Source organism: Paenibacillus sp. FSL F4-0243 (assembly GCF_037963295.1).
Lineage (GTDB): Bacteria > Bacillota > Bacilli > Paenibacillales > Paenibacillaceae > Paenibacillus_AQ.
In genome coordinates this window covers 1,438,537-1,669,222 of record NZ_CP150151.1, presented here as the reverse complement: position 1 = coordinate 1,669,222, position 230,686 = coordinate 1,438,537, and the positions used below count along the sequence as shown (strand labels likewise).

Here is a 230,686-nt window from a genome sequence, read left to right as displayed (position 1 = left end):
CGGCTACGATCTCGCCAGCCGTGTCGTACTTGCCGCAGGTGTAATCATGGTTTCCGTCTTCGCTGGCTTCATCTTCGCACCTGATGCGATGATCAAGCAGATCGGATTCGCACTGGCCTTCGGCATCCTGATCGATGCTTTCATCATCCGCATGACGCTCGTTCCGGCAGTAATGGCCGTCTTCGGAGACAAAGCCTGGTGGCTTCCGAAATGGCTAGACCGTCTGCTTCCGAACCTCGACGTCGAGGGCGATAAGCTGATCGCCATGCTCAATGCCAAGGGAGAAGGTAAGAAATAAGAAGAGGACAGCCTTTGAATTGTCCTCCCCAAATTTTGAAGAGCATGACCCTGCGAACTACCTGCAGGGTCTGCTTTACTTTTTAAGGCATTGCAGTTCTCCTGTGTCAGAGAAATCTTCTCTATATTGATCGACGAACAAATCACCCTGTTGGGTGATTTGGCTTCTGTTAGTTTAAATTTGTAGCTTACGGAGCACACCTCGTTGCGCTTTCCACAGATTTTCGGTGGTTTGGCGAGAAAAACTCCAATGTAGAGGAGCATTTTGCTTAGGTAGAACGTGTTATAGGGAAATCCTCCCTATAAATTAGCTCACAGCCGTTATATGAGCAGATTATACGGAATTTCTCCCTATATATTGGTCAATTTCAATAAAACACACCGAGTTCAGCTGAATTATAGGGAGGATTTCCCTATAATCTCTCCACATGAGCTTTTAATGTAGAATTATAGGGAGGATTTCCCCATAATTCTATAGGTTTGACCCTGAAGCGAGGAACAAAAAGCAACTCCTATAAAGAAGCCAATAAACACGTGCTCCGGCACTCCTTTCGTGCACCCCTTGAACTAATTTCTGGCATAGCCCATATCCGTTGTGTCCTATACAAAACAAGAACAGCGATTCTCCATGGATGGGAGAATCGCTGTTTTCTGTCGTTACGTTTTTTTTGATATTTCTTGTAACCGCCTATAAAGACTTTCTCTCCAAGCTAGCCTACAGCTTCCAGATGCGGTACAAGATAACTGCTGCTTCAGCACGGGTAAGCGTGTCGTTAGGCGCAATTCTATCGTTCTTTCCGTTCACAACTCCGAATTTGACCAACAATAATGCGCTGTCTTTCGCATAGCTGGAGATGCTTGCTTCATCCAGATAAGCATTTAAAGTTCCACTCGCCTTGATTTGCTTACCGGATGCCGCTAGCGCACGCGCAGTCAGCACCATCATATCTTGGCGAGAGACTTCAATGTTTGGTCGGAACGTATCATCTTCAAAGCCTGTGGCAATTCCCAGTTCCTTCGCGATGACCAGTTCATCATAATAATAGTCCGTCTTTTGGACATCGCTGAACAATGCTGCACTTTTGCCCGTTCCCTTCAGTTCAAGCGCTCTCACGAGAAGAGCAATGAAATCCGCTCGCTTCATAGAATCTGCAGGTGAGAAGCTATTCACGCTCGTTCCTTGGATGACATCGCGAGCAGCCATAACATCTATGGCTTGTTTTGCCCAAGATACGTTCTGCAGGTCTCCGAAGTTTTTCTTTACAAAGGTTACTGCATAAATGCTGAAGTGGGTCGTTTGAAATACAACCGTTTGGGTTGCAGCATCATATCGACCGTTCGGAACCGGTACTACGTTGCCGTTATCATCGATGTACCAAACAACGATTAAATCCGGATTACTTAGTTCCTCCGCTGTCGGTGTATACGGAATGGATACCGTGACAGGAGCGTTAGGGTTATTCCATGGAATGACTTTATCGCCTGATACTACGCTTAGATCAATAACCGGATGGCTGCCGATCAAATTGCGGGTAGCTGCACTCAGGCTGTCCGCTGAGACTTTACTTATGCGTATGGACACTTGCTCAGCATGGTCTGTTAAGTCGGGCAGCATATTGCTTGGAATTTGGATTGTAGCATTTTCCGTCTTAAGCAATAGTTCAAAGTTTTCTTTCCCCATCAAGCTTTGGGTTGGCAATTGTATATCATACACTTTCGCATCCGTCTGCTTTGGTACTTCGATCACGATTTGTTTCTTGCCGTTTGCCGCTGCTGTAGCTTGTTCAAGCGCTTTTTTCAAGTTGTCGCTGGAGATCGTGCCTACGGCACGCCCGTTATCGGATTTCACCTCCAGTGTAATCGTAACAACACCCTCTTTGTTTGTAATGGCTACAGGCTGTGGAGTTGTTACTACATTACTGGTGTTGCTGCTGCCAGATGGTGCATTTGTTGGTGTTGGTGTTGGTGTTGGTGTTGGTTCCGTATCAGTTGATTTCCCCTTGAGGGTAAGTACACCGTAAACAGATGTGTCCATATATCCAGTACCGGTTGTATCGTTCCAAGCCGCAACACTTTGACGTGAGCCGTCTTTAGCATCATTGATCTGTACATCGAAACCAAGCTTTGTATCGTCATCCGGAGTTATCCCATGAAGCGGAATCTTCACTTCAACCGTGTAGTTTGTTCCGGAAATGTGAGTCGCCGACTCGAAACCAGCTGCGATGCTTGTTGGATTAAATGAAGTCTCGTTGTCAAAATTGACTCTGTACTGCCCATCATCCTCTTGATAGAACGTTGTTTTCCCATTGTTTTGGTCCACGAAGATTTCAACCGAATCCTGTTCATGTGCGTTCACACTGCTCTTATCAAGCTGCGTATCGCTAACCTGGATCAGGACATAAAGATTTTGATCATCCCAGAGTGCTTTTGCCACTCCGCTCGCTCCCTGCCAAGCTGTTTGATAACGGTTGATCGGCATTTCGGCGGTCTGGCTCCAGATCTCATCAACCGTTCCATCAATGACAGGTGCAGCGAATTTGGCGGTCGAATGATTGGCTTCAACCGTTTCAAGCTCATGCTCTTCAATGAACGTATCAGGATCGATAACGCCATAGTAAGCTGGCTTGGCTTGTAAGTTCTTATCGAACAGTAGTGGATTGGACGAAGCTCTCCAGCTCGTGTTATCATCCATACCCCAGAAGGTAACGCGTTTGATATGCTCATCGTTAGCTCTGAAGATATTTAACAACTGCGCATACAGATAACCTTGCGCATTAGCGAGCTTCTCAGAAAGCTGATAGTTGCTTCCAGCCTGAATGTCCAGCTCGGTAACGCTAACTTCGACACCCAAGGAAATAAACTTCTCCAAGGACCGCTCCACATTTTCCGGGTTTGTATTGATGCTGTAATGTGCTTGCATGCCGACACCATCAATAAGCAATTTACCAGGGTGAGTGAGCGCATATTTATCATTAATTTCTTTGACCATACTGTAAATGGCCTGCGCTTTATTCTGATTATCTTCGTTATAATCATTGTAATAGAGTTTAATATTCCAATCAGGATTCGCGTCTAGAACTTCTCTTGCCGCCAGGAATGCCTGCTCTACGTAGTCTGCGCCGATAGCACTCTTCCATGGGGCGGATCGCAGTGCAGTTTTCCAATCCGTTGGGTTAGACGGGTTATCACTCATCGCCTCATTGACAACATCCCAGGAGATCACCTTATCGCCAAAATGCTCCATAACGGTTTTGATATGAGTCCTCAAATTTTCTAGAGCCTCATCCCGTCCCAAGGGGATCGTGTTGTTGTCTGCATCTGATGTTGTATTCATCCATGCTGGTGATTGCTGATGCCATACCAATACATGGCCATGCATCTGCATTCCCTCATGCAACACTTTATCTACAAGCTCATCCGCACCAGTGAACGTGAAGTTGCCCTTTGTAGGCTGCAACGCATCCGGCTTCATGGCATTACCTGCCGTAGCGACATTATGATGCATTTTCAGAAGTTCAAGTCTTACGCCTTCCAAATCCTCCGCAGATATTGCGTTTCCGATCAAAAAATGATCTTCATAAGCATCTTTAATCGGAATCAGATCCTTTTGAATACCAACCGGACCCGATCCTGTTTTTTCAAAACTGATGTCGTCGATATAAAAAGATGCAGTACTGTTACTTGAGCTTTCCACATAAATGGTCAAATACTCGCTGCTTACATTGTTATAGCGGTATGTGCCTTCGAACTGAACCCAGCCATCGTTTGCGCTGATGGTTTTAGGTGCGAGTTGTACATAATTGGCGCTGCTTCCATTGCCAACCTGGGTAGACAGCTGAAGCTGGGAGCTTGCAGGCTGGATCAGCTTGACCCATAACGAAATTTTATATTCGTAGCCCTTGTCCACATATTTCTCCATACGTAATGAAGGCCCATGCCAGGTGCTCGTTCTGCCCTCTACCTTTAAAGCATATGAACCGTTATCCGTATGATTCGCTTCATCGGTAATAGTAAGCGTCTCGCTACCTGCTCTGCCTTCAAAACCACCTGCTTTTTGATCCTCAAAAGTAACCGTAGTAAAAGGTAACGCTGGATCTCTAGGTGGTTCTGGTGTTGGTATTGGTGTCGGCTCTGCTGTCACCTTTTCTGTAACCAACACATCGCCGATATAGAACGGAACTGTTTTCCCTATCGCGTTCGATTGGACGCGAAGTTTCGTATCTTTACTCGTATCTACGATGAATTCTTTCGTCAAAGTGATCCCTTTGCCAGCTTCATAATCCCCACTTGCCAAAAGGGCATAACTGCCTATCGCTTGTATATAAGCTTGTGCACCGCTAGGTACAGTCACATCAGGATCAACGTACACTGTTGCGGTCACCGTGTAGGTTTTACCATTTTTCAGGCCTATGTCGCTAAATGTAAAATCAGCCGCGTCCCAATCATTTGTTCTATCGCTAACATATAAAGCGGCACCATCAGCATTACCAGCAAAAACCTTACCGGTGACAGCTGTTAGATTAGCACTACCTGATTGTGTAGCTAAACCCTTGCCACTCACAAAAGATTCGTGATAAATTTCTTTATCCGTTTCTGTTACCGCTTTTTTTGCCGTGATGAGGACGTCCCCAATGTAAAACGGAACGGCTTTACCAATCTCGTCCGATAGAATACGTAGCGTCGTATCTTTACTCGTATCCACAGTGAATTCTTTAGTCAAAGTGATCGCTTTACCTGCTTCATAATTTACACTTGCCAAAAGACCATAGCTGTTTATGGTTTGGAGATAAGCTTGTGCGCCGCTAGGTACAGTCACATCAGCGTCAACATAAACGGATGCGGTCACCATGTAGGTTTTACCGTTTTCAAGGCCCATGTCACTAAATTTGAAATCAACCGCGTCATAGTTATTTGTTCTGTTGCTTACATATAAAGCCGCTCCGTCAGTATTGCCAGCAAATGCTTTATCGGTGACAGGCGTAAGACTAGCACTGCCCGATTGGCCTGCGATGCCTTTGCCATTCGCAAAGGTTTCGTGATATACCATTACTGAGTCTGATGGCACTGTCGCATCGGGTGCTGCAGCTTCCGTAATTGGAGCCAGCCAGCTAGACGGAATAAGCAAAGCAGCTGCGAGTAAGATCGAGATGACTTGTTTGAACATTCTACTCATTTGTTGCATTCCTCCTCCAGTGATTTTGGAAATTAGGTACTCACCTAAATTTTCTAGAACCAGCCCTTTAAAATGAGATAACAGCATTGGTAACTTAGACATAACCAGATTTTTTCTTAAAGATCCACCCCCCATTTGTAACCGCTTACATATGTGCTTACACCATTTTACAACTCCGACACAATTGACAACTATACTAATACTAAAGGTGTTACCCCCCATAATCATAGGAAAACACACGAAAGATCCAGGAATTCCCTATGTCTTCCCATGTATTAATACTTCTTCATAGGTAATCCAATACTATTCATTAAAAAGATTTCACAATATGGACGATTACGAATGATCTTTTTTTAGATATGTGCATACTAAGCTCCATATTTTGAAACTTGCGCCAAGTTGAATCGTAAGTTTGAAGATAGGTCCTGAAGTCTACTGATTTGACGAACTGATATACCATACTTGTGTAGAACACGCAGTTATGTGCACTTATGCAGTAAATCGAAGCTTATGAGACCTAAAAAAAAAGACACAGCACAGCGGAGAGGAGCTATCATTAGTGGAGTATTACCGCAAGAATGTAACAGACAGTTTACAGGAAGTGCAGAGTACAACTAACGGGCTTACGTCGGCAGAAGTCGACAAACGACTGGAACGTGATGGTTACAATGAATTAAAAGGAAAGAAAAAAGATCCCCTCTGGAAGCTTTTTCTTGAAAATTTCAAGGACCCTATGGTGGTCGTACTGCTTATTGCGGCCATTGTCCAGATTGTTATGGGTCAAGTTATGGAGTCGCTTATCATTTTCCTCGTGTTGATTCTCAATGCAGTTATAAGTGTCATCCAAACTCGTAAAGCGGAGAGTTCACTTGATGCCCTGCAGCAGATGTCGGCACCCGAGGCTAAAGTGTTGCGGGATGGAGCCTTAAAAACCGTCCCTGCCAGAGAGCTTGTTCGCGGTGACATCGTATTACTGGAGGCTGGAGATTTCGTACCTGCCGACGGCCGTATCATAGAATCGGGAAGCTTGAAGATCAATGAAGGCATGCTGACCGGAGAATCCGAAGCTGTAGAGAAGCATACGGATACCATCGCGAAGGAATCTCCACTCGGAGACCGTCGTAATATGGCGTTTAGCGGTTCTTTGGTTGTATATGGCCGTGGAACTCTTGTAGTAACAGGAACTGCACTGACAACCGAAATCGGCAAAATCGCTGAACTCATTGAGAGCGCCGAAGCCAAGCAGACGCCACTACAGCGTAAGCTCGAAACCTTTAGCAAACAGCTGGGTGTAGCGATTATCGTGCTGTCCGTTTTGATCTTTGCCATCCAAGCCGGACGTGTTTGGCTGTCGAATGATACAGTGGATACCACGGAAGCCATCCTGAATGCCCTAATGTTTGCAGTCGCTGTGGCAGTCGCCGCTATTCCTGAAGCTCTATCCTCGATCGTAACGATTGTCTTATCCGTAGGTACGAATAAAATGGCTAAGCAACATGCGATTATTCGTAAGCTGCCAGCCGTCGAAGCACTTGGATCAACCAGTGTCATCTGTACGGACAAAACCGGTACTCTGACCCAAAATAAAATGACAGTTGTAGATTACTTTTTACCGGAAGGTGATCGTGATCAATTCAATCAAGAGCCCGAAGAATGGTCTGAGGAAGCCCGGCGCCTCCTACACATTGCCGTGCTTTGTAACGACTCTAACATTAATGAAGATGGTAAAGAACTAGGCGATCCAACTGAGGTGGCACTTATTGCCTTCAGTAACAGCATGAATAAAGATTACAAGGAAATACGCGACAATTTCCCTCGTGAAGCCGAACTTCCTTTTGACTCGGATCGCAAGCTAATGACGACCTTACACACTTTTAACGGACAAAAAGCAATGATTACTAAAGGCGGACCAGATGTACTCTTTAGTCTTTGTACGTATGTACTACTAAGTGGACAAGAAGTGCCGATGACACCGGAAGTTCTTGATCGTTTCATTGAAGCCAATGAGGAATTCTCCAGCAGAGCACTACGTGTACTGGCCTATGCTTACAAAACTGTACCAAATACAGTCACTGAAGTGGGTCTTGAGGATGAACAAAATCTGGTGCTCGTAGGCTTGACAGCTATGATTGATCCCCCTCGGGAAGCTGTCTATGGCGCGATCGCAGAATCCAAGAAGGCTGGAATTCGGACCATCATGATTACCGGTGATCATAAGACAACCGCACAAGCGATCGGACGCGATATCGGTCTTATGACCGAAAAAGAAATTGCCGTAACCGGTCAAGAGCTTGATGCCATGTCCGATGAAGAATTGGATAATAAGCTTGAGCAGATTGGTGTGTACGCCCGAGTCTCCCCGGAGAATAAGATCAGAATTGTCCGGGCGTGGCAACGAAAAGGCAAAATCACAGCCATGACCGGTGATGGCGTAAATGACGCGCCTGCCTTGAAGCAAGCAGATATCGGTGTTGCTATGGGTAGTGGAACCGATGTTGCTAAAGATGCGGCTGCCATGATTTTGACTGATGATAATTTTGTATCCATTGTGAATGCTGTGTCTGTAGGCAGAACGGTATTCGACAATATCAAAAAAGCGATCGCCTATTTATTTTCAGGCAACCTGGGTGCGATTATCGCTATTCTGTTTGCCCTGATCTTCGACTGGATTAATCCCTTCACAGCGATTCAGCTTCTATTTATCAATCTGGCGAATGATTCACTGCCCGCCATTGCCCTTGGTATGGAGAAACCTGAACCTAACGTGATGAATAGAAATCCAAGGGAACTGAAGGAAGGTATATTTGCCGGAGGAATGATGCAGGCTATTATTACCCGTGGTCTACTTATAGGTATAGCCGTAATTATATCCCTGTATATCGGACTCCAGCATTCCCCTGATATGGGCGTGGCTATGGCATTTACAACCCTGATCCTGTCTCGTACACTTCAGACCTTTGCCGCTCGCTCGAACAGTCAAACAGCTATTGAAGCTGGGTTTTTCAGCAACAAATACGTCATCGGAGCCGTTTTGGTCTGCTTTGCCTTTTACGGGATTGCGGTTCTGCCAGGAGTTAGAGAAATCTTCTCGATTCCGGCTTCATTCGGAATGTCCGATTGGCTGATTGCAAGCGGGCTGGCACTCGGCGCCGTCATCCTAATGGAATTGACGAAGGTTATTCGTAGAGCGTTTACTCCTAAATCAGCTTCTTAATCACAATTTAACAAAAAGAAAAAACAGCGATTCTCCGAGAATGGAGAATCGCTGTTCTTCTGTCATTTACAGATCTGATTCAAACATCCGTATTATGATCAAAATATCACGTAAATTTTTAATATTTGACTATGTATTCACAACATTCATCCCCATGAACATTACATTTCACTTCCCGGACGGAAACTCGTTTCCCACGTATTTTGCTAAGTGCTCCTTCGATAATGGCCCCCTCTAGATCACATACCATTTTCCCTTCCATAATAGGTAACCCTTCGCAGAAACAATCGTGTACTGCAATTGACATTCCCTTGTCATCTTCATGGGTTATTATTGGGATCCCTATCTTCATTTGTTCGAATAACCCGAATAGTTCATTAACGGAGGTAACACCAAACTCTTCCCCAATTTTTCTTCCTATGGTCAACGTTGTGCCCTTACCATTCATGGGTAACGCTTGGTATAATCCAATAAGTCTAATCGTTCTGAAAAGCTCTAAGGGTACAGCATCACCCAAATTTTCTCTCTTTATTTTTTTCATATCTGTAAAAGTAAACTGATCCATGCCCGTAGCCTCCAAATTCTTATGTAATTTATATTTCAAATTTAATTGATATATTGAGTATAAACGTATCCAATAAATGCTTTGTGATCCTACGCACTTCCTATCCCTAATGATTGGAAGAACAAGGGTTAAAAATCATTATTTTATATTCTGACACTTGACTGTTAGCGCTTCATCTACGATAATTACAACCTCACCCAAAAAACTGGGACTGGAAGAAAATTGATAATGAAAAGGGGCGGTCGTTATTAGCTGGTTAAGTGATCTATATAAATTACAGAAGCGGGAGCTAAAAAAGGACATCGAACCCTCTTTAGTCAATGCCATCTTTCGGATGTATGATAGATTTCCCAGGATTGGACTTAAAGAGCGGATCGGCCAGCAAGATATGTCTCTGGATATCGCTGATGCTTATATTAATGGTAGAAACGCAATGATTGAAGCTGGAGTCGGCATCGGTAAGTCCTTTGCATACCTCATACCCAGCCTGCTCATCAACCAAGTCTCAAGGCAACCGATCATTATTGCAACATCCTCCATACAACTTTCAGAACAGATCCATAAAGATCTGAGATTCATCGGAAGCCGGCTCGGATTTACATCGGTTCGCTCCGTAGTCGGAAAAGGTATGGGGCAATATGCTTGCCGATACAGGGCAACAGACCTGTTACAACCTGATGATTCAAGCTCTCCTCTATCTACGCTTGCCCAGCGTATTGTGAATTATGACATTGATGAGAGAGCAGATATTAAGGGCGGAGTTAGTGATGCAGTATGGTCTAATGTTTGTGTGAATGATTGTAAATTTGAACGATGCCATTATAAAAGCACATGTTCATTTTACGAGATGAGAGCGAAGATTAACGCCGACGCCAGCGACATGGATTTTATTATCGTCAACCAGGACCTGCTCATCCGTGATTTGATCAAGAAAAAAGAAGGAACGAAGGGATTAATCGCTGAACGGCCAGCTCTGATCGTAATTGATGAAGCTCATAATCTGGAAGCAAAGGTTAGAGATGCTAGAACGCTCGAGTTTACATACCGGGGAACCTGCCATATTCTGGATGACACCTTACAGATTCTCTTCAAGCAATCCGCAGATAACGGCCTTTTGCCGCAATTTAAATTTTTAAAAAGATGCGTGGCTCATATTTTCAAACAGGTAGAAGCGGATTTGCTGCAAACAGCCAAGCAGGATAATGACCGGATAAAAGTGTCGGAGATCACAGGGATTCCGTTAAAGCGGGGGGCTCAGGTTTTGAAAGAGTTTAGTCTCAGCTTATCCGTCTTAACTTCCAAGCATGAGCGAGAGATCGATAATCTTTTTGAAGCTATAAACGGACTTATAGATCTCTTTGATGTACTCGCCGGAGTCCAGGATAACTACCTGATTTGGGGAAGCAATACCCAGCGTGAGGCCACTATTAGTATCTGTCCTAAAGGCATAAGCCAGTTCCTAAGATATAGCTTATTTAACGGGAAAACATCTGTTATTTTAACGTCAGCAACCATGTGCCAAACCGGAGAAACACTAGAGGAACAATATGCATATCTGACGCAGTCGCTCGGTTACAAGGGAGATTATATGGAGCGCCAGGCTTCGCCGTTTGATTATGACAACCACACCATGCTGTATATTGCTAAGGACATCCCTTACTACAACCATCAGAACAAGGTAGGTTATCTTGAAGCGGCATACAAGGAAATGCTGAGGCTCTGTAATTTAACGGACGGACGGACATTGGTTCTTTTTTCAGCGAAGGAAGATATGAAGTACATTCATAATAAGTTAAAATCCGAGAAGCTTGCATGGGCGGTGCATGTTCAAAGAGAAGGATCGTCTCAGGACGGGGTGATCGCTGACTTCCGTGGCAGTAAAGGCGTCCTTCTTAGTACCGGTGTATTCTGGGAAGGCGTGAATATCGAAGGTTCTGATTTGTCACAGTTAATTATTTTCCGTCTGCCCTTCCCTGTTCCTTCCGATCCTGTCTATGAATATAAGGCATCTTTGGCGAAGGATCCCTTAAATGACGTTTTTGTACCGGACATGCTGCTTCGGTTAAGACAAGGAACCGGGCGATTGATCCGTAGTGAGACTGACCTTGGTGTACTCAGCATACTTGATTCCCGTCTGTCTGCTGCTGCGAAAAAGGATTACCGGGATAAGGCATTGGAATCTTTACCATTTAAAAAGGTTACCGAGGATTTTAGAGTGCTGGAGAAGTTTGTAAAAGAAAAAGAGATACAACTTAGCGTTAAGTAGAACAGGCTGTGCCGTCCTCTAAGGAACGCGTATTTTTGAATAGCGATACTGCGTATCGTTTGGAGGATAGGATCCTTTTCAGCATGAAAAATAATAAACAAGCCTGATAAGCTTCTGTGCTAGGCTTGTTTATTTTTGCTGTATCAGCTCTCCGAAGCTGATGATCCATTTATCATCCTTCATTCAATCATTCAAATTGTTCGTAGCCTCAAATGTGATAATCATTTACCCAAGGCAAAATAACCATCACGCTAGTACCTACCTGAACTTCTGAGTCTACCTTAATTTGTCCCCCATACATTTCTATTAATTGTTTACAAATTGATAATCCAATCCCTGTCCCTTTTTGCTTGGTTGTAAAGAAAGGGTCAAATATGCGATTTAGTTTATCCAGTGGAATTCCTTCTCCATTGTCTTTAAAAATAAGGATAATTTCGTTAGTCTCATTAGCGGTGCTAACTGTAATGTCTATTCTGCCTCTAAACGCTGTGAATGAATCGATACTATTTTTTAAAATGTTAAGGATTACCTGTTCTAGTTGAGAGGCGTTTCCATACGTCATTACTTTCTCTAGAGAATACTCCACGGAAAGAATAATATCATCACTAAGTATGAGTTGATTCACGATGTTATTAACTCTATGTATAACCTCGATAACGTTATATACTACGCCGGTATTTTTCGAACTATCTCCTTTTCGAGCCAGTACTAGGAAGTCCGTTACTAATCCGTTCAGAGCATCAATCTCTTTGATGGTTATATCCAGATACGCACGCAATTCATCCGCCTTGATCACCGGTTCATATAGCCTGTTATTTACAAGCTGGGCAAATCCTTTAATCGAAGCAAGCGGATTCCGTATTTCATGTGCCATACCAGCTGCCATTTGTCCCATAACAGCTATTTTTTGTTCGTGCAAATTGTCAATCTGTTGATTTTTATTAGATAAATACCCCTTTGCAAAGCCCGTAAAACCGATCCAGTTGCTTTCCATTAAACGATTATAAAAAAACAATCGAGTCGTAGAATCATCTTCCATCTCTTCAATGATCTTAAACATCATATTCTGAGCGATTAAGTTTAAATCCTTGCTCATTTCAAGTAAGATATCAAAATGATCACCGAATATTTCTGCAGTATAAATCCCTCGCTCCACCCCCTCTTTTTCTAGTAGGCTTAGGTATTGGTCGTAACCAAAGGAATCCAAGAACAGTGCCTCTATCATACTGATTAATATCGTGCTGAATGTTGAATCTAACAATTCCTTATGCGTCTCTACAAACCAGACGGATTCGATATTTTTCATAGTTATAGAATGGTAATGCCTATCTAAAATAATTGGAACAGCTAGGGTTAATGACGAACGTAATGCATTTGCTCTGTATGACATTTTCATCCTCCCTCTTTGTTGTTTTGTATTCAATATATATGTATATTTTCCTGCTTCAAAAGTAACAGTAAGTCACTATATTTCACAAAACCAATAGTTTTACTTAATTAATAATTATAAGCGCTATAAAAAATGCAACACCCCAAGCTATTCCGCCTGTAACGGAATGATTTGGGGTGTTGATTACTTGTATGATAAATCTATATAACCAAGGGGAGCTTGTTAGCCCCTACTTACCTTCAAAAGGCTAACCTTCCTCATTCTAGTATAACTATGCAATTGAAACGATAATGTCTTTGTACTATCAAAAAAGCATTTGATCCAGGATCAAATGCTTTTTACGTTGCTCCTTGATTATTCAAACAGATCATTCACGGAACGAATAGGCTTCACATCCATCGATTCCTTCGATGCGGCTAGATTCAAATACACTCCTACCCAGATGATTGCGCACAAAATGATATAAACCATCTCTTTATCCCCTCCCTTGTGTGGGTTTTATCAGCAATCTATTAATCGTCTCTGTACTCAAAAACATCAATGTTAGTGCGGCATCCACCGCTCCCGTGGAATGGCAAATACTATGAACCAGAGCATCGATGGAGCAATGGAAAATCCAAGTAGCGTAACCGCAGTAAGGAAACAACTGAACAATGTGATTCTACCTGTACCCAGACGCTCGACCATCCTGTTGCTGAACAGACTGGACACGATGGTCCCTCCCGCAATGATCATGGACACGATACCTGCCGAGCCGAGTAAAGAGTCAGGAAGTCCTAGACTGATAAAAGCCAGATATATAATAATCAAAAACCAGGTAGACAAGCATGCTTCCCCTCGTGATAAAAATGATTCGTTGCACGCGTAAAGAAATACATTTACGCACTTAATAAATATACTTTATAAAGTCTATGTATGAAGTATGCGATATAAGTATTCCTTTGTCAAGCAACCCATTCACTGATCTGGAGCCGTATCATTAGTGTGCAGTGCATATCAGCAATTGGATCAATACTCATATTGATCACCTAAAAAAAAGAGGCTTGTCCCATAAGTTCATTCATCTCATGACTTATGGGACAACCTCTTAATGGAGCTCGACCAAATCCGGCTCCAATGACTTCAATGTCAACCAGCGCAGGCCAGCCTCGAAGTCATCTTGAAATGTATTTTGCATAACAATCTGTGGATAAATGGGCATTGGATGTCGAAGCTGATAAGCTTCCCAAGCAGATGTCCAGGTTTCTAATTCCACCTTATCCTGATATATTACAATTTTGTCCGGAGCAAGAACAGCATTCAGGGTTTGGATAATCCGGCAGACAGTATCGATGAACGTGTCCTTGCCCATCTCGAGACTCCAGTCAGGCATGTCGGGCAGGAATTTTATTTCCCCTGACATGCCCTGATTACCTTTAAGGATCTTTCCATTCAGATAGATACCCATGCCAGGTGGGTACCTGTTTGGAAAGTAAAGACCAAGCAAGTACTGTTCCTCTTCCTCTCCCTGGTTCATGCAATATCCGCTGATAGCTGCATTAACGTCATTTTCAACCAAGATAGGCAACTCAAATTGTTGCTCAATCTCTTGAATCATCCGTGAGCCAGTCAGCTCATGGTGGCTGCTGACTTTAATTTCGCCGTTGACAACCTGTCCCGGAATGCCTATGCCAATAACCTTGATAGAAGGATACAAGGCTATAGAGCGTTCAATAATATCACAAAAAAATTGTCTTTCGAAGACTGGAATGATATGTTCATCCTTCGCCAGAATCTCGTTCTCCAAATTCACGACAGTGGCTGAAATCAGTACCTGTCCCTCTTTATCCTTCAGATAAATGACTAGCCCGAGGCTGAAGTTGTAATTGTAGCGATAAGTTTGTGCTGGTCTACCGCCGTTTGATGGTACAGTCAAGTCTTCGAAGAGCTCACCTAACTCGTGCAGCTCCTTGACTAATGAGTTTACTGTTACGACGCTCAGTTTGGTCAGTGCTGCCAGCTGGGGTTTGGTAGCTGTATTTATACGTTTCATCACTTGACGAACGTTGTTGAGGTTAATTTCCTTCATTAAGTTGGCGTTTGCTGTTCTCATAAGCCCCCCTGCTCGATGAACGTAGGGATCAATTCATCAGGTATTCCTTTTAAGTAGATTGTACCTTAATGTCGTCTAGTTTTCATCTTCGTATCTTAATACGATAGTGAAATATTAAATCTTGGGGTCCATCAAACTGAATTGCAAAGAATTGAACCTGGCTCGGATTAACAATAAGGACCTTTAATTATTAAGAAGTAGAGCCGCCAAATCTTAGCCGCTCTTCCATTAGTTCCATCATTCTCATCTTAATTCGTAATTACCCATTTTTGCCGATCAAGAGTAGGATCAAATTCGCTTAAAGACAATGTTGTTCCATCCGCTGATACTTCCAGCGCTTTCCTATGATGAGCAGAAATAATGCTTAGAGTACCATCATCATTCTTGTGAAGAATCCAACGCTGATTGTTATATCCGAGATAATGGTATAACTGAATTTTATTTTGCCCTGTGTCGAGATCAAGCGCCTGACCGGCTGTTGTACGAATGGAATAGGAACCTGCATCATCCCCCGTCGGCACGATTACCCACTTCTGATCCGTAGAAACATTCGCATCCTTCAGGGTAACAGCTTCACCATTTGCAAGATTTGCTGTATAGAGAGATTTCTGTAGTTTTGCATTTACTAGACTAGATGTGGTTAAGTTGGCAGGTGTTTCTCCGCTCACGTTAACGTTTTGATATGAAGCATATCCGCCAAATACATGTAGTCCAAAGCGACCTTCTGCAAATGTGCCGTCCTGGAGGTCGATCACTTTCTGCCCATCCACATAAACTACAATATGCGAGCCCTTCGCTTCGATTTTTACTTTATAGGTTTGACCCGGCTGAATGAACATCGGAACTTTCGCCAGTATTTGACGCTCTTCAAAACGGCCTTCGATTTTATAAAAGAGACGTACGGACTTCATATTCGGATCCAGATTTAAGTAGTATCCGCTGCGTCCATCTTCGCTGGCGCGGAACAACATAGAGCCTGCTCCCCCGGATTTCCCTAACATCATATCTGCTTCATAAGTAAAGTCTCCAGCCTGCTTCGCTGCGATATAATTCGCGTCACTCAAGTAATTTCCACGAATTCCATTTTCACTAATGACCCAAGAGGCTGCAGATAGATCTTTAGTCCATCCACCTAAGTTCGTATGAAATTCACCATCAGTTACCTTAACTAAAACGCTTATTGATGTCTTCCCATTTGGAGTAGAGACAGTAATGATAGACTCGCCTTCTTTTTTTCCTACAATGGTTGCCTGTGAGCTATTTTCTACGTTTAGTTCAACTACATCCTTGTTACTGGAATTCCATTTCAGCGGCTGTGCACCATTACCTGTTCCATTCTCTACCATTGCCAAGAGTGTGTCGCTTTGCCCCTTGCTCAGTTCACGATCATTTGTATCCATCATTATCTTGGTAGCGGAATCGGACTCCTGATTCCATACAGATCCTAACTGATTCACTTTCAGAGATACGACCTTTACGTTGCCTCCATTGGTGTAAAAGCTCAAAGCTCTGCTGGCTGGATCCGGAAAAATGACATCAGAGAAAACGACTTTACCGTTGTTGCCAAAAACCTCAACAGAAGACTCGTCTACAAGGATACGCATCTTAATACGCCTATTCTCCGTTTGCATTGGCGCTTCATGTCTTGTACTAAATAAACTCGAAAAATCCGTCAAACCAGATGCAGACCGATCCACAAAAATCTGACTCTCACTAGGTTTATATCCAACTACCGTTTTCTGACTTCCACCTACTCGAACGTTAAAACCAAATTCACTTACCTGACTGCCTGCAGGAATTTCTACTTCAGCTTCAATCTCGTATGCACCAGAAGTAACGCCTTTCAGTAGGTTCTGAGAAGAAGGACTCACCACTTTATTAGCTGTAAAATACAGCTGACTACGCAGCGATTGGAGCTCTTTAATTGGGCTTTGAACGAGCTGAATCCCATCTTTAGTCGTTACTAATGAGACTTCCCTTGGGATTGACAGTACGCCCTTCCAATGGGTCGTTGGAAAAGCAAACGGATAGTCCCAGTTTGTCATCCAAGCCATCATTACGCTGCGATGATCTGGCATGTTCGAAAAAGACATCGAAGCGTAGAATTCTTTTCCAAAATCTGTTCGCAATACTTTCCTCGACGGATTATCATTAACGAATTTACCTTCCGCTGTTAAATGACCCACAAAATATTCAGCATCTGATCCGCCTGTTTTTGGATTCGCTCCTGTACTAATCATCAGAACCCATTTCTTCTGTGATGTTCCGTCTACCGAAAGCTGAAGTAAATCCGGACATTCCCATACACCGCCGCGAACATAGTCCCCGTATCCCCAACTATCTGTCAGGGTCCAATCAAGTAGATTCGTTGAAGTAAAGAAACGAATATGATCTCCACCGGATACAACCATTACCCACCTGTTATTGTCGTTATCACGAATCACTTTCGGATCACGGAAATCCCAACCTCCAGGCTCATCTCCATTATCTCCGGGATTTCCAATAACAATTGGACGTTCCTTGAAATACTCCCAAGTACGACCTTGGTCCTTGCTGTATGCAAGACCGATACGCTGATTCCCATTCGGGCCATCGGGATTATAGGAAGTGTAGTAGCCAATCAGCCCCTTACCTCCTGAATCCCCGAACAAGCCTGATGCATTCGTCAAATCTGCCACAGCCGATCCAGACCAGACATGTCCATGATCATTCCAGGGTAGCGCAATCGGAAGGCGCTTCCAGTTCAGCATATCTTTACTGACAGAATGTGCCCATGTGCCTCCGTCCTGATGGAATAGATGATATTCTCCTTCGAAATAGACCAGTCCATTCGGATCACTTGCAGAACCACGAATTGGCGTATAGTGATATTGAGGACGATATTTTTCATTATAATAACTGCTAGCATCCGTCACATAAGTATCCTGGAAGTAAGCCGTTCCTTGTTTAACGACGATTCCTGCATATCCATCGGTGTAGGTTTTATCTGTTAGATCGATTGCAGCCGGGGTGTATCCGTCTAGGAAGACCTGAATTCTGTTTCCATTTGCCTTTATCTCTACGTGATGTTTTGCTCCGGTCTGACTTGGATAGGTATGCTGTGAACTTGCAATGTCTGTTCCGTTAGCTTTCGTCAAGCTTACACGGACCTGATTTCCTTCCTTCGTAAGGGCAGCTTCATATCCCTTTGTTCCATCAGCCGATGAACGAAAGGCGAGCGCTGCAACAGAATCAGGACGAAGAGATATATTTCCTTCATATACAAAATCAGCAGCTTGTTTGTTATAAATTTGCTGTGACTTACTCTGGTTTGCTACCATTCCTTTTTTGCCGCTGATATTAGGCTGCCATTGTCCTTGATTTGTAACCAAAGCACCCAAATTTCCTTTCAGATCACTTACGATTATGTTTTGGAACAAAACAGAACCATCCCATACATTGAGTCCTAGCTTACCTGTACGATACGCGTTATCCTGAACCTCAATCACAGGTTTATATGCATTGTCCCAATATATTTTCAGCGATGCCCCCTCTGCTTTCACCTTGAGATGATAGATTTCGCCTACCTTGACTGTAACTTTTCGCTCCTCTTTTAATTTCCCTTCACCACCACTTGCGTCTTGTAAACGAATCATACCTGCATTCGGTACGATTTGGAGCATGTAGGAACCCCAGCCATCTTCATTAGAACGGAACAATAAGGTCGCGTCAGCTTGCATATCCTTGATCATGACGTCAGCTTCATAGATAAAATCCTCTGACACCGTTTCGGAGATTGCCATTACATTTTCTTTTGGATCGGAAGACAGTAAGATTCCTTCAGGAGTATCCACCAAGTTACCTATTCCTTTTATTTGCCAACCTGTCAAATTCGTATTTGTATTGGTTACGCTTTCAAAAATAGAAAGTCCCTCCTTAGCTCGTTTGCTTACCTCCTGTTCAGCGAGCGCAGCCCATCCAGTCCCGGGATTTGCTACATAAATGCCTGCTGAAGTCATTACAAGTCCTGTTGCCATAAGAAAGCATATTGCGACTTTTCCTTTATTTCTCATTTTCTTTGCCCTCTTTTTCTATCATTAATATTGAAAATCAAGAAGGAGGCCAATTCGTTACTGCACTGACCTCCTCTATATATTCTTTTACAATTGAGCAGAAATCTGACTTTCCAGTGCTGTGAGTCCAAGAGCCAGAGCACCGCATAATCCCGCCTGTTGGCCTAGTCCTGGTGGAACGATATACTCATCTATGTGTTCCAAAATAGTACTTGAGCTGACATAGCCGTTCAGGTTCTGAAGCACAGCCTGACGGATCAGTGGAAACAATTGTGACTGCTGCATAACACCACCACCCAGAATGATTTTCTGAGGAGAGTTAAGCAATATAGCACCCGTAATCGACTGTGCAATATAAAATGCTTCCATTTCCCATGCAAGATGATCCATAGGAAGTTCATGGCCCTTCTTCCCCCACCTTGCTTCAATAGCAGGACCTGCCGCCATCCCTTCTAGGCAGTCCCCATGATAGGGACATCCCCCTGGGAATACATCGTCAGGATGGCGTCTCGTAAGAACATGACCCCCTTCAGGATGTACAAGACCATGAATGAGTTTACCTTCTGAATACACTCCCACACCAACACCCGTGCCAACTGTATAGTACAAACAGCTGGATAACCCTTGAGCAGCGCCCCATTTGGCTTCACCAAATGCCGCTGCATTGACATCCGTGTCCCATCCAAAAGGAACCGAAAAGTTTCTTTTCAAAGTGCCCAGCATATCGTAATTTCCCCACCCTGGCTTTGGTGTTGTTGTAACGTAACCATACGCCCTGCTATCTGTGTGAATATCAATCGGACCAAACGATCCAATTCCGATAGCTTCTACTTGCTTGCCTTGAAAATATTGAATAACTTTGGGCAACGTCACCTCAGGATGTTCTGTTGGGAAACTAATCTGATCTTCAATTTCCCCATTTTCATTCCCAATGCCACATATAAACTTCGTCCCGCCAGCTTCAATCGCTCCTATACGCATATACATGACTCCTCTCGATGACTAATTCTTGTCTTGCTCAGCAGAGGGAGTAAGCTCAGAGATATCCAGAGAAATCAGCAAGTCATTCTCATTTTCTGCAAACACAGCTATACCTTTAGATTCTAGTCCAGGGAATATAAGATCCGTAATCACTGCCTGACCACCATTACTGAACGCCTCAACTGAAGAGCGATCCACAAAAATACGGAGATCATTTGACTCATCAAGCGCTTCGAGCTTGGCTGAATGATGTCCTACGAAATGTTCGTGGAAATCATGCTGACCTGAAGCCATCCGATCTACATAAAGCTCCTCTGTCTCACCGTTAATACCGATTATTGTTTGACTATCCGCACCTACTCTTACTTTGAAGCCTACAGATTTACCTCGAGTAAACTCAGCTATAATCTCATAAGATTCCAAGTGAATCTCCTTAAGAAGAGTATTGATTTCTTGCACCGTTGCCTCTTTCACAGAAAGGACTTGTACACGAGCAGATTCCAACTCTTGTACCGGCTTCTGTACAAGAAAGATCTCCCCTTGTCTTGATTCGAGTTGAAGTTCCCTTGCAATCGTCATCGCGCCGCGGAATTCTTCTGCCGGCGTCTTGTTAGCATACATCCAGTTGCTCATCCAGCCGATAAATAGTCGTCTTCCATCTTCAGCCGGTATATCGGACCAGCTTACACCTGCATAATTATCTCTTCCATAATCAATCCAGCGAACTTTTATCGAATCTTCATCTGGCGTGAACACTTCTCCATCAAAATCCCCTGTGAAATACTGAGTTCTTGACCCTTCCACAAAAGCGGGATCCGCACCGATGCTCACAAGCATCACCCATTTCGTGTTCGAATGATCGCCATCAATAGCAAGTGGGAACAAGTCTGGGCATTCCCATACCCCGTCATGAGAACCGATTCCGTTACCAAATTCGCTGGCATATGTCCAGTTAATTAGATCAGGAGAATGATATAAACACACCGTTTGACCACAAGCTACAATCATCACCCATTGATTCGTATCTTGATTCCAAAATACTTTGGGGTCACGGAAATCAATGAATGTATCATGTTCAAGTACCGGGTTTCCTTCATACTTCGTCCAGGTTCTTCCGTTATCTTTACTGTAGGCCAAGCTTTGACGCTGAATGGCTGGCTTGCCTTCTGGCATATCCAAATGATGCGTAAAAATCGCTACTAAACCTGGTTTACCTTCAAAAAATCCAGTCGTATTATTCCAGTCAACTACAGCACTGCCGGAAAAAATCATACCTAATTCATCTGGAGCGAGAGCGATAGGCAGTTCCTCCCATGTAACAAGATCCTTGCTGACCGCATGGCCCCAGTGCATAGCTCCCATGGTCATTCCACCCGGATGGTGCTGAAAGAACAAATGATATTCACCCTCAAAATAAACCATTCCGTTTGGATCATTCATCCACTTTTCCTTAGGGGAAAAATGATACACACCTCGGTAATTTTGTTTCGCAATCGTAGACATTATTGTTTTCTCCTTTACTCCCGTTCTAAGATCATCTCTCTTTATATAGATGAAGGTCGTGTATAGCAGTGTAACTGCATGGAACTCGGCCTTCATCCCACAATAGTAATCATTTGTTATTGGGTTGCTCTATCATATCCGCCTTGTTTAATTTCAAGCCATTCTTGCAAGCCCAGACGATCCAATTCTTTCAGATATTCATCCCACTGCGCTTCGATTTTACCGTTTTGGTACCATTCTGTGCGCATTCTAAGCACGTAGGCAAAAAGATCCGTTTCAATTGTCGTAAGGCGATCAAGCTCTTGAATGGAGTGGAATACACTCGGCATTACGTTTTCTGCTTTCATCTTTGGCGCCATGATATTCTTGATAATATCCATTCTGCTTTTGGCATCATCCGGCATGGTTGTGTATTTCCCATAATAAGAATCAAGAATAGCTAGGGGTCCACCGACACTTGTTTTCTCACGTAGTTCTACAGGAGCTGCACCCTCCAGCGGCAAATGTTTCAGCATTCCTTTTTCTTTATCAAATTCGAAAATATTCTGCTGTTTCTCATCTCCATACGTCCCCCAGTTGTTCTGTACAGATTGAATCGGATCGAAGAGTTGATCAACCCATTTCGCTGTCGTTTCCAAGTTCTTATTGGCGCTTGTGACAACCATCTTACCTCTTCCCAAACCAAGCGCGTTCGTTCTTGTTACGTTAACTTCACCATCGGGTCCAGCAAGTGGAGGCATAACTTCGTAGCTGTCATTATCTCCGGTGATGTTGGCCTTATCCCATGAGAAGTAAAGTCCGTATTTCTGATCCTTTCCTTTTGCAAGGTAAGTACTCCAGTCTTGTGTGTAGGCTTCAATATCAATAAGTCCTTCTTTATACAGCTCGTTAATAAAAGAAACTGCTTCCTTGTAGTCTTCTTGTGCCGCCGTAAATATCACTTTCCCATCATTGCTCACAACCGCATGGTCAGGGTTCTCACCCAATCCAAACGAAGCAAATAGGAATGCCAGATCTTCTGCTCCCGGCTTGTTAATAAAGGACAATGGAATTTCGTCAGCCTTACCGTTGCCATTTGGATCTTTTGTCTTGAATGCAATTAATACTTCCTTTAATTCTTCTGTTGTTTTAGGCATATCAAGGCCAAGCTTCTTAAGCCATTCCACATTGATCCAAGGCATACTATCTACCGCCTGGATTCTTTCTTTACCGCTACCCAGCTCTTCAATCCATGGAAAGGCATAAATATTGCCATCTGGTGCCGTAATCATACTCTTATATTCTGGTGCTTCTTCCAGCACCTTTTTGAAGTTTGGCATATTGTTCTCGATGAGATCATTCAGCGGGACGATGGCACCATCTTTAGCAAGCTTGAGCAGCTCATAGTCACTATAGTCCGCATTAAAAATTGCATCAGGAAGATCACCACTTGCCACAGCCAGGTTTCTTTTTTCAACAAATACGTCTTTCGTGAAATTCTTCCAATTAATATGAACATTCGTCTTTTCTTCAAGACGTTTATTAATCAGTTTTTCATTTGGATCCGTTGGTGCAAGTGGAGAGCTTTGCGTAATAAAGTTCAAAGTTACTTTACCGCTGGCGTCCTGTTCTTTACTAGCTGCACTTCCCCCTCCTCCTCCACCGCATGCACTAAGGAACATAAGTGAAGCAAGTACAGTTACAGAAGCTGCTTTCGTCGAAACTCTTGATTTCTTAATTCTTTTCATAGGGTATGACCTCCAAATTAGATATGAATGAATTAATCTTTATCTATGTGCAGCCTGTTTCCTACTTAAGGGAACCGACCATAACACCTTTTTCAAAGTACTTCTGGAAGAATGGATACATAACAATGAGTGGCAAACTAGAAACAACGATGGCAGCATACTTGATGATTTCAGACAATCGCTTCATTTCCGCCATGGCAAGTTGATCGCTGATCATGCCCGGATCTACCTGATTCTGGATCAAGATGGAACGCAACACGAGCTGCAGTGGATGAAGATTAGGATTATCTAAATAGATCATAGCGTCAAAGTAGGAATTCCACTGGCCAACAAAGGCATAAAGAGCGAGCACAAAAACAATCGGTTTGGAGAGCGGTAATACGACACTGAAGAAAATCCGCATCTCGGAAGCTCCGTCTACATTAGCGGCTTCCTTCATTTCATTCGGAACTCCTTTGAAGAAAGTTCTAGAGAGAATGATGTTCCAAACATTGACCGCCCCTGGAATGATCACCGCCCATACTGTATCAAGCAGACCAAGGTTCTTAACGAGCAGATATGTAGGTATGAGTCCACCCCCAAAGAACATGGTGATAATAAACAATGTCATGAAGAACCCTTTTCCTTTGAGCCTGTCATCGGACAGTGCGTAACCGGCACAGATTGAGACGAGAACGGTAATCATAGCAAATGAAACAGAGTATAAAACAGAGTTTCCAAAACCTCGGATCATGGCAGGATTAGAAAGAATTTTTTTATACCCTTCTAATGACCAGTCCGATAGGTTGAATGATAATCCTTTACTGAGCAGGACAGATGGATCCATAAAAGAGGCAATCACTACATAAATCAAGGGAAGTACGATGATAAGTACGGCCAGCGTCAGGAAGATCGCATTCAACACGATGATAAAACGATCTAATCCGGAATGTTTAATGGGCATAGCTTGTTGCTCCTTTCTTAGTAAAGACCTTCACCCTCATTCAGTTTCTTCACGGTGAAGTTAACGGTGACGAGCAAGACGATGTTGATGATAGAGTTAAACAATCCTACTGCGGCTGAATAAGCATAATCGCCCGACTGCAAACCAATTTTATAAACGTAAGTCGGAATGATTTCTGAGGTTGGCAAGTTCATCGCCGTTTGCATGAGATAGGCTTTTTCGAAGCCAATGGACATAATCCCACCAGCTGCAAGGATAAATACAATAGCCATAATTGGACGAATGGTTGGCAGATCGATATGGCGTATTCTTTGTAGAAGATTAGCGCCGTCAAGATTGGCTGCATTATGTAACTCAGGATCGACATTAGCAAGCGCTGCTACATAAATAATGGATGCCCAACCAGCTCCGGTCCAAATATCGGATAAAATGTAGATCGAACGGAAGTACTCGGGACGAGACATGAACATAATTGGTTCACCTGTAAGCCAGGTGAAAAACTGGTTAATCGGTCCCGTTGGGGACAAGAAGATAAACAACATCCCGACCACAACGACAACAGAAATAAAGTTAGGTGCATACAAGAACAATTGAATGTTCTTTTTGACGCCTGCACGGCGAATTTGATTCAACATCAAGGCAAGCAGGATCGGAATTGGAAAACTCAGAATTAATCCGAAGAAACTTAATTTAAGCGTATTCAAAAAGATTACTTCGAAATTGGGAGAAGAAAGGAATTTCTCGAAGTTGTACAAGCCTACCCATTCACTCCCCATAATTCCTTTGATTGGGCTGAAATCTTTAAAGGCGATAATCGCACCATACATAGGACCGTATTTAAAAATAAGGGTCAGAATCACAGCTGGTGCGAGCAAAATATAAAGAAAGTAGTGCTTCTTTAAATAATCCATTAAGGAACTCTTATGTCGCGTCACCGTTATTCCGTGTTCGGCTTCTATTGGGTTATGCAATGCCTTTACCTCCGTTCTTATCAATGTTTACATCTTGATGCAGTAAGGGCTTTCAATCTCACTTATGTCCTGCTGCTTTTACAATTTACCAAACACTTAATCGTTCGTCAATACATTTTGTAAAAATATTTATGTGCATATGACAAATTATTATGTTCATAAATGGCGTATACAATTTTACATAATTACAAATACAGCCAATTTAAATAAGAATATATACTTCAATCTCATCATTTTCTCAATAATATGAAAACAAAGCTATTTTTTTGCACATCAACGTCACAATAAAATGTAAACTAAATTGTGCATTTGTAAATATCATGTTGCTATTTTCAGCAAACTAATATACATTTAAGAGAGTTGGAATAATGGCAAATAGTACACTATTTGTGGCGAATATTAAGAACAAGAATATAGAGGTGAATTACATAGATGGCCAGAGAAAAAGTAACCATACAAGATATCGCGGATGCTTTAGGAATCTCCAGAAATACAGCTTCTAAAGCCCTAAATGGAACGAACGGTATACCTGATGAAACCAGAAACAAAGTAATTAAGAAAGCAATAGAGTTAAAATATAAGCAATTTGCTTTTATGGACACCGAGAGTGTTCAATCCAGAAACTCTGGAAACATCGCTTTATTAACAGAAAATTTACCTAACACTTCCCATTTTGGGTCGAAACTGATCAGTGGCATGGAAAAAAGAATCAGTGCAGAGGGATATAATTTATCCATGCACATTATTAGAGACATTGATCAAGAGTCCCTGTCTCTTCCAAATAATTTTGATGTCTCCAATGTAGACGGAATTATTTGTATTGAGTTGTTCAACTCGGAATATAGTAAGTTGATTACAAATCTAGGTATTCCAACTATTTTCATCGACTGCTCTGCAGATGTCTGTTACCCTGAATTCCAAGCAGATGTACTTCTCATGGAGAACGAACACAGCACATACCAACTTACCAAAAAGTTAATTGAGGGCGGTTACAAATCACTGGGGTTCATCGGGGACTATAATCACTGTAGGAGTTTTAATGAAAGATGGGTGGGCTTTAATCGCGCACTAATAGAATCCGGGATTCAGCTTGATCTCACACAATGCATTCTCGATGACGATCAACTATTTTTCTCAAGTCCAGAGTGGGCAGATACTAGACTAAGTCAAATAAATGAGCTCCCTTCTGCTTTCGTGTGTGCTAACGATTATATTGCGGTTACCTTTATGAAGTCACTCAAAAATGTGCTTTCCATTCCTAACGACATCGTCATTTGTGGTTTTGATAACGGTCCTGAATCAAGCATTGTAGAACCCCATCTTACTACGGTTCATATTTATAGTAATGAGATGGGTGTCAAAGCAGCCGAAATGCTACTTTCCCGAATTAATGATCCGAAGCAACCCTATCAGGTTTCTCATATTTATACCAAACTCATCATAAGAGACTCTACACCTAATATCAGTTGATGAATTCATAATTTTGAGATAAAAAAATAACCTATGAAAATGAAGCAAAGAACCCAAGCGATTTAAAATTCAATCGCTTGGGTTCTTTATGTTTGTTAGACTACAAGAATGACCGTCTACTCCCTTTATTGGGACGATAGCTCTTAATGGCATTAATCAAGCCGATGCACGATGTGATGTCAACAAAGAGGGCGTCTCTTATTCGTTGTTCCCCATCGTGCTGATGTCGATGACGAACCGGTAACGGACATCTGAAGCAAGCACACGCTCCCAGGCTTCATCAATCCGGTCAGCAGAAATGACCTCGATTTCAGATGCAATATTATGTTCAGCGCAGAAATCAAGCATTTCCTGCGTTTCACGAATTCCGCCAATCATCGATCCGGCAAACGAGCGGCGGTGGCCGATCAGCGAGAATACGTTTACTGCCAAAGGATCAGCAGGCGCACCGACATTGACTAATGTACCATCCAGCGCCAGGAGCGAAAGATAGGCATCGATATTAATCTGCGCGCTTACAGTATTTACGATTAGATCGAACGAACCGGCAAGCTGTTTAAATGTCTCCGGATCGCTAGTGGCATAATAATGATCCGCCCCTAATTGCAATCCGTCTTCCTTCTTCTTCAGGGACTGTGATAAAACAGTAACCTCAGCCCCCATGGCATGAGCGATCTTCACAGCCATATGTCCAAGCCCACCAAGACCCACTACAGCTACTTTTTTACCGGGAGCTGCTCCCCAATGACGCAGAGGTGAATAGGTGGTGATTCCTGCACACAGAAGCGGTGCAGCAGCATCAAGCGGAATACTGTCAGGGATCCGAACCACAAAATCCTCGGTTACGACGATATGAGTGGAGTAGCCGCCTTGCGTATACTGCCCGTACCGGTCGATAGCTCCATAGGTGCCCGTATTTCCACTCAGGCAATACTGCTCCTCACCTTTATGGCAATTACTGCACTCTCCACAGGAGTCAACCATACAACCTACCCCTACCCGGTCGCCCACTGAGTACTTTGTGACTTCAGAACCAATCTGGCTGACAATTCCGGCGATCTCATGTCCCGGAACGAGTGGATAGTTGACGGGTCCCCACTCCCCGCGGGCAGTATGAATGTCCGAGTGGCAAATACCAGCGTATTTAATCTCAATAAGAACATCGTGCGGCTGCAGTTCTCGGCGTTCGATTGTGGTTAGCTTAAATGGACCTTCCTGACTGAATGTAGCGCGTGCATTAACTTTTATCATAGTGAAACCTCTCTTCTGGTTAAATAATAAAATCTAAAACGTCAGCTTTACAAAACATATGTTATTACTTAAAGTTAACTCTAAGTCAAGCACAAAATATATTTGAGATTGGAGATAGATGATGAAGACATACTCCATAAGTGAAGTTGCAGAGTCCTTTAACATGACACCACATACCCTACGTTACTATGACAAGGAAGGTCTTTTCCCTTCTATAGAAAGAACCTCCGGCGGTAAACGTATATTCAAACAATCCGATATGGACGCTTTAAAGGTAATTGAATGCCTGAAGTCATCCGGGATGCCAATTAAAGAAATAAAACATTTCATTGAGTGGTGCTCTGAGGGGGATTCCACCTTACAGCAAAGATATGACATGTTTCTGGAGCGGAAAGCTTCCGTAGAAGCGCAGATGGAAGAATTGAAAAAAACGATGGAAGTCATAGAACACAAATGCTTCTACTACAAGACTGCCTTGGATAGTGGTACGGAAGATATCCATAAAAATAATAAAATAAAAAGTTCATCCGCTCATTAGGAATGGACCTTCAAATTACAGTAAAGGCGGGGCAGATTGATCTGCCCCGCCTTTCTTCAATTCATTTTTTTTAATTGGTACGCCTTTTTGCCAGAAGCTTCTCCGTAAAATTCACATCAAAAAAATGAATGATGGGTCCCAGACCAAGTGCTGACACCAAAGTTCCTAAGCCTACAATGCCTCCTGCCAGGAAACAAATCAGAGCACAAAGAGCATCCGTAAACATCCGGTGCCAAAAATAAGATATTTTAGGGAAGTTCTCTCTCATAATCAGGGACAAGCTGTCGTAGGGAGCTACTCCCACCTTCGATGTCTGATACAGGGATACCCCAAAACTGCATACCACCACTCCAATTGCTACGATAACCACTTGCTGCCATAACAAATGAGGTTCGCCGAACAGAGATAGCCAATTATTATGAAAGAAAGTAGCAATATATCCTAAAAGAATTGCGTTTACGAAAGTCCCGACTCCAATAAACTTTCGTCCTGTTATGAATTCGATTACAAACAATACCAGGTTCAATAAGATCAAAAAATTCGCATATGTTATACCGACGCTCTCTGCAAGTGCCATTGCCATACCGCTGAAGGGATCATTCCCCATACCGGACAGCTTGAAAATACTAATTCCCATGCCCAGAAATACATTGCCGATAATCATAATAAGCAATCGTTTTTTATCGACGTTATGAATATATCCCCTCATATTGTCCATCCTATTTTCATATTAAAAATGCAACTTACAATAACGACGTCATTATATCATATTTTCTTGATTGGGATTGGAAAGAAATACAAAGACTACACAAAAAGGAGACGATCAAATGAAGGGCGACAAGAAAGCTCCGCTTGATGGGCGCGGCCCGGGTGTTGATCCTATAACCGAACCCGATTCAAGCCTGGCTGGCGATATGGGAGCAACAGGTAAGCTGGAAGAAATCGTGGGTGCTTTGCAGGGCGACGAACCAGAGATCACAGCTCCCGGCATTTCTCCTGATAAACAAAAAAATACAGAAACAACGGACTGAACATTATTTGAAGGGAGCATTCTAGGAAAGAGACTGTCCGATATTATTACAGCTAATGAGGTATCCCGTTTTTTAATATTCCAGGATCCGGGATACTTTGTTATCTAATCACCTTTCCTAAAAAAAAAAAAAAAAAACAACTTATCCGCAGACAAGTCGCCTTTTAATACATTAATGTTAACACCTGTATCAATTCCAAAACGTCCCACAACGACTTCCTTCTCCCGGTCATCCAAAATATCGAGATTGCGATAAATCTTACTCTTCTCGATCTTAAGATCTACTTCTTTAATGACATCATCCACTTCGGAGCCGAGGATATCGATAAGTGTAATTTCATTACCTTCCTTGCCTGTCCCAATCGGATCGTGTAGTGACACATCTTTACGAGTCTTCTTCAAAGATCTTAGGTGCATCAGAATTTCATTTTCAATACAACGAGAAGCCAAAGTGGCCAGCTTTGTCCCTTTGTTCGGGCGATAGCTCTCGATGGCTTTAATCAGGCTGATTGTGCCGATGGAGATTAAATCCTCCATGTCCTCTCCCTCTCCGGTGTTATCGAATTTCTTGACGTTGTGGACACGATACGATGTCATTTTGATCGTACTACATCTCATTTAAGAAATAATCGCTCCACCAGATTCATTGAGAATGATAAACGAGACGGCGATTGGAATCAGTAACCACTCAACGAATTCAATATGCAGAATAATCAATCCACGAACATTTAATTCTATTTAAAAAATCCACTGTGATAATGCTGCATTTAAATAATTCTCTGTATTATTATCGCTGAAGAACACAATCAATCCTTAAAATATTTTTTCTACACAACTAAGGAACTTCCGCTTTAGATAACCAGTCATTTCGTTTTTTCACCTTTATAATACCACTACTCATAGTAACGGGGTTTATATTAAAAATCCCGACTTGAGAAATCGATTTTGGAATCTCCACTAATAACTTAACACAAGCAAATAAGCACAGATCAGATTATAAGAATTTAAGCCTTGGTGACGAATTTTGTTCTCATATTATGAATCAGCATTGTTTCCATACTCCATATGACTTGAGTGTCAGTCACTGTATTTTAAGCCGTAAGAAGAGCGGTGGCGGTTAACTTGTAATTAATGTTTATCGAGCCATCCGTTTGAACTTCAATCATATCAATAAATCTATGCACCATTTCAGAAGTCAGTTCATCCAACTTCATAAACTGCTTGAGTACCTTCTTCAATCGAACGATACTTTCTCCTGTGCTATTTCTTGCCTTTAAAGACTGAAATCCTCTTAAGTGGTCGAAATTCGGATTTAATCGACACCCACTGCCTCCATAAAAAAAAGCCTCAGAGCAAGTCTCAGAGACAGTTAAAGGGATTATAACTATAAATTATCTATTGCAAAGTCTAGTATTTCTTCTCTTACATTTCTAGGCAATTCATATTTATCATATCTTAATGCGTACGGACTTATTTCTACCTTTCTTCCCGCATCTGCTTCTTTTTTAACAATGTACGCTAACGTATCCAATGGATTTGATGATTCATTCAATAGTAAAACCTTTAGTTTCTCCAATAATTGATGCTGATTAATGTCTTGGAACTGTAGCAGTCCATTAGTGCTTTTATACTGTGTTTCGTAATTGCTATAATTATCAATAACTTCCCAATCAAACCATTTTGCTTGAAGTTCTTGAGATATGTTTGGAATATCATTAGCATGCCAAAACTCTAATCTTCTCGACAATATATCAATATGGAAGCCCCCCATAGGGAAATCCTTAGACCATTCATCTAAGAAAATACTTTTGTAACCATAGGATTTATCTATTTTGTTAATCAAATCAGGTCCGTATGATAAATAAACGTCTATTCCCCCACATAACGGAAATAGAAGTAATTCGTTTTGAGAGAACCTTACACTTGCCACCGTATCAACCCAGTTCTTCTCTTCCGGAGGTGCTAAACTTAAATCATTTATATCATCTTCAGAACTTGTTAATACTTTTTCCTTAGGGTAACCAACATATGTTGCTAAATCTATTAAACCTTCATAAGCCCATTGGATTTCCCATCCATACCAAATATTCCCCATAAGTTTCAAATAGAGATTCCTTAGTGGAATGTCGTAAAGTATATCCTCACCACCATAGAATAATAATTTCTTTTTATCTAAATCAAGAATTGCCCCACCTTCTGCCCAAACATCATCCAACCAACCTGATTCATCAAGCTTTGTCTGCATCTCGATAAAATTAATGGCATATTGTTCTCCCCAAAATAAATCTTTTGGCAAAGTGTTCGCACACCAATGACTGTAATACAACTCATAAGATTTATTTCTAACAATAATTAAATTCGCTCTTTGTCCCAATGTCCCCACCCCATTCAAATAGCTTGGCCCATTAGGTTTAATATTCCATCTCCAAAAGAAAAACCCTCCCAAAGTAGGAAGGGTCTACATCGATACATATTGTATTTATTCTTTTCTCACTAATAGTGAACAGCACTCCACATGTGTGGACTAAGCATTATTGACAACATTAAAATAGATGCAGGAGTATTCACCTTAGTTATCTATTTTTTCGTTGGAGTCCAAGTGGCTATTCCGTTTCCGGGGCATGCAACTACTAACCATAAATTATCAAAAAGAACTCCTGATTGCCAACACTCATACTTTTCATGAAACCCGTTAATAAAAAGAATCAAACCGGATTCCAATGTGATGTATAGATGTGGAGACATTTCACCAATTCTTATTTGAGTTACTTTCTGACGTCTTATTTTGTATAAATTCCAGTATTCCTCTTCTTCAGTCATATCTATCATTTCGAGTTCTGAATCCGGAAATGAACCAGTAGTGTTTGGGTAAATTGACCATTTAGATTCAATATTCAAATAAACAAAATCTTCATCGCTATTCCTGTCATAATGAGTAAAGTAAATTTTTGTTGTCGCGGGAGATAATCCAAATTGTATCCCATCAACACTCGAACCCACAAATAAGTGGTGGATTGTCTCTTCAGCAACTAGCCTTTCCTCGTTGTTCATTCAAACCCACCTCAATTAAAATTGAACGCCAATTTCCTTCTGAATTATTAGAAAACCACGATTCAATTCCTTAACTAATAATTTGTCATTCAGCACATTCTTGATTCGACTTAACGCCTCAGTTGAAACAATGCTGAATGGTTCTGACGATGGTTGCTCACCGTCTAGGAGTTCCTTATAACTTGTCGGTGCCCCTAATTCATGATATGTCTGAATTGTGTTTACTTCAAAAGAGTCCCATATCTTTTCGGAAATATTAAGAAGAGGCACTAACTTCGTACTGTCGTACTTCAAATATTTATCATTTACGAAGATGTCATCTTCAGGAAGAATCAAATGCAAAACAATCTCGTTTGATTCGTACATCCAATATAAACGAAGATGTCTGAACAAATCCGACTCAAGAAGAATTTGTTTATAGTCATGCTTTACATGCTGGTCAAATCCCAACTTGAATTTCTTAGCAAGTTTGGATGTATTCCATTTTATTATCTCTTCTAGCGTGTTTTTCTCTGACATCCAATAACCCGACTTAAATGGAAATCGGCTAAATATTATGTTGTAAATCTCACTGACAAAACTTTCATTGTACGTTGAGCACGGAAAAGAATAATGTACTGAAAAATAAGGTGGCATTGAAGCAACTCCTATTAGTTATTGTACTTTATACAATTTTACTATTTTTATAAAATTCCTCTTTTTGGGACGAGAAATTTCTAATGTATCTAGAAGATAAACCATCTTTAGTATGTCCCCTTGACGCGGAGCCTCTATGGGCACGATTACTTGCGAATAGCAGCAAACCGCAAGTGATTCGCCTGGCATAACAGCCTATTGTACCCACTTCTCCACGTAAAGTTATTCAATGAGGCTTATTTATGCTTCTTCCATTATAGTTAATAAAGCCATAAAGGACTTCTCTTTTTCCCTTAGAGTAAACTCAATAGTAACCATCGTGCGTATAAAAGAACTCAATAATTATTACAACGGCATTAAATGGGTTAAGTGTGTTATTGGTTAAATGAAGGTTTCATTCGGCACTGGTAGCCCCACAAAAAAAAGAACTGTTGAAAGGTATGATGCACTATCAAATTTGATAACCTGTTAGCTTTCAAGCTTGCATCTTAGTATTTCTTCAGCGATTACCTCACATTCTTTGAGAGATTTCTTGAACTTTTTTCCAAAACTTTCGTTAAATACATTAAAAATCTCTTTAGCCAATGTTTCTGCTGATTCAGAATTTATATCCGCTATCATAATCTGTTTTGATTCAGATTGATATTCGTCCTCCAATAATGGGTATATTTCGATTGGGTTCCATTTGTTGATTATATCCATAACTTTTTCCATATATTCCCTCACTTATTTACCAAATAGAGATATAAACCTATATTTAATTTGAAATGATATCAATCTTGTTTCTATTTGACTAATTTCCCTAAAAAATATAAAAAACCTCCAACCCCGTATATGCGGCTTCGGAAGTTATTCATTGACGCTGCATTTCGCAGTTACTCTAAGTACAGAATCCCAAAATCACAGCTTCTATGAAAATCTGGTTTGTTCGAATGAACTTTGCTCCATGTTCCAAAATGCGGATAGGTCGTATCGTCGCCGCACTTGTAAAAGTTACCTCTTATCCTTTTTCCCGGTACTGCCCGAAAATCCGAAAAATAAGATTGTACCCAAGCCCATGAGATCGAAAAGCTTAATTCCCAATAGACTTCTCCTTTAACATTGATTTGATCCGTGGTGCATAGGACGTGGAAAAGTGCCGGATTGATAGTGATTGGGAAGCGATCATACCGATCCGCTCCTATCTGCAAGAGAATTGCGCCATTCGCATTAAATTCGAAATTCATATAGCGCTGGTCCGAATCAGGAGTAGGCTGAAAAAAGAACTCGATGCAGCTATCCTTATACACGGGATCATTCATGTTTCTATATGTTCGTATTGGATTCTTTTCGTAAACCTTAAACTGAAGCTTCAGATCCTCCTGACTGTAATTTAATCTTGCTGTAACGACCGGGTTATACCCTTTAAGCCATTGATACTGCTTGATGATCTGGACTTCTTCTGTATCTGAACCATCCGTCTGATTTGCCAGGCGGGAAATTACTAAGGTTTCTAATTTTCTTTCCATGGTTCATTCCCTTCTGTTCGGAATCCCACTGGGGCTAACACAGCAAAACAACCCCATTAATTAACTTGATTATTTAGATCCGCCGCGATTCCCCGGTTTTCCAATACGCAGTTTCGATCCCCGAGATTTCGCACGGCCGTCTGCCGTTACCTGTATTGGAGGATGAAGGAGACCGCCCGCTCTATTTCCCTCTCGGGCGCATCCCCCCGTATCCGCTCTCCTGCAAGGCGGTGAAGTAGGCGTCAAAATCTACCTTCCCCTCGCCCAACGGAACCTCCTGGAATATGACTCCGGAGCTTACAAGCTCTGCAATCCGTTGATGATCCAGCGGCTGGTATCCGACGGCACCGTACACATCCCTCGGATCGACCGGCTTATGTCGGATGCTGTCCTTCACATGGATGTGGACGATATAGTCCTTCAGCAGGTGTATACCATACACCGGGTCATCCCCTGTTACCATCACCATGTTGGTCCAGCCTTATTTCGCGCAAGGTAACGTAATTCCTTCATGGATCGCCCGGTCGGCCAGGAGAGCGACATCCATCGCCCGGCATGCATCCTCCATTGTCGGTATAGCGGGCAAATTGTTCTCCAGCATGGACAGGAAATAGTCCAGTTGGGCACCCGTAGGCTTCGCGGAGAAGTCCATATTGATCATCCGGACCGTTCCTTTCCGGTAGTCTTCGACCTCGACCAGATTTCCCAGATGCTGATCCTCTCGTGGTCGATCGTTCTTGTAGATGATACGGATCCGGCCTGCCGGTCCGATGAATTCCTTCCTATTATCAGTCGGAAGCCCCTTACCCCACCCCGTCTCGAAGTAGCCGATGGAGCCGTCCGACAGACGGAGGGTCATGAGTCCATAATTGTAAGTGTACGGTGGAACTTCTTCATAGAGACGCTGCCCGATCCCGTTGACGCTTACCACTTCCGCCCCTGTAGCCCAACGCATCACATCGATATAATGTACGCCGCAATCCACGATCGGCGAGACGTCCCGGAGTAGGGACAATTGGGAATCCCAATTTTTGGAGGGCTTCAATTGGGATAACCGGATGACCAAGGGGAAGCCGATAGCGCCCTCCCGGATCATCTTCATAACCGCCTGGTACGTGGTGTTATGGCGAAGGATGTGACCGATCAGGACCTTGGTTTTGGCTCCACGGGCAAGCTTCATGAATTCCTGCGTTTCCCGTGCATTACCCGCCATCGGCTTCTCGCATAGGATATGCTTCCCTGCAGCGAGACAATCTTTTGCGATCTCCAGATGGGAGGACGGGTACGTGGCGATAATGACCAGATCCACATCGTCACGCTCGATCAAGACCCGGTAATCCGTGCTCCAACACTCGGCTCCGTATTGGCCTGCCACTAAGGAGGCCCTGTCCCGGTTCCAATCCGCTACGCCGATCAACCGAACCCGCTCCTGTCGTGATATCGCGTCCAAGTGGAGAGAGCCCATATAACCGCAACCTATCACGACCGCCCCGTACCTTTTCATGATGCATCCATCCTATCCTTCTCACTCGCGGAGGTTATTTTATGTTAATCCAAGCTCCTTGTTGGGAGATACCGAAGTCTCCCTACAGCGTCTAATCTTCTTGGGTATTGATGATTTACCATTCTTCATGCATATCCTTCTACTACATTTGTATTATACCGGATTAATACAGAATAACTTTTATCCAGTTATGATACCTTGTTACCTTTATTATATAAGAATGATGGATAGTTTTATTTAGCTAAGAAAGTTACTTTTTGCACGATTCCGTTATTCTGTCTAATTCTATGTAAGGGAGCTGTCCCGCTATGAACCACCCCCTCTCCAACACCGGTCCGCAAGCGAGTCTCCTTCCAGGAGCGGACTCCCTCCATCCATTACGCACAGTTCCAGAGGATCGCACCTCGCTTGTTCCCGAGAAGGAGGCTGTACGATTTCGAGCTGCTCTATGTATGCTGCTCTATGTATGCCATTGCGATGGAGGAGCGAACCTACACGGTGTTACCCAGGCAGCCTATCGTTCTGCTTTCCGGCGTCTACCACCGGAAGGCAAAGGAGGCTGATCCGACCACCAAAATGATCGGGATCACGGTGAATTGCAGTAGGTAGAAGCGCAGAACTTAAAATCTTGCGTACGTGAGTACCGTACGGGTTCGCCCCCCCGCCCTCAGCAGCTAAAAAGATAATTTTCTGAATATGTTTTTTTGTTCATTTAGCCCAACTAATTGAATTAACAAAAAAGCAACTCCCCTGTTGGCAAGTCGCTTTTAAAACACTCTATAGTGAATCTTTAGTTATTATTTAAGATCCTAGCGCTTAGCCTTATAAAACTCATGATACAGCTTCATGAGTGCCCGCTTCTCTATCCGCGAAATTCCCAGCTCCTTCGCAATCTCCCTCTGTGTCCTCTCTTCCCCGCCTGTATCCAATCCAAACCGACCAACGACAACTTCTTTTTCCCTGTCATCCAATATATCGAGGTTTCGATATATCTTGCTCTTCTCGATCTTCAAATCCACTTCTTTAATAACATCATCCGCTTCCGAACCGAGGATATCAATGAGTGTAATTTCATTACCTTCTTTGTCTGTCCCAATTGGATCGTGCAGAGATACGTCTTTCCGTGTTTTCTTCAAGGATCTAAGGTGCATCAGGATTTCATTTTCAATACAACGAGCCGCAAATGTGGCCAGTTTTGTCCCTTTATTCGGGCGATAGCTCTCGATGGCTTTAATCAGGCCGATCGTGCCGATGGAGATCAGATCCTCCATGTCTTCTCCAGTATTATCGAATTTTTTGAGGTTATGGACACGATGTGATGTCAAAAAAAATAAACCAATTACAGCTTTACTATTATCAATAACAATTAATTGATCAATCAACTCTAAGTGAGATTATTCATACTTGTTAAATTGCGTCTAACAATATCCTCGGTTTCAATATGATAGCCACCGTTTTTCACACGTAGAGCAATACATTCAATATTTAGTCGAACATCTTCTAGTCCCACATAAAAACACAATAATTTCAAAGCCTTGTTCCTTTGTATCCCTCATCTGCCTTATAACGTTACCACCCGCTAAAGTGGTTTCCACAATGAAATCCCACTTATTCCAGATATACTACCTGGCTATTCTTATGGCTTCTTTCCCAGCAGATACCTTACTCTTTTCAGGATGTCCATTATTGATCTTGCGGGCTCGTGCATCTGGAATCATCAGTGATTCCGCTTTATGCCATTCTCCCATATAGAAATCTTCCACTTTCATGAAATGAAAAACATAATATTCTCCGTTAATTATTAGCTGTTCCTCTTCTTTTTGATTTCGTGAAATTAAAGGTTTTTGATGATGCAGCCGGATGATGATACTCAATATCTTACGGCCCCTAAAACCTACCATATAACGTTATCTATTTAAAATAATAGTTTACATATACATTACACAAAATAATCAAAAAAGCCTTTTTTTCCTTTTTTCAAACTCAAAATATATTAAATTGATAATATTTATTGACTGTAACAAATACTAGTGTTATATTTCCTAACATTAAATAATAAAATACATAAAGGAAAAGGAGATTACGCACATGAATAAGTTCAAACGTCTACGTGAAACTAAAAGAGATCATTCTGGTTCCACCCGATCTGAATATTCACCTGCAAAAAAAAATTGGAGTAAAAAGCAATTTATAGCTACTTCAATTGTGTTATCTGTTATTGCTACGAGTGTAATTCCGTTCCAAACAGCTGACGCTTTAACTAGAGTTACTTCAGAAAGTGGCACAGTATGGGAGATTCACGATGTTTTTGCTCCTAGCTTAGACACAGGAAGTTTGCGTACAGTTGGTGCTACACAAGTACAAGGTTTCGGCAATATCTTTGTTAAAGTGTCCTCGCCTTCAGCTCCACTGATGAATGGTCAAATGATGCGTGGGTTTGACTTGAAATACGATGGCGTTAATAAGTTTACTTCGGCTCAATCTGTAAATCTAGGAAATGTAACTGTAACACGTGAGGTGTATGTGGATACTATTCATAATCGAACGAGATTCTTTGATACATTCACTAATAAAAATGATGTCGCTATAAAAGTTGATGTATCATTCGGTGGCTCTTTAGGATATGGTACAACAACAAATGCTTCAGTAGTTAAGGCAACCTACTCAGGCGATTTAAAGGTAACTACAGATGATTCATGGATTGTTGTAGATAGCAGTGCCAGAAACAATAAGCCGCTAGGCGTTGCAGTGGGATCTCCAAAACCGTTTGATAATGGATTAACAGGTCTAGGGAATCAGCAACAGGATCCATTCACAGTACCCTTAGCTGAGTATGGAAATGAAGCGAATTTCTATGGGTTCATTAATTCACTAAATATTGGACCGGGCGAATCGAAGTCCCTAGTAAATTATGTACAAGTTGGAGAAGCTGGTGAAGAAGGGTTGAAAAATCTGGTTGCTATGCTAGATGGACTTAATAGTCTGCTGGATGTAACAGGATTAACAAACGCACAAATTCGTTCAATTAGCAACTGGGATATATCTGCTATAGAGGGACTTGATACTGGAGATCATCTGGATATTCCAAATGCTCCTGCGGCCAAAGAATTAATAACTTCATCGCCGTATGATGTTAAGAATAAATCAATTGCAGAAATGCAGAAGGATATGATTAATGGTAAAACTACTTCTGTACAAATTACTCAAGCCTATTTAGATAGAATTAAGGTATACGATGAGGGACAATTGGGATTCCATGCATTCCTGCATGTATCTGAAACTGCGCTTAACCAAGCAAAAGCTGCTGACGATGCCCGTGCACAAGGTGTAAAAGGTGATTTATTGGGTATTCCAATTGCGATAAAAGATATTTATGACACAAAGGATATGCCTACTACAGGTGGCAGTAAAGCTCTTGAAGGCTGGCAGCCTGATTCCGATGCATTCCAAGTGAAAAAGCTGCGGGAAGCTGGAGCTGTAATTATTGGTAAAGTAAATACTTCTGAGTTTGCTAACAGCGGAAGCTTTAGTGAGAGCGGCTGGCAGCAAACATGGAATGCACTCTATCCATCAAAAACATCTTTTGGCTCAAGCGGCGGGTCTGCAGTATCTGTTGCAGCTGATTTTGCAGCAGCAGCAATGGGATCGCAAACAGGGGTATCTCTCTATGCACCAACTACAGGCGCTAGCTTAAAAAGCTTCCGGGGTACAGACGGTATGGCAAGTACTACAGGAGTACTTCCACTCACTTGGGGACAAGATTATGCAGGTCCCATTGCTAAAACAGTAACTGACCTAGCCATTATATTGAATACTACAACGGGTACGGACCCACAAGATATTTTCACAGTCACTGCTGATGCAGATCATAAGCGTCCAGTGGATTGGAAGGAATCTCTGGATGCTAATGCATTGAAAGGAAAGAAAATTGGATATATTCCTGCTTCCTTTGTATCTGCATATGCTGATGATGATACTGGACGGGCAGTGATGGATAAGTTCTCAGAGCTTCAAGCAGCGGGGGCGACAATGGTTGAAATGTCAGCTGTACCATCAGGCCCTAGTCGTCCTTCAGGTATTAATGGATCTACTGAAGGTTGGGCACGTTATATTGAGCTTCATAAGGACTTCCCTTATATTGATGGAGCAAGTGTACTAGCTTCAGATAAGGTGCTTATCTATAATCAAAGAGGATATAGTACTCCAACTCGTATGACTGAACAAGCTGTACAAGATTACATTATGTATAGAACCGACTATAAGGAAGTTATTAAAAACTGGATGGACGCGAATGGCGTTGATGCTGTTGTTTATGCAGGTTTTATTAGTGACGTATATAACAATGACGCATCAGCTTCTCAATTAAGTTCTGACCGTAACACGGGCGTATTAACCTCTAATGTGGGTCTCCCTACGGTAGTTGTTCCTGTAGGAACGAATGACAGCGGATATTCTATCTCTATGCAACTGGTTGGTAGAGCATGGGACGATGCAAAAGTTTTAGGCATGAGCTACGCTCTTGAGCAACAAAGTCAAGCTAGACTACTTACAACATTTGCTCCAACACTTCAATACGTTTCAAACTCTACTAATCCTGATCCAAACACAGATAATGGACCAACCCATCCAAATACTGGAGGAGGTACGGTGACACCTCCAGCAATAACAACGCCTATAGAAACACCGTCACCTGCAGAAACAATAACACCAGCAGATAAACCGAAAGTTGTTAGTTTTGTAGATACAATGAATCATTGGGCAAAAACAAGCATTGACGCACTAATTGCTAAGGGATTATTGACGGGGTATTCCGATGGAACATTCCGTCCAAATTCAGGTTTGACTCGTGCCGAAGCAATTAAAGTAATTGCAACTTACATGGGACTTGAAGGACAAGAAAGTAACTTTATAGATGTATCTCCAACTCATTGGGCGAATAAGTTTATTGGTGCAGCTGCTGGATCAGGCTTGATGAACGGATATAGTGACGGAAGATTCCGTCCAGATGAGAAGATTAGTCGTGGTGAATTAGCGACACTAATCACTCGAGCTTTTAAGCTAACAGGTACTGGAAACACATCATTCAAAGATGTTACAAGAAATGCATGGTATTATGATTCCATTGATGCACTCGCATCCAATAATATTATTACAGGTTACGCAGACAGTACATTTAAGCCTGAAAAAGATATTACTAGAGCAGAGTTTGCAGCAATTGTTTCCAGATTAATAGGAACTATTAATTAAAAGAAATTCAATTAAAAATGACAGAGTACTCGAGTAACCACGTTTACAGAAAGGGCCATCCCGAAAGGGATGGCCTTATAACTTGCCGTTACAGATAGTGCGATGAACCGTACCACAAGTAGAACGAAAAGACTTTTTTTCGGATTATGGAAAGACGGTCTCGTTTATAGCAGAAGTTCCCTCTGTAAGTCGTTTGTTCCTAGCGGGACTATCACTTTTTATGGCGGAAAAGTAGAGTTAGGGACTGTATGCTAGGGGACTAGCGGTCTATGAGGCGTCAGATCTTACGGTTGGTAATCACACTATTACTGCAAGCTACAGCGGCGATAATCACTATAAAGATTCTACAAATAGTTGGCTACAAAACGTGAATAAAATATGGTCTCAAATCAGTATGAATATCTTACAATCTACTATGGTGGGGGCTCGGTCGATGTACAAGTCGGTACACTCGGCATGTCATCCCTACTCGATCTTACTCCATCCAGCGCCTAGAAAATTATTTGCTCATATAAACATTTTCATATTTATTTCCTCATTGAGTTCCTGGAGACATTTGAATATTCCTTCATGATCATCATGCTCTGAGATTCCTTGACACTCACTCCCCGACCCGAAGATCGGTTTCATCCGTATGAATCAGCGGTTTTCGTAACAAAGTGGAGCGAATCTCCCGTTTTGGCCGCTAGCACCTTTATGATATATTGTTATACTCTATGCGCTGGAACGCAAAAGAAGACAACTTCTACTGAAGGTGCTCCTAGAGTGTCGATAAAGTCCAATGAAATAGTTAGGGGAAGATGAGCTGCACGGGAATGACGGCATTCTTAGGTGAATATATATTCTCTATTTGTTCAAGTAACAGCTTTACGGCTGTACGTGCCATTTCCTGTTCATCCTGCTGTACATAAGCTACGAATGAAAGATGTGGATTATCGAAAGATAGCAAATCGATATTTGAGTGATTGTTGAGACGGCTGATAGCGGCCGATGTAAGGCGTGCGGTTTCTTCGGTTAAGGAGAAAGCTGCCGAAATTCCACTATGCCCCTGCAAGAAGTCGCTTACATAGTCCAATGCTTGCTTACCGCGTAGAATGTCGAGAGGGATGTGACACCACAAGCTCTTGTCGATTGATATACCTCGATCTGTGTACGCCTTCTCGAAGCCGAGCGTGCGATCCTCGATGGCTGTATTGGCATTCTCAGGTGAGATGAGCGCAATCTGATGATGACCCTTGGATAGCAAATGAGAGACAGCCTTATACGCACCGCCGTAATTGTCTGATGTAATCGTGTATGTCTCAATGTTGCGCAGGTAGCGGTCGATGAACACACATGGGAATTTATCGAGCGACAGACGCAGTAGTGATTCGTTGTACTTCTCATCTTCTGTTGGAAAAACGATCAGTCCCTTCACACCGAGCCCCGTTAGTGTACGAATGGCGTTCGATTCGATAGAGGAGGACTCTCGCGTGATGCTTAGTACCATGTTAAGGCCAGCTTCAGACAGGAATTGTTCCGTGTAGTCGACGAGCTTCTGAATGACACGGGTTACCATCGTCGGAATAATGAAGCCGATGAGCGGCAAGGACGACGCGCTGTGTGGAGATAATGGAGAATCAATGCTAGAAACATCAAGACTAGAAGAGACGAATGTGCCTTTGCCTTGTACGCGTATAATTAATCCTTCGTCAGCTAGCTGGGTTAAGGCGTTTTTGACGGTTATTTTACTTACTTTGAATTCGTCCATTAATTCTTGTTCAGAAGGGACGCGGTCCGTTGGCCGAAGCTGCCCAGATTTAATTTTCTGTACAATATCTTCTTGAATTTGCTTGTAGAGCACCAGCTTTTTCAAATAAGTACATCTCCCTTAAAATTTAATGATTTTTATAATCAATTGGTTATATAAAATATATTACGTATATATTATAATGCAATTTATAAAGCGCTTACAATACAGAATTAGGAAATTTATTACGAAGGTGTCTTTTCATTGAAAGGTTAGAATCATGTTAAGAAGGTTGGTAACGAGACGTATTAAAACCGCTTAAATTAACAGAAGTGACCAGTCACCCAGCATCTCAAATGAGTAACAAAAAAAGAGAGGATGACGAACAAATGAAAAAACGCATTACATTAATCTCCATCGTTACAATCCTTATGATGTCACTAGTTTTGTCGGCATGTAGTAAGTCTTCCAGTTCATCAACGGAAACACAGCAGTTAGGCGCTGATGCCGGTGAGAATGCAACAGAAATGTCATTTTGGACATTCGTAGATTTGCATGGCAAGCATTTGGATAAAATGCTGGGGTTATGGAACCAACAGAATCCAGACAAACAGATTAAGTTGAATGTAACGGTTATGCCTTACGATGATATGCACAACAAGCTCTTATTGGCAGTTACAAGTGGAAAAGGTGCTCCTGATATTGCGGATATCGAGCTTGGTCAGTTCCCTAAATTCTTGGAAGGGGACAACGTTCCACTGGAATCTTTGAATGATGTATTTGCACCATACAAAGACGTTGTCGTTCCCTCACGTGTCGATATTTACTCCAAAGCTGACCAGGTTTATGGCTTTGATTATCACGTAGGTGCTACGCTTGCTTTCTACAACACGGAAATTCTCGAACAAGCAGGTGTTGACTACAAGATGATCAAAACTTGGGAAGATTACAATCAAGCAGGTATCAAGGTTTATGAAAAGACTGGTAAGTACTTAGGTACTGCTGATACATCCGCTACGTGGCAAGCCTCGCTGTTACTTGCTCAGCAAAACGCTGATTTTACAGATGAAAATGGCAATCCAAAAGTTAACTCCCCTGAGATGATTAAAGCGTTTGAAATGTTAGTTGACCTGCAGAAGAATAATGTTATTCATACGATCCCAGGCGGACAACCCGACACAGAAGAAGCAAAAGGCGAATACAACAAAGGCAACTACGCAAGCGCATTGATGCCTGAGTGGTACATGTCCCGCTTTGTAAACGAAATGAAGGACCTTAAAGGTAAGTATGCAATTGCTCCATTGCCTGTATTCGAAGAAGGTAATCCTCGTTCCGTTGGCTTAGGCGGTACTGGCACAGTTGTTACTAAGACTGGTAAAGACGTTCAGTTGGCAAAAGAGTTTGTAGCTTTTGCTAAGCTTTCGAAAGAAGCTACTACTGAAATCTGGAATACACTTGGATTTGACCCAATCAATATGGAAGTATGGAAAGATGAGGCTGTAACGAAAAACCCTGATAACGAATACGTCCAGTATTTTAAAACAAATGCATTTGATACTTTGAATGAAATCAAAGACGAAATTAGAGCTATCAAATCCGTAAAAGCTTCACCGACGATCGGCAATGTGCTCAATACGGTTACTCTGAATGCGATCTTTGAAGATGGCCAAGACGTGAAGGAAGCTCTCGATGAAGCACAGGCAGCAATTGAACAAGAATTGAAATAAAAATAATAAGTAAATGGTTATGATTAAGCCTGTCGGCAAGAATGGTGCTCGGCAGGTTTAGTCATAGTCAAGGGAGAGTGGGATTATGATAAAGAAATTTGTATACTCTCAAAAGGTTGCACCTTATGTATTTGTGTTGCCATTCATAATCATATTCTTGATATTCTGGTCTTATCCACTTGTAAATTCATTCGTAATGAGTTTTCAAGATAGGATGTTGGGACAGGATCCAAAATGGGTTGGTGAAGCGAATTATTCGAAGTTATTCACAGATAAAGTGTTTTTGATGGCTATTAAAAATAGCGTTGTATACATGCTAGGAACCTTAGTGCTGTTAATCCCTTTCCCAATGTTATTTGCAGTTATGATAAACAGTAAGTTAATGCTGGGGAGGGAGTTTTTTAAATCTTCGTTCTTTCTTCCTGCATTGACATCTGTCGCAGTGGCGGGTACTATTTTTCGCCTAACATTCGGCGAAATGGATGGTTCATTAATGAACAGTTTTCTAGGTCTATTTGGTGTAGAGCCTACTAAATTCTTGAAAGATGCAGAATGGAGTATGGCTGCACTATTAATTCTTGCATGTTGGCGATGGACAGGTGTTAATATGCTGTACTATCTATCTGGTTTGAAAAACATTGACAATGATTATTATGAGGCTGCTTCAATTGACGGGGCATCTGCTTGGCAGAAGTTCAGATCGATTACAATGCCATTATTGAAGCCGACCACGATATATGTTACGACAATTAGTGTTTATGCAGGTTTGGCAATGTTTACCGAGAGCTTAATGATGTTTAACGGTAACAATTCACCGAAAAATATTGGCCTAACTATAGTGGGATATTTGTATAGACAAGGAATTGAGAAGAATAAGCTCGGTTACGCTGCAGCAGTTGGTATCGTTCTATTAGTCATTGCTATGATTATCAATTTAACGCAGTTGAAATTTAGTGGAATGTTCAAAAAGGAGGAGGATTAAAATGGACACTAGTCAGATGAAGAACAACTTAATTGCTAGAATAGTCATAATTAGTACCTTTATTATACTATTCGTTATAATTATGGTTCCATTCTACGCAGTGGCCCTCTCTTCCTTTAAACCAGGTGAAGCTTTAATAAGATATGGTCTTAACTTAAGTTTGAATTTTGAAATAATGAGTTTTGATAATTTTATCTATTTATTTACTGGACAACATGATTATTTTGTATGGTTTTGGAACAGTATGACGTTAACAATCATTCAGGTTGCTTTAACACTGTTTGTAAGCGCTTTTGTTGCATATGGTTTTGCAGCGTATGATTTCAAAGGTAAGAACTTCCTCTTTATATGTGTGTTGCTCATTATGATGGTGCCATTTGAAATATTGCTGGTTCCTTTGTACAGCTTAATAAATGATTTGCAAATGGTGAATAGCTATTCGGCAATCATTCTGCCGGGTATAGCTAATGCCGGGACGATATTCTTCTTTAGGCAATATCTCAGAAGCATACCAAAAGAAATTATTCAATCTGGGCGAGTTGATGGAGCAAACGAATATGCGATATATTTCAGAGTGATTATGCCGATTATGAAGCCTTCCTTTGCGGCAATGGCCATTCTGAATGGTATGAATAGCTGGAATAATCTATTGTGGCCATTCATGGTGTTGGGAGATCAAAACAAATATACACTGCCAATCGGTTTAAAAACATTGTTAACTCCTTATGGGAATAACTATGACCTTCTGATCGTGGGCTCCTTCTTCTCCATCATTCCAATCTTCATATTGTTTATCGCTTTCCAGAAATATTTCATTGATGGTATGACTGCGGGTGCTGTTAAAGGTTAGTATCTATTACTTATGAAATAGGTGATAAGATGGGAGTCCAACAAGAGGAGTTACGCGTCATTAAACCATTGATCGAGCAACGAGCTGATCCTTTTATATGCCGACATTCAGATGGTTATTATTATTTCGTGGCCTCGGTTCCAGAGTATAATCGGATTGAAATCCGTAGGGCACAGGACCTTGAAGGGCTTATTACATCAGCTCCTGTAGTGATCTGGAGAAAGAGAGAGACTGGCATTCTTAGTGCCAATATTTGGGCGCCAGAGCTGCATTTTATTGATGGAAAATGGTACGTATATTTCGCTGCCGCGCATACGTCGGAAACGACAGAAGGCTTGTTCGACCATCGGATGTATGTACTGGAGAATGAAAATGCAAATCCGCTCGAAGGCAGCTGGACGGAAAGAGGACAGGTTCGTACCGCGTGGGAAAGCTTCTCCCTCGATGCCACTACCTTTGAGCACAATGGTAGCCTCTATTACGTATGGGCACAAAAGGATCCGGAAATCGAAGGCAACTCTAATCTCTACATATCTAAAATGAGCAATCCGTGGACGTTGATTGGGGCGCAAACGATGATTACGATGCCCGAATATGACTGGGAGATCATCGGGTATAAAGTGAACGAAGGCGCGGCATTTGTTCGCAAAGATAATCGGGTATTCCTCACTTACTCTGCTAGCGCTACTGATTTCAATTATTGCATGGGCTTGCTTGAAGCCGATGCGGACTCGGATTTGCTCGATGCTGCCTCATGGCGCAAGTCGAAAGTACCGGTTCTCACGACTGATGAGAGCATCTCGATGTATGGTCCTGGTCATAATAGTTTCACGGTGTCAGAGACTGGCGATAAGACGCTGTTTGTGTTCCACGCAAGAACGTATAAACATATTGTAGGAGATCCGCTATACGATCCGAATCGCCATACATTTGTAGCGGAGCTGTTGTGGACGGATGACGGCAGACCTGATTTTCGCGGCTCTGTTGCGGCACTTGCACGTTCTGTACAATACGAATAGATCTGCAAGCGCCTTACAAAATTCTAAATGGATTTAGTTGACTTATGTCGTACATGGGGAAGCCTTTATAATTAGAAATAAAAACAAGTACCCATCCAATCGATGGGTACTTGTTTGCAATGCAATAGAAGTGATGAATTACGTAATGTTGTACTAACTATTTGGTGATCGGTATAGACGAAATAGTAATCATAGCATTACTGATTGGCTAAATGTGTTGCTACTGTCATGAGTGTCATGCTAAGTTAAAAACAATCTATTTCATGAAGCAATAATCAATACGATGTGGGTAGTACAGACATAATAGTGATGTGGACGGAATCCTGTAAATGGTTCAAGGAACAAATCAACATCTTATATTAATCGTGTTAACGTAAATATATGTATTGTATGAAAGTGGGTATACCTATTGGATTCGAAGCTAGCAGCATATATAACATTAGTTTGTACTTCGGCTGTTCTGAATTTGTCTATACTTGTCTTTACTTATTGGAGGAGACATTATTATACAAATATTGCTAATTTGTTCATGTGGAATACATTAACTTCAATGATTTATTGCTTTGGTTATGCCTTTAGCTTAACATCGACTTCGTTAGAACAGCTTAGATTTTGGAATATTGTACAGTATGCAGGGATGCCATTTTTCCCTCCGTTAGGATTAATGTTTGTCATGCAATATTTGGGTTATAAAATAACGAGAAAAAGAATAATCGCGCTACTTACAATGCCTTGTATTACTTTTCTCATCAATGTAACTAATGAATCCCATCATTTTTACTATAGAATATATGATATCCATTCGGTGCTCGGGGCTCCATATAGTGAGATTGAGTATGGGGCATGGTTTGCCGTACATAATATTTACATTTTCTGTTGTATGTTAGCTGCGCTCTTATTGCTGCTTTCACGCTGGAAGGAAACCGTTAGTGTATATCGATCTCAATTATTTGCCCTCATCTGCGGTCAACTGCTTCCAATAATGACTGCATTTTTATTATTCATAGGAGTGACACCCGATGGTATCGATCCTGTACCCATGGTTATTTGGTTTTCTTCTGTTTTGTACCTTTGGTCTATTACCTCCTCTCGAATGTTATCAATAATGCCAATTGCAAAGGAAACGATCTTTAATAGTATGAACGATGGTGTCATTGTGCTTAATGATACCTATCAATTAATCGAATATAATCAAGCTTGTAAAAGTATGTTTAGTGAATTGGATCGATCAACGTTAGGGCAGCCATTTGATCAAGTTTGGTATATGCTAACGGATCAATCATTCCCTGTTCAATTAGATACGATCTCAGATAAATTGAATGTTACGATTCATCAAGGTAATTATATATATCAGCTACGTATTTCTATGCTTCAACAATCTAATAATAACTCTGGCTTACTAATTATATTTACGGATATAACAGAGCTACATACATTACAACAAAAGTTAGAGCATCAAGCCTATTATGATGATCTTACACAAATATACAATCGTCGTGCCTTTTTCCAGAAAAGTGAGCAAAGCTTAATGAAAGCAAAGGGTGAATTATCATCCTTTGTGATTATTCTATTTGATATTGATTTTTTCAAAAAAGTGAACGACACTTATGGGCATCAAACCGGAGATCAAATGCTAGTACATGTGGCTCAAATATGTAAGGCTGAGATGGGAGAACATATACTATTTGCTAGATATGGTGGTGAAGAATTTGTACTCGCTTTACCTGGTTATACACTAGCGGAAGGGGAAAACTTCGCTAATTACCTTAGATTTTGCATTGAACAGAAGCCTCTAGTTGAAAATGAAAAATTGGTAACGATTACCTCTAGTTTTGGGGTATCCGTAACGACAGGAGCTGTGGAGGAAACAATCCATCAACTTCTTCATAAAGCTGATGAAGCACTTTATGCTGCCAAAAGAGCTGGTCGAAATCAAGTGCGGGTTTTTAATGAAAAGTACGAATATGTGGAATAGTACAGCAAATTAAAATAGAGGCGTACATCGGAGCCGTGCTTAGTTTAGTAACTTGGTGGATTGAGAGCAAAATGCCTATCAATCAAGAAGAAATATACTTATGAGTGACTGTTTCAACAGGATATAACAGTCAGTTATTCTGATATTGAAGGATCATATGCTAGTGATGCTATTAGGCAATTTACAGAAAGGGGAATTGTAAACGGTATAGGTATGAGAATTACCTGTATTTCGCTCTATAGATGTTACGGTGAACCGTATCATAAGTAGGGTGAACCCTATCTACACAAAAAACGACTCATCCTTAGACAAGTCGCTTTTCAAGTTTTATTATTAATGGATTATTACTGTGTAATTGTCATCAGTCTTACCGCTTCGCCTTATAAAACTCATGATACAACTTCATGAGCGCCCTCTTCTCTATCCGCGAAACATAACTCCGTGAGATCCCAAGCTCCTTCGCAATCTCCCGCTGCGTCCTCTCTTCTCCACCTGTATCCAGCCCAAACCTACCCACCACAACTTCTTTCTCTCGGTCATCCAGAATATCAAGATTACGATAAATCTTGCTTTTCTCAATCTTAAGATCGACCTCTTTAATGACATCATCAGCCTCGGAACCAAGGATATCAATGAGTGTAATTTCATTACCTTCCTTGTCTGTCCCAATCGGATCGTGCAGAGATACGTCTTTCCGTGTTTTCTTCAAGGATCTTAGGTGCATCAGAATTTCGTTTTCGATACAACGGGCAGCAAAAGTAGCTAGCTTTGTCCCTTTGTTTGGACGATAGCTCTCAATAGCTTTGATCAAGCCAATTGTTCCTATGGAGATTAAATCCTCCATGTCTTCCCCGGTGTTATCGAATTTTTTGAGGTTGTGGACTCGATACGATGTCAAATGTCAAAAAGGGACGCTCGTTATTCTTGTTCCATCGTACCGATGTCGATCACAAACCGGTTTAATCATGTGTCGCAGCAGCAGATCATTATTATAAAAGCAAATTCAACGACAGCAACTACTTTACTCGCCAGTTTACTGAAGTATATGGCGTGTCCCCAAAGGTGTACCGGAAGCATCGGTAATTTTTTACCCTAAAGATGACGCCCATGCTAGGCGTACATAACGAAAAGGAACCGGTCACACAACCGGTTCCTCAGGCTGACGAGAAAGTCTTGCCTGCCCTCTCGTAAAAAGAGTTCAACCCGTTTTATGGGTTGAACTCTTATCGTGTTTAACACAACTGCTTATTTTTCAAGAAATCCTGTAGAAGGATTCGTGATGAAGAAGCCCTCTTGCGGCACATAAAAATATTGAATCCAAACACCATCCAAAAGCGGCTCACGGGTATCCAGCAATACCTCAATATTCTTGTCTGTTGTGATAATTTCATCATGCTCAGTTGGCGTATCAAGAACCACATCATAGTGCCCATGATTCCCGTGATTCTGTGTAATAACTACTCGAATCATCTTTCCTTCCGCTTCTTGGCTGCTCAGCATATCTTTTAGAACTTTAGCTGCATTTCGATTAATTTTACATTTCATCCTCTGGCGACCTCATTTCTGCTTAATTTACGATAAGAAGTTCATTGTAACATAAATTAAGTCACTATATATAATTCAGTACTGTATAGAAGGTAATCCAGGTTGATTGCCGTGAATACTTATTTCGGCTTTCTTTTCAAGCAGTATCCAGTGGGAAAATGCTCAGACAATGCCTGATATTTCGCTTCTGTGTGTATTTAATGTCTGTGACCAATATACCGTCTTTATTGTTCGTAAGCTACCGAACGGGCATAGTCCCTCCGTTCAAAGTGCGAGTCGTGTTTTCATGCAATAAAAAGCATCTATCTTGGAACGATCCATTGGGATTCGTACTTATTGATAGATGCTATGTTATTGATTTACTGTTGACAATCCAAAAAGAGCGCTTTCGAAGACGGAGGTTCTTCCTCATGTTATTGTTTTTGATGCCTAGAGAATGGGTAAATATTCCCATCCAAACTAAACGAGGTGGTGCCATTTTCATAAATCAGCAATATTAATGCATCACATCGCTCAGACAAACCAATTGCGGAAATTTCTCGATAATCAAACATTCGATCCCAAAAGATCTGCTCCGTTAAAGGCAGTTTGTTAGCAGCGGATACAATAAGGTTTGATTTAATTAGAACCGCTCCATTTTTAAGTGTGCTCTCCTCTTGAAATATGGACTCCAGCAGTGCACTGGAAATTTGGGCGTTTATAGGTGTTCCATCGCTGATATAAGGTAATACTGGATCATCTTTCTCAATTACGATTAGCGCTCCCTGTTTTTTTGAACTTAGCTTATGAATAGAGTTTGAAACCTGTTTACTGCTATCTGTGTATTCAGAAAGAAGACAATTCAGAAGGTAAGTGGAAATGATGGTTTCTAAATCGCCCAAACTTTTAGATATTTCTTCAAAATCATTAAGAATTTCGATATCATCTTGTTCTAATTTTAAAATGGTAAGGTTAAGGATCTCTTCTATCACTGACAGTTTTTTTGTTATATCAAGGTATAAAGGCTTTGAGTTTCCGATACAGAGACGATGAGTTTCCATAAGCCACTCCCTAAGCAGTTTTTCTTAATCCTCTACGATCTTAAAAGGGTATATTGAGCCGTTAAATGAGAATGACTCCTTCCCTGTTTCCTCAGATACGACAAATATCAGAGCGTCCGTTATTTCCGATAATCCTATAGCTGCTCGATGACGTGTTCCAACTTTTCTTTTTTTAAAAGTTCGTTTGGTTAGTGGGAGAATGTTTGCAGCAGATACTATGATGTCGTTTCGTATGAGTACCGCTCCATCATGTAAGGGACTGTTCACATTAAAAATGGAATCCAAGAGAGAACTTGAAATTTCAGCAAACATTGGAGTCCCTATATTGAGCCGTTCTTCCAATAAATCCTCCCTTTGAATAACAATTAAGGCTCCTTTTCGTTTAGAGCTCAACTCTTCAATAGCCTTAAAAATTTCCCTTTCTTTAGTTGAATAAGGTTTAAGTAAACGTTCTATATGATAAGCGGATGCCCTTGTACTAACGTCCGAAAATTTTTGGGAGAGCTGCTTCAAATGTTTTAGCATGTCAATTCCCTCTGCGTCCAATGTGGATTTTAACGTGGCGACAGTTTGGGAAAGACTAATCAGATCATCTGATAGTTGTATTCTATCCCATCCATATTGCAATGTACCAAGAGTTCTTCCTCCGACATTGGTTACCGGATGAACATGGTCGTAGGATGCCACGATACTGGCTGTCGTATTATCGAATGCAACCCAAGATTCACTGTATTCTGGACATAAATTCTTTACTTCTAGCTCCCAAGACCACCTGCTTGTGTTATCCCAAATGTAGGGATCACTGATCACTTTAAAATAACCTAAGAGTCTCGTCGTTTCTGAATATGCTTTTTTTATGTTCATTTAGCCCAACTACTTGAATTAACAAAAAAGCAACTCCCTTATTGGCAAGTCGCTTTTAAAACACTCTATAGTGAATCTTTAGTTATTATCTAAGATCCTAGCGCTTCGCCTTATAAAACTCATGATACAACTTCATGAGCGCTCTCTTCTCTATCCGCGAAACATAACTCCGTGAGATCCCAAGCTCCTTCGCAATCTCCCTCTGCGTTCGTTCCTCACCGCCCGTATCCAATCCAAACCGCCCCACCACAACTTCCTTTTCCCGGTCATCCAGTATATCAAGATTGCGATAAATCTTACTTTTCTCGATCTTCAGATCAACTTCTTTAATGACATCATCCGCTTCCGAGCCGAGGATATCGATAAGTGTAATTTCATTTCCTTCCTTGTCTGTCCCAATTGGGTCGTGCAGAGATACATCTTTACGAGTTTTCTTCAAGGATCTTAGGTGCATCAGAATTTCGTTTTCGATACATCGGGCAGCAAAAGTGGCTAGCTTTGTTCCTTTGTTCGGGCGATAGCTCTCGATGGCTTTAATCAGGCCGATCGTGCCGATGGAGATCAGATCCTCCATGTCTTCCCCAGTGTTATCGAATTTTTTTACTATATGGGCGACAAGTCTCAAATTGTGCTCGATAAGCAAATTTCGGGCTTTAGCATCCCCTTCAGCCATCATGCCTAAGTATTTGCTTTCCTCCTGCTCCGAGAGCGGCTGTGGAAATGCGTTGTTCCTTACGTAGGATACCAGCAACGTCAGTTCTTTGATTAGCAACGCGATCGTACTTAAGAATCCAGGCAACTTGGCGACACCTCCCGCACTTGTACAATGAAACCGATCTGTTAGCCTTACGGGTTCATGGTCATCTTATTGTATGTGGGTAGATGCCTAGAAGTGCATGTACGGGGGAAATTATACAAACCCATTGTTAGTCTCTCCGCTTTAGCTTCATTAATGATCTCATCCATCTGCTCCCAGTTCTGCTCAACGGAGCGACGCTAATTAGTCATGATAAAAATGATGCAGCAAGATCCAGAACGAAAAACAGTACAGTTGCCTTAGCAAACCGCTCCAACCTGCGTATTTTCGGGATATCAACACTTTAATAGAGCGTTTACTAGACCAATTTCCAACTAGTTAGGAAGCACTTTTCATGTTGACTTTCCAACATATAGTGATTAAAATAAACAACGCACACTAAATATAGTATGCATATGATTTTCCAGTATTTATAGCTTATCTATTCAATCTTTACAGTAATATATACAGGGGGAGAGACTCCATGCTAGTCGCATACGATTCAAAAACCGGAAACGTCAAACGCTTCATTGGTAAGCTTAAGCTGCCAGCTGTGCAGATTGAAGAGCATATGACCATTGACGAGCCCTATGTGCTTATTACATATACCACCGGCTTTGGACAGATTCCAGAGAAGGTGTCTTCTTTCTTGAAGAACAATTATTCCAATTTGAAAGGCATCGCCGCCAGCGGCAACAAGAACTGGGGCGAGCTGTTCGCGCATAGCGCAGACTTGATTGCAGATCGGTACAATGTACCAGTTATCGGTAAATTTGAGCTGTCGGGCACATTTGGTGATGTGGAACGAATTAAACAGGAGGTGAGCCGAGTTGCGGCATATTGAACTAAACAACATGTTGATGAAGAGAGACGAAAGTGGTTTCTTTCAATTGGATAAAGACCTTGAGGCAGTAGCCGAATTTATGCGGGATGTAGAACGGCGGAGCCTGGTTTTTGCGAATACAAAAGCCAAGGTTGATTATATGATTGAACAGGATTTCTACGAAAATTTTTACGAGCAGTACAGCGTGGCTGAAATTGAGGAAGTTTACCAAATTACCCATTCTTACAACTTCAGCTTTCCATCCTATATGGCTGCTTCGAAGTTCTATACGGATTACGCTGTAAAAAGCAATGACCGCAAGCAATATCTGGAGCATTATCCGGACCGTGTGGCGGCAGTTGCCCTTCACCTAGGGCGCGGGAACGCCGCTACTGCTGGCATGCTTGCCCGTTCGATGATGGAGCAGCGTCTGCAGCCAGCGACCCCAACCTTCTTAAACGCCGGCAAGAGTCGTCGCGGTGAGCTTGTCTCCTGCTTCCTTATCGAAATGGACGACTCGCTTAATTCGATCAACTATGTGCTCAATACCTGCATGCAGCTCTCGAAGATCGGCGGTGGCGTGGCTGTCAACCTGTCCAAGCTTCGTTCCCGCGGTGAGACAATCAAGGGTGTCGAGGATGCGGCTAAGGGCATTATACCTGTGCTCAAGCTGATGGAGGACGGCTTCTCCTATGCTGACCAGATGGGTCAACGTAAAGGTTCTGGAGCCGCCTACTACAATATTTTTGGATGGGATGTTCTTGAATTTCTCGACAGTAAGAAGATCAACGCCGACGAAAAAACAAGACTCAAAACCCTGTCCATCGGCCTGATCATTCCGAATCACTTTTATAAGCTGGCGAAGGACAATGAACCGCTCCATGTATTTGCCCCTTACAGTGTGTACAAGGCTTATGGCACGCATCTTGATGACATGGATTTGGATGATATGTACGATAAGCTGCTAGCCGATCCACGTGTCAAAAAGAGAAAGGCCATGAGCGCACGGGATATGCTGACCAAAATCGCCATGATCCAGCTGGAATCTGGCTATCCATATATTATGAACAAGAGCAACGCTAATGCGGCCCATGCCCTGAAAAATGTCGGACAGATCAAAATGTCCAACCTCTGCACAGAAATCTTCCAGCTGCAGGAGACCTCAGAAATTGCTGACTACGGACAGGAAGATACCATCCGCCGTGATGTAAGCTGCAATCTGGCTTCCTTGAACATTGTCAACGTGATGGAGCATGGCAAAATCCGTGAATCGGTACATGAAGGCATGATCGCCTTGACTGCAGTCAGCGATATGACCAGCATCTCTAATGCCCCAGGCGTAGCCAAAGCTAACAAAGAGATGCACTCCGTCGGTCTCGGCGTCATGAATCTGCACGGCTATCTGGCCAAGAACAAGATCGCTTATGAAAGCGAACAGGCTCGCGATTTTGCCCGGACCTTCTTCATGACCATGAACTACCATTCACTGGAGAAAAGCATGGAGATCGCTGCTGCAACCGGCCGGTCTTTCCATGGTTTTGAGGCTTCTGATTATGCTACAGGAGCTTATTTTGAGCGTTACCTGACTACGGATTACCGCCCTGTAACGCCAAGGGTACAAGAGCTGTTCGGAGATATTTTCATCCCATCCCCTGCGGACTGGGAACAACTGCGGGATGCAGTAAAAGCAAATGGCTTGTACCATGCTTACCGTTTAGCAATTGCGCCGACAGCCAGCATTTCCTATATTCAAAATGCTACTTCAAGCGTTATGCCTATTGTAGAGCAGATTGAGACACGGACTTATGCTAATTCGACGACTTACTATCCGATGCCGTACCTGCGTCCAGACAATGTATTTTTCTATAAATCGGCTTACCAAATGGATCAGTTCAAGGTGATCGATTTAATCGCGGAAATTCAGCCCCATATCGACCAGGGCATCTCGACCGTTCTGCATGTGAACAGTGATGTCTCAACCAGAGAACTGGCCCGTTCCTATCTGTACGCGGCGCATAAAGGCTTGAAGTCGCTGTATTACACCCGGACCAAAAAGCTGTCCGTCGAGGAATGCCTCACCTGCTCGATCTAACTGGAAGGCTATAGCCGCAGAAAAGGAGATTGCCATATTATGACCGCTATCCAAGCCGTTAACTGGAACCGTCCCGACGACGATTTCTCATTGATGTTCTGGAATCAGAACATTATGCAATTCTGGACGGACGATGAAATTCCATTATCCGATGATAAAATGTCCTGGCTCACGCTCAGTGAGCAAGAAAAGGACTCCTATATGAAGGTACTCGGCGGACTCACACTGCTGGATACGATTCAAGGCGGAGTAGGTATGCCGCAGATTATGGAGCATGTCGAAGGTCTTCAGCGCAAGGCTGTGCTTGGCTTTATGGGCATGATGGAACAGATTCACGCCAAATCGTACAGTAGCATTTTCACCACTTTGTCCTCCACAGAGGAGATTGACAGTGTGTTCCGCTGGGTTGAAGAGAACCCTTATCTGCAGTTCAAGGCAGAGACCATATCACAATATTACAAAAAAATAGATTCACCCAAAGATCTGTACCTTGCCATGGCAGCCTCAGTGCTGCTCGAGAGCTACTTGTTCTACAGTGGCTTCTTCTACCCGCTTTATCTAGCTGGCCAAGGCAAAATGACATGCAGCGGTGAGATCATCGACCTTATTCTGCGGGATGAGAGCATCCATGGCGTATATGTCGGTGTGCTGGCGCAGGAGATCTTTGACGGGCTACCAGATGACGAGCAGCGTGAGCTACACCAGAAGCTGGTAGACCTCCTTAGACTGCTACATGAGAATGAAGAACGTTATACCGAGCAGATCTACGCTCCCATCGGACTGGTGTACGAGGTCAAGACCTTCCTTAGATACAATGCTAACAAAGCCATGATGAATCTGGGGCATGATCCGCTATTCGACGAGGAAGAGATCAACCCGATTGTTCAGAATGGCATCAGTACCCACACCAAGCAGCATGATTTCTTCTCGAAAAAAGGTAACGGATACGTCCGGGCGCTTAACGTGGAACCGCTGAAAGATGAAGATTTTCAATTTTAAATATAGATAAAGCAAAAAGTGCGGAGAAAATTCTCCGCACTTTTTGCTAACTGTAGGATTAGATTATTGCAAGCTTTTCAGGTATGTTCTAGCTTCTTCGTAGGTATCGTAAGCATCTGCAAAATCTCTACCAAAAATACGTTTCAATTGCATCTTCCAAATTGGGTTTTTAGTTACATAAGCCCATCCTGCTTGACCAGCTTCACTCGCCATAGCACCTGTAGGGGCTAGCATAGCTGCAACCTCAGGAGTAAGTACACTTTTAGAATCAGTTACATCAGTTGTTCCTGTAAATTTAGGTTTAACAAGCTTCATGATATTTTCAAAATCTTTCAGGTATCCTGGAACATCTTCAGCTGAAAAATCAATAGATACTACATCGATATGGTTCTCATTTTGGTTGTACTTAATTGTGTATGACATAATTATTTTTCCTCCAAGTTTTAACGTTATTTTTTTAATAATAGAGATGAAATGTATGTAACTTCACAGACAAAAAATACCCGCCCCATGCTTTTTCAGGGCGACGACATCTACTTCCTGTATCGTTTTTATAACAACACCCTTTCTAGAATATTAACTAATACATATTACCTATATTATTATCGACAAATTTCTTTTTTTATTTATATTAAAATACAAATTTCTACAAATTCCAACATATCCATGGTCATATTTTCCTTAATTCATTCATTTTTGTGTATCTGCTGTCTCTTGCAGCCATTCAATTTGCCAACATACGAAGAATCTATTTTTTTTAGACAACTAAAAAAGGCTCTGCGTGCGACTTCCGATTCCAATCCAGTCATCCTTCAGGTTTTTGGAATCAGAATACGCCGCAAAGCCTTTAATACTATATATTAGTTGTTATATAAGTAAATCAATCCGTGATTACTTTGTTGCGGAATAGCCCCCGTCAATCACATGTGCTGTACCTGTAATAAACGAAGCCTCATCACTTAGTAGGAAGCATGCAAACGCAGCTACTTCCTCAGGCGTACCGTATCTACCCAGAGCCGTTCCAGAAGCGATAAGAGATTGAAGCATCTCTACATCATCAGACAACAGCTTTTCATATCTGTTCATGGTTGGTGTAGGGATAGGTCCTGGGCAAAGGGCATTTACTCTAATGTTACGGTGACCCACTTCTTTGGCAACCGATTTAGTCATCCCCACAATAGCATGTTTACTTGCTGAATAAGCTGCATCATTGGCCATCCCGATAAAAATACCATGCAAAGAGGAGCAGTTTAGAACGGAAGCTCCAGATTTCATATGAGGTAATGTATAATGCAACATGTAGAATTGGCTAGTGAGATTTGTCTGAATCACTTTTTGAAACAACAACGGATCATAGTCTATAACATCCGTATTGTCTCCTGTAATTGCTGAGTTATTATATAGGCAATCAATTTTTCCATAAGCCGCTAATGTTTGATCTACGATATTTTTGCAGTCTGCTTCGAGAGAAACATCTGACCGAACAAACATCGCTTCCCCACCTAGAGCCTTAATTTCCTCAACTGTGTTAGCGCCGGCATCTGATCGATTGGCAACTACTACAATACCGCCCTCTCTTGCTACTCTTAAGGCTGTAGCTTTTCCGATTCCGGTACCTGCACCTGTAATAATAACTACTTTGTTCTCAAATCTGTTGCTACTCATATGCGCACCACTTTCTTATGTCTTTTTCAGGAGGAGGATTCGAACCTCATAGACCCTAATATCGCCTGATGCAATATGGATTGGAACATTTTTGCAGAAAAATCGACAAAATTATCCTCTATATGACAACTTTATTGTATTTAATTGTATATAGCAATGAATATTTTAATCTGTTTTTACAACAATTGAGAATTTGGTTTTGATCGCCATAAAAAAAAAACACCCCTTAGAATTTCATCAGATAAACCAGAAGTTTTATCCGATGCTTATTCTAAGGGGTTTGATAATTTGTAAATCCGTCGTTGTTAATGAAACCATACTCCAAATAAATTATTTATTGGCTTATAGATAAGAATAATCAGAAACAGAGGACTCGGGATGTTCAATTTTAACAACGCACATACGGTCGCGCCAAGTCCCAAAATCCAAAATATAAAATATACGCTAAGATCACGTACTCGGCGCTTTCGCACTAATTTAGGCAAATCAAGTGCCATACAACCTACAGCAAGCACCAAAAAAAACAATAACACCATTCGACTCACTCCTTGATTTTTTCAAGAAAAGAATTATCTGTGAGACCTACGCGGTTAATAACTACTGAGGCACTATAATGGATGGGCAATGATTTAAGGTAATCGTCGCCTTTTTTTTGCTGTAGCTTTGTCCAGGCTTTAGGACTGGCATGGTAGATCGATTGTCCAAATCCCATAATATCAACATTGAAGCGATTAGTTACTTGCTCCACAGTGTTTTGCATCCGCTCTATAATCCGTTCCTCTGTTTCCTTTTCCAAACGTTTTATGGTGCTTTCCGATTCCAAATTTTCTGTACTTTGCACTTCTTCAATGTTGCAAAGCGTCTTAACGTCAAGGTAAATATGCGGCTCCCCATCAATAATTTTCACTTTGCGTTTGGTTGAAGCCTGGATCGCTTCGATAACAATAGGCTTTCCGTCTTCCCCTGCTATCGCGCCAGAATGTGAGGTTACCTTATCATTGATATAATTGTAACCAATCGTTTCACCCTCGTTTAGCCAACCGATCAGTTTGTCTTTTTTGAACACAGCTACAGTATGGTATTCCAATCTCGCCTTAGGCATTGTTCGCTCTACATTGCTTTTATCTCCCCCCTCTTTGGGATCTCCCATAACTTCCACTCCGGTCAGTACAGGATGTTCACCTTCAGCCAATAAATTTTCAATAAAATCATCCAGCGTGACAGCGACTGTTTTTGCTGAATCTTTATAAGAATTATCTAGGGAACTAAATAATTTGTTCGCTGGTAATTTATCCATAGGTGTAAGGACATTCAAGACATCGCTGGCGGTTGTATCTCTGGCAACCATGACGTAGAAATCCATTCGAGCTTCCCGACTTCTTTTAAATACGTCGAGTATCTCGCCCACTCCGGAGCGTGCAAGTTCCTCTCCAATCACTAACACCCGGATATGACCAAGATAACTCGTCCTGGAACTATCCAAATTCAACATACGTTGTGCATCATAAAACGTAGGTACCGTAAATTTATAAACAACCACTGGGACTCCAGTGCCTCCCCCTCCTCCATTCGATTGTGAGGAAATCGCAGATGGAATAACGACTTGCATCGAAACTGTATAACCAGTTTCAGCCTTGTCGATCCCTATCCCCAGAACAAAGGCTACTTCATTTAGCTCCTTTCTTTCCCAACAACCATTTAGCACTAAAGTAAATTGGAGAGCTATCATCAATCGGAGAGCGCCTCTAACTAATTTTTTATTCATTGTGTCGATTCCTCATCACTGGATGTGCTTTGACGAAATAGGTTCTGCGTCTTGTTCTCAGCAGGTCTTGTCTTTAAAAAAGGCCACGGAAAGCGAAAGATAGAGTCTTTTAAGTCTTTTGAATTATAAGGTCCGAGCGGACTCATATAAGGCATTCCGAAAGAACGCAAACTCGACAAATGCAGTACGATGATAAAAATACCGAATAGAATTCCATATAATCCGATAAATCCGGCCAAAGCTATAAGCACAAAACGGATCATCCGCGCAGCTATTGACATTCCTGTCTCCGGAATAACAAAGCTAGAAATGGCTGTAAGCGATACAATAATGACCATTGCAGATGAAATAAAACCCGCTGCAACCGCTGCTTGTCCAATCACCAACGTTCCGACAATGGAAATTGCCTGTCCAATATTTTTAGGTATCCGCACCCCGGCCTCCCGCAAAATCTCATAAGTCATTTCCATGATCAGCGCCTCGACAAAAGCAGGAAAAGGGACACTTTCCCGCTGGGCAGCTAAACTAATTACAAGATTGGTCGGTATCATCTCCTGATGATACGTAGTAATCGCAACATACAATGAAGGTGCAAGCAAAGTGATAAAAAACGAAATAAAACGAACTAATCTCAGCAATGTTCCAATATCGGCCCTTTGGTAATAATCCTCAGCAGACTGAAAAAATGCTACAAAAAATGTGGGTACCAAAAGTACAAAAGGAGTTCCATCAACAATAATGGCCACTTTTCCTTCCAAAATACCTGCTGCAATCGTATCTGGACGATCACTGTTGTATACGGTAGGAAATGGTGTAAATACCGTCTCTTGAATAAATTCTTCAATATATCCACTCTCGAGAATACTGTCCGTATCAATTTTATTCAGACGGCGTTTAACTTCTTGCACCAACTCCTTATTCGCGATGTTGCTTAGATACATAATGGATACGCTGGTTTGAGTTACCCTTCCGATCTGAACGGTTTCCAGCCATAAATGGCTATCTTTTATTTTCCGCCGAACCAGTGCCGTATTCGTCCGTAAATTCTCAGTGAATCCTTCCATTGGACCTCGAACAACCGATTGGGAACTGGGCTCCCCTACATTGCGATCTTCCCAGCCTGGTAAGCCGATCCGGAGAGTGGTGGATGTCCCATCGAGTAGCAGCATTACACTACCGGACAGCAATTCGTGTACGAATTGGCTGTAATCAACGATAACGGTTAGATCACCGGCTATTAATATCTGTTTCTTAATAATCTCAATCTTCTGCTCGGGCTCAAGCTTTCCCAGCTGTTCATAAGGAATATGTTCCTGCAAAGAATACAAAATTGAATTATGCAGTACCTGAGTATCCACAAGACCATCTATGTAAATCAAAGAAATATTAGTATTTTCTTCTATCTGCAACTCTTTTATCACTACATCAGAACTTCCGCCCAGCAATCCGTTCAACTGATCAATATTGGTTTTCAATCGCTTTGATAGTGTACCCGTCTCCGAACTTTTCACGATGTAGCCTCCACTTCACTTAGATTAATGAGTATAGTTTGATGTTAATTTTGATAATTATTCCTTTCTGATTAAAATTCGGAATGGCATAATTCTGGTAACTACAACCATACTAAAACTAGTCCAATAAATTTGAGGGGGTATATGAGTTTGGAGAAAGATCGAATTAGTACCAATCAAATGATTATACTCGGGCTATTCACATTTATTGGGGATATGGCGCTTGTGTATCCAGCGTTAATGATATCAGGAGCGAAACAAGATGCATGGATTGCTGCTTTGATTAGTATTCCCTTGGGCCTAGCGACCATAAAACTGTTGCTCTGCTTAGCAGACATTGAACCAAACAAGAATATTATCGAGCTTAGCCTACAAATTCTAGGAAAATGGGCCGGAACTGCTGTAGCCTTGTTCTATTTAGTGTTCTTCCTGATTGCCGCTTCCACTTACATAAGAGAAATTGAAGATTTCATGTGTACACAGATTTACGAGAAGACACCCGGTGGGGTTATCCGTTTTATGGCCATTTTCCTGCTGGTATATGGTGTACGACTGGGTCTGGAAACATTGGGACGGGCAGCTCAGCTTTTTTTCCCTTTGTTTGCAATTTTTTTGATCGGTCTGCTGCTTCTGCTGACTCCCGATGTCAAAATGGAACGTTTATACCCCATTATGAACACACCAGTACCGGACATGCTCCATACTTTGATGTATGGTGTTTTTTATCCTTTTGGTGAATTATGCGTGTTTCTTATGGTATATCCTTATGCTCAGAAGAATAGCAAAACAAGCCGGGATATTTTCATAGCCCTGATCATCGGAGCTCTCGGACTTAACCTCATCTTATTTTTTTCCCTTACCGTTCTTGGTGTTTACGCTTCTGAACATCAATTTTATGCCGCTTATATTCTTGCTCAAAAAATTAATATTGCTAATTCCCTGCAACGTATTGAAGCGCTTATGGCTACTGCATGGATTATCAGCACGTACTTCAAAACAGCCATTTATTACTATGCTTTAACATTAGGTACAGCCCAGTTATTTAAACTCAAAAGCCACCGTCCTCTGATCCTACCCACTGGATTTTTGTTATTTGGTATGTCACAACTGATTGCCAAAGACATCATTTTTTATGTAAAGGAAATCCCCGCCTACTGGGTAGATTGGGATTTCACCTGTGCATTTGTTCTGCCGCTTATGTTGCTAATTGTGTATTATTTTAAGAAACGTTTTGCTGCCAAGGTTTAAACGACCTCTCTCCTAAAAATAAAAAAGGACAGCTATTGAGCTGTCCTTTTGTTCATGAATTTCTTACATGCAGTAGATTTATTCCTTCTTATCCAATGTAATCGACGATGGTGTTACATCACGAATAGGTTCATTTGACACTTCAAAAGTTGATCCACAACTCGGACAAAAGCGAGCCTCGATTGCCACATTGCCACCGCATGCTTTACACTGCTTCACATCAGACAACCCCGCAATTTGTTGCAGATTAACCTCAATCTCCGATTTCAGTTCAAGAATACGGGAAATATTCTTCTCGATCTGCTCACTCGGCAATGGTCCTGCTCCTTGTGTTACAGCTTCAAACAACAGTTTACCCATTACCTGATACTGCTGGTCAATGTCATTCTGCTTGCTGTTGTTCTGTAATTTCAAACGATTGATCTCCACCACTGTCTTTGCTTTATTGCCAGCCTCGCTCACGCCTGCCTTTACCTTGTTAAAAAAGCTCATGTTCAGCCCCCTATTCCGTAGTAGTCATATATAAGCATATTTCGACACCACCACAAGTATTCCTCTCTTTATTGTACCTAACTTCAACCGGGATTTGTAGTTCATCCACATTCATGAACTTATTTCCCCCGCCTTCCTGCGGGAACGTACCTCGACTCAGGTCTGGTATATAAAACCGCCTTCAGGCTGTTTTGCCGCATTCAGAAAGGCTATACAATGAGTACATAAGCAAGCGGGTTGCAAGATTTAAACACAATTACCCCCATTAGAGAGGATGACAATAATAAATGAAAAAATTATATCGTTCCAGAAGTGACCAGAAGATTAGTGGTGTATGCGGAGGTCTTGCCAGTTGGTCAGGCATCGATGCCACAATTCTCCGTCTCGTAACGGTTGCTGCAGCACTTTTCAGCTTCGGTACCGTACTTATCTTTTACTTTATCGCCAGCATCATCGTCCCTAAAGAACCTTTTGGCAGCTTTTCGGATGGACATGATTTCTATTAACAGATCGTCCTTTCATACCAATCAAACATACTAAGGAGAGATATAACATGAGTTTATTCAAAAGAATTTCCACCCTTACTAAAGCTGCCCTACATGAAGGTCTGAACAAATTAGAAAACCCAGTGCTACTGACGGGTCAGTATCTACGCGATCTTGAGAACGAAATAGCTACGGCAGAACGCAATGAACGTGATTTAAAAGTTACAGCGAGTGTATTGGAACGCCGTAAGCAAGAATATACTCAGCTGATAGAGCAAAGCGAAGCTGAAGCCGTTCAGGCGGTTGAGCAAGGAAATGAAGAAAGAGCACGCCTTGCACTCATGGCCAAGCTGCGATATACAGAACAGCTGGATGAGAGCATCAATAGTCAGGCACAAACTCAGCAATCCCTGGCAGAGCTGGAGATCAACATCGCTAGAGCTAAAGAAGAGCGCGAACATCTTAAAGCGAAAAGAACTGAGCTTATCGCTCGTGCCCAGCAAGCTACAGAAACACTAAGCTCGGCTCCTCATAGCAACAGTGTAAAAGGACCGAATGTGGGTAACGCTTCACGTGGCTTTGAACGAATGGAAGAGAAAATTTTCGAGTGGGAAGCTCTGGCGGAAAACTCCAAGTATAAATCCAACTCAGGCACAGGCTCGTCCATTGACCCCAACCTACGTAGTGCTGTTGATGATGAAATTGAACGTATCCGCAACCGGAAAATCAATACCGACAAAAAATAAATATAATAACAGGTCCCTTATTTCTCAGCTACTGAGCTATATAAGGGGCTTGTTTTTTCTATTCCTCTTCATCCCGCGAATTATTTTTTTCGATTCCGGATCTACTCGGTAAGACTCTGTGATTTTCTGCAAAGCTTTGTTATAGGTGAAATCATCTAAAGTGTTAGTTCTCAAATAATCTATCGTAGCCGCAGGCAGCTTAACATAACACATCGATAGCGCCCAAGAAACCGCCATTTTCACATAATACCCCTCATGTCTAACCTTATCGAGTAGTTGTAGAATCCGACTGATGTACGCTTCTTCAATAAAGAAATTAAGCATCATTACTACCGCAAATCGAATCTCATATTCTTTGTCAGATAACAGATATGGCACTATAAAGTCCCACATCTGTTCTTTATTCTTCAAGGTAAACTTCAGCCCTGTGCAAAAGCTATCACATACCGACCAGTTATCGATTTTAGGAATAAAGTCCGCAATATAATGCAGAATTTCTTCAGGATCTGCCTTCACATAACCAAGTACCATACCTTGCAGCATTACCTCTTCAAAAAAATCAGAGTCGGCGTGCTCCAAATAGGCTCTCCAGTCACCCTTTGCAATGGTTTTGGCGAGTTTACGCAGCTCCGGTAGCCTGACTCCTATCACATTATCGATCGTCGGAAGTAAAGCCGCAGAAAACTTCTGGTAGTCCGCATCTGCCAACTCCACTAGCTGTTCCTTTATTGTTTTGTCCACTATAGTGCTCCCTACGTATTAATTATTGAAATGAAATCTCCCATAAATATATGGAAGCTACCGAACCATGTGGTGAGTACCTGAGACGGTATTGTTCGAATTGCTTTTTGGTAAGCGTATCAAGCCCATACAGCTTCATCATGCCGCGACGAATGGCGATATCTCCCCAACTGACTACATCTGGGCGCTCCATACAATTAATTAACATCATCTCTGCTGTCCACTTACCAATACCTTTTAACTTCATGAGTCTTTGAATAACCTCTTGATCGGACAATCCATATAATTCCTCCAGCTTAAACTCTCCATCAGCAATCAGCTTGGAAATGTCATGAATACAAACCGCCTTTTTCATCGTCATACCGCAACCCTGAATCTCATCTGCTGTGTGTATAGCTAGCTGCTGCGGAGTTATTTCTCTGAATTGAACCTGCATTCTTGTCCAGATAGTTCGAACCGCTTTGACTGATATTAGCTGACCTACTATGGCATAGATAAGTGCAGTGAAAAGATCCGGAATAATCACACGTTCCACTTTCCCCATTCGCGCCATCGCCGCACCTAGCACTGGGTCCACACTTCCGAGGTAATCGATTTCTGCTTGCCCATATTCAAAAAATTTAGTGATTACAGCTCCCAAAGTATTTCCTCCCGTATCTGAGCTTAACAATAATATACAACATCTATTTTGCAGTGTACGGATTCTTGAATAGGATAACAAGATAACGAAACTTGAAAAAGCCACAACACTTCTACTCGGGTAGATGGTTATGGCGGGAATTCATATTTTTACTCAACTACTATATGTAACTTGTACTAGATTGTATTTATCATTTTACTACTTTAATATGAATGTATATATGATAGATGAGGAGCTTTACGAATGGACTTTATAGCAATTGACTTTGAAACGGCGAATTCCAGTCGATCCAGCGCCTGTGCTTTGGGACTTGTGGAAGTTAAAGATGGCGTAATCACGGCAGAACATTCTTGGCTGATCGATCCGCAACAGCGGTTTGACGGCATGAACATTTCGATACATGGCATCACCCCCTCCATGGTAATCGGTCAGCCTACTTTCCACGAATTGTGGCCCACCGTTGAACCTTTGCTGCACGGACGAATCGTTGTAGCGCACAATGCCGCTTTTGATATGAGTGTACTGCGGTATTGCCTCGATGGGATGTCCATAAGCTATCCGAGCTGTCAATACTTATGTACTTATTTACTAGGCAAAAAAATGCTGCCCGAGCTTCCCTCTCATAAACTTAATGTAGTCTCCGAGCATTTCGGAATTGAGCTTAAGCACCATGACGCTCTCGATGACGCGCGCGCAGCTGCCTTGGTTCTATTAATGCTTATGGAGCGAGAATCACACCTTGACCCGCTTTTGCTCTCCAGCAGCCAAGGATATACTAGCGGAACAATGTTTGCTGGTGGATACACTCCTTTTTCTGCTCGAAAGAGTAAACCTGCTAAGAAACCTGTGAACAATCAAAGAACGAAAAACTTCTATTTGTAAGAAACTATTAAGTTATTTAGCAAAAAACACCCAACAGGCTCATTACAGCTGGTTGGGTGTTTTGCATAGATGGAGGAATATAGCATACAAGTCGATTCATTCACTACGAAGAAATCTGACCTTGCTGGTCATTATAGGGAATAGCTCCCTGTAATTCTACATTTACGCTCTATACGATAGAGTTATAGGGAATTTATCCCTATAATTCATAAGGTTCGGGTGTAAATGAAGCATTTCATAAAAATTATAAGGAGAAATTCCGTATAATGACTTCAAATAGCCCCTTACCGTGCTAATTATAGGGAAGAATTCCGTATATTTTATCAGTGATCAGTGAACATCCCATCGGTTCATCCAGATCACCAACCAAGATCAACACAACACGCTAGATCTTCATCCGATAAACTGCTTTATTCTCCAGTCCTCTGATGAATGGCGTCCATTCTTCCGTTTCTGGTGTGGTATCCAGCGCATCCTCGACCATCTGCAGCTTCGCATCCATCGCATCAATATGATGCAGCGCTACGGCCTCAGCCGTTTGCGGCTGAACAGGACTGCCCCATTCACCCAGGTTATGGTGTGATAATACGAGATGCTGTAACGCCAGAACCTTCTCCGAATTCAAATCAATGTCTAAGCGGATGGCCGCTTCTGTAATCCAATTAGATGCCATCGAGATATGACCAATCAACTTACCCTGAACGCTATATTCTGAGACAATTCCGAGCTGAGAGATCATCTCCTCCGGCTTCGCGATATCATGCAGAATAATTCCAGCCTTCATTAAATCTGGATTCAAGAACGGACGCTGCTTGCACAGAAAATCCCCGATCTCCAGCATGCGAACCATATGATAAGCAAGTCCGGCAAAATAAGCATGGTGATGCGTTTTGGCAGCCGGATAATGCATCAATTTCTCTTCCACTTTGCTTACACAAAAGGAGACAATCGAGGCAATCTCCGGATCTGTGATGCTTGCCATAACCCCTTTAATCGTATGAATAAGGTCTACTGGACGAATAGGAGCGGAGCGAATAAAATCCGTTAGCGCAACGCCATCCTCATCGTTCACCAATCTGATTTTGGTTACTTTGATTTGCAATTTCTCACGATAAGTGTGCGCAATCCCACGAACCTTCACCAGTGCCATAGGAAAAAAAGTTTCTTTATCGGTTGTGCTGGCATCCCAATATTTCGCGGACAATTGTCCACTGGAATCTCCCAAGACTAGGTCGAAATAATCCTTTGGAGGAGTACCGTTCGTTTGTTTGATCGCTAGCTCTCTTAAGAGATAAAAGCCAACAAATTCATCCTGTGGAGCGAGCTGTTTAATTTGTGTCATGTTGAAGCCTCCTATTAATAACAGGCTTTGTACCTGCTCTCTATATTAAACTTTAGACACTCACGTCCAAAATCCCTTTAAATCACTATACGATCTATTTTCATTTTTATGTACAGGTAGATAAAGGAGGTTACTCCACAGGCCGTAATATGGCTCTAGAATAACCCCCTTTATAGATTAACTATTGATTAAAAATTGCTTATTTACCAGCGGATTCAAGCGCTGATTTAATAGCTTCTACCACTTTAGCAGATACTTCTTTCTCAGCATCATTATTTCCGAAGGCTGCTGCGCGATATCCATACTTGTGTAAGCTATAGCCCGTTGAAGTCGACTCAATCTCGCTCTTCACAGCCAGCTCAGCGTCAGTCAACTGGTTGACCGTTCTTGTACTTCCGTTTTTATCTAAATAGTAAACGAGCATTTTAACAGGAACACCATGTTCTACATACGTCATAACAATTACAAGCTTATCAGCACTTACACCAATGAAGATTCCATCGAAGTAAGCCGCTTTGTTAGCTTCAACAATTTCAGCTTTCCCGTATGCTCTATCCACCGCAGTCTTGAGAGCTACACTACTACTAGTTGCACCGGAAACAGCGTCTACATCTTGCACAGCTTCTCTAGTACCTGCTGCAAGGAAGCTAGAAGTCAATTGCGGAATTGCTTTTACCACCTCTGGGTAAGCAGCTTTCCCTCTATCCACAAGATTCATTCCTACACGATACAAAGCAACATTTACGATCTTACCGTTACGCAGTGTAACGTCTGCTCTGTTAGTCCCTTTATCATAGGCATCACCAAATGCAGTGAAGGTCCCGTCTTTGTAGGTTCCTTGAACTTTGGATGCGTTAGTCAAAGCATCAGTCAGAGCAGCTTTGGCAGCTGCGGATAGCTCTTCTTGACCTGTGATATCGGACATTTGCACACCTTTTTCAAGTAATCCTGAAGTAAGTGTACCCACCAGCGATTTTTGTTCTGCACTTAGTTTGTCATCAGCGATCAGCTTGCCGTCAGCTCCGAACAAGCTTAATTTAATGTTTGTAACTGCATCTGAAGCAACATCAATAAGCAGTAATACTTTAGATTGGTTATCTACACCTGCGAATTTTCCGTCAAAATATTTAACTTCATCTGGAACTTTCAGTGCTTTTTCGAAAGCTCTTTCTACGGCTTGGTTCCAACCGTGACTGCTTTCTGTAGCGCCAGAAATTCCATCTACTTTCTCATCATAGTTAGCGAAGTAAGATCCATTAGCAAGCAACTTAGCTGTCATCGGAGCATTAGCTTTTACAACTTCTGCATAAGCCGTTGCACCTCTGTCAATGAGGTTGTTCCCAAGTCTGAACAGCTTCACATCCACTAGCTTACCGTTGCGGATCACGATGTCAGCTCTTTCAACACCAACACTTCTTGCAGTCCCATAAGAGGAATAGAATCCGTCTACATAAGCAGAAGTATTGTTAATCTTTGCATTCTGCTCAGCATCCCAGAAAGCATTAATCGCAGCCTTAAAGTCGGCTTCGAGTCCTGCAACAGGCTCTGCAGCTGTTCCTTTAGCCAGCAATGCTGGTGTTATAGCTGCAACTGCTGCGGATTGCTCAGCTGTGTAGGCCTTCTCATCCACGAAATCACCAGCACTGTTCAGCGGGTACACTTTAACAGCTGTGAGCTTATTGGATTCGTAGGTTGCAAATACTGCATATTTACCTGTAGGATCTATGCCCATATGAACACCATCAAAGTAAACTGCATCTGTATCTTTCACTGTTAGAGCTCTTTCAAACGCTCTGTCTACAGACAATTTCCATCCATTACTAGAGCGTGTTGCTCCCGAAACAGCGTCTACTGCTGCTGCTCCATCTCTTGTCTTGCCAATCAATTTATTCTCCATCAATCCATAAGCTTGCCATAAAGCGCTGTAATTGTTACGAGCATCTCTGTCGATCAGCTTAGGGCTGGTTCTCAGGAGATCAATGCTAGTAATTTTTCCATCTTTAATTTCGATCTTAGCGCCTTCGGTACCTTTGGAGTAAGCATCGCCATACGCTACGTAAACTCCATCTTGATATACATTTTCCTTAACTGTAACCGGCAATGCTGTAGGCACAGGCTTAACAGTCGCTGCTGGAACTACTGTAGCCGCTGGAGCAGCGGTTGCTTTTGGCGTTGTAGCTGGTTTTGTCGTTGCTGCTGGTGCCGCTGTTGCCTTTGGTGTTGCTACTGGTTTTGCTGTTGGCTTCGGTGTTGCTACTGGTTTTGCTGTTGGCTTTGGTGTTGCTACTGGTTTTGCTGTTGCTTTTGGTGTTGCTACTGGTTTTGCTGTTGCTGCTGGTTTTGCTGTTGGTTTAGCTGCTGGTGCATCCGCTTCTTCAGAAGCTGCGGATACTGCATCCACCTTCAAGTTCAAAGCAGGCACATTAAGTGTGTAAGCAAATGGCGCTAACAATATTGCCGCGCTAACCGTTAAAGAAATTAGTTTTTTCAATAAAATTCTCCTTTACCAAGTCCCCAGTGATATATAGCTTTTCTTAACCAAACTTACCTTTCACGGCGCCCCTTCTCTTCTTATGAAGCATTACATCTCTCTTCATAAGAACCCATCCCCCCTCTCATGCCTATGCGCGAACCATCACTTTCCAAAAAAATAATGCCTTATATCTATTCATTCCTTTTTACAATAAATCGCATCAAAGGTGAAATAATTCACATATAATATTAGAAAAAAATGAAGGCGCTTTTTCAATCAATTTCTGGTTTGATACTACCAAACTTTTCCGCAATTCCTCTGTATCTAAAATCACATACCCTATAAGAAACATCACTATTTGCTCATAAATGTGATTTTTCAATATTTTTTCCAAACAAATACACCCACTTCCGATTCTCAAAGTAGATAACGTGATCTCGATTATTGTGTATCCAAGAATAGATATGTTATTTTAGAACGATCTCTAACATGGGAAAGGAGTTCAATGCTTTGAACAAACAGCCACCTATTGGAGTTATTCTCGCCCAAATTGGCACACCTACTGCACCTACTGCAAAGGCGGTACGTCCTTATCTGAAACGTTTTTTATCCGACCGCCGAATCATAGATTATTCACCAATGCTCTGGCAGCCTTTGCTGCGAGGCGTTATTCTGCGTACACGTCCTCGGCGGTCGGCTGAGCTGTACAGACAAATCTGGACAACAGAAGGCTCACCTTTACTCTTCCACTCATTAGCTCAGCGATCTGGTTTGCAAGCGCTTCTAGGCTCACGGTATCAAGTAGAGCTTGGCTTAGCATATAGCGAACCAAGTATGGAACAAGCGATGAGCGCATTGGAAGCTAACGGAGTCACACGCATCATCATTGTGCCGCTATTCCCGCAATATTCGTCCACTACGACGGCATCTGTCTTCGATCAAGCGAGTTTTGCTGCACTAGGACGCCAAAGCTCCACTGGACCGGTAACAAAGCGCCTTATTCCTGCTCTCAGATTTATGGATGCTTATTATAATGAACCCGGTTATATTTCAGCCATGAAGTCGCATTTACTGCAGCAAATAGAACTTCTGAGCTCTAATCCTGATTTTTTCGTACTGACCTTTCACGGGATCCCCAAACGATATGCAGATACAGGCGATCCCTATCCGGAGCAATGTATGGAAACTGCGCGTCTTCTCGCTTCAGCTATGAATTGGGAGCCTGAACGCTGGCAGCTTACTTTTCAATCACGCTTCGGACGCGAAGAATGGGTAGGTCCCTCTACAGCAGATGTTTTGGGAAAGCTAGCGGGACGTGGAATTCATAAACCTTTGATTTTCTCACCGGGACTTGTAACGGATTGTCTGGAAACGCTGCACGAGCTAGCCATAGAAGGGCGCGAGCAATTTGAGGCTGGAGGAGGACATGCTGAAGACTTCACTGCAATCCCCTGCTTGAATAATCATGAGGACTGGCTTCATTTTTTAACTCAGCATGTTGAACGAAATGCCATGGGCTGGTAATACAAAAAAACCGTCTTGTCCGCAGATATTCTCTGAAGAGATAAGACGGTTTGTTATGTCCGTTCATAAGATCTAAGGGTCACTAAGATGCTTATGCTGTAAGCTGCTTATATTTAGTAGTGAGTTCATGGAACCATTGCTTGTCCTGTAAGGTCAATGCAAAGTCGATCAGCTCGGCAATCTCACTCGGCTGCAAATCAGCTGAATCATTAAAAGATACTTCAGCGGTTGCAGTGGCTTCTCCATTCCCATCCTCTGCATAATCATAAGAGAAGCATATCTTGATATCACTTTCCAGAAATTCGTTACGCAGGAAATATAACACCTCACACATTAGCACAGGTCTAACATGATCATCAAAGACACATTCCATAACCTTCGCCCAGTACTGCTGATTGCTGAGGTGTAGCTTATCATTGGTTAAGAGATATTTCTCACCCTGAAAATCAGTGACAAATCTCAGCTCAAGCGGCTTCATTTTAAAAATAGTAGCAATTTGCTTCATGCTAATATTCAGAATGTCTTGCGTTTCTAGTCTGATCATCTCTCATGCACCTCGTCCCTCTTAGTTGGGTTACCTGAAACCTGATGATATCTATAATTTCGTTAATGCCAATAATGTAAAATTAACTCTATCCAATCACTTTAATTTTTATCTAATTTAACATTATTATCGTCAACTGACTACGCTTTGTTAATATTTTTTCATTAATTCCACAGAAAAATGTTTCAATCTTTGTCCATCTGTTTAATATTTATATTTAAAAAATTAGTCTTTCTTATTTTCACAACAAAAAACTGTTCTGAATGGTCATCATCGACCTCAAAACAGTCTTTTGCCTAGTTATTAATCAGTTAACTTTACTTAAACAAACAATGGCACTAACTGTATTCCTTCAGGCGAGATCCGAACAAGTCCTTTATCCGTGATGCGTAGCGTCGGGATAACCGCCAATGCAAGCAGCGATAAAGTCATAAATGCGTAGTTCAAAGTACAGCCAGCATCATATAGCGCTTTGCTGATCGCAGCTGATTTTGCAGCAGCAATTTCGAAGGGTTCCGTGGACATTAGACCTGCAATAGCCAACGGGAATAATGTTTCCCCACTGGATGTGATCATGCAAACACCACCCTGGGCATCCGCCACCGCATTTGCAGCTTTAGCCATTAACTCATCATCATTGCCGATGACGAGTACATTATGACTATCGTGAGCAACCGTCATTGCAATGGCAGCCGGCTCTTTAAATCCAATGCCTTCGACAACGGCCACTGATTTATTGCCTGTACCTTTATGACGTTCGAGCACTGCGATTTTGCACAAACCTTCTATAGCATTTACATCCAGTCGCCCCTCCACTACAGGTATCGAAACCATACGCTCAATAGTCTCCACATGATTTTCTCTTACTTTAATAACTCTTGTAGTAAGTTCACCTGTTTGAATTGGAGCAGCAATGATGAAATCTTCTGAAGTAGGACGCTGTGGCAAATGAACCGAAGCCAACACTTCCTCCGGATAAGTGAATTTAGCAAGCTCTGCCGTCATTACTCCGTTCTCCGCAACTACTACACCTGCGGCAATTGTCAGCACTACATTAATATCCGCCAAATTCCCGTCTAAAAGAATGATATCTGCAAAAGAACCCGGAGTAATAGATCCGATATCCCGCGCTAAACCAAAGCGTTCAGCAGTATTAATGGTAGCCATTTGGATAGCCGATATAGGCTTAACACCTTGAGCAATAGCATCACGCAGGACGAAATTCATATGCCCTTCATCTCGTAAGGATTCCGAACTACGGTCATCCGTTACCAGCATCATTCGGCGTGTATCTATGCCGTGTTCTGTATGGGCCGTAATTGTTTTAGCCACATCATGCCAAGCGGAACCCCGGCGCATTTTGGCATACATCCCCAGTCTAACGCGCTCAATCACATCGTCTGCCGTCACACACTCATGATCGCCAGTCACCCCTGCCGCAGCATACACGGGCAGTCTCCAGTCGCTGGAAGGCCATGTGAAATGACCATCTACAAATCTGCCTGCCCGCAGCGTAGCTTGAATTTCGCCAAGCATTTTCTCATCGCCATAAACAACGCCAGGAAAATTCATCACTTCACCCAGCGCAATCACATCGGGTCCCCAAGTAAAGGCTTCTGCCACTTCTTCTGGTCCAATAGAAGCTCCCGTTGTCTCGAATTCCGCACCTGCCGCAGGCACACAAGAAGCCACCTGCATGTAAGCCGCTAACGGTGTTCCCCGCATCTCATCGAGCATCAATTGAATCCCCTTCAGCCCAAATACATTAGCAATCTCATGAGCATCAAAGAAACCACCTGTTGTACCCAGCGGCAGAACCGCACGGGAGAATTCAGTAACGGTCAGCTGTGTGCTCTCAATATGACAATGGCCATCGAGTAGTCCCGGAGCTATATACTTACCGTTCGCCTCAATGACCTGCGTTCCTTCACCAATCATATGTGTCACATCTTTACCAACATAAGCGATACGTCCACCTTGTATACCAACAGACATTCCTTCTAAAATTTCACCAGAGCATACATTAACCAGCTTTCCACCTGTAATTACTAGTGTTGCCGGTTTATCTCCTCTTGCCGTAGCCACAAGCTCAGGTACACAATCTGCTAAAGGCTTTCTTGTAAAAGTTGTCATTTTCATCTCTCCCCCGTTAGTATCCAAGTGCGTTCTTGATGTAGTGAATAGATTCATAATAATAGAGGATTGCTTAACCATCGGCTGTGTTGATATCATAGTTGGCAAATCTGATATTGTACGAAAAAACGGCTCCGTCATCCCTGTAGATGATAGCCGTTTTCTTAATCCAAAGATTGTCCAACACTCCGGACATGCCCCTGGTATGAACTCACCCGCCAGCATCTATTCCAACGATTATCTTACGTTTTCCTCATATACGTCAAGTGCCGCTTGAACACCAAGTCCGTAAAAAACTTCAAATCCGTGTCGCAGCAACGCTGCTTCCAAAGCTCCAAGCAAACGCAGCACATTATTCGTACGGCAGCTAAATCCCATCGTGCCAATGCGCCAAATCTTTCCTTTCAGAGGTCCAAAGGAGCTGGCAATTTCAATGCCGAACCGCTCCAGCAGCAGCGTGCGTACAGATTCCCCGTCTATGCCCTCAGGAATCAGCACACAGGTAACAACGGTAAGTTTGCAGGAGGGCTCCCCGTAAAGTTCAAGCCCCATCGCTGTTAATCCAGCTATAAGTGCCTTTTCATGGAGCTGATGTCTGGCGAATCTGGCATCCATTCCTTCTTCAAGCGCAAGTCGCAAGCCCTCCCGAAGTGCATAGAGCATAGAGGTCATCTCTGTATGATGATTGAGACGTTGCGGGCTCCAATAATCCTGAAGCATGCCAAGATCGAAATAGTTGCTGCGGACAAAAGACAACTCACCAGGCTGAACATCGCTGATTCTAATCCCACGTTCTACTCGTTTACGGGACATAAGCTTAGCCTCAGCGCGGTCATTATATGTTATTGGTGCCATACCGGAGGGGACGGACAGGCATTTCTGTGTACCTCCTACGACCGCATCCAGCATCCAAGCATCCGTTTCGACAGGAATGCCCCCAAGAGTTGCAACTGCGTCAACTATGAAAAGAGCATCCATTCGGCGGCAGGCTCTGCCAATTTCCGCGAGTGGCTGCACCCGTCCTGTAGAGGTCTCACCATGCACCATCGCTACCACATTTGGCTTAAAAGTCTCCATAGCCGCTATCACTTCCTCCGGTTTAAACACGCTTCCCCATGGCTTTTCCAGAACGAATACCTCAGCGCCACAACGTTCGGCAATCTCATGAAGCAGGTGTCCGAAGCGGCCAAAGATCGGAATCAGCACACGTTCCCCCGGCAGGATTAAGCTGACCATCACCGCCTCAATACCAGCGCGAGAGGTCCCATCTATAGGGTAAGCCCATGCATTTCGGGTAGCGAACAGCTCACGCAGCATTTCCATCGTTTCATTCATAATAGAGGTGAACTCTGGATCAAACTGACCCAACACCGGAAAAGACATCGCCCGCAGGACACGCGGATCAACCTCCACCGGACCCGGAGTCATAATGCAGCGCAGGGATGGCGACAAATCTTCGTAACGCTTCATGATGATCCTCCCTTCAAGTAGAAACGGCTATGCCGTCCTTTAAGGGACGGGCTCCGTTTCAGCGAGAAATATAAGGATAAAGTATAGAGTAAAACATATACTTCCTTATATTTTAAAGTTCTGCGAACTCTTTTTAATAAGCTAACTCATATAACATCGCAGTCAGAACCTCAAGCCCAGCCGCAAGCTGCTCGGGGGTTGTATACTCTTCCGGTGAATGGCTGATGCCCGCACGACTGGGTACAAAAATCATCGCAGTAGGGCAACGCGGCGCAAACAGCTGGGCGTCATGTCCCGCTCCACTTACCATCATGCGGTACGTCTTCCCCTGTTGGCGGCAAATATTTTCCAGCATTGTAGATAGCTTCGTATCCATAGGCGCAGGGACTGTGTGGAGCACGGATGTAACCTCAAGAGTCACCCCACGTTTAACGGCAATTTCATTACATTCCGCAAGAAGCTTCTCACAGAAACGTTCCAGTTCGTCCTCTTCACTATGGCGGATATCTAATGTAAAAAGAACCTCACCCGGGATCACATTTGGCGTATTCGGATACACCTCAAACTTACCCGAGGTTGCTACAAGAGGTTCACCAGCCGTTTTAGCAGCACTTTCAAGCACGTACAGCATTTCAACCGCACTAGCCAGTGCATCCTGCCGCATAAACATCGGTGTCGTGCCCGCATGATTAGCAATACCACTGACCTTGACCATATAGCGTCTCTGTCCAACAATCCCCTGAACTACGCCTATCTGCGTATCTGTTTTCTCCAGAATAATTCCCTGCTCAATGTGCAGCTCTACAAAAGCGCCAATATCATTTCTGGCTCCATTCTCATCTGTTACACCTTGCAAAAAGCTGGATTCCGTCATTGCTACCTGTAATGTCACTCCCTCTGCATCTATACAGGTCTCGGCCTCGCTTCCGTCATACCTTTCCGTGACATGGCCCGAACCCCAATAAGCAAGCGGAAATCGGCTCCCCTCTTCTTCACAAAAAGATACGACCTCAAGCGTCCGCTGCGGCTGGCCAAAGTTCCTCTGCAAATCTTGAAGCGCAATCATAGCCGCAGCGATCCCATACGCACCATCATATTTTCCGCCATTGACTACAGTATCAATATGCGATCCGGTTAAAATAACCTTTTGCTGCGGATTGCGTCCACTCAATCGTCCATATACATTGCCAACCTTGTCTATGGAAACTTCTAAGCCGAGCCCAGCCATTTTTTCCTGCAAAAAAATCTGCGCCCGGCTCCATTCCTCCGTATATAGCAGTCTAGTAACTCCTGGCCCAGGTGTGCTGAATGCCGCCAGCTCCTCCAGCAGCTCCAGCAGTTTCTGAGTCGACGCTTGAACTCTGGAATCATTCATAGGCTGTACTGCTCCTTCCTAATTCGCAGCCACTGTCCACCTCCCTCACTGATCACCCCTTCTTCAGAGGTATAGATCACATTCCCGCGACAGATCGTAGCAACTACTTTGCAGGATAAAGTTTTTCCGATGTAGGGGCTGTGCTTGTGGCGATACAATAAATCCTCCGCAGTCAGCGTATAGGTTGTGCTTGGATTCATCAGAACTAGATCGGCATCTAGACCTAGAGCTATAGCGCCTTTGCGATGCTCTATTCCAAAACGTTTTGCGGGTTGCCCTGCAAGCATACTGGAAATTAATGTAACATCCAAACCCCGCACATTCACGCCTTCATGGAACATAAGCTCCAGACTGCTCTGCGCACCCGAGATCCCACCCCATGCTGCAAAAAAAGACAAGTCCGGCTTCACCTTCAATTCCGTTGGACAGGGGGAATGATCCGAAGCAATCAGATCGATTTTGCCTTGGGCCAGCATCTCCCATAACTTCTCCTGCTCCACCGCACTTCGCAGCGGAGGCGCACACTTCGCCACAGGGCCTAAAGCCTTCATATCATTTTCAGTGAGGACCAGATAATGTGGACAGGTTTCTGCCGAAACGTCCAGACCTCGAAGCTTAGCTTCATAGATTTTCTCAATGGCGGCGGCCGTGCTGATATGAACAAAATGCAACCGGCAGCCCGTACGTTCACTGTACAGCAGTGCCCTCGACACTGCCTCCAGCTCTGCTTCAGCTGGGCGGCAAGCCGCAAAATCACTTGCGCTGCTTCTGCCATTTCGCACTGCATCTGCGGTCAACACCGCCGTGATAGCCTCACTTTCTGCATGAAGCGCCAGAATCCCGCCCAAAGAAGCGATTCGCTGCATCCCTTGATAGAGTGTATCCTCATCCACTTCACGGAATCTGCCTTCGCCCTCCCCTCCGGGGTTGGAGAGAAAGGCTTTAAATCCAGTGACACCAGCAGCTGCCAAAACTTCTAAATCATCCAGATTGCCGGGCACGAGCCCACCCCACAGCACATAATCAACGGCAGAGTTTCCAGCCGCAGCATTCACCTTCTGGTGCAGCCCAGCCTCGTTCACAGTAGGTGGATTGCCGTTAAGCGGCATATCTGCATAGGTTGTGCAGCCACCAGCTGCCAACGCCGCAGAACCGCTGCGAAAGCCTTCCCAATGTCCAAACGTTGGTTCATTAAAGTGGACATGCATATCAATCATACCGGGGAGGACATAGAACCCATCTGCGTCGATGACTTTGGTCAGCGGCGCAAGCGAAAGCTCCTCTCCAAGTGCGACAATCTTACCCTCTGATACTGCAATATCCAGCTTGAGTACCTGATCGGGCAGCACTACATTCCCGTTCTTAATCACAAGTTCATAGGATTCCTTCATGAGCTGCCACCTCCTCCGGTCGTCAACTTTCTCCTAACTTCCCCGATACGTACTATACCCACCAGGAGCTACTAGCAAAGGTACATGGTAGTGTTGCATGGAGCTCTCTATATGAAAGCGAATAGGTATCTGTTCTAGAAAAAAAGGCATCTCACGTTGAGTATCTGCTGACGCTTTGGCATCCGCTCTACGGTAGTAATCGCCGACCATAAACAGCAGCTCGTAACATCCAGCCTCCATCTCTCTCCCTTCCAGCAGCGGAGCATTGAGCCTCCCGTCATTGTTCGTAACCTCTTCACACAGAAGCTTGCTGATTCCATCCGTAAGCTTCCAGAGCTGAAGCGTCAGACCTGTAGCAGGAATCCCCCGCGACAGATCCAGCACATGGGTGGTAAGACGCCCGCTCATTACGCTGTCTCTCCGGCCAGATCTGCACGGCTGACAGAAAAGCCCTGAAAACCATAAGGTGGACGAGGTTCGGTGAATACTCCACCTTTGGTTTCTTCAGGCTCAACAATGGTTTCCCAAGTCCGGTTATTGGACTCAAACGAAACGGTAGCAAGTTGTGGAAAACGGGACAATACGCGCAGCCCAATTTGATAAATCAACGATTGGATTGATGGACTGTTCAGCTCATGAAAAGCGCTATGGGCGATATCACGAACCTGCTCCGCAGCCACATATTGGCCGAGATCTCCATCCAGAGCATGCTCAACACCACTGTAGGTCCAGTTAATATTCAGAAAAATATAAAGCGGACGGTCAAAGCTCTCCGGCAATGTTGTGTACTCATCACGGACGAATCCATAAAACGAGCTTCCACTCACTTTTATCAGCTGTAAATCCTTCAATCGGCATTCATGAGCGATAACCTCAGTCCCATTCTCTCCACGTTTTATAGTTAAGGAAGCCGAATAAGATTCATTATTGGAGTGACGCAGCACTAAATGACTCTGTTTAAGCCCCTCAACCCCGGGCACCATCACCTGTTCAAAAGGTAACCGGTCTGCGGAAACTGAAACTGCGGTGACATGATCGTATTTATCGAGAAAACGGCTGCTTAGAAGCTGCAGTAGCCCCTCCGTTGTGCTTCCAGTGTAGTCCGCGGTATTGCGCAGGATGAAATTTTTCATAGAATCGGTAGCAACAACCATGGAATTATCCCCCTCTGAGAAAGAAGGAAGAAACGCTTCGCCCGTGACTGCGAATGTAATATTATGTGCGAATATAATGTTGTCGCAGCCCGTGAAGGAAGATTCGGGAACGGGGGTAACGGCCAGCGGTTTAGCATAGGTACGATAAGTTAGCACATCACTTTTTCCATAAAACATTGTACGTCCGTTAATTGGTTCCAGCATGGCTGACACCCTCCCCGTTTATGATGAATGAATGAATAATTAAATAATTAAATCACTTAGGCGAAATCTCGTAATTGTACCGACTTCAGAAAAGGCTTGAACCCATTCCTCTTGAGGGGAACGCTCAACTCGCACTCCAATGGCGCTGATAATGTCTTCTTTGTTTTTGCCACGAACAGCTAGAATAAAAGGGAAATGAAATTTGTCCGTATACTTTCGATTCAGATCATTTAATAGATTGAACTCTTCCGTTGTTAACCGATCCAGTCCAGCTCCCTGCTGCTCAGAGGCAGATAAAGCCGTAACTTGAAGCCTAGTCGCCAAATCCGGGTGAGCTTTTAATAGTCCCTCCATTCGGCTCCGGTCAGCATTCAGTACGGTCTGCATCATTGTGCTGTGCAAATGCTCTAAAGAATGGAACGGAATCTGCTTATAAGCCTCCTCTGCTACCCACGGTGAATGTTCAAAAATGCCGCCTAGATGCTTCACAAAATCCGTTATACTCATGGCATTTATCTCTTCCAACGTAAACCTGCCTTCAGAAACGACCATCCACTCAACCTCCAATAGCTTTGTTAACAGCTCGTAAAATACCACCGTACCCCGTACAGCGACAAATGTTACCCGATAAAGCTTCTTCCACTTCAGCCTGAGTAGGATGCGGGTTCTCTTCCAGCAGAGCAACCACCGAGATGACCATCCCTGGTGTGCAATAACCGCATTGGAACCCCCCCTCTTCTAAAAAAGCCCGCTGAACGGGATGCAGGCCTACTTCACTAAGACCCTCAATCGTTGTAATTTCCGCACCTGAGCATTGATAGGCCATGACCAGACATGAATTCACTGGACGTCCATCCACCAGCACCATACATGCCCCGCAGCGGCCAATCTCACAAGAACGTTTTGTGCCGGTCAGCTCCAAATCTTCACGTATGACCTTTAAAAGCCGGCGGGAGGGTGGAATCTCCGTGGATATCGCTTTGCCATTAAGATTGCAATTAAAGGTGAACCTCTCTTCTGCAAAGGCTTCCTCAGACGATAAGGGGTCAAGGTTATCTTCATCTAGATTCGCATCTGAATTATGGCTCGACATGGATGTTCACCACCTTTTGTGGAATAAACGGTGTAGACTGCAGCCATTCGGGATCAATGGGCAGCTTGGTTACCCGTTTCCCTACAGCCTGAAATATGGCTGACGCGACTGCCGGAGCTAAATTGACGGAACCCACCTCTCCAATGCCGCGAGGACCGTACGTGTCATGATCCGGCAAATCCTCTATCGGCTGCACCTGAATGCTGCCATTCATGTCGGCAATGGTCGGCACCAAATAGGTGTCTAAATTTTTGGTGACATAGCTGCCGCCAGACATCACAGCATCCTCTGACAAGGTGAAACCGACCGCCATACTGCTGCCACCTTCGATCTGTCCAAGATAACCTTGCGGATTAGCCACCGGTCCCGCCGCTACCGCATGATATTGATCCAGTACACGAACACGTCCAGTAAGCAGATTAACTTCCACGCGGACTGCGATTGCAGAATAGGTGTATAGGAAATGTGCCCCCACTCTTTTAAAGGGTGTGGTTGGATAAGTAAACTTTGTATTACAGACAATGGGTTCTGAAATATGCTGTGCCAAGTCCTTGTAAGTCAGAAGCAGACCGCCGTCTTTTAGCCAAATGCCGCCAGGGCCGAGCTTCATTTCATAGTTATCCAGCTCTGGCTTTATCATCGCAGCTGCCTGCAGCACTCGAGCGGTGAAGTCTGGACGCAGCCGTTTTAAGGCCATCCACATCATGCTGGTTGATCGGGAAGCCGTACTAGATCCGCTATCGGGCACAACATCCGTATCGCCAATGACGATGCTTAGATCCTCTGCCGCCAAGCCAAACTGTTCAATCAGCATTTGTTCCATTGTTGCGATTAACCCCTGACCAAACTCCTCGTAACCAAACACCGCCTCAATTTTGCCCTCTAGCGTCAAAGAGAGCCTGCCACCCGCCGGATCGGGAATACCATAGCCAAGTCCTGCACCATGCATAGCTATAGCAGCACCCGTTCCAGTTACGATCCAAGGTTCCACAACACCTGAATCACTGTCTGTAGATGCGGCCTCAGTCATAAGAGGCGAACCCGCCAGCGCTTCCCACACCTGAAAGGCACCATCGGTCTGAGCAATTTCCTGACCCAGCGGCCCCAGATCTCCATATTTACGCAAATTGCGGCGGCGCATTTCCCACGGATCGATCTGCAATCGCTCAGCCAACCGATCGATTTGTCCCTCCAAAGCGAAAATCGCCTGATTGCCGCCAAAACCGCGAAATTCACCAGATACACCGTTATTGGTATATACAGCAAAACCCTTCACATCCACATGATCGATGATATAGGGGCCCATCACATGTTCTGTCGCAAAGTTGAGCACCTCCGCCCCCAGTGTTGCGTAAGCTCCCGTATCCGAAATAATTCTGACCTGATGTGCCCTGATGATTCCTTCGGGGTCGCAGCCAGTCTTCATGGTGATTTTCATGGGATGGCGTTTTAGTCCTGCACGTACCGATTCAGCTCTCGAATTATGCAGTCTTACCGGACGGAGTGTCCGCAAGGCGAGCAGCGCTCCATATGGCTGTACATTCAGCTCGTCTTTTCCTCCAAAGGACCCGCCGATAGGACTCGAGATGACGCGAATATCTTCTTGAGGAATAGCCAGAATTCTGGATAGCTGCAGGCGATCCATCAACCCATGTTGTGTAGCTGAATATACGGTAAGCCGTCCGTTATCCTCTGGGATAAACAGTCCACCTTCAGTCTCCATATAGGTGTGCATTTGGCGTGTTGTATAATAAGTCTCCTCTACCACATGACAGCAATCCGTAAATACCGCTTCCGGCTCCCCTTTCCGATATTCCGTATGATGAAGCACGTTTCCCTCGGCATGCAGCAAAATTGCGTCCTTTTTCATCGCCTCTTCCGGATTCTCGAGTAAGGGTAGAAGCTCATAATCCACTTCGATAAGAGATAAGGCGTATTCCGCAATTTCGTCCGTCTCTGCCGCGACTGCCGCAATCGCATCGCCAGTGTAACGCACACGGTCACTGCAAAATACCGGTTGATGCGGCAAAGCTATGCCAAAGCCGTTAAGTCCGGGCACATCCTCATGAGTAATTACAGCGTGTACACCAGGGACTTCAACGGCCTTCTCAATGCGTATGGACAAAATACGAGCATGTGCCTGCTCACTGCGGAGCACGCGGCCGATCAACATTCCTTCTGCCCTCATGTCGGTCAAATACTGCAGCTTACCGGATACCTTGCCCTCTCCATCGGGTCGTGTACGCCAGCGGCTACCGCTGGATTCCTTATTCAGCAGCATTTTCCCTCTCTCCTTTCGTCGGGTTATTCACCTCTTAACTCCGTATATTCATAGCCTTCCACAGCTCAGATACAACCAAATTCCCAGCAGTCTTTTTCTTGTAAAGTTCTGATGCAAAGGGATCACTATACGTCTCAAAGCTGTTCTCAACCTCTTCATATAAAGAAGCCAACAGCTCCTCTGTATACCTCACACCTTCAAGCATAACTTCAGCTCTACTTAGTCGCTGCGGCCGCCCAGAGCCCCCACCTGCGGCGATACGCACCTCACGGAAACGGAGTTCCTCATCGATTGATGCTGAGATTGCTACCGTTACAAGTGAAGGGGTGAACGCTTCCCTGCGGCCAACCTTACGAAAAATTTCTAGCCTATCCGTTAACGGACTCTCTAAGCGAGTAGGTGAGATGCGAATCTCAGCCACAAGATCTGCCGCAGGTTTTATCCCGCTCCAGTGATTGTTTAGCCACTCTATCAAAGGTAGTGCCGTCATAAATTTGCCGTCAAAGGAGATTAACTCCGCGTCATAGACCAGTAACGCAGGTAGAATATCTCCGAAGCCAGAAGCGATATTGCCCCCGAGCGTGGCAAGATTACGCACCGACGGAGCCGCTATGCAACGTGCAGCCTCTTGCAGCGCAGGAGCCACGGCCTGCAAATGCTCATTACTGCGGCACTGGGAGAGTGGAACAAGAGCGCCCAGAGATAAGTGAAATTCCGTTAAGGTAATGTCGCCGAGATTTGTGATTTGCCGAAGATCAATCAGCTGTTTGGGCATATGATCCGTTCCATTTTCCCACCCTGTTCTCAGCAATGTTCCTCCTGCGACATATCGGGAACTGTCTCCAAACGCCGTTTTTCTCTCCCAAGCTTCGTGCAGGCTGTGGGGTTGAATTACTTCAGGTAGTCTTCCATCCTCTTCCCGTATAACTCCCATACACTCCGCCTCCCTTTTTGAGTACCAGATTGCCGCTTCCCTTCTCGTATAGCCTGCCTTAAAACCTTTGTTCCCGAATATAAGGAACTCCGAGCGCCTCCGGTGTACCGGATGGTTTGTTGCGATTGCGGTACCCCAGGTACATCAGGACCAGAATGGTCACAAGGTACGGAATCATTTTGAGAAAATAGGGCGGAACTGCACTGCCCAGCAATTGAATACGGAAGCCAAGTGAATCCAATGCCCCAAAAAAGTAAGCGCAGAACAAGGCGCGCAGCGGATTCCATCTGGCAAAAATCACTAGCCCTACCGCAATCCAGCCTCGACCGGCTGTCAGCCCTTCATTCCAGGTTGGCGCGTAGGCTAATACCATATCCGCTCCGGCCAGGCCGATGAGAGCAGCACCGGTGATCACATAGCTGTAGCGGATAAGCTGCACACGGATCCCCATCACATCTGCGGTAGCCGGACTGTCTCCGACTGCCCGCAAATGCAGGCCCCATGAAGTGCGGTGAATTAGCAGATGCAAAGCAAGCACTAGCAGCAGGCTGAACCAGGTTAGGTAATCCATGTTGCCGAATATTTTTCCAATGAACGGTACATTTTCCAGCCAAGCCAGATGCAGCTTAGGGGAGGTTCCCGGCAAAGGAATGCCGCTGATCGGTTTACCAAGATAAGCGCTCAACCCACTGCCGAACAAGGTCATCGCAAGACCGGACATCGTTTGATTCGCCCGCAAGGTCACACAGAGAAAAGAATGCAGCAAACCAAGCACAGCCGTTACAGCTACGGTAGCCAGCAGAGCCAGCAACAGGTTTCCGGAGCGAATATACACGATACAAGTGGTCACCGCTCCCATCAGCATCAGACCTTCAGCCCCAAGCTGTATAATGCCGGCTCTTTCATTTAGAATGCCTCCCAGCGTAGCCAGCAGCAGCGGGGTCCCTGCGGAAATAGCGGCAATAAGTAGCTGTGTTGTAAAATCCATCGCCTATCTCCCCCCTTTCAGCTGAACCCGGCTACGACGAATGCGGAAACGATAGATCATATCGCCAGCAATCAAGAAAAACAGGATGGAGCCCTGCAGCATTTCTGATATCGATGAGGGCAGCCCGATGGTTTGAACACTATATCCGCCAACAATTAAGCCACCGAATAAAATAGAAGTAACGATTAGACCGAGTGGATTCAATTTGGCCAACCAAGCCACAATAATGGCGGTGTATCCATAACCCGGTGAAATGCCCTGCATCAGCTTGTGTGTAACACCGGAGACCTCCGCCATGCCAGCGATCCCGGCGAGCCCCCCACTGATCAGCATGACGATAATAATATGGCGCTTGATAGGAATCCCCGCGTATCTGGCTGCAACAGGATTGGCCCCAATCAGACGGAGCTCGTAACCCCACTTGGTAAAACGAATCATTAAGTAATAAATCACAACGGCGATAAGTCCAAATAACAATCCAATATGCAATCTTGTACTTCCGAGAACAGGCAGCGACTGAGCCGCAGTAAACATAGGTGATCCCGGGAAATTAAAACCTTTAGGATCTTTCCAAGGTCCGAATACCACGTAATCGAGCGCCAATAGGGCAACATAATTCAGCATTAATGAAGTGATTAGCTCATTCACTCCAAAATGCGTCCGCGGAATAGCAGTCAATAGTCCCCAAAGCGCACCCGAGGCAATCCCGAACAGCAGCATTAAGCTCAGGGACCAGAATGAAGGTAAGTCAGGAAAATAAATCGTGACCGCTGTGGCCGCCATAGCCCCAACGGTTAACTGGCCTTCTGCTCCAATATTCCATACCGAAATGCGGTAAGCCACAGCAATCCCAAGCCCACATAGGAGTAGCGGGATCGCTTTAACCATCGTTTCCGTGAGCCCATACGCAGTGCCAAATGCGCCACGAAACATTTTTTCATAGACCAGCACCGGATTCATACCATTCGCCGCAATAAATAGGGCACACAACAATAGCGCTAAAACTATAGATACAATAGGTGTCCACCAAGGAGAACGGATGCGGCTGGCATCGTATTCGAAACGTAGAGAGAATCGTTTTCCGGAGTGGGAGGGGAGGGGTTCCAGTACTGCTGCTGCGGTATTTCTTCCATTCTCCAGGCTCATACGGCGCTCTCCTCTCTATTATGAATACCAGCCATTAGTAGTCCGATGCTCTCTCGATTCGCTTCCTCATGTGTACTCTCACCAATAATTGAGCCGTTATAGATCACTAGAATCCGGTCGGACAACTGAAGCAATTCATCTAAATCCTCCGAAATTAACAACACGCCACTACCTGAACCACGCAGCTCCATAAGAAGGTCGTGAACACCAGCCGTGGCACCTACATCCAGCCCTTGTGTCGGATGAACGGCGACCATCAGCTTAGGCCGATGACTGATTTCACGTGCAAAGAGCAGCTTCTGCTGATTACCACCTGACAACTGTTGTACTGGCGTCTCCAGCTCAGGTGTCTTGACGTTAAAGCGCTGGACCAGCTCCTGTGACCACAAACGGTTCTTCGCGGACTTCAAGAAACCAAATTTGGAGTGCTCCTCTGAGCGGTAAGACTTAAACAAAAGATTATCCACCGATCCGAGGCGTCCAGCTAAACCGCTCTTCATCCGGTTCTCCGGCACGTGGGAGATTCCTGAATCAATTGCCCCTCTAACCGAAGCCGATTTCACCGTCTTTCCATCAAACGTGATTTCACCACTTTTCCAGCCTCTAAGACCTGTTAACACTTCAGCCAGTTCCTTTTGTCCATTGCCAGCTACCCCAGCTACGCCTACAATCTCCCCTTTACATACGTTCAGAGAGAAGTGATCCAGTGCTTTTCGCCCGTGATCGGCATATACGTCCACATCTTTCACTTCTAATAAAGAATCCCCTTCAGTGGCTTCCCGTTCTTGACGGGTGATGGTTACTTCCTTGCCCACCATCAGACGAGCCAGCTCCAGTTCATCTGTATCTGCCGTGGTCAGTGTGGCGATCATTTTCCCTTTGCGCATGACGGAAATCCGATCGGAGGACGCCATAACCTCTTTCATTTTATGAGTAGTCATAATGACCGTTTTTCCTGCCTGCTTCATGACCCGCAGCGTTTCAAATAGCTGTTTCACCTCTCCCGGGGTCAATACTGAGGTTGGTTCATCCAGAATAATAATGTCAGCCCCGCGATACAGCGTCTTAACGATTTCAACACGCTGCTGCTCACCCACGGACAACTGCCAGATCGGGCGATCCACCGGGAAATTCAGTCCAAACCGTTCCGCTAATGCCTCTATCTCCTCGCGTTTGTTCTTCATCCACTTACGGCCGCGCCAGAAAGACGACTTTTCGCCAAGCACGATATTTTCTGCTGCTGTGAGGCTTTGCACCAGCCTAAAGTTCTGAAACACCATACCTACACCCAGTTGCGCAGCATCTTTAGGAGAACGGATCTGAGCACCTTTCCCATGAATGAAGATTTCTCCTTCGTCTGCTCTATACACCCCTGACAGCATGCTCATCACCGTGCTCTTCCCGGCCCCATTCTCCCCAAGCAACGCATGAATCTCACCCGCATTTGCCGAAAAGTCGACTTGATCACTGGCGGTTACCGAGCCGAATTTTTTCACAATCCCCCGCATTTCAACTGAAGTTCCCCGCATGGCCTGAACCCCTCCTTCCTTCAAGTTGTAGTACGGGTGGGGAAGTTTCCGCTTAACGGAATCCGCCCCACCCATAGATTGTGCACATTTTATTCCCTATTTTTGAACATTATTGCGGGATAGTTCCTTCCACACCTTTTACGAGCCAGTTCATGCCCAGCACTTCCTCCAAGGTCAGCTTCTGACCCTCCTGAACCTTCACATTCCCTTGATTATCTGAGATCGGACCTGTGAAAACCTCAAGCTCACCACTGATAATTTTGGCTTTGGCGTCTTCGACAAGCTTTTTCACATCATCTGGGATCTTGTTCCCGAAAGGAGCCAGCTCCACCATACCGTCAGCCATATCACCGGAATATTGCTCGCTCTTCCAGGTTCCATCCATAACTGCCTGCACAGCTTTTACGTAATACGGCCCCCAATTCCATACCGGGTTCGTCAAATAATTGTCCGGAGCGTATTTGCTCATATCCGAGTCATTTCCCCCGGCAAAAGCCCCTCGTTCAGCAGCAGCCTGCAGTGTTGCAGGTGAATCCTGATAGGCCAAAAGCACATCCGCACCCTTATCCAGCAAGCTGATTGCCGCTTGACGTTCAGTCGTCGGGTCATACCATGTATTCGTCCATACCACATTCACCTTTACATCAGGATTGACACTTTGTGCTCCAAGGGTGTAAGCATTCAAGTTATAGATCACTTCGCTGATCGGAAAAGCGCCCACATAACCCAGCTGATTATTTTTGGTCATTTTCCCTGCCGCTATGCCGCTCAGATAGCTGGCCTGATAGTTTTTCCCGAAGTAGGTTCCCATGTTCTCTGCGGTTTTGTAACCCGAAGCATGCAGGAACTTCACGTTGGGAAATTTGCCCGCTACATTTAATGTAAAATCCATATATCCGAAGCTCGTTGTAAACACGATGTCGTGTGATTGCGCAAGCTCTGTGATGATTCGTTCGGCGTCAGCACTTTCAGGGACATTTTCTACAAAGTCAGCTTTAATCCCAAACTCCTTCTCCATATACAACCGTCCTTGATCATGTTGGTACGTGTAGCCGCCATCCCCTGGAGGTCCGATATAAACAAAAGCAACCGTCGGTTTCTTTGCAGCCGGTTCTGTTGTTGCAGTTGCTTCTGTTGCCGCTGTAGTTGTCGCTGGTGCCTCAGTTGCATTTATAGAAGTATTATTATTGCTGCCACACCCCACCAAAGTCACCGTCATTAGAACCATTAATGCAAGACAAGATGTTATGAACTGACCCCTTTTTTTCATAATTCTCCTCCTCCAAATCATCTCTCATCATGGCTGCAACCATTAATGTACTTCTACTATACTTAGAGGTGGCCTTGGCGTAAATTTATATAACATACGTTTGTATTTGAATATAAGAATCAGAACTTTTTTTGTGTGTAATGCACTAATTGGTTTTTGGAAGGTGAGTTTCGTGTCATATTATATGACCAAATGTGGAAAAGGAACACTGTTTTAGAATATTTTTCAGACTACTCTTTACATCACTTTCCATTTCTCAGAATCCATTGCTCCTGAATCTCACCAAAATCTTCTTTTGTATCTGCGTCCATGAAATAATGGGTAGACTCAGATTCCAGAACAATCCCCTTATAATCAGGTGAACGCAATATCCCCGCCGCTCCTCGATCTCCATCTAATCCCTGTAGTGCTGGAAACAACGTCTTCGAGAACAAAGCCGGGGGCATAACCGACCCATTGCTGACGCTAGCGACATAATCCATCTCCGGAGATTGTTCAAACGTTTGTATCAGACGGTCCACTAATGCTGTAGTAATAAATGGCTGATCCGCAAGCGCCACAACTACTGCATCGGGCTGTAAAGGCAATACCGCATTAAGGCCGCAGCGCAGTGAAAAAGACAATCCTAGATGTGCGGTTAAGCAAGTTTCGGTACGTCTGGATCCTTGCGGTTCAATCGCGGGTGGCAGCCATTCCAAGTTGTCATCCGCACGCACTACCACGATTAGCGGTTCTAGATTGCAACGATCCAATTCACTAAGCGCGACGCTCCCGAGTGAGACCTCCTGCGACAATTTCAGTGAAACCTTGGACACGCCCATCCGCCTGCTCTGCCCCGCTGCCAAATATATTCCTGCTACCTTCAATACTATCCACTCCTTTAGGCAGCTCTCGTGAGCCCACCCTTCTAATTTGAATAATTTCTGCTATAATACTGACCGCAATCTCCTCCGGACCTTCTCCTCCAATCGGCAACCCTACAGGTGCATGCAAAGATGCAGGAGCCTCAAATCCTTCCAGTAAAAGAGATATCCGCGCCTTCGAACCGATAATCCCTATATATAGAGGGGCAAGCGGAATCACACTCTCCAGGAACTGTCTATCCCGCCCAAGTTGATGACTGCAAATCAATACATAATCCTCTCGAGCTACGCCCAATCGCTGAACAACCTCCATGGGGGAACAAATTACTTGTTCAGCTCGAGGAAACTTATTGTGCAAGCTTCCTTCGCGCCAATCCGCAACCGCAACCCGAAAGCCAACTCTGTCAGCAAGTTCCGCAATTGGAACCACATCACGTCCCCCGCCAAAAATCACAAGCCGCGGTCTTGGCACGAAAGACGTATGGAATGCTGTCAATTCTGCTGGAGCGGCCATAAAGCGACCTGCCGCTAGGTTTTCTTTTGCCGAGTAGGATAATTTCGGATGTTTCTTGCTCTGCGGCAGTTCATTGTCTGGATCCAGCTCCAGCTTATAGGCAAAATCGTTCTCCACTGCTTCGCGGAACAGAATTAGCTTCTCTCCCCTAGCCAATCTGTCACTCGCCTGCACTAAAAGCTTGTAGAGCTGACCCTGCACGGGTTCAAGCACTACTTTGATTTTGCCTCCACAGCCGACAACCTCACCCCAGGACAGATCATACGGAGACAGCATGTTGTATTCCACAATTTCGGGCAGCCCTCGTTCCCAGATCTCAGAAGTTCGCAGCTGCAGATCGTTTTCCAGACAACCTGGACTCAGGCTTCCAATCGTACCTCCTTCAAAAAACAACATCACCGCTCCGGCTTTACGATACGAGTGTCCCTCCACCTCTATCAGCGTTGCCAGCACCGCAGGCGCCTGATGGGTTTGAATATGCATTGCGATCTCATGTGTATTCACGAGGTTCCCTCCTCCGTGTTTGCATTTCAATCCAGACCTTAGTCCCGCCCAAGCATTCTCCGAAACATGAAAACTAACTTCAGCCTCATTAGATCATTTATTTTTTTAAAATCGACATCCAAGAGCTCACTAAGCTTCTCGATCCGGTAGGTAGCCGTGTTCCGATGAATAAACAACTTTTTGGCTGTCTCATTGACATGCCCATCGTTCTCTAGATAAACCTCCAGCGTCCGCAGCATTTCTCGCACATACTCCGGCTCACGACTAAGCAGTCCTCTAAGCGTTCCGTTGCAATATTTCTCCATGACCTCTGTCGGGATTTGCCCAAGAAGCAAGGAAAGCTCAAGCTGCCGATAATGCACAACATTCCCATGCACTCCCTCAAACTGAAGCATCCCCATACATTCCTTCACCTCCGCAAAAGCCTCCTTCAGCCCATCCGGCTTCAATTTACAACTACTTATCGCAGCTCGTGGATAATACCCCTTGTCAAACTTCAAGTTGTCAAAACAAGCCTGGATTACATCCCGAAATTGCTCAGGACTCTGAAGAGCTGCCGGATAGATGGACAATAATCCTTGGTCTACAATCACATGAATGGCCTTTAAATCCCGCAGTACGGGGTGTTCAGTGTATTCTTCTTTTAATCTAAGCAGCTCACTTTGGCGTTCTTCAACAGTCGCAACAATATCAGTTAATACTAGTTGAAATGGCGACTGAAGCAGTTCAATTTCCAATTCGAGCGTAGCCTGTGCTAAATCGGCGTAAGATAAGTTACCATTTAGACAACGTCTCAGCAATCCACTGAACTCCCTATGTTCTGCCTGTTCAAAATAATCCTCGTATCCTGAGTAAATATGATATGAAATAAGTTCAGCACCCTGAACGAACAAGCTCTCTTCCACCGGGAGCAATAAAGGGTCGATGGAACAATACAATAAATATCCCGAGCACTTTTCTCCTTGTATTAGTGGTGTGCGATAACCTGCACGATCCTCTACACGAAAACGTTGATTCCGTTTCTGCCAGGGCCATCCCTCCAGCAACTGTGAGGTCTGGTATTCAGAATTGTTATAGATTACATCCCCGCGTGCGCTAACCACTACAAGTGAATGGCCAATCACATCAGACACCGAGTCAAACAATGGACGGCTGCGGACAGATCGCAGGGCAAATTGCATCAGCTTTTTCTGCTTCTCCATTATGCTCTGCAGAACGTGAGTGCTCCGGCTAAGCTCAGCGCGAAACAGGCCATTCATCTGATCCGAAAAAGTGAACTGGAACGGCAACTGGATTAAGGGGAAGTTAAGGCTCTCAGCTTCTGCGATCAGCTGCTCCGGTACTTCATCCCAAAATCGTCCCAGCTTAATACCCAAGGCCGATGAGCCCCTTCGATTCAGCGTCTGCAGCAAAGCAGCGGCATCCTCCAGATTGTCCTTGATTAAATAGGCTGTCGTTAGCAGCATCTCGCCTTCTTTGATCCAATCCGAAATATCAGGTGCGTCCATCACATTAATCGATTTCACAATTCGATGTTTCCCCTTGGACCCCGCGATAAGCTTCGCCTCGGACAAAGGATAAATGGACAACGCTTCTTCAACCGTAAGATGCATGCCATCCCTCCTTTTTAGGATCAATTGAACCATTTCTAATTAATAATGTTATTTTATGTAACATTATAATTAAAATGAACCTCCTTGGATAGAGTGAAATTAAAATTTAATGGTTTTTATGTTAGTTAATATAACATCAAATGAACATAACTGATTAATCATTAATCTTTAGTTCACATCACTTGTGTGAGTAGTATAATTAGATCGGACAATATTAGGATGGATTTGGAGGGGATCTTTTGAGTAAAAAGCAAGTGTTTACGGGTTCACCCTGGGAGTCGGTGGTTGGATATTCTCGCGCCATCCGAATCGGCAATCGTATCGAAGTCGCAGGAACAACAGCCATGCAAGACGGGGAAATAGTCGGTGTAGGAGATCCATACGCGCAGACGAAATTCATTCTACATACCATCGAAAAAGCGCTAAACCAGCTAGATGCTGATTTGTCGCATGTAATTAGAACAAGAATGTTCGTGACAGACATCTCACGCTGGGAAGAAGTCGGCAAAGCACACGGCGAATTTTTCAAAGATATTCAGCCTGTAGCAACCATGGTAGAGGTAAAAGCGCTTATTGATCCACTATTGTTAGTAGAAATAGAAGTCGAAGCATTCGTAGAATAGAGCTCGGACGTGGCATGGCACCTTCTTCACGGAAGGTGCTTTGTTTGCGTGTTGAGATGAAACGCGAGTGTGTCGTGGCTGACCTTTTTGGTGTGGGGCATTTATACCCCTTCTTCCGGTAATATCACCAGTATTCTTGGATTCTGGGGGATTTATACCCCTCTTTTCGGCTATATGACCGGAATCACTGGATTCTAGGGTATTTATCCCCCTCTTTCCTGTAATATGGCCGGAATTACAGGATTCTAGGGTATTTTTGCCCTTCTTCCCCGCAATATGAGCCAATTTCGCGCATTCTACGGGATTTATACCGTTCTTTTCAGCTATACGGGCCAATTTCGCGCATTCTACGGGATTTATACCGTTCTTTTTCTTCGCATGGAGGTGTTTACTGAAACGCTGGTCTTAGCCAACTTTTGAGCACTGAATTTTTCTTTTACTCTATCACACCATTATTGAGCCTACTTCATCACATTGAGTTCATTTTTTAAAAAACCAATTTCACCTATCATCTCAAAACCCATCAAGTCCCGTCATCTCAAGGTCGCCGCCAAACCTCCTTCACCCATGAGAGTAACCGAAGATCCTGACCATGTCCGGCGATAACCGACAATCCCAGCGGCAGTCCATTTGTAGAGAGCATAGGTAATGTTACTTGAGGCAGGCCTGCCAATCCAGCTATACAACTCAACATCATCGCCCCACTACGGTTCTCCTCCAATTGACGCAAACCCCCACCACGCAGCGGTGCAGTACCAGGTACTGTCGGAATCACAAGACAATTATCTTGACCCAGCAGCTGGCGCAACTGGGTAGAAATCTCCGCTCGTTTATTCAGAGCGATACTGTGGTCCTTGCCCGCTAAGCTGGCAGCCCAAGAGAACCGGGCCGCAATATCAGGCCCAAAAACTGGTTTCACCTTCTCAATCCAGGCGCTATGGGTTGTCCAGATCTCATTGCCTTGTAGCTCTCGAAAGACATCCATCCAGACTTTTAAACCTTCTCGAGCTATTTCAGTTTTGAGGAAATGATCAGCACCAGTCCGCAAACGATTCAATCCGTCCACTAGAATACTTACATCCTTTGGGGCAACCAAATCCCAACAGTCCGTAGCGACAAATAAAGTCCCCATTTTCTTTTGTGAATCATCCTCTTTATCCTTTCTAGAATTATATTCCACATGATTTTCTTTGCTCTTCGGTATCTGATCCTCTATGTTTTTTTGTAAATTATTCTCCAATTCTTCCTCTTCATTTTTTCCCCCACCGTTCTCTATATTCAATTCTAAATTTCCATCTATGCTCATCGTTACTTTTTCATCCATGCGCCCATTTCCAAGTAAAACCTCCCCCACTTTCTGGAGCACATCCATACGATCAGCCATCCAGCCTACTGTATCAAATTGCGGTGATAACGGGATCACACCTTCCATATTCACAGCACCATGCGTCGGGCGAAAGCCATATACTCCGCAATAGGCGGAAGGGACTCGAATAGAACCACCTGTATCTGTTCCGAGCGCAAAATCAACACTACCTGAAGCTACCGCTACTGCCGATCCACTAGAAGAACCACCTGGGATACAGCCTGCAGCACGTGGATTTATGGGCGTTCCATAATGATGGTTCTCACCGCCCAGACTGTACATTAACTCATCCGTATGAGTCGCTCCTCGAAGCGTCGCTCCCGACTGGAGCAGCTGGCGTACTACTGCTGCATGTTCTGTAGAGGGATTGTGGCTCCGCAGCCAATCTGGATTACCTGCAGAAGAGCTGTGCCCTGCGATCGCATACACATCTTTTACAGCAAAGGTCATTCCGTCCAATATCCCATTCCCTAAACGTCCGACTGTTAGCTCAGAATCTATGAACGCGCCATACCTATTATCCACCATATCCCCTTCCTCCTCCCCTCAACATTCCTTCTAAGATCTTAATCAACTCGTCTAAGATTTTAATCATCCTTCTAAAATCTCATGTCCAATAAACTAGGGCTTTCTGTTACACCTTTCTAAGAAGCCTTTCACTTCAAGGTGTCGCCTGCAACCCACCTCCAACCCAAATTCTACCTACTCTCACCTCACCCTACCAACCTATCGCCGCGCCATCGCAGCGAGGGTCCGCCCCCCCACTACGATACCCATTGTCATCTATGGATATCGCGTGAGCATGACCCATGCTCCCGTCATATGCTTCCACTTTCCGGACAATATGACCGGCTCCCGCCAGATCTGCCAGCACCTCATCCGCTACCCGTCCCTCTACCTTCAGCTCCTGCGTAGGCTCCCCCCATGTCCTCCCCCATACAAAACGTGGTTCACTTACAGCCGTTTGCGGATTCATCCCATAATGCAGCATCCTTGTAAGTAGCAACGTTTGAGTCTGCGGCTGACCTTCACCACCTTGCGTACCATATAGAATCGCAGGTTTGCCCTCGCGGCAGGCCATGGCTGGCATCAGTGTGTGGAAGCTGCGCTTATGCGGTTCAAGCGTATTGATATGGTTCGGATCAAGCGAGAAAAATGAACCCCGATTCTGTAGCAGAATCCCTGTATTCCCAGCCACCACACCTGAGCCAAATTCAAAATACAGACTCTGAATAAAGGAGACCGCATTCCCCTCCTCATCCACCACCGCAGCATAAGCCGTATCACTGCCTATAGGCTGACTTGTCAGCTGTGCCGCTTTTTGCATCGAGATTGTAGACGCTAGTTGCCCTGCATAGTTCTTATCCAGCAACTGCACCAAAGGAATAGCACTAAAATCCGGATCTGTAAGCACTCTATCCCGATCACGAAAGCTCAGCTTCAGCGCTTCAACAAGCAGGTGGTAATATTCATAAGAGCCATGCTCGATTTCTCCGAAATTAAAATACTCCAATATATTAAGACTCATCAGCCCCGTAAACCCTTGAGAATTTGGCGGCACTTGATACACCCTATGCCCATGATATTCCGCATGAATCGGCTCGACCCAATCCCCCTGATGATCCGCAAAATCATCCCGTGTGAGATAGCCCCCAGCTGCCAGCATATAATCACAAATATCTTCAGCAATCTTCCCCTTATAAAAAGCATCCCGTCCACCCGCAGCCAACGTCCTCAGGGTTGTCGCCAGCTGTGTCTGCTGAAATCTCGATCCAGCAGACACAGCCACTCCACCCGGCATATAAATCGCGGACGCCTCCGCCGACAACGCCGTTCCAGCAAACAGCGTATTATTCCGCTGGTCTGGCGACAGCGGAAACCCACTCTGAGCATAGCCGATGGCTGGCTCCAGCACCTCTGCCAGCGTTAAGCGGCCATACTTGCTGAGCATGGCGTCCCAGCTATCCACCATCCCCGGTACGGTGATGGCACTGCGGATCCCCCGCCTCGGAATAGCTCCCTCACCGGCATAGCAACTTCTGCGAACTCCGTAACCCGACCGTCCACTTCCGTTATACGCCCGGACACGCGCCTCTTCTGTGCTATAGGTCAACCAGAACGAATCCCCACCAAGCCCCGTCATATGTGGGTAGACTACAGCGAGCGTCGCACTAACCGCCACCGCCGCATCAAAGGCATTTCCCCCTTTTTCCAAAATGCGCGCACCCGCAGCCGAAGCTAAATAATGAGGGCTGACGACCATTGTTTTTGTGCCTATTACAGGTTTCTCCGCCATGTTCCCCATCTCCCTATTAACTTCTCACTTAATTAATGTCATTTAACATTACATAAAAATCCCTTGTCAATCGGTTACGCCAAACCTCAAAATAACCATCCTCTTTTTGTGATTCATGCACAAACATTAGCTAATTTCTAGTCAACCTCGTAGCTTCACACATATGATTTGTATAGAATGGGCTCTAAACACAAGGGGGGTCTCACGTGATATCCATCCATAAAGACTATGTACAATTAGCTATCGCCATGTTCAGAACTGGGATTGTCGGCTATGGCGGAGGGCCTTCCGTGATTCCATTAATCCGGCATGATGCGGTAACTCGCTACACTTGGCTAAGCGATGATGAATTCGGGGAGACATTGGCGATTGCCAACGCGCTACCGGGACCTATTGCTACCAAAATGGCGGCTTATCTTGGATATAAACTTCGAGGAGTTAGGGGGGCGATACTGTCAGTTCTGGCACATATTTTACCTAGCTGCCTGGCTATGATCATACTGTTATCAGCTGTAAATTATTTAAGTAGCTCAAAAGTAGTAGCTGGAATGATCGCGGGGGTATCTCCTGTCATTGCTGTCATGTTAGGAATAATGGCATATGAGTTTGCGCAAAAAGCCTATAAAGGGCTAGGAAAATATCTCAGCGCTGTCTTCATCCTTCTCGCCTTACTTCTGCTACAAATAATTCACATACATCCAGCTCTCGTAATCGTGCTTTTTCTAGGTTACGGAGCCGTTCATTACCGGATCATCGGGAAGCAACAACAAGGAGGATCAAATTGATGGACTGGTTAGAGCTCATTTACGGATTTTTCATGGCGAATTTGCTTGGATACGGCGGTGGTCCTTCCTCTATTCCATTGATGTATCAAGAAATCGTTCCCCATTACGGCTGGCTGACCGATGAACAGTTTTCTAACATGCTTGCACTTGGCAATGCACTGCCTGGCCCAATTGCTACCAAAATCGCAGCTTACGTCGGCTATGATGTCTACGGCTGGTTAGGACTCATCATAGCTTTGTTAGCAACCGTCTTGCCCTCCGCAGTAGCGCTTATTATCCTGTTAGAGGTCATGCAAAAATACAAGCAATCCCCCGTAGTGAAAGGGATGACATTGCTTGTCCAACCCGTTATAGCAGTTATGATGGCTGTACTCACTTGGACAATGGCCAAAGGTCCTGCGGACTCTATCGGAATCTGGCAAACACTGTTCATTGCCGCAATCGCATTCTGGGCCATCAAGCGGCTTAAGCTGCATCCTGCCTTTGTCATCTTAGCCGCTTTTGCCTATGGTGGTCTGGTACTCCGCTACACGGTCTAACTAAACTATTTTAAAATATATTGTGACAATACCGCCTGTACCTCATAAATATTCACGGATTTATTAAAGGTCTTCTTGAGTGGCACAGTGCTGCTGGAAATATAGATACATAGCTCCGCATCCAGATCAAAGTGCCCTGCCGTCTCCACGGAATAATGCGAGATGCTTTTGTATGGGATGGAATGATAGTCCGTCTTTTTCCCCGTCAGTCCCTGTTTATCCACTAGAATCAGTCGTTTGTCTGTAAAAATAAACATATCTCTAATCAGCTTGTAGGCTCGTTCAATTTTCTCTTGAGGGGCAAGGATTTGTGCATATTCCCGCTGTACCTCCGCTAGATTTACTTGTGATGCATTACCCATCAATCCGTCAAAAAGTGCCATATAACTTCCCCTTTTCATCTGTTATTTTTTAGTGGCACATCTCCCCACACATAGAACCATATTATTCATCGATTCATATTCTATGCAGTGTAAAACTTCGCTTTGCCATCTTTTTACTTGCTAAATTTCCGATTATTGTTTACACTGTCATTAAATTTGTTAAGAAAGGGGTGTGGAAGGAATGGATCACAACTGGACCAACAGTGTTATGAGTCGGCTACCTAAAGCGATAGCTGGCATTGCTCATGTAAATGGCGATAACGGGAGAAGTCTGTCCATTTCCATGAATTTAATAACACTACACAATTGTGAAATGCCTTTCCTGCCATCACCCGGACGGATCAGTTAACCGGAGAATGATAAGGCCGTAGGGAAATTTCCCTACGGTCTTTTTTTATGGTTTTTTACAGAATTCCAGTTTCGATTTAGGGTTCTGGCGTTGCAAAGGGCATTCTTAAAGGAGAATATATATGATTATTCAATGCCAAAATGTTCAAAAATACCACGGTGCACAGCTCGTACTAAATAGCATCACCTTCGATATCCGCCAAGGAGAAAAAATCGGTCTAATCGGCCGCAATGGCTGCGGTAAAACTACACTTTTCCACTTACTGAATGGCGAAGAGCGCCCCGATCAAGGGCAAATCTCAATTCGCAAAGGTAGTGTAGTAGGAATGCTGGCTCAAATTCAAGAGGTTAACGAAAAAGAAACCGTATATGAAGTTCTACAGCGTAGCTTTGCTGAACCTTTGCAATGGCAACAACGCCTGCGAGAGCTGGAGCTTGAAATGTCCACCTTCAATACCGGAACGGATGAAATGCTATGGAATCGACTGCTGAAAGAATATGGTAGCCTTCAGGATAAATTTGAGACCGCAGGAGGTTACGAAATTGAATCCTCCATTCAGCGAGTTGCCATTGGTCTAGGAATCGGAACTGGGCAATATAACCGACTCTTCTCCTCTCTTTCTGGCGGCGAGAAAACTAAAGTCGGACTCGCAGAACTCCTGCTGCGTAGACCTGATGTACTTCTACTCGATGAGCCAACCAATCATCTAGACATGAACGCCATCGAGTGGTTAGAGCAGTACTTACAGAGCTATGACGGTACAGTGTTAGCCATTTCCCATGATCGTTACTTCCTCGACGCTGTAGTCAAGAAAGTGATCGAGATTGAGGATGGCGAGGCCTTTACCTTCCATACCAACTACAGCGGCTATCAAATAGAGAAGGAAACACGTCTACTTCAACAATTTGCTGATTATCAAGAACAACAGAAAAAAATAAAGCAAATGCAGGAGAGCATCAAACGCCTCATCGAATTTGGTAATCGGGGAACTCCCCCAAACCCTGCCTTTTACCGGCGAGCAGCTTCCATGCAAAAAGCACTGGATCGTATGGTAAAGGTTAAACGTCCTATTCTTGAGCGCAAATCGATGGATTTGCAGCTACAGCAAAATGATCGCTCCGGGAATCAAGTCGTCATACTGGAGGATATCGGTAAGGCATATGGAGAGCGAAGCCTGTTTACAGACGCAAACGAAGTTCTTCGCTACGGAGAAACTACGGCACTTATCGGTGGTAACGGGGCAGGGAAAAGTACGCTTTTAAGAATTATATTAGGTCAGGAGACTCCAGATACCGGAAGCTGCACGCTTGGTTCAAGAACCGTTGTTGGCTATCTCGCGCAAGAGGCTGTCCCTGACAATAACAAACAGTCCGTACTCCGCTACTTCCGTGAAGAGGCCGGACTAGAAGAAGGTGAAGCGCGCGGGCAGCTCGCACGTTTCCTATTCTACGGTGCCGATGTATTCAAAGACATCACGAATCTATCCGGAGGGGAATGGACCCGCCTGCGTTTCGCTGTGTTGATGCATCGTAAACCAAACCTGTTAATTCTGGATGAACCAACGAACCATCTAGACATTGACTCCCGGGAAGCGCTAGAGGAAGCATTAGAAGAATTCCCAGGTACAGTGCTGGCCGTTTCACATGATCGCTATTTCATTAATCGTCTGTTCCATAAGCTCTGGTCCATTGAAAGTGGACGATTTGGAGTTTTCAACGGCAACTATGAGTATTACAAGGAGAAGCAAGCTGAACAGCCGTTAGCAGCACCAGTCTCTATTCCTGATCAGCCTAAGCCTTTCTCTTCAGATGGAACCACTGCACGCTCCGGTAAGCCTCAATCTAACCGTTCCGTGAATGTTAATGTCACTACGGCTAACTCGTCCAGTTCCCGCAAGAAGAGTATCCACTTTGATTGGGAAAAGGCTATTGCCGAAGTTGAGGATCAGCTTGGGGAAATCGATGCCAAAATGCTAGATCCACTGATCAGTAGCAATGCGGCAGAGCTCGCCGAGCTACAGAAAGAACGCGATGCAGTGCAAGAGCAACTAGATGAGCTCTATGCGGGCTGGATGGAAACTGCGGGACACTAACGATTATTACATGAGGAGATACGGATATGAGCAACGAAACGAAGATTAAGCTTTTTTGGGAAGAATACACCCAGCTTCATCCACAAGCAGCGGATAACTACGAGGCTTGGGCCTTTGGCGACAGTCCTCAAATGGCCGAAGAACTGCTAGATCTGGTGATACGCAGGATTAAGACAGGAACCGCTTCGAACTATGAAATTTATGCAGTCTGTGACGAGACCTTACCAGAAATTGGCCGACATAGTATCCTGCTGGACGGTCGTGGTAATCCGCAAGCAGTGATCGTTACGACAGATGTGCAAATTACACCTTTTGATGAGGTAGGCGCTGACTTTGCCTATAGCGAAGGCGAGGATGACAGAACGTTAGAGTCGTGGCGCCATGAGTATGAGAAGTTCTTCTCCAGAGAATCCTTAGCGTTCTTGAAGAAGCCTTTTGATCCAAAGATGAAGGTAGTTTGCGAGAACTTTAGACTGTTATATTCGAAATCTTGAGAAACACAGGAAACTAAAAAGGCGGCCTCTTCAGTTACGAAGAGACCGCCTTTGATGTATACCATACAACTAATAGAGTTAGATAATTATTAAAATACGGCTCAGCGCCAAAACCCCAGAATCCAGCCAATCACAGAGATCCATAACGGAATGCTGATTAAGATACCCCAAACCAGCCCAGTGGCAATATTGCCCTCTGCAGGACGCACCACATTTTCCTGTTTCAATGGAATGCTCAACTCTTCTTGTTCCATGCGATCCCCTCCTAAAATTCTTATCGTCACAGTAGAGGAAAAAATGTAGACCGCTCGACCTAAAAGCTTAGAATACCAACATTGTAAGTGCTTACATAATAATTATTACCCATCATTTACATCATTAAAAACATCACTTACGGAAGTCATACATAATATGCAAATTCTTAGTCCAATATTACTACTTTTTCTGGATTTCGTAAATATTCAAACATCGTTTCAATCTGCTCACTTGTATTCCTCTCTAATGAGAGCTCAGGCAGTTCATCTTCAGCAAAAAAGGATACTTCACTCGTCTCCACCCCTTGCAGCGCCTCGCCGCCTACAATTCTGCACAAAATAAAAAACTTATACACGTGATACGGCTCCGGAGGATGGTTATGAAATTTCTTATCTAAAACAGCCAGCAAGCGAATTGCTTCTGTCTCAAATCCTGATTCTTCTTGAATTTCCTTAACAACGACTTCACTCGGTGACAGACCGATATCTCCCCAGCCCCCGGGAAGCGCCCACTTTCCATCCAATTTCTCGCGGACAAGCAGGATTCTGTCATCCTGAAAAACAACACCACGGATATCCACTTTCGGCGTAGAATAGCCACCCTCACTAGCAAAGGAGAGTCTTATTCTCTCCTTGCTTTCGAACGTATAATTAGCGAGGATATCTACACTTAGCTCCCGCAAAGCTTGATACCGTTCTATATCATAGACATCTTTAGCGTAAGTTAGTCCAGTCTGTGCGATGGCCTGTATTTCTTTAGCCCAGGTTAACCATTTCTGCTCCATTGCTGCACCCCTTTAAATAACTTGATTAGGATTACTGGCAAAGCATTAAATGACGGGAGAACAAACCTTTTTTAGCTTCACAGCGGTCTATAATCGTAAATACAGCCTCCGTGATCATCTTATCCATCGGTTCAATCGCAACGATAACTACCCGATCTGCAATCCGGCGCGCATTCACTAGAATCGCAAACTGTTCCTCAGGTGTAATACTAGAATATAGATTATAAGGCATATCTACAATAGCTACATCGTAATGTTCTGTGATGTCAGCAATATCTCCAAGCGTAACCTCACTTGTGAATCCAAAATGGGCAATATTCGTTCTGGCACCGATCGCGATTTGAGGGTTAATGTCACGTCCAACCATATTGATTCCCATCGAGAGGGCTTCTACCATTACTGTTCCGATGCCGCAGCAAGGATCGATAGCTCGTACACCTTCCGGATTCGGAACGGCTATATTGACCGCAGCTCGGGCTACACGTGTGCTAAGCGCGATAGAGTAGCTACGCGGCTTTTTCATTTGACGGAACCAGGTGGCCTTGTTCTTATGATAAGCTCCAAAGTACCAGCGACCGCCCAGCGTAACAATGCCGTATACCAGCTCTGGATGGTTAACATCCGCTTCCCCTTCAATCCGCAGCCCAATTTCTCGCTCGATCACTCTTCGCTCATCATATTCTATTTTGTCCGCAGGGGACAGATCATTGGTCTTCACAAAAATAACCTTAAATGTCTTACCCCCAAGCTCCACCTGCTCCGTTTGATCATAAATCTCAGGCAAGCTATCTCCTTCGTACATAACATCAATTCGTTCTTTTATGAAGGGACTGCGGCTGACATCCACCTCTACCTCACTCTTAAAGATTGAAGAAGGTACTTCCTCTCCAAAAAGACAACGAAGCTCCATCTGACATAGCGATAACTCGTCCTCTGAACAGGTGTAAGTATATAAAAATGTGTTTTTTTCACTTTTATTTTGCAAAATAATCCATCCTCTATCCCAGTAAATTGTACACCTAGCTTGCTACTCCAACATTTCGTGCTGACGATCATACCCTATACGCGCTTTGGCGATTTCAGCGTTGTTTCTATTGACCCATTCCACTAGGGAAGTTAAAGGATCCAGCAAGGACTCTCCTAAACTCGTCAGACCATATTCAACAGTCAAAGGTACCGTAGGCGTAGCTTTACGCCAAACTATACCATCTCGTTCTAAATGACGCAGGGTTTGGGTCAGCATCCGTTGTGATATACCACCAGAACGCCGCTGAAGTTCTTTAAACCGCAATGCTTCTGCACCCAAATTAACAATGATGAGCACACTCCATTTGTCCCCAACCCTATCGAGAATCTGGCGGGTGATGGAGCAATCCTCTAGCGTCGGCATTAGCCGAATGGGTTCGTCCATTGAATGTTCCAAAGTGGATACCTCCATAGGAACTCAAGCATGTAATAGTGCCTTCTTGTCCCTTAAGTTTAATCAGCTTATCATGGTTACTGTTAGTAATCAACAACCGGAAAGGAACTATTAATTGCGAAAAAAAGCTCCGGTCTCAAGGATCAGATAAGACGTCTTTCCAATCGCTTTTGATCCATAGTGAGTTCTCCAGTATAATGATTCCTATAGAATGCTAAACAAGACGGTCACGCATGGCGATTAAGCTCATAGCCGGTTTTGCGCAGCAAAACTTAAGGAGGTACATACACACTATGTCATATGAAACGTATTTTTCAACACACCGGGATGAACATCTCGAAGAACTAAAACAATGGCTCAAGATTCCAAGTATTTCTGCCTTGTCTGAGCATAAGGACGATGTACTAGCTGCAGCCCATTGGCTGACAGACACACTAAAGAAAGCCGGACTTGAGAACATTGAACTTCATCCGACAGCGGGACATCCCGTCATATATGCTGACTATCTTCATGCTCCGGGTAAGCCAACCATTCTTGTATACGGCCACTACGATGTGCAGCCAGTAGATCCGCTAAACCTGTGGACTACACCTCCTTTTGAACCAGAAATCCGTGACGGCAAGCTGTATGCACGTGGAGCAACGGATGACAAAGGACAAGTATTCATTCACCTCAAAGCGATTGAAGCAATCCTGAAACAAGAAGGTACTCTTCCTGTTAACATCAAGCTCTGCATCGAAGGTGAAGAAGAAATCGGCAGTGCAAATCTCCCTCCATTCCTGGAAACTAACAAAGAGAAGCTGGCTGCGGATGCGGTGCTAGTCTCCGATACTTCCTTGCTGGAACGCGGTCGCCCTGCAATTTGCACAGGACTACGTGGCCTAGGATCACTTGAAGTGAGCGTAACTACAGCTCTTACAGACCTGCACTCCGGTTCTTACGGTGGTGGCGTTCCGAATGCACTGCACGCTCTTGTGTCCCTGCTCAGCTCCCTTCATGACGACAAAGGTCGTGTTTCTGTAGAAGGCTTCTATGATGGTGTACCTGAACTTTCTCCAATGCTACGTGAGGAATTCGTGAAGCAAGGCGTGAATGAAGATAAGATTCGTGAAGGACTCGGACTTGATGCGTTATACGGCGAAGAAGGTTATTCTTTTGTAGAACGTATTGGTGCTCGCCCTACACTTGAACTTAACGGTGTGTATGGCGGCTTCCAAGGCGAAGGAAGCAAGACAGTTATTCCAAAAGAAGCACATGCCAAGATTACTTGCCGTCTCGTTGGCGATCAGGATCCACAGCATATTCTTGATGCCGTTGAAGCGCATCTGAAGGCTAATATTCAAACCGGAGCGAAAGTGCATGTGACGCAAATGGAGAAGGCACGTGCCTTTAACATCGATCCATCGAACCCTATTCTACAAACTGCAGCAGACGCTTACGGCAAAGTATACGGAACCCGTGCCCTCTTCACCAAAGACGGTGGCTCCATTCCGATCATGGAAAGCTTCTCCCGTGTACTTGAAGCACCAGTGGTCCTGATGGGCTTTGGCCTTGATGATGAGAACCTGCATGCACCGGATGAGCATTTCAACCTAGAGAACTTTGATAAGGGACTGCTCACCATTGTTGAGTTCTTGAAGACTGTTTAAGAGAATCAGGTAGTATAACAAAGCCAGACTCCTCTTCATTGAGGAGCCTGGCTTTTTGATATCTAAGAATAGTTCATAACAAAACCATCAACCAAAACATAAAAAAATCCTTGCATCGCAAGGATTTGGAAGTTTAAATTATGGAGCGGGTGATGGGAATCGAACCCACGCTATCAGCTTGGAAGGCTGAAGTTCTACCATTGAACTACACCCGCATTGGAAAGTGAGTACAAGAGATATTGTATCACCCCGATAAATAAAAATCAACATTTTTTTATGCGAGATATAAGACATAGAGTATGGTGTGAAACTTATACTTTCTTATATTTTACAAGGAAGCGCCGAGGGGAGCCTTTTTCAAAAATGAGGTCTCAAATTCAGCTGCTTGGATAGGTTTACTGAACAAAAACCCTTGAGCTTCATGGCAATGCTGCTCACGCAAAAACTGCAGCTGCTCCTTGTTCTCCACCCCTTCTGCGGTAACCTTGAGCTTCAAATGATGCGCCATAGAAGTAATCGTGGAGACTATTGCCGCATTATTACTGTCCTCCATAACCTCAGAGACAAACGATCTGTCAATTTTTAGCCTGTCGATCGGCATATCCTTCAAATAGTGCAATGAGCTATAGCCTGTACCAAAATCATCGATGCTAATGAACACACCTAGCTCTTTCAAGCGCTTCAGCTGATCAAAAGCCGTTTCTTTATCCAAGGTCATACTCTCTGTAATTTCAAGATCTACATAACATGGATCCAAACCAATATCGGTCAGAATGGTATGAATTTTACCAGCCAGGTTCGGCTGAAGGAATTGACGCATAGATAAGTTGATAGAGACGCATATCGGCTGGTAGCCTGCTAGCTGCCACTGTTTATTTTGCAGGCACGCCGTCTTCAGTACCCATTCCCCAATTGGAACAATTAGCCCGCTATCCTCAGCTAATGGAATAAACTCATTAGGTGAGACAATACCACGCTTAGGATGATTCCAGCGCAATAAAGCTTCCATACCTACAATCTCTTCTGTCTCCAGCTGCACCTTTGGCTGATATAAGAGATAGAACTCATCACGCTCAAGCGCTCTTCGAAGGTCATTTTCCAGCTTCAAGCGTTCCTTTGCCTTCATCTGCATGGCTGGGATATAACGACGAATCTCCACACCCTGTTCCTTCGCATTATGAACAGCAGTATCCGCATTTTGAATGAGATGTTCAGCAGTTTCCCCGTCACCGGGATAAATACTCATCCCCAAGCTGAGTGAGATATGGTACTCGCCAGATTCTATGTTAACGGGGGCTTCAAATAATCTGAGCAACTCTGTAGCTCGTGCCAAGCATTCTCCAAGACTTGCTCTTTCTGTCATTAGAAAAGCAAACTCATCCGCTCCCATACTATACAGCTCTTCACTGGATCTAGCCTCATTACTGAGACGCTCAGACACCAATTTCAATAAAAGGTCTCCGGCATAATGACCCAGAGAGTCATTTATATTCTTAAAATGATTAATATTCATAATAGCCAAAGCTGAGAGTTGATCATTTGTGTCCGTCTCTCCAGCATCAATCATTTCTTCTACACGCTGTGTCAGCCGACGTCTATTAGGAAGTCCTGTTAAATCATCATGATACGCCAAATAATTGATCCGTTCTTCGGCCAACTGTTTCTCGTAAAATGGCTCTTCAATTGTCAGGCGATACACGCCGGTAAGCAACTGGTAATAAGCAATTCCGCTACATAACATCCCAAAGAGATCATCAATATTTCCGCCACTTATGGGAGTCATAAAAAAAGCCTGGCCTAGCGAGAAAAAGATAAGTGCCCGAATAATAACAAGCAGCGAGGCTGACTTTTCATTATTCCCAGGAAATACGATGGCAGCAACACCTGCTAAATAAACAAAAAGTACTGCCAGATCAACGAATTGTTTAAGTGTACTCATCCAAGGCTTAGTAAATAACTCAGGCACTGCTGAGTGGATAAATACAAATAATGCGATGAAGAGCACGATCAACATGAAGGCGATTCTGAATACATTTCTTTTTTCGGTAACGGTCACTGGTTTATCTTCTCTACTAAAAATAAACAATATGCCCAGGCCGCTGGATAGACGTGAAAAGGTAAGCAGCCACCTTGATTCCTCAGGGGTTATAAACGATGAAATCAATGGAAATGCTACAAAGCCGAGTGTATGCAAGAAATCAATAATACATATTCCACCAAAAAGAGCTGCGACATATAATCTTCCTTTAGATAATCTGCTAGAGAAGAACAACCATCCCTGTGCAAATATCGCAAATCCAAAAGCAACAGTACAACAGCCGACAATGAGATAGAGTGCAGAAATAATATCCCAATTATCCAATCGGTTTAACGATGTATGGAAAATTTGAATGAATAGGAACAGTAAGGCTCCTACAATAGCCGCTTGAATTGTCTTTTTCTCTTCTTGTCTCATAGATCCCTCGCGTCTGAAAATGATGTCGATTATTAAGCAACTATGTATAGTCTTGTCCTATGTATAAATATCGGCTAGATCGGTCTTTAAAGTTACATTTCTTTTGTGAGGTCGTATTTTTATAGCGATTATTCATAAATCTTGCATAAATATAAACCATTTTCTTCTAGCAGGCAAGCAAAAATACCTTCAGGCTTCTTATTAGAACGGTAAGTATTTCAGCGAAAAATATTAGAATCATTTATCAGAGAAACTTATAGAAATTTTATTTTTATTCAAAAAAAAAGCACTTCCCCCTACGAACGGGTTCAGTGCTTCTGAACAACAGGTTTATTTATCTCCGAAGTTAACCTCTGGTGTTGTAAGCTTATCATAGAAATCAACCGCTTTATCCTTATCCGCCGATGCGCGAAGCGCCATTGCTGAGCGTGGATGCTCATCAAGCGTTCCAGTGATCATGTAAGGAATGATATAGCCCCACTCTTCTTTTTCACGTAAAGGAATCATCAGGCGTTCAATGATATCAATTACAGGGCGCAATGTGTAGCGTGTATTCTTCAAATGGGTCACTAGCAGCTCTGTAGGACAATTCCCCGCAGCACGTCCCATTCCATAACAGGAAGCGTCCAGCAGCTCTACACCTTTCTCAGCAGCAATCAACGTATTGGAGAACGCGAGTTGAAGATTATTGTGGGTATGTACGCCCAGGCGTTTGTTTGGCAAATGAGTTTTGAACTTCTCAACTAAGTAATTGATGTCGTTGTGATCTAGACTACCGTATGAATCCACAATGTATACCACATCAACTACACTCTCACGAATCATTTCGAAAGCTTCTAATAATTCATTCTCCATTACATTCGACAAAGCCATAATATTGATCGTTGTCTCATAGCCTAGATCATGGAAGGTTTGTACCAGCTGTAAGGCTTTCTCCACATCTTTGCTATAACAAGCTACCCGAATCAGATCCAGCATACTTTCGCTGCGAGGTAAAATATCATTCTCATCCACACGACCGATATCAACCAAAGCGGAAAGCTTCGTATGTCCCTTTTGCGGGATAACTTTACGTAAGAAGTCATCGTTCAGAAAACGCCATGGTCCAGCACCTTCTGCTCCTTTGAGCAGTTTAGGGGAGTTTTTATAACCGATTTCCATATAGTCAACACCAGCCTCATTCAAGCCGGCATACAAATTTTGCACAAATTCCACGCTGAAATCCCAGTTGTTAACGAGCCCCCCATCGCGAATGGTGCAGTCAACAATTTTACATTGATTAGTCTTCATAATTATCTCCCTTCAATTCCTGCAATCATCGTATGTGCTATTGCAATCATTATAACCTCTAGCATAGCTTTACTATGCAATTTATATCGTTCAATCATACTTTAATGAAGAATAAATTGTAAAGGTATTTCGCCTTTAGCACTTTAAAGTAATTACCACAGTAGGTCAGGGACAAATGTCACAGTATACAAACACTTAAAAATGCTACATTACAAGAAAACAGTTGAGATTGATTCTCAATCTCTTTTGGAGGGATTACAATAGCTACTTCTACCTGCTGTTCCTTACTGCAATTACAACCTGGCACTGCTGGAAATATTCATAAAATAGAAGGAATGAACCCCGTTCTACGCCGTCGTCTTGCTGATCTCGGAGTGTCAGAGGGTGTGAACATCCGTCTTAAAGGAAAGGGACCTTTTTGGGGACCGATTACGCTAGAATGTAACGGCCAGCTGTTCGCCATACGCCGCAAAGAAGCTTCTCTGATTGAGGTGAACGTATCTTGAGTTCTATAGCTCTTGTGGGCAATCCCAATACAGGTAAGACCTCTCTCTTCAATACATTAACGACTTCATACGAATATGTAGGGAACTGGTCAGGCGTTACGGTTGAGAAAAAGATCGGAAATCTGAAGAACGGGGCAGGCAAGCTCATTGATTTGCCCGGGATCTATTCTCTGCACCCACTCTCCCGTGATGAAGGGGTCGCAGCCCAATATCTGATAGAAGAATCCCCTGAAGCATTAATCAATATCGTGGATGCATCCCAGCTGGAACGTAATCTGCTGCTCACGCTTCAACTACTTGAGTATGGCAAGCCTACTGTACTCGGTCTTAATATGATTGATGTCGCTAATGCGCGTGGTATTCATATTAATCAAACCATTTTACAATCAAGATTGGGTGTCACCGTCCTCCCACTTATAGCAAGAACCCGTAAAGGCAGCGTACAGATGCTCAGCATCCTCGAGGAATCGTCAGCTATTCCTGCTGTAAAGTTCAAGCTGAATTATGGTGAGGTCGTCGAGCGAGCGATATCTTCTATAGAAAAGGAATTACGTTCTATAAAAGATCTGCCCAATCACCGTTGGGTCGCTCTACAGCTATTGGAGCAGAATCCGGTTATACTTCAGTTTCTGAAGTCGCGTATAGATGTTACGGGACTGCTAAATATCTGTGAGTCTTGTCAGAGTGAGCTACAAATCAAAAAACTCGCCCTGACACTCCCGCAATGGATTCGCTCGAACCGTATGGAGTATATTCGCAATATTTGTGTCGAAGTCCTTGATACGACAGCTCAGAAGCCCCATAACTTAACCGAAAGATTAGATTCGGTATTGACTCATCGATTTTGGGGACTGCCCTTATTTATTTTCTTTATGTATGCTCTCTTTAAGACAACATTTGACTGGGTTGGCGGCCCCCTATCGGATATCGTAGATGGCCTGATATCCGGCCCTATTAGTGATGGAACGAACTCACTGCTTCAGACCATTGGAGCTTCAGGCTTCACGCATGCATTGATTGTGGATGGCATCATCGGCGGTGTAGGAGGCGTACTGGTCTTTGTTCCGCAAATCTTTATTCTCTTTCTGATCATTTCCTTCCTAGAGGATTCCGGATACATGGCAAGGGTCTGCTTGTTGATGGACAGCACCATGGAACGAATGGGACTGAACGGAAAAGCATTCATTCCATTTATCATTGGTTTTGGTTGCAATGTACCGGCCATTATGGCGGCGCGAAGCATCGAACAGCCCAAAGATCGCATGCTGACAACACTGTTAATGCCGCTGATGTCTTGTTCTGCAAGATTACCTGTTTATGCATTATTCGCAGTTGTATTCTTCCCTGAGCAACAAGCGTTTGCCGTTCTCTCTATGTATGTTATGGGGATTGTGTTTGCCCTAATTCTTTGTAAGGTATTCTCTAAATACTTATTCAAGAATGAATCCTCCGTCTTCATCATCGAACTTCCTCCTTACCGTATGCCGCAGATCAAAACCTTATTGCGCAGCACTTGGGAGAAGGGCAAAGGGTTCCTTCGTAAAGCGGGAACGATTATTCTAGCTGGATCAGCCATTATTTGGTTCATGTCTTATGCTGGTCCTGGCGGATTTGATGTAGAAATGGATCATAGCTATCTAGCTAAATTCGGAGGCATGATTGCACCACTACTGGAACCGCTTGGTTTCGGAACGTGGCAGGCCGGCTCTACCTTGGTCCCAGGATTTTTAGCGAAAGAGGTTGTAGTGTCTACGATGAATATCATCTATCACGCACCAGATACCGCTGGATTAGAGAATCAAATTTCACAAGTCTTTACACCGCTAAGTGCAATCAGCTTTATGGCCTTTATCCTGTTATATATTCCTTGTCTGGCCACTGTAGGGGTTATCAAAAAAGAAACAGCCTCTTGGAAATGGACTTTCTTCTCCATTGGCTATTCTCTTGCTCTGGCGTATATCGTATCTTTTGTTATTTTCCAAGGTGGGCGATTATTAGGCTGGTCGTAGAACTTGTAATTCGTTGATTCTCTTAATGAAAGTGGGGCACCGTAATGGTAAATGTTCTAATCGTCACTCTGATCTTCGGTTATTCAGGCTGGATCATCTATCGACATGTGCAAAAGGGCAAGCAAGGCGCTTGCGCTGGCTGTGATAAGGGCAAGACCTGTTCTGCAGCGTCTTTAGATTCTCCCCTCTCCTGCTGCTCAACACCTGTTAATAAGAAGAAGTAGGCTTGCCTAACCGTTATATGAAAGGGTTCATAGTTTAGCTTGCATTGCTTTCGGGTATGTTTGTTATAAGCAACTACAGACCATACCTAAGGAGGTAATCACTATGAACACAAAAAAAACATTTTTCACAACTGCCGCATTGGGCGTAGCCTATTTACTGAAGAATAAGGGAACTCGCGATAAAATAATGAACAGTATTCAATCCTTTACTTCTCAATCAAAGGCTAAAAAATCCAGTGGCAATATTTAATCTTCAGCATTCTTACAAAAGCAAAGAAACCTCGCCTTAGGGAATGGCCGGTCTTCCATCCATTGTCCTAGGGCGAGGTTTCTTTTTGTTGATTATGAAGAGCTAATCATTCGCTTTCGCTGAGCAACCACTGAACCAATGTGCGAACCATGACTCCTGTACCGCCTCTAGGATTAACTCCACGTTCTTTAGAAAGAAATGCGGTTCCAGCAATATCTAGGTGTATCCATGGCAGACCTTCCGCAAACTCACCTACAAATAACCCAGCGGTAGTGGCTCCCCCGAACCTACCTGCGGTGTTACGGATATCGGCCACTTCGCTCTTTAGCATTTCGCGGAATTCCGGGTAAGCCGGAAGCTGCCATATTTTTTCACCCGAAACATTAGCTGCTGTCAGAAACTGCTCCATAAATTCCTCGTTGTTAGTAACAGCACCTGTAGCTATATCTCCTAATGTCGACAACACTGCACCTGTCAGCGTAGCGACATCAATAACACGTTTTGCTCCCCATTCCCGGGCATAGGTCAGCGCATCCCCAAGTACAAGTCTCCCTTCTGCATCGGTATTCAATATTTCTATGGTTCTTCCGCTCATTGATGTAATGATATCCCCGGGTTTAAAGGCATTAGCAGATGGCATATTCTCAGCGGATGGAATGACCATTACGACATTAATTCGTGGACGTAATCGGCCTAATGCCTCCATGACTCCAAGCACAGCCGCTGCGCCTCCCATATCACTGATTAACTCTTCCATGCCTGGGGCTCTTTTTAAGGAAATCCCCCCCGTATCAAAAGTAATCCCTTTACCGACCAGCCCCACTACATTATCCCAGTGCCCCGTTCCCTGGTAACGGATGACGATCATTCGCGGAGGGTTTACACTTCCTTTTCCGACTGCGAGCAATCCGCCCATTCCTTTTTGCTCAATTTCCCGTTCATCCAGCACTTCGGAAGGAAATCCATAACGCTCAGCAACTTCTATAGCGGCCATAGCTAGGTCAGATGGAGTCAGCAGATTGCCGGGCATATTCGTCAAGTTCCGTGCCAGATTCGTAGCCTCACCAAAAGCCAGCCCTCTCTGCATGCCAAGATTCCAGTCACGCTCGAAAGTATCCGCTGGCTTCTTCTCGATAGTAAAAATAACCGAGTTTGGACCTATATATTGAGATTGCTCCTGCTTATAGGTGGGACGACGATAGGAACCAAGTGACAACCCCTCAGACAACGCATAGGCAATAGATACGATATCCTTATCTTCTGTTAGCTCCTGAACACCTTCAGGCAACTGAAACACTAGCTGTATTGCCTTCAATCGAAGTGCTGCACGTGCTATCTGAACCGCCATTTGACGTAGGTCTTCAGTACTAAGTAATTGGTCCCCTTTTCCAACTAAAATAGCTACAGGACAACCGGATGGATAATCTAATGGCAGTACATAAGTCTGATTCAGCTTCCCACTAAAGAGACCTGACCTTCCTAATAATCGAATTCTGTCATTCCACCTCTCTGAGAGGCCTCCATGTTGGGCTTCCGACTCAGAGATGATAAGAATAAGGGCATCACCCTGTATTTCATTAATGGCACTGCCACTATTAAATTCTATATTCATTGTGTCTACCTCCATTTGTCTCCCAAAACCAACCCCCATTGTAACATAAGCAAGGCCGATCTCTGCATCTGTATTATCCGCAGGGATCAGCCTCTTAAACACTTTATATTCTAATCGAATGTACTAATGGATTAATGAATTAATGGCAATGAGATTACAAAATGAGTACCTTCATTAACTCTACTACTGACAGAAATGCATCCGCCATGATTTTTGATGATTCGGTCACTCACAGAAAGCCCTAGCCCTGTCCCATTCTCCTTAGTTGTAAAAAATGGACTAAATAACCTGTCCAGTGTACGGATATCCATTCCCTTTCCGTTATCAGAGATGAACATACGGACCTCAGAACCCTCTCTGTGGGCTCCAACCTCTATTTTACCCATTAGACCATCTGCTCTATCCGTAACGGCCTCCATAGCGTTTCTAATCAGGTTAAGGACTACCTGTTTCATTTGTTTTACATCTCCAGAAATCATCATATCTCCCTCCTGAAAAGGATGTAGATTGATCTGGCAACCTTTCATCAGGGCTTCGCTCTCTGTAAGCAGCACTACTTCCTTGAGTAAAGCTGACACAGGAATCATCCCCACTTGAGGAACTGACGGCTTGGAGGAAGTAAGGAATTCATGAATGATATCGTTCGCACGATCGATCTCCGCCAAGATTATCTTGCCGTATTCCTGCTTCCCAAGCTGCTGTAGATGCGGGTGAAGCAATTGAATAAATCCACGAATTGCAGTTAATGGATTCCGGATTTCATGTGCAATAGATGCAGATAATTTACCTAGCATAGCCAAACTATCGTTCTGGTAAGCCGTTTGCTCAATCAACTTATAATCGGAGATTTCTTTAACTGTAAATAAATAACAACCCTTCATTTGCTCTCCACAGCATAATGTAACCTTCCAGTAACGGCCATACTCGTCTAAAAATTCATAATTTGATTTTCCTTTGTATACCATCTCTCTATAGCTTTGCAGTACTTGCTTTTTCTTAAAGCGGCTTAGTCTAACGTTAGATAATAAGTGTGATATTGTACAGCCGACAAGGGAGTGACGGGTTAATTCTAGCATCCCGTACATTTGCTTATTTACAAAACTTATAACTCCCTCTTCATCAAAAAGCATGATTCCGCTGTCAATATTCTCTAGTACATCCTCGTATGTAGTATCCACAGGCCCTGACTGATAGGTTCTTCCCGGTAATAGAAGACTTTCTTGATATTGGCTAATCACGATACGAAGTTCCCCCTTTTACTGCATTTGACGAAGACGCTAAAGCGACATCAAATTACTATGTATTTGAGTATATGACGAAGCCGCCAGAACATTCGGTAATCGTTGCACTTTTTCCAACCGGTTCAATTATATTCCAATCATATCCAAGTGAAGTAGACAACGCAATCAGAGAAACTGTCGAATGATAAAAAAATTCATAAAATGATTCCAAAGACATATAAAATATCACATCAAATTATATTTATCACTATTAGTTCGTTCAAATGATTTAAACTCTTTTAAAAGAAAATAGAAAAAGCTAAAGGCCCTCGCGGTTGCGAAGGCCTTGATAAAGAAATGGGTCAGACCCAAATTGTAAATAATCTTACGCTTTCTGTTGCAGACGAAGGCGTCTTTGACTCATCACAGCTAATCTTTTCTTCAATTCCCGTTCCCACTTCGTATCCTCAATCTGTTTGGCTACAGCAAGCAGGTCAAGCGCCATATCGATCTGACTCCGCACAATAGCTAGAGGCTCTTCACTCTCGATGTTAATGACGTTCTCGAATATTGCAGTTTCGTCTTCCATGACATAGTCCTGAAAATCCACATCAGTAACACCGTCTCCATGTGCGTATTCCGCCAAGATCTCATACTCGTTTTCGACCTTATAGTGAACCTCTACACGATGACATACCGGACAAAAAAGCAGGGGAACATTATGGACTTGCGTGCGATAATGTTTAAGGGTTCCCTTTGTTCCTACCATACTCGCTCCACAGCAAAAGCTCATATTTGTTCACCCTCCTTAGAATAACTAACCCATCTGAGTTTTTATTATTGTATTACATTACCCCAATGGAGATTCCTCCACTCGAGGACATAATATAACTTTTCACGCCTATTTTCAAATCCATTTTTTATTTAAGCCTTTTTTGGTGCAAAAAACCTCCTTACAGAAAAAACTTCTGCAAGGAGGTCGAAATCAGAATATCAAAGATCAGATAATAGCAGAACAACATTTAAATGTTTCTGTCACCTGGTTTCCAGTTCATTGGGCATAAGCCACCAGATTGCAGGGCTTGCAGGACACGAAGTGTTTCTTCTACGCTGCGACCTACATCATTGTGATTAACGACCTGATATTTCAATTCACCTTCAGGATCAATGATGAACAATCCACGCAATGCAATTCCTTCTTCTTCAATCAGAATGCCGTAGTCTTTAGCAACTTGTTTAGTAATATCAGCAGCAAGCGGGAAATTCAAACGGCCAAGACCATTCGAATCCTTAGGTGTATTGATCCATGCTTTGTGGCTGTGGATCGAATCAACACTTGCGCCGAGAATTTCTGTATCAAGCGCTTCGAACTGCGCAGCCGCTTCACTGAGAGCTGTGATTTCAGTCGGACATACAAAAGTGAAGTCCAGAGGATAAAAGAAGAATACCAGCCATTTGCCACGATAGTCGGACAGACTTACTTTACCAAAATCCTTACCATCACCTGATACGGTTTGCATAGTAAAATCTGGAGCTGGTCTACCTACTAAACGTTCAGCCATTGCCAAAATCCTCCTTTGATTATGTAAGAAACCAACCATTTCTTGTCGTGATATGCTGGAATAATTTACATCTTGTCTACATATCAAATGGTATCATCGTACAAAATCAAAGTCAATCTTAGACAAATTCCCCTATAATCGTAATTAGAAATTAGATTATATTATGCTTTGCGGATAGCTGCAACAATCAGGTCGCCCATTTCAGATGTACTGATCGCTTTGCTCTTATCTACGGCGATATCACTTGTACGGTGTCCTGCATCCAATACTTCAGCTACTGCAGCCTCTATCGCAGCAGCCGCATCCTCATAACCAAAGGTTAAACGGTACATTAGTGCTAAGGACAGGATTGTTGCAATCGGGTTCGCAAGTCCTTGTCCGGCAATATCAGGTGCGGAGCCGTGAACGGGCTCGTAGAGACCGTAGTTACCATCGCCCATCGAAGCGGAAGCAAGCATACCGATAGAGCCTGTCAACATCGCAGCCTCGTCGCTCAGAATGTCACCAAACATGTTCTCGGTAACGATAACATCAAAGCTAGCTGGACGACGCAGCAGCTGCATTGCGCAGTTATCAACGAGTACATGCTCAACCTCTACCTCAGGATATTCTGGAGCAATCTTATTTACGACCTCACGCCATAACCGTGAAGTTTCAAGTACATTCGCTTTATCAACACTTGCAAGCTTATTGCGACGCTTGCCAGCAATCTCAAAAGCCTGACGTACAATTCGTTCCACTTCCATTACGTTATATACACAGGTATCCACTGCTTCTTCACCATGTTCACCTTGACGACGCAGTTTATCTCCGAAATAAATCCCACCAGTCAGCTCACGAACGACCATAAGATCGGTACCTTCCAGCACTTCTGGCTTCAATGTCGAAGCGTCCTTAAGGCAATCGAATACGACTGCTGGACGTAAGTTTGAGAACAATCCAAGTGCTTTGCGAATGCCAAGCAATCCGGTTTCAGGACGAAGCTCCTTAGAATTGTTATCCCACTTCGGTCCGCCTACAGCGCCCAGTAATACGGCGTCAGCACTGCGACAGATTTCCAGTGTATCTTCCGGCAGCGGTGTACCTCTTTCGTCTATTGCAATGCCTCCAAAAAGAGCGTGCTCCGTTTTAAAAGCATAACCAAATACTTCTTCCGTTGCTTTCAATACTTTTTCTGCTTCAGCTACTACTTCAGGTCCAATACCGTCCCCTGCGATTACGGCGATTTTTTTAACCTCACTCATCTCAGTCACTCCTCAAGTGGTCTGCTCTAACAGACATAGTTCTTCTTTATATTGTTGTATCATACCCAGTCGTAAAGGACAAAGATATAGATTCTATTGAGTTGATAGGCATAGCCTATAATTCAATGAGATAAGACAACTTATCCAAATTGCCGCTTCATATTTGCTCTTATTTCTGAAGATGTTTACAATTAAGTTGAAATCATCTACCTAAGGAGTGAATGCGAAGTGCAATATGCTAAGCTTGGCAAATCCGGTATGAAGGTCAGTCGGCTATGTCTCGGAACAATGAACTTTGGCCCACAAACAGATGAACAAGAAGCCTTCCGTATTATGGACGCTGCACTCGACGCAGGTGTTAATTTTTTTGATACCGCTAACATTTATGGTTGGGGTGAGAATTCCGGTTTAACAGAAACGATTATTGGTCGTTGGTTTAAGCAAGGTGGTGGGCGACGTGAAAAGGTCGTGTTAGCTACCAAGGTATACGGTGCAATGAGCGATAAGCTCGATGGCCCTAATGATGAGGGTGGACTATCATCTTATATTATACGCCGCCATCTAGAGGGGTCTCTGCAGCGTCTCCAGACCGATCATATTGAATTGTACCAGATGCATCATGTTGACCGTAGTGTCTCTTGGGACGAGCTGTGGGGGGCTTTCGAGCTTGCTGTAAACCAAGGAAAGATTGGTTATGTCGGCTCCAGTAACTTTGCGGGATGGGATATCGCTGTAGCCCAACAAGAAGCGAAGGCACGTGGCTTTTTAGGTTTGATTTCTGAGCAGCATAAATACAGCCTCACCTGTCGCCTTCCTGAACTTGAAGTATTACCCTCCTCTCTCCATCATGGACTAGGCGTTATTCCTTGGAGCCCACTGGATGGAGGTCTTCTTGGACGCAATGCACTTAAGAAAATAGAAGGCAGCCGCAGTGGAGGAAATGCTGAGCGCGTAGAGCAATACAAAGATCAGCTTGAGGCTTTTGCAAGCTTATGTATGGAGCTTGGGGAACCACAAGATAATGTAGCACTAGCATGGTTATTAGCCAATCCTGCTGTAACCGCACCAATTATTGGACCACGCACACTAGAGCAATTCGAGAGTGCACTGCGCAGTCTTGAGATTGTGCTAGATGAATCTGTCCTTAAACGTTTAGATGAGATCTTCCCAGGACCGGGCGGAGAAGCTCCTAAAGCTTACGCTTGGTAGGTTTCTTATAATTTGAAAAAGGGCGCTAAGGCTTCAGCAGAACCAATCGCTGAAGCCTTAACTCCCTTTATTGTTCGTACTTATTCAGCTGTGTCCACGGTTACACTTCCATTACTCGTACTTAGGTCCACAGTATAAGTTCCTTTACCAAGAATGGCAGTGCCAAAGCTGTCCCCGTCTAGATCCCAAGGGACATTCCCCTTCAGTGAGCCATTGCTAGTATCCGCTGTAATCTTCGCATCGGACACAGTTGGCAACCCCACCGTAATCTTTCCGTTACTAGACGAACATTTCCATTTTCCAGTCACTGCTGAATTAATAGTGATCTTGCCGTTGCTGCTCTTTGCCGTCAACGCTCCATCTATATTATCCAATATAATCGCACCATTAGAGCTTTTGAGCTGCGCTCCACCTTGGATGTTCTGAACAGTCAGTGAGCCATTGCTGGTATCTGCTTCAACTCCGCCAGCAACATCATGAATATTTATAACCCCATTACTAGTATCAACTACTAAGCCAGACTTTAAATCCCAGGCTTCTATTGACCCGTCACTAGTATCTACCTCAACAGCAAGGCTGCTAGGTACACTTACATTTAAATAAGGACTTTTAGTATTAAATCCAAACTGAATATTAGAGAACCAATTATGATCTGTATCAAGCTCCATAATCAGTGTATCTCCCTCAGTTTTTACTTTCCATTTCTTTTCCAACGCACTTTCGGCTTCACTTTGCGATTTTCCAGGTAGGAGTAAGCTTCCCTCATAATCCAATGAGCTTCCATCTATTCCCTCGACCTTTACTTTTCCACTTGGAAGTACGATTTTCAGCGTTGTAATATTGTCTTTCACTTCGACATTGCCGCTTAGTGGAGTTAAATGTGTATTCCCGATTAAACTGCTAAGTGAGCCGCCGGCCATTACGCTCTGTGCACTGCTTGCTCCAACCAACAGGATGATCAAAAGGATTGCCCAACCGCTCACACGACTTTTGGCATCGGATTTGATAAACAATCTTAGCAACATCTCGAGTCCGAACAAGATCAACAGTGCTGGCCATAAATAACCAAGTACTTCATAGCTGATCATATTATACTGAGCCATCACAATAATGACACCAAGTGCAATGCAGCCTATAGCTGCAGTAAAACTCCCGATTTTCCATCTCCCCATAGTCAAATCCCCGTTTCTTACGCTCTCGTATTGTTTCTTAGCATCTTCAGACCGTACGCAATCAGACCCAGTGATAGCAAGATCGTACCAATGTTAATCTCAATTAACATTCTCCAAAGCGTCGGAAATGCTGAGATCACCAGCATAAGGAAACCGGCAACAACACATCCAACACCAACCCAAGCCGGATTCACATCTTCATGTGGGTAACCCGGCATAGAGGACATCCCCATCGTCCAAGGTTCTCCGAAGCTGTCAGGATGGAACATCATACGCTCATGTTCGGCTGCAGTTATTTTCATCCAAGCCGCTTTCTGCAGGGCATCAAACAATTGGTAAAACCATAGTGCAGCTAGCGCAAAAGGGAAGATCATGGGCTCAGACGGAATAAACATAATACATAAGGAAGCCCCGATCATAAACTGCAGCCCCTGCTTTTTGAAACCTAAGTACAAATGACCTACACCAGGAACCATAGCTAGCATAAAAGTGAGCCAACGTCTCTTCTTAATCATAATACATCCTCCTAAAATTTGGATAGCATAAACTTTTCAGTTTACCTGAATCCATCTATTATTTATAAATCTCTTTATGACTATTTTCTAAAACCACCAAACCATTGGGTCACCGAATTCGACACATGACCATTAATTTCAGTAATCCCATAAGCCAAATTCTCAAAAACGCCAAACTGTAACAATAAGAAGCTCAAGCAGGCAGCCACCGCATAATGCATCCAAGATGTTCTAGGAGCATAGCGACGTCTTACGCTTGTCGCTTTAACCGCTCGCTCTCTGCGTCCTGTTTCGAGCTGCTCGATATGGGCCATAACACCTGCTGCGAGATCTGGAAAGTCCATCTGTTCATGCTGATATTCACTGTCCGTTTCCATTTCTGACCAAAGAGCGGACATTTCCTTAGCTTCCTCCAGCCACTGCGCGCAATCAGGACAGGATTGTATGTGCAACCGGATACTCAGCTCCATATCTGGAGACAGTAGGCCGTCAATGTAATGTGGCATCCATTCCTTCACTATTGCACAATTCATCGCAATTCCTCCCTTTGTCTACGCATCATCTGTCTGGCACGATAAAGCTGCGATTCGATAGTCTTAACGGAAACACCTTTTTGCTCCGCTATCTCTTGATAAGAATTTCGCTGAAAATAGTACAGCTGTACGACCGACCGGTACGGTTCCGCAAGGCTGTTCACATTCTCACCCAGCTCAGCTGATTGTTCCTGCTCTAGCACCTCTTGCTCTGGTGTTTGAGATGTTACCCAATCATTCTCAGTGTAATCAGCCGCACTCCGATGCCTCCACTCCCTATCATTGGCCCGTTTCCAGTCCAGACAGGTTCGATAGGCTATCCGATAAAGCCATGTCGAGAAGGTAGATTGTCCTCTGAAGGAGGGGAGCGCTTTGTATGCTTTTATAAAAACCTCTTGGGCCATATCTTTGGCCGATTCGGCTTCTCCAGTAATCTTGACGCACACTCTGTATACCATGCCTTGGTAACGTGTCACCAAATGCCCAAAGGCCTGATGCTCACCGTTCAGCACAGCAGAAATCCATTCCTTCTCTTCCAGCTTTCTCCCCTCCTTCACCTACATAACGTTAGACGCCAGCCAATTCTAATCCCCTGCAACTTTGCCGTAACTTTTTTTAAAATTTTTGAAATATTTTTGTGAAAGGAATATATTGTTTTTTGTCGAATAATGTTTAATTACTATGACTAAACGAAAACTCTTTCTAATTATCGTGCTATTTCTTACTATACTTACTGGATTTCGCTTCCTATGGGTTTGGGCATCGCCTCATGCCATACAACCACAATTAGTCAAAGGAGTTCTCGATTTACGGAATAAAGACTTAAATCAAGACAAGCTCCTTACCTTAAAAGGCCAATGGGAGTTCTATCCTAATACGCTGCTTCCCACTTTCAATAAAGAATCTCTAAACAAAGCTCCCCCTAAAAAATATATACAAGTCCCGGATCAGTGGAACGATGCCATTCATAATGGCGAAAAGTCTGCTTTAGGCTACGGCTCCTATCGGTTACGGATTCTTGTAGATAAAAACGAAAAGCAGTCTTATGGCATACTCATATCCGGGGTTCGGACTTCTTCGGAAATATATATCAATGGTGAACTACTGGGAAATTCAGGTTCTCCATCTGCCAATAAAGAAGACTATGTTGCTCGTGTATTACCTTACTCCGTAACTTTTACAACGGATAAGACTGAGATTGAAATTGTGATTCATGTAGCCAACTACTCTTTAGCTCATACAGGTGGTATTTTTAAACCCATTTTATTTGGTAACGAAAAAACCTTAACACATCAGCGGATCGTTTCCATAGGCCTTCAACTGTTATTATGTGTAGTACTTCTACTTCATGCAGTCTATGCAGCAATATTATATACCATTGGTCCACGGCAAAAGATGTTGATCTATTTTTTTCTGTTGGTAATTTCCGCTATAACTACAGTACTTATTGATGATGACAAGCTTTTGCTGCATATGCTTCCCTTAAACTACCAATGGAGCTTAAAACTATTAATCATATCTAATATTATGGCTTTTATATTCATCTTACTGACAAGCAAGCAACTAATGTTCCATAATTTAAAAATTAAAAGCGTTCGGATCCTGACCAGCTTATCCTTGGTACATATCCTTTTCATACTGCTCGGTCCCGTTGTCCACTATTACGAATCATATACGCTTCTTTTTTTCATCAATATATTCGTTCTATCATTAGAAGTTGTAGTTCTCTTTCTGAAATCTGCGCTTAAAAACAACGATGGCTCTATTTTTCTATTGCTATCTATCCTAGCCATCATTAACAGCAATCATTGGGGATTGTTCAAAAATTTCGATCTGGTTGACGTTACCTATTATCCTTTCGACCTGATTATTGCCTTTTTATGCTTTGCGACTTTTGGGTTTAAGCGCTATTTCTGGAATACTAAACAGACTGAAAATCTGGCAAAAAGCCTGCAAAGAACCGTTACGCAAAAGGATGATTTCCTAGCTAATACCTCTCACGAGCTGAAAAACCCCCTACATAGCATCATTAATATTGCTGAGACCGTCTTAGACAGTGAGAGAGACTCTTTAATGCATCAGAACGCAAGTAATCTAGAACTGCTAATTACCGTCGGAAGACGTATGTCTTTACTGATAAACGATCTTCTAGATCAATCACAGCTTCGTGAAAGCAACATTCAATTACAGTTAAGAAATGTTCCCATTCAATCCGTAGCTGTTGGCGTACTCGATATGCTCAAGTTCCTTACGGAAGGTAAGCACATTACACTAATCTCGGAGATTCCCGACTCGTTTCCTTCTATTGTGGCAGATGAGAAAAGACTCATTCAGATTTTGTTCAATCTGCTTCAAAATGCTGTGAAATATACGAGTGTAGGCTCAGTTAGGGTCCATGCGGATATTCATAAGGGTGTGGCGCGCATCCATATTACGGATACTGGCATTGGAATGAACGAGGAAACACAGCTTAGAGCCTTCCAACCCTATGAACAGGGTGACTCAAGCGTGACAGCAATAAGTGGTGGAATTGGATTGGGCTTAAGTATTTGTAAACAGTTAGTTGAACTTCACGGTGGAGAGATTAGCGTAAAATCTTCACTTGGCAAAGGCTCTACTTTTACTTTTACTATGCCTCTATCCGATTCAAACATTCAAAAATTCAATTTAGAATTCTCAACAGTGACTGAATACACGGACAAACTATCTCATATTAGGCTATCCGAATTTAACACTACATCTGCTACTTCAACGGATGGAAGAAGACCTAAGATTTTGGCTGTTGACGATGACCCGGTTAATCTGAAAATCCTTACTAGCGTACTGTCCATCAAAGACTATGAAATGGTTACGGTAACCAGTGGAATTGATGCTTTAATAAAACTGGATACTGATCAATGGGATTTAATCATTACAGATGTAATGATGCCCCAGATGTCCGGCTATGAATTAACACAGAGAATTCGTGAACGTTTTACTATAGCTGAGCTTCCTATTCTACTTCTGACCGCACGTAGCCAGCCGGAAGATATCTACACCGGATTTGTTTCGGGCGCGAACGACTATGTAATGAAACCCATGAACGCTATGGAGCTAAGAGGACGGGTACGTTCCTTAACAGACTTAAAACAGTCCGTAAGTGAACGGCTTCGTCTGGAAGCAGCATATCTTCAAGCGCAAATACAACCACATTTTTTATTCAACACATTAAATTCTATATCTGCTCTGGCATCTTTTGATACACAGCGTATGGGTCACCTTATTGATGCCTTTAGCTCTTATTTACGCTTAAGCTTTAACTTCTTGAACGCTGAGCCGATGATACCGATTGAACACGAGCTTGAGCTTGTCCGTGCCTATCTGTACATAGAGAAAGAGCGCTTTGAGGACAGGATGACCATCAACTGGGAGTTAACAGAAAATCTACATTTTCAGTTACCTCCCTTGACCATTCAGCCACTCGTTGAAAATGCCGTTAGGCATGGTATATTAAGCCGCTCCAAAGGAGGTACGCTTTCAATATCCATCAAAGAACTAGCTGATGACATCGAGATTACAATCGCTGATAATGGTAAAGGTATGACTTCCGAGCAACTTCAGCAACTGCTGAGCAGTCAGTCTAATGTAACAAGAGGGATTGGATTTCTTAATACACATAAACGCTTGTTACGTGTCTATGCTAAGGGTTTGCAAATTAAAAGCAAGGAAGGGCTAGGTACTTCAGTAAGTTTCATAATCCCTTCTGAAAAAAGAAATATGAATCACAAAAATACCTAGTCACAGACAGACTATAATGAAACGAAAAATAAAGAAGAGTTTATTGTTTTTTGCTAAAAAATACTATATTGAGTGGTGAAATAACAATGATTCAAGCAGTATTGGTGGACGATGAACGTCTTGCTCTCGTAAAGTTAGAATTCATGTTAAAAGAAATGGAAGCTGTTCATATCATCGCGTCCTATACAGATCCTGTTCAAGCTATACAAGAAGCTCCAGCCTTGGAGCCTGACGTTATTTTTATTGATATTGAAATGCCTGAAGTGAGCGGACTTCAAGCTGCCGCAATTCTGCAAGAGGTGTGTCCAAACGCTAATATCGTTTTCGTGACCGCGTATAACCAATATGCAGTGGAAGCCTTTGAGTTAAATGCGATTGATTATATTTTGAAGCCCGTGCGACATGACCGTTTATTCAAAACAGTACAACGCTTGGAGGACAGATTGAAGTTTGCACCAAAAAGCAAAGAGGTAGCACATGAACTAACGATTCGTTGTTTTCAATCGCTGCGTTTTGAACGAGGAGGACAACCTTTAAACAATCTCCGTTGGAGAACTTCTAAGGCACAAGAATTGTTTGCTTTCTTGCTTCATAATCGCAATCGATTCGTCAGTAAAGATACCCTGATTGACCTACTATGGCCAGATTTCAACCTTAAAAAGGCTTCTACCCATCTCTACACAACCATTTATCAAGTACGACAATGTTTAAAGCAGAGTGAGGTAGATCTGCATATCAGCAACGTCAGTGGCGGGGAAGGGTATACGCTTGAGACCGGGCCGCTTCTAATCGATGCAGCCCAGTGGGAGCACAACATTCTTGCACTCGAATCCATCGGAGAGGACAATTGTGCAGAACATCAAAGCTTATTTGAGCTTTATTCAGGGGATTATTTTGGAGATTACGATTATTTGTGGGCGGAGGGTGAACGACAACGTCTGCGCACCATTTGGCTACACCATGCTATGGGAATGGCCCAGTTCTATATCGACAACAACAGAGTTCCCGAAGCTGTCACCGTGTATCAAAAGGTAGTACAGCTTCAGCCCTATTTTGAACAAGGACATTTAGGATTAATGAAGGTCTACGACAGTATTGGGGAACGATCAGCAGTGGAAGAACAATATAAGAATCTGACGGAATTATTGAAAGGCGATCTAAGTATTGGTCTTCCGGCCGTTGTTCAAGATTGGTATGAAGAATGGGAACTACATAACCTTAGAATACGCAGCAAGAAATAGTTTCTATTTATCAAAGACACCCGGATCTATTCGGGTGTCTTTGTTGTTACGATATATTAATTGCTGCGTTTGAAACAGCTAGTTAAACGAAGCTAGCGAATTACGCAAGATTGAACAAACTTGTCCGAAGCAAATTCAAACATTGTTCAATAAGCCGCAATTCTAACATGTTGTTGGCAGAGCTATGCCCTATTATCCTAGTTCCGGTTGATCTACGAAGGTAACAGCGGTATCTGAAGTGCTGTGCAATTCAAAGATGACAATCTCATTGTCGCCTTGTTTCAATAGAGGACCTGGCACATACATTGTTTTCTGTGGTCCGATATTCCAATAGCGTCCAAGGTTGAACCCATTAATGAACACGACGCCTTTAGTCCATCCTTCCATGCTCAAGAACGTATCACAAGGTTCATCCACAACCAAGGTGCTGCGGAAGAAACTAGGTTCCACTTGCCTGAATAAACCTTCAAACTGCAGACCAGATAAATCCGTTAATGGCAACGTATAAGTCGTCCATTCCGACAGAAACTGCCGTCCATAACGTACCCCTTCAGTAATCCCTTTACAATCTCTCATAAAAGGACCATAGTTGACGCGTCCTAAATTCTCCACAAGTATACTAACATGCAGCCCTTCGGCCGGAACCTCGAACTCTAATTTCACCTCTGGCTCTACACGATCTAAGGTTGCAGTGAGCTCTCCATTCAGAAAGACTAATGCACGATCATGTAAATCCTGGATGAAGAACTCATCTTTGGGACGAGGTCCTGTAAGGAACGTACTATAATGAATAAAGCCATAATCCTGACCCAATTTCTCCATCGGTTCAGGGTATACAGAGTGAATAGGTGCAGAAATACGATTCAAGTTTGCGGTAAGTGAAGTCTGCTCCTTCATCTCTACTCTCCCATATGCTCTCTTAGCGACAGGAGCTGGTAACTCAATGGGTCCGAGATCTACATATTTGGAGATCACTTCACGAACTGCATAATATTTAGCTGTCGGCTCACCGGATTCACTCAGTAAGGAATCATAGTCATAACTAGTAATTGTTGGTTCATAGCTGTCAAACGTATGTCCATTCGCTCCGTTGTAGAACCCAAAGTTAGTTCCGCCATGGAACATATAGAAATTAACGGATGCGCCTAAACTAAGTATCTCATCCAATACCTTCGCTACATCCTCAGCCGGACGCGTATGATGCTCCTCACGCCAATGATCAAACCAACCGTTCCAGTATTCCATACACATGATTGGAGCCTCTGGTTGGTATTCACGGAGCTTGTTGAATGCTTCTACTGGACGTGATCCAAAGTTCACCGTCTCTAGCACACCTGGGACCATACCTCCCTGTAACATCGCGTCTTCAGGTCCATCGGAAGTGAATAGTAGTACATCTATCCCATGGGAAATCATGCTGTCTTTTAAATGAGTCAAATAGCGCTTGTCATTGCCGTAACTTCCGTACTCATTCTCAATCTGCATAGCAATGATCGGGCCACCATTTGTACATAACAGTGGTTGTAATTTGGGGAGCAATACATCATAATACGCATCTACATGATCTAGAAATGGCTTATGGTAGCATCGAAGACGCATATCCGAATCAGCTAGCAACCAAGATGGCAGTCCACCAAATTCCCATTCTGCACAAATATAAGGTGCGGGACGAACGATGACATGCAGACCCAAATCTCCTGCCAATTCAATAAACCGGACTACATCTGCCATACCTTCAAAATTATGTTGGCCTTTCTTCGGCTCGTGTAAATTCCATGCCACATAGGTTTCAACCGTATTGAAGCCGCAAGCTTTTAATTTGATAAGACGGTCTTCCCAATGTTCCGGCAGAGTCCGAAAATAATGGATGGCCCCTGAGATAAGCCCTATCGCCTGATCGTTATAATAAAAGGAAGATCCTGAATAATGAAAAGTTGCCATATTCTCAACACCTCGTAATGGTATGTTCACTTAAGTAGAATATCTTGCTATCGCTTGATTGATCCGCTCTCTTGCCTCTAAGAGCCATGTTCCCTGATCCCTCGGGTATACAGAGAAGGTCAACGATGTACTCAGACCCTCTTCCATAATGGCTATCGTTGCTTTCTTGCCAATTTTCTGCTCAAGTAATTCTAGTGCGCGCAAATCCTGCAACCCTTCATATAGAACTTCCAGTCGAATGGATTCAATCGGGCCTTCTTCTCCCGGATAGACCAAGTAGGCATCTCCTGAGGGAAATGCATGCTCAGCGTCAGTCGTACGATAAGGGTCCAGCTGCTGATTCAATGAATATTGCGAGTACCAGAAGTTATAACCCCAATGCAAGAAGCCCTGTAATCCGAATTTATACAATTGAAACCCGATTATACGATTTCTAGCAGATGGCATGTTGAAAAACCGGTTGGATACTTGTTCACCTTGCGCGCAGCAATAGTACGTCCAAAGGTCTGGAACCTGATGTTCTAAGAACGGTTCAATATGCGTATTCGCAGGAATCGGCCTTTTCACCAGGCCCTGTTCATACAACTCCAATTCGGACAAAGCGTCCATGATCGGATAACTTGATAAATGTTTATAAATGATCTCACTTGCAGCTCGGTACGATTCCAAATGTTCCTCTCCTGGTTCATCTGAAATATGGAACCAGCTTTGCTGGTCTATTCCCTGCTCTTTCAAATATTGATCTAAGCAAGGTAAAAATTGATCCAAGAAACTACGGTATTCCGCTGAGGATGCGTCCGTATCCCAGCCGAATAGTTGCTGTTCTTCACCTTGAATGGTTACCATTATTTTTGGTGCACATTTTGCACCCCATTGAGTAAATAAATGAGAGAACTCAAAGTATTTGAAGCCAAGTCGGCGGCACATCGATACCCAACGAGTAAGCAGATCAAATCCGAATTCATAACGATCTCCCGCTTTAGTCACGGAAATCAATTGAACGGTTGGACGTACTCCACCAATGGCTGTATCCAAAGGCGGTGTAAACAACGGAGTTAAGATCATGTTCATGCCATGCTTAACCATCGTATCTGCATAACGTTCTATAAGGGCCCAATGCGCTTCACTAAATACTTCGACACCATACTTTGTAGCAAGACAATCCACATGGAACCATTCCGTATGAATTAACTGTTGCGGCGGTAGTGTTGCAGGGATGACGGTTAACTCGAATACATCCGATTCACCTAACATCTGCCCTTCAGATGATTGGAAGAGGACCTGAATAGAGCGAAGCCCCGTACTCATTGTTTCATCCAAGGTTATCGTCACCCATAAAGATCGCCATTGTCCCGGGATCGATGAAATAGATTGTTGATCCAGCGTATACAATGGATCTGGATATAATCCCGGCGTAGTTCTTAGCACATCGTCATCATGATTTTTGAAACAAGGCATTTCTGAGGGAACAAGTCCAACGGATCTTATACATATTAGATCTGGAAGAGATGACTTTATCTCTACTTCAATATTCTTTAAAAGTGTATCTGAGGTATAAGCGACTTGGAACGAAAATGTTTCCCCGACAAGTGCGGTTGCACTGTGATAGGGTTCATGATTCGGCACTTCATCAGCAAATACCTTAACCAACGAACTTAATAACATCGTCTGAAATGGCTGCGGAGCATTCATCGTTGCTTCACCTCTTCATCATTACAGACACTTTGAGCAAATTCTTTCAGAACAATACTGTTACCCTCGATGCGAGATTGCTCCGCTGCAAAAGCCATAAGGTGACTTTGAACGGAATGATTTGCTGATGTAAGACCCTGAATCTTTCCTTCCGCTCGAACCAGCTTAACAAAATCTTTGATTAACCCCATATCGCCGCCGCCATGACCAACATGACCACCTGCATTCTCGAACGAGATTCTCTCTACCTTACCGCTGCCAAAATGGATCACTTCAATTGCATTCTTCTCCATCGCACCGCGAATTTCTCCCGTGGTACCCATCAGCTTGAGGGTACGACTTACATCTTTGGTAAACGCACTCATTGTAAAAGCTATAGTTACGGAATTAGCGAATTCTAGATTTACCACTTGATGGTCGACGACATCATTATCACAATGATAGACACATCGTCCATAAGGTCCTTCCTGAAGAGCATTCAGGCGAGCTTCATAGCTTGGATCATCGCTAATTGCCGATGTAGGCCAATCCGTATCCTCCGTCAAATATTGATTAGGAGCATAATAGAGACATTTATCTGCTGCTGGGCATCCATCTGTGCAACGTAGCGGGGCTCCTTCCGGTGCTTCACTAGATTTGAAATGGGACAGTGAGCCAAAGGAAGACACTCGAACACATTCTGAATCTGTCAACCAGGAAAGAATGTCCAGATCATGACAGGACTTAGCGAGAATCATCGGACTGGACTCATCCTTTTTGCGCCAATTCCCTCTTACGAAGCTATGAGCTTGATGCCAGTAACCCACGTTCTCATTATGTTGAATGGACATCAATTGTCCGATCGCACCACTTTCCAGCAGTTCCTTAATCGTAGAGAAGAAATTGGTATATCTCAATACATGGCATATCGAGAAGACACGATTCACTTTAGAAGCCATTTCACCCATAAGTACACATTCCTTGGCATCAGGGGACATCGGTTTTTCTAATAGTACATGATACCCTGCCTCCAGTGCTTTCATTGTCGGCACATAATGCTGATTGTCTTGGGTACAGATAAATAACGCATCTGCTACTTTCGGGGAGGCAAAAAAATCATCCCAATGAGTAAAGCACACGTCATCAGCCAGCTTATGTCTTGCCTTAAATTTATTTCTCCGCTTCGCATTCGGCTCTGCAACAGCTACAACTTGAAGCTCATCGGGGTGCTGAATCGCATATTCTGAATAATTAATTCCTCGCAGGCCCGCTCCAATTAAAGCAACAGTAACTTTCTTCATCGCAATCTGCTCCTTCATATGAGACTTTATGCTATGTCTGTCCTCTATTTCTTTATTCTTTAACACTACCAACCGTCATTCCTTTTACGAAATACCTTTGTAAGAATGGATACACTACCATAATTGGCAATGCGCCCATGAATATTTGCGCCGTTCGGATCGTCTTCTCACTCAGGTTCTCCATCACCTTGAGCTGCTCAATAGACATCGATGACATCTGGGCATTGATAGACATAATCAAGGTAGAAAGATAGGTCTGTAGTGGATAGTGCTCAGGCGAATTCAGGTAAAGGATACCGTCAAACCAAGCGTTCCAATGCCCAACTATGGTGAATAACCCAATCGTTGCGATGGATGGAAGGGATATCGGTAAATAAATTTGCCAAAGTACTCTCCAATGTCCGGCACCATCAATCGTAGCCGCTTCATCCAATTCTCTTGGAATAGATCTGAAGAAGTTAAGCATCAGAACCATATTCCATACATTCAATGCACCTGGTAAGATAAGCGCCCAAATGGAATCGATTAAGCCTGTATTCTTCACTACGATATACGTCGGAATTAAGCCGCCTCCAAAAAACATCGTAATCGCGAATATCCATACATATACGGTTCTAAATTTAAACTGATCATTCGATTTGGAAAGCGGAAAAGCAGTAATAAATACTAGAAACAAGTTAACTACTGAACCGAGCACTACTCGTTTTACGGAGACTCCCAAGGAACGAAAGAACTCTACCTTTTCTCCTAAATATACATAAGCATCCCAGGAAAAGCCGACGGGCCAAAGCTTCACTTCTCCAGCCATCGCAGCTGTATTCGAGCTAAGTGAGATGGAGAGTAAGTGTACAAATGGGATAATGCCGAGTATGGTAATGAAAGTTAACAACAGCGTATTGAACACGATAAATAACTTTCTGCTGAATGATTGTTTATGTAGCACCATCTCCACCTCCTAGAATATGCGGTAATTGTTAAATTTGTACGCTGCATAGTAAGTTGTTGATACCATAAATAAAGATATTATCGATTTAAAGAGACCCACTGCTGCCGCAGGTCCAAATTGTTGGCTGAACATCCCCAATCGATAGACAAATGTATCTATTATATCTGCGCCTGCATATACAGTCGGGTTATACATAATCAATATCTGCTCAAAACCTGCGTTAAGAATACCACCGAGACCTAATACACTAAGTAAAATAATAATCGGTGCTATACCTGGAAGCGTAATGTTAAGCATTTGCTTCCATTTCCCTGCACCATCTACCTCTGCCGCTTCATACAGCGTCGCATTAATTCCTGTGATGGCAGCAAGCATGATGATCATATTGTAGCCCATGCCTTTCCAGACATCCGAGCCAATGATAATCCCCCTGAACCAACCATTATCAAGCATGAACATGATAGGTTCTAAGCCCATAGCGGAAATTAAGCCATTAATAGGTCCATTGAGAGAGAATAATTCAATAATGACACCCCCAAGGACAGTCCATGAAAGGAAGAACGGGAGGAAAATGGCGGATTGAATAAAACCTGCGAACCATTTCTTAGTAAGCTCATTTAATAATAGAGCTAGAATGAGCGGGACAAGCAGAGACAATACCATTTTGATGATAGCTATGACTAGCGTATTCCAAAGTACTTGCTTGAAATCCGGTAAATTAAATACATAACGGAAGTTATCTAATCCCACAAAATCAGATTTAAAAAAACCGGATAACGGCTCAAACTGTTGAAACGCCATAACCAGGCCGGCCATCGGTCCGTAGGCATAAATCAGTGTAACAATCACACCCGGTATTAACATGATATGAAGCGGATATTCTTTCTTCAGTGATTTCATAGATGCCCTCCTCACCAACTTACTCATTTTAAAACGGGAGGTGAGTCGGCTCACCCGACTCACCTCACCCGCTTTCTTGTCCCTATGATTTATTTCGTAGCTTCCGTGCTATACCATTCATTGACCTCATCGATAATTTCATTACCGCCAAGTGCCTTCCAGCTATCCACGAATTTATCGAAATCATCAAGAGAACCACCCATGATAATCTTGGTAAAGGACTCTTGCATCAACTTATCCAGCTGACCGCCCTTTTCCACTACTGTTGGTGTAGGAAGACCGTAAAACTCGTTGTATACAAATTGTTGATTTTCTTTAATTTGTCGTGTTAAGCCCCAGCCACCGTCTTTTGCAGCCCGGCTATAATATTGACCCCAGTTTACACCTTTGGTAGCGTTAGATGTGTCGCCTGCCAGGAAGTCCTTAGTCGCTTTGAAAGTATCCGCAACGGTCTTATAATTTGCATCGTCTATTGTAATTTCAGTCTGATTAGCATCGAGCGCTTTGTTTACTTCCCTGTAAATCGTATCAATATCAACAGGGTTGGCAATCCGTGGGTTAAACCAGTTGTATACATAGCCATCTGCCGCTTTGTTCTTATCCTTGTATTTCTTATTACCAACTTCGATGTAGAAATTGAGCATCTTAATCGCTGCTTCTGGGTTCTTCATCTTTTTGTTCACAACGAAAATTTTGTTGCTGCGAATTTTTGGAACGAGTGATTTAGCTGGACCATCAATCCCTGGAAGTTGAATTGCAATCCAATCTGCCTTTGGATCTTTGTCTACGCTGGAGTTAAGCGGCCAGTTCGGATACCACCACTCTCCGTAGGAAATACCCACTTTACCTGCAGTCAGATCTTCTACAGCCTTATTCTCATCCTTTAGTGCAAACTCTTTATCAATAATTCCATCTTTATACCATGCTTGTAGCTTACCAAGTGCAGTCTTCACTTCAGGCTGAATCAATCCCGGTAACAATTTGTCATCGCCGCCTTTAATCCAAGCCGATTGTTTATCACCAACGGAAGGATAAGCACCGAATCCATTAAAGAAACCTCTGACATCAAATCCCCAAAAGAAGAGATTCTTTTGCATGGCGATACCATAGGTGTCATTCTTACCATTCTGATCTGGATCATTATGTGTGAATGCTTGTGCAACTTTCTCAAGCTCATCGATCGTCTTCGGTGCCTGTAAACCTAGATTATTAAGCCAATCTTGACGAATCCATAGCAGCTGCGTGGATAAGAAGGGATCTTCAAATGCAGGAATACCTAATTGCTTACCATCCGCACTGAACGTTTTCATCGCGAATCCACCATCTGAGTCCATATAAGCCTTAAGAGCTGGTGACGCATATTGTGCATAAGCATCTGTCAGATCAGCAAGCATATCTTGCTTTTTAAGTTTCTCATAGTTCTTCTGATCAACTTCTATCACATCGGGTAGATCCCCCGATGCCATGGCAAGCGAGAACTTCTGTTCAAACTGGGCAGAGGGAACGGTCCATTTGTATTTCACTTCAATATTCATCATCTCTTTGAGATCTTTCAGGTAGGCATTTTGTTCCGGTGTTATTCCGCTTGGAGTTCTTGGATCTTCTGGTGGATTATATCCTAGTATTTCTGTAACAGTGACCGTTTCCGGGTATTTCCCTAGTGGATCAGGTGCTGTGGCGCTGTCTGTCGCACTATTCGTAGTCTCTTCCTTAGGCGTAGATGGTGCATTCGCATTTCCATTCCCTTGACTTCCACATGCTGACAATAATGAAAGAATCATCGTTACTGACAAAATCATTTTCCATGGTCTCATTTTTTTCATCTGAACGCTTCCCCCCTTTGTTTGCTGCAATTCTTGTTGTTAATCAGTGTTCCTAGTTATTATTTTAGTCACAGAGGAAACCGCTTTCAATTTCACTTTTTTTACATCACTTTCACTTTATTTACTTATTTTGAATTTCGATAATCCTGTGGAGATAAACCCATCTTGCGTTTGAAGAATGTTGTAAAGTAGGATGGTGATTCAAAACCGACTCGGATGGCGATTTCATTTAATTTCAGAGTTGTATTCTTCATCAGCTGCAGAGCGACATGCAGCTTCGTCGACTGGATATACTCTAATAAATTTTGACCTGTCGTCTGTTTATAATAACGAGATAAATAGGACGGATTAAGATGCACCTCTGCAGCAATTGAGGTAAGCGATAGATCCCCAGATAGGTTCTCCTGCACAAATTGGTGAATTTGTTCGATGATTAGCGTTTTGAAATCTTCCTGCTCGATTCCTCCAGCTTTGTGCATCGTATCCTCAAGTTGACTTAGTTTCTCAAGGTCTAAGATAAGCATGTGCTGACCTAATAAAGCTCTCTTAAGAATCATAGAGCGCACTGCTTCAACTTGAAGATGGATTGATTCCCAATGGTTAAGTAAATCCCCCGATATTCCGAATGAAACGCAGACACTTAGCAGCTCATCACACTCATTCTGTACAGGCTCTAATATCCCTCTCATATAAGCAACGATTCCAGGCCAATTCACCCCTTGATCTGGATAGCCACTACGAAAGCGATTCAGCAATCCTTCATCTGGTTGAAGCAGCCATATGAATACACGATCATCATAAATCACTTCTTCACATGCAATAGATGTAGGCAGGTGATCATGGAAAATACGCTGAACAGACGGAGGCATTTTAAATTTAGGATCATCTAGTCGATCCAAGATACCAACAAGAAAGAACGAAGGACGATCTAATGCAATGCCGAACTCTACATCCTTGTAACGTATATTATTGAGTATAGAAGTAATAGACTCCCCGCTCAGCACCCGCTCCATCAGCTCTTTCTTTAGGAAGGAACTAGCGATTTGATAGTGCATTTGTGCCTTCTCCAATTGAAGTCTACGACGGTTCTCCTCGTCTAGCTTGTCGATTGCTGCCTTCACAGCTTGGAAAATAGGTTCAATTCCTTCCGTTTTCAGAATGTAATTGTCCACATTCTTACGAATCGCTTCGTATACATAATCAAATTCACTGTATCCTGTAAGGAAAATCACTCGGCATAATGGCCAATAATAGACGATTTCGTCCACGAGCTGGAGACCATTCTTCTGAGGCATACGAATATCGCTAACCAAAATATCCAATTTCGTTTTCTTAGCAATTTCAAGAGCTTCGCTTGAGGAGTAAGCTTTTCGTATATCCAGTTCAAATTCCGAGTTATCCTGAAACAGTTGGACTAATCCATTCACAATCACAGGCTCGTCATCTACGATTAGTAATCTATACATAATCACACTTCCTTACTCTCATATTTAACTATCAGTTCTACCCTCAATCCTCCGTATTTGCTGCGTGAGACAAACAAGCCACTATCTGGTCCGTACTTCAATTGGAGTCTATTATTAACGTTGATTAATCCCGTCTTCTCAACTTGTTTCAGACCCATCGCAAGTTTCTTCTGCAAGTACTCTATTTCCTCATCTTTTAAAAGATTACCGTTATCTTCAATTGTGATAATTACTATTCCCTCTTCGCATTCGGCACCAATATAGACAACCCCTTGTCGGGAGTCGTCTTCGAAAGCATGCTCGAAAACATTCTCAACAATCGGCTGAATAATCAGCCTCGGTACTAAAATCGCGTTCGCCAAAACGGGTATTTCTTCATATTCGAAAGAAATACGATTCGAGAAGCGAATACACTGAATTTCACAATAATCAAGCGCATGCTGATACTCCTTAAAGAAAGCCACCTCGTCCGATCCACTTCTTGTGATGTATTGGTAGTAGCTCCCTAGCTTTTGTGAGAGCTCAGCCGCACTATCGGAATCTCCTACTTTACACATCATGTAAATATTAAAGAAGCTGTTATAGAGAAAATGCGGGTTAATCTGTGACTGCAATTGCTTCAACTGCGAATGCTGCAGGGCAATCTTCTGTTCATAATTCTCCTCAATAGAACGCTTAAGTCTAGAAGCCATGCGATTAAAACTATTAAATATATAGTAAAACTCATCTTTGGTCTTTGACTCGATGACTAAATCAAGATTATCCGTTTCTACCATACGGAATGTCTTAACCAATTTGGATAAGGGCCTATGAATCATTAGATTTACCGAATAAGAATAAAGTATCATTACCACAATAGCGATGACGAAAGAGGCATATAGTAGTGTATTAAATTGGCTTAAGGGCCTTGTGATTTCATTCTGATTCACGTACATAATCAAGGATAGATTCAAAGAACTGATAAAGTTATGGGCAATAAAGTAACTTTTACCGTTCACCTTGTTTATTTCTGGGATATCGGAATTAAACTGATCCAGTTTGGTGATGAGCCTAAGGACCTCAGTAGATACTAACTGATCGTCTGTAGTAGATAGAATATTGCCCAGCTCATTACTTCCCAAAAATACCTCCGATTCTTGATATAAGGTTGCGATTTGATTTAGTGCCTCCAATAGCTTACCTTTTGAGATTTCAATATACGACCAAAGCTCCGCATTATCTCCTGTTTCTATAAGGAAAATCGCATCACCGCTCCGATAGAATGAAGGCTTCTGCTTAACCTTAAGTAACGAGGAAATTTTCTCGTACTCCATATTAGGAATGGCCGTGACCCCCGTCTTACCAGAGATCGTTTTGCCCAGAGACTTAATATATACCCCGGCGTTAACCACATATTCGCTTGAGGCAATGATCCGATTTAATAGATCTTCAGCATTACCGATTAATTCTACCTCTTCATACTTTTCTAAACTTTCGCCTCGGAAACTAAGCTTCTGTATGTTTTTATCTTCTTGAAATTGTAATTGTTGATTGCGGATGAAATATATCTCTTTATCCAGTTGCTTGGAATAGAATGACGCCCCAGCCAGGGATGAGTCCAAAATCGTATTTTTGGTGAATGACATCCCCTTATAATTCACCCAAATATTCATCGAAATGAGCGGAATCAAAAAGACGATAAATACGATGACAACTTTCTGATAGACGAACCATTTTACTTTTCCCGTAGCCAGCAGCTTCATTCTCTACCTCCGTATCTACTCATTTTGAGCCCTTAAAGCTATAAAAAAGACCCGTAAAGTAGTCCTTTCCTCAAGGGAGGATTTTACGGGTAATGACTATTCTTTTAATTATAGATAGACTATCATCACATCATGCTAAGAAGACTTTCATCCCATCATAGGAAATGATGAAATTCTCCTCTGCTGTATTCTTAACTAAAGTATCATGCAACTCTGCGCTGTAGTGAGAGAAATGAGTCAGAATAAATGATGTACTAGTATCACAACTATTTTGGTCAAGCAAACGTTCTCTTACAATCCGACAACCGGAGATCCCCATATGATAATCATATCTATCCTCTAGCCCATAATTACAATCCAGACTAACAACGTCCAGGTGCTTATCACGTAGATAATTGAAGGTTTCATCACTGAATATACCACTATCATTGCCGTATAAGAATCTTGTGTTATTCTGCTCAAGTAGATAGATAAAGCTATGTTCATCCGGCTTGTGATGGGCTGGCAATGCGGTTACTCTCACTTCTCCAAGAGTGAAGGGCATGAAAGGCTGTATGATATGAAACTCGTAAAAAGGATCTTCAATCGTATCGGTTCCATAATCATAGCGAAGAGCTGACTTCATCGTTTCTTCTACCGTTTCATTTCCGTAAATATGCAGTTTTTTTCCACTCTCCTGCAGCTGACAATACCAATGTTCATGCCTCATCATGAGCTCTGCTGCTGCAAAATGATCCGTATGCGAATGCGTAACAATCAAATGATTAACTTTCCCCAAATCCAATTTGTAACGAAGCTTATTCATATACATGTCAGGTGAGAAATCCAGCAGCAAATCAGAGTTAATAAGCGCTCCTGTACGAGCGCGAATATTCTTGCCACCAAGCTCCATCGCCATAGAGCAACGTTCACATTGACAAAATAAAGCTGGATAACCCTCGCTTGCTCCAGTTCCTAAATACATAAATTCCATGGTATCATCTCCCAGCGCATTTTATGATAGCGCTTACTAATTAGTAAAAAAAAGATATATGCTAAATAGTGTCGCTAGCGCTACATTACGAATAATGAGTGAAAATCCCATTTTCGTCAAGGTTCGCTTCGTTGGGAGTTGGGTAGTAAGTGAAGAAGGTTATGAAACGAGTAGCCATAGACCAAAAATAAAGAGCAAGGCTCCTCCTGTAACAGGAGGAGCCTTGCTCCGTTGACTTTTATCCTATGGGTGTTGAGTGCCGGGACAGCACCCTTATCATTACGATATATTAATTACTTCGTTTAAATCTTCGAGCTAACACAAATCCCACAAGAACTAGACCTCCACCTACTAAGTAAATAGGAAGTGCACTGTCTTCTCCCGTTTTCGGAAGCTCTGTTGGTTTACTGCTGTTATCCCCTGGTTCTTTCACTGTACCTGTCGGTACTTCCTCGACATCAATCTCGATCTCGATCTCTTCTTCATTTCCATTCTCATCTGTCACAATGATCGTGAACTTGTCTTTGCCAATGAAGCCTGGATCTGGTGTATAAATCCACTTGCCATCCTTAGTAATTGTCACCTTACCATGATCTGGCTTTTCACCGACACTCGGCACGCCCCCAAGTGGTATTTCACCTTCAAGAGGAACTTCCTCATCTGTAGTCAGTTTCTCTACAGGTGGCGTCACCTTCGGAACAATAGGCGTACTAGTTGGCACCGACGTAATAGTTGGTGTTACTGTTGGTGTTACTGTTGGTGTCGCCACCACAGGTGTTGTGGATGGAGTAGCCGTAACGATTACTCCCGGTATTGACGTCGGGGTCGACACAGGGAAAATTGGATTGTCTGGCGTCGACGTAGGTGTTACTGTCGACACAGGTGTTTCCGTCGGTGTTGCTGTCGGTGTTGCCGTTGGCGCTGTTGTTGGTGCTGTTGTTGGTGCTGTTGTTGGTGCTGTTGTTGGCGCTGTTGTTGGCGCTGTTGTTGGTGCTGTTGTTGGAGTCACTATCTTTTGATTCGTTACAGTCATATCTGTAACTGTTGTTGAACTAAATTTCACCTCATATTTATTTGCATCCTTGATATATCCAATAGGTGCCGTTTTTTCTTGCAAGAAGTATTTACCAGGCCGGAGATCTTTAAATACTGTTTTACCGTCTTTATCTGTCGGAATAGATGTGCTAAATAAAACCTCTTCCGATCCAGACACGCGATATAAATTGAAGATAGCTCCTTCAAGAACTTTACTATTATCTGCTGCATCTACTTTCTTGACAGCTAATTCTTTTCTAGTCCCTTGTCCAATTCCACTAGAATCCGAAAATACTACAGTTACACTTGATTCTTTGGATTGGGTTTCCGTTTGGGATCCATTACCACTAAATTTAACAGAGTTACTAATTTTCCCACCATTTTTTGCCTCTAAAATTATAGAATCATACTTCAAAATAAAAGGTTTCTCAATCGTTTTATTGAACTTCAATTTAAATTGCTCTGCACCTGTCTTGTCATCCTTTGTAAATTCAAGCGTATAATCCTTGTCCGCTCCTTGAATGAGTGCTGGACCAGATTCATTGACTGTGCCATCCTTTAAAATTGTTGTCGGCAGCAACCGGAATGACTCCGGCAAGAACATTTGATTAGCGTCCGGATTATCAATGATTTGTGCATCTTCTACAAGAGATTGGTTATAGTTGATCTTTAAAGTCCAATTTAGTTTTGTCTCATTTTTAGGGTCCTGTACTCCTGACTTGGTAACATATTGATCATTTTTACCACCGTTTGGAATGCTAACTTCACTTTTCAAATCTTTTGATACAGGCACACCATTGTCAGACAGCTTAGCTGTATTGTAAATCGTTCCATTCTCGACCACTTGATCCTTTAAGCTGGTGCTGAATTTAATCAAATAAGGCTTAGCAATTTTTTCATTAAAGCTTATTTTCAACAATTTAGTCGTTTTATTGTAATCTACAGAATATAGTTTGGGATTAGAGCTGGCAGTAACAGTGACTTCTTTTCCAACTTTAGGGTTACCACTGCTTTCTATCGAAAGTTCATAAACCTTTATAGATCCCTCTATCAACTGCTGTTTATCTTCTAAGGTATCAACAAGCACAGCTTTATCAAGCTCTTTGCTATTGTAGTTAATCCCTATTTCCCAAGAAATCTCTTTGGTTTGAGCGTCATAGGAACCGTTTTTGTAGCCATTATTCTTTGCTTTTGAATCAGGATAGAATGTATCCTCAACCGTGATGGTTTTCGTTTCTGTAGGTTTGGACGGGTCATTCCATACAACAGAAGCTCTATTCAAAAATTTCACTTCGTTCTTAACCCAATCATATACAGTCCCGTTACTATTCTTCAACCAATCATTATTGAAATACGTTTTGTAAGTAATTGTATAAGTCTTATCTATTGATGAGTTGAATTTCACGGTAAAACCTTCTGTAGGTTTTGAATCATCAAGAGTATACATAGAAGAGTCCACTAGTTTACCGCTATCATCTTTGATAACAAACCCAACATCAGTAAATTTCAAACCTCTGTTAGGGAAGGTATCCGTAATCACTACATTATTCATTACTTTTTTATCACTATTAATTTTTATTGTCCAGCTTATAGTTTTATCAGCGTAATTAGCCTGTCCAACCTTCTTGGAGATAATATCTTGATTAAGTGTCCCGCTCGCAGGCTTGTCATTAGTAACACCATTAACTATAGTAGTAACAGTATTTGAAACCTTTGTTGCTTCTTCGATGCGATCTTTCGCCCGGGTCTGATACTCGATCTTGTAAGCATTCGAAATATTATTATTAAATGATAATTCGAAATTTTTCAGCCCTGCTTTCGGAGTTAAAGTATTCTCAGATACTGTGTAGTCAGTTACTAAAACTTTATCAGGATTATCTTTAGACTTAGTGAAATCTAATTTATATACCTTCAGAGAGCCAGGTACAAACTGTTGAGAGTCCGTATAATAATCGAACAATTTGGCATCTGCTTTAGAGATCGATTTTTCACCATAATTGTACTCAATCGCCCAATAAGTGTCCTGTGTCACGGAATTGTAACTGAGAAAAGATTTCTTCAATAATGCTCCATGATTAAGAGATACACTTGCATTATCTGAAAAAGGTCCTGTATTATTCCCCTTGAAAGTTGCCGTGTTTACAAAAGTGGTTTTAGTATCATCAATAACATCCGTAACGTATTCAATACGGTATGCTTCCGTAATAGGTGTATTAATATCAGGGGTAATAAACTTTACCTCTAGGGTGTTCCCCACTAGAGTTGCAGAATATTGACTATTGTTTAAAGGAGCACCCGGAGATACAGTACCGTTTAACGCTACATTAAGCTTACTGACCTTGATATCACTTATATCAGTTAAAGCTAAACCCGTAGGGATTACATCAGTTACAGCAGCTCCATATACACTATCCATAACTTTGTTCACATCAACAGTCCATTTAATCTGTTTGGCATTATAATTTCCTTGATTAGTGCCTACCGCAACTCCATCTTTGTCAATAGTAGAACTAACCTCAGGTTTAAATTGCACTGTAAACTCCTGCTCTGCACCACCATTTATCGGAAACTTAATCGTATAGGGTATAGTATCCGTAAACTTTGTTGTATCAAATCGAGTCTCCACTTCAATTGCACCTTTGACATCGAAATATTCTCCGACTTCACCGGTGAATGTTAAGGTAACTTTGTTAGGACTCCCTTTTATAATGTCGTAATGCCCCAGTTCTTGCCCTTCAATCATAATCTTTTTATTCAAAAAGTCTTTCTCGAGCACAAACCCTTCTGGTAGTTCAAATGTAAAAGTATCACCTGCAACGTAATCACTTCCATCTGGAACCGCCCAGTTATAGTTCAACTTCACTGTGGAGCTCAGCTTGTAAACAGAATCTGTGACCTGTACCCCATTCTCATATACAGACATCGTCACACTTGTAATGATATTAGCACTGTTCTCAATCGCCTTTGCTTTGACCTGAGAATCGAAGCCAAAAGCATTGAAAAACTGCGTACTAAGAAGTATTACTACCATCCATAAACCAATTTTCTTTTTCCACATAAAACGAAAGTCCTCCTTCTTCCTATAAAAGTACTTACTCGACTATTTCTAAGTTGTTTGTTCTCCAAATACTTCAATAATCTCCCTTCGATTGTAATTTGCCGACATGAACAATTTCTGAACAGATCTGAAATTTCGCCAGAATTGGCTCAATTAGCAAATTTTTTGAATAACAAAAAAGCCCTGACAGTGAGTTCACTGTCAGGGCTTCCTCTAAGTATTAGTAAATTTCTGCACAATATAATTTCACTTATATACTTGCGTGGTCACGTTTGGTGTAAGTTTTACGCTTCTCTAGAAGCTTGTTAAGCGCATCAATATAAGCACGGGCACTCGCTTCCAGAATATCGGTACTAAGTCCACGGCCCTGTGCAGCAACTTCACCCTGCGACAGTACTACATGAACCTCGCCCTGTGCATCTTTACCACGGGAGACAGATTTAATGGAATAGTCCCCAAGGGTAACTTCCTCACCCGTGGCTTTATCAATTGCATTGTAGATGGCATCTACAGAACCATTGCCTTCTGCCTCTGCTACAATAGGCTCCGCTTCCGGACCATCGATAATCACCTTAGCAGTTGGAACAGCTTTATTACCGTAAGTAACGTAAATCGTCTGAAGTCTGAATACTTCTGGCGTATCAATTAGTTTCTCTTCAATTAATGCCAAAATATCTTCATCCGACACTTCTTTTTTCTTATCCGCCAAGTCCTTAAACCTTGAAAAAGCTGTATTAAGCTCTTCTTCAGATAAATAATACCCTAGATCACTTAACTTATCGCGGAAAGCATGGCGTCCAGAGTGCTTACCAAGTACCAGTTTGCTCTCTTTAAGTCCAATGGTCTCCGGTGTCATGATCTCATAAGTGGTTTTCTCTTTCAGCATTCCGTCCTGGTGAATACCCGATTCATGAGCAAATGCATTAGCTCCTACAATCGCCTTATTCCCTGGGACTACCATACCTGTCAACTTGCTGACCAAGCGACTTGTGCGAGAAATCTCGGACAAAGTTAAGGAAGTTTTTGCGCCAAAGAATTCAGCACGTGTCTCCAGCGCCAATGCCACTTCTTCAATCGCTGTGTTCCCGGCACGTTCACCGATACCGTTGATCGTTCCTTCGATCTGATCTGCACCATTCTGAATCGCGGCTAACGTATTGGCCGTAGCCATGCCAAGGTCGTTATGACAATGAGCACTAAGCTGTACGCGTTCAATATCAGGCACATTTTCTTTTAGATATTTAAAGATAGCTCCGTACTCAGAAGGATTCAAATAACCTACAGTATCCGGGATATTAACAACATTAGCCCCTTCCCGGATAGCCATGCCGACCATTTCAGCCATGAAATCATACTCCGTACGGCCCGCGTCTTCTAATGAAAACTCGAGCTTAGGGAAATATTTCTTAGCGTATCGGATAGCAGACTGTGCAGTTTCTAACACCTGAGCCTTATCCATCCGCAGCTTATGCTGCCGGTGAATAGGAGATGTAGCTAGAAAAATATGAATACAAGGGTCCTGCGCTCCCTGTAGTGCTTCTTTTACAGCATCAATATCTGTCTCTCTAGAACGAGAAAGGCCGATTACCGTGACGTTCTTCACAGCTCTTGCCACCGCATTAACAGAAGCTAGATCTCCTGGAGAAGCTGCTGGAAAACCCGCTTCCATGCGATCAATTCCCAGCTTCTCTAACTGGTAAGCGATCTCCACTTTCTCACGCGTGTTGAGGTTCACACCTGGTGACTGCTCCCCATCTCGCAGTGTCGTATCGAACACATAAATTTTCCGCATGCTAAGCACCTCCCAAAAATTGTGCTGAAACTCTCAAATGCGGCTCGCAAAGTCACGGCCGCATTTGAAGGTAATACTATTTAATCATAAGTATGATTATAATTATTTCTTAATCCAGTGCATCATTTCACGCAATTGGCTACCTACAACTTCTACTGGGTGAGCAGCTTCGTTGCGGCGAGTAGCGGTAAGGAAAGCACGTCCGGATTGGTTCTCAAGGATAAAGTCACGAGCGAATTTACCTTCTTGAATATCTGTCAGAACAGCTTTCATAGCTTTTTTAGTATCTTCAGTTACAATGCGTGGTCCAGTTACATAGTCACCGTACTCAGCAGTGTTACTGATGGAATCGCGCATGCTGGACAATCCGCCTTCGTATACCATGTCAACGATCAGTTTCAATTCGTGCAGACATTCGAAGTAAGCCATTTCAGGAGCATAGCCTGCTTCTGTCAAAGTTTCGAATCCAGCTTTGATCAGTGCGGATACACCACCACAAAGTACTGCTTGTTCGCCGAACAAGTCGGTTTCGGTTTCTTCGCGGAAAGAAGTTTCGATAACTCCTGCACGTGTACAACCAATACCTTTTGCATAAGCAAGACCGATTTCTTTCGCTTTACCTGTTGCATCTTGTTCGATAGCAATCAAGCCAGGAACGCCAAAGCCTTCAACATAAGTACGACGAACCATGTGACCTGGAGATTTTGGTGCTACGAGCAGCACGTCCGCATCTTTAGGAGCAACGATTTGTCCGAAGTGTACGTTAAAGCCGTGGGAGAACATCAAAGCAGCGCCTTTTTTGAGGTTTGGTTCCACTTCATTTTTATATACGGATGCTTGAGTTTCATCTGGCATTAAGATTTGCACAACATCTGCACGGGATACTGCTTCAGCTACTGGCAATACTTCAAAACCGTCATTTTTCGCAGTTTCAAAAGATTTACCTTCACGAAGACCGATGACAACTTGAAGACCACTGTCACGTAGGTTTTGTGCTTGGGCATGTCCTTGGCTACCGTACCCGATTACCGCAATTGTCTTTCCTTTTAATACACTAAGTTCTGCATCCTGTTCATAGTACGTTGTAACTGCCATTGTCAATATCCTCCTTTAATTTGAGACCCATCATAAAGAGCGGGTGCTTCAAGAGAACTGGATTCGTCGATTAGATCAAGCTGCTCCTCAAGCTCCCGCTCTTTAGCGGGAATGTCATTCATATCATATCAGATTAATGCAATCAAGCAGTAATCCGTTAAAGTCGCAAAATAAACTATTTAAGAGTTGCCACGTACCATAGCCGTAACACCTGTGCGAGACAGCTCTCTGATTCCATAAGGCTTCAATAGCTCGATCATCGCGTCAATCTTCTGTGTCTCCCCAACTACCTGCACCAGTATAGTGGTGCTGCCGATATCGACAACTGAAGCACGGAAAGTCTCAACTACACCCAAAATTTCCGGACGCTCACTTGGATCAGCATTCACTTTAATCAGAGCCAGCTCGCGTGCAACCATTGGCTTAGCTCCAAGATCAACAACTTTGATAACATCAATTAGCTTATAGAGCTGCTTCTCGATTTGTTCAAGGGTATGCTGGTCGCCAAGAGTAACGATAACCATCCGGGATAATCCAACCTCTTCGGACTGGCCGACTGTAATACTCTCAATATTAAATCCACGGCGACCGAACAAGCCTGACACCCGTTGAAGCACACCTGGCTGGTCATTTACGAGTACAGAAATCGTATGTCTTGTCACTGTTATTCATCCCCCATCAGCATATGATCGATGGTTGAACCTTGAGTTACCATCGGGTAGACATTCTCGTCTTTTGGAACAACGAATTCTACCAATACTGGACCCGGTGTTTCCAGAGCTTTCTGCCATGCATCACGTGCTTCTTCCTTATTCGTCGCCCGTAGACCTTTTACACCATAGGCCTCAGCCAGCTTAACGAAATCCGGACTACCTGCAAGGTCTGTATAGCTATAACGTTTGTCATAGATAAGATTCTGCCATTGGCGAACCATTCCAAGCACTTGATTATTAATAACAACGATTTTGACAGGTATATTGTTAATCGCACAAATCGCCAGCTCTTGGGAACACATTTGCATACCGCCATCCCCGTTAATCGATACTACCAACCGTTCAGGATGTGCCATTTGCGCACCGATAGCTGATGGGAATCCGAATCCCATCGTTCCAAGACCACCTGAAGTAATCCATGAACGCGGATGATTGAACTTGTAATATTGTGCTGCCCACATTTGATGCTGTCCAACGTCCGTAGTAACAATCGCTTCACCATTAGTGGTGTCATTAATCATTTCAATAACCCATTGTGGTTTAAGCTCTGTCTCCGAATCTTTATACCGAAGCGGCTGATCAAGCTTCGACTGCGCGATATGCGTTCTCCAAGCATCAGCCTTAGATGCACGGCCAACCTCAGGAATCAGCATTTCCAGTACAGTTTTTACATCTCCAACGATCGGAATATCAGGCGATACATTTTTTCCGATTTCTGCAGGATCGATATCGATATGCACGATCTTGGCTTTTGGCGCGAAGCCGTCCAGCCTACCCGTAACACGGTCATCGAAGCGGGCACCGATATTAATGAGCAAATCGCATTGCTGAATCGCATTGTTTGCGGTATATGTGCCATGCATACCTGGCATTCCCATCCAAAGCTCTTCAGCACTTGGGAAGGCTCCAAGTCCCAGCAGGGTTGTAGTTATTGGAATCTCTGTCCGTTTCACGAATTCGAACATAGCCTCATGTGCTCCGGAGTAGATAACTCCACCACCTGCAATGATAATCGGACGTTCAGCAACCTCAATCGCACGAACCAGTTTATCAAGCTGCAGTTTGTTTGGAACTGTACAAGGGTTGTAGCCACGAAGATTTACGGTCTTCACTGGTGTGAACAACGTCTTTGCTGCCGACACATCTTTCGGTATATCGATCAATACTGGACCTTTACGACCGGTATTCGCCACATGGAAAGCTTCATGTATTACGCGAGGGAGATCCTCAACATCTCTTACAAAGTAGCTGTGCTTAGTGATTGGCATCGTGATTCCAGTTATGTCTGCTTCCTGGAAAGCATCTGTACCGATCAGGCTTGAGAAAACGTTACCTGTGATTACGACCAATGGAGTGGAGTCCATATATGCTGTAGCAATACCTGTTACAAGGTTTGTTGCGCCTGGACCCGAGGTTGCGATACACACCCCTGGTTTGCCACTTGCTCTAGCATAACCGTCAGCTGCATGAATCGCTCCTTGCTCATGACGTGTTAACACGTGATTGAAATCCGTAAAACCGTACAATGCATCATAAATGTACAATACAGCTCCACCTGGATATCCGAATACTGTGTCTACACCCTCCAATACAAGGCTGCGGAGTAGTATTTCCGAACCGGTAATAACTTCCGGCTCCATCCATTTTTCTTTTAGCTGCTCTGTAGACCGTAATTCCGGTATTTGCGCGCTCATCAGTATTCCTCCTCCGATATTTAACATTCATTATGCAAATGACGGACCGTCCTCTATACATCAGCAAATAGTTATTTATAAAACAAAAAAACCTTCCGCCTCCCACGCACAGTATTAGCGCGTGAGGGACGAAAGGTTGATCTTCCGTGGTACCACCCATGTTTGCATTACATCTCGCGATGCAACGCCTTATCAGGTATACAAAAATCCATCGATGTAGGCAAGGGCCCTAATCTCTGTAACCTGAAGTCCGTAACGCGGACTAAACGATTCCCCCTAATAATTCCACCACTCTAGCCAGTGGACCTTTCAGGGAAACAGCTCCGAGGTGAGCTCGTATATAAGGGATTTCGGTGGAGGTTGCAGCAAATCCTCACACTCTCTGAGCAAAAGAGCCCTTAAAACTTCGTCCTCATCATTGCCGATACATGTATGTTCGTTAAAATGTTTAGACACATTATATGATTCCTATCACGGATAGTCAATACCCTTATTTTTAAAATCGTCACAACTCCTGCTTCTACCCTCTCGGAACGCCTGCCCCTCTCCCAACATATGATGTACGACAATGCGTGGAAAGGGGACGCTCTATGATTCGTTATCGTCGACCGAAGCAGGATGACGTTGTTATTTTTGATTTAATCGAGCGACAGCTCGTTCCATTATCTCATCTGCCGCAAACTGAAATCACTAAAATCAAAAAGGATTTACCCCGTCGTCTAGGACACGGAATCACACTTGTCACCTGTCCCGACTATGAAAGCGATCCAAACGGGTTTGTCCATTTCTTGCTGCATGGTGATTTACTCTACATCGATATGCTAGCCATTGCACCAGATGCTCGGCGAAAACACTTGGGAAATATGCTTATGGATCGGGCAGAAAGATTTGCACTTTCTCGCGGTTGTCATCGTTCTAAGGTATCTGTCGATCTAGGGAATGCAGCAGCGCTAGCCTTTTATCGAAAATTGGGCTACAGCGTAGCCCGTTATCAATCGCTAAGTTTTTGTTACGAGCTTGAGAAACGATTCTCCTAGCCAAAGCAGCACTTATCGGAACTCAAAAGAATCCAAAAGGTGAATATGGTGTGCCTCCGTACCCATAACCTCCATAAGGAGTTCCATATCCGTAACCGCCACCATAAGGTGAAGCTCCACCATAGCCTCCTCCATAGCCTCCTCCATAACCTCCACCATAAGCATAAGGGGCAGTACCAATGGCGAGCAAATCAAACAACACTAATGGAATGATTGCTTTAGTTTGTACTTTTTTACCACTTACACGTTGCAAAATAAGACGATTTCCTGATACACGAAGCAGCTTTCCTGTAACCTGTGTGCCATCTTTTTTCACAGCGATGATCTGTTTACCTATGAGCCTCATAACCTGCTTTTTCGTAACTGGCTTAGTCATAATATCCCCTCCAAAAAGTTTTGCATGCCTCTGATTCCCACCATCTTCAAAACAGTTTATTCGCACAAAAGTACCTTCGCCTGTACACTTGCCCTTACCTCTTAATGTTTATCCATATCGATCCTAACAAAAAAAGCCGTATCTCCGGAAAAGTCCGGAAATACGGCTTGATAATGATATAAGCAAAAAATCGAAAAGATCTAGCGTTTACCAGGATCGTAAGGCTGACCTAATGCCTTAGGAGCAGCGGAACGACCTACAGCACCCACCAATACAATGATCGTTAATACGTAAGGAATCATAAAGATGAACTCTTGTGGTATGTCCTTTGACCATTCAAACAATTGTACGTAGTTACGGATCGCTTGAGAGAATCCGAAGAATACAGCAGCGCCAAAGGCACCAAGCGGATTCCACTTACCAAAGATCATCGCTGCAATAGCGATAAAACCTTGACCTGAAATCGTATTATGCCCAAAGGTTCCAGTTGTAGTTAGAGTGATTGTAGCACCACCGATACCAGCCAGCAATCCACTCAGCATTACGCCGATATATCTCATCCGCTTCACCTTGACCCCTAAGGTGTCTGCAGCACTAGGATGTTCACCTACTGCGCGTAAACGCAGTCCAAATGGCGTTTTAAACAAAACGAAATAAATAACAATAACCAGCACAATGGCCAGATAAGTGGTCGGATAGGAATTAAATATCCCTTCACCGATCACTGGGATTTTGGAGAGTCCAGGAATTGAAACCTTGTTAAACCCATCGATTAGTGGAGTTTCAGCAGATCCATCAAACAGCAGCTTTACCATGTAGAGCGTACTGCCTGCGGCTAAAAAGTTAATAACCGTACCACTGATCGTCTGATCCGATTTAAAGGTAATAGCTGCAACTGCATGAATTAGTGAACCAATTACCCCGACGGCCATAGCACATAGTACGCCAATCCAAGGAGCCCATTCACCCATCCCAGCATCTTGAGCATAATAACCGCCTACTGCTGCGGCAAAAGCACCAAACATCATCAAACCTTCAAGTCCAATATTTACGACACCGGAGCGTTCAGAGAAGATGCCGCCAAGTGAGGCAAAAATGAGCGCTGTGGAAAAAACAAGCGTTGTATTAAGCAGTTGACCTAACGTCTGCAGATCCATCTATAACACCTTCTCTTTCTTGCGCTTGAAGTAAAAGGGCTTAAGCACCCAGCGCACAATCCCTTGTGCCGCAATAAAGAATATGATTGAACCTATAACGATACGAATAAGCTCTGGAGGAACATCTGCAGCAAAACTCATTCCTGCAGAACCATAAGTCAACGTACCATAGAGAATCGCAGCAAGAACAACACCAAGTGGGTGTGTTAAACCAAGTAGAGCTACTGCGATACCATCAAAACCATATCCTGGTGATGCCGCGAACACAGATTGATAATGGAATACACCCAGTACCTCCCCTGCTCCGGCCAACCCTGCAAATACTCCACTTATGAACATTGCTTTTACAACGTTACGGCCAACATTCATACCTGCGTACTCGGCAGCATGAGGATTGTAACCAACAGCACGCATTTCATATCCTTGCTTAGTCTTCCATAAGTAAACATAGAAGAATACTGCTGCGGCAAGGGCAATAGCTGTTCCCCAGTGCAGACGTGCATTGTCAAATAACGAATTCAAAAACGTCATAGAAAGTGAAGCTGGAATATCCTCGGAACGATTCTGTCCCGGGAGTAACAGAAATGCTCTTACAATATAATTCGACAAGTACAGAGCAACCCAGTTTAACATGATCGTGGTAATAACTTCATTAATCCCACGTTTGGCCTTCAAGTAGCCGGCGATGCCAGCCCACAGACCTCCACATAACCCCGCTATAATAACAGCAAGCGGAACCAATATGAATCCTGGCAAGGCTGCAAATTTAATGCCCACCACGGTCGCAGCTGTCATACCAATCATCACTTGTCCGTCTGCCCCGATATTAAACATCCCTGAACGGAATGCAAAGGCTACGGCTAAACCAGTGAGCATTAATGGCGTCATTTCGCGCACGGCTTCACCAAAGTTGTACAAGTTACCAAATACACGTGAGAACAGTGCGGAGTAAGCAGTTATCGGTTCATAACCACCCATAAGCATAACTATTGCTCCCACAAGAAAACCAAGTACGATGGCGACAAGAGGAACGATATAGCTGTCAGTTGTGAAGATTTTTTTGAACTTATTCAACTGCCTTACCTCCCCGCTTCAAGCTGCCTGCCATCATAAGACCCAGTTCCTGGTCATTCGTATCCTGCGGGAACACTTCACCGACAATTTTGCCTTCATAGATAACAGCAATTCTGTCTGATACATTCATAATCTCGTCCAATTCAAACGAAATGAGCAATACAGCTTTTCCTTGGTCACGCTGTGCGATAAGCTGCTTTTGAACAAACTCGATAGCCCCAACATCTAGACCACGTGTTGGTTGTGCTGCAATAAGTAATGTCGGATCTTTATCTATTTCCCGAGCAATAATCGCTTTCTGTTGATTTCCGCCGGATAGAGAACGTGCTTTGGTCTGAATTGAAGGTGTACGCACATCAAATTGCTCCACAAGACCTTCAGCATATTTATCAATGACATCATTTTGCATAAAGCCATTTTTGTTATATGGACTCTTATAGTAAGTTTCCAGAACCATGTTCTCACTTACTGAGAAATCAAGCACCAAACCATGCTTATGACGGTCCTCTGGAATATGAGACACATTCATCTCCGTAATCTTACGCGGGGATAAATTAGCTATCTCGTTCCCGGACACCTGAATAGAACCAGAATCAATTTTACGCAGACCTGTAATGGCCTGAATCAGTTCACTCTGTCCATTGCCATCTACACCAGCTATTCCGAGAATTTCTCCGGCTTTCACATCAAAGCTAAGGCCGTCCAGCACTGAGACACCATCTTTACTCTTGCTGTTCACATCCTTCAGCTCGAGTACAGTTTTGCCAACCTCAGGAGCCTTCTTATCTACCTTGAAGGTTACGCCACGTCCAACCATCTTCTCAGCTAGTTCATTCGGATTAGTCTCTGCGGTATTTACGGTATCGATTACTTTTCCGCGTCTAATAATGGTGACCCGATCAGATATTTGCATAATTTCTTTAAGCTTATGCGTAATCAGGATAATAGATTTTCCCTCTGCAACAAGCCGCTTCATAATCGCCATCAATTCCGTAATTTCTTGAGGCGTAAGTACTGCAGTCGGCTCATCAAATATGAGAATATCCGCTCCGCGGTACAGGGTCTTCATAATTTCTACCCTTTGCTGCATACCTACAGAAATGTCATGAATAACGGCATTTGGATTCACTTGCAGGCCATATTGCTCCGATAGCTTCCGAACCTGTTCCGCAGCGGATTTATAGTCAATTTTAAGACCTTTCTTCGGCTCCATCCCAAGAACAATATTCTCGGTTACCGTAAAAGGTTCCACGAGCTTGAAATGCTGATGCACCATACCAATACCAAGCTCAATCGCTTTATTGGGATTATCAATTATAACCGGTTTCCCGTCGATTTCAATACTACCTTCGTCCGGTTGATACAATCCAAACACGATATTCATTAGGGTTGATTTACCTGCACCATTCTCACCGAGCAATGCAAGAATCTCACCCTTTTTTAAGGTCAAGCTAATGGAATCGTTAGCAACAATACCAGGAAATCGTTTTGTGATTTGCTTCAACTCTACGACAGGAGCCGCAGCACTCATGGAATCACCCTCATCACAGAATATATAACTACCATGCAGACACGGATGTACCGCCCTTTTCAAGACGGTATAACTGTGTCCAACTTATCATAACCAGTGCTTTAACAAGGAATAAGGCCAGCACATAACCGGCCTTATTCTTTGTTGCTTATTGTAATCCGATAAATAAAAGGGAGATCTTACTCGGTAGGAACTGTAATTGTTCCATCAATGATTTGTTTTTTGTAATCTTCAACTTTAGCCAAGATCTCTTCAGAAACGTTAACTTTAGATGTATCAGAGATACCTACACCATTGTCTTTCAAACCAAGAACAGTTGTAGTACCACCTTTGAAAGTACCATCGATTACTTCTTTGGAAACCTTCTTCACAGCTTCGTCAACGCGTTTGATCATAGAAGTCAAAGTTACGTCCGTACCAAATTCAATGGATTGGTCTTTGTCTACACCGATAACCCATACTTTAGCACCGCCAGCTTTGTTACGGGATTTAGCTTCGTTAAATACGCCATTTCCTGTTGCACCAGCTGCAGGGAAGATAATGTCATTACCATCGTTATACAATGTAGCTGCAAGAGATTTACCAGTATCTGGCTTGTCATATGCACCTGCATAAGTAATTGTAACTTTAGCGTCAGGCTTAACTGCTAATACACCAGCTTTGAAGCCTACTTCAAAACGTTTGATTACTGGGCTTTCCATACCGCCGATAAAAGCTACTTTGTTAGTTTTTGTAGTCAAACCAGCAACCACACCAACCAAGAAGGAACCTTCGTTCTCAGAGAAAGTAACGGATGCTACGTTAGGAGCATCTACAACGCTATCGATAATTGCCAAGTTAGCATTTGCGTTCTCACCAGCAACCTTTTTAATTGCGTCGCCAAGATCAAAACCAATACCCCAAGTCAAGTTGTAGCCATCTTTAACAAATTGGTTAAGGTTTGGCTCATAGTCAGCGTTTGATTTACTTTGCAAATATTTAACGGAAGAACCTGTTTCTTTTTCAAGAGCTTGTAATGCTTCCCATGCGGATTGGTTAAACGATTTATCGTTTACGCCTCCGATGTCAGTAACCATACCAAATTTGAAATCAGATTTTGCGGCATTTGTTCCGCCATTTGTTCCTGCATTAGTCTCGCCATTTGCAGCATTCTTAGCGTTGTTGTTTCCGCAACCGGCCAATACTACTGTGAATGCCAGCAACATTACAAGAGATAGCTTGAAAACTTTTTTCATTGAATGTGATCCCCCTTAAAATATTGGATGTCATCTGTGTTCTACTTGGACATTCCATAGATCAAATTATAACTGCAATAAAATCTAAAATCCAGTCCATAAATGACCTCAGGTCAATAAATATTTGTACTTTTTCGTAAGTAACCGCTTTCCATGACACGACATGTTATCATCATGTTTGAATGATGTTAGAAAACCTTATTTTACTTTGTATAGTATTCCAACACATTACAAATATTATTGCACACTTATGTGTTTTCTATTATTATGATTGCTTAGTATTTGCACTGAAAGGAAGTTATCAGATATGACCGATGAAAAAAATCCACAAACGATGCCAGCTTTTAAATATTGCCGTGAATCCCGTGTCTTCAAAACCGGACGCGTTTTCCCTAATGATGTTAATAATCACAAAACATTGTTTGGCGGTAAGCTTATGAGCGGCATTGATGAAGTAGCCTCCATCTCAGCTATGCGCCATTGCCGTGCCAATGTCGTTACAGCCTCTACAGACTCTGTTGACTTCTTGAGGCCCATCCGACCTACAGACTCCGTATGCTTCGAATCCTTCGTTTCTTGGACCGGACGTACAAGCATAGAGGTATTCGTAAAGATCATTTCAGAAAACTTATATACGGGTGAGCGCGCCGTCGCTGCCACTTCATTCCTCACCTTTGTTGCAGTTGGGGAGGATGGTACTCCCACTCCAGTTCCTGCCATAATCCCAGAAACCGATGAAGAGAAATTGATCAGCGAATCAGCTAATGAACGTTCTGAGCTACGTAAAGTAAGAAGAACCATCAGTAAAAAGCTCGCTGCCGAGCTCAATACTGTAAAGTACTGGGAATAACTCTGCATTAAGCAGAGTTTTTTTCTCGTTTTTTTTACGGCAGAGAAATCATTTCCTCATTCTATATACTTCATACCACACAAAAAAGCACCGCTGCATGGGCAACACGCAGGCGGTGCTTTTCGATTATATTACAACACTTACGCGTTGATTTTCTCTTTGGCAATACCAGCCAAGGAGTTGAATGCGTTAAGATCATTTACAGCCAGATCAGCCAGCATCTTACGGTTAACTTCTACACCAGCCAATTTCAGGCCGTATACAAGCTTGCTGTAAGAAAGACCGTTCAAACGAGCTGCTGCATTAATACGAACGATCCACAGTCTGCGGAAGTTACGTTTAGTTTGACGACGGTCGCGGTAAGCGTAAACCATCGATTTCATTACTTGTTCTTTAGCTGTTTTAAAAATGCGGTGTTTAGAACCGAAATAACCTTTTGCCAATTTCAATACTTTTTTATGTCTACGACGAACTACAAATCCGCCCTTAACTCTTGCCATATTAATAAACCTCCCAAAAATGTGTGATAAACTATTTCAAGTTAGCCAATCCTTGTTTCAAACGTCTTACATCCCCAGGGGCCATAACTGGATTACCGTTCAGAACGCGCTTAGCGCGTTTAGATTTGTGGGACAGCAAGTGGTTTTTGTGAGCTTTGTAACGTGTTACTTTACCAGTTCCGGTAATTTTGAAGCGGCCTTTCAGGCTGCTATGTGTTTTCATCTTAGGCATGGTGTTTCCTCCTTGAATATTATGCGGCGCCAAATTGCATGTAAGCAAGTGACTCCAGATTTATTGGGCTTTAGGAGCCAAGATCATAATCATGCTGCGACCTTCCAGCTTAGGCTGGCGCTCAACAACAGATATATCAGCCACTTCGTTCTTAACACGCTCGAGGATTTTCTGGCCGATATTCGCATGTGTAATCTCACGTCCGCGGAAACGAACGGAGCACTTTACTTTATCGCCTTCACCCAAGAACTTGATCACATTGCGGAACTTGGTTTGATAATCATGTTCCTCAATGTTAGCACGGAACCAGACTTCCTTGATATCAACGATCTTCTGGTTCTTACGGGCTTCCTTCTCTTTCTTCTGCGTTTCATAACGGAACTTGCCGTAATCCATGATGCGGCATACCGGCGGCTTAGCCTGTGGTGCTACATTGACTAAATCTAGATTAAGATCGATCGCCATTTGCAACGCTTCGCGGATCGGTTTAATTCCGATTTGTTCACCTTCCGCACCAACCAACCGTACCTCTTTGGCCCGAATTTCATCATTGATCATATGTTCCTTACTGATAACTCTCCACCTCCGGATCTTTTTAACAACTATACTGCCTTACTCCATAAAAAAGGGGTGCCGGTAACACCCGACACCCCGTGTTTGATCAACGTTCATGAACATTAACATTCATAAAGCATTGAGATCAAAACCAGCCGGCGAATATGCCAGTCAGGTGAGAAGCAGGTGCTTCTTCTTGCAATCCCTATGATTTGCGTACTTGAATACTATACACCACTCCAAACGGAGTGTCAATTCTTTTATTCAATATTCTTAAATATCTTATACCTGCTTGCTTTGCACTTCTTCAAGTCTTACGACACGCGTATGCTTGGTATGGCTCCATTGCTTGTTGTTCTGCGTGAAGAACGCATAGAACGTAATAGGATACCAAGAGATCAGGTAAATTGGGAAGAACACCAGATAAGCGTACACCTTCTTAAATTTAACCTTCTCCAAAGCCATCGCAATCCCAAAGGTCACCAGATTCAAACCGATCGCAAGGAAACCGAGCCAGACTGGCAAGCTGCCGTAAATATTAGCAATATTCGGTCCGTTAAAAAGGGCCATATCCACCCACATTACCGCCGTCATCAAGAAGGTGAGCAAAACAATGTACACATTTGCTCCGTAAAGCGCAAGGTCAAACTTCGTTAAGCTACGTTCTTTAATACTTTGCCAAAGTAATGGGAAAAAATAACGACGAGCTACAGTAAAGTGTCCTTGCATCCAGCGCAGACGCTGTCTTGAAGAGGCCTTGAAAGTTAGAGGCTTCTCATCAAATACCTTTGCGTCATAGTTGAACTTAGGATATACACCATGAGATGCACTGCGCATCGTAAACTCCAGATCCTCAACTAAGCTTGTAGCTCCCCAGCCCATCTCTTTAAGGAGATTGGTCTCGAAACACATTCCTGTTCCGCCAAGAAAGTTCGCCATATTCAAATTATGGCGTGAAAGTTGCCACAAACGGTTAATATACCAATACGACACACCATACGCTGCAGTAATCCAGGAATCTTCTGGATTCTTGGTGTCAATATAACCTTGAATAACACGCGCTCCTGAACAAAGATCATTATTCATCTCCATCAGGAATTCAGTATGTGCCAGATTATCGGCATCAAACATTACAACTGCGTCATATTGACGCTGCATGCCCCAAAGCTCCTTGAGCATCCATTCAATGGCATAACCTTTACCACGTAGATTCGGGTTAGTACGGACACAAGCGTTCATTCCGTGCTCTCTAACAATGCGAGCTGTGCCATCTGTACAATTGTCACAAATTACAAATACGTCAAACAGTTCTGAAGGATAGTTTAGCTGCTTCAGGTTCTCCATTAACGCGCCGACGACTTCTTCCTCGTTATGTGCAGCAACAAGTACTGCAAATGTTTTTTCTGGCTTATACTTTGTCTTTGTCTTTTTCTTGTGCAGACCAAATAACGAAAAGGTAAACTGATATACTGCGATTGCTGCCAAGATCACTTGGAGCGTAACAAACAGTGCGTCTGTCATGACCTTTTGATGCCCCCTTTTTTCACTCTCGGTGTTCTTTTTTTTCTCTCTAGCTTGCTTGACGTTCCTTCTGACCCTTTTGTTGCATCCCTTAACAATAGACCAAGAGTATTCTTATTCTAGGCAGACTTCACAATTTTTATATGTGTTGCTTAAAAGAATTGTATGGATTCCATTTATTTGGATCCTTATTTATCTCTTACCCTTTTAAACATGTTTAGTCCGCTTGAATCATTGTACGGCGTTAGCGGCTCTAAGTCAAAACTAGCAAATTTCTAGCAAAACTGAGCTTTTCCTTGAAATGGACTACCTTTAAAAAGTATGATTAAGACAGATCTAATGCTAAAGAACGGACTGCTCATAAGCACCTGTTATCGGTAGCCGACTGGCGGAGGGACAAGATATGAGACATTTATTCATGAAGCTACATCTCTGGGAGCGGCACCTTTTTAAGTGGATCAACGGACGAATGCATAATCGTTTTCTGAACTTTTGGCTCTTCTATCTCACTCATTTGGGTGGAGCTACAAGCACAATTGTTATCAACATACTGATATGGGCATTTGCTCCTCAGCCATGGAGAACCGCTAGCCTGCAAGCAATGACGGCTCTAGCTGTTAGCCATTTGCCCGTTGCTGTCGCTAAAAAACTGTATCCACGCATGCGGCCTTATCTGGCGTTACCGGATACGAACACATTTCGTAATCCATTAAAGGATCATTCCTTTCCTTCTGGTCATACTACAGCTATCTTTGCTTCAACGGTCCCATATATGGTAGCATTTCCTGCCTTGACCGTTATTCTGCTGCCGCTGGCCTGTATTGTCGGGTTTTCACGCATTTATCTGGGATTACATTATCCATCTGATGTCTTTGCAGGCTTAGTGATCGGAACCAGTGTTGCAGCGGGCACTATAGCCTTATGGATCTGAAGTATATATGGTTAAACCGGGAAAACCTTTGAGAATAGGTGAATCAAAATTGCAAAAAAAAAGAATTTTAATACTCTCAGAAGGCTTTGGAGCAGGACATACTCAAGCAGCTTATGCGCTGTCGAGCAGTCTGCGCCAACTGTCACCTAATTTACAAACGAAGGTGCTAGAACTTGGGAATTTCCTTAATCCCAAAATGGCACCCATTATTCTGTCTGCTTACCGTAAGACGGTAACGACTCAGCCAAAGCTGATGGGGTACGTCTACCGTCACCAGAAATCATTTAATCGTCTTACCACGCTTGCCCTGCATCGTATATTTTATACGCATACCAAAAATGTTGTAATGCAGTTGAAACCTGACGTTATTGTCTGCACACACTTCATTCCGGGTGCTGTAGTATCTCGTCTTAAGAGAGTGGATCCTACCCTAAAGATGCCTCTCGTAACTGTTATAACGGATTATGACGCACATGCCAGTTGGATCAGTCCAGAGGTAGACCGTTATCTGGTATCAACACCAGAGGTTAAATCCAAATTGCGTATGCGAAACATTCCTTCTGCAAAAATTCAGGTTACTGGGATACCCGTACACCCTAACTTTTGGCAGCATCCTGGAAAGCAGGAGATTCGACAGCAATTCAATCTCAAGGATATGCCAACGGTACTAGTCATGGGCGGCGGCTGGGGGATCATGAACGATCAGGTTGTAAATGCCTGTCTGGCGGAATGGCGAGAGAAGATTCAGATTGTTTTCTGTCTCGGCAAGAATGAAGAGCTGCTTCAGGAAATGAAAGAAGACTCACGTTATAATCATCCTAATATATCCTTGATAGGCTTTACGCGTGAGATTGACAAGCTGATGGAGGTGTCCGATCTGCTCGTCACGAAGCCGGGTGGAATGACCTGCAGTGAAGGGCTCGCTAAAGGAATACCGATGCTTTTCTATAACCCTCTGCCCGGGCAGGAGGAGGAGAATTGCCGCTATTTTACCGCAGCAGGTTTCGGAGAGCCGATAGAGTCTTTAGACGTAGTCGTAATGTGGATGGAACGTCTATTAAACAACTACGAGGATGTGCAGAATAAGCGAAAACTTCATCTTGAGGAAATCGCCCGTTACCACCCATTGCAATGTGCTCAGAGCATTATCGAATTATTGGAATAGTTAATTTAAAAGCGGCAGCCTCCAAACCACTTGGAGGCTGCCGCTTTATTATTGAAGCACATCTTTTGGAGTAGTGCTTTGTAACTACAACCGATATTTGTCCAAACGGGTAGCTTGATACTGCTTGAGCGCTTCCGCACCTACAATGGCCTCACAACGATGGATATTCACGCCACGTCCGACAAATTTCGTCTCGTATTCCGTCATAATATGATCCTCATTTATGATGCCGTCCGCATGTAGGTCTAACGAGATATTTTTCATCTGTAGACCAAAGTCCGCAAATGCATTTAATGAGAATTCAAATAGGCTTCGAGAATCTGTTTTCAAATGAATTTCACCTAAGTCGCTTAGCAGCCCCCGATATTTGTCAAGAAAACGCGGGTGTGTCAAACGACGACGAGCATGCTTACTCTTTGGCCATGGATCACTGAAGTTAAGATAAATTCGTTCCAGCTCTCCTGGAGAAAATACTTCCTCTGCATAATCAATATTGGCGAGTGCCAATTTCAGGTTGGGCGGCGTCTCATGACCTGCCGGCTCCCATACTGCTCTAGCCTTATCTCCAGCACGGCGGATCAGCTCATCATACATATCAACGCCGATAAAATTAATATCGGGATATTTGAAGCTCATTTGGCTAATAAACTGTCCCTTGCCCATTCCGAACTCCACATGGATCGGATGATCATTTCCGAATAGCTTGGACCACTCACCTTTATAACTCCGAGGGTCAAGAATGACTAGATCGGTCTGTTCTTCCAAACTTTCACGTATTCCTTTTCTTCCGCGTAAACGCATAGGTATTCCTCCGATTATCTCTTATACGATAACTGTCACTTGCAATATTGTGCCGAAATTGTCCCGAAAAGTAAAGGGATTGGGGTAAAAAAGAAAAAGGAATTCTCTGGCTCAGCTCTTAAATGAGCTATCCAGGGGAATTCCTTCGTTGTGTATATTTGGAATTAAGGCTCATTCTTGTCCGGTAGATTAGGATCTACTTTGTGTTTGAGCTTGTGGCAAATGTCTTTTTTTCGAATGCGCTGCGAATTTTACGCTGTGCATCTGTCTTGATCTTAGGGTTGCCGTTAAATTCCACACCTGTTAGTGCAAGGGCTTCATCTGGCGTTAAGTGGACTTCAATCGAATCTTTACCCTCAGCATATACCGTTTGAGAATTCATTGCTATCACCTCACGGTTATTATTATGGATCGGACGACACGAAATTATGAACTCCTGGCTGAATTTCTTTAAGCCACAGCAGCTTTTCACACTCTGAATATAACATACTATGTAAGCATTTTCAAGTTGAAAGCGCCTTACTTTCGGCCTATTTTCCATGCCAGTACCGGGAGTGAATGTTACGCCGAGCTCTGTTTTTTGATACAATGTATTGGATTATAAGAAACGGCTGTGTATTCTTTTATAAAGGATGCCATCCGTCTCAGAAAAATATAAGGATAAGGATACTTATCTATGTTTATATTTTCAGAAAGGGGCTCCTCGTGTCTAATCTTCAATACACTACTCCTCCGCAGCTTTGGGGAGATAAACGTTTTCATACCTGGAATTACGAAATGCGTGAACATTTGAATACCAAGGTATTCAAAGTTATGCTTGATGCAGGCTTTACCTGTCCCAACCGTGACGGCTCCATCGCTAAAGGTGGTTGTACTTTTTGCAGTGCCAGAGGTTCTGGTGATTTTGCGGGAAGTCGCCGAGATGATCTCGTCACCCAATTTATTAATATCCGTGACAAGCAGCATCTAAAATGGCCAAATGCTAAATACATCGGATATTTTCAGGCCTATACGAATACGTACGCTCCGGTCGAAGAGCTTAGAGAATATTTCGAAGTGATTTTACAGCAGCCAGGTGTCGTTGGACTATCTATTGCTACACGGCCTGACTGTTTGCCGGATGATGTTGTCGAATATTTGGCGGAGCTAAACGAGCGCACGTATCTGTGGGTAGAGATGGGTCTCCAAACTATACACGATTCCACTTCTGAGCTAATTAACCGGGCTCACGATAGCCAGTGTTATGTAGATGCTGTTGAGAAGTTGCGGCGTCACGGCATTCGTGTCTGCACCCATATCATTCACGGTCTCCCACAGGAGACGCATGAAATGATGCTCGAAACGGTATCTGCTGTGGCTCGCATGGATGTACAAGGAATTAAGATTCACCTTCTGCATCTCATGCGTAAAACACCAATGGTGAAGCAATACGAAGCTGGGTTGCTACGATTCATGGAACAGGACGAGTATGTGAAGCTCATTGCCGATTCACTCGAAATTTTGCCCCCTGAAATGATTGTACATCGCTTGACTGGAGACGCTCCTCGGGATCTCTTAATCGGACCGATGTGGAGCCTCAAGAAATGGGAAGTGCTAAATGCCATTGACGATGAGCTAGTTGCTCGTGATACTTGGCAGGGTAAGTATTGGAGGAAGAGCTAATGGGCTTTATGTCCGTTTTAAGCTTTGCTCATAAATTAATCTCTGAGCGGTTAACTTTAGGTGATCGTGCGATTGATGCCACTGTAGGTACTGGTGCTGATACGCTTTTTCTAGCCAAAACAACCGGAGCTCGCGGTGAAGTCTACGGCTTTGACATTCAAGCTGCAGCGCTGAACCTGGCTGAAGAGCGCCTGCGGCTTGCAAAAGAGGAAGCTCCCTCGCTCGCCACCGTCACCTTACTGGAACGTAGTCACGCCGAAATGGCTGAAGCTGTTCCAGCGAACTGGCATGGCACCGTTGGAGCTGTAATGTTCAATCTAGGCTACTTGCCTTCAGGAGATGCCGACAAGAACATCATTACTCAGCCGGACAGCTCCATTGCAGCCTTGGAAGCTTCTCTCCAGTTACTGCGTCCAGGTGGGATCATTACAGCAGTTCTTTATCCCGGCCATGCAGGCGGAGATAAAGAAGCCGCTGCCGTTGAATCTTGGGCAGCAGCTGTTTCCCAAAAGGTAGCACAAAGCATTGTTTATCGTCAGCTGCAGCGCACGGATTCACCTTATATGATTGCGCTCGAAAAGAAAAAAGGAAACCCCTCTTAAACTGTAAGCATCAAACTATTTTATATTTGGGAAGGAAGATGTAGCAATGACTCAACCATATCCTTTGAAATTTCAACCGGAGTTTAAAGAACGTGTCTGGGGAGGCCGCGCGCTGGAGAAATTCGGCCTAGATCTACCTGAAGGACATATTGGCGAAGGCTGGATGATCGCCGATCACGCGAATGGAACGTCATCGGTGGTAAACGGAGAGTTAGCCGGTCAAGGCTTAGATCAAATTCGTGAGCAGTTCGGCCATGAATGGTTCGGAAGCAAAGGGATTTCAGAAACGGGTGGAAGATTTCCTCTACTAATCAAATTGCTGGATTGCAACGACAATCTTTCCGTTCAAGTCCACCCTACAGATGATTATGAGGGATTGCCAAAAGGTGAACTGGGCAAAACAGAGATGTGGTACGTGTTAGACGCTAAGCCAGGTGCCAAAATCATCTATGGTCTTAAAGAAGGTGTGGATCGTGAAACATTGCGCGAAGCACTGGAGAAAGGCACTGTTATGGATAGCCTTCAAGAAGTATCTGTCTCTGCAGGAGACTCCTTCTATATTCCCGCCGGAACCGTTCATGCGCTATGTGCTGGTGTCGTTGTAGCAGAGATCCAGCAAAATTCCGACACTACATACCGCATTTATGACTATGACCGTCCAGGCCTGGACGGAAAACCACGTGAGCTTCATATTGAAGATTCACTTAATGTTACAGCTTATGAAGGCGCCGGGGCTACTTCGATGAAGACAGATAACGCAGTTCCTGGAGAGTGGCTGCAACTTGCCGCTTCGCCATATTTTATCGTAGAAAAAGGAATCGTAAATGGTTCATGGGACCTCACCACTACAGAAGACAGCTTCACTATTCTAGTCATCTGTGAAGGCAGCGGACATCTTACTTGGGATGGCGGCTCCCAACCTTATGCTGCAGGAGAATGCTATCTGATTCCTTCCAGTCTCGGCCGTTACGCTATCGAAGGTCATTCTACTGTGCTTCGCTCTTATTTACCATAAGTCGAGAACCTTTAGGAGGAATGGACCATGAAGGAAAATAGCTTTACCCTAACGGATCCCATAGGTGTAAATATCCATGTCTATGAATGGTTACCTGAATCCGATGTGCCAGTTAGAGGAATCGTGCAAATTTCTCACGGTATGTGTGAAACAGCTGTCCGCTATGCTCGTTTTGCGGAAGCATTAACCGGAGTAGGTTATGCAGTATATGTCAATGACCACCGGGGACATGGTAAAACCGCTGGTCAAGTCGATCTGCTTGGCGATGTTGGGGAGGACGGATTCTATTGGATGCGGCGCAATCTGCTCCAGGTAGCAGCCAAAGCACTCTCCAAACATGAAGGTAAGCCCATCTTTCTATTCGCTCATAGTATGGGTTCCTTTCTGGCTCAAAAGCTGATGTGTGAAGAGGGTAACGAAATCTATGAAGGATTTATCCTAAGCGGTACAAATGGTCCTCGCGGTATGCTGCGCCTTGGAGAATCTCTGGCTAGTGCACAGCTCAAGTTAAAGGGTGAACATCACCGAAGTGTACTACTGAACAGCTTAGTATTCGGCAGTTACAACCGTGCTTTTTCTCCTGTAAGAACTGCATATGACTGGCTGAGCAGCGATGAAGCGGAAGTTGATAAGTACATTGCCGATCCATTCTGCGGAGCCATTTGTACAACACGCTTTTTCCGTGGTTTTTTCCACCTCCTAAGGGAGATCCATTCCGAGGAATCACTTAGGACATTATGTACAAATAAGCCCATTTATATATTTGGTGGGGATAAGGATCCTGTAGGGATGAGCGGCCAAGGCATTCCTCGTCTTGCGGAGCTGTACAAGAAACGAGGGATATCGGACGTAGAGTATCGGCTCTATCCAGGTGGCAGACATGAAATGCTTAATGAGGTGAACCGGGATCAAGTTACAGCCGATGTGCTTAACTGGTTAGAACAGCATCTCCCTTCTGAGGTTACGACTACAGCTTAAAGAAAACCGTAGGTTTTTTGGATTATTTGAGACAGAGCAGCGATCCTCCCGTTATTAGGGGATCGCTGCTCTTCGTTTTGGGTTGTGAGCAGCTTACATTACTCCTAGCTCCTTTCTTCCCCTCCGCTCCCGGACTCATCTGGCGCTTTTGGCAGCCATTACTATCCCACTTCGTTTTCGGTCTTAGAAGACTTTTATGGCCAATCATCACTTCCCTCCACCACTTGCGAATTCTGAAGACGCTTGCGCATGTAACAAAAAAAGACCGCCCCCAAAGGAACGGTCTTTCCTCCCAACACAATCGCCCTATTACAAAGGCAGCGTATAATACTGAGCGCGTTGGCTCTCGTTCTGCTGATACATTACGATTAGCAGCGTACGACCTTCTCGAACGGAAGGTGATTCAGCTACGGCTACAGCAGAGCTTGTGGTTTGGACAGACTCTACTAAACTACTCTCTGTAACTCCCTGTATTAATGACTCAGGAGAAGGTACAGTCCCGTCGCTAGCATCGCCTGCTTCCTCTTCCTCTGAACCCCCATCCGCCCGTAGACCGCTGATGGATTCCAGCACCGCTTCAAGCGAGAACGGTAGCACTTCAAGCACCGTATATTTTTGCAGCTCTCTTTCACTGAGTCCGGCTTCTGCCAATTGCGCAGAGATTTGACCCGGATTAGCAGCGATATCCCTCAAGTAACTCGACCAATCCGACTTATCCAGTACGAAATCCCACCAGATTTTGCGAGGCTTATACTTGTGTCCTAGGAAATAATCAAGCTTCATTAGCCCAGTAATAATATCCATAGATGGAGTCCCACGATCTATCAAGAAGGACTGCAAACGGGTAAAGAGATCTTCTAGCTGATGCCCAATCTTTTGCCAGCCTCTCTCCTCCCAGTAGTCACCGAACTCCTGAAAGAAATCAAATGGTGAATCAAACACGTGACGGATCAAGTATTTGGCCGTATGGTCCATCCGGTGGCTGTTCCAGTATTTCTCCAACACATCCTCAAGCCGCTTCAAACGAATAATATCCGAGAAGGTCATCATATGACTGCTAAGAATTTCGTAAGGGGCATGTTCCATATACGTATACTCATATTTTGCCGCCTGTGCACGCAGACCCGTCCCGCGAAGCATTTTGAGGAATCCAAGCTGCAGCTCTTCTGGCTCCATAACGAATACATCGTTAAAGGTTTTACGGAAGGTGGTGTAATCCTCCATTGGAAGCCCTGCGATTAAATCCAGATGCTGATCGATATTACGACTTTCCTTAATCTTCATTACCGTACGAGAGAGCTTCTTGAAATTCTGGCGGCGTTTAACAAGCTCGTTCGTCTCATCATTTGTAGACTGTACACCAATCTCAAATCTAAAGATGCCCGGAGGCGCATTATTCGACAGGAAATCCAGAACTTCTGGCCGCATGATATCTGCTGTGATTTCAAACTGGAACACACAGCCTTGATGATTATCGATCAGGAATTGAAACATTTCCATCGCATAGTTGCGGTTGATATTGAAGGTGCGGTCCAAGAATTTAATGATTTTGGCGCCATTTTCAATTAAGTAGAGTAAATCAGACTTCACTCGTTCAATATCATAATAACGTACGCCTACCTCAATACTGGATAAACAAAATTGACAGTTAAACGGGCACCCACGGCTTGTCTCAAAATAAACAATACGTTTGCTCAGATCTGGAATATCCTCTGGAAAACGATGCGGTGTAGGCAGCGTATTTAGATCGCTTTTGGGACGAGGTGGATTTACAATGATCTCCTCTCCCTTACGATAAGCAGCTCCGTACACAAAATGAAATTTCCGGTCGTCTCTCAGCTCCTGCAGCAGATGATGGAACGTCTCTTCTCCATCTCCGTTTACGATGAAATCAATGCCAGCTTCTCTCTTCATCCAATGCAGCGGCTCATAAGAGACTTCCGGTCCTCCGAGAACAATCGTAACCTCAGGCATCACTTGCTTAAGAATTCCGATCAGCTTGAGCGTCTCTTCGATATTCCAGATATAACAGGAGAAGCCAATCACATCTGGCCGTTTCTGAAACAAGTCGGACACGATATTCATCACGGGATCTTTAATGGTGTACTCCACCAAATGAATATCTTTAAATTCATGCTCACTGTAGGCTTTAAGCAAACGGATCGCCAGTGAGGTATGGATATATTTTGCGTTTAGCGTGGTCAGAACGATTTTCAATGCTACACGACCTTTTCTACATTTCATTTTGAAAAAACTCTAGGAATGCCTTACCATACTTTCGGTATTTCACTTCCCCGACACCCTTTACCCTCAGCATTTCCGCTTCGGTCTGCGGGCAAACCACACTCATCTCACGCAGCGTGGCATCATTAAAAATAATATATGAGGGCACATGCTCACGTCCCGCCAACTCTCGCCGGATCAGACGCAGCTGCTCAAAGACAGTCTCATTGACTGCCGAAGGTGACAGGTCATGCCCGCGACTACGAGCTCGCGTACCAGATGCCGCACCTGCTCGTGATGGCCGCGCTACTCGCTGCATGACCTCACGCTGTCCGCGCAGTACCTCAGCAGCCAAAGGCTGGAGCCGCACTACGGGGTATTGTCCTTCAGACAAAGCAAGATATCCCTCAGAGATGAGTACATTGATGCTCTCTGAGATTTCCTTCTCTGTCCGGCTCGACATCGCCCCATGCGTTGGCAGCTTGTCAAAACCATATTGCATCACTTTCTGATTGCGAGAGCCTTTCAGCACAGAAGCCACTAATGCTACTCCATAACGTTCCCGCATACGGTGGATGCAAGAGAATATCTTTTGCGCATCTACGGTCATATCTATAAGCTCTCGTTCATCTGTACATGAGCTGCAAATGCCGCATAACTTGTCCTCATGCTCCTCTCCGAAATAATCCAGCTGGGCACTGCGCAAGCAGCGGGTAGTATAACAATAATCAATCATTTGCTGAAGCTTGCGATATTCGTTAGCTTTACGGTCCGTGTCCTGCGGATTCTGCTCGATCAGGAACTTTTGGGTCATAATATCCTGCGCGCTAAAAAGCAAAATACATTCACTCGGCTCCCCGTCACGACCAGCACGGCCTGCTTCCTGAACATAAGCTTCCATATTTTTTGGCATATTGTAATGTATTACGTACCGGACATTGGATTTATCAATCCCCATCCCAAAAGCGTTGGTGGCCACCATGACCCGAATATCGTCATAAAGGAAGCCTTCCTGGCTATCTGCCCGCTCCTGATCATTCATACCTGCGTGATAACGGCCTGCCGCTATTCCTGAAGCCTGCAGCCTTTGATATAGATCATCCACTTCTTTGCGTGTAGCCGCATATACAATACCCGGCTGATGAGAATGCGTTGCGGTGTAATCCATGACGAACTCCCGCTTATTCTCTCCACGTAGCACAGACATCGCTAAATTATCTCTTCCGAGTCCAGTCATGAAAATACCCGGCTCGCGCAGACGCAGCAGCCGAACCATATCCTCCATAACCTCTGGTGTTGCCGTCGCTGTAAATGCAGCCAAGATTGGCCGTTCTGGCAGCTCGTTCACAAAAGGCGATACCGACAAATAGCTTGTACGGAAATCATGTCCCCACTGAGATACACAGTGCGCCTCATCCACAGCCACACAGGAAATCGCCAGCTCAGCCATCTCCAGACGGAACCAGTCCAGCTCTAGCCTTTCGGGCGCAACATAAAGCAGCTTCAAATCGCCGCGACGGGCAGCCCGAATCCGCTCATTTACTTCTTTCCCGCTTAACGTGCTATTAATAAAGGCTGCCGGAATACCTGCCGTGGTTAACGCATCGACCTGATCCTTCATCAGAGAGATCAATGGTGAGATCACCAGTGTCAGCCCAGGAAGCAGCAGTGCGGGAACTTGATAGCAAATCGATTTCCCACCTCCCGTAGGAAGAATACCGAGTGTGTCGCGACCTTCCAGCAAGTTCTGAACAATCTTCTTCTGACCATCCCGAAAATCCGGATAACCGTAATATTTTTGCAGCTCAGCCTGCGCCTGTTCAATAGTAGGTGCTTGCATCATCATATCTCTCATAACCCCTTAAGCGTTTCTATCTTTAGTTTAGCGGTCAAAAGTGTATTGAGCAACACTCCTTAACTATGGTCACCATGTTCTTCCTTTGAAATATTTACATAAAAGGCCTTCTTTTAAGCCAAGCTTTAAGAAGAGAGATTTCATAGAAGGGTGGAGCGACCGTGCAAAATTGGAAACAAAAATATACCTCTTTTAAACATAAGCCTGCACGCAAAGAGTCCTCTGCCCAGGACAATCGTCCGGTAAAGCCACTGGATTCCAGCCTGGAGAGCAATATAAGCTTCATTCAACAAGTCTTTGGAGAAGACAGCGATCTTATAGTCCGTAACTTCAAGGTGTACGGTAGACATGATGCGGCTATTATCTTTTTTTCTTCTGTGGTGGACCAGAATCAAATTCAGAACTATGTTTTAAAGCCATTAATGAATGTTTCCTCTGATCTCTCAGAAATTCCAAAAGATCTAAAGGATTTACCTGATTACATCTGGAGTATGACAGTACAAGTAACACAAGGTAACCGTACTAAGGACCTAAATACTCTAGCCTCCATCTTGTTGGAGGGAAATGTTGTTCTAATCATAGATGGAATGGATCAGGCACTTTACTTCAATCTGCGTAAAATTGAGCATCGTAGCATTGAGCAACCTCAAACTGAACAAGTTATACGCGGTTCGCGTGATGGGTTTATAGAGAATTTAGAATCCAATATCTCTTTACTTCGCTATCGACTGCAAACGCCGGATTTTCGTGTAGTAACTGCCCCTCTTGGCGTACGGACGCGCTCAAAAGTAGCTGTTTGTTATATCGAAGGAATAGCCGATCCAGGGCTAGTTCAAAAGGTGATGAGGAGATTATCAGCAATAAATGTAGACGGCATCCTTGATGCGGGGTATATCGAGCAATTCATAGAAGATCATCCCCTCTCCCCGTTTCCACAGGTTCAGCCAACCGAACGCCCGGATAAATCTATAGCCTCTTTATTAGAAGGACGAGTCATCATCCTTGTAGACGGTTCACCATTCTGCCTCATCGTCCCGGCGCTCTTCAATCAGTTCTTTCAGACGATGGATGACTATACAGAACGTTTTGTTGTAGGAAGCCTCCTAAGAATGATCCGCCTGATCGCATTATTATTTTCCCTTTTCTTCCCAGCCTTATATGTATCCATTATCTCTTTCAATCCTGAGCTACTGCCGACAGAGTTCGCCGTAGCAATAACTGGTGCAAGAGCTGGCGTACCCTTTCCAGCCGTATTGGAAGTTCTGATTATGGAAGTCTTCATGGAGGTGCTGCGCGAAGCAACCATTCGCTTACCGCAAATGATTGGCGGGGCTCTTTCTATTGTAGGTGTGCTTGTCATTGGTCAGGCAGCCGTAGCAGCAGGTCTGGCGAGTCCAACTACCGTAGTTGTTGTCGCTATAACGACCATAGGGTCTTTTGCCACACCCGCTTACAATGCCGCAATCTCTTCAAGAATGCTTAGATTTCCACTGATCATATTGGCAGGCTGCTTTGGTCTGTACGGAGTAATGCTTGGCACTATTGTTATTGTTAACCACTTATTATTCTTGGAATCCTTCGGCGTTCCCTACATGACACCCTTTGTGCCTACGATTTGGAAGGACCTCAAGGATAGTATTGTTCGTGTACCTTTATGGTGGATGCGAAGTCGCCCAAGCTTTCTCAATACACCTGATCCCGATCTTCTTGCGAATGATATCCCCAAAATGCATACCGATCTGATTTTTAAGGAGAAAAGTGAAGCTGATGAATAGTAACCGCCCCATAACAACGATCCAAGTCATGGCTGTAATCATCAGTACGATTATAGGAATAGGAATCTTAAGTATTCCTCGTTATATGGCTGAAGCCGGAGACAGTGGTGCACCGCTCGTAACTGCTTCTGGCGTACCTGTTGCTTTTTTAGGTTGCTGGTTTACAGCGGTTGTCTGCCGAAAATTCCCTAACGAAACGTTGTTCGTATTCAGCCGCCGCCTTCTCGGAACTTGGCTCGCGGATATTTTCTCCATGCTTATTTCTTTGTTTTTTGCTTTCTCTGCTGGGATCACCATGCGCCAATTTGGAGAAGTATGTGTTGCGGTTGTCTTTAAAAAGACACCCATAGAAGTAGTAATTCTCTTAATGCTCCTACTGGTTGCCTTATCAATCCGTAGAAATATTGTAAAATTCACTTATGTACATGTTTTTTATTTACCCTTTATTCTATTATCCGCTATCGCAATTATATTGGTAGCTATGAGAAATGTTGATGTTCTGAACTTGCTACCCCTCACCGGAAATCACACCACCTTTTCAAGCTTTTCCAAAGGAACGATTACGTCCGCTGGCCTTTATCAAGGCACATTTGTCATCATCCTGCTGGTTCCTCTAATGAAAAAACCTCAACAGATCCTTAAAGCAGGCACTATTGCGCTGGGTATCATTGGATTCATTTATGTAATGATCGTTTGGGTCACTCTAGGCATGTTTGGAGCTCAGGAAACCAAATTACTGTCCTATCCAACCCTAGAAGCAGCTCGCTCCATATCCATCGGCGCAGGACTATTAGAACGGTTTGATGCTCTTTTTATAATAATTTGGGTGATTTCTATATTCACTACCATCTTTACGAACTACTACTTAGCCGCATACTCTCTGCAACAAGTGCTGCGGCACAAGGATCACCGCCTAATATCCAGTTTCTTACTTCCACTTATCTTCACTTTTTCACTTTTGCCGAGAAACATATTTCAGGTCTATTCATTTGCTAGCATTACAGCGATAATCGGTTTGATTTTTTTGACCTTCTACCCTCTTTTATTATGGTTAGTCTCTCTAATCCGAAATAAAGGAGCCATTTCTCATGAATAAAAAAATTTATAAGCGTGTAGTTCTTATTTTTATTCTCTCACTCCTGTCTGGATTGCTCGCAGGTTGCTGGGACCAGCTCGAAATTGAAGATCGTGCATTGGTGCTAGGGTTATCCATTGATTCCGTCCCTCCAGACAGCAAAACAAATGATGACCAAACCACTCATCTTAAAAGTGCAAATATTAACTTACCCCAAATTCGTGTAACCGCCCAAATTGCGGTTCCGGGAAGAGTTCCACTCGGACCAGGCAGTGGGGGTGAAGGCGGAGGCGGAAATCAAAATCCAGTATGGGTCGTAGAAGTATACGGGTACACATTAGATGACGCCATGAACAATTTACAGCAGCAAATTTCTGATCCACGTTATCTGATTCATTTACGAGTGATTATTATTAGTGAGGACATAGCAAGAAAAAGCATGGATGACTTAAATGATTATTTGCGTCGCAATCCAGAAGTTCGTCGCCGGACCTGGCTGCTAGTATCCGAAGGGGAGGCTGCCAAATTTATGAATATTAATCCTCCGCTGCAGCGAGTGCCGACCCTTTACATCCTCTCTACCATGGAAAAAGCAGTGACATCGGGGAAATTTCCTGCTGATTATATAGGTGTATTCTGGTCAGCAGATTCCAAATGGGGCGAAAGTGGTTATCTGCCTTACGTCTCATTACATCAGGAAGACAATATCATGATTAAAGGCCTAGCTTACTTTAGTGGTGGAGTGATGGTCGGTTCGACGATTCCCATTGAGATTGGCGCATATATGTCCATGAAGGGCATTAATCCCGGGGGATACTCCGATCTTTTTTATGCTGATGAATTCGGTCCGGTGATGCTCAAGGTCAACGACCGGTTCACGAGGGTGAAAGTTCAATTCAAAGAGGGCAAACCTCACATCACCTATAACCTCTCTTTAGAGGCGGCTCTAGATGAGCATTTACGTAGTGATATCCCTATCAGTTCCAGCCGTTCTTTAGAAAAGATTGAAGATATCTTTCAAAAGAGAGTGATCGGTATTTTCAACCACCTTATCGAAGAAACTCAACAAGCGCATTCCGATGTCTTTGGCATGGGTGAATATATTCGTGCATATGCTCCCTCCTACTGGAAAGCCCATGTTCGTGACAAACATGACTGGGAGCAGCAGTATTCTAATCTCAGTATTGAAGTTAAGTTGAAAACTCACATCGACAGAGTAGGTCTTAAACAAAATTAAATGACCTTTATAGGAGGCTCTACTATGTTCTATCACCAGCTAACCTACGTAATTGTTGCGCTGCTGATCTCCAGTGTTCTGTTGCTTACTGTGGATACTAAAATATATGCAGTCAATGCTATGCACCGGGAAAAGAAATACGCTAATGTGATCGGTTGGATATATTTCAGCTTATTCCTGCTGATAGGACTAGCTCAGCTATTCTATCTATAAATCGAATTCGTTTCTTGCTGCCCTTCACATAGTATTTCTTAACCGCCCATGGTATATTGAGGAGTACAATATTAAAGGACGGAGAATGCAGTCATGAACACAAGAAGAAATCCTAAAGAAACAGCCAAAAGAGGTACTCGTTCCCACAGCAATTCCCACAGCAAGCCAAATGGCAAGCTTAATCATAAAGCTAAAGCACCCGCAGCGCCCAAGTCTTTTACAGTAAATGAACCTTCTGAGCTGCTACCCTTCTTACTCATCCATATCACAGGCCGTGGACGAAATGCTATTAAATCTATCCTCTCGCGTGGACAAGTAGCAGTGAATGGCAAAGTAGTCACACAGCATAATTTTCAATTGCATCCGGGTCAAACTGTGACGATTGATCAAGAGAAGCCTGTACAAGTAGCGGAAATGATCGGACTCACCATCGTCCATGAAGATGATGATTTAATCATTATTCAGAAGGATGCTGGACTGCTGTCGATTGCCACTGCGGAAGAAAATGAATTAACAGCTTACCGCCAGCTTATGGAGCATGTCCGCATCAGCAATCCTAAGAATCGAATTTTTGTCGTGCACCGCTTGGACCGCGATACGTCTGGGGTAATGATGTTTGCCAAAAGCGAACGGATCCAGCAAGCACTGCAAACTACGTGGAAGGATACCGTGAAAGAACGTTCTTACGTAGCTCTAGTCGAAGGCGCCGTCAAAAGACCTGAAGGTACAGTGAGCTCTTGGCTAAAAGAAACCTCTACCCTGAAAATGTACTCCAGTCCTCATGAAGGCGATGGTCTACATGCGATCACACATTATAAGCTCATTCAGGCGAACCGCCACTTCTCGTTACTTGAGGTAAAGCTTGAAACTGGACGCAAAAATCAGATTCGTGTTCATATGGCAGATATCGGCCATCCGATTGCAGGAGACAAGAAGTATGGTGCAGAGACCAAAACGGTAGGCCGTCTCGGTCTGCATGCTCGTGTACTTTCTTTTATTCATCCTACTACAGGAGAGTTAATGACCTTCGAAAGTCCAATTCCGAAGACATTCCTGAAATATACCGCACCTGCACCTACGAACTAACAAGATCACAGTGAATACCCATTCATCCTAAGGGGGCTGATTACAGTGGAGCTTACTACACTACAATCGCTACAATAACTTAACAAAGAATGGGTGATTAGCTATGACAACAGCACATCATTATGAATGTATTGAACGTTTACCCACGCCTGAGGAGCATGCCTCCTTATGGGAAGCTGTCGGTTGGGGGAACGTGAATACGGAAATGACCGCAGCCTCTCTCGCTCATTCGGTGTATGGTATGGTCGTTGTACAGGAAGACAAGGTTATCGGTATGGGGCGGATCGTCGGCGATGGTCATATGTATTTCTATATTCAGGACGTAGCCGTGTTTCCCGAATTTCAGGGCCAAGGCATTGGTAATGTCATTATTGAGCAGCTACTACACTATATTCGATCTCATTGTTTTTCTGGCGCGTTCGTCGGACTTTTCGCATCACATGGGAATGATACCTTTTACGAACGATACGGCTTTCAGAATCATGCCCCGGGTATGACGGGCATGTTCAAGGTCATGGAGTAACAAGCGAAAGATGCCCGGTCCATATGGTCCCTGGGCATCTTTTTCACTTCTATTTAGATCATGTTACAATACTAATAAACAAAAGAAGGTGCCATTATTGTTCCATCCTACTGTCTTCGATAATATTAAAATTGCTTTTGAGAACCAAATCTACGATTACGATAATTTGGACGGAATTCTAGTAGTTACGGATCGTTCCGACCTTCTGAATATGGCATCGATGTCCAGAGAATTCAGCCTTTCCTTCCAATTGACGGCTGGCAGGAGCGTAACCGCCGAAGTCTTTCTTACTTCATCTGTGAAAGATCTTAGCGATGAAATATTGGAAGTGCCTAACACGGATCCCGGTTGCAATCTTTCGTTACGTTTTTATATGGAGATCGAAGATATCCCTGCTGAATGTCAGGCGATCGAGAGTATTCTCAAAGCGATCTGGGGGCCTGAATTCCAGCCCGTGCAATCTTTAAGCTTCATTTATGGTCAAGAAGGTGAAACCTACAACAACTGCATCGAGCTGCGATTCAAAAGGCAAATCACGGAGGAGCAGATGGAGGACATTCCGAACCTGCTGAATCATCTTCTGCAAAGTGTAGAAGAACTGGAATCTTTCTCCGTATAATCCCTACTGCACACCGTTCGTACTTTGGAAAAAGAGGTGAGCCAGAAATGAAATTCCTGCCTGCTACCAAAAGTAACCGTTGGTTTATCTGGATGGCTGTTTATGGTGTTTTTCTGTGGCTGCTTTTCATTCTGCACAGATTCGTTATGATGGCTCATACATTAGATGTCACACTCTTGCTGCGCTTCGCACTCTTTTCCATTATTGTATCTGGTATCGTTAACGTCTTAGCGTGGTTCGGAGCTCGTCTACTCTGGTTAATCACTACAACAGGAATAATCATCGGTTCAGTAATTATGCTAAGCTACACCTATAGAGAGATGTCCGGTTGGGAGGATCTCGCGGGACTCCTTGCTTTTTTCTTTTTTACATGTGGAGGATTTGCACTCGGTTTATTGGCGGAAGGAATTCGTCTGCTAGTTAAGCAGTGGCCGAAAGCTTGAACGGAGGAGATGATCGATCGTTGTCCAATTCTTTTCTAACCAAAAATGCATTGTCCCATTCCTTAAAAGAACTAATGGAACATACGTCGCTCAATAAAATTACAGTCAAACAGCTCGTGGACCATTGCGGACTAAATCGACAAACTTTCTATTATCATTTTCAAGATATATTTGATTTACTCGGTTGGATCTATAAGACTGAGGCTGTAGAGAGCATCGCCCAGTATCGTAGCTACAGTACGTGGACGGACGGTTTTTATAGAATCTTCTGCTATATCGAACGAAATAAAACCTTTTGCTGCAACACCTTGAACTCACTGGGCAGAAATCATCTGGATGCGTATCTATACGAAGTGACGAATGATCTCATTATGGGTGTCATAAACGAACTGTCCGCCGGGATGGAGGTTAGCCATGAAGATAAACATTTCATTGCTAACTTCTATACACTGGCCTTCACAGGCCTTGTCATTCAGTGGATGAGAGACGGGATGAAGGAGCATCCGGATCACATTATCGAGAAGCTAAGTGTACTCATTGAGGGGAATTTTCTAAAAGCTTTGCACAAATATGAGAACAAGCCGTTGTAACCTTTGGGTTCAGCGGTTTTTTTGTCTAAAAACTAGACACATAGACCGTAATGACTAAAATCCATACACTCTAAAAGGATTGATTATACCTTCAAAATTGGAGTTGGTTTACATTAAGAATGTGATTATTTCAACAACAACTTGGAGGCGACCATTGTGAAAAAAGAGTACGGTAATAAACAGGTTTATTTTGTCGGTGGCGGAATTGCATCCTTAGCGGGCGCGGCTTACCTGGTCAGAGACTGTGACTTTCCGGGACAGAACATTCACATTATTGAAGAGATGAAGATTCTCGGTGGCAGCAACGACGGCGCAGGTGACGCTGAGCACGGTTATGTCATTCGCGGTGGCCGGATGCTCAACGATGAAACCTATGAGAATACATGGGATCTACTCATGTCGATTCCCTCCCTCGACCATCCTGAGAAATCCGTTAGAGAAGAGATTATTGAATTCGATACCGCCAATCCAACACATGCTAACGCTAGACTCGTTAACCGCAACGGTGAGGTGGAAGATGTATTATCCATGGGCTTCGATATGGCTGACCGGCTTGCGATGGGTAAATTGATTATTACACCGGAAGAAAAAATGGGAAAAGCTCGGATTAACGACTGGTTTGGTCCACACTTTTTCACCACGAACTTCTGGTATATGTGGGCTACTACTTTCGCCTTCCAACCTTGGCATAGCGCGGTAGAGCTTAAACGATATATGATTCGCTTCGTTCATGAGTTCCCAAGAATACAAACCCTGGAAGGCGTAACCCGCACTCCATATAACCAGTATGATTCCATCATCTTACCTATGCACAAATATCTCGAAGGCTTTGGTGTAGACTTTACATTGAAATGTACAGTAACTGACCTGCAGTTCAAAGATGGAGATGGCATTACCGTAACCCAAATGAACGTCCTGCGCCAAGGTGTCCCAGACGTTATTAACATAAGCGAAGACGATATCGTAATCGTCACGAACGGCTCCATGACTGAAGGATCAAGCCTTGGATCCATGACCTCTGCCCCACGTCTCAATGGGAAGGGTAGCTCATGGAAGTTATGGGAGAACATCGCTGCCAAAAAACCAGGTCTCGGCAATCCATCCTCCTTCGATGATCATATCGATGGTTCAAAATGGGAGTCCTTTACCGTGACCTTCCAAGATTCCAAATTCTTCGATCTTATGGAGAAATTCACTCGTAATCGTGCAGGTACTGGCGCATTGGTTACCTTTAAAGATTCGAGCTGGTTAATGTCCGTTGTCTTAGCTTTCCAACCGCATTTCCGCAATCAACCAGAGCATGTAAAAGTATTCTGGGGTTACGGTTTGTACCCTGACAACGTAGGAGACTTCGTGAAGAAGAAAATGAGTGAATGTACCGGTGAAGAAATTATGGAAGAATTAATCGGTCATCTTCATTTCGAAGAACATAAGGACGAGATCATGGCAACTGCTAATTGTATTCCATGTATGATGCCTTATATCACTTCACAATTCATGCCTAGATTAAATAGCGACCGACCTAAAGTAGTTCCTGAAGGCTCCACTAACCTTGCCTTCGTTGGCCAATATTGCGAAATTCCAGATGATGTTGTATTCACGGAAGAATACTCTATCCGAGCAGCAAGAACTGCAGTATACACATTGCTCGGCATTAACCGGCCTATCGAGCCAATCAATCAACATCAGTACGATGTCCGCACCTTGTTCACAAGCTTTATCACTTCTTTTAGATAAACACATCATAAAGAGACAAGCGATCCCGGATAGATTCGGGGGCGCTTGTCTTTGTGGTGTGTAAAACAGAGCAGAGTTTCGGAACTAAAAAAAAGAAGAAATGGATACTTCTCCATCTCTTCTTTTCCACACTATACGAACTTTATATATTGCAAGATCCGTCCGCGCAGCCATCATCCGTGGATACTTCGGATTTTCCTTTGCCAACCACCTGCAGCGTTGGTCCTGCTTGCTCCTCCGCCCACACGGTATCCAATACCTCTGTAAATACAGGTCCTGGCTGTGCACCAGATAACGCATATTTATTGTTGAATACGAAGAAAGGCACACCGGTAATATTAAGACGGCTTCCTTCTTCGATATCGCCGTTCACTTCAGCTGTATAAGCATCTGTCTCCAGCATTGCCGCAACTTCTGCCTGATCCAGCCCTACCTCGGCAGCAAGTGTAGCAAGTACACTGCGGTCTCCAAGATTCAATGAATCCGTAAAGTAGGCACGTAGCAAACGTTCGGACATTTCTGCACCTTTTCCTTTTGAGCTTGCAAAGTGACTCAGGCGGTGGCTGTCGAAAGTATTCGTATGCTTCACTGTATCAAAATTGAATTCCAATCCCACATCTTGTGCTTGCTCAGCTAACTGAGCATTCATTGCTTTTGCTTTTTCGATTGACATGCCGTATTTGGTAGCCAACAGCTCATGAATATTCTTATCTGTACTCACCTCTGCGTGTGGATCTAGTTGAAAGCTACGGAATACCACCTCTACTTGATCACGGTTCGGGAACTGACTCAGCGCATTCTCCAAACGTCTTTTACCAATATAACAAAATGGACACGCATAATCGGACCAAATATCTATTCTCATGAAAAAAACCTCCTAATATTATTGTTCATTTGTAACTGCTGAATAAGATTGATAACTAAATATTTGTCGCTTACTATTATATAGTTAAAAACCGAAAAATACAAACTTAACTTTTATTTTCAAAAACTCTCATTAGACCTGAACCCCAACTAAAAGTATACGAAAGTGGTATATACGCTCTTCATTAGGAACGATAGAATCAAGGTAACCATTTCGCCGGGAGACTACATTCAGATTAGCGGACGAAAGAAGTCCTGAAGGGAGATTCAAGATATGTATGATCTATCTATAGTGATTCCTACCCGTAACCGAATCGACGACCTTACGGTGTGCATAGAGTCCATTGGCAAGCAGACACAGCTTGAGGACATCTCCATCGAGCTATGGATTGTGGACGACGGTGAGATCCCTGAGGACAGATTAGCCTATTATCGTGAAATACTAACTGGATTACCGCAGGCTAAACTACATTATCATCGCAAAACTAAACCTGGTCTCTGGCTTTCACGTTACGAAGCGCTAGGACTGATCCATGCAGAAATTATGCTCCACTTAGATGATGATGCAGAATTAGATGACTCCTTATATATTCGACGACTGCTAGATACTTATGCAGCTGATGATTCCATTGTTGGTGTAGGTGGTGTAGCCAAAGGCATACATAGTAGCATGCCAAGCAGGCTATTCGGTATGCTAACCGGACAAATGTCCGGATCACCAGGCAGATTGTCGGCAAGTATGTTTGCAGGCTCGCAATTCCTTTGGGGAGAGAAGGAGCATGTATTTGAAACGGATTTTTTTCACGGATGCAATATGTCCTTCCGGCGTACGGCACTGCGTGATATTAAGCCCTATCCATGGATGACAAGCTATTCCATAGCCGAAGATATTTATTTGTCCCATTTGGCTAGCCGCTATGGCAAGCTTGTAATTAATCCCGCGATGAAGATCGTCCATCATGAGTCGCCAGGCTCTCGCGATAAAGCGGGCGTTGTAGCACAAGCTACCGCCATCAACCACTACTATCTGCTCAACTTGCGTAATGCTCCTTTTATGAATTATGCTGCCTTGATTTGGACACTGACTTGTCTTACGGCTAAAGCGACTCTAAAACGAAATTTCAAAGCCGTTAGCGGATATGCCAAGGGTATCCTCTTCGTATTAAATCCTCGCAAGAATAAATATAGTGAATATATGCTCGATTAAGTAGCATCGTATACTTCTAAATCTGTAGCACCGCTCCGAATCAGGATACGGGACTTTTTTCTATGTCACCCGATTATATCCCTAAATGTGTCATGAAATTAATTTCCATCAACTTGTTATCTGGGGTATGATATAAATAATGTGTTTTGTTTTAGAAACTAACTTTATGGATGGTGGAATATGTTCAAGAACAAAAAAACGACGCTGATCCTCGTTGTAATCGTCATCGCCCTCATAGCTGTCGGCGCTTGGCTAATTACTAAGGATAAGGACGATAAAACAGCGGGAACTACGGGTAGCGCAACAACAGCCGGAAAAGGAGAGGAAAAGTCTCTCTCTCAAACCTTTTATATTTATGACACTGTTGTGAATATCAAAGTGTTCGGTGCTACAGTAGAACAGAAAAATATGGATGATATCCAGCAGATGCTGGAGCGAATGGATATGGAGCTTAGCCGCACCAAAGAAGGTGGAGAGACTTACGCAGTCAATCAGGCAGCAGGAAAAGAAGCGGTTGTTGTTTCTGACGAGACCCTGGATGTAATTAAACAATCCATACAATACGCAAAGGAAATGGACGGGCTATTTGATCCTACAATCGGTCCGTTAATCGATCTATGGAATATTGGTAGCGGTGGAGATAAGGTCCCTCCCCAAGCTGAAATTGATAAAGCGAAGAGCCTAACCAATTACAAGGACGTTGAAATTGATGAAGCTGCGAAAACTGTAAAGCTGATGAAGGAAAATATGGTGCTAGATCTGGGCGGTATTGGTAAAGGTTATGCTGCTGACCGTATCGCTGATTATTTGAAAGAGCAAGGTCTAAATAGCGCTATGATTAATCTCGGAGGCAGCAGTATTATTGCTCTCGGTAAGAAGCCAAACGGAACGGAATGGAATATCGGATTGCAGGATCCAGATCAAAGCCGTGGCACACAGCTAGGAACCATTAAGATCTCAGATGAGGTCATCGATGCTTCAGGTGTATATGAACGGTATTTTATGCAGGACAATGTTCGTTACCATCATATCCTTGATCCACGCACAGGATATCCCTCACAGAACGGTCTCAAAAGCCTTACCATTATGAGCCCGAATGCAACAGATGCGGATGCCTTATCCACTGGGGTATTCCTGATGGGAATCGAGGAGGGCATGAAATATCTTGAATCTTTACCTGATGATGTTGAAGCTTTCTTTATTACCGACGACAACAAAATCTATGCCACTAAAGGCATAAAAGAAAGAATGAACCTGACAGATCCAACGTATAGCTTCGCAGATTAAACGAAAAAAGCTTGTCCCTTTGTGCCGTAGCTGGCTTTCTAGGGAGCAAGCTTTTTTTTGGATAGAAGGAGCAACAAGAAGAACGCTTCTCCCTCTGCGAAACATGAGAAAATCAAAACATCCACCATCAACTAAGGAGCGAGATTTATGAACCTTGTGAAACCCCTAACTTCCATAGCGGCGGGCTATCGTCATACCGCCCTCCTTAAATCAGACGGCACGGTGACGGCTGTAGGTGATAATAAATATGGCCAATGTGATGTAAGTGACTGGTGCGATATGATAGCGGTTGCGGCGGGTAATGCTCATACCGGTAATGCTCATACCATCGGGCTTAAATCAGATGGTACGGTGACGGCTGTGGGTTGGAATAAGTATGACCAATGCGATGTAAGCGGCTGGGCTGATATTGTGGCGGTAGCCGCGGGTTGGCGTCGTAGTGTCGGACTTAAATCGGATGGCACGGTAGTTGCTGTGGGTCGAAATAATGAAGGCCAATGCAATGTAAGTGACTGGCGTGATATAGTAGCAGTTGCTGCGGGTGATTGGCATACCGTCGGGCTTAAAACGGACAGCACGGTGACAATTGTGGGTAATAATCGGTATGGCCAACGCAATGTAAATGATTGGCATGACATAGTGGCTATAGCGGCGGGTTACCTTCATACCGTCGGTCTTAAATCGAACGGCACGGTAGTTGCTGCGGGTCGAAATCATGAAGACCAGTGTAATGTAACCAGCTGGCACGGTATTGTGGCTATAGCGGCAGGTAGTCATCATACCATCGGTCTTAAATCAGACGGTACAGCGGTTGCTGTGGGTTGGAATAAGCACGGCGAATGCAATATAAGTGACTGGCGCGATATAGTGGCGGTAACGGCAGGTTGCACTCATACCATCGGTCTTAAATCGGACGGTACGGTGGTTGCTGTGGGTAATAACGAACATGGACAATGCGATGTAAGCGGGTGGCGCGGCATTCAACTACCCGAAAATCAGTTATAAAAGTAATGAAAGCCATGCGCAGGTTTCTCTCGCATGGCTTTCTAATATCTTTGGAGGACTTGTTCTCTCACACCAAAGGAAGCTCGCCAAATTCCTTATAATTAGTAAAAATATAACTAGGCTTATGATCCGTAGCCGGTTGTCTGCCTCTCGGATTGTACCAGCAAACCTTCCATCCAGCCGCAAGTGCTCCAACTACATCGTTAGCCCAAGTATCCCCTATATAAAGCGAATTGTCCGCTAAAGTACCCGTCTTTTGGTTTACATGTATGAATATTTCCGGGTCTGGTTTAGCAAGTCCTACAGCATCAGAAATAAAGATCATGTCCTCGGGAATAATCTGATCTAAGCCTAGTCCACGAATCTTACTCATCTGATGATCCTTCGGTCCATTCGTAATAATGCCTACCTTATGACCATCCGCAATAAATCGTTCAAGATGCTCACGCACGCCATCAATCATCTGAATCGTATATTGACGTCCAATATATGCCGCTTGAACCGCCGTGGCTTGATCACGATCAATCTGCAAACCATACTCGGCAAAAGCAAGCTCCAAACGGCGCACCCTCGTCTCTTCAAGCGGAATCTCACCGCGCAAATACATTGGCCACAACACATCGCTATGATGTCTCACTTTATAAAATAATTCTGCAAAGTCCAGACTACTCTCATCTGGGCTGAGCACTTCCCGTACCGCTTCTTTAAATGGTACCAGATGATCATACAACGTATCATCGAGATCAAAAAAGATTGCCAACTTATGACTTGTTTCCACTTTAACGCCCCTTACTCGTCTTTCTCTCTAGCTGCTTTAGAAAAAAAGGTTATAGGTAAAAAATTCATCATCCCGAATGTAGCCATGCGCTTCATATAACCGCTGCGCCCCCACATTCTCCGTCATCGTTGTCAGGGATAAGCCCTTCGTATTCGTAGAGACCGCATAATCTCTAGCACTTTCCAGTAGCATAGCACCTAGCCCTTGCCCTCGGATTTCTGCAGTAACGAACAAATCATTCAGTATCCAAAGGCGCTCCATCGTAACCGATGAAAAAGAAGGATAGAGCTGTGTGAAGCCCCGCGCGCGTTTCTCATCGCCTTCCCCCTCAACCACCATAAGGATCACAGATTCATTCAGCTTTAGTCTTTCGGCTAAGAAGACGCGTGCACCTTCCCAATCTGAGGCTGCTCCATAAAATACTCGATACTCATCAAATAATGGGATGAGCCGTTCTAAATCATCCAGAACCACTCGTTCTATCCGATAATTGTTCATCATCAGCGCTCACTTTCCGGCTTCGCCCGTTTTAACCTCATTGTAAATGGTTACCGAGCCGTTCACCATGGAGAGAACGCCGAATGATTTGGACAATTGAGCCTTAGTCCTTTGAATCGTAGAACACATGCCGGGCACTAACTTTACCCGCTTCGATATCTAAAATTCCGAAAGAATACAATTTCTCACGCCGCTTATCTGTAGGAGAACCTGGATTAAATAGCAGGATACCATTCTCCTCTCTTAGCAAGGGCTGATGTGAATGACCGAAGAGAATACAATCCACCTCATCATTCGCAAAAGCAAGTAGGGCGTTCCCATCCGTTCCTTTGCGGGAATGTGGCGTATGTCCATGTACCATGCCAATCCGGATTCCTTCAAGGGTAATGATCTTGCGCTCTCCGAAACGCGCAATGATCTCATCGCCATCATTATTTCCGGCAATCCCCTCCACCGGTGCTAGTTCTGACAGTAAATCATAGATTCCTATACTCACCCAATCACCGAGATGCAAGATTAAATCCACATTTTGAAACTCTGCTATCAACGCCTTTGGCAGAGACTTAGCCATTCTTGACATATGTGTATCAGATACGACTCCTACTTTCATAAATCTCAGCTCCTAATCTATCATACTTAACTTCGCTTATCATACTTATTCATAAATCTAATATTCAAATAATTGTACGATTTGCTTAAGCGAGAAGCAAGTTCTGTGACTCTATCACTATCTAGCTAGACCAAAAGCCGGGTACACCCTCCCATACAGGGCATATCCGGCTTCTATTAAATCTTAGTTCTCTCTATCCTGCCAATTCCACAGCCTTACTTCCCCAACATGCATTCTGCTGACCCATGTTTCTTCCTTCAGCTTGAGCAGTTCTTTCACCGGACCGGTTACGACAGCCCCATAGAGCTTAACTCCATTCTTCTCTATATAACTAATGGAATCATCCAAATCAATGAATGGAATCACCCTTTTGGAGATGGATTTATACTCTTGCATCAAGTGCAGCGTCTTGAGGAAGTTTGCATTACGCAGTTCACCATCACCAAATGAGTTAACAGATGGAGAACTACTCGAACGGCTAGTCACCCCTCCAAACCATCCTCGCTTCTCCCTCGATTCCTGTGTCACTTTCATATCATCCGCATGCCAAATTGGCATATATGGAAAACCTAATGGATCATTAACTACTGGCTGTCGTGTCCGTGGACCTGTATCTGCCGCAAACCACAAAGGCTGAAGATTCTTAGGCTCAAACTTCTTCAACAGCTCATCTGTCGTAAATAATTGGTCAAAAGACAAGTATGCTTCCGCTACCGTCCCCTCAGGGAGCTTCTCTAATCTCTCCCACTCACTGCCATTATCCATACTATTTGCCGCATCATTCTTCCCCTGTGGATATAGAAAGTAATAACCAACACTTCTACTCTCATTCGTCCAGGAATAGTTGTAGAGCCTAGCCCAGCCAAATAGAAGCTTCATTGAATAATCTCCGACAGTGATTTGTTCATCTCCCACTTGTTTCTCTATCTTACTTGTCAGATTCATACTAAAAAATGGACCGGTACCACTGCTCAAATGTACAATCGTGTTCGGCTGTGAAACAGCAATTGCGGAAGAAACGACATCACGGTATTTCTCTACTCTCTCCCCAGTACCATAAAATATCGCACTGATAATACTGCAAATAATCATGAAAATTAAGAACGCAGAAATTACCGTTAAAGTATTCGATATACGGGCTCTCCATTTACCGCGGCGGATGATCTTTTTTTCCTTGCCAGATCTGTTTCTTTTACCCTTTCCGAATTTTATGCTCTTATCCTCACTTGAAGCCGGCTTTTTTTCACCCATGAGTTCATCCAGATAAGCCTGATAAGCTTCCATCTTCTCCAGTTCGCGCTCTACTACATCCCTATCCTCGTCAGCAAGGGTACCTTCGCCGTACCTTCTTAACTTCTCCTTGAACTCCTCACTCATGTTCATTCCTCCTCCGCTCTGCTTCACGCAGCTTCTGTCTAGCCCGAAAAATCAATATCTTATATTGGGACAGACCCACATTCATAATGTCCGATGCCTCCAGATAACTAAGACCATGAAAATCATGTAGCAGCAGTGCATGCCTCTGATTGTCCGGTAGCTCACCTATCGCAATCCTCATCTCTTCCCAACGTTCCTGCCGAAGCAGCGTGCTTTCCGTGGTATCTGGATGGGCCAGCTGTTTAAAAAAATCCTCACTGTGAACAGTACTGCGTCCTTCCTTCCGCTTATAATCTACGAAGGCATTGTACGCGACACGGAACAACCACGGCTTAATCTTCTCGTCTTTACAATCCTCCAAATATAAATAAGCACGGTAAAAGGTCTCCTGCATTAAATCTTCAGCCGCGTGATGATCACCACAAAGGGAGCGCAAATAGCGGTAAATATCCATCACATACATCTGATATATTTCATCCAGTGAATTTCGCTTCATGCACTCCCCCCTTAACCTAACCACGTATACTCGCATAAAAAGTTACAGCTAAATTTAGCAACTAGTATGAATATACCAGTAATTCTATGGAGGAATGCGAAAAAAAGCCCGCTGGCTAGGAGCATCGCTCCTGCCAACAGGCTTCTTAATAACCATTTCCTCGAGTTACTCTACTTACAGAACAACCTCAACTTCTTTGAGCATTTCGCTAACAGAGATTAAACCGCCACCGGACAAGTACCAGTAGTTAGGATCAAGGTAAATGATTTTACCGTTTTTAAAAGCATTTGTGTTCTTCACGAGATCGTTCTCAACTGCATCCTTCGCTGAACCGGATTTGCTGCCATCACTCTTCACAGCCGCATCTCTATCTACTACGAACAGATAATCCGGATTCTTGTCAGCTACATATTCGTAAGATACGCTTTGACCATGAGTGGATACTTCGATTTTATCATCCGCTTGTGCAAATCCGAATACATCATGGATAATACCGAAACGGGAACCTGAACCATACGCACTGATTTTTCCTTCATTGGCAAGAATAATAAGAGATTTTTTACCATCGGCTTTAGCTTTCTCATTCAGAGCTTTAACGGAGTCAGTAATAGTCGCAAGCTCAGCTTCTACTTCAGCTTCCTTGCCAAAAATTTGGCCCAGCGTCTTCACATTTTTCGTGAAGGATTCCATATAATTCGCATTATCTACAGCAACGTACAATGTAGGTGCAATTTTGCTGAATTCATCATAAGAATCTTGCTGTCTGCCGGAAATGATGATCAGATCAGGAGAAAGACTATTTATTTTTTCGAAGTCAGGCTCTTTCAAACCACCGACATTCTCATATTTGGCATCGCTATATTTAGAGAGATAAGAGGGTACATTGCTTTGAGGCACTCCAGTCACCTCTACGCCCAGTTTATCCAAAGTATCGAGTGTACCGAAGTCAAATACAACCACTTTCTGCGGATTAGTCTTAATCGTAATTTCTCCAAGTTCATGCTTAATAGTAAGCTCTTTGGATTCTGTATTCGGTGCAGTAGTAGCCTCTGTATTGCCTGCCGCTGCTGTATTATTATTTGAAGTTGCTGCATTATTGGAGCCACAGGCCGCCAAGATTACGGCAAGAAACACTGTCATGATTAGTAAAGATACGTTCTTCTTCAAAATATTCACCCCTATAATTTATAGTCAAGCTATTTGAATTATTCGCGTATACGTCAAGAAGCTGGCGCCTATCACTTCTAGCGTTACGTCATAATAATTTCCGAATATAAGCGGCGTCTTGTTTAAAAATAGACACCAATTTTACGACCACCTATTGTTTCTATAGGGATATCCATGTCATATACATCCCTAAGCACTGCTGTATCAATAATTTCATCCACCGTACCCGATGAAGCTACCCGCCCATTCTTGAGCGCTACAATGTAGTCAGAGTAACAAGAAGCGAAATTAATATCATGAATGACGAGCACAATCGTCTTGCCCTTCTCTTCTACCAATCGGCGTAACACCTTCATAATTTGTACAGAATGCTTCATATCCAGGTTGTTGAGTGGTTCATCGAGTAAAATATACTCGGTATCCTGAGCCATAACCATCGCAATATATGCTCTCTGACGTTGTCCACCGCTAAGCTGATCAATATATTTATCCTGCATCTCTTGAAGGTCCATGTAAGCAATCGCTTCGTCAACGAACGCTCGATCCTCAGGTGTGAGCTTTCCCTGTGAATAAGGGAACCTTCCGAAAGAAACAAGTTCCTTTACGGTAAGGCGTACGCTGATATGATTGGACTGCTTTAGTACCGATATTTTACGAGCAAGCTCATTACTCTTACAGCTGCCAATTTCCTTCCCTTCAATCAGTACTTCCCCTGCGTCTTTAGAGATAAGTCTACTGATCATGGAGAGCAACGTGCTTTTACCAGCTCCGTTAGGGCCGATAAACGAGGTGATTGCACCCTTTTTAATGGTTAAAGACACATCATCTACAACGGTTACTCCGCCATAACGCTTGCTTACATGCTTAACTTCTACCACGACTTATTCTCCTTTAACAGCAGATAGACAAAGTAGACGCCACCTGCAAAATTAATGATTACACTAACCGTAGTAGTGAATCCAAACACACGTTCAACTAGAAACTGTCCCCCGACAAGCGCAATAATGCTTAGCAAAATCGTGCCGGGAATCAGATAGGAATGCTTATACGTACGGAACAACTGATGCCCCACATTGGCTACTAGTAAACCCAAGAAAGTAATCGGCCCCACTAAAGCCGTTGATATTGAAACGTAGATGGATACAATTACTAACAATCTTTTGACTACATAGTCATAATTGATCCCTAAGTTAATGGCTTCATCTTTTCCTAAAGAAATAACATCTAAATACTTCACAAATCGCATGAAATACAGCGTAGTTAGCGCTAGAACAACTGTAGACAATATCAGTAGATCACTGCTGACGTTGTTGAAGCTGGCGAACATTTTTCCTTGTAGAATCAGGAATTCATTCGGATCAATGAGCACTTCCATAAAAGAAGATGCACTCTGGAACATCGTCCCCATAATAAGTCCTACGAGCAGCAGGAAGTATATGTTTTGACCCTCTCTGCGGAACATTAGCTTATACAGCACACCTGAGAACAGAACCATGATGCAAGCTGAGAACAAGAAATTCACATTTTTATTCATAAACGTCATATTGGATGAGCCTAGGGCGTATACACCGAACGTCTGGATCAACATGTACAAAGAGTCTAGCCCCAGAATACTAGGTGTCAAAATCCGATTGTTCGTAATGCTCTGAAAAACTACGGTAGAGACAGCTATCACCGCTCCGGTAATTAAAATGGCCGCCAGCTTTCTCCCCCGACTGGGTAGAACATAATCCCAATTTCCCATAACATGATAGGTCATAAACAAGACGATGAGAGCAACAGCGCTTAAGGATAATATAGTTAGTTTCGTCTTCATCACTAATTCGCCTTTCTTCTCATCAGCAAGTAGATAAATAGACCACTTCCGATGACGCCTACCGTGAGACTGATGGATATTTCGTATGGATATATAATGAGCCTGCCCAGAATATCACAGAACAGGAGGAACACCGCACCGAGAATGGCAGTATGCGCCAGATTTTTTTTCAAGTTATCGCCTATGTATAGCGTTACTATGTTAGGTACAACAAGACCCAGGAATGGAATCGTACCTACGGTTAAAATAACAACTGAAGAGATTAACGCTACAATCACCAATCCTACGTTCACTACCGCTTTGTAGTTCATACCGAGATTGACGGAGAAATCCTCCCCCATACCGGCAACGGTGAACTTATTAGCGAAAACATACGCAAGAATGACAAGTGGGATACTGATATAGATTAATTCGTATTGACCCTTAATAATCGTTGAGAAATCGCCAAGCATCCAAGACGAGATATTCTGAACCAAATCATTTTTGTAAGCAAAAAATGTAGTAATCGAGCCTACAATGTTCCCGAACATGAGTCCGACCAGGGGGATAAAAATACTATCCTTGAACTTGATCCGATCTAAGATTCTCATAAATATAAATGTTCCCAGTAGGGCAAAAACAAAAGCAACGAGCAGCTTCTGCATTGGTGTCGCCCCTGTGAACAGCATCAGGGACACGAGAATACCGAATTTCGCGGAATCCATCGTGCCCGCCGTAGTGGGAGAAACGAATTTATTTCGTGATAATTGCTGCATAATTAATCCGGCAATACTCATGCTTACACCAGCTATAATCAGTGCAGCTAAGCGTGGAATCCGGCTGACTAACAGAGTCTGCATCTGAGATTCTGTAAGCGAAAAAAGATCCAAAGGTGAAATGTCTTTTACGCCTATAAACAAAGATATAAATGAGAATACTATTAGAAGTAGGGACAAATATTTTAGTTTCATGAGTTGTTCCTTATCTGTTTAATAGTTAAATAGTTTGGGAAATAGATGATATTATCGGTATTGATAATGATTTTCATTTGCACTATGTTCGATTATACCTAAGCCCACTTTGAGGGTCAACCCTTTCGTATAGTAAAATTTAAAACAATTGATTTTTATAAATAACATTAAAAAAGAGACACCCTAATAGGCATCTCTTTATCACATGATCTATTTCCGCTAGCTATAGCAGTTATTTATACTTGTGCCAATCCTGATTACTGTTCTCCAACAGATGTGCAAAATCATTCTCAAGCCGCTTTTGCTCAGCTTTTCGCTGATCTTCAACCGCTTTACGAGCAGCTTCCTTGCGGTCATTCTCTTCCGCTTTCAACGCATCAGATTGCGCCTTCAGCTTTCCAAGAACATCACTGCTCAACAGGTCTTTTAGCGTAGCTGGTGCATCGGTCGCAGCAGGACGCGGAGTGGTAGGCATTTTCTTTTTTTTAGCCACTGTCAATCATCCCTTCTAGTAATGAATTAAATTGGAATTTGTTTAAATTATTGGTCTTTTCGTTTATAATGTTCACTAAGAGGTGAGCCATATGAAGTCCACTGATTTATGTCCCCAGCTACAAAAAAGTATGGATATTATCGGCAGGCGTTGGACAGGTTTAATTATCTACCAGCTCCTCCAAGGACCGCAACGTTTCAATGTGATTGAAGCAGCCTTGCCCATCAGCGGAAGATTGCTCTCCGAACGACTTAAAGAGCTGGAACTGGAAGGGATTGTCCTTCGAGAAGTATTCCCTGAGACACCTGTGCGAATCCAATATTCCTTAACGGATAAAGGACTTGCCCTGGAGACAGTTATCCGGGATTTGCAGCGTTGGTCAAAAATATGGATTGATTGTGACACAAATAGCGTAAGCTCAACACTCAAAATGTAAGCGTTTCAATTGCGGCAGTTAGATTTTAAGTCCAACAATCACTAAATCACGTTCTATACCATCCAATTCAGCTACACCGGGTAGTAATCCCCACTGCTTAAAACCGAATTTTTCTAGCAAACCAAGGCTTGGATCATTATGTCCGAACACAAAACCAACTAGATTCTTAATGCCGAGACTAGGTGCTTTCTCAATGGCCTCTTTCAAAAGAATTCTACCGGCTCCACCACCACGGAACTTTTCACTCACGTATACACTAATTTCTGCTGTTGCATTATACGCTGGACGACCATAGAAGGATTGAAAGCTGAACCATGCCGCAATCTCATCTCCCTGCCTGAGTACCCATAAAGGACGATGGTGACTGTTATGCTCATTGAACCATTTTTCTCTGTCAGAAACAGTAATAGGTTCCAGATCAGCAGTTACCATCCGTCCAGCAATCGTTGAGTTATAAATCTCCACAATAGCTGCTAAGTCTGTAGGTTTTGCATCTTCAATCCTGCTATTCTCCCAATTCATCCCTTGATTCCTCCAAATGTGTTAATTCACTCAGGCCGACCTGCTCCTGGCTCCATTGCCACAGCCGCTGCGCCTCTTGTTTATTCTGTGCTCTGGGAGTCAGCTCCTGATTCTTTCGTCGATAATAATATTGACCGGTTACCTCTTGCAAATCCGATTCTGTAGCCAAATAGATCGCTGTATCGGCCCCTTGTTCAGGAGTTAAAAAGAAGTATGACAGCAGCTTAAGGATCGACTTGCCAAAGCCTGTCTCCCGGTTAACACCTATATTTGTGCCCACTGCTCCTGGATGCACGCAATTCACCGTTACTCTTGTCCCTTGCAGGCGTGCTGCCAACTCTTTTGTGAACAGTATATTGGCTAACTTGGATCGAGCATAGGCTTTTGCGGGATTGAAACGGCGTGCGAGAGTTGGATCTTCATAGTGAAGTGCACCTATTTTGTAAGCACCGGAAGCAACCACAACGATACGGCCTTGCTCTGCTGCTTTTAAAGGTTCCAGTAACAGATTCGTGAGCAAAAAATGACCCAAATGGTTCACACCAAGATCCATCTCAAAGCCGTCCTTCGTAAGCTGACGCTTAATCGTAACTACCCCAGCGTTATTGATGAGTATATCTAGAATCGGATATTTCCGGGTGAATTCCTCCGCAAAACTGCGAATGCTCTCCAGCGAGGCCAGATCACACAACATCAGCTCGATATCCACGGAGTGGCTCTTTTGCTTGGCGGCAGCCAGTGCTTCCTCTCCACGCTGGCGATTACGGCATACCATAATTACTTTGGCTCCCTTGCGAGCCAGTTCAACTGTCGTCGCTAGCCCCATACCAGAATTTGCTCCAGTTACAAGTGCAATTTTACCTCTCATCCCAAGAATCACTCCTCTCTCAACAACCGTACCCCAATAAGCTTCCGCCTAACCTTACGAGAAGTATATTTAAGATTATGTTACACCAACTAGTAGGCTCAAGAAAAGCTTCTTGTCAGGTTTTAAAAGTATAGGTGATCAAATATGCATCCTTGTTACGGAAAGCTTGCGAATAGGCATGTTATGATTAGCCCACGATAGATGTATTCCGGCTCGTGCGTCTAGTCTATTTTTGATCTATAATAGGAATATTGCAGTTCTAATCGTGAAGTTGAAAGGGGAACACCAACTATGAATAATGCTCTGACAAGCCTAGAGCAGCAAATGGCGGGCGAAGGCCTTGATGCCCTGCTCGTAACAGATCCCAAACATGTCTACTACTTGACCGGATTCGCCAGCGATCCGCATGAACGTTTTCTCGGTCTGCTGTTGATACGCGGAGAAGAGCCAATGCTCATTCTACCCGCACTGGATGCGGAAGCGGCTCAAGCAGCTTCTTCGGTCACCAAAATCCTAACTCATAATGACACCGATAATCCCTATAACCTGCTTAAAGATTGCTTCGGCAGCAGTAAGCTAGGTACTCTTGGTATAGAGAAGGAACATTTCTCAGTAGCCCGTTTTGAGCATCTAACCGCAGCCGTTCCAGCAGAACGTTTTAGTGATATAGGACCATTGCTGCGCAGCATGCGCTCCAAAAAGACCCCAGATGAAGTTAAGCGCATGAAACATGCCGCTGAGCTAGTTGAGGAAGCTTTGCGCCGCGTGCTTACCCATGTAAAAACAGGCGTTACAGAAAACGATTTAGTAGCGGAACTGGAATATCTAATGAAAAAGGTTGGCGCTTCCGGCCCTTCCTTCGACACTATGGTGCTTTCTGGTCCGAAAACTGCTCTGCCTCACGGTGTTCCAGGCAACCGGGTCATTCAGCCAGGCGACTTCCTGATGTTTGATATTGGGGTGTATGCTGATGGTTATGCTTCTGATATTACACGTACCTTTGCTATTGAATCCGTGGACGACAAGCTAATCACGATCTATAACACCGTGCTGGCTGCCAACGAAGCTGGGATCGCTGCTTCCAATCCTGGAGCACCCTTCGGTTCTGTCGACAAAGCTGCGCGTGATGTGATTGAGGAAGCCGGATTCGGAGAATATTTCTTGCACCGTGTCGGACACGGACTCGGTATGGATGTGCATGAATATCCATCACTCCATGGACAGAACGATGACATTATCGAGATCGGCAATGTGTTCACCGTCGAGCCAGGGATTTATGTACCTGGACTAGCGGGTGTGCGTATCGAAGATGATCTGATTATTACAGCTGAAGGTGCGGAAACCTTAACAAGCTTCCCTAAGGAACTGACTATTCTTCATTTGTAGAAAAGAAAATATCAAGAGTATCCGAAAAATATTAGAATCAAAGATAGCCCATCCCTAATAAGTTGGAAATGAATCACTTTCAACTTACTGTGATGGGCTTTCTCTTTTTCCCGCACCATACTCGACTTGTTCAGACCTTTTCAAATCCATAATCCCTTTCAACCTTGCAAATTCTTGTTTTATAAGCGAGATACCAATCAGATACAGTAAAACCTTTTATGTTTTAGCAATCTCACTCATGACTTTGCCTCCGTTTTTTGGTTATTGCTATATCAATATTAGCGCATATATTCCTGAGTATAGGTTGCTAAACTAATCTGCCCGTTAGTTGAACAAATAAAAAAACGGCTGCCGAAGCAACCGCTATTCCACTAACGTACCCCGTGAGCTCAATGATCTGAAGAAATTGTTTCACTCAAGCTATTCCTCAGAAATCTCTACGTACTATCTAAACCCAATTTGACGCCGAAATTAGGCATTAACCTTGCCTAGGGCGAATATCTTAACGGGGAAATACATTAAAAAAAATGAGGCGATACACTTGGGATACTTCGTTACTGTAGAACCGGGCGTAAAAGTATTTATAGAGGACATCAATCCGAAGGGAAATAAAACGATACTTTTTATTCATGGATGGCCGCTAAACCATAACCAGTTCGAATATCAGTTCAATTTCCTTCCTAAGCTCGGATATCGTTGTATCGGAGTGGACTGGAGAGGATACGGTAATTCGGATAAACCATTCGATGGTTACGGTTTCGATAGATTAGCAGATGATCTTCGTATGGTCATCGAAGCGTTACAGCTAAAAAACATAACACTGGCAGGACACTCTACCGGAGGAGCGATCTCAATTCGTTATATGGCTCGTTATAAAGGGTACGGGGTATCTAAACTCGTCCTGATCGACGCTGCGTCTCCATCAAGCGTTCCAAAAGAATTTACGAATAAAATCATCGAAGAGACAAACAATGACCGTCCGAAAATGCTGCAAAACCAAACGGAGAGCTTTTTCTTTCAGTACATTTCTGAGGCGAAATCCGAATGGTTCTTTCTAATGGGTTTACAAGCTGCGAATTGGTCGACCTCCGCCATTATGGTCACGCTAAGAGATGAGAATGTTTACAACGATCTTGGACAGATCGATGTGCCCACATTAATTATCCATGGAATTCATGATAAAGTCGTTCCGTTTACCCAAGCTCAGGAAACAAATAAGCTGATTAAAAATTCGCAATTAGTTCCATTCCAATACAGCAGCCATTGCCCTTTTTTGGAGGAGCGTGATAGATTCAACCAACTATTATCTTCTTTTGCATAACGCCTCGGATTAGCCGCACCATCGCTCCCCATAAATATAGTCCGATAATGCCCGATGATTGAGCAAACCTGCCCGTTAGCTTAATAAAGTATCGTCAATCTAATACCTATCTTTCAGTTCATTAATTCATCTTTTGGATACAACTGCTCTGCTGACATCTTCACGCCTGCATTCCCCACATCCCGCGAATCGACTCTGCCTCTTTGACCATCCTGCCGACTAGTTCCGAGACTGTAGGGATATCATGGATCATCCCTGTCACTTGGCCTGCCCAGCCGATGCCCTCTTCTTTGATGTCATCATAAATCCAGCGTTTGTTGGCAGCGCCACTGATGTATTCTTTTAAGGCCTCATAGGTCGGTGTTACACGCTCAATCTCGAGAATTTTATCTATGAAGTCACTACGCAACACTCGCGCGGGCGCTCCGATAGAGCGTTTGATTACGACTGTATCTGACTCGGAGCTTTCTACTAGGGCTTTTTTATAAGAAGCAGCCGCATGAACACATTCAACCGTAGCAACGAATCGTGTGCCCATTTCAATTCCCTCAGCCCCCAGTGCATGGGCCGCCATCCATCCGCGGCCATCCCCGATCCCGCCTGAAGCAATCACAGGAATATCAACCGCATCAACTACTTGAGGAACGAGTACCATAGTCCCTACATCATCACGTCCCAAGTGACCACCGCCCTCCTGCCCAACAACAATAACCGCAGAAGCGCCTAATTGTTCAGCTTTTTGGGCTTGTCTGCGTGAAGAGACGAGCACGAGCGTTTTAATATCAGTCTGCTGTAGCATTTCCAGTATAGGGGCCGGATTCCCACCGGTGAGACTCACCACGGGAACCTTCTCGTCGATGGCGACCTGTACCCGATCTTCATAACCGATACCATGCACACCGATGGCAAAATTAACGCCAAAAGGCTTGTCGGTCATAGTACGGACCCGTTCGATTTCTGAACGTAAAGCCTCTGCGCTCGGAAGACTCATCGCTGTAACCTGACCCAATCCACCAGCATTCGAAACGGCAGCAGCGAGGTCTGCGTAACCTAAATAAGCAAGTCCACCTTGAATAATAGGATACTCTATGTGCAATAACTCCGTAATACGGGTGTTCCATTTCATCTTCATCTTCATCTACACCTTTCCTATCTTTAACCACAGCAGAATCACAGCAAATAAAAGAGCAATACCCCCTGCCAGATAATCCATTTTCTGAAATAGCAATACCCTATAAGAAGTTCTTCCTTTACCATTTCCATAAGCACGCGCATCAATCGCATAGCTCAGCTGTTCAGCACGTTGAATCGTCGTGAAGAGCAAAGGAATAATGATCGGGACATAAGCAAATATCCGTTTTGGTAGTGATAATGCTGTAAGATCATAACCTCTAGCCTTTTGTGCGAGCAGAATACGATCAAGCTCCTCCTTGATGGTAGGAATAAACCGGATCGCAATCACTATCATTAAGGAGAATTGTTCTACGGGTATCCCCATTTTGGATAGGGGTGCAAGCAGCTTTTCAAGACCATACGCTAAGTCTAGCGGTTTAGTCGTTAACGTTAATACTGAGGCTAATAAGATGAGCAATATAATACGCCAAACAAAACGTAATCCTGTTCGCAGTCCCTCTTCAGTTACCTCAATAAAGGACCAAGACCAGAGGATCGTTCCTTTGGTGAACACAGCATTATACAGAAGGGTAAACAGCAAAACAAATAATAACGGCCGCAGCCCCCGCCAGAAGAAATGAATAGGAACCTTCGACAGCAGCAAAATTCCGAATACAAAAACGGTTGCAACTGCATAGCTAAGCCATGTTCCAAGCATCAGAAAGCTAAGCATGAGAATCACGATACTAACAAGCTTTATACGAGGATCTAAACGATGGAAAATCGAATGCGTCTCCACATATTGACCCACTATTACGGAATCAGCCATGTAGACGCCCCCTCGAATGCCAAATTGGCTGAACAGCATCGAAGATATCCTGCTCTTTACAGCTAGCAACCTCTATTTTTTGGCCAGATAGTTCCTCTACCAGCTTCAAAAGCTGTACGGGTTCAGGCATGGACAAGCCCAGCTCCACCAATAATTCTTCCTTTTCCATAAATAGTGTTCTGGGGTCAAAATGTCCTTCTAGCTGACCTTTATGAAAAACCAAAACCTCATCCGAGTATTCAGCAACATCCTCCATCTGATGCGAAACGAAGAGAATGGTGCTCTGATTTTGTTGCTGCCAAGTCTTCAGTAGCTTCAGCAAAGATACTTGGCTAGCTGGATCTAGCCCCGCTGTCGGTTCATCCAAAATTAGCAGCTTCGGATTCGTCATCAGCACGGCGGCAATGGCCACACGGCGCTTTTCTCCACCGCTTAATTGGAATGGATTTAGCGGGAGAATGCTCTCTGACAGACCCACTTGCGGTAAAATCCTTTCAACCGCCTCCGTGATTTGCTGGCGTGAAGCACCCTGCAGATTCAGAGCAAAAGAAAGCTCCTTTTGCACCGTAGTTTCGAATAGCTGATGCTCTGGATATTGAAACACGAAGCCCAGCTCCGGGACCACCTTTAATTGTCCTTTGGCATCTCTGGGAGCAGGCTGCTGATCAATCCAATAGTCTCCTTTTACGGTGGGAATCAAGCCCTTCAGCACTTTGACAAAGGTAGACTTTCCTGCACCCGTGGGACCGATGATCGAAATCCATTTGCCCGCAGTAATGGTACAGTTTATATTGTGCAAAGCCACATGATCAGCATAGTTTACACTTAAATTATCTAATTTGTAGACCATTGTGATCGAATTATCCCCTTCCAATCGGCTGTTGGCGGCACTTCTGAATGGAGCAATGCATGTACACGCACGGCAAAAGGCAGTTGTAATTGATAGTCCGCAACAGGCATCGTTTCAAAAAAATCCAGTGGAGCACCATCATACTCAAGTCGCCCTTGATGCAGGAGTAATAATCGTTCTGCTGAAAGCACTTCCTCCATATGGTGAGTGATCTGAATAATGGTCAGACCTTGACGATGCAGCTCTTGCATAATGGCAAGCACCTGCTGCCTTCCCTGAGGATCAAGCATAGAGGTGGCTTCGTCAAAAATAATGACTTGCGGGCGCATCGCCAATATAGCCGCAATAGCGACACGTTGCTTCTGACCTCCAGAGAGCTGATGTGGCATGGCATCCAGATAATCCTCCATATGAACGGCCTGCAAGGCATCCTCCAACCGGCTGCGCATTTCCTCCCTTGGCACACGGATGTTCTCCAAACCAAAAAGCACCTCATCCATAACGGTTGTGGTGATAAATTGATCCTCTGGGTTCTGAAAAATAAAGCCGATTTGCTGATGAATATCTGCAAGGTCAGCTGGATTTGTGGTATCTAGACCCTTAAATTGTACCGATCCTTTTCGCGGCAGCAGCAGTCCGTCCATGAGCTTTGCAATGGTGGATTTGCCAGAGCCATTCGCGCCAACAATCGCCACAAACTCCCCCGCTTCTATCGTAAAGCTGATATCCTCTAGGACAGGCTGACCCTTTTTATAATAAAAATGAACTTGATCGAAGGTAAGCATTTATTCACTCCCCTTTTGACGATGCCAAGTAGCGAAAAATGCCCCAATGCTGTTCTCGGAAAATGCAGGTGCAGGCTTCTCCCATTTCGTCACTTTTGATCCATTCACAGCAAAGATTTCACCGGTTAAATCCGCGTCAGACTCACTCAATAATGCAGTCACAAAGGAAGCAATATCCTCCGGGCCACCTATTCGCCAAAAGTCTGGGAACGGTTCATTAAGACTGGCATGTTTCGCTTTCAAATGATTAATGACAGGTCTGGTCATATCTGTTAAAGCGGCTGGTGAAATCGCATTGACCCTAATTCCATCACGTTTCAGCTCCGCTGCGAGTGTCCACGTCATTCCAAGTATTCCAGCTTTGGCTGCACTATAATTCACCTGACCCACAGAACCTGTTAGTCCAGCCGTAGAGGTCATCAACAGGATATCGCCACCTGTCTGGCGCATATATGGAAGTACGCGTTGAATGCTATAGTAGGTGCCATTTAGATGCACATCCAGCACAGCCTTCCACTCTTCATCCGTCATCCGTAGACATTTCTGATCCTGCAAATTCCCAGCGTTAGCTATCAATACCTCAATACGGCCATACCGTGTAATAACCTCATCCACCATTGCAGTGACCGCAACTGGATCTGCTACATTAGCAGAGTATCCTGATGCCTCACCACCCGCCTGACGAATCTCGTGGACAACCTCATCGATTAAGACTTGTTTTGTACCATTTACAACCACTATATAACTGGACTTGCCGAGCTGCACGGCAATACTACGCCCGATCCCTCTGGTTGCTCCAGTAATTAAGGCTACTTTGTTCATCACTACACCTCTTTCACTGAAAAAGCTCCCGAAGCAATAACATTGCCAGCTTCTGTTGTAAGGGTCACTTTAACCATGCAGTCATCCTCCGAAAAATCAAAAATCACGACATTATCGACCTCTATAGGCTTATGAAATTTCATATCATATTGAGTGATCCACTGTGCCTGATGCGCCTCGATATATAAGGATTGGGCTAATCCCATTAGATACATCCCATGCGCAATGGGCCGCTTAAATCCAGCCTCAGCTGCAGCATCCTCATCTAGATGAATAGCGGCCAGATCTTGGGAAGCTGCTGCATATTGCCGGATGGCCTCAGCCGTTATGCATTTTCTCATCATGATCATCACCTACCCGAATTAACACCGTTTCTGCGGTGACTATAAGCTCGTCCTCACATTTACAAACCAGCGTATGTGTGTAAAAGGTCAGCTTGCCCTGCCGGCCATCTTTTTGCACCTTGCTCGTTAATGCTAATTCACAATCTAACGTCATCCCTGCCGTAATCGGAGCTTGATATGAGAATCTCTGACTGCCGTGAAGCAAAGGCTCTCCCTTGCTAAGCCAAGGAATTTCGAAGGCTTGCCAAAAAATAATAGGCATCGTAGAAGGAGCAATCAGATTGCCATTAGTCGTCTGCACGGGTGCCTCAATACTCTGTGCGTAATCCGATATCCACTCAGCAGTCATAAGAATCTGATGTCGGACGCTGTTCATTCCGTAACCTCCACAAGCGTAGCCAGCCCCAACCCGCCGCCAATGCCCAAAGTGGCAAGTCCCCTTTGATAAGGCGTATGCTGCATTTCAGCACATAAGCGAGTCATTAAAATCGCTCCGGACGCCCCATATGGATGACCGATGGCTAATGCGCCTCCTCCAAGATTAACCTTTTCCTGTGGGATCTGAAGCTCATTCAGTGAGGCTAGAACTTGCGAAGCAAAGGCTTCATTAAACTCTACGATATCTAAATCGGCTATGGTCAGCTGTTGACGATGTAACACCTTTTGTACAGCTGGAACTGGGCCCATACCTAAATAATTCGGATCTACACCTGCTGCTTGCGCATCTACGACACGCAGGATAGGTTTTAGCTTGAGTTGCCGACATTTCTCACGGGACATCATTAATAGAAGCGCCCCACCATCATTAATAGGACAGGCATTTCCAGCGGTGACAGTACCCTTTTCTTCAAAGATTGAAGGTAGCTTTCGCAGCTTGTCCAGGCTCGTATTAGCCCTTGGACATTCGTCGGTGTTCACCCACTCCCCCTCAACCAGAAGAGGTACAATCTCCTGCTGAAACCTACCACTTTGCTGAGCATGAACGGCCTTCTGATGGCTTTTTAAGGCATATTGATCCTGCTCTTCTCGCGAAATCCCATACTTCCGCGCTACATTTTCCGCAGCAATTCCCATATCCGGGTCACCGTAAGCGCTAGGTGTAAAATGAGCACGGGTATATAGCTGCGGAACCCCCATCAAGGTTTGGGGCTTAGCCATTTTCCAAGGGGCACGACTCGTGCTCTCAACGCCGCCCGCTAAATAAATCTCACCTGCGCCACTTTGAATAAGCCGTGCTGCTATATTAATGGCCTCTAGCCCAGAACCGCACTGCCGATCCACAGTAACGCCCGGAACCGAAACAGGCAGTCCCGCTTCAAGCGCAGCTACCCGGGCAATATTCCCACCCGGACCGACCACATTTCCAATAATCACATCATCGATCATATCGACGGGCAGATTCGTCTCTGCCACAATATGCTGAATAAGCGGCGCCAGTAATGCTTCCGGCTCAAATGTACTTAATAAGCCGCCCATCCTGCCAATCGGTGTACGTTTTGCCATAACAATTACTGCTTCTATCATACCATCGCTCTTTTCACATAGTCTTTCATCGCTTGCCGGGCAATTTTGCCACTGCTTGTATAGATAAACTCATCAACTGTCAGCAGCTCCTTCGGCGCTTTGTAACTTGCTAAATACTGGCGACAATAATTCTTTATTTCGTCTATAGATAAATGCTTTTCACCATTCCATTTCACGAGGACTGCCAACTGTTCTCCCCAATAATCGTCAGGGACGCCAAGCACCATTACTTCTTGTATTTCCGGAAGATGCTCCAGTACTCGCTCTATTTCCTCTGGATAAACGTTCAGCCCACCGGAGATGATTCTATTTTTCAAGCGACCCGCCAGATATAAATAACCAGCTTCATCCTGATAAACATAATCCTCCAACACAAGCCATCCCTCTTGAAAAGCTGCTGCGGTCTCCTTCGGCAATTGATGGTAGCCTAGAAATATCATATCACTTCGCACATATAACTGCCCAATCTCCCCCGTATGGACTTCACGGAACTCTTCATCACGAATGGAAATTTGCACTCCGGGATAGGGCTTGCCTACAGAGTTCGGATTATGCTCTTCCAGAACATCCAAATAACTAATATAACTCGCTTCTGAGGAACCATAAGATTCATAGAGACGCGTTCCAGCGAACACTTCTATGCCCTTTTTTTTGGACAACTCCGACCACTTTGCACCTGAGCTAATAATCGCATCAATCTGCGTCTGCCCAGGAACAGCCTGCTGCATCATGGATTCAAGCATTGTCGGTACAACAAACAACACCACACCCGGAATCTGCTTGCACAGCTCTAACACCTGTGTGGCGCTAAATTTTTGCGTGATATGAAAGTTTGCTCCACCATACAGACTCTGCATTACAGCGAACAAGGACAGCGAATGCACAAACGGACCCGGTGCTAAAACATCCTTTATAGCGTCCAATTCAAAGGCAGCACTCGATACCTCAAAGCTCTTTAACCACGATAAATGGGTACGCATATATCCTTTGGGTAGCCCCGTTGTGCCTGAAGTAAAGCCGATAAATAATAACTCGTTCGTCTCATCCAATTCAGCTTCTGGCTTCTGAGCCTTCAACCACTGATCATAGGAACCTGTTCGTTCATTTGAAAAAGTCAGCGTTGGGATGGCTTGGTCCTTGAAGACCAAATTCTTTGCAGCTTCCGGCTCGGCAAAAATCATTGTCGGCTGGCACTGCTCTATAATAACCCGCAGTTCATTTGCACTCCACTTGGGATCTAAAGGAATGGGAACACAGCCTGCATAAATAGCCCCCAAGAAAACCTCGACAAATTCAATGCGATTCGTAGATAAAATAGCGATTTTGTCATGCTTAAGGCCCTTTTGCTGTAGACCATTGGCAATTCTCCGCATCGCTTGCACTAATGTTGCATAGGTATGAGTTGCTTGGTCATGGGTTAAGGCAATGCTGTCGGGCTGTTCTGCTGCATGACGCAGTATAGGAACTACTAGATTCATCCTTCACCACACCTATTCGTAATTTCTGTGACTACCGATTATGTACACTCTCTTCGCTCGGGATACAATTAGAATGGCTACGATAGCTTATTTTAGCTTTATATTAATTTTATGTACATATTTATATGGAACGATTGAGCCCTCTTACGACTGAAAAAATCAAACAGCGCGCATCGATTATGATCGGTACGCGCTGGCTGTATTGTTGGTTATTCCTTCTTATGAGCGGATGATGGTATTCCATCTTCAGCAAAAGTAAAAGTTCGGGCGATATATAAGATAGGTGTGCTTACTGCGGTTAGTAAGAATTTCGCTAGATACGTTGTAAGCAAAATTTCAAACCACACACTCCAGTTATACAACCCAGCAAATGCAATGGTACAGAAGATTAGTGTATCCACAAAGGAGCTAACCATCGTACTGCCGTTGGAACGAATCCACAACTGACTTGAGGTGCTGTAATATTTGCGAATCCAGGAGTACAACCGAACGTCTAGGAACTGACTAATGAAGTAAGCAGTTAGACTACCCAACGCTAGTCGAGGCATCAGACCAAAGATCGTCTCCAAAGAAGACTGAGCAATATCGGTCTCTTGCGGCTTAAATACTAGTACCATTTGCATAATGACTGTCGTCATAAGCAAGGTGAAGAAGCCAAACCAAACCGCTTTACGTGCTTCTGCTCTTCCATACTTCTCATTAAGCAAATCGCTGGTCATATACAAAGTGACATACATCGTATTTCCGAGTGTCATCACGATATCAAATGGCATAGCAATCGTCTTAGCTACCTGAATGTTTGCAATTACAGTAGCGATACCTACCCAGGCATACATTCCACTTTTGCCGAACAGGCGGTAACAGAGTAGAAAAAAAGCAAAATTGACAATAACAAATAAAACTCCCCACATCAAATTAAACATATTGCTTAAACTCCTCCTAGTTTTGTTTACGCGGGATGGTTACGAACCGCGGCTTACATTAAGTTTTGGAACAAAACATTAATACTCTATCACACTGTCGTCAAACAATCCATAAAAATAAACAATTTATGAAATGGGTATTTATACCGATTTTTATTAACTAAAAATAAAAGTGTCAGTAATAATTCATCTTTTTCAGAAAAATATGCTCTATAAACTAAAACTTTCACTATTCATCCAGAGGTTAATTCTATAGAATAGTATCAAACACTTCATTCCCGATCCATTTAGTTGATATATTACATAACTATGGAATATATTGCAGGTTGCCAGTCACTAGCAGTCGGTAGGGATATAAAGAAATGGGGCTTCGCTGCCCATAAAAAGGGGGAGAACAATATGTTTCGTTTCAAGCAGTCGATCAGTCGCAGATTTACGCGTTTATTATTTGTAGTTCTATTACTCACGTCTCTTTTGTTAAGTACCAGCTTCTACTTTATATCCACCAGTATTTTCAACAGCTATGTCATGCCACAAATTAATCAAATTCTAACTGCAGCTGCTCAGGACGTATATAAGAATATAAATACAATGCATGCTCAGCAAGCACTAAAGAAGAACGAACAAGCAGCCACCAATCTTGAATTTTATTTCCAGGATAAGAGAAAGCAACATGGGGTTGAGACTATTTTTCTACTCAATCTAAAAGGCAAGGAAGCTGAGGTTCTGTCCGTAGATCATGATGCAAAATTAAAGCCGGAGGAAATTGTTAAGGTGTCCTCTGCAATGCAGCAAGCTCTTAAAGGAAAGAGTGGACTAAGCGATACATACAAGGACTCGCATGGTGTACATAAGTCAGCTTATATCGGAATTCCCGGAAGTACGATGGTTATCGGAATCAGCAGTGATGTAAGCTTTATTCAAGAAAAAACAGACAGTATTCTGTGGACCAGTGCCGGGATCACTCTGCTAACGCTGATCATAGGCTCAACTGGTGCCTGGTTTATGAGTATGCGGATTACTCGTCCTATCTCAAAGCTTGCAGCTTACAGTGCCCGTCTCGCAGAGGGAGATTTCACAGAGGAATTAACGGTTAAAGGCAGTGATGAGGTAGCTCAACTGTCCAGAAGCTTCCAAGCAATGACCCTGCGCTTAAAAGAAATGATCGGACATGTACTCGTCACCTCAAATACTGTGGTCACCGATTCCAATTCTTTAAGAGAACGTGTTGAGGTCTTAAATGAAATGGCAGACCACTCTAGTACATCTGTTGTAGAAATTGGCAAAGGTAGTACGACCATCGCGAGCAGCGCTCTAGATAATTCAAAAGCTATGGAAGAAATCAATTTCGGCATTCAGCATATTGCTTCAGCAGCCACCGAAGTCACTGAGCAGATCAGTGAAGCTTCCGCTGAAGCGATTGGCGGTAATGAGATTGCCCAAAGTGCCGTTCTGCAAATGCGCCATGTTGAACGTGCCTCCCTGCAGTCGCTGGAGCAATTACAAGTTATGAATGAACGTTCAGTAATGATCGGAGAAGTCGTTCATAGCATTACTGAAATTACGAAGCAAATCCAAATGCTGTCGCTCAATGCTTCGATCGAAGCAGCACGTGCAGGAGAACATGGACGCGGCTTTGCCGTGGTTGCCGGAGAAGTACGCAAGCTTTCCGAACAATCCCGTAATGCGAATGAGCAGATTCGTGATTTCCTACTCGGACTTCAGGAAGATATGAATCGCTCCGTTACTGAGATGAACCATGTGAATTCTGAGGTAGCCTCCGGGGTAGGCAAGGTGGCAGAAGCGGGCGATGCCTTCAATCACCTTCTGATTCTGATCCAAAGCATCAATCAGAATATTCAATCCGTATCTGCGGCTACGCAGCAAATCTCAGCAAGTACAGAAGAAGTTAGTGCTTCCGTCGAGGAAACCGCACAAATCACTTCAAGATCCCAAGAAAGTGCGGACACACTATCCGAGAACTCCGAGCGCCAACGTATAGAGCTTGAAGGACATGCAGTAACCGTGCAGCATCTATATGAGCAGGCTAAGAAGCTTCAGGAAGCTGTGCAACAATTTAAGATCTAAAGCTTAGGCTTAAATAAAAACAACCCGTTCACACGAAAGTGTTGAACGGGTTGTTTTGTTAGTGTCTTGGCGCCCAAAGAATGACCGAAACGCCGATCACACAAATAACAGCACCAACCCAGTCATATACATCGGGTGTTTTCTTGTCTACTAGCCAGCCCCATAACACAGCGAGCACGATAAACACCCCGCCGTAAGCTGCATACACTCTTCCGAAGGACGGAAACTTCTGCAACGTAGGGATGATGCCATAGCTTATCAGAATCAAAGAACCTACCAAACCGTACCAGAGAGGTCTTGATTCTCTTAGCCATAACCATACTAAATATCCGCCTCCGATCTCAGCAAGGCCAGCAATTACAAATAGTAGAATGGCAGCAACCATGTCATCCCTCTTTCCTATTGAACTCTAAAAATATCAAATGATTCGCAAAATATGATACAACGTCATCACGGTTAGCAAGTATCTGTACAAGCAAGAATCGGGCCACCAAATAGCTAACCAAAGGCATCAATAGAGTATAAAATCAGATTGAGCGAGCTGGTTACTATGCGTCACCCGCAAGAGCGACTCACATGAAATTGTGCTGGAGCAGCACTAATACTAGTAGGAGCACAGCCTCTAGCAGTTCATTCAGCGCGCCGTACACATCGCCGGTGAGCCCGCCGAGCCGGCTGCTAATCCGCCGCGCAGCCACGGTGCCGCTGGCCAAGGCCGCAGCCGGCAGCAGTAACGCTGCCGCCAGATGCAGCGGCCACGCGGCTAAGCCAGCGCCGAGCGCCAGAGGCGCACCGGCTGCGGCTAGCGAGAGCAGCGCGGCTATCGCCAGCGCGCGCCGCTCATGCGAGGGAGCGAGGCCGGCGAAGCTCGCGGCCAGCCCCTCGTTCCCGCGGGCAATGGGATAACGCACCATTGCCCGCACCATATACCAGCGGCTCCAGATCGCTGGCAGCAAGAGCAGTGGCAGCTCGTAATAGACGTAGCCTTCGATTAATGCTGCCACTAAAGAGACCTTTAACAGCAAGAGCAGCACGCAGGCGAGCACACCCATCGCACCCACACGGCTGTCCTTCATAATCTCCAGGATCCGTTCCCTCGGTCGGTAGCTTAGCAGACCATCCGCACTGTCCATCCAACCATCGAGATGCAGGCCGCCAGTAAGTCCTACCCATAAGATGAGGGTAATAACAGCTGCTGGCCAAGCCGGTAAAATCCAACCCGTCAAAGCTGCCCCAGCAGCTACGCACAGTCCGATAGCTGCACCCACCACAGGATAGAACAGCACACTTCGGCGCAGCAGCTCAGGAGAAAATCCAGGGTCACTCTTTACAGGAAACCGGGACAAAAACTGAAAGGCAGCCGCGGCAGCATCCCTGCGCTCCCTCATAAACGATACTCCCTGCTCTTGAGTTCAATTGGAATGCCCGCAGTCACTAAAAAAACCTGCTCGCATTGCCGAGCAAGCAGCGCGTTCATACGTCCTGCCAGATCACGGTACAATCGGCCAAGCGCATACTCCGGAACAATACCATCTCCAACCTCATTAGTGACCAAAATGAGGTTTCCTTGAAATGTGCGTACACTGTCTTCAAGTCTTGTAATCTCGCTCTCAATCAACTCTTGCCTATCCGTAAATCCTTCCATGGCTAGCAGTACATTCGATAACCACAACGTTAGACAATCTACGAGAACCGCCTTTTCACCAGATAAACGCTTAAGAAGATCTGGCAAATCATAAGGCTCCTCTAACGTCTCCCAAGCATATCCGCTTTGCGAGCGCTGTTGCTGATGCAGTGCAATCCGTTCATTCATTTCATCATCAAACGCTTGTCCGGTTGCAACATAGAAGGCCTGATCTGCCAGTGACGACATCAGTTTTTCTGCAAAACCACTTTTCCCGCTACGCGCCCCTCCCGTTACAAGAATACTCATTGTTTCCCAGCTCCAGAGATGCCTGCATTTTCAAAGGTGGCCATTTCGCTCAAAATGCGGCATATCGCCTCAATTAAATGAAGGGACAATACGCCTCCAGTTCCTTCACCCAAACGAAGACCCAGGTTAAACAACGGTTCAAGCCCAAGCCGCTCCAGCATCAGCTTATGTCCTTGTTCTCCTGATAGATGGGAGCCTATCATATAAGCAATGGATTCTGGCGCAAGCGCCTTCGCCACAAGAGCTGCCGCACCCGAAATAAAACCATCCAAAATGACAGGTACCCTGGCAGCAGCTGCGCCAAGAATCAGACCCGTCAAACCGGCGATTTCCAGTCCCCCTACTTTGGACAATACATCCAGTGGATCTGCCGGATTCGGCTGATTCACCTTTAAAGCGCGTTCCACAACTGCAATCTTATGTAGTAAACGTTCATCATCAATTCCCGTTCCTCTTCCAACGGCTACTTCAGGTGGTATTCCTTTTAGAGCACACAGAATAGCTGCGCTAGCCGTTGTATTCCCTATGCCCATTTCACCTGTAATAAAAATCTCTGTCCCGTTCTCAATCGCTTCTTGTGCGATTCTTATACCTACAAGCACAGCATTCATCGCTTCTTCACGACTCATCGCAGGTCCCACGGCTATATTATCCGTTCCTCGGCGCACTTTACAATCAATCAGATCCTCATGACTAAGGTCGCCGTTAACACCGATATCTACGAACTTTACCTCAGCCCCAGCTTGGCGTGCCAGTACATTCACAGCCGCTCCTCCGCTGAGAAAATTATAGGCCATCTGCATTGTGACTTCCTGTGGAAACGCGCTAACTCCCTCGCAGCATACACCGTGATCGGCAGCCATAACAACTACCGTTCGTTTGGTGAAACTAGGCTGCTCCGTACCCGAAATTCCGGCGAGCTTAACGGCCAGCGTCTCCAATTGTCCCAGGCTGCCCGGTGGTTTAGTTAGAATGTTCAAGCGGTGCTCCGCCTTTAGGAAAGACTGTTCATCCGCTGGTGTGATTCGTTTAATTACTTCTTGAATAGATGAAATCATATTTTAACCTCCAATTAAAGATATCCGTATAACCTATTCTATCTTATCTACACATAAAAGCCCCCATCTATGATAGATGGGGACCACTAGAATTACAACTTCACTTTCATAAATCCTTCGATTCTCTCCAGCGCTTCCGTCAATTTTTGTAGGGATGCTGCATAAGAGCAGCGAATATACCCTTCTCCACCCGCTCCAAACACATGCCCCGGAACCGCAGCAACACCAACCTCCTTGAGCAGCTGCAAAGCGAAAACTTCTGACTTCATTCCGGTATTAGCGATGGAAGGAAAGACATAAAATGCACCCTCCGGCTCGTGGCACGGTAAACCAATAGATCGAAATCCACTAACCAGCAGCTTTCTTCGCTCATCAAAGCATCGTTTCATGTGGTCCTTATGCTCCATACCGTTCCGCAGTGATTCAATGGCAGCGATTTGACCTAGTATTGGAGCACACATCGCAGTGTACTGATGGATTTTGAGCATCGCAGCAATTAATTCCTGATCACCACAAGCATAGCCTACTCTCCAGCCAGTCATCGCAAAGGCTTTGGAGAAGCCACTAATGACAATCGTTCGTTCCAACATCCCAGGAAGAGAGGCAATACTTACATGCTGACTATCATAGGTTAGCTCGGCATAGATTTCATCTGAAATGACAAGTAAGTTATTCTCTTTTACAATCTGTGCAATGGGTAGCCAATCCTCGTAAGTCATTACTGCTCCTGTAGGATTAGTCGGAAAATTCACCATAAGAATCTTGGAACGCGGGGTAATCACCTGCCGCAACGCTTCAGGAGTAAGTTTAAAACCCTGCTCGGCTGAAGATTCAACCTCTACCGTAATCCCACCGTTCAAATGAGTAATCGGCGAATACGCAATATAGCTCGGAGAAGGGACGATAATCTCATCCCCGGGTGTAATAAAGGCCCGCAGAGCCAAATCCACGGCTTCACTGCTTCCCACTGTAACCATAATCTCGTTTGTTGGCTCATAGCGGAGATTGAAGCTTGTGTGCAGATAAGAGGCGATCTCTTCTCTAAGCTCCAACAAGCCGGAATTTGGTGTATACATCGTCTCCCCATTATTCAAAGCACGAATACAGGCAGCTCTTACATGCTCCGGTGTAACGAAATCAGGCTCGCCTACACCAAGCGATATAATATCCTGATTCCCTGTACTTAGGTCAAAAAAAGCCCGAATCCCCGAGGGAGCAATCTCCCGTACACGCGGAGTAATCCATTCATTATGCATGACTGAGCACCTCTTCTTTCGGACTCTTTTCTGTTAGGGAAAGGGAAATGATCTCGTCCAGCAGTCCGCTGAAGCTGTAACCTGCCGCTTGCGCGCTTTTTGGTAAAAGACTCGCCTTCGTCATGCCCGGTAATGTGTTCACCTCCAGCACATATGGAATACCATCCTTAATGAGCATATCCACCCTTGCGTACACGCTGCATTTTAGTGCTTTGTAGCAAGTTAAGGCTGCATCACGTACTCGCTCATACACCTCAGCTGGTAGATCAATGACTCGTTCGTCTGCCCCGCCATCTTCGTATTTCGCACTGTAATCGAACCACTCCGCATGCGCCGAGGTGATTCCCAAAACGGGCAGCATCTCTCCATTTAGAATAGAGCAAGTGATTTCCTGGCCTTGAATGTAGCTCTCGATCAGAATCGACTGATCACAAGCAAAAGCCTTCTCTACTGCGCTCAACAGCTCCTCGCTACTGCTCACCTTTTCCATACCGATACTCGAACCGCCTGCACATGGCTTCACCATAACAGGATATCCAATCCGCTCTACGGCTTCTTGAGAATAATCCTTCATACTATCCCAGCACAGCCAATCCGCCGTATTGACGCCTGAGCAGCGCATAAGCTTTTTGGAAAGATCTTTATCCATACAAATGCTGCTAGACAAAACGCCACTACCCGTATAAGGAATCCCCATCGTCTCCAGCGTCCCCTGAACCGTACCGTCCTCTCCGTAAGCTCCGTGGAGCGCAAGCAGCGCGATATCGATTCCTTTTGCCTGCTCAATAAGCTCTTCACGCTTGGTAATCACTATTGGAGCAACCTCATATTTATTGGGATCTAGATTCTTCAAAATCTCTCTACCGCTATTCATGGATACCTCATACTCTGAGGACACCCCGCCCATAATTACGCCTACCTTCATCTTCATCTCAAGCACCTCTTTATCCCATTAGTTGTCGTGCTGTTCTGCCAATAATCTCGATCCCCTTGCGGATATCCTCATCCGTCACTCTGGAGAAACCGATCCGTATCGTATTTTGACCTTTACCGTCTGTGAAGAATATATCTCCTGCTGTAAAAATAACCCCTTGTTCATGGCAGGCCGCCAGCAGCGTCCTTGTATTAAAGCCCTCCGCGAAGGTTACAAAAAGATGCAATCCGCCATCCCCTGATAACGCCGTATAAGGAATAAACTCCTTACAGCATTGCAGGGTTAATTCATATTTTCGTTTATATTCCGCTCTGGCTTTTTTCAAATACTTCTCTAAATGGCCACCTAATAAGTACTGATACAAAATGGATTGATCCAACGTCGAGGTATGAATGGTACGTGCGCGCTTGACGCTTTCGAGAGAATAGATCAGCTCCTGATCTGCCAGCACCCAGCCTACGCGTAGTCCCGGAAATAATACCTTTGAGAAGCTACCTAGATAGATCACGCTGTTGCCGCTCCCTGCTGCTGCGATAAGTGGAGCCACATGTGAGCCCGAATAGCGTAACTCCTCGTTAAAACCATCCTCGATCACTGGTATTTGGTACCGGTTCATCAGCTTCATTAGCCTCTGTCTTTTCTCGGGAGACATTACAATGCCGGTCGGATTATGATAAGAGGGGACAAAGTAGGCACAGTCAAAAGCTTGCTCCTGCAATGCCTTCTCCAGCTCAACCAGATCAATCCCATCACGCTCCATAGGAATCCCGGTGATCTCAAAGCCATTCAGCTTCAGATTTTTGATCGCCGTATGATGCGTTGGATTCTCACAGATGACCGAACCATTCTTTTTGCTAAGTACTGACAATACAATATCGAATCCCTCTGTAAAGCCATTGGTGATCAATATATCCTTGCCTTTCATTTCAACGCCTTTGTGCTCCATGTACTGCTTCAAATAGTCTATTAAAGGCTTATACCCTTTGGCATATCCATAATTTAGTAAGACGTTGCCTTCCACCGACATACGATCCATAAAGGAGCGTTTCACATTATCTAGATCAAAAAGACTCTCATCAGGTGCGATGCTCGTGAAGGAGATCGTCCCCTTCTCCGCTCGTATGCCGCGCTTCATGATATCCAGATCCTCCGCCAGCCGCGCATGATCATTGATACGCGTCTTCCAGTCCATCGTCCAGGAAGAGATTGTTTCACTGCCGGGAGGTGTAGGTGCCACATAACTTCCCTGACCCTGCACGGCATACGCAAATCCATCATCCTCAAGCTCTGCATAAGCAGAGATTACGGAGTTGCGGCTAACCTTAAGCAATGTGCTGAGTTCTCGTGTGGAGGGCAGCTTTTGATTGCCTTGCAGACCGCCTTTTATGATTAAGTGCTTCATATAGTCTTTAATTTGTATATACACCGGCCGTCCGGCTATGAGCTTAAAATCCTTAAACATCTCTCAATCGCCCCCATGACTATCATGGCACAATCACTCGCTTAAAAAAAGAACCACAGCCATGGGATTTTAATCCGGCTGTGGTTCTTTGAGGGGACAAATGCCCAAAAAATCAAGTTATAGATCTATGCTTCGATCACAAGCTCCCCTTCTCCAGTAGGGATCTCAAAACCATTTAAAAACCGGGTTAGTATGTCCTCAGTAATCGGAAATGCGGCATTAGCGTCAAAACGTTCACTCCGGATAAGCAGTCTCTGACGCAATTCATCTGGCTGAATTTTTAAGTGAATCAGTTCCCACACGCCACCATAACTCTCAATAAGTTGCTTGTAATCGTTCCGTCTCTGACGTTGCCAGAAGCTGAAATCGATGACAACATGATGTTTTGCCTGAAGCAGATTCACCAGCTCCCCCCGCAGCTTTATCTCCGACTCTTCTTTATAGGACTCATAATTCTGCTCTGGATAATCCACCCCGAAACGTCCGTGCGTGGCCCAAATATCTTCATCTATCGAAAGTCTGGCGAATCCCTCTTTCTCCAGCTTTTTAGCAAAGGTTGTTTTACCCGACCCCGCTACACCGCACATCATCACTACGATGGAAGCAACACTCGTACGCTTTTGCTGAAGCAATTTTTCAATAACCAACTTTTCACTCAGCATTATAAATGCATCTTCCTTCCACTTGATCTAGTTTAATTACGGCGATGATGATGGTATACTCATCGTTACAAAATACTTTCTCAAAGGATTGTGATAAGGATATGGTGAAATCAGTCCAGCAGACCTCCTAAAATGAAAAATGAAATAATTTTAGGAGGTCATAATATATGATTTTTAACCCGATTGTCATTGATAACTGGAGTAGAAAACCCTATTTTGAACATTATTTAAACAATGTCAGATGCACCTATAGCATGACCGTAAATATCGACATTACCCTTCTACTGTCAGAGCTTAAGCATAAGGGAATTAAGCTGTACCCGGCGCTAATCCACATGATAACTACGGTGGTAAACCGTCACAGTGAATTCCGCACTTGCTTTGATTCTGAAGGTAGATTAGGTTATTGGGATAGCATGTCACCTAGTTTTACAATTTTCCATGATGATGATAAGACCTTCTCAAGCATCTGGACTTCGTACGGAGAAAAGTTTAATGATTTCTATAACCGTTATCTGGATGATATGAAAATGTACGGAAGCGTGAAACAATTTATCGCTAAAGCAAACGAACCACCGAACACCTTCCCTATTTCTAGTATTCCGTGGGTCAGCTTTACGGGCTTTAACCTGAACGTGTATAACGAGGGAACCTTCCTACTTCCCATCTTTACTATAGGAAAGTATTTTCATCAAGACAAAAAAATACTATTACCAATATCGGGGCAATTCCACCATGCCGTGTGCGACGGTTACCATGCCAGCATGCTGTATAATGAATTGCAATCACGTGCAGATACCTATAAGGAATGGTTACCTAACATCTAATTATCCACTTTATTCTGCTGAGGGCGAACGATAGTTTAAACATAAAGGGTTCCACATATTAGGTATGACTAATATGTGCAACCCTTTTTTTCATTTGATTTTCTCATCAATCTCCCGAAATATCTGCTGACCATTGCCCGTTCCGCCAAAATAGCCTGAGTACCATTGCTGTTCCCGGAGAAGGTGCAACTGCGCTGTAGAATGTGACACCAGGAATTAACTGTGCAAGGAAATTCCGAATAACACCACCATGTGTGACTACCAATACCCTGCTTGTTATTACCTCAGCCTTTTTTTCACTAATTGCAGCCTGCACAAATGTATCCTCAGCCCCTCGCCCCAGATCTGACAGGAAGCTACGCAACCGTTCGTCAAACTGCGCCCATGTTTCACCATCCGGTGGTGTAATTGTGGAAGGACTATCAATCCACCTTCTATACAGTGAGTTATCCTTCAATTCCTCATAAGTACAGCCTTCGAAAGCTCCAAAATTCATTTCACGCAGGCGCCGATCGTAGACAGCCACCTTCTCTAAAGAAGGAGAAATGTAAGCTAGAGTCTCCCGGCATCTAAGCAAATCGCTGCAAAATACTCGCCAGAAACCATTTGATACCTCAGACCCCCGTTCAGTCAGCCCATCAAGCTGCTGCTTAAGCTGAGATAGCTGCTCTACTGCATCAGTAAGCAATGGGAGATCCGTATGTCCTAAGTAACGATGCTCAGCATTCCACTGAGTTTGCCCGTGGCGAATAAGTACTATTTCTAGCTCTATACAAGGAAACGCCATGTCTAGCATCAGCCTCCAATCCATATCCAAGCTAGGGTTGCGCAGATAGTAACGAATATTGAAGAGCAGAGCATCATCATCCGCGAGGTCTGAATAATATCGTCCGGCTCCATCGCTCGTACCGGATCACCCATATAGGCTCGGAAAGAAGCGACACCATGATAGACGTTCTCTCCTCCGAGACGGATACCAAGTGCGCCCGCAACAGCGGATTCTGGATAGCCGCTATTTGGGCTTGGATGGAGACGCGCATCCCTCTTCACCATTTGCAGGCAATTGCGCCAATCCAGACGAAGCAGCCATGCACACAGTGCCAAGAGCAATGCCGTAATCCGTGCTGGAATGAAGTTGGCAACATCATCAAGCCGAGCGGATGCCCAGCCGAGATCTCGATATTTATCATTCTTATATCCCACCATGGAATCGAGTGTGTTTACTGCTCGATAAACCATAGCAAGCGGCGCGCCACCGATGAGCGCATAGAACAATGGAGAAATAATCGCATCGACGATATTCTCTGCTACAGTCTCTACCGTGCCACGCACAATTTCCGGGCAATCTAGCGAAGTCGTATCACGCCCCACGATCATCCCCAACGCCTTGCGGGCAGCAGGGATATCGCCCTTCTGCAATTCCACGTACACCGCCATTCCTGCATCCTTTAGTCCCTTGGAGGCAATCGTGGTTGAAATCAACCAAGCCTCGGCTAACCAGACGAGCCAAGGTGAGATAAACGACAGCAGCCATAATAGGATGGCTGTAAGTGCCCAAGCACCACCCGCCACACATAGCGGAAGTAACATCCCTGCTCTGCGCAGGCTTTGCGGGTGGGACCATAAACGACGGATCGCCCGCTCCAGAGCCGTGATTGCTTTGCCCATACCAATTACGGGATGGGGCAAGCTACGCGGATCACCTACGATCCGATCAATTACATAAGCCGCAAGCAGTACTAAAGCGATTGTCACAGGCGATCACCTCTGAACAATCTTCTGTTTCTCCAGCTATCCATTCTCATTAGCTGTCCTTCCTTGCCTGAACCGACAGCAAGCTGCCCGTCACTGCGCTGTATACAAGGCGTCCGATTGCGCCCCCAAGGTCGGTAGCGGTTCCGGCGTAAACATGCTCTGCCTTGTATCGCCCACTTTGGCTCACAGCGAGCACTATCGCATCCGTAGTTGTTCCGGTAGCGATCAGGCCATTCTCGGGATCGGTAATCCCGAGGTCTGCCAGTGCAGCAGCTTTGGCTTCGACAGCTGTCTGCACAGCATTGACCATGGCCGCCGGTGTCAGGCGGCCATCAATACCTAGCATTATGTTAATCGTACCCGGGCGATAAACAGCCAGCACATTGCGTTCCACACCCGCGCGCGCAGCATTTCCTGCGGCGGCAGTAACGCAAACAAAAATACCCGCTGAGCCGGTGTCTTCCTCAGCTACCGCTGCATGCTCTAGCGGTACTGCCGTCATCAGACCGGCACAGCCAGACATTGAATAACCCCACTCGCGGAGCTTATTCTCCATATCCTGAACAGGATCACTACATTCATAATTGCGGTCAACATATAAATTGACGGCCCTCTCTAGCCGATTCATTCCTCCACCATAAAACGCACTCGATAAACCATCTGCTTCAGCAGGTAGCTCTAGTAGCAGATGGTTTCCCTTCCACTGTAAAGCAAGCCCTGGCCAGATGGCCGAATGGTACTCTTTTACACCTCCTGCGAGGTTAAATGGAATCTTTACTTGCACCATATATCGATCTTGCTCCTTCCACAGCACATTACTTTTATCCATTCATCCAACCAGCTTCGCGGTCGCGCCTGTACTTCCTCAACCGCCTCACTTAGAAACTACCTAATTCTCTATTTCAGCAAATGACTATCTGCTCTAAAATCTACTCCAACACATACTCCAATATCCACCTAAAAATCCGTCCCTCACCCATCTATTGCACTTTATACAACAGATTCGGCTTTATTCACTGGCAAAAGCCATTCTGCTGTATTTCGTGCAATAGAATGTCACGTAAAAACCTATTTCGCATCAATTTCTAAACTTCTATTGTACAAAGTGCTATAGAATCGAATTGCTACGCCAGCAAAGCGAGTTCTGTTGTACGAAATACAACGAATGCACTTTGGAGGATGTCCATCAGAAGCTATCTCACCAAACTTTGTCACAACCCTAAGCATGCGAGCTGAAGCCTGCCATCCGGTATCAAATCGCAATTTTTGCTCTACACCAGACACTTTAACAGCAAACCCGCTGCCCTCTAAGCTACACAGGTCACTTATCCGCCAGAATTTCCTTCATCTGTTTTAGCAGCCGGACATTATCCTCATGTCCCTTAACGGCTACTCGGATATGCTCGTCTCCTAGACCGGGGTACATAGCGCAGCTGCGCACCAGTATTCCGACACGCCCAAGACGGATCTGCATCTCAGCCGCACTCCACGGCGAAGGCAGGCCACAGAGCAGAAAGTTGGCTTCTCCTGGCGGCACATCGCAGCCTAGCTGCATAAGGCCTTGCCGCAGCAGTTCCCGTTCCGTGGCGATCAGTTCGCGTGTGCGACGTCCATACTCGTGCCCACACTCAAGGCAGGCTTCGCCCGCCAGCAGCGCCAAACCATTCACGCTCCAGGTAACCTGCTTTCCGGTCATCGCCTTTGCCAGCTCCGGATGCGAAATGGCAAACCCGAGACGCAGTCCGGGAATCGCATAAAATTTCGTCATCGACCTCACCAAAATCGTATGCGGAAACTGATCCAGATCCGGCAAAAGCGTATTTCGTTCTGCTTCTGGAATAAAATCAATAAAGGCTTCATCCACAGCCAAATACGTCCCGTAGCTTTCAGCCTTCTGCGCTAACCAGCGCAGCTCATCCACAGTATACTGAACGCCATTAGGGTTGTTCGGCTGTCCAAGGAACAGCAGATCAACCTTCTCCAGCAGCCCGGCAATCTCGTTCACTCCAGCTTGGAAGTGCTGTTCCCTTGTCCCCTGAACAGATAATACTTCTGCACCGAATTGCACAGATAGCTGCCGGTACTCAGAAAAACAAGGTTCTACGATACCTACCTTTTGCGGAGCAATCGCAAGCAGCAACAATGCCATAGATTCTGCGGCTCCGTTGCCTACTGTCAACCAACTACTATGTATACCAAGGTCCTTTGCTAGCAGACTTTTGAAGCGCCGATGTCCAGGGTCAGGGTAGGCAACCACCGTAGACAATGCTGTTCTAAGTAGCTCTAAGACGGCTGGCGGAGGCCCGATAGGATTGATGTTTGCGCTGAAATCAAGAAATGTGCCACCAGCCTCCTCATAAAGTTCCGCAGCTGTTAGCAAATCACCGCCATGGCCGTATTTTTCAAGCATATTTACACTCCCTCTATCCACTTTCGTTTGTTCGATATGTATCTCATTGCCACCATTATTGCGTCTTTGCCGGGAATACGTCAATGCTCACTAAAGGAATCACCTGAATAACCGCTTGCCTCAAATCGACATTAAAATCTACGAGATGTCAAAAGATAATAAAGTTCTAGACTGGCAGCCTCATCAGATCTATGGACACGCTGTCCCAGAACCCGAAAAAAAGAAGTCGACCATTTCGTTGGTCGACTTCTTTTTTTTCTATTGCGCGGTCAAAATTTGTGGACCTTCAGCCGTAATGGCAATCGTATGCTCGTATTGGGCGGCGAGCTTGTTGTCCATCGTCCGTGCGGTCCAGCCGTCCGGATCGATTGTCATCAAGTAGGTACCTTCGGTGATCATGGGCTCAATCGTGAACACCATACCTTCCTTGATACGTGGGCCTTTTCCAGGCTTGCCGACATGCATATAAGTCGGCTCCTCGTGCAGGTCGCGGCCGATGCCATGAGCGAGAAGGTCGCGCACGACGCCGAAACCGTGTGATTCCGCATGCCGCTGAATCGCGCTCGTCACATCGCCGAGTCGATTGCCGGGCTGAGCCTGCTCGATGCCCATATCAAGACATTCCTTCGTGACACGCATCAACTTCTCGGCCATCGGCGAGATCTGCCCTACCGCATAACTCCAGGCCGAATCGCCGAGCCAGCCATCGAGCTCAGCGACCGTGTCAATCGTCACGATATCCCCTTCCTCAAGTGGCTTATTGCTAGGGAAGCCATGCGCGATTACATCGTTGGCGGAGGCACAGGTCGCATATTGATAGCCCCTATAGCCTTTCTGGTATGGCTTTGCGCCGTGCTTCAACATAATGTCCTCGAATATGCGCTCAATCTCGTTGGTGGTAATACCCGGTTTGATAAGCGGGGCGATTGTACGATGACATTCAGCCACCACTTGGCATGCCTTGCGGATAGCCTCAATTTCATGCTTGCTTTTTAAAATGACCATGTTCGTATCAGGACCCCTTCGTAATAGCTTGGATAGCGAGTCGGGCGATTCGATCGACGTTCAGATCGGAATTGCCCGCATAGTAGTGCAGCCCACAGCAACCGACCAGCACAGCAAGCATATGGTCGACGCTGTCGTCTTCGCACTGGGCGATCGATTGGAGTGGAACGTACAGGCGTTCCATAAACCGTCTCTTGGCGTGGTGTCGATCCCTTTCAGACAAGCCTACATAATGTTCCGCCGCCATTTTGTAGACGAGATATGCGCGGGCGTCCGACTGCCACAGCTGGAGCAGTGCTTTACAATACATCAACAACTGCCTGTCATCCGGTGGGCTGCCGCTGATGTCCGCCCATTTTGCGATAACTTGCTCACATCGCTCAAAGCCGCTTTCTAACACATCTTCTATTAATAAATGCCGGTTGGGATAATAATGGTATACTGTGCCGTAACCAAGACCTGCCTCGCGGGCGACGTCGCGAATATCAAAGCTGCCGCCCGTGCGAAAGTAGGAGCGCGCGGCGACGTCCAGGATCTGTTCTTTGCGCTGTATGCGTATGAGCTCATTTTGTTCTTTGGTACGGGGGCACATAACGTGTAACCTCCTTATTTAGACCTGCAAATTTGTCAATATAAAAATAGTAACCCATGGGCTGAAGAAATGCAAAAGATTTGTTGATTTTCGATAAAATGAAGTACTTAACAATAAGACTGGGCGCTGGAAATTCTTCAACTTAAAAATCGCATTAATTCAACGATTCCAGTCTAATACTTTATTCCACCGAAACACGAAGCGATCTCTTTTGTTAAAAAACTGCTTTTGGTTTAAAATGAGAACTGTAATCAATTTTGCTGCAACGGAGGAATTCACTATGATTTTTATTGATAACACAGGGATTACTGACGCTTCCATCAATTTGGCGATTGAGGAATATGCGCTGAAACACTTGCCGATGGACGAGAGTTACCTGCTTTTTTATATTAACAGCCCATCTATCATCATCGGTAAACATCAAAATACGATTGAAGAAATCAATCAGGAATATGTTAAAGAGAATGATATTAAGGTTGTGCGGCGTTTGTCCGGCGGTGGAGCGGTCTATCACGATCTCGGAAATCTTAACTTTAGCTTCATTACTAAGGACGACGGCCAATCCTTCCATAACTTCCTGAAATTCACCCAGCCGGTGATCGACTACTTACAAAGCATGGGTGTAAACGCTGAGCTTAGTGGACGGAATGATCTTCAAGTCGGCGAACAAAAAATTTCCGGCAACGCTCAATTCTCCACACGTGGACGCATGTTCAGCCATGGCACACTGATGTTTGACCTCAATTTGGACAATGTACAAGCCTCTCTAAAAGTAAATCCAGAGAAGTTCAAATCGAAGAGCACCAAATCCGTACGTAGTCGCGTAGCCAACATCAAAGAGCTGCTAGGTACAGACATGACCATTGAAGAGTTCCGCTCCGGTCTCCTACGTTCGATCTTTGACATGGAGCCATCCGAGGTCCCTCAGTATAAGCTTCAGGAAGCAGACTGGGACAAAATCCACGAAATTTCCAAAGAGCACTACCAGAACTGGGACTGGAACTACGGTCTGTCACCAAAAAGCAACGTCAAACACACACGTAAATTTCCTGCTGGAATTATTGATATTCGTATGGATATTGAGGATTCCCTCATTAAGGACATCAAAATCTATGGTGACTTCTTTGGGGTTGGTGACGTAGTAGATGTTGAAAATGCACTTCGTGGCAAACGTTATAATGAGGCAGAGGTTAGAGAAGCATTAGCTGATCTGGATTTGAAGCATTATTTCGGACGTATTGAGCCGGAGGACTTTATCGGACTGGTTTTCCTAGAAGAATAGTTACACAAAAATAAAGGGGCCTGCTTATCCTATGCGCAAATTTGCGTAAAGAATAGACAAGCCCCTTTTTCATATTCATTTTAGTTCAAGTAGAAAGTATAAATACATAGACAACGAACGCTAGAGTCAGCATGATGCAGATGTTCTCTACGGCTCCACCTTTTTTCGTGCCTGTACTCATTAGCTTTAGACGCAGCTTAAAGGGTATTGGCGGCAGGGGTGTAATTCCCCGTTGGGTAAGAGAGTCAGCTAGTAGGTGAAGCGCATACGACATGCCCCCAGCTATCCATAGACTGCCACCGTCATTTATACCCGCTGAGGCAAAATACAATAAGGCGCTCCAACCCGCAACTCCATACAGGGTATGTGTCAGTCCACGATGAGGAACAACCGATGAGACTACAAGCACGCACGCTGCAATGTAGTTCCATGGATCATAGGCTTCCCCGAAGGCAAAGAGTGCTATGGCAATCAAGATCATGACCAAATGGCGCAGCTTTCGACTAGGCAGGAAAGATACACTTCCGACTAGCAATGCCAGCACAATATTCCAAGGACGTTCCACGATTCCGGCAAAATAGAGATAAATCGCCGCACCTATCAAAGCAATTTGCAGCACTCTTAATAGAAATTCTGGAATCGCCTTACGCACGAGCAGTGAATTCGGTTCATCGATATCAGGAAGCAAAGAGCTTAACGCTGCGACTGCAATAACTGGAATCGTAATCTCGTGTGACATCAAACTCATTACAGATAGGGTAACCCCAGTGCTGATTATTAAATGGGATCTGCCCATCATGGTGAAACCGCTCCTTTCTAAGATGCGAAAAACAAGAACAAATGTGCGGTTATCGAAGTATATCAAGACCCTGTTTTTTTGTCTAGCCTAATCCCTTAAATCCCTTTAAATATAAGCCTTTGAGCGATTCCTATCTTGTCCTCCCCATGAATATACGATACAATTTGGACAACTTGACCTTGTCGTTCTTACAAGGACGGCATTTGCCGAAGAGAGGATGACCTAAGAAGTGAAGCGTTCCCGTATGGCCGATTTCAGCCTGCTACTTGTGGCGATGATGTGGGGATGCACCTTTCTGATTGTTCAAAATGCTGTCAAAGTGCTCCCTCCACTCGCGTTTAACAGCATCCGCTTTACAGGTGCCGCCCTGTTGCTGGCTCTAATCACTTTTATTTTTTACCGCAAGGAGTGGAAACAGCTAAGTTTCCGCATGGTACGTGATTCTCTGCTGCTAGGCCTTTTTTTGTTTATGGGCTATGGCTTCCAGACCATGGGACTTCTATATACAACCACCTCCAATACCGGGTTTATTACCGGTCTATCGGTCGTATTGGTTCCGTTTCTCTCTCTGGCGCTACTAAAGCATGCCATTTCACGTTACACTTGGTTCAGCGCGGCGCTTGCCGCAGTAGGTCTTTATCTGCTGACCTTCACCGGCTCTGCTTTGTCCCTGAATAAAGGCGATGCTTTGATCTTGCTCTGCGCCATAGCTTTTGCGCTACAAGTCGCATATACTGGCGTTTATGCACCTCATTATCCGGCGTTGCCGCTGGCAACCTTGCAGCTCGCCTTCGTTGGACTGTTGAGCATTGTCGCTTCGCTTATCTTTGAAGGAGCTGCACCGCTGGCACACAGCGCAGAGCTTATCAAGGACCCGGACGTTCTCTGGGCACTTTTAATCTCTATTGGTCCTACCAGCGCTTTTGCTTTCTGGATTCAAACCGCCTGCCAGAAGTACACTACGCCTTCCCGGGTAGCCATTATTTATGCCACAGAACCTGTATTCGCTGTTCTGACAGGCCTAGTCTTTGGCGGAGAAACGCTTGGTATGTCCGCTCTGCTCGGTTGTGGTTGTATTCTGGGAGCTATGCTTATGGCAGAGCTGAGTCCGGAACCGGGTCAGAATCAACATAAAAAGAATTATTTTTCCAAATTACATTTATTTAGAAAGAGATAAGGAGAGAGACAAATGTACAAATTGATCGCGATTGATATTGATGACACTCTAATTAACGATGATAAGGAAGTAACACCCGCTACACAGACTGCGCTTGAAGAGGCTGTAGCCGCTGGCGTTGTTGTAACCCTTGCTACAGGCCGAGCTTATGCTTCTGCACAAGCCATTGCCCGTCAAACTGGACTTAACGTGCCAATCATCACTTACCAAGGCGCACTCGTTAAGAACTTGCTCGATGAAAAGGTACTATATGAGCGTTACGTACCACAAGATGCGGTACACAAGCTGTTCACTTACTGTGTGGAGCATAATCTGCATTTGCAAACTTACATTGACGACAAGCTGTATGCCCGTGAAGACAACCAGAAGATCAAAGATTATACAGACCTGAACAAAACGCCATATTATATTGAACCAGATTGGGAGAAGCTTGTCCCACAAAAAACACCAAAAATGCTGATTATCGATGATCCTGCATTCTTGGATGAGCTGGCTCCAATTCTACGTGAATTGCTCGGCGATTCCGTGCATATTACCAAATCTAAACCACAATTCCTAGAAATCATGCATCATGAAGGAACCAAGGGAATTGCGCTTGAATTCCTAGCCAATCATTTTGGTTGTGATCTCTCCGAGACTATGGCTATGGGTGACTCTTGGAACGACCATGAGATGCTTGAAGCTGCCGGTCTGGGCGTTGCTATGGCGAACGCTATTCCTGCGCTGAAAGAAATTGCTGATTTCGTAACCCTGAGCAACAATGAAGATGGCGTAAAATACGCAATTGATAAATTCATTCTCAATAAAGTGAACTAAATCGGCTGAACTTAATAGTTTTATATACGTTAAACTTAAGATTTTTCTATTAAGGTAAGTGCGTGACTGCGGGGAATGTTTGGACTTCCCCTCCGTCACTTTTCCCTTTTTAGAATGTTTTAAAGTTCAAAAGGGTGTTGCTACGCCATATTTTATGACGTTGCAACACCCTTTTGTTATTTCAGCAAGCTCGGTATTCCTGTAGATGCAAACTCTAATGCCTCTTGCTCACCCTCCCCGGCCTCTTCCTCTTCCAGCTGAGAATAGTACAAGCCATGATATCTTCCTTCTGCTGCAAGTAGCTCCTCGTGGGTACCATTCTCCACAATTTCACTGTTCTCCATCACTATAATGACATCAGCGTTCTGAATCGTTGATAGACGGTGAGCGATAACGAGTGTGGTTTTGTCTCCCATTAATTTACGAATCGCTTGCTGCACCAGCTTCTCCGATTCATTATCAAGCGCAGCAGTAGCTTCATCCAGCAACAAAATTGGAGAGTTCCTAAGAATCGCTCTCGCAATCGATAGTCGCTGGCGTTGTCCACCGGACAGGCGTGAACCTTCCTCACCGATATCTGTATCGAGGCCCTCCGGCAACTCCATTACAAAATCATAAGCGTTCGCTTGTCGCAAAGCTTCCAAAATTTCATGCTCATCTGCATCTGGATTTCCATTTCGGATATTATCACGGATACTTCCTGTATAAAGCCCTGACTCTTGCGGCACATAAGAGAAGTGACTCCTAAGTTTAGCTAAACTCATCTCGCTTGTCTTCTCATTATTTATAAACACTTCACCCTCATCAGGTTCATACAACCCAAGGAGTACCTTAAAAAGTGTAGATTTCCCTCCACCGCTCGGTCCCACAATTGCCATTTGAGCCCCTTTGTGAAGCTCTAAGCTGATTTTGTTCAAACTACGTCTCTCCGCTCCCGGATAAGAAAAGGATACCGAGGACATGACCATACGCTCAAATTCAGGCTGTTTCGTAGCTGCTTCGGGTAAAGCCTCCACTTCTACAGGGCTATCCAACACTTCAAAGATCCGTCCCGCCGCCCCAAGTGATTGCTGCATCGAATTGATCAGTCCTGGCAATGCCGAGAACGGCATCACTAAATAATTCATGAGCTGGATGAAAGCAATCATCGCACCGACCTCAAGTGATCCTTTTGCCACAAAATAACCAGCCACGACCAGCGCCAGAAGAAACGTAAAGTTTCCCAAAAAAGAGGAGAATGAGCCAGTAGCTCCCTCAATTCTTCCCCGTTTTAATTCTTCGGAAGTGATATTCTCACTATGTTCCTGATACTGCTTCATTAGTCTGCGTTCAATGCTAAAGGATTTAAACACCATACTACTGCCTAGAATGTCATGTAAAAAGGAAGTAATCTTGCTCATATTAGTCTGAATCTTCACACTGTTCTCACGCATCGCTGAACCGAAGATTTTTCCCGTAAGGAACATCAAAGGCCCCATTGCAAAACAGATCAATGCCAGTAGCCAGTTAATATAGAGCAAATAACCAAAAGCCGCAAGAGCAAGCAAAGGGTTACGGATTAAATCAATCATTACCTCGCCGGTAGCATTACCCACAGATTGATTATCATTAGTAAAACGGGACAACAAATCTCCGGAGTGATTACGGTCAAAATAAGACTGAGGAAGAGCTAAAGCATGTCGCATCATATCTAGCCGCAGTTCGTTTCTGATCTTGGCTGAGATTTTATTTTTGAGATAGCGATCGAAAAAACCGTTGATTGCACTCACTAATAAGTAGATTAATCCGAATATAACCAGCCCTTTAAAAGCTTTCACATCAAGTCTAACCGCCGCATCCGTAATTACTGAGAGCAGCCAAGCAATCGTTAAATCCAGAACAATCCCAAATAAAGTCGTAAACAATAAAACCGTATATAAGAGCTTGTGCCTTAACATGTATGTACTTAATCTTGAGAAAACACCTTTCTGCTTCAAAAAAATCAGCCCTCTCCCCTATTAGCTACTTATTACTCCCTTCCTGTCGTTGATAATTATTCTATATATGTAAATATAAGACGGCAATACTTTCTGATTATAAAGGATAAACATGATTCTGAATACCGAATGCAATAGATATCACAAAAGGAACATCAACTGTCCGAGATTTGCCCGAGTGATGCCCCTTAGCCAAATCGCATATATATTGTTGCTGTCTTTTTCATGTATACTAGAACCAGTTTGACTATCTTAACAATAATAGAGGAGTAACTTCACAACATGATCAAAAGACTTACTGCACTATTTTCAATTCCCTCTTATGCCTTACTCTTTTTATGTATGCTACTTCAGGGAATGGGGATTTCACTCAGTTCACCCTTCTTATCCATTTATTTCACGGAACAGCTTGGCGTATCTGTCGGATTGTTTGGTGTTTTTCTAGCCACCACGTTAATTGCCGGAATATGGATCAGTACACTAATCGGGAGACGCTCTGACCTCGGCTTAAATCGAAAAAACATTTACTTTGTTGCCACACTCTGTAATGCGCTGGCTTATAGCGGGTACTTGCTCATTCAGGATTTCACGATCTTGTTCATCTACATGATTGTGTTCACCGCCCTCGGTGCACCAGGGATGCCTCAATTGTTCGCCATTGCTAGAGAAGCAGTGAATAAGAGCAATTTTACGGATACTGCGTTTGCTAATTCTACCTTGCGTTCAGCTTTCTCTCTCGGCTTTATTACAGGTCCTTTAATCGGCACCCTGCTAATCGCTGCTGTTGGGTTTAAGGGGATTTTCACGGGTACGATCGGAGTATTCCTGCTTGTTGCCTTACTCGTTTTCTTCTTTCTCAAATCAAATACAGATATAGAGCTGAGCAGCAACAAAGCTGAAGTAAAAGTGAAAACTTTCCGGCTCAGTCAGAACCGCAATATTCTGCTTCCTTTTCTGATTCTGATACTCATGTATGTAGCTCACTGGACGAGCAGCATCAATACGGCACTCTTTATTACAAACAATCTAGGGGGATCGACAAGTGATGTCGGTCTAGTCAGCAGTATATGTGCTGCGCTGGAAATTCCGTTTATGATTATGCTCGGTCTACTCAGTGCGAAGTACAGTAACCGAGCCTTGATGATGTGTGGGGCCATTTTAGGAGGAGCATATTATCTCGTTGTCATTTTCTCAGGCGAGATGTGGCAGATGCTTGCAGCCCAAGTTCTACTAGCCGTTTTCGTTGCTGTGATTTCAGCGATTGGCATTAGCTACATCCAGGATCTGCTTCCAAACATGCCTGGGTATGCTTCCACGCTTTATTCTAATTCATCCACGATCGGTAGACTGATTGGGAGTCTTGTTGGCGGGGGCTTAGCCAGTATTGTAGGTTACCGGTATTCATTTGTGCTCTGTTTTATACTCATCATTGTTTCCTTAGTCATGCTCGCGGTAAGCGGACGTCACCCTTTAAATGAACCAGAACAATTAACTGTTTAATCCGTTTATTTCTACTTGCCCATTCTCTTCTAAAGTGAAGAGAATGGTTTTTTGTATATTGGAATTCTCATACCTGTCTGGGCTAGAGTAACGTTCTCCGGTAAAATATATGCTTCTCTCATATCCACATCATGCGACATATGGGTATACACTGCCTTTTTAGGCTTCACGATTTGCAGTAGCTCCGCTGCCTCCGTCATGTCGTACACAGAGCGGGTGGATAGCTCCGCCGCTTCGTAATAGAAGCTTGTACCAAGGACCAGCAAGTCCGCCCCATGCATCAGGCGTGTCTCCTCAGCCCCAAGAGATATGGAATCAGGACAATACACCCATGTATAACCCTCCTTCTCTAGCCGAAAGGCGTACGAATATCCATTCTTACCATGGTTTACTTTCCAGGTATCTATCTTCCAGCCGTCCAGTTCTATCCCTT

The 230,686-nt window shown here is 44.0% G+C and carries 205 protein-coding genes, 1 tRNA gene, 3 pseudogenes, 1 riboswitch and 1 other annotated feature (2 of these 211 running past the window's edge); of the genes and pseudogenes, 65 read left to right on the top strand and 144 right to left on the bottom strand.

Annotated features, from left to right (window positions below; genetic code table 11):
* Positions 1-298, top strand: the end of a protein-coding gene (locus NSS87_RS07535) for an MMPL family transporter (protein ID WP_339245990.1). Its footprint begins 2,093 nt before the window's first position; 298 of the gene's 2,391 nt are visible here — the last part of the coding sequence; its start codon lies beyond the left edge, outside the window; its stop codon occupies positions 296-298.
* A gap of 714 nt (positions 299-1,012) precedes the next feature.
* Here NSS87_RS07535 and NSS87_RS07530 read toward each other — a convergent pair.
* Positions 1,013-5,470: an endo-1,4-beta-xylanase gene (locus NSS87_RS07530; protein ID WP_339245987.1), complete on the bottom strand. Its 4,458-nt coding sequence runs from the start codon at positions 5,468-5,470 to the stop codon at positions 1,013-1,015.
* Between the two features lie 559 nt (positions 5,471-6,029).
* Between NSS87_RS07530 and NSS87_RS07525 the strand changes: the two genes are divergently transcribed.
* Positions 6,030-8,684, top strand: coding sequence for a cation-translocating P-type ATPase (locus tag NSS87_RS07525; RefSeq protein WP_339245985.1), 2,655 nt, complete (start codon positions 6,030-6,032; stop codon positions 8,682-8,684).
* Positions 8,685-8,802: 118 nt separating this feature from the next.
* On the opposite strand, the gene NSS87_RS07520 is transcribed toward NSS87_RS07525, so the two are convergent.
* Positions 8,803-9,249: a V4R domain-containing protein gene (locus NSS87_RS07520; protein ID WP_339245983.1), complete on the bottom strand. Its 447-nt coding sequence runs from the start codon at positions 9,247-9,249 to the stop codon at positions 8,803-8,805.
* Positions 9,250-9,583: 334 nt separating this feature from the next.
* Here NSS87_RS07520 and NSS87_RS07515 point away from each other — a divergent pair, with 334 nt between their 5' ends.
* Positions 9,584-11,515, top strand: a complete 1,932-nt coding sequence (locus NSS87_RS07515) for an ATP-dependent DNA helicase (protein WP_339245981.1) — start codon at positions 9,584-9,586, stop codon at positions 11,513-11,515.
* A gap of 208 nt (positions 11,516-11,723) precedes the next feature.
* On the opposite strand, the gene NSS87_RS07510 is transcribed toward NSS87_RS07515, so the two are convergent.
* From NSS87_RS07510 to NSS87_RS07470, 9 genes and pseudogenes are all read right to left on the bottom strand, one after another.
* Positions 11,724-12,905 (bottom strand): ATP-binding protein, encoded by a 1,182-nt coding sequence (locus tag NSS87_RS07510; protein WP_339245979.1) that lies wholly within the window; start codon positions 12,903-12,905, stop codon positions 11,724-11,726.
* A 544-nt stretch (positions 12,906-13,449) separates the two neighbouring features.
* Positions 13,450-13,730: pseudogene (locus tag NSS87_RS07505) on the bottom strand (MFS transporter); the annotation flags it as partial.
* Positions 13,731-13,992: 262 nt separating this feature from the next.
* Positions 13,993-14,997, bottom strand: coding sequence for an ROK family protein (locus NSS87_RS07500; RefSeq protein WP_339245976.1), 1,005 nt, complete (start codon positions 14,995-14,997; stop codon positions 13,993-13,995).
* Between the two features lie 248 nt (positions 14,998-15,245).
* A complete protein-coding gene (locus tag NSS87_RS07495) occupies positions 15,246-19,049 on the bottom strand; it encodes a GH32 C-terminal domain-containing protein (RefSeq protein WP_339245975.1) in 3,804 nt (1,267 codons plus the stop codon).
* Positions 19,050-19,136: 87 nt separating this feature from the next.
* Positions 19,137-20,030, bottom strand: coding sequence for an ROK family protein (locus NSS87_RS07490; RefSeq protein ID WP_339245972.1), 894 nt, complete (start codon positions 20,028-20,030; stop codon positions 19,137-19,139).
* Between the two features lie 21 nt (positions 20,031-20,051).
* On the bottom strand, positions 20,052-21,533 hold the full coding sequence (locus NSS87_RS07485; RefSeq protein ID WP_339245970.1) for a glycoside hydrolase family 32 protein: 1,482 nt from the start codon (positions 21,531-21,533) through the stop codon (positions 20,052-20,054).
* Positions 21,534-21,649: 116 nt separating this feature from the next.
* A complete protein-coding gene (locus tag NSS87_RS07480; protein ID WP_042185869.1) occupies positions 21,650-23,260 on the bottom strand; it encodes an ABC transporter substrate-binding protein in 1,611 nt (536 codons plus the stop codon).
* Positions 23,261-23,321: 61 nt separating this feature from the next.
* A complete protein-coding gene (locus NSS87_RS07475; RefSeq protein ID WP_042185867.1) occupies positions 23,322-24,203 on the bottom strand; it encodes a carbohydrate ABC transporter permease in 882 nt (293 codons plus the stop codon).
* A 17-nt stretch (positions 24,204-24,220) separates the two neighbouring features.
* Positions 24,221-25,114 (bottom strand): ABC transporter permease subunit, encoded by an 894-nt coding sequence (locus NSS87_RS07470; protein WP_081951057.1) that lies wholly within the window; start codon positions 25,112-25,114, stop codon positions 24,221-24,223.
* Positions 25,115-25,606: 492 nt separating this feature from the next.
* On the opposite strand from NSS87_RS07470, the gene NSS87_RS07465 reads away from it, so the two are divergent.
* Positions 25,607-26,644: a LacI family DNA-binding transcriptional regulator gene (locus NSS87_RS07465; RefSeq protein ID WP_339245967.1), complete on the top strand. Its 1,038-nt coding sequence runs from the start codon at positions 25,607-25,609 to the stop codon at positions 26,642-26,644.
* Between the two features lie 198 nt (positions 26,645-26,842).
* On the opposite strand, the gene NSS87_RS07460 is transcribed toward NSS87_RS07465, so the two are convergent.
* Positions 26,843-27,895 (bottom strand): NAD(P)-dependent alcohol dehydrogenase, encoded by a 1,053-nt coding sequence (locus NSS87_RS07460; RefSeq protein WP_042185859.1) that lies wholly within the window; start codon positions 27,893-27,895, stop codon positions 26,843-26,845.
* A 121-nt stretch (positions 27,896-28,016) separates the two neighbouring features.
* Here NSS87_RS07460 and NSS87_RS07455 point away from each other — a divergent pair, with 121 nt between their 5' ends.
* Positions 28,017-28,433, top strand: coding sequence for a MerR family transcriptional regulator (locus NSS87_RS07455; protein ID WP_042185857.1), 417 nt, complete (start codon positions 28,017-28,019; stop codon positions 28,431-28,433).
* 70 nt (positions 28,434-28,503) lie between these two features.
* Here NSS87_RS07455 and NSS87_RS07450 read toward each other — a convergent pair whose 3' ends face one another.
* A complete protein-coding gene (locus tag NSS87_RS07450; RefSeq protein ID WP_042185855.1) occupies positions 28,504-29,142 on the bottom strand; it encodes a membrane protein in 639 nt (212 codons plus the stop codon).
* Between the two features lie 118 nt (positions 29,143-29,260).
* Here NSS87_RS07450 and NSS87_RS07445 point away from each other — a divergent pair, with 118 nt between their 5' ends.
* On the top strand, positions 29,261-29,464 hold the full coding sequence (locus NSS87_RS07445; protein WP_042185853.1) for a hypothetical protein: 204 nt from the start codon (positions 29,261-29,263) through the stop codon (positions 29,462-29,464).
* 188 nt (positions 29,465-29,652) lie between these two features.
* Here the strand turns inward: NSS87_RS07445 and NSS87_RS07440 are convergent.
* The 9 genes and pseudogenes from NSS87_RS07440 to NSS87_RS07400 all read right to left on the bottom strand — a co-directional run.
* A pseudogene (locus tag NSS87_RS07440) lies at positions 29,653-30,036 on the bottom strand (sigma-70 family RNA polymerase sigma factor); the annotation flags it as partial.
* A 518-nt stretch (positions 30,037-30,554) separates the two neighbouring features.
* Entirely contained in the window at positions 30,555-30,842 is a 288-nt protein-coding gene (locus NSS87_RS07435; protein WP_269321842.1) for a DUF4368 domain-containing protein, read from the bottom strand.
* Between the two features lie 5 nt (positions 30,843-30,847).
* On the bottom strand, positions 30,848-31,837 hold the full coding sequence (locus tag NSS87_RS07430; RefSeq protein WP_339245965.1) for a hypothetical protein: 990 nt from the start codon (positions 31,835-31,837) through the stop codon (positions 30,848-30,850).
* A gap of 203 nt (positions 31,838-32,040) precedes the next feature.
* Positions 32,041-32,514: a hypothetical protein gene (locus tag NSS87_RS07425; RefSeq protein ID WP_042185849.1), complete on the bottom strand. Its 474-nt coding sequence runs from the start codon at positions 32,512-32,514 to the stop codon at positions 32,041-32,043.
* A 15-nt stretch (positions 32,515-32,529) separates the two neighbouring features.
* A complete protein-coding gene (locus NSS87_RS07420; RefSeq protein WP_042185847.1) occupies positions 32,530-33,150 on the bottom strand; it encodes a hypothetical protein in 621 nt (206 codons plus the stop codon).
* Positions 33,151-33,618: 468 nt separating this feature from the next.
* Entirely contained in the window at positions 33,619-33,864 is a 246-nt protein-coding gene (locus NSS87_RS07415; protein ID WP_042185845.1) for a DUF1871 family protein, read from the bottom strand.
* A 161-nt stretch (positions 33,865-34,025) separates the two neighbouring features.
* Entirely contained in the window at positions 34,026-34,658 is a 633-nt protein-coding gene (locus NSS87_RS07410; RefSeq protein ID WP_339245961.1) for a carbohydrate-binding family 9-like protein, read from the bottom strand.
* 146 nt (positions 34,659-34,804) lie between these two features.
* A pseudogene (locus tag NSS87_RS07405) lies at positions 34,805-35,130 on the bottom strand (TIM barrel protein); the annotation flags it as partial.
* A gap of 9 nt (positions 35,131-35,139) precedes the next feature.
* Positions 35,140-36,123, bottom strand: a complete 984-nt coding sequence (locus tag NSS87_RS07400) for a Gfo/Idh/MocA family oxidoreductase (protein ID WP_339248455.1) — start codon at positions 36,121-36,123, stop codon at positions 35,140-35,142.
* A gap of 347 nt (positions 36,124-36,470) precedes the next feature.
* Here NSS87_RS07400 and NSS87_RS07395 point away from each other — a divergent pair, with 347 nt between their 5' ends.
* A complete protein-coding gene (locus tag NSS87_RS07395) occupies positions 36,471-36,725 on the top strand; it encodes a hypothetical protein (protein ID WP_156113067.1) in 255 nt (84 codons plus the stop codon).
* A 246-nt stretch (positions 36,726-36,971) separates the two neighbouring features.
* Here NSS87_RS07395 and sigK (NSS87_RS07390) read toward each other — a convergent pair whose 3' ends face one another.
* Both sigK (NSS87_RS07390) and NSS87_RS07385 read right to left on the bottom strand, forming a co-directional pair.
* Positions 36,972-37,502 (bottom strand): RNA polymerase sporulation sigma factor SigK, encoded by a 531-nt coding sequence (sigK, locus tag NSS87_RS07390; RefSeq protein WP_339248452.1) that lies wholly within the window; start codon positions 37,500-37,502, stop codon positions 36,972-36,974.
* Positions 37,503-37,784: 282 nt separating this feature from the next.
* Complete coding sequence (locus tag NSS87_RS07385; RefSeq protein ID WP_339245957.1) at positions 37,785-38,036, bottom strand: hypothetical protein; 252 nt, start codon at positions 38,034-38,036, stop codon at positions 37,785-37,787.
* Positions 38,037-38,250: 214 nt separating this feature from the next.
* On the opposite strand from NSS87_RS07385, the gene NSS87_RS07380 reads away from it, so the two are divergent.
* Positions 38,251-41,409 carry an amidase family protein gene (locus NSS87_RS07380; RefSeq protein WP_339245956.1) on the top strand — a complete coding sequence of 1,053 codons (3,159 nt, stop codon included), beginning with the start codon at positions 38,251-38,253 and terminating at the stop codon, positions 41,407-41,409.
* 790 nt (positions 41,410-42,199) lie between these two features.
* Here the strand turns inward: NSS87_RS07380 and NSS87_RS07375 are convergent.
* A complete protein-coding gene (locus NSS87_RS07375; RefSeq protein ID WP_339245953.1) occupies positions 42,200-43,264 on the bottom strand; it encodes a GntR family transcriptional regulator in 1,065 nt (354 codons plus the stop codon).
* Between the two features lie 263 nt (positions 43,265-43,527).
* Between NSS87_RS07375 and NSS87_RS07370 the strand changes: the two genes are divergently transcribed.
* The 5 genes from NSS87_RS07370 (at position 43,528) to NSS87_RS07350 (ending at position 49,691) form a co-directional block, all read left to right on the top strand.
* A complete protein-coding gene (locus NSS87_RS07370) occupies positions 43,528-44,865 on the top strand; it encodes an extracellular solute-binding protein (RefSeq protein WP_042185834.1) in 1,338 nt (445 codons plus the stop codon).
* A gap of 85 nt (positions 44,866-44,950) precedes the next feature.
* Positions 44,951-45,847 carry a sugar ABC transporter permease gene (locus tag NSS87_RS07365; RefSeq protein WP_339245951.1) on the top strand — a complete coding sequence of 299 codons (897 nt, stop codon included), beginning with the start codon at positions 44,951-44,953 and terminating at the stop codon, positions 45,845-45,847.
* Positions 45,848-45,863: 16 nt separating this feature from the next.
* Positions 45,864-46,697 (top strand): carbohydrate ABC transporter permease, encoded by an 834-nt coding sequence (locus NSS87_RS07360; protein WP_042193441.1) that lies wholly within the window; start codon positions 45,864-45,866, stop codon positions 46,695-46,697.
* A gap of 29 nt (positions 46,698-46,726) precedes the next feature.
* Entirely contained in the window at positions 46,727-47,716 is a 990-nt protein-coding gene (locus tag NSS87_RS07355; RefSeq protein WP_339245950.1) for a family 43 glycosylhydrolase, read from the top strand.
* A gap of 409 nt (positions 47,717-48,125) precedes the next feature.
* Positions 48,126-49,691 carry a histidine kinase N-terminal 7TM domain-containing protein gene (locus NSS87_RS07350; protein WP_076219035.1) on the top strand — a complete coding sequence of 522 codons (1,566 nt, stop codon included), beginning with the start codon at positions 48,126-48,128 and terminating at the stop codon, positions 49,689-49,691.
* A gap of 367 nt (positions 49,692-50,058) precedes the next feature.
* Here the strand turns inward: NSS87_RS07350 and sigK (NSS87_RS07345) are convergent, their stop codons facing one another.
* The 5 genes from sigK (NSS87_RS07345) to sigK (NSS87_RS07325) form a co-directional block, all read right to left on the bottom strand.
* Positions 50,059-50,589, bottom strand: coding sequence for an RNA polymerase sporulation sigma factor SigK (sigK, locus tag NSS87_RS07345; RefSeq protein ID WP_076193608.1), 531 nt, complete (start codon positions 50,587-50,589; stop codon positions 50,059-50,061).
* Between the two features lie 347 nt (positions 50,590-50,936).
* A complete protein-coding gene (locus NSS87_RS07340; RefSeq protein WP_339245948.1) occupies positions 50,937-51,236 on the bottom strand; it encodes an iron-sulfur cluster assembly accessory protein in 300 nt (99 codons plus the stop codon).
* Between the two features lie 413 nt (positions 51,237-51,649).
* The gene (locus tag NSS87_RS07335; RefSeq protein WP_339245946.1) at positions 51,650-52,276 is read right to left on the bottom strand and encodes a diadenylate cyclase; all 627 of its coding nucleotides are present in this window, start codon (positions 52,274-52,276) and stop codon (positions 51,650-51,652) included.
* A gap of 24 nt (positions 52,277-52,300) precedes the next feature.
* Positions 52,301-53,140: a sporulation-specific diadenylate cyclase CdaS gene (gene cdaS, locus NSS87_RS07330; RefSeq protein ID WP_339245944.1), complete on the bottom strand. Its 840-nt coding sequence runs from the start codon at positions 53,138-53,140 to the stop codon at positions 52,301-52,303.
* Positions 53,141-53,237: 97 nt separating this feature from the next.
* A complete protein-coding gene (gene sigK / locus NSS87_RS07325; protein ID WP_042125228.1) occupies positions 53,238-53,939 on the bottom strand; it encodes an RNA polymerase sporulation sigma factor SigK in 702 nt (233 codons plus the stop codon).
* 481 nt (positions 53,940-54,420) lie between these two features.
* On the opposite strand from sigK (NSS87_RS07325), the gene nrdI reads away from it, so the two are divergent.
* The 3 genes from nrdI to nrdF are packed head-to-tail and all read left to right on the top strand — an operon-like array spanning position 54,421 to position 57,850.
* Positions 54,421-54,780, top strand: a complete 360-nt coding sequence (nrdI, locus tag NSS87_RS07320) for a class Ib ribonucleoside-diphosphate reductase assembly flavoprotein NrdI (protein ID WP_339245940.1) — start codon at positions 54,421-54,423, stop codon at positions 54,778-54,780.
* Positions 54,767-56,851, top strand: a complete 2,085-nt coding sequence (gene nrdE / locus NSS87_RS07315; RefSeq protein WP_339245939.1) for a class 1b ribonucleoside-diphosphate reductase subunit alpha — start codon at positions 54,767-54,769, stop codon at positions 56,849-56,851. Before nrdI ends, nrdE begins: the two co-directional genes overlap by 14 nt.
* A 39-nt stretch (positions 56,852-56,890) precedes the next feature.
* Positions 56,891-57,850 carry a class 1b ribonucleoside-diphosphate reductase subunit beta gene (gene nrdF / locus NSS87_RS07310; protein WP_339245936.1) on the top strand — a complete coding sequence of 320 codons (960 nt, stop codon included), beginning with the start codon at positions 56,891-56,893 and terminating at the stop codon, positions 57,848-57,850.
* A 63-nt stretch (positions 57,851-57,913) separates the two neighbouring features.
* Here the strand turns inward: nrdF and NSS87_RS07305 are convergent, their stop codons facing one another.
* The 5 genes from NSS87_RS07305 to NSS87_RS07285 all read right to left on the bottom strand — a co-directional run bounded on the left by NSS87_RS07305 (position 57,914) and on the right by NSS87_RS07285 (position 62,791).
* Positions 57,914-58,273 carry a hypothetical protein gene (locus NSS87_RS07305; protein WP_042185820.1) on the bottom strand — a complete coding sequence of 120 codons (360 nt, stop codon included), beginning with the start codon at positions 58,271-58,273 and terminating at the stop codon, positions 57,914-57,916.
* 468 nt (positions 58,274-58,741) lie between these two features.
* Positions 58,742-59,515, bottom strand: coding sequence for an SDR family NAD(P)-dependent oxidoreductase (locus NSS87_RS07300; RefSeq protein ID WP_042185818.1), 774 nt, complete (start codon positions 59,513-59,515; stop codon positions 58,742-58,744).
* A 305-nt stretch (positions 59,516-59,820) separates the two neighbouring features.
* Positions 59,821-60,051, bottom strand: coding sequence for a hypothetical protein (locus NSS87_RS07295; protein ID WP_042185817.1), 231 nt, complete (start codon positions 60,049-60,051; stop codon positions 59,821-59,823).
* 5 nt (positions 60,052-60,056) lie between these two features.
* Positions 60,057-61,280, bottom strand: coding sequence for a Ger(x)C family spore germination protein (locus tag NSS87_RS07290; RefSeq protein WP_339245929.1), 1,224 nt, complete (start codon positions 61,278-61,280; stop codon positions 60,057-60,059).
* Positions 61,277-62,791: a spore germination protein gene (locus tag NSS87_RS07285; protein WP_339245926.1), complete on the bottom strand. Its 1,515-nt coding sequence runs from the start codon at positions 62,789-62,791 to the stop codon at positions 61,277-61,279. The genes NSS87_RS07290 and NSS87_RS07285 overlap by 4 nt, the downstream gene beginning before the upstream one ends.
* A 144-nt stretch (positions 62,792-62,935) precedes the next feature.
* Between NSS87_RS07285 and NSS87_RS07280 the strand changes: the two genes are divergently transcribed.
* Positions 62,936-64,039: an endospore germination permease gene (locus NSS87_RS07280; RefSeq protein ID WP_339245923.1), complete on the top strand. Its 1,104-nt coding sequence runs from the start codon at positions 62,936-62,938 to the stop codon at positions 64,037-64,039.
* Between the two features lie 78 nt (positions 64,040-64,117).
* Here NSS87_RS07280 and NSS87_RS07275 read toward each other — a convergent pair whose 3' ends face one another.
* Entirely contained in the window at positions 64,118-64,531 is a 414-nt protein-coding gene (locus NSS87_RS07275; protein ID WP_042185810.1) for a zinc ribbon domain-containing protein, read from the bottom strand.
* A gap of 287 nt (positions 64,532-64,818) precedes the next feature.
* On the opposite strand from NSS87_RS07275, the gene NSS87_RS07270 reads away from it, so the two are divergent.
* The gene (locus tag NSS87_RS07270; protein ID WP_042185808.1) at positions 64,819-65,037 is read left to right on the top strand and encodes a PspC domain-containing protein; all 219 of its coding nucleotides are present in this window, start codon (positions 64,819-64,821) and stop codon (positions 65,035-65,037) included.
* 47 nt (positions 65,038-65,084) lie between these two features.
* Positions 65,085-65,762, top strand: a complete 678-nt coding sequence (locus NSS87_RS07265; RefSeq protein ID WP_339245919.1) for a PspA/IM30 family protein — start codon at positions 65,085-65,087, stop codon at positions 65,760-65,762.
* 36 nt (positions 65,763-65,798) lie between these two features.
* On the opposite strand, the gene NSS87_RS07260 is transcribed toward NSS87_RS07265, so the two are convergent.
* Both NSS87_RS07260 and NSS87_RS07255 read right to left on the bottom strand, forming a co-directional pair.
* Entirely contained in the window at positions 65,799-66,503 is a 705-nt protein-coding gene (locus NSS87_RS07260) for a DNA alkylation repair protein (RefSeq protein WP_339245917.1), read from the bottom strand.
* Between the two features lie 22 nt (positions 66,504-66,525).
* Positions 66,526-67,143 (bottom strand): DNA-3-methyladenine glycosylase 2 family protein, encoded by a 618-nt coding sequence (locus NSS87_RS07255; protein WP_339245914.1) that lies wholly within the window; start codon positions 67,141-67,143, stop codon positions 66,526-66,528.
* Between the two features lie 243 nt (positions 67,144-67,386).
* On the opposite strand from NSS87_RS07255, the gene NSS87_RS07250 reads away from it, so the two are divergent.
* Positions 67,387-68,025, top strand: a complete 639-nt coding sequence (locus tag NSS87_RS07250; RefSeq protein WP_339245911.1) for a 3'-5' exonuclease — start codon at positions 67,387-67,389, stop codon at positions 68,023-68,025.
* Between the two features lie 385 nt (positions 68,026-68,410).
* On the opposite strand, the gene NSS87_RS07245 is transcribed toward NSS87_RS07250, so the two are convergent.
* Both NSS87_RS07245 and NSS87_RS07240 read right to left on the bottom strand, forming a co-directional pair.
* Entirely contained in the window at positions 68,411-69,367 is a 957-nt protein-coding gene (locus NSS87_RS07245; RefSeq protein ID WP_042185798.1) for an HD domain-containing protein, read from the bottom strand.
* A gap of 199 nt (positions 69,368-69,566) precedes the next feature.
* Positions 69,567-71,858, bottom strand: a complete 2,292-nt coding sequence (locus tag NSS87_RS07240; protein WP_339245908.1) for an FMN-binding protein — start codon at positions 71,856-71,858, stop codon at positions 69,567-69,569.
* 492 nt (positions 71,859-72,350) lie between these two features.
* Between NSS87_RS07240 and hemH the strand changes: the two genes are divergently transcribed.
* Positions 72,351-73,364 carry a ferrochelatase gene (gene hemH, locus NSS87_RS07235; RefSeq protein WP_339245906.1) on the top strand — a complete coding sequence of 338 codons (1,014 nt, stop codon included), beginning with the start codon at positions 72,351-72,353 and terminating at the stop codon, positions 73,362-73,364.
* Positions 73,365-73,455: 91 nt separating this feature from the next.
* On the opposite strand, the gene NSS87_RS07230 is transcribed toward hemH, so the two are convergent.
* From NSS87_RS07230 to NSS87_RS07145, 18 genes are all read right to left on the bottom strand, one after another.
* The gene (locus tag NSS87_RS07230; protein ID WP_042185792.1) at positions 73,456-73,908 is read right to left on the bottom strand and encodes an IDEAL domain-containing protein; all 453 of its coding nucleotides are present in this window, start codon (positions 73,906-73,908) and stop codon (positions 73,456-73,458) included.
* Between the two features lie 321 nt (positions 73,909-74,229).
* On the bottom strand, positions 74,230-76,047 hold the full coding sequence (locus NSS87_RS07225; RefSeq protein ID WP_339245902.1) for an adenine deaminase C-terminal domain-containing protein: 1,818 nt from the start codon (positions 76,045-76,047) through the stop codon (positions 74,230-74,232).
* A gap of 231 nt (positions 76,048-76,278) precedes the next feature.
* The gene (locus NSS87_RS07220; protein WP_339245899.1) at positions 76,279-77,511 is read right to left on the bottom strand and encodes an alanine--glyoxylate aminotransferase family protein; all 1,233 of its coding nucleotides are present in this window, start codon (positions 77,509-77,511) and stop codon (positions 76,279-76,281) included.
* 133 nt (positions 77,512-77,644) lie between these two features.
* Positions 77,645-78,886: an allantoate deiminase gene (gene allC / locus NSS87_RS07215; RefSeq protein WP_339245897.1), complete on the bottom strand. Its 1,242-nt coding sequence runs from the start codon at positions 78,884-78,886 to the stop codon at positions 77,645-77,647.
* Entirely contained in the window at positions 78,883-80,277 is a 1,395-nt protein-coding gene (locus NSS87_RS07210; protein ID WP_339245893.1) for an allantoinase, read from the bottom strand. The genes allC and NSS87_RS07210 overlap by 4 nt, the downstream gene beginning before the upstream one ends.
* A 33-nt stretch (positions 80,278-80,310) precedes the next feature.
* Positions 80,311-80,685 carry a hydroxyisourate hydrolase gene (gene uraH, locus NSS87_RS07205; RefSeq protein WP_339245890.1) on the bottom strand — a complete coding sequence of 125 codons (375 nt, stop codon included), beginning with the start codon at positions 80,683-80,685 and terminating at the stop codon, positions 80,311-80,313.
* A complete protein-coding gene (gene pucL / locus NSS87_RS07200) occupies positions 80,685-81,635 on the bottom strand; it encodes a factor-independent urate hydroxylase (RefSeq protein ID WP_339245888.1) in 951 nt (316 codons plus the stop codon). Before pucL ends, uraH begins: the two co-directional genes overlap by 1 nt.
* Positions 81,636-81,674: 39 nt before the next feature.
* Positions 81,675-82,187 (bottom strand): 2-oxo-4-hydroxy-4-carboxy-5-ureidoimidazoline decarboxylase, encoded by a 513-nt coding sequence (uraD, locus tag NSS87_RS07195; RefSeq protein WP_076218310.1) that lies wholly within the window; start codon positions 82,185-82,187, stop codon positions 81,675-81,677.
* Positions 82,188-82,191: 4 nt separating this feature from the next.
* Positions 82,192-82,728 (bottom strand): (2Fe-2S)-binding protein, encoded by a 537-nt coding sequence (locus NSS87_RS07190; RefSeq protein WP_081386353.1) that lies wholly within the window; start codon positions 82,726-82,728, stop codon positions 82,192-82,194.
* Positions 82,715-85,009, bottom strand: a complete 2,295-nt coding sequence (gene pucD / locus NSS87_RS07185; RefSeq protein WP_339245884.1) for a xanthine dehydrogenase subunit D — start codon at positions 85,007-85,009, stop codon at positions 82,715-82,717. The genes NSS87_RS07190 and pucD overlap by 14 nt, the downstream gene beginning before the upstream one ends.
* Positions 85,010-85,043: 34 nt before the next feature.
* Positions 85,044-85,943, bottom strand: a complete 900-nt coding sequence (locus NSS87_RS07180) for an FAD binding domain-containing protein (protein WP_339245882.1) — start codon at positions 85,941-85,943, stop codon at positions 85,044-85,046.
* A 58-nt stretch (positions 85,944-86,001) separates the two neighbouring features.
* Positions 86,002-86,931: an ABC transporter permease gene (locus NSS87_RS07175; protein WP_042185778.1), complete on the bottom strand. Its 930-nt coding sequence runs from the start codon at positions 86,929-86,931 to the stop codon at positions 86,002-86,004.
* Between the two features lie 3 nt (positions 86,932-86,934).
* Positions 86,935-88,077, bottom strand: coding sequence for an ABC transporter permease (locus NSS87_RS07170; protein ID WP_339245880.1), 1,143 nt, complete (start codon positions 88,075-88,077; stop codon positions 86,935-86,937).
* Entirely contained in the window at positions 88,074-89,606 is a 1,533-nt protein-coding gene (locus NSS87_RS07165) for an ABC transporter ATP-binding protein (RefSeq protein ID WP_339245877.1), read from the bottom strand. Before NSS87_RS07165 ends, NSS87_RS07170 begins: the two co-directional genes overlap by 4 nt.
* A gap of 109 nt (positions 89,607-89,715) precedes the next feature.
* On the bottom strand, positions 89,716-90,876 hold the full coding sequence (locus tag NSS87_RS07160; RefSeq protein WP_339245873.1) for a BMP family ABC transporter substrate-binding protein: 1,161 nt from the start codon (positions 90,874-90,876) through the stop codon (positions 89,716-89,718).
* Positions 90,877-91,118: 242 nt separating this feature from the next.
* Entirely contained in the window at positions 91,119-91,691 is a 573-nt protein-coding gene (locus NSS87_RS07155) for an NTP transferase domain-containing protein (RefSeq protein ID WP_339245869.1), read from the bottom strand.
* Positions 91,633-92,757: an XdhC family protein gene (locus tag NSS87_RS07150; RefSeq protein WP_339245866.1), complete on the bottom strand. Its 1,125-nt coding sequence runs from the start codon at positions 92,755-92,757 to the stop codon at positions 91,633-91,635. The genes NSS87_RS07155 and NSS87_RS07150 overlap by 59 nt, the downstream gene beginning before the upstream one ends.
* A 38-nt stretch (positions 92,758-92,795) precedes the next feature.
* Positions 92,796-94,370, bottom strand: a complete 1,575-nt coding sequence (locus tag NSS87_RS07145; RefSeq protein WP_339245863.1) for a PucR family transcriptional regulator — start codon at positions 94,368-94,370, stop codon at positions 92,796-92,798.
* A gap of 239 nt (positions 94,371-94,609) precedes the next feature.
* On the opposite strand from NSS87_RS07145, the gene NSS87_RS07140 reads away from it, so the two are divergent.
* Positions 94,610-94,993, top strand: coding sequence for a RidA family protein (locus NSS87_RS07140; protein WP_042185766.1), 384 nt, complete (start codon positions 94,610-94,612; stop codon positions 94,991-94,993).
* A 538-nt stretch (positions 94,994-95,531) separates the two neighbouring features.
* Here NSS87_RS07140 and NSS87_RS07135 read toward each other — a convergent pair.
* Both NSS87_RS07135 and ggt read right to left on the bottom strand, forming a co-directional pair.
* Positions 95,532-96,887 (bottom strand): amidase family protein, encoded by a 1,356-nt coding sequence (locus NSS87_RS07135; RefSeq protein WP_339245860.1) that lies wholly within the window; start codon positions 96,885-96,887, stop codon positions 95,532-95,534.
* A 190-nt stretch (positions 96,888-97,077) separates the two neighbouring features.
* Positions 97,078-98,655: a gamma-glutamyltransferase gene (ggt, locus tag NSS87_RS07130; protein ID WP_339245857.1), complete on the bottom strand. Its 1,578-nt coding sequence runs from the start codon at positions 98,653-98,655 to the stop codon at positions 97,078-97,080.
* A gap of 209 nt (positions 98,656-98,864) precedes the next feature.
* On the opposite strand from ggt, the gene NSS87_RS07125 reads away from it, so the two are divergent.
* Together NSS87_RS07125 and NSS87_RS07120 are read left to right on the top strand one after the other, a co-directional pair.
* Complete coding sequence (locus tag NSS87_RS07125) at positions 98,865-99,440, top strand: chromate transporter (RefSeq protein ID WP_339248449.1); 576 nt, start codon at positions 98,865-98,867, stop codon at positions 99,438-99,440.
* A complete protein-coding gene (locus NSS87_RS07120; RefSeq protein WP_339245854.1) occupies positions 99,440-99,979 on the top strand; it encodes a chromate transporter in 540 nt (179 codons plus the stop codon). The genes NSS87_RS07125 and NSS87_RS07120 overlap by 1 nt, the downstream gene beginning before the upstream one ends.
* A gap of 5 nt (positions 99,980-99,984) precedes the next feature.
* On the opposite strand, the gene NSS87_RS07115 is transcribed toward NSS87_RS07120, so the two are convergent.
* A complete protein-coding gene (locus NSS87_RS07115; RefSeq protein ID WP_060625452.1) occupies positions 99,985-100,362 on the bottom strand; it encodes a PH domain-containing protein in 378 nt (125 codons plus the stop codon).
* A 181-nt stretch (positions 100,363-100,543) separates the two neighbouring features.
* Here NSS87_RS07115 and NSS87_RS07110 point away from each other — a divergent pair, with 181 nt between their 5' ends.
* From NSS87_RS07110 to NSS87_RS07100, 3 genes are all read left to right on the top strand, one after another.
* A complete protein-coding gene (locus tag NSS87_RS07110) occupies positions 100,544-100,711 on the top strand; it encodes a hypothetical protein (RefSeq protein ID WP_156114741.1) in 168 nt (55 codons plus the stop codon).
* A 121-nt stretch (positions 100,712-100,832) separates the two neighbouring features.
* Positions 100,833-102,803, top strand: a complete 1,971-nt coding sequence (locus tag NSS87_RS07105; RefSeq protein ID WP_339245846.1) for an ABC-F family ATP-binding cassette domain-containing protein — start codon at positions 100,833-100,835, stop codon at positions 102,801-102,803.
* A gap of 26 nt (positions 102,804-102,829) precedes the next feature.
* On the top strand, positions 102,830-103,297 hold the full coding sequence (locus NSS87_RS07100) for an ASCH domain-containing protein (protein ID WP_339245844.1): 468 nt from the start codon (positions 102,830-102,832) through the stop codon (positions 103,295-103,297).
* Positions 103,298-103,398: 101 nt separating this feature from the next.
* Here NSS87_RS07100 and NSS87_RS07095 read toward each other — a convergent pair whose 3' ends face one another.
* The 4 genes from NSS87_RS07095 to NSS87_RS07080 all read right to left on the bottom strand — a co-directional run bounded on the left by NSS87_RS07095 (position 103,399) and on the right by NSS87_RS07080 (position 105,759).
* Positions 103,399-103,551 carry a hypothetical protein gene (locus NSS87_RS07095; protein WP_156113065.1) on the bottom strand — a complete coding sequence of 51 codons (153 nt, stop codon included), beginning with the start codon at positions 103,549-103,551 and terminating at the stop codon, positions 103,399-103,401.
* 167 nt (positions 103,552-103,718) lie between these two features.
* On the bottom strand, positions 103,719-104,336 hold the full coding sequence (locus tag NSS87_RS07090; RefSeq protein WP_042185753.1) for an NUDIX hydrolase: 618 nt from the start codon (positions 104,334-104,336) through the stop codon (positions 103,719-103,721).
* Positions 104,337-104,367: 31 nt separating this feature from the next.
* On the bottom strand, positions 104,368-105,321 hold the full coding sequence (locus NSS87_RS07085) for an RNA methyltransferase (RefSeq protein ID WP_339245840.1): 954 nt from the start codon (positions 105,319-105,321) through the stop codon (positions 104,368-104,370).
* A 42-nt stretch (positions 105,322-105,363) separates the two neighbouring features.
* The gene (locus NSS87_RS07080) at positions 105,364-105,759 is read right to left on the bottom strand and encodes a helix-turn-helix domain-containing protein (RefSeq protein WP_339245837.1); all 396 of its coding nucleotides are present in this window, start codon (positions 105,757-105,759) and stop codon (positions 105,364-105,366) included.
* Between the two features lie 290 nt (positions 105,760-106,049).
* On the opposite strand from NSS87_RS07080, the gene NSS87_RS07075 reads away from it, so the two are divergent.
* The gene (locus NSS87_RS07075; RefSeq protein ID WP_339245835.1) at positions 106,050-107,405 is read left to right on the top strand and encodes a dipeptidase; all 1,356 of its coding nucleotides are present in this window, start codon (positions 106,050-106,052) and stop codon (positions 107,403-107,405) included.
* 141 nt (positions 107,406-107,546) lie between these two features.
* Here NSS87_RS07075 and NSS87_RS07070 read toward each other — a convergent pair.
* The 3 genes from NSS87_RS07070 to NSS87_RS07060 all read right to left on the bottom strand — a co-directional run bounded on the left by NSS87_RS07070 (position 107,547) and on the right by NSS87_RS07060 (position 111,150).
* Positions 107,547-107,620: transfer RNA gene (locus NSS87_RS07070), tRNA-Gly, on the bottom strand.
* 113 nt (positions 107,621-107,733) lie between these two features.
* Positions 107,734-109,860, bottom strand: a complete 2,127-nt coding sequence (locus NSS87_RS07065; protein ID WP_339245832.1) for an EAL domain-containing protein — start codon at positions 109,858-109,860, stop codon at positions 107,734-107,736.
* A 330-nt stretch (positions 109,861-110,190) separates the two neighbouring features.
* Entirely contained in the window at positions 110,191-111,150 is a 960-nt protein-coding gene (locus NSS87_RS07060) for an aldolase catalytic domain-containing protein (protein ID WP_170880320.1), read from the bottom strand.
* Positions 111,151-111,389: 239 nt separating this feature from the next.
* Here NSS87_RS07060 and NSS87_RS07055 point away from each other — a divergent pair, with 239 nt between their 5' ends.
* The 4 genes from NSS87_RS07055 to NSS87_RS07040 all read left to right on the top strand — a co-directional run bounded on the left by NSS87_RS07055 (position 111,390) and on the right by NSS87_RS07040 (position 114,139).
* Positions 111,390-111,656, top strand: coding sequence for a FeoA family protein (locus NSS87_RS07055; RefSeq protein WP_331281439.1), 267 nt, complete (start codon positions 111,390-111,392; stop codon positions 111,654-111,656).
* The gene (gene feoB / locus NSS87_RS07050) at positions 111,653-113,665 is read left to right on the top strand and encodes a ferrous iron transport protein B (protein ID WP_339245828.1); all 2,013 of its coding nucleotides are present in this window, start codon (positions 111,653-111,655) and stop codon (positions 113,663-113,665) included. Before NSS87_RS07055 ends, feoB begins: the two co-directional genes overlap by 4 nt.
* A gap of 44 nt (positions 113,666-113,709) precedes the next feature.
* Positions 113,710-113,889 carry a FeoB-associated Cys-rich membrane protein gene (locus NSS87_RS07045; RefSeq protein ID WP_076298228.1) on the top strand — a complete coding sequence of 60 codons (180 nt, stop codon included), beginning with the start codon at positions 113,710-113,712 and terminating at the stop codon, positions 113,887-113,889.
* Positions 113,890-113,992: 103 nt separating this feature from the next.
* Positions 113,993-114,139, top strand: a complete 147-nt coding sequence (locus tag NSS87_RS07040) for a hypothetical protein (protein ID WP_179085847.1) — start codon at positions 113,993-113,995, stop codon at positions 114,137-114,139.
* A gap of 106 nt (positions 114,140-114,245) precedes the next feature.
* Here NSS87_RS07040 and NSS87_RS07035 read toward each other — a convergent pair whose 3' ends face one another.
* The 5 genes from NSS87_RS07035 to leuB all read right to left on the bottom strand — a co-directional run bounded on the left by NSS87_RS07035 (position 114,246) and on the right by leuB (position 119,777).
* Positions 114,246-115,751: a leucyl aminopeptidase gene (locus NSS87_RS07035; protein WP_339245825.1), complete on the bottom strand. Its 1,506-nt coding sequence runs from the start codon at positions 115,749-115,751 to the stop codon at positions 114,246-114,248.
* Positions 115,752-115,882: 131 nt separating this feature from the next.
* On the bottom strand, positions 115,883-116,989 hold the full coding sequence (locus NSS87_RS07030) for an ATP-binding protein (protein ID WP_339245822.1): 1,107 nt from the start codon (positions 116,987-116,989) through the stop codon (positions 115,883-115,885).
* Positions 116,990-117,356: 367 nt separating this feature from the next.
* Positions 117,357-117,764, bottom strand: a complete 408-nt coding sequence (locus NSS87_RS07025) for a hypothetical protein (RefSeq protein WP_042125131.1) — start codon at positions 117,762-117,764, stop codon at positions 117,357-117,359.
* Between the two features lie 229 nt (positions 117,765-117,993).
* A complete protein-coding gene (locus NSS87_RS07020) occupies positions 117,994-118,533 on the bottom strand; it encodes a peroxiredoxin (RefSeq protein WP_339245818.1) in 540 nt (179 codons plus the stop codon).
* 161 nt (positions 118,534-118,694) lie between these two features.
* Entirely contained in the window at positions 118,695-119,777 is a 1,083-nt protein-coding gene (gene leuB, locus NSS87_RS07015) for a 3-isopropylmalate dehydrogenase (protein WP_042185740.1), read from the bottom strand.
* 228 nt (positions 119,778-120,005) lie between these two features.
* Between leuB and NSS87_RS07010 the strand changes: the two genes are divergently transcribed.
* Positions 120,006-120,986 carry an aldo/keto reductase gene (locus NSS87_RS07010; RefSeq protein WP_042125126.1) on the top strand — a complete coding sequence of 327 codons (981 nt, stop codon included), beginning with the start codon at positions 120,006-120,008 and terminating at the stop codon, positions 120,984-120,986.
* Between the two features lie 80 nt (positions 120,987-121,066).
* On the opposite strand, the gene NSS87_RS07005 is transcribed toward NSS87_RS07010, so the two are convergent.
* From NSS87_RS07005 to NSS87_RS06990, 4 genes are all read right to left on the bottom strand, one after another.
* Entirely contained in the window at positions 121,067-122,158 is a 1,092-nt protein-coding gene (locus NSS87_RS07005; RefSeq protein WP_042185736.1) for a DUF4097 family beta strand repeat-containing protein, read from the bottom strand.
* Between the two features lie 17 nt (positions 122,159-122,175).
* Positions 122,176-122,673, bottom strand: coding sequence for a hypothetical protein (locus NSS87_RS07000; RefSeq protein ID WP_042185734.1), 498 nt, complete (start codon positions 122,671-122,673; stop codon positions 122,176-122,178).
* Between the two features lie 80 nt (positions 122,674-122,753).
* Entirely contained in the window at positions 122,754-123,206 is a 453-nt protein-coding gene (locus tag NSS87_RS06995) for a zf-HC2 domain-containing protein (protein WP_042125121.1), read from the bottom strand.
* The gene (locus NSS87_RS06990; RefSeq protein ID WP_042185733.1) at positions 123,203-123,763 is read right to left on the bottom strand and encodes an RNA polymerase sigma factor; all 561 of its coding nucleotides are present in this window, start codon (positions 123,761-123,763) and stop codon (positions 123,203-123,205) included. The genes NSS87_RS06995 and NSS87_RS06990 overlap by 4 nt, the downstream gene beginning before the upstream one ends.
* 124 nt (positions 123,764-123,887) lie before the next feature.
* Between NSS87_RS06990 and NSS87_RS06985 the strand changes: the two genes are divergently transcribed.
* The gene (locus tag NSS87_RS06985; protein ID WP_339245809.1) at positions 123,888-126,983 is read left to right on the top strand and encodes an ATP-binding protein; all 3,096 of its coding nucleotides are present in this window, start codon (positions 123,888-123,890) and stop codon (positions 126,981-126,983) included.
* Between the two features lie 86 nt (positions 126,984-127,069).
* Positions 127,070-128,224, top strand: coding sequence for a response regulator (locus tag NSS87_RS06980; protein ID WP_339245807.1), 1,155 nt, complete (start codon positions 127,070-127,072; stop codon positions 128,222-128,224).
* 192 nt (positions 128,225-128,416) lie between these two features.
* Here the strand turns inward: NSS87_RS06980 and NSS87_RS06975 are convergent, their stop codons facing one another.
* The 14 genes from NSS87_RS06975 to ilvB form a co-directional block, all read right to left on the bottom strand.
* Positions 128,417-130,165, bottom strand: a complete 1,749-nt coding sequence (locus tag NSS87_RS06975) for a beta-galactosidase family protein (protein WP_339245804.1) — start codon at positions 130,163-130,165, stop codon at positions 128,417-128,419.
* Positions 130,166-130,195: 30 nt separating this feature from the next.
* On the bottom strand, positions 130,196-131,857 hold the full coding sequence (locus NSS87_RS06970; RefSeq protein WP_339245802.1) for a DUF4091 domain-containing protein: 1,662 nt from the start codon (positions 131,855-131,857) through the stop codon (positions 130,196-130,198).
* Entirely contained in the window at positions 131,854-133,137 is a 1,284-nt protein-coding gene (locus tag NSS87_RS06965; protein WP_339245799.1) for a Gfo/Idh/MocA family oxidoreductase, read from the bottom strand. The genes NSS87_RS06970 and NSS87_RS06965 overlap by 4 nt, the downstream gene beginning before the upstream one ends.
* 52 nt (positions 133,138-133,189) lie before the next feature.
* Entirely contained in the window at positions 133,190-134,083 is an 894-nt protein-coding gene (locus NSS87_RS06960) for a carbohydrate ABC transporter permease (protein ID WP_042125110.1), read from the bottom strand.
* A 9-nt stretch (positions 134,084-134,092) separates the two neighbouring features.
* Complete coding sequence (locus NSS87_RS06955; protein ID WP_042125108.1) at positions 134,093-134,983, bottom strand: ABC transporter permease subunit; 891 nt, start codon at positions 134,981-134,983, stop codon at positions 134,093-134,095.
* An 89-nt stretch (positions 134,984-135,072) separates the two neighbouring features.
* Complete coding sequence (locus tag NSS87_RS06950; protein ID WP_149645115.1) at positions 135,073-136,806, bottom strand: extracellular solute-binding protein; 1,734 nt, start codon at positions 136,804-136,806, stop codon at positions 135,073-135,075.
* A gap of 125 nt (positions 136,807-136,931) precedes the next feature.
* On the bottom strand, positions 136,932-138,272 hold the full coding sequence (locus NSS87_RS06945; protein ID WP_339245792.1) for a helix-turn-helix domain-containing protein: 1,341 nt from the start codon (positions 138,270-138,272) through the stop codon (positions 136,932-136,934).
* A gap of 2 nt (positions 138,273-138,274) precedes the next feature.
* Positions 138,275-140,014 (bottom strand): histidine kinase, encoded by a 1,740-nt coding sequence (locus tag NSS87_RS06940; RefSeq protein ID WP_339245790.1) that lies wholly within the window; start codon positions 140,012-140,014, stop codon positions 138,275-138,277.
* Between the two features lie 130 nt (positions 140,015-140,144).
* On the bottom strand, positions 140,145-140,987 hold the full coding sequence (locus tag NSS87_RS06935; protein ID WP_339245788.1) for an MBL fold metallo-hydrolase: 843 nt from the start codon (positions 140,985-140,987) through the stop codon (positions 140,145-140,147).
* Positions 140,988-141,276: 289 nt separating this feature from the next.
* A complete protein-coding gene (locus NSS87_RS06930; protein ID WP_339245785.1) occupies positions 141,277-145,080 on the bottom strand; it encodes a collagen binding domain-containing protein in 3,804 nt (1,267 codons plus the stop codon).
* 250 nt (positions 145,081-145,330) lie between these two features.
* Entirely contained in the window at positions 145,331-146,872 is a 1,542-nt protein-coding gene (locus tag NSS87_RS06925; protein WP_339245782.1) for a 2-isopropylmalate synthase, read from the bottom strand.
* A gap of 102 nt (positions 146,873-146,974) precedes the next feature.
* Entirely contained in the window at positions 146,975-147,967 is a 993-nt protein-coding gene (gene ilvC / locus NSS87_RS06920) for a ketol-acid reductoisomerase (RefSeq protein WP_036679485.1), read from the bottom strand.
* Positions 147,968-148,146: 179 nt separating this feature from the next.
* Positions 148,147-148,635 (bottom strand): acetolactate synthase small subunit, encoded by a 489-nt coding sequence (ilvN, locus tag NSS87_RS06915; protein WP_170880323.1) that lies wholly within the window; start codon positions 148,633-148,635, stop codon positions 148,147-148,149.
* A complete protein-coding gene (gene ilvB, locus NSS87_RS06910; RefSeq protein ID WP_042125091.1) occupies positions 148,632-150,374 on the bottom strand; it encodes a biosynthetic-type acetolactate synthase large subunit in 1,743 nt (580 codons plus the stop codon). The genes ilvN and ilvB overlap by 4 nt, the downstream gene beginning before the upstream one ends.
* A 590-nt stretch (positions 150,375-150,964) precedes the next feature.
* Here ilvB and NSS87_RS06905 point away from each other — a divergent pair.
* Positions 150,965-151,411, top strand: coding sequence for a GNAT family N-acetyltransferase (locus NSS87_RS06905; protein WP_042125089.1), 447 nt, complete (start codon positions 150,965-150,967; stop codon positions 151,409-151,411).
* Between the two features lie 22 nt (positions 151,412-151,433).
* Here the strand turns inward: NSS87_RS06905 and NSS87_RS06900 are convergent, their stop codons facing one another.
* The 5 genes from NSS87_RS06900 to NSS87_RS06880 all read right to left on the bottom strand — a co-directional run bounded on the left by NSS87_RS06900 (position 151,434) and on the right by NSS87_RS06880 (position 156,784).
* A complete protein-coding gene (locus NSS87_RS06900) occupies positions 151,434-151,787 on the bottom strand; it encodes a hypothetical protein (RefSeq protein WP_042185715.1) in 354 nt (117 codons plus the stop codon).
* Between the two features lie 200 nt (positions 151,788-151,987).
* On the bottom strand, positions 151,988-152,944 hold the full coding sequence (locus tag NSS87_RS06895; protein ID WP_042125085.1) for an ABC transporter permease: 957 nt from the start codon (positions 152,942-152,944) through the stop codon (positions 151,988-151,990).
* On the bottom strand, positions 152,945-154,018 hold the full coding sequence (locus NSS87_RS06890; protein WP_339245777.1) for an ABC transporter permease: 1,074 nt from the start codon (positions 154,016-154,018) through the stop codon (positions 152,945-152,947).
* Entirely contained in the window at positions 154,011-155,549 is a 1,539-nt protein-coding gene (locus NSS87_RS06885) for an ABC transporter ATP-binding protein (protein ID WP_042125080.1), read from the bottom strand. Before NSS87_RS06885 ends, NSS87_RS06890 begins: the two co-directional genes overlap by 8 nt.
* A gap of 179 nt (positions 155,550-155,728) precedes the next feature.
* Positions 155,729-156,784 carry a BMP family ABC transporter substrate-binding protein gene (locus NSS87_RS06880; protein WP_042185713.1) on the bottom strand — a complete coding sequence of 352 codons (1,056 nt, stop codon included), beginning with the start codon at positions 156,782-156,784 and terminating at the stop codon, positions 155,729-155,731.
* 307 nt (positions 156,785-157,091) lie between these two features.
* Between NSS87_RS06880 and NSS87_RS06875 the strand changes: the two genes are divergently transcribed.
* Positions 157,092-157,634, top strand: coding sequence for an acyl-CoA thioesterase (locus tag NSS87_RS06875; protein WP_042185711.1), 543 nt, complete (start codon positions 157,092-157,094; stop codon positions 157,632-157,634).
* 140 nt (positions 157,635-157,774) lie between these two features.
* On the opposite strand, the gene rplT is transcribed toward NSS87_RS06875, so the two are convergent.
* From rplT to NSS87_RS06855, 4 genes are all read right to left on the bottom strand, one after another.
* Positions 157,775-158,134 (bottom strand): 50S ribosomal protein L20, encoded by a 360-nt coding sequence (rplT, locus tag NSS87_RS06870; RefSeq protein ID WP_042125073.1) that lies wholly within the window; start codon positions 158,132-158,134, stop codon positions 157,775-157,777.
* 31 nt (positions 158,135-158,165) lie between these two features.
* Positions 158,166-158,366: a 50S ribosomal protein L35 gene (gene rpmI, locus NSS87_RS06865; RefSeq protein ID WP_036679507.1), complete on the bottom strand. Its 201-nt coding sequence runs from the start codon at positions 158,364-158,366 to the stop codon at positions 158,166-158,168.
* Positions 158,367-158,426: 60 nt separating this feature from the next.
* Entirely contained in the window at positions 158,427-158,924 is a 498-nt protein-coding gene (infC, locus tag NSS87_RS06860; protein ID WP_042125071.1) for a translation initiation factor IF-3, read from the bottom strand.
* Positions 158,925-158,980: 56 nt separating this feature from the next.
* Positions 158,981-159,125, bottom strand: a sequence feature (ribosomal protein L20 leader region).
* 78 nt (positions 159,126-159,203) lie between these two features.
* The gene (locus tag NSS87_RS06855; RefSeq protein ID WP_042185708.1) at positions 159,204-160,442 is read right to left on the bottom strand and encodes a glycosyltransferase family 2 protein; all 1,239 of its coding nucleotides are present in this window, start codon (positions 160,440-160,442) and stop codon (positions 159,204-159,206) included.
* A gap of 403 nt (positions 160,443-160,845) precedes the next feature.
* Here NSS87_RS06855 and NSS87_RS06850 point away from each other — a divergent pair, with 403 nt between their 5' ends.
* Both NSS87_RS06850 and NSS87_RS06845 read left to right on the top strand, forming a co-directional pair.
* Positions 160,846-161,373, top strand: coding sequence for a phosphatase PAP2 family protein (locus tag NSS87_RS06850; protein WP_042185706.1), 528 nt, complete (start codon positions 160,846-160,848; stop codon positions 161,371-161,373).
* Positions 161,374-161,422: 49 nt separating this feature from the next.
* The gene (locus tag NSS87_RS06845) at positions 161,423-162,538 is read left to right on the top strand and encodes a glycosyltransferase (protein ID WP_081382712.1); all 1,116 of its coding nucleotides are present in this window, start codon (positions 161,423-161,425) and stop codon (positions 162,536-162,538) included.
* A gap of 84 nt (positions 162,539-162,622) precedes the next feature.
* On the opposite strand, the gene trmB is transcribed toward NSS87_RS06845, so the two are convergent.
* Complete coding sequence (gene trmB / locus NSS87_RS06840) at positions 162,623-163,339, bottom strand: tRNA (guanosine(46)-N7)-methyltransferase TrmB (RefSeq protein WP_339245772.1); 717 nt, start codon at positions 163,337-163,339, stop codon at positions 162,623-162,625.
* A gap of 196 nt (positions 163,340-163,535) precedes the next feature.
* On the bottom strand, positions 163,536-163,721 hold the full coding sequence (locus tag NSS87_RS06835; RefSeq protein WP_042125061.1) for a hypothetical protein: 186 nt from the start codon (positions 163,719-163,721) through the stop codon (positions 163,536-163,538).
* Between the two features lie 323 nt (positions 163,722-164,044).
* On the opposite strand from NSS87_RS06835, the gene NSS87_RS06830 reads away from it, so the two are divergent.
* From NSS87_RS06830 to NSS87_RS06815, 4 genes are read left to right on the top strand one after another with little or no spacing between them, the layout of a single operon-like run.
* The gene (locus NSS87_RS06830) at positions 164,045-165,001 is read left to right on the top strand and encodes a TIGR01212 family radical SAM protein (RefSeq protein ID WP_339245770.1); all 957 of its coding nucleotides are present in this window, start codon (positions 164,045-164,047) and stop codon (positions 164,999-165,001) included.
* The gene (locus tag NSS87_RS06825) at positions 165,001-165,603 is read left to right on the top strand and encodes a class I SAM-dependent methyltransferase (RefSeq protein ID WP_042185699.1); all 603 of its coding nucleotides are present in this window, start codon (positions 165,001-165,003) and stop codon (positions 165,601-165,603) included. The genes NSS87_RS06830 and NSS87_RS06825 overlap by 1 nt, the downstream gene beginning before the upstream one ends.
* A 46-nt stretch (positions 165,604-165,649) precedes the next feature.
* Complete coding sequence (locus NSS87_RS06820; RefSeq protein WP_339245767.1) at positions 165,650-166,618, top strand: type I phosphomannose isomerase catalytic subunit; 969 nt, start codon at positions 165,650-165,652, stop codon at positions 166,616-166,618.
* Positions 166,619-166,645: 27 nt separating this feature from the next.
* Positions 166,646-167,596 carry an alpha/beta hydrolase gene (locus tag NSS87_RS06815; RefSeq protein WP_339245765.1) on the top strand — a complete coding sequence of 317 codons (951 nt, stop codon included), beginning with the start codon at positions 166,646-166,648 and terminating at the stop codon, positions 167,594-167,596.
* Positions 167,597-167,905: 309 nt separating this feature from the next.
* On the opposite strand, the gene NSS87_RS06810 is transcribed toward NSS87_RS06815, so the two are convergent.
* Together NSS87_RS06810 and recQ are read right to left on the bottom strand one after the other, a co-directional pair.
* Positions 167,906-169,813 carry a B12-binding domain-containing radical SAM protein gene (locus tag NSS87_RS06810; protein WP_339248445.1) on the bottom strand — a complete coding sequence of 636 codons (1,908 nt, stop codon included), beginning with the start codon at positions 169,811-169,813 and terminating at the stop codon, positions 167,906-167,908.
* A gap of 16 nt (positions 169,814-169,829) precedes the next feature.
* On the bottom strand, positions 169,830-171,665 hold the full coding sequence (gene recQ / locus NSS87_RS06805) for a DNA helicase RecQ (protein WP_339245762.1): 1,836 nt from the start codon (positions 171,663-171,665) through the stop codon (positions 169,830-169,832).
* 170 nt (positions 171,666-171,835) lie between these two features.
* On the opposite strand from recQ, the gene NSS87_RS06800 reads away from it, so the two are divergent.
* From NSS87_RS06800 to NSS87_RS06755, 10 genes are all read left to right on the top strand, one after another.
* The gene (locus NSS87_RS06800) at positions 171,836-173,449 is read left to right on the top strand and encodes a spore germination protein (protein ID WP_197071268.1); all 1,614 of its coding nucleotides are present in this window, start codon (positions 171,836-171,838) and stop codon (positions 173,447-173,449) included.
* The gene (locus NSS87_RS06795) at positions 173,442-174,545 is read left to right on the top strand and encodes an endospore germination permease (RefSeq protein ID WP_042185691.1); all 1,104 of its coding nucleotides are present in this window, start codon (positions 173,442-173,444) and stop codon (positions 174,543-174,545) included. Before NSS87_RS06800 ends, NSS87_RS06795 begins: the two co-directional genes overlap by 8 nt.
* Positions 174,538-175,761: a Ger(x)C family spore germination protein gene (locus tag NSS87_RS06790; protein WP_042185689.1), complete on the top strand. Its 1,224-nt coding sequence runs from the start codon at positions 174,538-174,540 to the stop codon at positions 175,759-175,761. Before NSS87_RS06795 ends, NSS87_RS06790 begins: the two co-directional genes overlap by 8 nt.
* A gap of 24 nt (positions 175,762-175,785) precedes the next feature.
* Positions 175,786-175,974, top strand: a complete 189-nt coding sequence (locus NSS87_RS06785; RefSeq protein WP_042185688.1) for a CLC_0170 family protein — start codon at positions 175,786-175,788, stop codon at positions 175,972-175,974.
* Positions 175,975-176,067: 93 nt separating this feature from the next.
* Positions 176,068-177,060 carry an RluA family pseudouridine synthase gene (locus NSS87_RS06780; RefSeq protein WP_042185686.1) on the top strand — a complete coding sequence of 331 codons (993 nt, stop codon included), beginning with the start codon at positions 176,068-176,070 and terminating at the stop codon, positions 177,058-177,060.
* Between the two features lie 103 nt (positions 177,061-177,163).
* Positions 177,164-177,583 (top strand): GNAT family N-acetyltransferase, encoded by a 420-nt coding sequence (locus NSS87_RS06775; protein WP_042185684.1) that lies wholly within the window; start codon positions 177,164-177,166, stop codon positions 177,581-177,583.
* 97 nt (positions 177,584-177,680) lie between these two features.
* Positions 177,681-178,202: a hypothetical protein gene (locus NSS87_RS06770; RefSeq protein ID WP_076284127.1), complete on the top strand. Its 522-nt coding sequence runs from the start codon at positions 177,681-177,683 to the stop codon at positions 178,200-178,202.
* Positions 178,203-178,249: 47 nt separating this feature from the next.
* Positions 178,250-178,645: a hypothetical protein gene (locus NSS87_RS06765; protein WP_042185681.1), complete on the top strand. Its 396-nt coding sequence runs from the start codon at positions 178,250-178,252 to the stop codon at positions 178,643-178,645.
* Between the two features lie 20 nt (positions 178,646-178,665).
* Complete coding sequence (locus tag NSS87_RS06760) at positions 178,666-179,235, top strand: TetR-like C-terminal domain-containing protein (protein WP_042125036.1); 570 nt, start codon at positions 178,666-178,668, stop codon at positions 179,233-179,235.
* Positions 179,236-179,391: 156 nt separating this feature from the next.
* Complete coding sequence (locus NSS87_RS06755; protein ID WP_076284125.1) at positions 179,392-180,972, top strand: oleate hydratase; 1,581 nt, start codon at positions 179,392-179,394, stop codon at positions 180,970-180,972.
* Between the two features lie 142 nt (positions 180,973-181,114).
* On the opposite strand, the gene NSS87_RS06750 is transcribed toward NSS87_RS06755, so the two are convergent.
* Positions 181,115-181,837, bottom strand: a complete 723-nt coding sequence (locus NSS87_RS06750; RefSeq protein ID WP_339245751.1) for a DsbA family oxidoreductase — start codon at positions 181,835-181,837, stop codon at positions 181,115-181,117.
* 273 nt (positions 181,838-182,110) lie between these two features.
* On the opposite strand from NSS87_RS06750, the gene NSS87_RS06745 reads away from it, so the two are divergent.
* The 3 genes from NSS87_RS06745 (at position 182,111) to NSS87_RS06735 (ending at position 185,335) form a co-directional block, all read left to right on the top strand.
* On the top strand, positions 182,111-183,043 hold the full coding sequence (locus tag NSS87_RS06745) for a glycosyltransferase (protein ID WP_339245749.1): 933 nt from the start codon (positions 182,111-182,113) through the stop codon (positions 183,041-183,043).
* Between the two features lie 180 nt (positions 183,044-183,223).
* Positions 183,224-184,330: an FAD:protein FMN transferase gene (locus NSS87_RS06740; protein ID WP_042185672.1), complete on the top strand. Its 1,107-nt coding sequence runs from the start codon at positions 183,224-183,226 to the stop codon at positions 184,328-184,330.
* Between the two features lie 147 nt (positions 184,331-184,477).
* Positions 184,478-185,335: a chromosome condensation regulator gene (locus tag NSS87_RS06735; protein ID WP_339245747.1), complete on the top strand. Its 858-nt coding sequence runs from the start codon at positions 184,478-184,480 to the stop codon at positions 185,333-185,335.
* Between the two features lie 67 nt (positions 185,336-185,402).
* Here the strand turns inward: NSS87_RS06735 and NSS87_RS06730 are convergent, their stop codons facing one another.
* The 10 genes from NSS87_RS06730 to NSS87_RS06685 all read right to left on the bottom strand — a co-directional run bounded on the left by NSS87_RS06730 (position 185,403) and on the right by NSS87_RS06685 (position 193,502).
* Entirely contained in the window at positions 185,403-186,113 is a 711-nt protein-coding gene (locus NSS87_RS06730; RefSeq protein WP_076298250.1) for an HAD family hydrolase, read from the bottom strand.
* A gap of 36 nt (positions 186,114-186,149) precedes the next feature.
* Positions 186,150-186,614: a GNAT family N-acetyltransferase gene (locus NSS87_RS06725; RefSeq protein ID WP_339245745.1), complete on the bottom strand. Its 465-nt coding sequence runs from the start codon at positions 186,612-186,614 to the stop codon at positions 186,150-186,152.
* Positions 186,615-186,714: 100 nt separating this feature from the next.
* Positions 186,715-187,221 carry a metallophosphoesterase gene (locus NSS87_RS06720; protein WP_339245743.1) on the bottom strand — a complete coding sequence of 169 codons (507 nt, stop codon included), beginning with the start codon at positions 187,219-187,221 and terminating at the stop codon, positions 186,715-186,717.
* Between the two features lie 183 nt (positions 187,222-187,404).
* On the bottom strand, positions 187,405-188,598 hold the full coding sequence (locus NSS87_RS06715; RefSeq protein ID WP_339245741.1) for an anti-sigma factor: 1,194 nt from the start codon (positions 188,596-188,598) through the stop codon (positions 187,405-187,407).
* Complete coding sequence (locus NSS87_RS06710; protein WP_339245738.1) at positions 188,591-189,094, bottom strand: sigma-70 family RNA polymerase sigma factor; 504 nt, start codon at positions 189,092-189,094, stop codon at positions 188,591-188,593. The genes NSS87_RS06715 and NSS87_RS06710 overlap by 8 nt, the downstream gene beginning before the upstream one ends.
* Before the next feature lie 174 nt (positions 189,095-189,268).
* Entirely contained in the window at positions 189,269-190,261 is a 993-nt protein-coding gene (locus NSS87_RS06705; RefSeq protein ID WP_269321807.1) for a siderophore ABC transporter substrate-binding protein, read from the bottom strand.
* Between the two features lie 122 nt (positions 190,262-190,383).
* Positions 190,384-191,139, bottom strand: a complete 756-nt coding sequence (locus tag NSS87_RS06700) for an ABC transporter ATP-binding protein (RefSeq protein ID WP_042185659.1) — start codon at positions 191,137-191,139, stop codon at positions 190,384-190,386.
* Positions 191,133-192,077: an iron chelate uptake ABC transporter family permease subunit gene (locus NSS87_RS06695; RefSeq protein WP_042125012.1), complete on the bottom strand. Its 945-nt coding sequence runs from the start codon at positions 192,075-192,077 to the stop codon at positions 191,133-191,135. Before NSS87_RS06695 ends, NSS87_RS06700 begins: the two co-directional genes overlap by 7 nt.
* A gap of 2 nt (positions 192,078-192,079) precedes the next feature.
* Positions 192,080-193,027: an ABC transporter permease gene (locus NSS87_RS06690; protein WP_042125010.1), complete on the bottom strand. Its 948-nt coding sequence runs from the start codon at positions 193,025-193,027 to the stop codon at positions 192,080-192,082.
* A gap of 232 nt (positions 193,028-193,259) precedes the next feature.
* Positions 193,260-193,502, bottom strand: a complete 243-nt coding sequence (locus NSS87_RS06685; RefSeq protein WP_156113209.1) for a YqkE family protein — start codon at positions 193,500-193,502, stop codon at positions 193,260-193,262.
* Positions 193,503-193,611: 109 nt separating this feature from the next.
* On the opposite strand from NSS87_RS06685, the gene NSS87_RS06680 reads away from it, so the two are divergent.
* Complete coding sequence (locus NSS87_RS06680; RefSeq protein WP_042185654.1) at positions 193,612-193,956, top strand: helix-turn-helix domain-containing protein; 345 nt, start codon at positions 193,612-193,614, stop codon at positions 193,954-193,956.
* An 18-nt stretch (positions 193,957-193,974) separates the two neighbouring features.
* On the opposite strand, the gene NSS87_RS06675 is transcribed toward NSS87_RS06680, so the two are convergent.
* Both NSS87_RS06675 and NSS87_RS06670 read right to left on the bottom strand, forming a co-directional pair.
* Entirely contained in the window at positions 193,975-194,478 is a 504-nt protein-coding gene (locus tag NSS87_RS06675) for an N-acetyltransferase family protein (protein WP_339245735.1), read from the bottom strand.
* Positions 194,462-195,346, bottom strand: coding sequence for an SDR family oxidoreductase (locus NSS87_RS06670; protein WP_042185650.1), 885 nt, complete (start codon positions 195,344-195,346; stop codon positions 194,462-194,464). Before NSS87_RS06670 ends, NSS87_RS06675 begins: the two co-directional genes overlap by 17 nt.
* Positions 195,347-195,637: 291 nt before the next feature.
* On the opposite strand from NSS87_RS06670, the gene NSS87_RS06665 reads away from it, so the two are divergent.
* Complete coding sequence (locus NSS87_RS06665) at positions 195,638-196,732, top strand: Xaa-Pro peptidase family protein (RefSeq protein ID WP_339245732.1); 1,095 nt, start codon at positions 195,638-195,640, stop codon at positions 196,730-196,732.
* Positions 196,733-197,273: 541 nt separating this feature from the next.
* Positions 197,274-198,053 carry an alpha/beta hydrolase gene (locus NSS87_RS06660; protein WP_042185646.1) on the top strand — a complete coding sequence of 260 codons (780 nt, stop codon included), beginning with the start codon at positions 197,274-197,276 and terminating at the stop codon, positions 198,051-198,053.
* A 160-nt stretch (positions 198,054-198,213) separates the two neighbouring features.
* Here the strand turns inward: NSS87_RS06660 and NSS87_RS06655 are convergent, their stop codons facing one another.
* From NSS87_RS06655 to NSS87_RS06610, 10 genes are all read right to left on the bottom strand, one after another.
* The gene (locus NSS87_RS06655; RefSeq protein ID WP_339248440.1) at positions 198,214-199,179 is read right to left on the bottom strand and encodes a nitronate monooxygenase family protein; all 966 of its coding nucleotides are present in this window, start codon (positions 199,177-199,179) and stop codon (positions 198,214-198,216) included.
* 12 nt (positions 199,180-199,191) lie between these two features.
* A complete protein-coding gene (locus NSS87_RS06650) occupies positions 199,192-199,995 on the bottom strand; it encodes an energy-coupling factor transporter transmembrane component T (RefSeq protein ID WP_339245731.1) in 804 nt (267 codons plus the stop codon).
* The gene (locus NSS87_RS06645) at positions 199,988-200,845 is read right to left on the bottom strand and encodes an ATP-binding cassette domain-containing protein (protein WP_339245728.1); all 858 of its coding nucleotides are present in this window, start codon (positions 200,843-200,845) and stop codon (positions 199,988-199,990) included. The genes NSS87_RS06650 and NSS87_RS06645 overlap by 8 nt, the downstream gene beginning before the upstream one ends.
* Positions 200,830-201,630: an energy-coupling factor transporter ATPase gene (locus NSS87_RS06640; protein WP_339245726.1), complete on the bottom strand. Its 801-nt coding sequence runs from the start codon at positions 201,628-201,630 to the stop codon at positions 200,830-200,832. The genes NSS87_RS06645 and NSS87_RS06640 overlap by 16 nt, the downstream gene beginning before the upstream one ends.
* Complete coding sequence (locus tag NSS87_RS06635) at positions 201,631-202,452, bottom strand: SDR family NAD(P)-dependent oxidoreductase (RefSeq protein WP_339245723.1); 822 nt, start codon at positions 202,450-202,452, stop codon at positions 201,631-201,633.
* 2 nt (positions 202,453-202,454) lie between these two features.
* Entirely contained in the window at positions 202,455-202,796 is a 342-nt protein-coding gene (locus NSS87_RS06630) for a MaoC family dehydratase (RefSeq protein ID WP_339245721.1), read from the bottom strand.
* Positions 202,771-203,172 (bottom strand): MaoC family dehydratase N-terminal domain-containing protein, encoded by a 402-nt coding sequence (locus tag NSS87_RS06625; protein ID WP_339245718.1) that lies wholly within the window; start codon positions 203,170-203,172, stop codon positions 202,771-202,773. The genes NSS87_RS06630 and NSS87_RS06625 overlap by 26 nt, the downstream gene beginning before the upstream one ends.
* A complete protein-coding gene (locus tag NSS87_RS06620; RefSeq protein ID WP_339245715.1) occupies positions 203,169-204,320 on the bottom strand; it encodes a thiolase family protein in 1,152 nt (383 codons plus the stop codon). Before NSS87_RS06620 ends, NSS87_RS06625 begins: the two co-directional genes overlap by 4 nt.
* Entirely contained in the window at positions 204,317-205,798 is a 1,482-nt protein-coding gene (locus NSS87_RS06615; RefSeq protein WP_339245713.1) for an AMP-binding protein, read from the bottom strand. Before NSS87_RS06615 ends, NSS87_RS06620 begins: the two co-directional genes overlap by 4 nt.
* 209 nt (positions 205,799-206,007) lie before the next feature.
* Positions 206,008-206,721, bottom strand: a complete 714-nt coding sequence (locus NSS87_RS06610; protein WP_042185630.1) for a queuosine precursor transporter — start codon at positions 206,719-206,721, stop codon at positions 206,008-206,010.
* A gap of 10 nt (positions 206,722-206,731) precedes the next feature.
* Positions 206,732-206,777, bottom strand: a riboswitch (PreQ1 riboswitch).
* A 343-nt stretch (positions 206,778-207,120) separates the two neighbouring features.
* On the opposite strand from NSS87_RS06610, the gene NSS87_RS06605 reads away from it, so the two are divergent.
* On the top strand, positions 207,121-208,809 hold the full coding sequence (locus tag NSS87_RS06605) for a methyl-accepting chemotaxis protein (protein ID WP_042185629.1): 1,689 nt from the start codon (positions 207,121-207,123) through the stop codon (positions 208,807-208,809).
* Between the two features lie 58 nt (positions 208,810-208,867).
* Here the strand turns inward: NSS87_RS06605 and NSS87_RS06600 are convergent, their stop codons facing one another.
* The 8 genes from NSS87_RS06600 to NSS87_RS06565 form a co-directional block, all read right to left on the bottom strand.
* Entirely contained in the window at positions 208,868-209,194 is a 327-nt protein-coding gene (locus tag NSS87_RS06600) for a YnfA family protein (protein WP_042185628.1), read from the bottom strand.
* Between the two features lie 187 nt (positions 209,195-209,381).
* Entirely contained in the window at positions 209,382-210,197 is an 816-nt protein-coding gene (gene cobS, locus NSS87_RS06595) for an adenosylcobinamide-GDP ribazoletransferase (RefSeq protein WP_339245711.1), read from the bottom strand.
* Positions 210,194-210,742, bottom strand: a complete 549-nt coding sequence (cobU, locus tag NSS87_RS06590; protein ID WP_076284100.1) for a bifunctional adenosylcobinamide kinase/adenosylcobinamide-phosphate guanylyltransferase — start codon at positions 210,740-210,742, stop codon at positions 210,194-210,196. Before cobU ends, cobS begins: the two co-directional genes overlap by 4 nt.
* The gene (gene cobT, locus NSS87_RS06585; RefSeq protein ID WP_339245708.1) at positions 210,739-211,800 is read right to left on the bottom strand and encodes a nicotinate-nucleotide--dimethylbenzimidazole phosphoribosyltransferase; all 1,062 of its coding nucleotides are present in this window, start codon (positions 211,798-211,800) and stop codon (positions 210,739-210,741) included. Before cobT ends, cobU begins: the two co-directional genes overlap by 4 nt.
* A 92-nt stretch (positions 211,801-211,892) precedes the next feature.
* Entirely contained in the window at positions 211,893-213,056 is a 1,164-nt protein-coding gene (locus NSS87_RS06580; protein WP_042185624.1) for an aminotransferase class I/II-fold pyridoxal phosphate-dependent enzyme, read from the bottom strand.
* Entirely contained in the window at positions 213,049-213,981 is a 933-nt protein-coding gene (locus NSS87_RS06575) for a D-alanine--D-alanine ligase (protein ID WP_042193411.1), read from the bottom strand. Before NSS87_RS06575 ends, NSS87_RS06580 begins: the two co-directional genes overlap by 8 nt.
* A gap of 19 nt (positions 213,982-214,000) precedes the next feature.
* Positions 214,001-215,452, bottom strand: a complete 1,452-nt coding sequence (locus NSS87_RS06570) for a PLP-dependent aminotransferase family protein (RefSeq protein ID WP_339245705.1) — start codon at positions 215,450-215,452, stop codon at positions 214,001-214,003.
* Positions 215,453-215,577: 125 nt separating this feature from the next.
* The gene (locus NSS87_RS06565) at positions 215,578-216,114 is read right to left on the bottom strand and encodes an ATP-binding protein (RefSeq protein ID WP_339245702.1); all 537 of its coding nucleotides are present in this window, start codon (positions 216,112-216,114) and stop codon (positions 215,578-215,580) included.
* Between the two features lie 167 nt (positions 216,115-216,281).
* Here NSS87_RS06565 and catA point away from each other — a divergent pair, with 167 nt between their 5' ends.
* Positions 216,282-216,941, top strand: a complete 660-nt coding sequence (gene catA, locus NSS87_RS06560; protein ID WP_339245699.1) for a type A chloramphenicol O-acetyltransferase — start codon at positions 216,282-216,284, stop codon at positions 216,939-216,941.
* Positions 216,942-217,047: 106 nt separating this feature from the next.
* Here the strand turns inward: catA and NSS87_RS06555 are convergent, their stop codons facing one another.
* From NSS87_RS06555 to NSS87_RS06530, 6 genes are all read right to left on the bottom strand, one after another.
* Positions 217,048-217,728 (bottom strand): histidine phosphatase family protein, encoded by a 681-nt coding sequence (locus NSS87_RS06555; RefSeq protein ID WP_339245696.1) that lies wholly within the window; start codon positions 217,726-217,728, stop codon positions 217,048-217,050.
* A gap of 8 nt (positions 217,729-217,736) precedes the next feature.
* Positions 217,737-218,696 carry an adenosylcobinamide-phosphate synthase CbiB gene (cbiB, locus tag NSS87_RS06550; RefSeq protein ID WP_339245693.1) on the bottom strand — a complete coding sequence of 320 codons (960 nt, stop codon included), beginning with the start codon at positions 218,694-218,696 and terminating at the stop codon, positions 217,737-217,739.
* Between the two features lie 49 nt (positions 218,697-218,745).
* Positions 218,746-219,525: an adenosylcobinamide amidohydrolase gene (locus tag NSS87_RS06545; protein ID WP_256721602.1), complete on the bottom strand. Its 780-nt coding sequence runs from the start codon at positions 219,523-219,525 to the stop codon at positions 218,746-218,748.
* 492 nt (positions 219,526-220,017) lie between these two features.
* On the bottom strand, positions 220,018-221,106 hold the full coding sequence (locus NSS87_RS06540; RefSeq protein ID WP_339245690.1) for a threonine-phosphate decarboxylase: 1,089 nt from the start codon (positions 221,104-221,106) through the stop codon (positions 220,018-220,020).
* Positions 221,107-221,364: 258 nt separating this feature from the next.
* The gene (map, locus tag NSS87_RS06535) at positions 221,365-222,111 is read right to left on the bottom strand and encodes a type I methionyl aminopeptidase (protein ID WP_339245687.1); all 747 of its coding nucleotides are present in this window, start codon (positions 222,109-222,111) and stop codon (positions 221,365-221,367) included.
* A 7-nt stretch (positions 222,112-222,118) separates the two neighbouring features.
* Positions 222,119-222,703, bottom strand: coding sequence for a TetR/AcrR family transcriptional regulator (locus NSS87_RS06530; protein ID WP_076298271.1), 585 nt, complete (start codon positions 222,701-222,703; stop codon positions 222,119-222,121).
* Positions 222,704-222,983: 280 nt separating this feature from the next.
* Here NSS87_RS06530 and NSS87_RS06525 point away from each other — a divergent pair, with 280 nt between their 5' ends.
* Positions 222,984-223,985, top strand: a complete 1,002-nt coding sequence (locus NSS87_RS06525; protein ID WP_339245684.1) for a lipoate--protein ligase — start codon at positions 222,984-222,986, stop codon at positions 223,983-223,985.
* Between the two features lie 85 nt (positions 223,986-224,070).
* On the opposite strand, the gene NSS87_RS06520 is transcribed toward NSS87_RS06525, so the two are convergent.
* Positions 224,071-224,784: a metal-dependent hydrolase gene (locus tag NSS87_RS06520; RefSeq protein WP_076298272.1), complete on the bottom strand. Its 714-nt coding sequence runs from the start codon at positions 224,782-224,784 to the stop codon at positions 224,071-224,073.
* Between the two features lie 229 nt (positions 224,785-225,013).
* Between NSS87_RS06520 and NSS87_RS06515 the strand changes: the two genes are divergently transcribed.
* Positions 225,014-225,961 (top strand): DMT family transporter, encoded by a 948-nt coding sequence (locus NSS87_RS06515; protein WP_339245680.1) that lies wholly within the window; start codon positions 225,014-225,016, stop codon positions 225,959-225,961.
* Between the two features lie 12 nt (positions 225,962-225,973).
* Positions 225,974-226,777, top strand: a complete 804-nt coding sequence (locus NSS87_RS06510) for a Cof-type HAD-IIB family hydrolase (protein WP_042124947.1) — start codon at positions 225,974-225,976, stop codon at positions 226,775-226,777.
* A gap of 176 nt (positions 226,778-226,953) precedes the next feature.
* On the opposite strand, the gene NSS87_RS06505 is transcribed toward NSS87_RS06510, so the two are convergent.
* Positions 226,954-228,753 carry an ABC transporter ATP-binding protein gene (locus tag NSS87_RS06505; protein WP_339245676.1) on the bottom strand — a complete coding sequence of 600 codons (1,800 nt, stop codon included), beginning with the start codon at positions 228,751-228,753 and terminating at the stop codon, positions 226,954-226,956.
* Positions 228,754-229,035: 282 nt separating this feature from the next.
* Between NSS87_RS06505 and NSS87_RS06500 the strand changes: the two genes are divergently transcribed.
* Positions 229,036-230,253: a sugar efflux transporter gene (locus NSS87_RS06500; RefSeq protein ID WP_339245673.1), complete on the top strand. Its 1,218-nt coding sequence runs from the start codon at positions 229,036-229,038 to the stop codon at positions 230,251-230,253.
* A gap of 29 nt (positions 230,254-230,282) precedes the next feature.
* Here NSS87_RS06500 and NSS87_RS06495 read toward each other — a convergent pair whose 3' ends face one another.
* Positions 230,283-230,686 carry the 3' portion of an MBL fold metallo-hydrolase gene (locus NSS87_RS06495; protein ID WP_339245670.1) on the bottom strand. The gene runs 388 nt beyond the window's last position, so only the last 404 of its 792 coding nucleotides appear in the window; its start codon lies beyond the right edge, outside the window — the gene reads right to left on this strand; its stop codon occupies positions 230,283-230,285.

Bases quoted from the DNA above. Each gene is read 5' to 3' on its own strand.
- NSS87_RS06825 (WP_042185699.1), top strand. From the start codon at position 165,001: ATGGGCTTTATGTCCGTTTTAAGCTTTGCTCATAAATTAATCTCTGAG.
- NSS87_RS07220 (WP_339245899.1), bottom strand. From the start codon at position 77,511: ATGAAGCGTTACGAAGATTTGTCGCCATCCCTGCGCTGCATTATGACT.
- NSS87_RS07465 (WP_339245967.1), top strand. From the start codon at position 25,607: ATGGCCAGAGAAAAAGTAACCATACAAGATATCGCGGATGCTTTAGGA.
- NSS87_RS07475 (WP_042185867.1), bottom strand. From the start codon at position 24,203: ATGCCCATTAAACATTCCGGATTAGATCGTTTTATCATCGTGTTGAAT.
- NSS87_RS06510 (WP_042124947.1), top strand. From the start codon at position 225,974: ATGTACAAATTGATCGCGATTGATATTGATGACACTCTAATTAACGAT.
- NSS87_RS07090 (WP_042185753.1), bottom strand. From the start codon at position 104,336: ATGGAGCAGAAATGGTTAACCTGGGCTAAAGAAATACAGGCCATCGCA.
- catA (WP_339245699.1), top strand. From the start codon at position 216,282: ATGATTTTTAACCCGATTGTCATTGATAACTGGAGTAGAAAACCCTAT.
- NSS87_RS07000 (WP_042185734.1), bottom strand. From the start codon at position 122,673: ATGATTAAGAAGAGACGTTGGCTCACTTTTATGCTAGCTATGGTTCCT.
- NSS87_RS07145 (WP_339245863.1), bottom strand. From the start codon at position 94,370: ATGCATCTTACGGTTGAAGAAGCGTTGTCCATTTATCCTTTGTCCGAG.
- NSS87_RS06525 (WP_339245684.1), top strand. From the start codon at position 222,984: ATGATTTTTATTGATAACACAGGGATTACTGACGCTTCCATCAATTTG.
- NSS87_RS06750 (WP_339245751.1), bottom strand. From the start codon at position 181,837: ATGAGAATAGATATTTGGTCCGATTATGCGTGTCCATTTTGTTATATT.
- NSS87_RS06975 (WP_339245804.1), bottom strand. From the start codon at position 130,165: ATGGCAACTTTTCATTATTCAGGATCTTCCTTTTATTATAACGATCAG.
- NSS87_RS07490 (WP_339245972.1), bottom strand. From the start codon at position 20,030: ATGCGTATAGGAGCGATTGAAGCTGGCGGGACGAAGTTTATATGTGGC.
- pucL (WP_339245888.1), bottom strand. From the start codon at position 81,635: ATGCTGGAACCAATTAACGGACGTACAATGTTTTATGGAAAAAGTGAT.
- NSS87_RS06520 (WP_076298272.1), bottom strand. From the start codon at position 224,784: ATGATGGGCAGATCCCATTTAATAATCAGCACTGGGGTTACCCTATCT.
- NSS87_RS06850 (WP_042185706.1), top strand. From the start codon at position 160,846: ATGAGACATTTATTCATGAAGCTACATCTCTGGGAGCGGCACCTTTTT.
- NSS87_RS06565 (WP_339245702.1), bottom strand. From the start codon at position 216,114: ATGCTGAGTGAAAAGTTGGTTATTGAAAAATTGCTTCAGCAAAAGCGT.
- NSS87_RS06970 (WP_339245802.1), bottom strand. From the start codon at position 131,857: ATGAATGCTCCGCAGCCATTTCAGACGATGTTATTAAGTTCGTTGGTT.
- NSS87_RS07075 (WP_339245835.1), top strand. From the start codon at position 106,050: ATGTCATATGAAACGTATTTTTCAACACACCGGGATGAACATCTCGAA.
- NSS87_RS07060 (WP_170880320.1), bottom strand. From the start codon at position 111,150: ATGAAGACTAATCAATGTAAAATTGTTGACTGCACCATTCGCGATGGG.
- NSS87_RS06950 (WP_149645115.1), bottom strand. From the start codon at position 136,806: ATGAAAAAAATGAGACCATGGAAAATGATTTTGTCAGTAACGATGATT.
- NSS87_RS06900 (WP_042185715.1), bottom strand. From the start codon at position 151,787: ATGACTAAGCCAGTTACGAAAAAGCAGGTTATGAGGCTCATAGGTAAA.
- NSS87_RS06790 (WP_042185689.1), top strand. From the start codon at position 174,538: ATGAATAAAAAAATTTATAAGCGTGTAGTTCTTATTTTTATTCTCTCA.
- allC (WP_339245897.1), bottom strand. From the start codon at position 78,886: ATGAATGATTCCAGAGTTCAAGCGTCGACTCAGAAACTGCTGGAGCTG.
- ilvB (WP_042125091.1), bottom strand. From the start codon at position 150,374: ATGAGCGCGCAAATACCGGAATTACGGTCTACAGAGCAGCTAAAAGAA.
- NSS87_RS06995 (WP_042125121.1), bottom strand. From the start codon at position 123,206: ATGAATTGTGCAATAGTGAAGGAATGGATGCCACATTACATTGACGGC.
- NSS87_RS06725 (WP_339245745.1), bottom strand. From the start codon at position 186,614: ATGATGAACAATTATCGGATAGAACGAGTGGTTCTGGATGATTTAGAA.
- NSS87_RS07425 (WP_042185849.1), bottom strand. From the start codon at position 32,514: ATGAACAACGAGGAAAGGCTAGTTGCTGAAGAGACAATCCACCACTTA.
- NSS87_RS06710 (WP_339245738.1), bottom strand. From the start codon at position 189,094: ATGAAGCGAAATTCACTGGATGAAATATATCAGATGTATGTGATGGAT.
- NSS87_RS07265 (WP_339245919.1), top strand. From the start codon at position 65,085: ATGAGTTTATTCAAAAGAATTTCCACCCTTACTAAAGCTGCCCTACAT.
- NSS87_RS07170 (WP_339245880.1), bottom strand. From the start codon at position 88,077: ATGAGCCTGGAGAATGGAAGAAATACCGCAGCAGCAGTACTGGAACCC.
- NSS87_RS07115 (WP_060625452.1), bottom strand. From the start codon at position 100,362: ATGGCACTTTTTGACGGATTGATGGGTAATGCATCACAAGTAAATCTA.
- NSS87_RS06680 (WP_042185654.1), top strand. From the start codon at position 193,612: ATGAAGTCCACTGATTTATGTCCCCAGCTACAAAAAAGTATGGATATT.
- cobS (WP_339245711.1), bottom strand. From the start codon at position 210,197: ATGAGGGAGCGCAGGGATGCTGCCGCGGCTGCCTTTCAGTTTTTGTCC.
- NSS87_RS07340 (WP_339245948.1), bottom strand. From the start codon at position 51,236: ATGAAATGTAAAATTAATCGAAATGCAGCTAAAGTTCTAAAAGATATG.
- NSS87_RS06795 (WP_042185691.1), top strand. From the start codon at position 173,442: ATGAATAGTAACCGCCCCATAACAACGATCCAAGTCATGGCTGTAATC.
- NSS87_RS07510 (WP_339245979.1), bottom strand. From the start codon at position 12,905: ATGTCATACAGAGCAAATGCATTACGTTCGTCATTAACCCTAGCTGTT.
- ggt (WP_339245857.1), bottom strand. From the start codon at position 98,655: ATGGCGGAGAAACCTGTAATAGGCACAAAAACAATGGTCGTCAGCCCT.
- NSS87_RS06940 (WP_339245790.1), bottom strand. From the start codon at position 140,014: ATGAAGCTGCTGGCTACGGGAAAAGTAAAATGGTTCGTCTATCAGAAA.
- NSS87_RS07360 (WP_042193441.1), top strand. From the start codon at position 45,864: ATGAAGAACAACTTAATTGCTAGAATAGTCATAATTAGTACCTTTATT.
- NSS87_RS07500 (WP_339245976.1), bottom strand. From the start codon at position 14,997: ATGAGAACAGCAAACGCCAACTTAATGAAGGAAATTAACCTCAACAAC.
- NSS87_RS07530 (WP_339245987.1), bottom strand. From the start codon at position 5,470: ATGAGTAGAATGTTCAAACAAGTCATCTCGATCTTACTCGCAGCTGCT.
- NSS87_RS06880 (WP_042185713.1), bottom strand. From the start codon at position 156,784: ATGAAAAAAGTTTTCAAGCTATCTCTTGTAATGTTGCTGGCATTCACA.
- NSS87_RS07365 (WP_339245951.1), top strand. From the start codon at position 44,951: ATGATAAAGAAATTTGTATACTCTCAAAAGGTTGCACCTTATGTATTT.
- infC (WP_042125071.1), bottom strand. From the start codon at position 158,924: ATGATCAATGATGAAATTCGGGCCAAAGAGGTACGGTTGGTTGGTGCG.
- NSS87_RS07485 (WP_339245970.1), bottom strand. From the start codon at position 21,533: ATGTCTACGATTGCGAAACAAAATTACCGAGGTGTGTATCATTTTTCC.
- NSS87_RS07110 (WP_156114741.1), top strand. From the start codon at position 100,544: ATGGATCACAACTGGACCAACAGTGTTATGAGTCGGCTACCTAAAGCG.
- NSS87_RS06580 (WP_042185624.1), bottom strand. From the start codon at position 213,056: ATGCATAATGAATGGATTACTCCGCGTGTACGGGAGATTGCTCCCTCG.
- NSS87_RS07180 (WP_339245882.1), bottom strand. From the start codon at position 85,943: ATGGGAGTTATACGGGAAGAGGATGGAAGACTACCTGAAGTAATTCAA.
- NSS87_RS06925 (WP_339245782.1), bottom strand. From the start codon at position 146,872: ATGCGGAAAATTTATGTGTTCGATACGACACTGCGAGATGGGGAGCAG.
- rplT (WP_042125073.1), bottom strand. From the start codon at position 158,134: ATGGCAAGAGTTAAGGGCGGATTTGTAGTTCGTCGTAGACATAAAAAA.
- NSS87_RS07020 (WP_339245818.1), bottom strand. From the start codon at position 118,533: ATGGCTGAACGTTTAGTAGGTAGACCAGCTCCAGATTTTACTATGCAA.
- NSS87_RS07065 (WP_339245832.1), bottom strand. From the start codon at position 109,860: ATGAGACAAGAAGAGAAAAAGACAATTCAAGCGGCTATTGTAGGAGCC.
- NSS87_RS07515 (WP_339245981.1), top strand. From the start codon at position 9,584: ATGTATGATAGATTTCCCAGGATTGGACTTAAAGAGCGGATCGGCCAG.
- NSS87_RS06540 (WP_339245690.1), bottom strand. From the start codon at position 221,106: ATGCTTGAAAAATACGGCCATGGCGGTGATTTGCTAACAGCTGCGGAA.
- NSS87_RS06545 (WP_256721602.1), bottom strand. From the start codon at position 219,525: ATGGATAAAAGTAATGTGCTGTGGAAGGAGCAAGATCGATATATGGTG.
- NSS87_RS06695 (WP_042125012.1), bottom strand. From the start codon at position 192,077: ATGAAGACGAAACTAACTATATTATCCTTAAGCGCTGTTGCTCTCATC.
- NSS87_RS06605 (WP_042185629.1), top strand. From the start codon at position 207,121: ATGTTTCGTTTCAAGCAGTCGATCAGTCGCAGATTTACGCGTTTATTA.
- NSS87_RS07280 (WP_339245923.1), top strand. From the start codon at position 62,936: ATGAGTTTGGAGAAAGATCGAATTAGTACCAATCAAATGATTATACTC.
- NSS87_RS07290 (WP_339245929.1), bottom strand. From the start codon at position 61,280: ATGAATAAAAAATTAGTTAGAGGCGCTCTCCGATTGATGATAGCTCTC.
- NSS87_RS07105 (WP_339245846.1), top strand. From the start codon at position 100,833: ATGATTATTCAATGCCAAAATGTTCAAAAATACCACGGTGCACAGCTC.
- NSS87_RS07395 (WP_156113067.1), top strand. From the start codon at position 36,471: ATGAACCACCCCCTCTCCAACACCGGTCCGCAAGCGAGTCTCCTTCCA.
- NSS87_RS06500 (WP_339245673.1), top strand. From the start codon at position 229,036: ATGATCAAAAGACTTACTGCACTATTTTCAATTCCCTCTTATGCCTTA.
- NSS87_RS06875 (WP_042185711.1), top strand. From the start codon at position 157,092: ATGACCGATGAAAAAAATCCACAAACGATGCCAGCTTTTAAATATTGC.
- NSS87_RS07040 (WP_179085847.1), top strand. From the start codon at position 113,993: ATGAACACAAAAAAAACATTTTTCACAACTGCCGCATTGGGCGTAGCC.
- NSS87_RS07045 (WP_076298228.1), top strand. From the start codon at position 113,710: ATGGTAAATGTTCTAATCGTCACTCTGATCTTCGGTTATTCAGGCTGG.
- NSS87_RS06945 (WP_339245792.1), bottom strand. From the start codon at position 138,272: ATGTATAGATTACTAATCGTAGATGACGAGCCTGTGATTGTGAATGGA.
- rpmI (WP_036679507.1), bottom strand. From the start codon at position 158,366: ATGCCTAAGATGAAAACACATAGCAGCCTGAAAGGCCGCTTCAAAATT.
- NSS87_RS06775 (WP_042185684.1), top strand. From the start codon at position 177,164: ATGACAACAGCACATCATTATGAATGTATTGAACGTTTACCCACGCCT.
- leuB (WP_042185740.1), bottom strand. From the start codon at position 119,777: ATGAGTGAGGTTAAAAAAATCGCCGTAATCGCAGGGGACGGTATTGGA.
- map (WP_339245687.1), bottom strand. From the start codon at position 222,111: ATGGTCATTTTAAAAAGCAAGCATGAAATTGAGGCTATCCGCAAGGCA.
- NSS87_RS07225 (WP_339245902.1), bottom strand. From the start codon at position 76,047: ATGAAAATGACAACTTTTACAAGAAAGCCTTTAGCAGATTGTGTACCT.
- NSS87_RS06885 (WP_042125080.1), bottom strand. From the start codon at position 155,549: ATGAGTGCTGCGGCTCCTGTCGTAGAGTTGAAGCAAATCACAAAACGA.
- ilvC (WP_036679485.1), bottom strand. From the start codon at position 147,967: ATGGCAGTTACAACGTACTATGAACAGGATGCAGAACTTAGTGTATTA.
- NSS87_RS06735 (WP_339245747.1), top strand. From the start codon at position 184,478: ATGAACCTTGTGAAACCCCTAACTTCCATAGCGGCGGGCTATCGTCAT.
- nrdI (WP_339245940.1), top strand. From the start codon at position 54,421: ATGCTAGTCGCATACGATTCAAAAACCGGAAACGTCAAACGCTTCATT.
- recQ (WP_339245762.1), bottom strand. From the start codon at position 171,665: ATGATGATGCAAGCACCTACTATTGAACAGGCGCAGGCTGAGCTGCAA.
- NSS87_RS06645 (WP_339245728.1), bottom strand. From the start codon at position 200,845: ATGGTCTACAAATTAGATAATTTAAGTGTAAACTATGCTGATCATGTG.
- NSS87_RS06600 (WP_042185628.1), bottom strand. From the start codon at position 209,194: ATGGTTGCTGCCATTCTACTATTTGTAATTGCTGGCCTTGCTGAGATC.
- NSS87_RS06935 (WP_339245788.1), bottom strand. From the start codon at position 140,987: ATGGAATTTATGTATTTAGGAACTGGAGCAAGCGAGGGTTATCCAGCT.
- NSS87_RS06785 (WP_042185688.1), top strand. From the start codon at position 175,786: ATGTTCTATCACCAGCTAACCTACGTAATTGTTGCGCTGCTGATCTCC.
- NSS87_RS07460 (WP_042185859.1), bottom strand. From the start codon at position 27,895: ATGATAAAAGTTAATGCACGCGCTACATTCAGTCAGGAAGGTCCATTT.
- NSS87_RS07135 (WP_339245860.1), bottom strand. From the start codon at position 96,887: ATGGTGGATAATAGGTATGGCGCGTTCATAGATTCTGAGCTAACAGTC.
- cdaS (WP_339245944.1), bottom strand. From the start codon at position 53,140: ATGAACATAAAAAAAGCATATTCAGAAACGACGAGACTCTTAGGTTAT.
- NSS87_RS06740 (WP_042185672.1), top strand. From the start codon at position 183,224: ATGTTCAAGAACAAAAAAACGACGCTGATCCTCGTTGTAATCGTCATC.
- NSS87_RS06640 (WP_339245726.1), bottom strand. From the start codon at position 201,630: ATGCTTACCTTCGATCAAGTTCATTTTTATTATAAAAAGGGTCAGCCT.
- NSS87_RS07095 (WP_156113065.1), bottom strand. From the start codon at position 103,551: ATGGAACAAGAAGAGTTGAGCATTCCATTGAAACAGGAAAATGTGGTG.
- NSS87_RS07495 (WP_339245975.1), bottom strand. From the start codon at position 19,049: ATGAGAAATAAAGGAAAAGTCGCAATATGCTTTCTTATGGCAACAGGA.
- NSS87_RS06635 (WP_339245723.1), bottom strand. From the start codon at position 202,452: ATGAACAAAGTAGCCTTAATTACTGGAGCAACCAGAGGGATCGGGCGT.
- NSS87_RS06960 (WP_042125110.1), bottom strand. From the start codon at position 134,083: ATGGTGCTACATAAACAATCATTCAGCAGAAAGTTATTTATCGTGTTC.
- NSS87_RS07370 (WP_042185834.1), top strand. From the start codon at position 43,528: ATGAAAAAACGCATTACATTAATCTCCATCGTTACAATCCTTATGATG.
- NSS87_RS07355 (WP_339245950.1), top strand. From the start codon at position 46,727: ATGGGAGTCCAACAAGAGGAGTTACGCGTCATTAAACCATTGATCGAG.
- NSS87_RS06655 (WP_339248440.1), bottom strand. From the start codon at position 199,179: ATGAAATGGAACACCCGTATTACGGAGTTATTGCACATAGAGTATCCT.
- NSS87_RS06575 (WP_042193411.1), bottom strand. From the start codon at position 213,981: ATGAAGGTAGGCGTAATTATGGGCGGGGTGTCCTCAGAGTATGAGGTA.
- NSS87_RS07245 (WP_042185798.1), bottom strand. From the start codon at position 69,367: ATGACACAAATTAAACAGCTCGCTCCACAGGATGAATTTGTTGGCTTT.
- NSS87_RS07455 (WP_042185857.1), top strand. From the start codon at position 28,017: ATGAAGACATACTCCATAAGTGAAGTTGCAGAGTCCTTTAACATGACA.
- NSS87_RS06780 (WP_042185686.1), top strand. From the start codon at position 176,068: ATGAACACAAGAAGAAATCCTAAAGAAACAGCCAAAAGAGGTACTCGT.
- NSS87_RS06690 (WP_042125010.1), bottom strand. From the start codon at position 193,027: ATGAAACTAAAATATTTGTCCCTACTTCTAATAGTATTCTCATTTATA.
- NSS87_RS06835 (WP_042125061.1), bottom strand. From the start codon at position 163,721: ATGAATTCTCAAACGGTATATGCTGAGGGTAAAGATTCGATTGAAGTC.
- NSS87_RS06965 (WP_339245799.1), bottom strand. From the start codon at position 133,137: ATGAAGAAAGTTACTGTTGCTTTAATTGGAGCGGGCCTGCGAGGAATT.
- NSS87_RS06650 (WP_339245731.1), bottom strand. From the start codon at position 199,995: ATGGCTGATTCCGTAATAGTGGGTCAATATGTGGAGACGCATTCGATT.
- NSS87_RS06570 (WP_339245705.1), bottom strand. From the start codon at position 215,452: ATGTTTAAGGATTTTAAGCTCATAGCCGGACGGCCGGTGTATATACAA.
- NSS87_RS06955 (WP_042125108.1), bottom strand. From the start codon at position 134,983: ATGAAATCACTGAAGAAAGAATATCCGCTTCATATCATGTTAATACCG.
- cobT (WP_339245708.1), bottom strand. From the start codon at position 211,800: ATGATTTCATCTATTCAAGAAGTAATTAAACGAATCACACCAGCGGAT.
- NSS87_RS07520 (WP_339245983.1), bottom strand. From the start codon at position 9,249: ATGGATCAGTTTACTTTTACAGATATGAAAAAAATAAAGAGAGAAAAT.
- NSS87_RS07230 (WP_042185792.1), bottom strand. From the start codon at position 73,908: ATGATCAGACTAGAAACGCAAGACATTCTGAATATTAGCATGAAGCAA.
- NSS87_RS07160 (WP_339245873.1), bottom strand. From the start codon at position 90,876: ATGAAAAAAAGGGGTCAGTTCATAACATCTTGTCTTGCATTAATGGTT.
- NSS87_RS07420 (WP_042185847.1), bottom strand. From the start codon at position 33,150: ATGCCACCTTATTTTTCAGTACATTATTCTTTTCCGTGCTCAACGTAC.
- uraH (WP_339245890.1), bottom strand. From the start codon at position 80,685: ATGAGCGGGCGTCTTACCACCCATGTGCTGGATCTGTCGCGGGGGATT.
- NSS87_RS07445 (WP_042185853.1), top strand. From the start codon at position 29,261: ATGAAGGGCGACAAGAAAGCTCCGCTTGATGGGCGCGGCCCGGGTGTT.
- NSS87_RS06905 (WP_042125089.1), top strand. From the start codon at position 150,965: ATGATTCGTTATCGTCGACCGAAGCAGGATGACGTTGTTATTTTTGAT.
- NSS87_RS06625 (WP_339245718.1), bottom strand. From the start codon at position 203,172: ATGAACAGCGTCCGACATCAGATTCTTATGACTGCTGAGTGGATATCG.
- NSS87_RS06930 (WP_339245785.1), bottom strand. From the start codon at position 145,080: ATGTGGAAAAAGAAAATTGGTTTATGGATGGTAGTAATACTTCTTAGT.
- NSS87_RS07025 (WP_042125131.1), bottom strand. From the start codon at position 117,764: ATGAGCTTTTGCTGTGGAGCGAGTATGGTAGGAACAAAGGGAACCCTT.
- NSS87_RS07275 (WP_042185810.1), bottom strand. From the start codon at position 64,531: ATGAGCTTTTTTAACAAGGTAAAGGCAGGCGTGAGCGAGGCTGGCAAT.
- NSS87_RS06895 (WP_042125085.1), bottom strand. From the start codon at position 152,944: ATGGATCTGCAGACGTTAGGTCAACTGCTTAATACAACGCTTGTTTTT.
- pucD (WP_339245884.1), bottom strand. From the start codon at position 85,009: ATGCTGCTGAATAAGGAATCCAGCGGTAGCCGCTGGCGTACACGACCC.
- NSS87_RS06815 (WP_339245765.1), top strand. From the start codon at position 166,646: ATGAAGGAAAATAGCTTTACCCTAACGGATCCCATAGGTGTAAATATC.
- NSS87_RS07305 (WP_042185820.1), bottom strand. From the start codon at position 58,273: ATGTCATACACAATTAAGTACAACCAAAATGAGAACCATATCGATGTA.
- NSS87_RS06820 (WP_339245767.1), top strand. From the start codon at position 165,650: ATGACTCAACCATATCCTTTGAAATTTCAACCGGAGTTTAAAGAACGT.
- NSS87_RS07165 (WP_339245877.1), bottom strand. From the start codon at position 89,606: ATGCGGGGAACTTCAGTTGAAATGCGGGGGATTGTGAAAAAATTCGGC.
- NSS87_RS07100 (WP_339245844.1), top strand. From the start codon at position 102,830: ATGAGCAACGAAACGAAGATTAAGCTTTTTTGGGAAGAATACACCCAG.
- NSS87_RS06555 (WP_339245696.1), bottom strand. From the start codon at position 217,728: ATGGCGTTTCCTTGTATAGAGCTAGAAATAGTACTTATTCGCCACGGG.
- NSS87_RS07410 (WP_339245961.1), bottom strand. From the start codon at position 34,658: ATGGAAAGAAAATTAGAAACCTTAGTAATTTCCCGCCTGGCAAATCAG.
- NSS87_RS07450 (WP_042185855.1), bottom strand. From the start codon at position 29,142: ATGAGGGGATATATTCATAACGTCGATAAAAAACGATTGCTTATTATG.
- NSS87_RS07380 (WP_339245956.1), top strand. From the start codon at position 38,251: ATGAATAAGTTCAAACGTCTACGTGAAACTAAAAGAGATCATTCTGGT.
- uraD (WP_076218310.1), bottom strand. From the start codon at position 82,187: ATGGTCGTTTCTGAAGGCAGGTTTACGTTGGAAGAGATAAATGCCATG.
- NSS87_RS06630 (WP_339245721.1), bottom strand. From the start codon at position 202,796: ATGATGAGAAAATGCATAACGGCTGAGGCCATCCGGCAATATGCAGCA.
- NSS87_RS07210 (WP_339245893.1), bottom strand. From the start codon at position 80,277: ATGAAGGAATCCTATGAACTTGTGATTAAGAACGGGAATGTAGTGCTG.
- NSS87_RS07250 (WP_339245911.1), top strand. From the start codon at position 67,387: ATGGACTTTATAGCAATTGACTTTGAAACGGCGAATTCCAGTCGATCC.
- NSS87_RS07120 (WP_339245854.1), top strand. From the start codon at position 99,440: ATGGACTGGTTAGAGCTCATTTACGGATTTTTCATGGCGAATTTGCTT.
- NSS87_RS06980 (WP_339245807.1), top strand. From the start codon at position 127,070: ATGATTCAAGCAGTATTGGTGGACGATGAACGTCTTGCTCTCGTAAAG.
- NSS87_RS07035 (WP_339245825.1), bottom strand. From the start codon at position 115,751: ATGAATATAGAATTTAATAGTGGCAGTGCCATTAATGAAATACAGGGT.
- NSS87_RS06685 (WP_156113209.1), bottom strand. From the start codon at position 193,502: ATGCCTACCACTCCGCGTCCTGCTGCGACCGATGCACCAGCTACGCTA.
- NSS87_RS06615 (WP_339245713.1), bottom strand. From the start codon at position 205,798: ATGAATCTAGTAGTTCCTATACTGCGTCATGCAGCAGAACAGCCCGAC.
- NSS87_RS06745 (WP_339245749.1), top strand. From the start codon at position 182,111: ATGTATGATCTATCTATAGTGATTCCTACCCGTAACCGAATCGACGAC.
- NSS87_RS06715 (WP_339245741.1), bottom strand. From the start codon at position 188,598: ATGAGTGAGGAGTTCAAGGAGAAGTTAAGAAGGTACGGCGAAGGTACC.
- NSS87_RS07415 (WP_042185845.1), bottom strand. From the start codon at position 33,864: ATGGAAAAAGTTATGGATATAATCAACAAATGGAACCCAATCGAAATA.
- NSS87_RS06765 (WP_042185681.1), top strand. From the start codon at position 178,250: ATGAAATTCCTGCCTGCTACCAAAAGTAACCGTTGGTTTATCTGGATG.
- NSS87_RS06530 (WP_076298271.1), bottom strand. From the start codon at position 222,703: ATGTGCCCCCGTACCAAAGAACAAAATGAGCTCATACGCATACAGCGC.
- NSS87_RS06985 (WP_339245809.1), top strand. From the start codon at position 123,888: ATGACTAAACGAAAACTCTTTCTAATTATCGTGCTATTTCTTACTATA.
- NSS87_RS07175 (WP_042185778.1), bottom strand. From the start codon at position 86,931: ATGGATTTTACAACACAGCTACTTATTGCCGCTATTTCCGCAGGGACC.
- NSS87_RS07005 (WP_042185736.1), bottom strand. From the start codon at position 122,158: ATGGGGAGATGGAAAATCGGGAGTTTTACTGCAGCTATAGGCTGCATT.
- NSS87_RS07480 (WP_042185869.1), bottom strand. From the start codon at position 23,260: ATGAAAAGAATTAAGAAATCAAGAGTTTCGACGAAAGCAGCTTCTGTA.
- NSS87_RS06610 (WP_042185630.1), bottom strand. From the start codon at position 206,721: ATGTTTAATTTGATGTGGGGAGTTTTATTTGTTATTGTCAATTTTGCT.
- NSS87_RS06665 (WP_339245732.1), top strand. From the start codon at position 195,638: ATGAATAATGCTCTGACAAGCCTAGAGCAGCAAATGGCGGGCGAAGGC.
- trmB (WP_339245772.1), bottom strand. From the start codon at position 163,339: ATGCGTTTACGCGGAAGAAAAGGAATACGTGAAAGTTTGGAAGAACAG.
- NSS87_RS06720 (WP_339245743.1), bottom strand. From the start codon at position 187,221: ATGAAAGTAGGAGTCGTATCTGATACACATATGTCAAGAATGGCTAAG.
- NSS87_RS06675 (WP_339245735.1), bottom strand. From the start codon at position 194,478: ATGAATTGGGAGAATAGCAGGATTGAAGATGCAAAACCTACAGACTTA.
- nrdF (WP_339245936.1), top strand. From the start codon at position 56,891: ATGACCGCTATCCAAGCCGTTAACTGGAACCGTCCCGACGACGATTTC.
- NSS87_RS07400 (WP_339248455.1), bottom strand. From the start codon at position 36,123: ATGGGCTCTCTCCACTTGGACGCGATATCACGACAGGAGCGGGTTCGG.
- NSS87_RS07295 (WP_042185817.1), bottom strand. From the start codon at position 60,051: ATGGTGTTATTGTTTTTTTTGGTGCTTGCTGTAGGTTGTATGGCACTT.
- NSS87_RS07190 (WP_081386353.1), bottom strand. From the start codon at position 82,728: ATGTCGAGCCATAATTCAGATGCGAATCTAGATGAAGATAACCTTGAC.
- NSS87_RS07270 (WP_042185808.1), top strand. From the start codon at position 64,819: ATGAAAAAATTATATCGTTCCAGAAGTGACCAGAAGATTAGTGGTGTA.
- NSS87_RS07470 (WP_081951057.1), bottom strand. From the start codon at position 25,114: ATGGATTATTTAAAGAAGCACTACTTTCTTTATATTTTGCTCGCACCA.
- NSS87_RS07300 (WP_042185818.1), bottom strand. From the start codon at position 59,515: ATGAGTAGCAACAGATTTGAGAACAAAGTAGTTATTATTACAGGTGCA.
- NSS87_RS06670 (WP_042185650.1), bottom strand. From the start codon at position 195,346: ATGAGAGGTAAAATTGCACTTGTAACTGGAGCAAATTCTGGTATGGGG.
- cobU (WP_076284100.1), bottom strand. From the start codon at position 210,742: ATGAGTATTCTTGTAACGGGAGGGGCGCGTAGCGGGAAAAGTGGTTTT.
- NSS87_RS07335 (WP_339245946.1), bottom strand. From the start codon at position 52,276: ATGGAAACTCATCGTCTCTGTATCGGAAACTCAAAGCCTTTATACCTT.
- NSS87_RS06855 (WP_042185708.1), bottom strand. From the start codon at position 160,442: ATGACAGACGCACTGTTTGTTACGCTCCAAGTGATCTTGGCAGCAATC.
- NSS87_RS06620 (WP_339245715.1), bottom strand. From the start codon at position 204,320: ATGATAGAAGCAGTAATTGTTATGGCAAAACGTACACCGATTGGCAGG.